216 protein-coding genes, 4 tRNA genes and 3 rRNA genes (1 of these 223 only partly in view) are annotated in these 222207 nt (G+C 66.4%); 96 read left to right on the top strand and 127 right to left on the bottom strand.

From position 1 onward, the window contains the following. Positions 1-475, bottom strand: partial view of a DUF8155 domain-containing protein gene (locus tag EOHIBHHM_RS07380; protein ID WP_497256062.1) — the 5' portion only. 374 nt of this gene lie to the left of the window's left edge; only the first 475 of its 849 coding nucleotides appear in the window; its start codon is at positions 473-475; its stop codon lies off the left edge, out of view. Positions 476-527: 52 nt separating this feature from the next. On the opposite strand from EOHIBHHM_RS07380, the gene EOHIBHHM_RS07375 reads away from it, so the two are divergent. From EOHIBHHM_RS07375 to EOHIBHHM_RS07365, 3 genes are all read left to right on the top strand, one after another. Further along, entirely contained in the window at positions 528-1217 is a 690-nt protein-coding gene (locus EOHIBHHM_RS07375) for a lipoate--protein ligase family protein (protein ID WP_497256060.1), read from the top strand. Positions 1218-1662: 445 nt separating this feature from the next. Further along, positions 1663-2952 carry a dihydroorotase gene (locus EOHIBHHM_RS07370; RefSeq protein WP_497256058.1) on the top strand — a complete coding sequence of 430 codons (1290 nt, stop codon included), beginning with the start codon at positions 1663-1665 and terminating at the stop codon, positions 2950-2952. Between the two features lie 77 nt (positions 2953-3029). Beyond that, entirely contained in the window at positions 3030-4931 is a 1902-nt protein-coding gene (locus tag EOHIBHHM_RS07365; RefSeq protein ID WP_497256056.1) for an ABC transporter ATP-binding protein, read from the top strand. A gap of 85 nt (positions 4932-5016) precedes the next feature. Here EOHIBHHM_RS07365 and EOHIBHHM_RS07360 read toward each other — a convergent pair whose 3' ends face one another. The 6 genes from EOHIBHHM_RS07360 to EOHIBHHM_RS07335 form a co-directional block, all read right to left on the bottom strand. Next, complete coding sequence (locus tag EOHIBHHM_RS07360) at positions 5017-5217, bottom strand: DUF6199 family natural product biosynthesis protein (RefSeq protein WP_497256054.1); 201 nt, start codon at positions 5215-5217, stop codon at positions 5017-5019. A 45-nt stretch (positions 5218-5262) separates the two neighbouring features. Continuing rightward, the gene (locus EOHIBHHM_RS07355) at positions 5263-5595 is read right to left on the bottom strand and encodes a DUF7268 family protein (protein ID WP_497256052.1); all 333 of its coding nucleotides are present in this window, start codon (positions 5593-5595) and stop codon (positions 5263-5265) included. Then, the gene (locus EOHIBHHM_RS07350) at positions 5596-6540 is read right to left on the bottom strand and encodes an ABC transporter permease (RefSeq protein ID WP_497256050.1); all 945 of its coding nucleotides are present in this window, start codon (positions 6538-6540) and stop codon (positions 5596-5598) included. Further along, complete coding sequence (locus tag EOHIBHHM_RS07345) at positions 6537-7562, bottom strand: ABC transporter permease (RefSeq protein ID WP_497256048.1); 1026 nt, start codon at positions 7560-7562, stop codon at positions 6537-6539. Before EOHIBHHM_RS07345 ends, EOHIBHHM_RS07350 begins: the two co-directional genes overlap by 4 nt. A gap of 21 nt (positions 7563-7583) precedes the next feature. Beyond that, on the bottom strand, positions 7584-9293 hold the full coding sequence (locus tag EOHIBHHM_RS07340; RefSeq protein WP_497256046.1) for an ABC transporter substrate-binding protein: 1710 nt from the start codon (positions 9291-9293) through the stop codon (positions 7584-7586). 129 nt (positions 9294-9422) lie between these two features. Next, on the bottom strand, positions 9423-11870 hold the full coding sequence (locus EOHIBHHM_RS07335; RefSeq protein WP_497256044.1) for an ABC transporter ATP-binding protein: 2448 nt from the start codon (positions 11868-11870) through the stop codon (positions 9423-9425). A 148-nt stretch (positions 11871-12018) separates the two neighbouring features. Between EOHIBHHM_RS07335 and EOHIBHHM_RS07330 the strand changes: the two genes are divergently transcribed. Then, positions 12019-12495, top strand: a complete 477-nt coding sequence (locus tag EOHIBHHM_RS07330; protein WP_497256042.1) for a DUF7529 family protein — start codon at positions 12019-12021, stop codon at positions 12493-12495. Positions 12496-12638: 143 nt separating this feature from the next. Here the strand turns inward: EOHIBHHM_RS07330 and EOHIBHHM_RS07325 are convergent, their stop codons facing one another. Beyond that, positions 12639-13319, bottom strand: coding sequence for a DUF5806 family protein (locus EOHIBHHM_RS07325; protein ID WP_497256040.1), 681 nt, complete (start codon positions 13317-13319; stop codon positions 12639-12641). Positions 13320-13427: 108 nt separating this feature from the next. On the opposite strand from EOHIBHHM_RS07325, the gene EOHIBHHM_RS07320 reads away from it, so the two are divergent. Together EOHIBHHM_RS07320 and EOHIBHHM_RS07315 are read left to right on the top strand one after the other, a co-directional pair. After that, complete coding sequence (locus EOHIBHHM_RS07320) at positions 13428-13796, top strand: universal stress protein (protein ID WP_497256038.1); 369 nt, start codon at positions 13428-13430, stop codon at positions 13794-13796. Then, a complete protein-coding gene (locus EOHIBHHM_RS07315) occupies positions 13793-14338 on the top strand; it encodes a GNAT family N-acetyltransferase (protein ID WP_497256036.1) in 546 nt (181 codons plus the stop codon). The genes EOHIBHHM_RS07320 and EOHIBHHM_RS07315 overlap by 4 nt, the downstream gene beginning before the upstream one ends. Positions 14339-14428: 90 nt before the next feature. On the opposite strand, the gene EOHIBHHM_RS07310 is transcribed toward EOHIBHHM_RS07315, so the two are convergent. Beyond that, positions 14429-14878: a universal stress protein gene (locus tag EOHIBHHM_RS07310; RefSeq protein ID WP_497256034.1), complete on the bottom strand. Its 450-nt coding sequence runs from the start codon at positions 14876-14878 to the stop codon at positions 14429-14431. A 96-nt stretch (positions 14879-14974) separates the two neighbouring features. Here EOHIBHHM_RS07310 and EOHIBHHM_RS07305 point away from each other — a divergent pair, with 96 nt between their 5' ends. Both EOHIBHHM_RS07305 and EOHIBHHM_RS07300 read left to right on the top strand, forming a co-directional pair. After that, the gene (locus EOHIBHHM_RS07305; RefSeq protein WP_089825636.1) at positions 14975-15409 is read left to right on the top strand and encodes a universal stress protein; all 435 of its coding nucleotides are present in this window, start codon (positions 14975-14977) and stop codon (positions 15407-15409) included. 78 nt (positions 15410-15487) lie between these two features. Beyond that, positions 15488-16765 (top strand): DHH family phosphoesterase, encoded by a 1278-nt coding sequence (locus EOHIBHHM_RS07300; RefSeq protein ID WP_497256032.1) that lies wholly within the window; start codon positions 15488-15490, stop codon positions 16763-16765. Positions 16766-16851: 86 nt separating this feature from the next. Here the strand turns inward: EOHIBHHM_RS07300 and EOHIBHHM_RS07295 are convergent, their stop codons facing one another. The 6 genes from EOHIBHHM_RS07295 to EOHIBHHM_RS07270 form a co-directional block, all read right to left on the bottom strand. Further along, entirely contained in the window at positions 16852-17280 is a 429-nt protein-coding gene (locus tag EOHIBHHM_RS07295; protein ID WP_497256030.1) for a DUF5807 family protein, read from the bottom strand. A 145-nt stretch (positions 17281-17425) separates the two neighbouring features. Further along, a complete protein-coding gene (locus EOHIBHHM_RS07290; RefSeq protein ID WP_497256028.1) occupies positions 17426-17884 on the bottom strand; it encodes a hypothetical protein in 459 nt (152 codons plus the stop codon). Positions 17885-18269: 385 nt separating this feature from the next. Beyond that, the gene (locus tag EOHIBHHM_RS07285; RefSeq protein WP_497256026.1) at positions 18270-18701 is read right to left on the bottom strand and encodes a DUF7112 family protein; all 432 of its coding nucleotides are present in this window, start codon (positions 18699-18701) and stop codon (positions 18270-18272) included. 18 nt (positions 18702-18719) lie between these two features. Beyond that, positions 18720-19130, bottom strand: a complete 411-nt coding sequence (locus tag EOHIBHHM_RS07280; RefSeq protein WP_497256024.1) for a 30S ribosomal protein S6e — start codon at positions 19128-19130, stop codon at positions 18720-18722. A gap of 125 nt (positions 19131-19255) precedes the next feature. Continuing rightward, positions 19256-19690: a hypothetical protein gene (locus EOHIBHHM_RS07275; RefSeq protein ID WP_497256022.1), complete on the bottom strand. Its 435-nt coding sequence runs from the start codon at positions 19688-19690 to the stop codon at positions 19256-19258. Between the two features lie 66 nt (positions 19691-19756). Next, positions 19757-20860: an aminopeptidase gene (locus tag EOHIBHHM_RS07270; protein WP_497256020.1), complete on the bottom strand. Its 1104-nt coding sequence runs from the start codon at positions 20858-20860 to the stop codon at positions 19757-19759. 133 nt (positions 20861-20993) lie between these two features. Between EOHIBHHM_RS07270 and gnd the strand changes: the two genes are divergently transcribed. The 4 genes from gnd to EOHIBHHM_RS07250 all read left to right on the top strand — a co-directional run bounded on the left by gnd (position 20994) and on the right by EOHIBHHM_RS07250 (position 24279). Continuing rightward, positions 20994-21896: a phosphogluconate dehydrogenase (NAD(+)-dependent, decarboxylating) gene (gnd, locus tag EOHIBHHM_RS07265; protein ID WP_497256018.1), complete on the top strand. Its 903-nt coding sequence runs from the start codon at positions 20994-20996 to the stop codon at positions 21894-21896. Between the two features lie 182 nt (positions 21897-22078). Continuing rightward, positions 22079-22663, top strand: a complete 585-nt coding sequence (locus tag EOHIBHHM_RS07260) for a 2Fe-2S iron-sulfur cluster-binding protein (RefSeq protein WP_497256016.1) — start codon at positions 22079-22081, stop codon at positions 22661-22663. Positions 22664-22818: 155 nt separating this feature from the next. Continuing rightward, positions 22819-22891 (top strand) — tRNA-Arg (locus EOHIBHHM_RS07255). 137 nt (positions 22892-23028) lie between these two features. Further along, entirely contained in the window at positions 23029-24279 is a 1251-nt protein-coding gene (locus tag EOHIBHHM_RS07250) for a hypothetical protein (RefSeq protein ID WP_497256014.1), read from the top strand. A gap of 11 nt (positions 24280-24290) precedes the next feature. On the opposite strand, the gene EOHIBHHM_RS07245 is transcribed toward EOHIBHHM_RS07250, so the two are convergent. After that, positions 24291-24632: a DUF8062 family protein gene (locus EOHIBHHM_RS07245; RefSeq protein WP_497256012.1), complete on the bottom strand. Its 342-nt coding sequence runs from the start codon at positions 24630-24632 to the stop codon at positions 24291-24293. A gap of 502 nt (positions 24633-25134) precedes the next feature. Here EOHIBHHM_RS07245 and EOHIBHHM_RS07240 point away from each other — a divergent pair. Continuing rightward, positions 25135-25362 (top strand): hypothetical protein, encoded by a 228-nt coding sequence (locus EOHIBHHM_RS07240; RefSeq protein ID WP_497256010.1) that lies wholly within the window; start codon positions 25135-25137, stop codon positions 25360-25362. Positions 25363-25794: 432 nt separating this feature from the next. On the opposite strand, the gene EOHIBHHM_RS07235 is transcribed toward EOHIBHHM_RS07240, so the two are convergent. From EOHIBHHM_RS07235 to EOHIBHHM_RS07200, 8 genes are all read right to left on the bottom strand, one after another. Continuing rightward, entirely contained in the window at positions 25795-26682 is an 888-nt protein-coding gene (locus EOHIBHHM_RS07235; protein WP_497256008.1) for a DUF8231 family protein, read from the bottom strand. A gap of 82 nt (positions 26683-26764) precedes the next feature. Next, positions 26765-26995: a hypothetical protein gene (locus EOHIBHHM_RS07230; RefSeq protein ID WP_497256006.1), complete on the bottom strand. Its 231-nt coding sequence runs from the start codon at positions 26993-26995 to the stop codon at positions 26765-26767. A gap of 196 nt (positions 26996-27191) precedes the next feature. After that, positions 27192-27267 (bottom strand) — tRNA-Cys (locus EOHIBHHM_RS07225). 314 nt (positions 27268-27581) lie between these two features. Then, positions 27582-27703: ribosomal RNA gene (gene rrf / locus EOHIBHHM_RS07220) — 5S ribosomal RNA — on the bottom strand. Positions 27704-27828: 125 nt separating this feature from the next. After that, positions 27829-30754, bottom strand: a 23S ribosomal RNA gene (locus EOHIBHHM_RS07215). A gap of 269 nt (positions 30755-31023) precedes the next feature. Next, positions 31024-31095: transfer RNA gene (locus EOHIBHHM_RS07210), tRNA-Ala, on the bottom strand. Positions 31096-31235: 140 nt separating this feature from the next. Beyond that, positions 31236-32707, bottom strand: a 16S ribosomal RNA gene (locus EOHIBHHM_RS07205). Together the 16S, 23S and 5S rRNA genes with 2 tRNA genes alongside form the textbook arrangement of a ribosomal RNA operon. An 805-nt stretch (positions 32708-33512) precedes the next feature. Continuing rightward, positions 33513-33824: a non-histone chromosomal MC1 family protein gene (locus tag EOHIBHHM_RS07200; RefSeq protein ID WP_497256004.1), complete on the bottom strand. Its 312-nt coding sequence runs from the start codon at positions 33822-33824 to the stop codon at positions 33513-33515. Between the two features lie 249 nt (positions 33825-34073). On the opposite strand from EOHIBHHM_RS07200, the gene EOHIBHHM_RS07195 reads away from it, so the two are divergent. Together EOHIBHHM_RS07195 and EOHIBHHM_RS07190 are read left to right on the top strand one after the other, a co-directional pair. Continuing rightward, entirely contained in the window at positions 34074-34271 is a 198-nt protein-coding gene (locus EOHIBHHM_RS07195; RefSeq protein WP_089823004.1) for a hypothetical protein, read from the top strand. Positions 34272-34352: 81 nt separating this feature from the next. Then, positions 34353-35408: a quinone-dependent dihydroorotate dehydrogenase gene (locus EOHIBHHM_RS07190; protein WP_497256002.1), complete on the top strand. Its 1056-nt coding sequence runs from the start codon at positions 34353-34355 to the stop codon at positions 35406-35408. On the opposite strand, the gene EOHIBHHM_RS07185 is transcribed toward EOHIBHHM_RS07190, so the two are convergent. From EOHIBHHM_RS07185 to EOHIBHHM_RS07140, 10 genes are all read right to left on the bottom strand, one after another. Continuing rightward, positions 35403-35873, bottom strand: a complete 471-nt coding sequence (locus EOHIBHHM_RS07185) for a GNAT family N-acetyltransferase (protein ID WP_497256000.1) — start codon at positions 35871-35873, stop codon at positions 35403-35405. The two genes, EOHIBHHM_RS07190 and EOHIBHHM_RS07185, sit on opposite strands and share 6 nt — an antisense overlap. Before the next feature lie 46 nt (positions 35874-35919). Further along, on the bottom strand, positions 35920-38523 hold the full coding sequence (locus tag EOHIBHHM_RS07180) for a valine--tRNA ligase (RefSeq protein WP_497255998.1): 2604 nt from the start codon (positions 38521-38523) through the stop codon (positions 35920-35922). A gap of 98 nt (positions 38524-38621) precedes the next feature. Then, positions 38622-39662 carry a DUF7972 family membrane protein gene (locus tag EOHIBHHM_RS07175; protein ID WP_497255996.1) on the bottom strand — a complete coding sequence of 347 codons (1041 nt, stop codon included), beginning with the start codon at positions 39660-39662 and terminating at the stop codon, positions 38622-38624. Beyond that, a complete protein-coding gene (locus tag EOHIBHHM_RS07170; RefSeq protein ID WP_497255994.1) occupies positions 39655-39918 on the bottom strand; it encodes a DUF4177 domain-containing protein in 264 nt (87 codons plus the stop codon). The genes EOHIBHHM_RS07175 and EOHIBHHM_RS07170 overlap by 8 nt, the downstream gene beginning before the upstream one ends. An 81-nt stretch (positions 39919-39999) precedes the next feature. After that, the gene (locus EOHIBHHM_RS07165; protein ID WP_497255992.1) at positions 40000-41238 is read right to left on the bottom strand and encodes a trans-sulfuration enzyme family protein; all 1239 of its coding nucleotides are present in this window, start codon (positions 41236-41238) and stop codon (positions 40000-40002) included. Between the two features lie 162 nt (positions 41239-41400). Continuing rightward, the gene (gene pheT / locus EOHIBHHM_RS07160) at positions 41401-43119 is read right to left on the bottom strand and encodes a phenylalanine--tRNA ligase subunit beta (RefSeq protein WP_497255990.1); all 1719 of its coding nucleotides are present in this window, start codon (positions 43117-43119) and stop codon (positions 41401-41403) included. Continuing rightward, positions 43119-44627 (bottom strand): phenylalanine--tRNA ligase subunit alpha, encoded by a 1509-nt coding sequence (pheS, locus tag EOHIBHHM_RS07155; RefSeq protein ID WP_497255988.1) that lies wholly within the window; start codon positions 44625-44627, stop codon positions 43119-43121. Before pheS ends, pheT begins: the two co-directional genes overlap by 1 nt. A gap of 346 nt (positions 44628-44973) precedes the next feature. Beyond that, positions 44974-46569, bottom strand: a complete 1596-nt coding sequence (locus tag EOHIBHHM_RS07150) for a tryptophan--tRNA ligase (protein WP_497255986.1) — start codon at positions 46567-46569, stop codon at positions 44974-44976. Further along, the gene (endA, locus tag EOHIBHHM_RS07145) at positions 46566-47654 is read right to left on the bottom strand and encodes a tRNA-intron lyase (RefSeq protein WP_497255984.1); all 1089 of its coding nucleotides are present in this window, start codon (positions 47652-47654) and stop codon (positions 46566-46568) included. The genes EOHIBHHM_RS07150 and endA overlap by 4 nt, the downstream gene beginning before the upstream one ends. A 42-nt stretch (positions 47655-47696) precedes the next feature. Continuing rightward, positions 47697-48461 (bottom strand): topoisomerase DNA-binding C4 zinc finger domain-containing protein, encoded by a 765-nt coding sequence (locus EOHIBHHM_RS07140; protein ID WP_497256943.1) that lies wholly within the window; start codon positions 48459-48461, stop codon positions 47697-47699. 142 nt (positions 48462-48603) lie between these two features. Here EOHIBHHM_RS07140 and EOHIBHHM_RS07135 point away from each other — a divergent pair, with 142 nt between their 5' ends. Together EOHIBHHM_RS07135 and EOHIBHHM_RS07130 are read left to right on the top strand one after the other, a co-directional pair. Beyond that, complete coding sequence (locus EOHIBHHM_RS07135) at positions 48604-50262, top strand: hypothetical protein (protein ID WP_497255982.1); 1659 nt, start codon at positions 48604-48606, stop codon at positions 50260-50262. Positions 50263-50319: 57 nt separating this feature from the next. Then, a complete protein-coding gene (locus tag EOHIBHHM_RS07130; RefSeq protein WP_497256941.1) occupies positions 50320-50967 on the top strand; it encodes an HAD family hydrolase in 648 nt (215 codons plus the stop codon). A 34-nt stretch (positions 50968-51001) separates the two neighbouring features. On the opposite strand, the gene EOHIBHHM_RS07125 is transcribed toward EOHIBHHM_RS07130, so the two are convergent. The 5 genes from EOHIBHHM_RS07125 to EOHIBHHM_RS07105 form a co-directional block, all read right to left on the bottom strand. Beyond that, a complete protein-coding gene (locus EOHIBHHM_RS07125; RefSeq protein WP_497255980.1) occupies positions 51002-51637 on the bottom strand; it encodes a hypothetical protein in 636 nt (211 codons plus the stop codon). A gap of 63 nt (positions 51638-51700) precedes the next feature. Next, a complete protein-coding gene (locus tag EOHIBHHM_RS07120; RefSeq protein ID WP_497255978.1) occupies positions 51701-54034 on the bottom strand; it encodes a DEAD/DEAH box helicase in 2334 nt (777 codons plus the stop codon). A gap of 99 nt (positions 54035-54133) precedes the next feature. Beyond that, positions 54134-55114 carry a calcium/sodium antiporter gene (locus EOHIBHHM_RS07115; RefSeq protein ID WP_497255976.1) on the bottom strand — a complete coding sequence of 327 codons (981 nt, stop codon included), beginning with the start codon at positions 55112-55114 and terminating at the stop codon, positions 54134-54136. Positions 55115-55182: 68 nt separating this feature from the next. Next, positions 55183-56586, bottom strand: a complete 1404-nt coding sequence (locus tag EOHIBHHM_RS07110; RefSeq protein ID WP_497255974.1) for an MATE family efflux transporter — start codon at positions 56584-56586, stop codon at positions 55183-55185. A gap of 77 nt (positions 56587-56663) precedes the next feature. Continuing rightward, the gene (locus tag EOHIBHHM_RS07105; protein WP_497255972.1) at positions 56664-57326 is read right to left on the bottom strand and encodes a helix-turn-helix domain-containing protein; all 663 of its coding nucleotides are present in this window, start codon (positions 57324-57326) and stop codon (positions 56664-56666) included. A 188-nt stretch (positions 57327-57514) separates the two neighbouring features. Between EOHIBHHM_RS07105 and EOHIBHHM_RS07100 the strand changes: the two genes are divergently transcribed. The 7 genes from EOHIBHHM_RS07100 to lpdA all read left to right on the top strand — a co-directional run bounded on the left by EOHIBHHM_RS07100 (position 57515) and on the right by lpdA (position 65869). Then, positions 57515-57916 (top strand): hypothetical protein, encoded by a 402-nt coding sequence (locus EOHIBHHM_RS07100; protein WP_497255971.1) that lies wholly within the window; start codon positions 57515-57517, stop codon positions 57914-57916. Positions 57917-57924: 8 nt separating this feature from the next. Beyond that, positions 57925-59436 carry an alpha,alpha-trehalose-phosphate synthase (UDP-forming) gene (locus EOHIBHHM_RS07095; protein ID WP_497255970.1) on the top strand — a complete coding sequence of 504 codons (1512 nt, stop codon included), beginning with the start codon at positions 57925-57927 and terminating at the stop codon, positions 59434-59436. A gap of 122 nt (positions 59437-59558) precedes the next feature. Continuing rightward, positions 59559-60491: a lipoyl synthase gene (gene lipA, locus EOHIBHHM_RS07090; protein ID WP_497255969.1), complete on the top strand. Its 933-nt coding sequence runs from the start codon at positions 59559-59561 to the stop codon at positions 60489-60491. A gap of 296 nt (positions 60492-60787) precedes the next feature. Next, a complete protein-coding gene (pdhA, locus tag EOHIBHHM_RS07085) occupies positions 60788-61891 on the top strand; it encodes a pyruvate dehydrogenase (acetyl-transferring) E1 component subunit alpha (protein WP_497255968.1) in 1104 nt (367 codons plus the stop codon). Then, positions 61892-62875 carry an alpha-ketoacid dehydrogenase subunit beta gene (locus EOHIBHHM_RS07080; protein WP_497255967.1) on the top strand — a complete coding sequence of 328 codons (984 nt, stop codon included), beginning with the start codon at positions 61892-61894 and terminating at the stop codon, positions 62873-62875. Position 62876: 1 nt separating this feature from the next. Continuing rightward, positions 62877-64442 carry a dihydrolipoamide acetyltransferase family protein gene (locus EOHIBHHM_RS07075; protein ID WP_497255965.1) on the top strand — a complete coding sequence of 522 codons (1566 nt, stop codon included), beginning with the start codon at positions 62877-62879 and terminating at the stop codon, positions 64440-64442. Next, on the top strand, positions 64442-65869 hold the full coding sequence (lpdA, locus tag EOHIBHHM_RS07070; protein ID WP_497255963.1) for a dihydrolipoyl dehydrogenase: 1428 nt from the start codon (positions 64442-64444) through the stop codon (positions 65867-65869). Before EOHIBHHM_RS07075 ends, lpdA begins: the two co-directional genes overlap by 1 nt. A gap of 243 nt (positions 65870-66112) precedes the next feature. Here the strand turns inward: lpdA and EOHIBHHM_RS07065 are convergent, their stop codons facing one another. Then, complete coding sequence (locus EOHIBHHM_RS07065; protein ID WP_497255961.1) at positions 66113-67168, bottom strand: helix-turn-helix transcriptional regulator; 1056 nt, start codon at positions 67166-67168, stop codon at positions 66113-66115. A 211-nt stretch (positions 67169-67379) separates the two neighbouring features. On the opposite strand from EOHIBHHM_RS07065, the gene EOHIBHHM_RS07060 reads away from it, so the two are divergent. From EOHIBHHM_RS07060 to EOHIBHHM_RS07040, 5 genes are all read left to right on the top strand, one after another. Further along, positions 67380-68531: an inorganic phosphate transporter gene (locus EOHIBHHM_RS07060; RefSeq protein ID WP_497255959.1), complete on the top strand. Its 1152-nt coding sequence runs from the start codon at positions 67380-67382 to the stop codon at positions 68529-68531. A 112-nt stretch (positions 68532-68643) separates the two neighbouring features. Further along, entirely contained in the window at positions 68644-69033 is a 390-nt protein-coding gene (gene fer, locus EOHIBHHM_RS07055; protein ID WP_497255957.1) for a ferredoxin Fer, read from the top strand. A gap of 94 nt (positions 69034-69127) precedes the next feature. Beyond that, positions 69128-70120, top strand: coding sequence for an A24 family peptidase (locus EOHIBHHM_RS07050; RefSeq protein ID WP_497255955.1), 993 nt, complete (start codon positions 69128-69130; stop codon positions 70118-70120). A gap of 39 nt (positions 70121-70159) precedes the next feature. Further along, entirely contained in the window at positions 70160-70522 is a 363-nt protein-coding gene (gene hisI, locus EOHIBHHM_RS07045) for a phosphoribosyl-AMP cyclohydrolase (protein WP_497255953.1), read from the top strand. 4 nt (positions 70523-70526) lie between these two features. Continuing rightward, entirely contained in the window at positions 70527-71639 is a 1113-nt protein-coding gene (locus EOHIBHHM_RS07040; protein ID WP_497255951.1) for a DUF7118 family protein, read from the top strand. Positions 71640-71643: 4 nt separating this feature from the next. On the opposite strand, the gene EOHIBHHM_RS07035 is transcribed toward EOHIBHHM_RS07040, so the two are convergent. From EOHIBHHM_RS07035 to serB, 3 genes are all read right to left on the bottom strand, one after another. Beyond that, positions 71644-72213: a GNAT family N-acetyltransferase gene (locus tag EOHIBHHM_RS07035; protein WP_497255949.1), complete on the bottom strand. Its 570-nt coding sequence runs from the start codon at positions 72211-72213 to the stop codon at positions 71644-71646. Positions 72214-72305: 92 nt separating this feature from the next. Continuing rightward, positions 72306-73664 carry a phosphoglucosamine mutase gene (gene glmM, locus EOHIBHHM_RS07030; RefSeq protein WP_497255947.1) on the bottom strand — a complete coding sequence of 453 codons (1359 nt, stop codon included), beginning with the start codon at positions 73662-73664 and terminating at the stop codon, positions 72306-72308. A gap of 112 nt (positions 73665-73776) precedes the next feature. Next, the gene (gene serB, locus EOHIBHHM_RS07025; protein WP_497255945.1) at positions 73777-74427 is read right to left on the bottom strand and encodes a phosphoserine phosphatase SerB; all 651 of its coding nucleotides are present in this window, start codon (positions 74425-74427) and stop codon (positions 73777-73779) included. A 239-nt stretch (positions 74428-74666) separates the two neighbouring features. On the opposite strand from serB, the gene serA reads away from it, so the two are divergent. Both serA and EOHIBHHM_RS07015 read left to right on the top strand, forming a co-directional pair. After that, complete coding sequence (serA, locus tag EOHIBHHM_RS07020; RefSeq protein ID WP_497255943.1) at positions 74667-76265, top strand: phosphoglycerate dehydrogenase; 1599 nt, start codon at positions 74667-74669, stop codon at positions 76263-76265. 293 nt (positions 76266-76558) lie between these two features. Then, complete coding sequence (locus EOHIBHHM_RS07015; protein ID WP_497255941.1) at positions 76559-77503, top strand: hypothetical protein; 945 nt, start codon at positions 76559-76561, stop codon at positions 77501-77503. Positions 77504-77709: 206 nt separating this feature from the next. On the opposite strand, the gene EOHIBHHM_RS07010 is transcribed toward EOHIBHHM_RS07015, so the two are convergent. The 6 genes from EOHIBHHM_RS07010 to EOHIBHHM_RS06985 all read right to left on the bottom strand — a co-directional run bounded on the left by EOHIBHHM_RS07010 (position 77710) and on the right by EOHIBHHM_RS06985 (position 81560). Next, the gene (locus EOHIBHHM_RS07010; RefSeq protein WP_497255939.1) at positions 77710-78204 is read right to left on the bottom strand and encodes a hypothetical protein; all 495 of its coding nucleotides are present in this window, start codon (positions 78202-78204) and stop codon (positions 77710-77712) included. 73 nt (positions 78205-78277) lie between these two features. Continuing rightward, on the bottom strand, positions 78278-79582 hold the full coding sequence (gene thrC / locus EOHIBHHM_RS07005; protein WP_497255937.1) for a threonine synthase: 1305 nt from the start codon (positions 79580-79582) through the stop codon (positions 78278-78280). A gap of 90 nt (positions 79583-79672) precedes the next feature. After that, positions 79673-80047, bottom strand: coding sequence for a helix-turn-helix domain-containing protein (locus EOHIBHHM_RS07000; protein ID WP_497255935.1), 375 nt, complete (start codon positions 80045-80047; stop codon positions 79673-79675). A gap of 77 nt (positions 80048-80124) precedes the next feature. Continuing rightward, positions 80125-80370: a DUF8001 family protein gene (locus tag EOHIBHHM_RS06995; protein WP_497255933.1), complete on the bottom strand. Its 246-nt coding sequence runs from the start codon at positions 80368-80370 to the stop codon at positions 80125-80127. A 167-nt stretch (positions 80371-80537) separates the two neighbouring features. Next, positions 80538-81224 (bottom strand): DUF5828 family protein, encoded by a 687-nt coding sequence (locus EOHIBHHM_RS06990; protein WP_497255931.1) that lies wholly within the window; start codon positions 81222-81224, stop codon positions 80538-80540. Between the two features lie 81 nt (positions 81225-81305). Next, on the bottom strand, positions 81306-81560 hold the full coding sequence (locus EOHIBHHM_RS06985) for a DUF8007 family protein (protein ID WP_497255929.1): 255 nt from the start codon (positions 81558-81560) through the stop codon (positions 81306-81308). A gap of 256 nt (positions 81561-81816) precedes the next feature. Between EOHIBHHM_RS06985 and EOHIBHHM_RS06980 the strand changes: the two genes are divergently transcribed. Next, positions 81817-82194 carry a cupin domain-containing protein gene (locus tag EOHIBHHM_RS06980; protein WP_497255927.1) on the top strand — a complete coding sequence of 126 codons (378 nt, stop codon included), beginning with the start codon at positions 81817-81819 and terminating at the stop codon, positions 82192-82194. Next, positions 82191-82817 carry a DUF8052 family protein gene (locus EOHIBHHM_RS06975; protein WP_497255925.1) on the top strand — a complete coding sequence of 209 codons (627 nt, stop codon included), beginning with the start codon at positions 82191-82193 and terminating at the stop codon, positions 82815-82817. The genes EOHIBHHM_RS06980 and EOHIBHHM_RS06975 overlap by 4 nt, the downstream gene beginning before the upstream one ends. Positions 82818-82912: 95 nt before the next feature. Here the strand turns inward: EOHIBHHM_RS06975 and EOHIBHHM_RS06970 are convergent, their stop codons facing one another. The 3 genes from EOHIBHHM_RS06970 to EOHIBHHM_RS06960 form a co-directional block, all read right to left on the bottom strand. Next, positions 82913-84739 carry a carbon starvation CstA family protein gene (locus EOHIBHHM_RS06970; RefSeq protein WP_497255923.1) on the bottom strand — a complete coding sequence of 609 codons (1827 nt, stop codon included), beginning with the start codon at positions 84737-84739 and terminating at the stop codon, positions 82913-82915. Positions 84740-84905: 166 nt separating this feature from the next. Beyond that, on the bottom strand, positions 84906-85874 hold the full coding sequence (locus tag EOHIBHHM_RS06965) for an ArsA family ATPase (RefSeq protein ID WP_497255921.1): 969 nt from the start codon (positions 85872-85874) through the stop codon (positions 84906-84908). Next, positions 85874-86170 carry a DUF7990 family protein gene (locus EOHIBHHM_RS06960; RefSeq protein ID WP_497255919.1) on the bottom strand — a complete coding sequence of 99 codons (297 nt, stop codon included), beginning with the start codon at positions 86168-86170 and terminating at the stop codon, positions 85874-85876. The genes EOHIBHHM_RS06965 and EOHIBHHM_RS06960 overlap by 1 nt, the downstream gene beginning before the upstream one ends. Before the next feature lie 101 nt (positions 86171-86271). Between EOHIBHHM_RS06960 and EOHIBHHM_RS06955 the strand changes: the two genes are divergently transcribed. After that, positions 86272-87549, top strand: coding sequence for a CobW family GTP-binding protein (locus tag EOHIBHHM_RS06955; protein WP_497255917.1), 1278 nt, complete (start codon positions 86272-86274; stop codon positions 87547-87549). A gap of 22 nt (positions 87550-87571) precedes the next feature. Here EOHIBHHM_RS06955 and EOHIBHHM_RS06950 read toward each other — a convergent pair whose 3' ends face one another. Both EOHIBHHM_RS06950 and EOHIBHHM_RS06945 read right to left on the bottom strand, forming a co-directional pair. After that, positions 87572-87985, bottom strand: coding sequence for an SRPBCC family protein (locus EOHIBHHM_RS06950; RefSeq protein ID WP_497255915.1), 414 nt, complete (start codon positions 87983-87985; stop codon positions 87572-87574). A gap of 102 nt (positions 87986-88087) precedes the next feature. Further along, entirely contained in the window at positions 88088-88405 is a 318-nt protein-coding gene (locus tag EOHIBHHM_RS06945; protein ID WP_497255913.1) for a hypothetical protein, read from the bottom strand. A gap of 58 nt (positions 88406-88463) precedes the next feature. Here EOHIBHHM_RS06945 and EOHIBHHM_RS06940 point away from each other — a divergent pair, with 58 nt between their 5' ends. From EOHIBHHM_RS06940 to EOHIBHHM_RS06920, 5 genes are all read left to right on the top strand, one after another. Next, positions 88464-88643, top strand: coding sequence for a DUF8107 family protein (locus EOHIBHHM_RS06940; RefSeq protein ID WP_497255911.1), 180 nt, complete (start codon positions 88464-88466; stop codon positions 88641-88643). 59 nt (positions 88644-88702) lie between these two features. After that, positions 88703-89380, top strand: a complete 678-nt coding sequence (gene upp / locus EOHIBHHM_RS06935; RefSeq protein ID WP_497255909.1) for a uracil phosphoribosyltransferase — start codon at positions 88703-88705, stop codon at positions 89378-89380. Positions 89381-89785: 405 nt separating this feature from the next. Beyond that, positions 89786-90907, top strand: a complete 1122-nt coding sequence (locus EOHIBHHM_RS06930) for a TAXI family TRAP transporter solute-binding subunit (protein WP_497255907.1) — start codon at positions 89786-89788, stop codon at positions 90905-90907. Between the two features lie 87 nt (positions 90908-90994). Beyond that, a complete protein-coding gene (locus EOHIBHHM_RS06925) occupies positions 90995-91498 on the top strand; it encodes a DUF1850 domain-containing protein (RefSeq protein ID WP_497255905.1) in 504 nt (167 codons plus the stop codon). After that, positions 91495-94203 carry a TRAP transporter permease gene (locus tag EOHIBHHM_RS06920; protein WP_497255903.1) on the top strand — a complete coding sequence of 903 codons (2709 nt, stop codon included), beginning with the start codon at positions 91495-91497 and terminating at the stop codon, positions 94201-94203. The genes EOHIBHHM_RS06925 and EOHIBHHM_RS06920 overlap by 4 nt, the downstream gene beginning before the upstream one ends. Positions 94204-94249: 46 nt before the next feature. Here the strand turns inward: EOHIBHHM_RS06920 and EOHIBHHM_RS06915 are convergent, their stop codons facing one another. The 3 genes from EOHIBHHM_RS06915 to trpY form a co-directional block, all read right to left on the bottom strand. Continuing rightward, on the bottom strand, positions 94250-94879 hold the full coding sequence (locus EOHIBHHM_RS06915; protein ID WP_497255901.1) for an IMPACT family protein: 630 nt from the start codon (positions 94877-94879) through the stop codon (positions 94250-94252). A 33-nt stretch (positions 94880-94912) separates the two neighbouring features. Continuing rightward, positions 94913-95371 carry a hypothetical protein gene (locus tag EOHIBHHM_RS06910; RefSeq protein ID WP_497255899.1) on the bottom strand — a complete coding sequence of 153 codons (459 nt, stop codon included), beginning with the start codon at positions 95369-95371 and terminating at the stop codon, positions 94913-94915. A gap of 78 nt (positions 95372-95449) precedes the next feature. Then, on the bottom strand, positions 95450-95950 hold the full coding sequence (gene trpY / locus EOHIBHHM_RS06905; RefSeq protein WP_497255897.1) for a TrpY family transcription regulator: 501 nt from the start codon (positions 95948-95950) through the stop codon (positions 95450-95452). Positions 95951-96092: 142 nt separating this feature from the next. On the opposite strand from trpY, the gene EOHIBHHM_RS06900 reads away from it, so the two are divergent. Then, entirely contained in the window at positions 96093-96719 is a 627-nt protein-coding gene (locus EOHIBHHM_RS06900) for a DUF8528 domain-containing protein (protein WP_497255895.1), read from the top strand. 40 nt (positions 96720-96759) lie between these two features. On the opposite strand, the gene EOHIBHHM_RS06895 is transcribed toward EOHIBHHM_RS06900, so the two are convergent. The 4 genes from EOHIBHHM_RS06895 to EOHIBHHM_RS06880 all read right to left on the bottom strand — a co-directional run bounded on the left by EOHIBHHM_RS06895 (position 96760) and on the right by EOHIBHHM_RS06880 (position 100607). Next, positions 96760-97578 (bottom strand): ABC transporter permease subunit, encoded by an 819-nt coding sequence (locus tag EOHIBHHM_RS06895; RefSeq protein ID WP_497255893.1) that lies wholly within the window; start codon positions 97576-97578, stop codon positions 96760-96762. Next, entirely contained in the window at positions 97575-98498 is a 924-nt protein-coding gene (locus EOHIBHHM_RS06890; protein ID WP_497255891.1) for an ABC transporter ATP-binding protein, read from the bottom strand. The genes EOHIBHHM_RS06895 and EOHIBHHM_RS06890 overlap by 4 nt, the downstream gene beginning before the upstream one ends. A gap of 134 nt (positions 98499-98632) precedes the next feature. After that, positions 98633-98902 carry a DUF7967 family protein gene (locus EOHIBHHM_RS06885; protein ID WP_497255889.1) on the bottom strand — a complete coding sequence of 90 codons (270 nt, stop codon included), beginning with the start codon at positions 98900-98902 and terminating at the stop codon, positions 98633-98635. A gap of 25 nt (positions 98903-98927) precedes the next feature. Beyond that, positions 98928-100607 (bottom strand): methyl-accepting chemotaxis protein, encoded by a 1680-nt coding sequence (locus tag EOHIBHHM_RS06880; RefSeq protein ID WP_497255887.1) that lies wholly within the window; start codon positions 100605-100607, stop codon positions 98928-98930. 147 nt (positions 100608-100754) lie between these two features. On the opposite strand from EOHIBHHM_RS06880, the gene EOHIBHHM_RS06875 reads away from it, so the two are divergent. Genes EOHIBHHM_RS06875 through EOHIBHHM_RS06865 form a run of 3 tightly spaced genes read left to right on the top strand, consistent with a single transcriptional unit; the run spans position 100755 to position 103093 of the window. Next, positions 100755-102491, top strand: a complete 1737-nt coding sequence (locus EOHIBHHM_RS06875) for an excinuclease ABC subunit C (RefSeq protein WP_497255885.1) — start codon at positions 100755-100757, stop codon at positions 102489-102491. A gap of 39 nt (positions 102492-102530) precedes the next feature. Continuing rightward, the gene (locus tag EOHIBHHM_RS06870) at positions 102531-102809 is read left to right on the top strand and encodes a hypothetical protein (RefSeq protein ID WP_497255883.1); all 279 of its coding nucleotides are present in this window, start codon (positions 102531-102533) and stop codon (positions 102807-102809) included. 56 nt (positions 102810-102865) lie between these two features. Then, entirely contained in the window at positions 102866-103093 is a 228-nt protein-coding gene (locus tag EOHIBHHM_RS06865; RefSeq protein WP_497255881.1) for a hypothetical protein, read from the top strand. On the opposite strand, the gene EOHIBHHM_RS06860 is transcribed toward EOHIBHHM_RS06865, so the two are convergent. Continuing rightward, positions 103077-104045: a CPBP family intramembrane glutamic endopeptidase gene (locus EOHIBHHM_RS06860; protein WP_497255879.1), complete on the bottom strand. Its 969-nt coding sequence runs from the start codon at positions 104043-104045 to the stop codon at positions 103077-103079. The genes EOHIBHHM_RS06865 and EOHIBHHM_RS06860 overlap by 17 nt on opposite strands. Before the next feature lie 49 nt (positions 104046-104094). Beyond that, a complete protein-coding gene (gene mdh, locus EOHIBHHM_RS06855; protein ID WP_497255877.1) occupies positions 104095-105009 on the bottom strand; it encodes a malate dehydrogenase in 915 nt (304 codons plus the stop codon). Between the two features lie 144 nt (positions 105010-105153). Here mdh and EOHIBHHM_RS06850 point away from each other — a divergent pair, with 144 nt between their 5' ends. Then, the gene (locus EOHIBHHM_RS06850; protein ID WP_497255875.1) at positions 105154-105849 is read left to right on the top strand and encodes an Sjogren's syndrome/scleroderma autoantigen 1 family protein; all 696 of its coding nucleotides are present in this window, start codon (positions 105154-105156) and stop codon (positions 105847-105849) included. Between the two features lie 10 nt (positions 105850-105859). Here EOHIBHHM_RS06850 and EOHIBHHM_RS06845 read toward each other — a convergent pair whose 3' ends face one another. From EOHIBHHM_RS06845 to EOHIBHHM_RS06835, 3 genes are all read right to left on the bottom strand, one after another. Next, positions 105860-108334: a DEAD/DEAH box helicase gene (locus EOHIBHHM_RS06845; protein ID WP_497255873.1), complete on the bottom strand. Its 2475-nt coding sequence runs from the start codon at positions 108332-108334 to the stop codon at positions 105860-105862. A gap of 100 nt (positions 108335-108434) precedes the next feature. Then, a complete protein-coding gene (locus EOHIBHHM_RS06840) occupies positions 108435-108557 on the bottom strand; it encodes a hypothetical protein (RefSeq protein ID WP_497255871.1) in 123 nt (40 codons plus the stop codon). Positions 108558-108744: 187 nt separating this feature from the next. After that, entirely contained in the window at positions 108745-108990 is a 246-nt protein-coding gene (locus tag EOHIBHHM_RS06835; protein ID WP_497255869.1) for a ferredoxin, read from the bottom strand. A gap of 117 nt (positions 108991-109107) precedes the next feature. On the opposite strand from EOHIBHHM_RS06835, the gene EOHIBHHM_RS06830 reads away from it, so the two are divergent. From EOHIBHHM_RS06830 to cgi121, 3 genes are read left to right on the top strand one after another with little or no spacing between them, the layout of a single operon-like run. Further along, on the top strand, positions 109108-110154 hold the full coding sequence (locus EOHIBHHM_RS06830) for a YihY/virulence factor BrkB family protein (RefSeq protein WP_497255867.1): 1047 nt from the start codon (positions 109108-109110) through the stop codon (positions 110152-110154). 47 nt (positions 110155-110201) lie between these two features. Beyond that, a complete protein-coding gene (locus EOHIBHHM_RS06825; RefSeq protein ID WP_497255865.1) occupies positions 110202-112664 on the top strand; it encodes an ATP-dependent DNA helicase in 2463 nt (820 codons plus the stop codon). After that, complete coding sequence (gene cgi121 / locus EOHIBHHM_RS06820) at positions 112661-113161, top strand: KEOPS complex subunit Cgi121 (RefSeq protein WP_497255863.1); 501 nt, start codon at positions 112661-112663, stop codon at positions 113159-113161. The genes EOHIBHHM_RS06825 and cgi121 overlap by 4 nt, the downstream gene beginning before the upstream one ends. Positions 113162-113328: 167 nt before the next feature. On the opposite strand, the gene EOHIBHHM_RS06815 is transcribed toward cgi121, so the two are convergent. Then, positions 113329-113401 (bottom strand) — tRNA-Gln (locus EOHIBHHM_RS06815). A 133-nt stretch (positions 113402-113534) separates the two neighbouring features. On the opposite strand from EOHIBHHM_RS06815, the gene EOHIBHHM_RS06810 reads away from it, so the two are divergent. Continuing rightward, positions 113535-114110 carry an IMP cyclohydrolase gene (locus EOHIBHHM_RS06810; protein ID WP_497255861.1) on the top strand — a complete coding sequence of 192 codons (576 nt, stop codon included), beginning with the start codon at positions 113535-113537 and terminating at the stop codon, positions 114108-114110. Positions 114111-114168: 58 nt separating this feature from the next. Then, positions 114169-114828, top strand: coding sequence for a metallophosphoesterase family protein (locus tag EOHIBHHM_RS06805; protein WP_497255859.1), 660 nt, complete (start codon positions 114169-114171; stop codon positions 114826-114828). A gap of 19 nt (positions 114829-114847) precedes the next feature. Here the strand turns inward: EOHIBHHM_RS06805 and EOHIBHHM_RS06800 are convergent, their stop codons facing one another. Together EOHIBHHM_RS06800 and EOHIBHHM_RS06795 are read right to left on the bottom strand one after the other, a co-directional pair. Beyond that, complete coding sequence (locus EOHIBHHM_RS06800) at positions 114848-115054, bottom strand: hypothetical protein (RefSeq protein ID WP_497255857.1); 207 nt, start codon at positions 115052-115054, stop codon at positions 114848-114850. A 56-nt stretch (positions 115055-115110) separates the two neighbouring features. Continuing rightward, entirely contained in the window at positions 115111-116289 is a 1179-nt protein-coding gene (locus EOHIBHHM_RS06795) for an aspartate kinase (RefSeq protein WP_497255855.1), read from the bottom strand. Between the two features lie 184 nt (positions 116290-116473). Here EOHIBHHM_RS06795 and EOHIBHHM_RS06790 point away from each other — a divergent pair, with 184 nt between their 5' ends. Beyond that, positions 116474-116899, top strand: coding sequence for a hypothetical protein (locus EOHIBHHM_RS06790; protein WP_497255853.1), 426 nt, complete (start codon positions 116474-116476; stop codon positions 116897-116899). 646 nt (positions 116900-117545) lie between these two features. Here EOHIBHHM_RS06790 and EOHIBHHM_RS06785 read toward each other — a convergent pair. The 3 genes from EOHIBHHM_RS06785 to EOHIBHHM_RS06775 all read right to left on the bottom strand — a co-directional run bounded on the left by EOHIBHHM_RS06785 (position 117546) and on the right by EOHIBHHM_RS06775 (position 120157). Beyond that, positions 117546-117983, bottom strand: coding sequence for a hypothetical protein (locus EOHIBHHM_RS06785; protein ID WP_497255851.1), 438 nt, complete (start codon positions 117981-117983; stop codon positions 117546-117548). 147 nt (positions 117984-118130) lie between these two features. Then, positions 118131-119264, bottom strand: coding sequence for an oxidoreductase (locus EOHIBHHM_RS06780; protein ID WP_497255849.1), 1134 nt, complete (start codon positions 119262-119264; stop codon positions 118131-118133). 272 nt (positions 119265-119536) lie between these two features. Next, positions 119537-120157 carry a ferritin family protein gene (locus tag EOHIBHHM_RS06775; RefSeq protein ID WP_497255847.1) on the bottom strand — a complete coding sequence of 207 codons (621 nt, stop codon included), beginning with the start codon at positions 120155-120157 and terminating at the stop codon, positions 119537-119539. Positions 120158-120301: 144 nt separating this feature from the next. On the opposite strand from EOHIBHHM_RS06775, the gene EOHIBHHM_RS06770 reads away from it, so the two are divergent. Together EOHIBHHM_RS06770 and EOHIBHHM_RS06765 are read left to right on the top strand one after the other, a co-directional pair. After that, positions 120302-120574, top strand: a complete 273-nt coding sequence (locus tag EOHIBHHM_RS06770) for a hypothetical protein (protein WP_497255845.1) — start codon at positions 120302-120304, stop codon at positions 120572-120574. Then, positions 120571-121797, top strand: coding sequence for a stage II sporulation protein M (locus EOHIBHHM_RS06765; RefSeq protein ID WP_497255843.1), 1227 nt, complete (start codon positions 120571-120573; stop codon positions 121795-121797). Before EOHIBHHM_RS06770 ends, EOHIBHHM_RS06765 begins: the two co-directional genes overlap by 4 nt. A gap of 39 nt (positions 121798-121836) precedes the next feature. On the opposite strand, the gene EOHIBHHM_RS06760 is transcribed toward EOHIBHHM_RS06765, so the two are convergent. Then, positions 121837-122691: a sulfurtransferase gene (locus EOHIBHHM_RS06760; protein ID WP_497255841.1), complete on the bottom strand. Its 855-nt coding sequence runs from the start codon at positions 122689-122691 to the stop codon at positions 121837-121839. 260 nt (positions 122692-122951) lie between these two features. Between EOHIBHHM_RS06760 and EOHIBHHM_RS06755 the strand changes: the two genes are divergently transcribed. Then, complete coding sequence (locus tag EOHIBHHM_RS06755) at positions 122952-123767, top strand: sulfurtransferase (protein ID WP_497255839.1); 816 nt, start codon at positions 122952-122954, stop codon at positions 123765-123767. Positions 123768-123797: 30 nt separating this feature from the next. Here the strand turns inward: EOHIBHHM_RS06755 and EOHIBHHM_RS06750 are convergent, their stop codons facing one another. Continuing rightward, positions 123798-124811 carry an AI-2E family transporter gene (locus EOHIBHHM_RS06750; protein ID WP_497255837.1) on the bottom strand — a complete coding sequence of 338 codons (1014 nt, stop codon included), beginning with the start codon at positions 124809-124811 and terminating at the stop codon, positions 123798-123800. A 136-nt stretch (positions 124812-124947) separates the two neighbouring features. On the opposite strand from EOHIBHHM_RS06750, the gene EOHIBHHM_RS06745 reads away from it, so the two are divergent. The 5 genes from EOHIBHHM_RS06745 (at position 124948) to EOHIBHHM_RS06725 (ending at position 129892) form a co-directional block, all read left to right on the top strand. Then, positions 124948-126075, top strand: coding sequence for a thiamine ABC transporter substrate-binding protein (locus EOHIBHHM_RS06745; protein WP_497255835.1), 1128 nt, complete (start codon positions 124948-124950; stop codon positions 126073-126075). Positions 126076-126079: 4 nt separating this feature from the next. Further along, positions 126080-127813, top strand: coding sequence for an ABC transporter permease (locus EOHIBHHM_RS06740; protein ID WP_497255833.1), 1734 nt, complete (start codon positions 126080-126082; stop codon positions 127811-127813). A 126-nt stretch (positions 127814-127939) separates the two neighbouring features. Next, complete coding sequence (locus tag EOHIBHHM_RS06735; RefSeq protein WP_497255831.1) at positions 127940-129004, top strand: ABC transporter ATP-binding protein; 1065 nt, start codon at positions 127940-127942, stop codon at positions 129002-129004. A gap of 84 nt (positions 129005-129088) precedes the next feature. Next, positions 129089-129619, top strand: coding sequence for a DoxX family membrane protein (locus EOHIBHHM_RS06730; RefSeq protein WP_497255829.1), 531 nt, complete (start codon positions 129089-129091; stop codon positions 129617-129619). A gap of 96 nt (positions 129620-129715) precedes the next feature. After that, a complete protein-coding gene (locus EOHIBHHM_RS06725; RefSeq protein WP_497255827.1) occupies positions 129716-129892 on the top strand; it encodes a hypothetical protein in 177 nt (58 codons plus the stop codon). Positions 129893-129921: 29 nt separating this feature from the next. Here the strand turns inward: EOHIBHHM_RS06725 and EOHIBHHM_RS06720 are convergent, their stop codons facing one another. After that, positions 129922-130602 carry a class I SAM-dependent methyltransferase gene (locus EOHIBHHM_RS06720; RefSeq protein ID WP_497255825.1) on the bottom strand — a complete coding sequence of 227 codons (681 nt, stop codon included), beginning with the start codon at positions 130600-130602 and terminating at the stop codon, positions 129922-129924. Between the two features lie 116 nt (positions 130603-130718). Here EOHIBHHM_RS06720 and EOHIBHHM_RS06715 point away from each other — a divergent pair, with 116 nt between their 5' ends. Both EOHIBHHM_RS06715 and EOHIBHHM_RS06710 read left to right on the top strand, forming a co-directional pair. Further along, on the top strand, positions 130719-131168 hold the full coding sequence (locus EOHIBHHM_RS06715; RefSeq protein ID WP_497255823.1) for a DUF2391 family protein: 450 nt from the start codon (positions 130719-130721) through the stop codon (positions 131166-131168). A 120-nt stretch (positions 131169-131288) separates the two neighbouring features. Beyond that, positions 131289-131867 carry a DUF7090 family protein gene (locus EOHIBHHM_RS06710; protein ID WP_497255821.1) on the top strand — a complete coding sequence of 193 codons (579 nt, stop codon included), beginning with the start codon at positions 131289-131291 and terminating at the stop codon, positions 131865-131867. A 114-nt stretch (positions 131868-131981) separates the two neighbouring features. Here the strand turns inward: EOHIBHHM_RS06710 and EOHIBHHM_RS06705 are convergent, their stop codons facing one another. From EOHIBHHM_RS06705 to EOHIBHHM_RS06685, 5 genes are all read right to left on the bottom strand, one after another. Beyond that, positions 131982-132767 (bottom strand): DUF7089 family protein, encoded by a 786-nt coding sequence (locus tag EOHIBHHM_RS06705; RefSeq protein WP_497255819.1) that lies wholly within the window; start codon positions 132765-132767, stop codon positions 131982-131984. A 4-nt stretch (positions 132768-132771) separates the two neighbouring features. Further along, entirely contained in the window at positions 132772-132861 is a 90-nt protein-coding gene (locus tag EOHIBHHM_RS06700) for a hypothetical protein (RefSeq protein ID WP_497255817.1), read from the bottom strand. A gap of 309 nt (positions 132862-133170) precedes the next feature. Then, complete coding sequence (locus EOHIBHHM_RS06695) at positions 133171-133992, bottom strand: OapC/ArvC family zinc-ribbon domain-containing protein (RefSeq protein ID WP_497255815.1); 822 nt, start codon at positions 133990-133992, stop codon at positions 133171-133173. Positions 133993-133995: 3 nt separating this feature from the next. After that, positions 133996-134376: a DUF2073 domain-containing protein gene (locus EOHIBHHM_RS06690; RefSeq protein WP_089823056.1), complete on the bottom strand. Its 381-nt coding sequence runs from the start codon at positions 134374-134376 to the stop codon at positions 133996-133998. Positions 134377-134381: 5 nt separating this feature from the next. Next, positions 134382-135023, bottom strand: a complete 642-nt coding sequence (locus EOHIBHHM_RS06685) for an Era-like GTP-binding protein (protein ID WP_497255813.1) — start codon at positions 135021-135023, stop codon at positions 134382-134384. Between the two features lie 1163 nt (positions 135024-136186). On the opposite strand from EOHIBHHM_RS06685, the gene EOHIBHHM_RS06680 reads away from it, so the two are divergent. After that, a complete protein-coding gene (locus tag EOHIBHHM_RS06680; RefSeq protein ID WP_497255811.1) occupies positions 136187-137806 on the top strand; it encodes a Cdc6/Cdc18 family protein in 1620 nt (539 codons plus the stop codon). A 78-nt stretch (positions 137807-137884) separates the two neighbouring features. Here EOHIBHHM_RS06680 and EOHIBHHM_RS06675 read toward each other — a convergent pair whose 3' ends face one another. Next, the gene (locus EOHIBHHM_RS06675; protein WP_497256939.1) at positions 137885-138649 is read right to left on the bottom strand and encodes a S26 family signal peptidase; all 765 of its coding nucleotides are present in this window, start codon (positions 138647-138649) and stop codon (positions 137885-137887) included. Positions 138650-138912: 263 nt separating this feature from the next. Between EOHIBHHM_RS06675 and EOHIBHHM_RS06670 the strand changes: the two genes are divergently transcribed. Further along, positions 138913-140706 (top strand): DNA-directed DNA polymerase II small subunit, encoded by a 1794-nt coding sequence (locus tag EOHIBHHM_RS06670; RefSeq protein ID WP_497255809.1) that lies wholly within the window; start codon positions 138913-138915, stop codon positions 140704-140706. Positions 140707-140829: 123 nt separating this feature from the next. Here EOHIBHHM_RS06670 and EOHIBHHM_RS06665 read toward each other — a convergent pair whose 3' ends face one another. Beyond that, the gene (locus EOHIBHHM_RS06665; RefSeq protein WP_497255807.1) at positions 140830-141099 is read right to left on the bottom strand and encodes a DUF7553 family protein; all 270 of its coding nucleotides are present in this window, start codon (positions 141097-141099) and stop codon (positions 140830-140832) included. 341 nt (positions 141100-141440) lie between these two features. On the opposite strand from EOHIBHHM_RS06665, the gene EOHIBHHM_RS06660 reads away from it, so the two are divergent. The 10 genes from EOHIBHHM_RS06660 to EOHIBHHM_RS06615 all read left to right on the top strand — a co-directional run bounded on the left by EOHIBHHM_RS06660 (position 141441) and on the right by EOHIBHHM_RS06615 (position 155870). Beyond that, complete coding sequence (locus tag EOHIBHHM_RS06660; RefSeq protein WP_497255805.1) at positions 141441-141599, top strand: C2H2-type zinc finger protein; 159 nt, start codon at positions 141441-141443, stop codon at positions 141597-141599. Between the two features lie 120 nt (positions 141600-141719). Then, positions 141720-143780, top strand: a complete 2061-nt coding sequence (gene uvrB, locus EOHIBHHM_RS06655) for an excinuclease ABC subunit UvrB (protein ID WP_497255803.1) — start codon at positions 141720-141722, stop codon at positions 143778-143780. Between the two features lie 362 nt (positions 143781-144142). Further along, entirely contained in the window at positions 144143-145222 is a 1080-nt protein-coding gene (locus EOHIBHHM_RS06650) for a sulfite exporter TauE/SafE family protein (RefSeq protein ID WP_497255801.1), read from the top strand. 804 nt (positions 145223-146026) lie between these two features. Beyond that, on the top strand, positions 146027-148501 hold the full coding sequence (locus EOHIBHHM_RS06645; RefSeq protein WP_497255799.1) for a ribonucleoside-diphosphate reductase subunit alpha: 2475 nt from the start codon (positions 146027-146029) through the stop codon (positions 148499-148501). Between the two features lie 5 nt (positions 148502-148506). Beyond that, the gene (locus EOHIBHHM_RS06640; protein WP_497255797.1) at positions 148507-149499 is read left to right on the top strand and encodes a ribonucleotide-diphosphate reductase subunit beta; all 993 of its coding nucleotides are present in this window, start codon (positions 148507-148509) and stop codon (positions 149497-149499) included. A gap of 71 nt (positions 149500-149570) precedes the next feature. Then, positions 149571-150131, top strand: coding sequence for a ribbon-helix-helix protein, CopG family (locus EOHIBHHM_RS06635; protein WP_497255795.1), 561 nt, complete (start codon positions 149571-149573; stop codon positions 150129-150131). 107 nt (positions 150132-150238) lie between these two features. Then, a complete protein-coding gene (locus EOHIBHHM_RS06630; RefSeq protein WP_497255793.1) occupies positions 150239-151447 on the top strand; it encodes an Nramp family divalent metal transporter in 1209 nt (402 codons plus the stop codon). Continuing rightward, positions 151448-153469 carry a hydantoinase/oxoprolinase family protein gene (locus EOHIBHHM_RS06625; protein ID WP_497255791.1) on the top strand — a complete coding sequence of 674 codons (2022 nt, stop codon included), beginning with the start codon at positions 151448-151450 and terminating at the stop codon, positions 153467-153469. Continuing rightward, on the top strand, positions 153466-155124 hold the full coding sequence (locus EOHIBHHM_RS06620) for a hydantoinase B/oxoprolinase family protein (RefSeq protein ID WP_497255789.1): 1659 nt from the start codon (positions 153466-153468) through the stop codon (positions 155122-155124). The genes EOHIBHHM_RS06625 and EOHIBHHM_RS06620 overlap by 4 nt, the downstream gene beginning before the upstream one ends. Then, complete coding sequence (locus tag EOHIBHHM_RS06615) at positions 155121-155870, top strand: maleate cis-trans isomerase family protein (protein ID WP_497255787.1); 750 nt, start codon at positions 155121-155123, stop codon at positions 155868-155870. The genes EOHIBHHM_RS06620 and EOHIBHHM_RS06615 overlap by 4 nt, the downstream gene beginning before the upstream one ends. Positions 155871-155898: 28 nt before the next feature. Here the strand turns inward: EOHIBHHM_RS06615 and EOHIBHHM_RS06610 are convergent, their stop codons facing one another. From EOHIBHHM_RS06610 to EOHIBHHM_RS06600, 3 genes are all read right to left on the bottom strand, one after another. Beyond that, entirely contained in the window at positions 155899-156390 is a 492-nt protein-coding gene (locus EOHIBHHM_RS06610) for a GNAT family N-acetyltransferase (RefSeq protein WP_497255785.1), read from the bottom strand. Between the two features lie 124 nt (positions 156391-156514). After that, positions 156515-157297, bottom strand: a complete 783-nt coding sequence (locus EOHIBHHM_RS06605) for a sugar phosphate isomerase/epimerase family protein (protein ID WP_497255783.1) — start codon at positions 157295-157297, stop codon at positions 156515-156517. Between the two features lie 40 nt (positions 157298-157337). Next, positions 157338-158468, bottom strand: coding sequence for an SPFH domain-containing protein (locus EOHIBHHM_RS06600; RefSeq protein ID WP_497255781.1), 1131 nt, complete (start codon positions 158466-158468; stop codon positions 157338-157340). A 95-nt stretch (positions 158469-158563) separates the two neighbouring features. Between EOHIBHHM_RS06600 and EOHIBHHM_RS06595 the strand changes: the two genes are divergently transcribed. Then, positions 158564-158749, top strand: coding sequence for a DUF7554 family protein (locus tag EOHIBHHM_RS06595; protein ID WP_497255779.1), 186 nt, complete (start codon positions 158564-158566; stop codon positions 158747-158749). 60 nt (positions 158750-158809) lie between these two features. Further along, entirely contained in the window at positions 158810-159307 is a 498-nt protein-coding gene (locus EOHIBHHM_RS06590; protein ID WP_497255777.1) for a 2'-5' RNA ligase family protein, read from the top strand. A 26-nt stretch (positions 159308-159333) separates the two neighbouring features. Here the strand turns inward: EOHIBHHM_RS06590 and EOHIBHHM_RS06585 are convergent, their stop codons facing one another. Next, positions 159334-160713 carry a cytochrome P450 gene (locus tag EOHIBHHM_RS06585; RefSeq protein ID WP_497255775.1) on the bottom strand — a complete coding sequence of 460 codons (1380 nt, stop codon included), beginning with the start codon at positions 160711-160713 and terminating at the stop codon, positions 159334-159336. Positions 160714-160798: 85 nt separating this feature from the next. Beyond that, positions 160799-162919 (bottom strand): ATP-dependent DNA helicase, encoded by a 2121-nt coding sequence (locus tag EOHIBHHM_RS06580; protein ID WP_497256937.1) that lies wholly within the window; start codon positions 162917-162919, stop codon positions 160799-160801. A gap of 242 nt (positions 162920-163161) precedes the next feature. Here EOHIBHHM_RS06580 and EOHIBHHM_RS06575 point away from each other — a divergent pair, with 242 nt between their 5' ends. Continuing rightward, positions 163162-163626, top strand: coding sequence for a histidine kinase (locus EOHIBHHM_RS06575; RefSeq protein WP_497255773.1), 465 nt, complete (start codon positions 163162-163164; stop codon positions 163624-163626). A 474-nt stretch (positions 163627-164100) separates the two neighbouring features. On the opposite strand, the gene argF is transcribed toward EOHIBHHM_RS06575, so the two are convergent. From argF to EOHIBHHM_RS06470, 21 genes are all read right to left on the bottom strand, one after another. Continuing rightward, entirely contained in the window at positions 164101-164997 is an 897-nt protein-coding gene (argF, locus tag EOHIBHHM_RS06570) for an ornithine carbamoyltransferase (RefSeq protein WP_497255771.1), read from the bottom strand. Further along, positions 164997-166088 carry a [LysW]-lysine hydrolase gene (locus EOHIBHHM_RS06565; protein ID WP_497255769.1) on the bottom strand — a complete coding sequence of 364 codons (1092 nt, stop codon included), beginning with the start codon at positions 166086-166088 and terminating at the stop codon, positions 164997-164999. The genes argF and EOHIBHHM_RS06565 overlap by 1 nt, the downstream gene beginning before the upstream one ends. After that, complete coding sequence (locus EOHIBHHM_RS06560) at positions 166085-167221, bottom strand: aspartate aminotransferase family protein (RefSeq protein ID WP_497255767.1); 1137 nt, start codon at positions 167219-167221, stop codon at positions 166085-166087. Before EOHIBHHM_RS06560 ends, EOHIBHHM_RS06565 begins: the two co-directional genes overlap by 4 nt. After that, positions 167218-168174, bottom strand: a complete 957-nt coding sequence (locus EOHIBHHM_RS06555; RefSeq protein ID WP_497255765.1) for an acetylglutamate/acetylaminoadipate kinase — start codon at positions 168172-168174, stop codon at positions 167218-167220. The genes EOHIBHHM_RS06560 and EOHIBHHM_RS06555 overlap by 4 nt, the downstream gene beginning before the upstream one ends. 19 nt (positions 168175-168193) lie before the next feature. Next, on the bottom strand, positions 168194-169237 hold the full coding sequence (gene argC, locus EOHIBHHM_RS06550) for an N-acetyl-gamma-glutamyl-phosphate reductase (RefSeq protein WP_497255763.1): 1044 nt from the start codon (positions 169235-169237) through the stop codon (positions 168194-168196). Continuing rightward, positions 169234-170121, bottom strand: a complete 888-nt coding sequence (gene lysX, locus EOHIBHHM_RS06545; protein WP_497255761.1) for a lysine biosynthesis protein LysX — start codon at positions 170119-170121, stop codon at positions 169234-169236. The genes argC and lysX overlap by 4 nt, the downstream gene beginning before the upstream one ends. A 57-nt stretch (positions 170122-170178) precedes the next feature. Continuing rightward, on the bottom strand, positions 170179-170349 hold the full coding sequence (lysW, locus tag EOHIBHHM_RS06540; RefSeq protein WP_009367138.1) for a lysine biosynthesis protein LysW: 171 nt from the start codon (positions 170347-170349) through the stop codon (positions 170179-170181). Between the two features lie 242 nt (positions 170350-170591). Further along, on the bottom strand, positions 170592-172061 hold the full coding sequence (gene argH / locus EOHIBHHM_RS06535) for an argininosuccinate lyase (protein WP_497255758.1): 1470 nt from the start codon (positions 172059-172061) through the stop codon (positions 170592-170594). A 3-nt stretch (positions 172062-172064) separates the two neighbouring features. Then, positions 172065-173306, bottom strand: coding sequence for an argininosuccinate synthase (locus EOHIBHHM_RS06530; protein ID WP_497255756.1), 1242 nt, complete (start codon positions 173304-173306; stop codon positions 172065-172067). A gap of 325 nt (positions 173307-173631) precedes the next feature. Further along, entirely contained in the window at positions 173632-174819 is a 1188-nt protein-coding gene (locus tag EOHIBHHM_RS06525) for a cation:proton antiporter (protein ID WP_497255754.1), read from the bottom strand. Continuing rightward, positions 174819-175310 carry a cation:proton antiporter regulatory subunit gene (locus tag EOHIBHHM_RS06520; protein WP_497255752.1) on the bottom strand — a complete coding sequence of 164 codons (492 nt, stop codon included), beginning with the start codon at positions 175308-175310 and terminating at the stop codon, positions 174819-174821. The genes EOHIBHHM_RS06525 and EOHIBHHM_RS06520 overlap by 1 nt, the downstream gene beginning before the upstream one ends. 110 nt (positions 175311-175420) lie before the next feature. Next, complete coding sequence (locus EOHIBHHM_RS06515; RefSeq protein ID WP_497255750.1) at positions 175421-176029, bottom strand: dolichol kinase; 609 nt, start codon at positions 176027-176029, stop codon at positions 175421-175423. Then, positions 176026-177822: a glycine--tRNA ligase gene (gene glyS, locus EOHIBHHM_RS06510; RefSeq protein ID WP_497255748.1), complete on the bottom strand. Its 1797-nt coding sequence runs from the start codon at positions 177820-177822 to the stop codon at positions 176026-176028. The genes EOHIBHHM_RS06515 and glyS overlap by 4 nt, the downstream gene beginning before the upstream one ends. Then, positions 177819-178679: a CBS domain-containing protein gene (locus EOHIBHHM_RS06505; protein ID WP_497255746.1), complete on the bottom strand. Its 861-nt coding sequence runs from the start codon at positions 178677-178679 to the stop codon at positions 177819-177821. The genes glyS and EOHIBHHM_RS06505 overlap by 4 nt, the downstream gene beginning before the upstream one ends. A 64-nt stretch (positions 178680-178743) precedes the next feature. Beyond that, a complete protein-coding gene (locus tag EOHIBHHM_RS06500; protein ID WP_497255744.1) occupies positions 178744-179295 on the bottom strand; it encodes a DUF7529 family protein in 552 nt (183 codons plus the stop codon). A gap of 65 nt (positions 179296-179360) precedes the next feature. After that, positions 179361-179753, bottom strand: coding sequence for a DUF7555 family protein (locus tag EOHIBHHM_RS06495; protein WP_497255742.1), 393 nt, complete (start codon positions 179751-179753; stop codon positions 179361-179363). A gap of 6 nt (positions 179754-179759) precedes the next feature. Then, complete coding sequence (locus EOHIBHHM_RS06490) at positions 179760-181112, bottom strand: ABC transporter ATP-binding protein (RefSeq protein ID WP_497255740.1); 1353 nt, start codon at positions 181110-181112, stop codon at positions 179760-179762. Continuing rightward, entirely contained in the window at positions 181109-182188 is a 1080-nt protein-coding gene (locus EOHIBHHM_RS06485; RefSeq protein WP_497255738.1) for an ABC transporter ATP-binding protein, read from the bottom strand. The genes EOHIBHHM_RS06490 and EOHIBHHM_RS06485 overlap by 4 nt, the downstream gene beginning before the upstream one ends. Continuing rightward, positions 182185-183651 (bottom strand): ABC transporter permease, encoded by a 1467-nt coding sequence (locus EOHIBHHM_RS06480; RefSeq protein ID WP_497255736.1) that lies wholly within the window; start codon positions 183649-183651, stop codon positions 182185-182187. The genes EOHIBHHM_RS06485 and EOHIBHHM_RS06480 overlap by 4 nt, the downstream gene beginning before the upstream one ends. Positions 183652-183654: 3 nt before the next feature. Continuing rightward, positions 183655-184698 (bottom strand): ABC transporter permease, encoded by a 1044-nt coding sequence (locus tag EOHIBHHM_RS06475; RefSeq protein ID WP_497255734.1) that lies wholly within the window; start codon positions 184696-184698, stop codon positions 183655-183657. Between the two features lie 165 nt (positions 184699-184863). After that, the gene (locus EOHIBHHM_RS06470; protein WP_497255732.1) at positions 184864-186711 is read right to left on the bottom strand and encodes an ABC transporter substrate-binding protein; all 1848 of its coding nucleotides are present in this window, start codon (positions 186709-186711) and stop codon (positions 184864-184866) included. A gap of 227 nt (positions 186712-186938) precedes the next feature. On the opposite strand from EOHIBHHM_RS06470, the gene EOHIBHHM_RS06465 reads away from it, so the two are divergent. From EOHIBHHM_RS06465 to EOHIBHHM_RS06440, 6 genes are all read left to right on the top strand, one after another. Further along, a complete protein-coding gene (locus EOHIBHHM_RS06465) occupies positions 186939-187103 on the top strand; it encodes a DUF7556 family protein (protein WP_170864748.1) in 165 nt (54 codons plus the stop codon). A gap of 116 nt (positions 187104-187219) precedes the next feature. After that, entirely contained in the window at positions 187220-187639 is a 420-nt protein-coding gene (locus tag EOHIBHHM_RS06460; protein ID WP_497255730.1) for a PPC domain-containing DNA-binding protein, read from the top strand. A gap of 13 nt (positions 187640-187652) precedes the next feature. Then, positions 187653-191729: a DNA-directed DNA polymerase II large subunit gene (locus tag EOHIBHHM_RS06455; protein WP_497255728.1), complete on the top strand. Its 4077-nt coding sequence runs from the start codon at positions 187653-187655 to the stop codon at positions 191727-191729. Positions 191730-191829: 100 nt separating this feature from the next. Next, the gene (locus tag EOHIBHHM_RS06450; protein WP_497255726.1) at positions 191830-192123 is read left to right on the top strand and encodes a DUF7130 family rubredoxin-like protein; all 294 of its coding nucleotides are present in this window, start codon (positions 191830-191832) and stop codon (positions 192121-192123) included. A 72-nt stretch (positions 192124-192195) separates the two neighbouring features. Further along, the gene (locus EOHIBHHM_RS06445) at positions 192196-193092 is read left to right on the top strand and encodes a ketopantoate reductase family protein (protein WP_497255724.1); all 897 of its coding nucleotides are present in this window, start codon (positions 192196-192198) and stop codon (positions 193090-193092) included. Positions 193093-193146: 54 nt separating this feature from the next. Next, a complete protein-coding gene (locus EOHIBHHM_RS06440) occupies positions 193147-193470 on the top strand; it encodes a DMT family transporter (protein WP_497255722.1) in 324 nt (107 codons plus the stop codon). Positions 193471-193524: 54 nt separating this feature from the next. Here EOHIBHHM_RS06440 and EOHIBHHM_RS06435 read toward each other — a convergent pair whose 3' ends face one another. From EOHIBHHM_RS06435 to recJ, 5 genes are all read right to left on the bottom strand, one after another. Continuing rightward, positions 193525-195066, bottom strand: a complete 1542-nt coding sequence (locus tag EOHIBHHM_RS06435; protein ID WP_497255720.1) for a sulfatase — start codon at positions 195064-195066, stop codon at positions 193525-193527. 103 nt (positions 195067-195169) lie between these two features. After that, positions 195170-195538 (bottom strand): NifU family protein, encoded by a 369-nt coding sequence (locus EOHIBHHM_RS06430; protein WP_497255718.1) that lies wholly within the window; start codon positions 195536-195538, stop codon positions 195170-195172. A gap of 56 nt (positions 195539-195594) precedes the next feature. Continuing rightward, entirely contained in the window at positions 195595-195921 is a 327-nt protein-coding gene (locus EOHIBHHM_RS06425; protein WP_497255716.1) for a DUF5783 family protein, read from the bottom strand. 516 nt (positions 195922-196437) lie between these two features. Then, entirely contained in the window at positions 196438-196872 is a 435-nt protein-coding gene (locus EOHIBHHM_RS06420; RefSeq protein ID WP_497255714.1) for a hypothetical protein, read from the bottom strand. A gap of 52 nt (positions 196873-196924) precedes the next feature. Beyond that, entirely contained in the window at positions 196925-198337 is a 1413-nt protein-coding gene (recJ, locus tag EOHIBHHM_RS06415) for a RecJ family nuclease (RefSeq protein ID WP_497255712.1), read from the bottom strand. A 98-nt stretch (positions 198338-198435) separates the two neighbouring features. Here recJ and EOHIBHHM_RS06410 point away from each other — a divergent pair, with 98 nt between their 5' ends. Next, positions 198436-199143 carry a YqjF family protein gene (locus EOHIBHHM_RS06410; protein WP_497255710.1) on the top strand — a complete coding sequence of 236 codons (708 nt, stop codon included), beginning with the start codon at positions 198436-198438 and terminating at the stop codon, positions 199141-199143. A 41-nt stretch (positions 199144-199184) separates the two neighbouring features. Here the strand turns inward: EOHIBHHM_RS06410 and EOHIBHHM_RS06405 are convergent, their stop codons facing one another. Continuing rightward, entirely contained in the window at positions 199185-200372 is a 1188-nt protein-coding gene (locus EOHIBHHM_RS06405) for an MFS transporter (RefSeq protein ID WP_497255708.1), read from the bottom strand. A gap of 685 nt (positions 200373-201057) precedes the next feature. Here EOHIBHHM_RS06405 and EOHIBHHM_RS06400 point away from each other — a divergent pair. Continuing rightward, positions 201058-201675 (top strand): LysE family translocator, encoded by a 618-nt coding sequence (locus EOHIBHHM_RS06400; RefSeq protein WP_497255706.1) that lies wholly within the window; start codon positions 201058-201060, stop codon positions 201673-201675. Here the strand turns inward: EOHIBHHM_RS06400 and EOHIBHHM_RS06395 are convergent, their stop codons facing one another. Then, complete coding sequence (locus EOHIBHHM_RS06395; protein WP_497255704.1) at positions 201676-202203, bottom strand: Ntn hydrolase family protein; 528 nt, start codon at positions 202201-202203, stop codon at positions 201676-201678. A 90-nt stretch (positions 202204-202293) separates the two neighbouring features. Between EOHIBHHM_RS06395 and EOHIBHHM_RS06390 the strand changes: the two genes are divergently transcribed. Beyond that, positions 202294-202884, top strand: coding sequence for a class I SAM-dependent methyltransferase (locus EOHIBHHM_RS06390; RefSeq protein WP_497255702.1), 591 nt, complete (start codon positions 202294-202296; stop codon positions 202882-202884). Between the two features lie 36 nt (positions 202885-202920). Here the strand turns inward: EOHIBHHM_RS06390 and ftsY are convergent, their stop codons facing one another. From ftsY to EOHIBHHM_RS06360, 6 genes are read right to left on the bottom strand one after another with little or no spacing between them, the layout of a single operon-like run. Further along, a complete protein-coding gene (gene ftsY / locus EOHIBHHM_RS06385; RefSeq protein ID WP_497255700.1) occupies positions 202921-204243 on the bottom strand; it encodes a signal recognition particle-docking protein FtsY in 1323 nt (440 codons plus the stop codon). Positions 204244-204249: 6 nt separating this feature from the next. Then, positions 204250-204714: a prefoldin subunit alpha gene (pfdA, locus tag EOHIBHHM_RS06380; protein WP_497256935.1), complete on the bottom strand. Its 465-nt coding sequence runs from the start codon at positions 204712-204714 to the stop codon at positions 204250-204252. Continuing rightward, complete coding sequence (rpl18a, locus tag EOHIBHHM_RS06375; RefSeq protein WP_089822620.1) at positions 204714-204890, bottom strand: 50S ribosomal protein L18Ae; 177 nt, start codon at positions 204888-204890, stop codon at positions 204714-204716. The genes pfdA and rpl18a overlap by 1 nt, the downstream gene beginning before the upstream one ends. A gap of 60 nt (positions 204891-204950) precedes the next feature. Next, positions 204951-205616: a translation initiation factor IF-6 gene (locus tag EOHIBHHM_RS06370; protein ID WP_497255698.1), complete on the bottom strand. Its 666-nt coding sequence runs from the start codon at positions 205614-205616 to the stop codon at positions 204951-204953. Between the two features lie 2 nt (positions 205617-205618). Then, positions 205619-205897 (bottom strand): 50S ribosomal protein L31e, encoded by a 279-nt coding sequence (locus EOHIBHHM_RS06365; protein WP_497255696.1) that lies wholly within the window; start codon positions 205895-205897, stop codon positions 205619-205621. A 3-nt stretch (positions 205898-205900) separates the two neighbouring features. Continuing rightward, positions 205901-206053: a 50S ribosomal protein L39e gene (locus EOHIBHHM_RS06360; protein WP_497255694.1), complete on the bottom strand. Its 153-nt coding sequence runs from the start codon at positions 206051-206053 to the stop codon at positions 205901-205903. Positions 206054-206171: 118 nt separating this feature from the next. On the opposite strand from EOHIBHHM_RS06360, the gene EOHIBHHM_RS06355 reads away from it, so the two are divergent. Then, a complete protein-coding gene (locus EOHIBHHM_RS06355) occupies positions 206172-206414 on the top strand; it encodes a DUF8593 domain-containing protein (RefSeq protein ID WP_497255692.1) in 243 nt (80 codons plus the stop codon). Here EOHIBHHM_RS06355 and thpR read toward each other — a convergent pair. Next, positions 206404-206958, bottom strand: coding sequence for an RNA 2',3'-cyclic phosphodiesterase (gene thpR, locus EOHIBHHM_RS06350; RefSeq protein WP_497255690.1), 555 nt, complete (start codon positions 206956-206958; stop codon positions 206404-206406). The two genes, EOHIBHHM_RS06355 and thpR, sit on opposite strands and share 11 nt — an antisense overlap. Positions 206959-207059: 101 nt before the next feature. Between thpR and EOHIBHHM_RS06345 the strand changes: the two genes are divergently transcribed. The 5 genes from EOHIBHHM_RS06345 (at position 207060) to EOHIBHHM_RS06325 (ending at position 211462) form a co-directional block, all read left to right on the top strand. Next, positions 207060-207800 carry a tetratricopeptide repeat protein gene (locus EOHIBHHM_RS06345; RefSeq protein ID WP_497255688.1) on the top strand — a complete coding sequence of 247 codons (741 nt, stop codon included), beginning with the start codon at positions 207060-207062 and terminating at the stop codon, positions 207798-207800. Further along, the gene (locus EOHIBHHM_RS06340; RefSeq protein WP_497255686.1) at positions 207801-208103 is read left to right on the top strand and encodes a DUF424 domain-containing protein; all 303 of its coding nucleotides are present in this window, start codon (positions 207801-207803) and stop codon (positions 208101-208103) included. A 180-nt stretch (positions 208104-208283) separates the two neighbouring features. After that, positions 208284-209561, top strand: coding sequence for a bifunctional cysteine desulfurase/selenocysteine lyase SufS (gene sufS / locus EOHIBHHM_RS06335; protein ID WP_497255684.1), 1278 nt, complete (start codon positions 208284-208286; stop codon positions 209559-209561). Positions 209562-209785: 224 nt separating this feature from the next. After that, the gene (gene thrC / locus EOHIBHHM_RS06330) at positions 209786-210976 is read left to right on the top strand and encodes a threonine synthase (RefSeq protein WP_497255682.1); all 1191 of its coding nucleotides are present in this window, start codon (positions 209786-209788) and stop codon (positions 210974-210976) included. 66 nt (positions 210977-211042) lie between these two features. Then, positions 211043-211462: an iron-sulfur cluster assembly scaffold protein gene (locus EOHIBHHM_RS06325; RefSeq protein ID WP_497255680.1), complete on the top strand. Its 420-nt coding sequence runs from the start codon at positions 211043-211045 to the stop codon at positions 211460-211462. Between the two features lie 604 nt (positions 211463-212066). Here the strand turns inward: EOHIBHHM_RS06325 and radA are convergent. The 3 genes from radA to htpX all read right to left on the bottom strand — a co-directional run bounded on the left by radA (position 212067) and on the right by htpX (position 214905). Next, positions 212067-213098 (bottom strand): DNA repair and recombination protein RadA, encoded by a 1032-nt coding sequence (gene radA / locus EOHIBHHM_RS06320; protein WP_497255678.1) that lies wholly within the window; start codon positions 213096-213098, stop codon positions 212067-212069. Between the two features lie 221 nt (positions 213099-213319). Further along, positions 213320-213925, bottom strand: coding sequence for a PspA-associated protein PspAB (gene pspAB / locus EOHIBHHM_RS06315; RefSeq protein ID WP_497255676.1), 606 nt, complete (start codon positions 213923-213925; stop codon positions 213320-213322). A 110-nt stretch (positions 213926-214035) separates the two neighbouring features. Next, positions 214036-214905, bottom strand: coding sequence for a zinc metalloprotease HtpX (gene htpX, locus EOHIBHHM_RS06310; RefSeq protein WP_497255674.1), 870 nt, complete (start codon positions 214903-214905; stop codon positions 214036-214038). 373 nt (positions 214906-215278) lie between these two features. Here htpX and EOHIBHHM_RS06305 point away from each other — a divergent pair, with 373 nt between their 5' ends. Further along, positions 215279-216187: an NAD-dependent epimerase/dehydratase family protein gene (locus EOHIBHHM_RS06305; protein ID WP_497255672.1), complete on the top strand. Its 909-nt coding sequence runs from the start codon at positions 215279-215281 to the stop codon at positions 216185-216187. A gap of 54 nt (positions 216188-216241) precedes the next feature. After that, a complete protein-coding gene (locus EOHIBHHM_RS06300; protein WP_497255670.1) occupies positions 216242-217144 on the top strand; it encodes an NAD-dependent epimerase/dehydratase family protein in 903 nt (300 codons plus the stop codon). A 219-nt stretch (positions 217145-217363) separates the two neighbouring features. Here EOHIBHHM_RS06300 and EOHIBHHM_RS06295 read toward each other — a convergent pair whose 3' ends face one another. Next, positions 217364-217657, bottom strand: coding sequence for a hypothetical protein (locus EOHIBHHM_RS06295; RefSeq protein ID WP_497255668.1), 294 nt, complete (start codon positions 217655-217657; stop codon positions 217364-217366). Between the two features lie 261 nt (positions 217658-217918). Between EOHIBHHM_RS06295 and EOHIBHHM_RS06290 the strand changes: the two genes are divergently transcribed. The 4 genes from EOHIBHHM_RS06290 (at position 217919) to EOHIBHHM_RS06275 (ending at position 221859) form a co-directional block, all read left to right on the top strand. Next, positions 217919-218158, top strand: coding sequence for a hypothetical protein (locus EOHIBHHM_RS06290; protein WP_497255666.1), 240 nt, complete (start codon positions 217919-217921; stop codon positions 218156-218158). A 192-nt stretch (positions 218159-218350) separates the two neighbouring features. Next, positions 218351-220159 carry an SLC13 family permease gene (locus EOHIBHHM_RS06285; RefSeq protein WP_497256933.1) on the top strand — a complete coding sequence of 603 codons (1809 nt, stop codon included), beginning with the start codon at positions 218351-218353 and terminating at the stop codon, positions 220157-220159. Positions 220160-220363: 204 nt separating this feature from the next. After that, positions 220364-220558 (top strand): cold-shock protein, encoded by a 195-nt coding sequence (locus EOHIBHHM_RS06280; protein ID WP_089822659.1) that lies wholly within the window; start codon positions 220364-220366, stop codon positions 220556-220558. Positions 220559-220740: 182 nt separating this feature from the next. Continuing rightward, positions 220741-221859, top strand: a complete 1119-nt coding sequence (locus EOHIBHHM_RS06275) for a 60S ribosomal export protein NMD3 (protein ID WP_497255664.1) — start codon at positions 220741-220743, stop codon at positions 221857-221859. A gap of 23 nt (positions 221860-221882) precedes the next feature. Here the strand turns inward: EOHIBHHM_RS06275 and EOHIBHHM_RS06270 are convergent, their stop codons facing one another. Continuing rightward, on the bottom strand, positions 221883-222074 hold the full coding sequence (locus EOHIBHHM_RS06270) for a DUF7317 family protein (RefSeq protein WP_497255662.1): 192 nt from the start codon (positions 222072-222074) through the stop codon (positions 221883-221885). Positions 222075-222207 lie beyond the last annotated feature (133 nt).

The following is a 222207-nucleotide window of genomic DNA, read 5'->3' as shown; positions in this document are numbered from 1 at the left end:
CGCCGACGGCGACGACCTCGCCCGTTCCGTCCCACGCCAGCGGGTCGACGGCGACGGCGACGGCGACGGGTAGCGACCCCGAGGCGCGATACGGGTTCTGCCCCCGTTCGCGGAAGCCGAGGTGGACGTGGTTGTCGACCCACTGGCCGAAGAACCCCGAGCGGACCATCTCGCCGAGCGAGTCGCCGACGGCGACGACGTCGCCCGCCTCGACCGCCGGGTCGACGTGGAGGACGCGCGCGAGAGCGTCCCCGCAGTCGAGGACGATCAGGTGGTCGTTGTCGGTCGCGTACGGGCGGTCCGGACAGCGGACGGTCCGCGTGGCGACGACTTCGCCGGCGACGGGCGAGAGCCCCGCGTTCGTCTCGGGGTAGAGGTCGATCGCACAGCCGTGGTCGTGGGCCGGATACGGCGAGTTGTACAGCGAGAAGCGTCGGTAGCGCCGGAGGACGTCCGCCGAGAGCGTGACCGCCATGGACGCTCTCGGCGACGGGAGCGCTTAGGTACGTCGGGTTCTATCGTCGACCATGCGCGTCATCCGCGGCCGGGCGGCGACCCCCGAGGCCGACCGGGAACTGACCGCCGAACTGCTCGCCGAGGTGACCGAGCGCGGCGTCCCGACCGTCCGCGTCTGGACGCCACACCGGCAGGTCGCCTTCGGCCGGCGAGACAGCCACGCCGACGGCTACGAGCGTGCGAAGAACGCCGCCGAGGAGCGCGGCTACCCCGCCGTCGAGCGGAGCGTCGGCGGCCGGGCGGTCGCCTACACGGGCGAGACGACGCTGGCGTTCGCCACGGCGGTCCCGGTCGACGACCTGCGACGGGGACTCGACCGCCGGTACGAGGAGGCGACGACGACGGTGCTCGACGCGCTCCGCGACCTCGACGTCGTCGCCCGGCGCGGCGAGCCCGACGAGTCGTTCTGTCCGGGCGCACACTCGGTGCAGCGCGACGGGAAACTCGCCGGCATCGCCCAGCGCGTGACGAGCGGGTCGGCGCTGGTCTCCGGCTGTCTGCTCGTCGCCGAGCGCGAGGAGCTCGTCGACGTGCTGGACCCGGTGTACGAGGCGCTCGACGTCCCGTTCGACCGCGACTCCGTGGGTACCGTCGCCGACGCCGGCGGCCCCGACGACCCCGAAGGCGTCGCCCGCGCTCTCGAGCGGGCGTTCGTCGGCGACGACGAGATGGACGTGGAGCACGTCGACGACCGATCCTGACCCCACTGGCGCGCGCTGGCGATTCCTCCGTGAATCGCCCTCGGCGTGCGAGGGGCGAGCACCGGAGTGTCGCGAGCAGAGCGAGCGAGACGAGGAGCGCAGTCGGTTGGGGAGGACGCGGACGGTGCGGTCTCTCGGTGTGTTTCGGGTGTCGTGCGCGTCTCGCGAGAGCGACGTCCGGGTCTCGACGCGGTGAACTCGACTCGCGGCGACCGCAGGGGACGTGGGCACACCGACCGACAGCACTAACGCCACCATAACTGACAGGAGAGGCTGTGAACTACGCGAGACTCTCCCTGCTCTGCACACTCCTGGGCGGTGCACTCACCGCGACGGCCTCGACCCGGCGGAGCGCCTCCGCGACTGAGCGTTCGGAGCACTTCGACGGGCGCAACGTTCCACCCGAAGCCACGACCTTTAGCACCCGGCGACGAACACTCCCGATATGCTCTTTCAGCACGCGACACTCGCCGACGGGCGGACCCGTGACGTCCGTCTCGAGGGCGAGCGGATCACCGAAGTCGACGCCGACCTGACTCCCGCAGACGACGAGCGCGTCGTCGACGCCACCGACAGACTCCTGCTTCCCGGCGCGATCGACGCGCACGTCCACTTCCGACAACCGGGGTACGAACACAAAGAGACGTGGGAGACGGGGTCGCGGAGTGCCGCCGCGGGCGGCGTCACGACGGTCGTCGACCAGCCGAACACGTCGCCGCCGACGACCTCCGGCGAGGCGTTCGACGAGAAGGCCGCGTTCGCCGAGCAGTCGCTCGTCGACTGGGGGATCAACGGCGGCGTGACGGAGGAGTGGGACCCCGACTCGCTGTTCTCCAGACCCCTCTTCGCACTCGGCGAGGTGTTCCTCGCCGACTCGACGGGCAACATGGGCATCGAGGCCGACCTGTTCGCCGACGCCGTCGCCCGCGCCGCCGAGGAGGACGTGGTCGTCACCGTCCACGCCGAGGACGCCACGCTCTTCGACCAGTCGGCGACGGAACGCGCCGCCGACGACTACGACGCCTGGAGCGCCTACCGCGCCGCCGAGGCCGAGGCGGCCGCCGTGGAGCGGGCGCTGGAGGTCGGCGGCGACTCCGCCGCGCGGATCCACATCGCCCACACCTCGACGCCCGAGGGGGCGGACCTCGCCCACGACGCCGGGGCGACCTGCGAGGTGACGCCGCACCACCTCTTTCTCTCCCGGGACGACTACGACGAGCTCGGGACGAAGGGGCGGATGAACCCGCCACTGCGCAGCGAGGAGCGCCGCGCCGGGATGGTCGACCGCCTCGTCGACGGCACGATCGACGTCGTCGCCACCGACCACGCGCCGCACACTGCCGCCGAGAAGGACGCCGGCATCTGGGACGCGCCGAGCGGCGTCCCCGGCGTCGAGACGATGCTCCCGCTGTTGCTGGAAGCGGCCCGACAGGGGACGATCTCCCACGAGCGCGTCCGGGACGTCACCGCCGCCAACGTCGCCGAGATCTTCGATCTGCCCCGGAAGGGGCGCGTCGAAGTCGGCAACGACGCCGACCTCGTGCTCGTCGACCCCGAGGCGAGCAGGGAGATTCGCGGCGACGAGCTCCACTCGAACTGCGGGTGGACGCCGTTCGAGGGCCGACAGGGCGTGTTCCCCGAGTTGACGCTGGTTCGCGGCGACGTCGCCTACGAACGCGATGGGGACGGCGGCGAGTCGTTCGGTGACGCGGCGGGACAGAACGTCCGGCAGTAGGCAGTTGCGGCCGCGGTTGCCGCGATCGGGCGAGGCGACTCGCCGGATTGATGGGTCGGTGACGAGTCGTACGGACGATGAGTTCCACAGAGGAGAGCGCCTTCGACCGCTACCGCGCGCAGGTCGACCGGCCGCTCGCCCGTCTCTTCTCGGTCTACGGTCGGCCGCGGTGGCCGTGGCTCACGGTCGGATTGCTGGCGAACCTGCTCGCGCAGGCCGCCTCGCTCGTCCCGCCGGTCGTCCTCGGGGCGGCGCTGGACGCGGTGTTCTCGCGTGGGAGCGCACAGACGCCGTACAGTCTCCCGTTCGTCCCGGGTGCGTGGATCCCCGCCGGCGACGAGGCGCAGTTCTGGTTCTCGCTCGCACTCGTCGTCGGGTCGTTCCTCACGACGGCCGTCTGCACGTGGGTGTACGGCGTCTCGGCCAACCAGTTCGCCCACGAGGTGATGTACGCCGTCCGGACGGACAGTTTCGAGAAACTGCTCGCGCTGGACATGGCGTTCTTCGACGACAAACAGACCGGCGAGGTGATGGCCATCCTCAACAACGACGCCGGCAACCTCGAGGCGTTCCTCGACAACGCGCTGATGAACTCGCTCCGGTTGGTCGTGATGGTCGGCGGCATCTCCTTCGTCCTGTTCTCGTTGAATCCGCAGCTGGCGGTCGTCACGCTCGTCGCCGTCCCGGCCATCGTCGCGTTCACCTGGTGGTTCATGCGGGTCATCGCACCCCGGTATCGAGCTCGACAGTCCGCCGTCGCCCGGTTCAACACCCGCGTCGAGAACGGTGTCGGCGGCGTCGAGTTGACGAAGACGACGAACAGCGAGCGCTACGAGGTCGAACGCGTCAGCGAGGCGGCCGACGACGTGTTCCAGTCGACGATGGACGTGCTCAAACTGAGCTACGTCTACCGACCGGGGATGGAACTGCTCGCCGGTCTCTCCTTCGCGGCGACGTTCCTCGTCGGTGGCTACTGGCTGCTCGTCGGCCCGCCGCTCGGCTTCTCAGGCGAACTGACCGCGGGGACGTTCGTCACGTTCGTCTTCATGACCCAGCGGTTCGTCGCGCCGCTCTCGGAGGTGTCGAACATCGTCGACCAGATCCAGAGCGCCCGCGCGTCCGCCGAGCGCGTCTTCGGTCTCGCCGACATCCCGGTTCACGTCACCGAACGGTCGGACGCGGTCGACCTCACGAGTCCGACCGGCCGCGTCGAGTACGACGGCGTCTCCTTCGCCTACACCGACCGCGTTCGCGGCGACGGTGGCGACGGCGAGACGAGAGCGACGGAGCAGGTCCTCCGCGACGTCTCGTTCGACGCCGCCCCCGGAGAGACGCTGGCGCTCGTCGGCGAGACGGGAGCGGGGAAGTCGACGGCGCTCAAACTCCTCTTGCGACTCTACGACGTGACCGACGGCTCGATCCGCGTCGACGGGCACGACGTTCGAGAGCTCACGCTCGGCAGTCTCCGCGAGAACGTCGGCTACGTCTCACAGGACACGTTCCTCTTCGACGGCACCATCGCCGACAACGTCCGGTACGGGCGCTTCGATGCGAGCGACGAAGCGGTGCGCGAGGCCGCCCGCGCCGCCGAGGCAGACGAGTTCATCCGGCGGATGCCCGACGGCTACGACACCCGCGTCGGCGAGCGCGGCGTGAAGTTGTCCGGCGGCCAACGCCAACGCATCGCTCTCGCGCGGGCGTTCCTGCAGGACCCACCCATCCTCGTCCTCGACGAGGCGACGAGCGCCGTCGACACCGAGACGGAACGAGCGATACAGCGCTCGCTGGACCGACTGAGCGAGGGACGGACGACGTTCGTCATCGCTCACCGCCTCTCCACCGTCGTCGACGCCGACGAGGTTCTCGTCCTCGAAGACGGACGGGTCGTCGAGCGGGGAGACCACGCCGAGTTGCTCGACGAGGGAGGGGAGTACGCCTCGTTGTGGCGTGCACAGACGGGGAGTGAACTGCCCCAGTGACCCTCTTGATCGGGGCGTCGTCGCTCTGTACGACAGAGCCACCCACGCGAGGCCAGCCGAGAAGGGTTGTGGCTACGCCGTGAGCTCACCACCCGAACGAGACAGCCCACAGGCCGACGACGACGAGGAACAACGCACCGAATCGGTCGGCAGTTCGCCCGGCATCACTGCGTTCGGCCGTGTCGAAGAAGGGGTTGAGCCGGTAGACGAGCGATGGGTCGGAGAACCCGACCACACCAGTGACGATGGCGACGACGCCGAGTGCGACCAGGGAGGGCTGTTGCATGGTTGAGAGAGGTTCTCAGAACGGTGTGAAAAAACGACGGGCTGGTCAGACGCCACCGACCGCGACCGTCGCCACCGCCGACCCGACCATCACGCCGAAGCCGAAACTCCCGATTCGGGCCATCGCCCGGCGGGACTTCCGTTCGGTCCACCCCGACGCCGCGTCCAACTGGTCCTGCATCGCCTCGACGCTGTTGGCGGCGAGGATCGACCCCGACCAGCCCAGCAGTCCGAACCCGAAGGCGAGCGCCCCGAGGAGAAACACCGTGTCGCTGGCGGCGCGGACGCTCCCGAGTGCGACGACGGCGGAGAGGAGTCCGGCCGCGCCGACGACGAGTCCGACCGCGAGGGCCGACCCGACGAGGCGCAGTCGGGACATCTAGTCGATCGCTTCCCGCATCCGCGGGTCGAGCGCGTCGCGCATCCCGTCACCGAGCAGGTTGAAGCCGAGGACGGTGATGGCGAGGAGCAAGCCGGGGAAGAACGACCACCACCACTCGCCGGTCAACAGCCCCTCTTTCACCCCGTTCGAGAGGATGAGCCCCCACGAGGGCGTCCCGGCCTCGGCACCGAAGCCGAGGAACGAGAGCGCCGCGAGGTCGAGGATGGCCAGCCCGAAGTTGAGCGTCGACTGGACCGTGATGGGTGCGAGGCAGTTCGGCAGCACGTGTCGGACGAGCACCCGCGGGTCCTTCGCGCCGAGCGCGACGGTGGCGTCGATGTACTCGTCTTCGAGCACCTTCAGCGCCGCCCCGCGGACGACGCGAGCGAATCGCGGCGTGTAGACGAGCGTCAGCGCCGTCACCGCGCGCCACAGGCCGAGTTCGTCCGGGAAGATGGCGACGAGCGCCAGCGCGAGCAGCAGCGATGGGAACGCCAAGAGGACGTCCATCGTCCGCATGATGACGTTGTCCGTGATGTCGCCGTAGTACGCCGCGACGATGCCGAGGCCGACCCCGAGCGTCGTCGAGATGCTGACGGTGACGGTGCCGAACAGCATCGCGAGCCACGCACCGTAGAGCACGCGACCGAAGATGTCCCGCGCCTGGATGTCCGTCCCGAAGGGGTGCTCGGCGCTCGGTGGGGCGAGACTGGGGTTCGTCCCGATCTGGGTGGTCTTCAGCGTCGCCAGGTCGGGCGCGATGCCGACGAGCGCGCCGAAGCGTGCGTAGAGAGCGATGGCGACCATCGCGAGGATGATGAGCATCCCCGCGACGGCGAGGCGGTTCGACAGCAGGTCAGAGAGGAACGGTGACGCCTGCAACCGAGCGAGAAAGCCCCGTTCGGTGGCGGTGCGCTCTGCGTTCTGTGTTTCCGTGCTCATTGTTCGATCCTCGGATCCAGATACGTGTAGGTCAGGTCGACGCCCAGGTTCACCAGCGTGAACAGGAACGCGAACACCAGCACGGTCCCCTGGACGAGCGGGTAGTCACCGACCTCGATGGCGGTGACGAGTAGGGTGCCGATGCCGCCGATACCGAACACCGTCTCCGTCAGCACTGCGCCGCCCAGCAGCGTGCCGAACTGGATGCCGATGACCGTGATGACCGGGATCATCGCGTTCCGGAACCCGTGTTTCATGATGGTGATCTTCGCGCCCTGCCCCTTCGCGCGCGCGGTCCGCATGTAGTCCTGCCGGACGACCTCGAGCATCGACGAGCGCATCATCCGGGAGATGAGCGCCATCGAGTAGATGCCGATGACCGCCGCGGGCAGCAGCATGTGGGAGAGGGCGGACTGGAACGCCCCGAACCCGCCGCCCGTGAGTCCGTAGACCAGCGAGTCGAGCGTGATGAGCCCCGTGTAGACGGGGACGTCGTAGGCGGAGGCGATACGACCGCTGGCCGGCAGCAGGTCGAAGAGCTGTGCGAAAAGCAGGATGAGAAGCGGCCCGCTCCAGTAGATGGGGACGCTGATACCCGTCAGTGCGCCCACCCGCGTGAAGTGGTCGGTGAGGGTGTCCTGCTTGACGGCGCTCAACACGCCCAGCGGGATCCCGAACAGGATGCCGAGGATCTGGCCGTAGACCGCGAGTTCGAGCGTGACCGGGAGTCGCGCGCGGAGGATGGTCAACACCGGGACGCCTCTGCGGACGATGTACGAGTCGCCGAGGTTCAACGTGACGATGTCGAGCAGATAGCGGCCGTACTGGACCCAGATCGGGTCGTTCAACCCGAGTTCCGCTTCGACGGCAGCCACCTGCTCGGCCGTGGCCCGTTGGCCGGCGATGACTCTCGCCGGGTCGCCGGGGCTGAGATGGAGGATGGCGAACACGAGCGTCGCCACTCCGAACAGCACCGGAACGAGCAACAGCAGCCGCTTCAGTAGGAAACGCTTCGAGACCATAATGAAGGAACTGAGAGTTGGTTACTTGAGGCTGACGAGGTTCAGGAACGGCCCGCCGATGGGCGCGAGCGTGAACCCTTCGACGCGGTTCGCGACTCCGCGTAGCTCCTTCGCGTGGTCGATGAACACCCACGGTGCCTCGTCGTGTGCGAGCTGTGCGGCCTCCTGGTAGTTGCTCGTGCGAGCGTTCTCGTCGTAGGTCGTCTGCGCCTCCTCGACGAGCGTCATGAAGTCGGTGTTGGCCCAGCCGGCGGAGTTGAGCGTGTTGTACCCCTCCGTGTCGAAGCTGACCCAGTCCTGCCCGTCCGGCACGTCGTCGGTGGAGACGCCCGGATGCAGCAGGCTGTAGTAGAAGTTGTCCGGGTCGGCGTTGTCGGTCATCCAGCCGAGGAAACAGGCGTCGTGGTTACCCGCCGACGTGTAGTCGAGGAACGGGTTGAACGACTGCTGGTTGATGCTGACTTCGATGCCGATCTCCGCGAGGTTCGACTTGACCGTCTGGGCCGCCTGGATGGGCGAGGGGTTGTACGTCCGCGGGTTCTTGAACGTCGCGAGTTCGAAACTGAACCCGTCGCCGTAGCCCGCCTCCTCGAGCAGCGACTGGGCCTGGTCGAGGTCCTGCGGATAGGGGTCGAGGCTCTCGTTGTAGCCCATCACGTTCGAGGGGATCGGCTGACTCGCCTGCTCGGCGATACCCTTGAAGATGGTGTCGACGATGGCCTTCGTGTTGACGGCGTAGCTGATGGCCTGGCGGACCTTCTTCTCGCGGAACGCCTCGACCTTCGCCATGTTGAACGCCATGTAACCGATGTTGATGCCGGCCTTCTCGACGAGTTCGGCGTTCGAGGAGTTGTCGACGATCTTCGACGCCTGCGCGCCGATGCCGTCGATGATGTCGGCACCGCCGGAGTCGAGCGTCTGTGCGCGACTCGTGTTCTGCCCGACGGCGGTGAAGACGACCTCGTCGACCTTCGGCGCGTCGCCCCAGTAGTCGTCGTTCGCGGTCAGACGGATGCGCTGGTTGGAGTTGTCCCAGTTCTCGAACTGGAACGCCCCCGTCCCGACGGGGTCGCTCTTGAGGTCCGTCCCCTTCTCCTCGATGGCCTTCTTCGAGAGGATCGAGGCCGCGAACATCGCGAGGTTACGGAGGAACGGCGCGTACTGCTGGCTCAACTGCATCGTCACCGTGTAGTCGCCGTCGGTGGTGACCTCGTCGACCCAGTTACCCAGCGTGAACGGGCCGTACGCGGAGATGTAGTCGTCACCCGGGTAGTGTTCGTAGTCGGGGTTGACGAAGCGGTTGTACGTCGCGACGACGTCCTCAGCGGTGAACTCCTCGCCGTTGTGGAAGGTAACATCCTCGCGGAGCGTCAGCGACGCCGTCGTCCCTTCGAGCGACCAGTCGGTCGCCAGCCCCTCTCGGAGCGACGTCTCGCCGGGCTTGAACATGATGAGCTGGTCGTACACCTGGTTGGTGACCTTCACGTCCTCCCCACTGGTCGTGTTCTGCGGGTCGAGCGTCCCCGAGTCGTTCCCGCGGGCGTACGTGAGGACGTTGCTCCCGCCGCTCCCGCCGTCACCGCCGTCGGAGGCGTTCGATCCGCCGTCGCCGCCGTCGGAGGGACTGGTCTCGTCGGGGTCTGCTGCACAGCCTGCGAGGGTCGCCGCGGCCGCCGCACCGCCGGCCGCTTTCAAGAAACTGCGACGATTGACACCGTTATCGCGTGGCATACGGGCACAACAAACACGACGTTCCTAAAGCTATCGATAGTAATTCCGGCAGATATCGAGAAAACCACTCGGAAACAAGTTCTCCGTCGAATTATATTTCGTTAACGATCGTTCCGTATATATGTAGCCTCACAGGTCGTAGAGGTGACAGGCTGCCGGGTGCTGACTGTCGTCGAGTTCGGGGGTCTGCCGCTCACAGACGCTCTCGAAGCGGTCTCGAAGCAGTCGCTCGGCCGTCTCCCAGTCGTCGTCGACGACGGCGGCGAGCGCGTCGTCGACGACGGCGCGGTTCTCGCCCGCGAGTTCGGTGTCGAAGAGGTGGTTCCGGAGCGGGTCGACAGCGGGCCGACCGCCGTCGGCGGCGGGGGCCTGCGGTGCGTCGGCCGTCCGGTCGCCGTCCGCCTCGACGGCCTCGAGGTCGAGACTCCTCGACTCGACGCGCTGACGGAGGTCCATCACCTCGCGGAACGTCTCCTGGTCGATCGCGACGTCCTCCGGGGGGATCACCTGCGGACACCGCGTCCGGAAGTGACAGCCCGACGGCGGGTTGATCGGCGAGGGAACGTCGCCCTCGAGGATGATGCGCTCCCGCGAGACCGTCGGGTCGGGGTCGGGGATCGCCGACAGCAACGCCTGCGTGTAGGGGTGTTTGGGGTCGGCGAACAGTTCGTCCGTGTCGGCCGTCTCGACGATCTCACCGAGGTACATCACGGCGATGCGGTCGCAGATGTGCCGGACGACCGAGAGGTCGTGGGCGATAAAGAGGTACGTCAGCCCGAACTCGTCTTGGAGGTCCTCCATGAGGTTGAGGATCTGCGCCTGCACCGACACGTCGAGTGCAGAGACCGGTTCGTCGGCGACGATGAAGTCCGGGTCGACGGCGAGCGCGCGGGCGATGCCGACGCGCTGGCGCTGTCCGCCGGACATCTCGTGGGGGTAGCGGTCGACCTGACCCGGTTCGAGTCCGACGGCCTCCATCAGTTCGACGACGCGGTCCTTGCGCTGCCGACGACGGGACTTGCCCTCCGGCGGTTCCGCCTCGGGCAGATCGTGGATCTTCAGCGGTTCGGCGATGATCTGTTCGACCGTCATCCGCGGGTCGAGACTCGACATCGGGTCCTGGAAGATCATCTGCATGTCGCGGCGCTTCGCCCGCATCGCCGACCCGTCGAGGTCGGTCAGATCCTCGCCCGCGAAGACGACGCGGCCGTCGGTGGGTTCGAGTAGTTTGAGCAAGGTCCGTCCCGTCGTCGACTTCCCACACCCCGACTCGCCGACCAGTCCGAGCGTCTCGCCCTCGTAGACGGTGAAGTCGACGCCGTCGACCGCCTTCACGCTCGCGCCGTTCATACCGAGCCACTCGTCGAGCAACCCGTCGGCCCGCGAGAAGTGCTTCTTCACCCCCTGCGCTTCGAGGAGCGGCCCACCGATCTGGTGATCGTCCCTCGAGAGCGCCTCGTCGCTCCCGTACACGCTGGTGTCGAACTCCTCGAGGATACACTTCGCCCGGTGGTCGACGTCGTCGGGACCGTGCTGGAGGTACGGGATGTCACCCTGTGTACACTCCTCTTTGGCCCACGGACACCGCGGGGCGAAGTGGCAGCCGTCGGGCATGTCGACGAGGTCGGGGACGTTGCCCTCGATCGGCGTCAGTCGCTCCTTGTCCTCCGTCGGGATCGATTCGAGCAGGGTGTAGGTGTAGGGGTGAGAGGGGTTCTGGAAGATCTCCTCGACCGGACCCTCCTCGACGATCTCGCCGGCGTACATCACGGCGACGCGGTCGCACGTCTCGGCGACGACGCCGAGGTCGTGGGTGATCATCAGCACCGACATCCCCAGCTCGTCTTGGAGGTCGTTGATGAGTTCCAGGATCTGCGCCTGGATGGTGACGTCGAGCGCCGTCGTCGGCTCGTCGGCGACGAGCAGTCGCGGGCGGCAGGCGAGCGCGATGGCGATGAGCACGCGCTGGCGCATCCCGCCGGAGAACTCGTGGGGGTACTCGTCGACGCGGGAGGTCGGTTCGGGGATGCCGACCTCCGAGAGCACCTCGACCGCCCGCTCGAGCACCTCCTCGTCGACCTCCTTCCCGCCCATCTTCGGGAGGAGTTCGCGGACGCCGTTGAGCCAGGTGTCCTTCTTCCGGCCGCCGTACTGGTGGAGGCGCAGCGACTCCTCGACCTGCTCGCCGACGGTGAGCGCCGGGTTGAGCGAGGTCATCGGGTCCTGGAAGATCATACTCATCGCGCCGCCGCGGACCGCCCGGAGCGCCTCCTCGGGCGCGGCGGTGAGGTCGATCCGGTCGCCGTCGACGAACCGTGGGTTCGAGTACTGCTCGCGGAACTCCGCGGCGAGGTCGGGTTCCCGGAGCGTCACCTCACCACCGGCGATTCTCCCGGGGTCGTCGACGAGCCCCATCGCGGAGAGCGCGGTGACGCTCTTGCCCGACCCGGACTCGCCGACCAGTCCGACGGTCTCGCCCTCGCGGATGGTGAGGTCGACGCCGTCGACCGCCTTCACCTGACCGCGGTCGGTCGCGAACTGCGTTCGGAGGTCCGACAGAGTGAGCAAGTCAGCCATTACCACAGGATTCCCCCGGCGGACCGCAAATACCTTTTCACATCTATCGACCGCGTCAAATCTCGCACTCGCGACGTCGCCGTCGGATGGGAGAGAGGCGTGGGCGGGAAGCGAACGTTTTTCCCGTGGTCCCCCAGCAGAGTGTGGCATGGAGAACCATCCGCTCGAGGGGGTGCTCGACGTCTGGGAGGGCGTCGTCGAGGATATGGAGGCCACGGCGGCGGAGTACCGCGAGAACGGTTGGGAGACGCTGGCGCTCCACCCCGGCGACGTGAACCCGCTGCCCGCCGTCGAGGAGCGCACGGAGGGACGGTTCGGACTCGACGTGCTCGTCCCCGGCGACGAGTACGAGACCGTCTCGACGCTGGTCGCGGCCCACGAGTTCGACGAGTACGAGGCGTTCCGCGCCCAGCAGGGGGGCGTCGTCTTCCTCTTGCTCGTGACGAAGTCGACGGCGGCGAAGCAGGTCGTGCTGACGCCGCTGTACTACGGCGTCGAGGACGCCCGGCTGATGCTCGAGCGCGCTCGCGAGGAGGACGTGCTGTACACCCACGTCCGTCCGCTCTCGGGCGACGAGCACGTGACGTTCACCCAGCAGGACCCCGAGTTACTGTTCCCCGAGTAGTCGGCGACCGCTCGGCTCTGCGTCTCCCGAGGAGAGCGCCCGAGCGACGGCTCTGTCTCGCTCGTCGGACGGTAGTCGACAGCCGTCGATTCGTCGTTCAGCGACCAGACAGTCGAAAACGGGAGACGAGAGCCCCCGACCGCTCAGGGCTCGTGGACGTGCCCGCACTCGGGGCACTCCACTTCCTCGCCGCGGAGCTGTGCGCTCTCCTCTCGGACCTCGCGCATCACGCGCGAGATGCGGTCTTCGGCCTCGAGTTCGTCCTCGACGGAGAGGTCGACCCCCTCGACCTCCAGCAAGAACTTCGCGACCTCGGTCACCTCGTACATCATCTCGTCCAGCTCTTCGGCCGTGAAGAAGCCGCACATCGCGCCGTAGAGGAACGTCGCGCCCGACTGTTTGATCTTCCCCTCGAACGACGAGCGGGCCTGGTTGACCGCCTGCGGCGTGTAGGTGTCGGTCATGAACGGGACGAGTCGCGGGAGGTTCTTCCCGATCTTCGTCATCTCGACGCCGGTCTCCGTCCGGAAGTCCGCACAGAGGCGGGCGATGGCCCACTCGCGGGCGGTGATGTACGTCCGGTCCCGGAGGAAGGAGTTGACGCGGTCGTACTGTGCGCCGTCCATCTTCTTGAACCGCTCGTACTTGCGGACGTCGTCGGGGACGTCGTCGTGCGATCGCTGGGTCGTCTCCGTCTCGTCGTCAGCAGTCGCCGAACCGTCCGTCTCCGCCGTCGAGTCGTCCGTCTCCGCCGCCGAGTCGTCCGTCGCCGAGGTCGACGGCTCCTCGTCGAACTCTGCCGTCGCCGCGGGGTCCTCAGTCATATCCGCCCTTGCCGGTCGGGGTCTAAAAGGGTTGTCGTGCGTCGAATCGGGGTCGATTCGGCCACGATACGAGAAACTGTTTTCTATCACGACGCCGACCCCTCGCCCATGAAGGTACTGCTGGGCATCGGCGGGAGTGAGGACTCCATCCGCGCGCTGGAACAGACGGTCGAGCGTGCGCTGGCGGCCGGCGACGACCTCACCGTCGCCATCGTGGAGAACCCCAACACCGACGTCGCGCCCGACGAGATCGAATCGGAGGTTCGAGCGGTGCTCGACGAGGCGGGACTCGCCGCCGACGTCCGCCACGTCGAGGGCGACCCCGGAAGTCGCATCGTCGACATCGCCGAGGAGGAAGGGTTCGACCAGATCGCCCTCGGCGGCGGCGAGACCAGTCCGATGGGGAAGATCAACATCGGCGGGATCGCCGAGTTCGTCCTCCTGAACTCCCACGTGACGGTGAAACTAGTGCGATGAGCGACCGAATCTACCCCGAGGCGCCCGCCGAGGCGTTCACCGAACCGCCGGTCGAGTTCGAGGACCGCGAGGGACGAACGATCGAGATCCGCCCGTACGACGCGGCCGCCGACACCGACGCCGACGAGGAGTTGGAGGCGCTCGTCGAGATGTACGTGGAGTTCGACCCCGCCGACCGCGCACAGGGGATCCCCCCCGGTCGCGAGAACCGTATCCGCAGTTGGCTCGAGAACATCCTCGACGGCGACTGTCTGAACGTCATCGCGTGGGACGGCGACCAGGCCGCCGGCCACGCGACGCTCGTGCCCGCCGAGGACGACGCCTACGAACTCGCCATCTTCGTCCTCCAGGAGTACCAGCAGGCGGGGATCGGGACGAAGCTCATCGAGGCGCTGCTCGGCTACGGCCGCGCCAACGACGTGGGGAAGGTCTGGCTCACCGTCGAGCGCTGGAACCGCGCGGCGGTGTCGCTCTACAAGAAGATCGGCTTCGAGACGAGCGACGCCGAGAGCTTCGAACTCGAGATGACGCTGCGTCTCTAAGCGGGGCGTCGTCTCGTCTCGACGAGACTGTCGGTCGTCGCGACCGGTGACCGTGCGGCGGTGTCGACCGCCGTCGGTATCGATCTCAGATCACACCGACAGGATCGGCTGTGTCGCGTACAGCAGCACGTACTCGGCGGCTTTCTCCAGCACCTCGCCCGGGTCGTCGGACATCGGCTCGCGGGGGACGACGACGAAGTCGGCGTCGAGGTCCTCGGCGGTGTCGAGGACGACGCTCCCGGGGTGACGCGTCTTCACTCGCGTCGAGAAGCCGTAGGCCGTCGACGTCGTGAGTTTCACGTCGCTGTCGGCGGCGATCGCCTTCGCCGAGGTGGTGAACGACTCGGTGTCGGCGGCGACCTCCTCCTCGTTGACGACGCCGTTCTCGATGGCGCGGACGACGTCTTCGCCGAGGACGTAGACGGTGTGAACCGAGGCGTCGTACTCCGCGGCGATGGCGACCGCGTACTCGACGGCAGTCGTCGACTCCTCGCTCCCGTCGACCGGGACGAGCACGAGGTCGATGTCGAGTGCATCCATACCTGCCCCTGCGAACCGGGACGGCAAAAACACTCGCCCGTTGGCGTGCGGTCGATGCGGCGCAGTTTTATCACACGGGCGAGCGAACGCCGCGATATGTTCGACCGCATCGTCATCTCGACCGATGGCTCCGAGAGCGTCCGCCGGGCAGTCGACGTCGCCCTCGACCTGGCCGACCGGTTCGACGCCGAGGTGCACGTCCTCTCGATCGTCGACACCGGCGAGGTCGAGTCGTCACCCGACCGTCTCCGCGAGGAGATGCGCGACGCGCTCACCGAACAGGCCGAGGAGGCGCTCGAGAGCGTCCGCGAACTGACCGACCGCGACGTGCAGACCGCCGTCCGCGAGGGGCGACCCGCCGCGGAGATCACGTCTTACGCTCGCGAGGTCGACGCCGACGTCGTCGCGACGGGGACGCGCGGTCGACACGGCGAGAACCGCTTTCTCATCGGCAGCGTCGCCGAGCGCGTCGTCCGCACCTGTCCCGTCCCCGTGTTGACCGTCCGGCAACTGGCCGACGAGGAACGCTGAGAGCCCGACGACCGGCCGAGCGCGTCGAGCCGGCGCACGGAACACGGGAGTTTTCACCCGTCGCACCGACTCGTCGGTATGGACGACGATCTCATCGACAGCAGTCGCCTCCCGCTCTCGCGGAAGTCGCTGCTCCCGGGGACCGGATTCTTCTATCCCGACTCGCTCGACGAGGACCGAGACGACGAACGCGTACAGGAGGCCGTAGAGGGTGCGGAGGTGGTCGTCATCGCCGACGCCGACGCCGACGGCCTCGGCTGTGTCGCACTCCTCCGTGAGATGTACGACGCCGCACTCGACGTCGGACCGTTCGAGGCGGCCATCGCCGAGCGGTTGGCCGGCGAGGAGCAGTCTGAGGAGGACGGAGACGACGACGACGCACCCGAGTCGCCCGTCGCGCTCGTCGGTGCGTCGCCCCACAACCTCGAAGACGAGATGGCCCGCGTCGCGGAGTTCGCCGACGACGGCGTCGAGGTGTACGTCTGTGACCTCTGTCCGGACCGCTACGAGTACGTCGAGGAGGAGTTGGCCGACCTGCTGGCACACGCCTCGTCGGTGCGCTGGTTCGACCACCACCAGTGGCGCGAGGAGGTCGAAGCGGAGGTCCGGGAAGCCGGCGTCGACCTCGTCGTCGGCGACTCCGAGGAGGAGTGTACCACCGACGTCGCGCTCCGCTCGCTGGACTACGAGTTCGACGAGAAGTTCGTCGACCTCGCCGGCGTCACGCGAGACCACGACCTGTGGCTCCGCGAGGACCCCCGCAGCGACGACCTCGCGGACTACGCCTACTGGACGGGCGCAGAGGAGTACGTCACCGTCGTCGGCGCGTACGGCGCGGAGTTACCAGAGATCGTCGAGGAGTACATCGCCGAGCGCCGCGTCGAGAAAGAACAGCTCATCGACCTGGCCGTGAGCCGCGCGGAGATCAAGGAGGTCGGCCCGTGGACGGTCGGCATCACCTACGGCCGCTGTTCGCAGAACGAGGTCGCCGAGGCGCTCCGCGAGCAGGGCACCGACGCCGCGGTGATCGTCAAACCGGCCGGCAGCGCCAGCATCCGCGGCACCGAAGGGTTCGAACGCTGCCACGAGGTCGCCGCACAGGTCAACGGCGGCGGCCACCCGAAGGCCGCCGGCTGCAAGCCCGACATCTACGACGACATGCTCGACTACGCCCACCACTGGTCGACGCAGGGGTCGGCCGCGAAGCGGGTCATCCTCGCCGCGTTCGAGCGACTGGCCGAGGAGGAAGCCGAAGCAGTCGAGGGAGAAGAAACCGACGACGTCGAGGGCGATATCCCCGAGAGCGACGACGCGGAAGGAGCCGACGACGACGAAGGCATCGAGACCGATCGATAGCCCGTCGACCCCCTCGTTTCGGGTCGAACGCCGACAGAACCCCTTCGTTTCGAGTCGAACACGAGCAGCCAGCCGCGGTTCCGAGGCTACTTCTCGCCGACGACCCAGCGGTCGGAGTAGGCGGTGCCGCACTCGCACTGCGCGTAGGCGTGGATGACGTCGCCCTCTTCGTAGAGGCCGCCGACCTCCTCGTTCTGTTCCTCCGCGAAGGCGAAGACGAACTTCACGTTGTGGTTCTCGTCGGGTTCGGCCTCGGGACACTCGCCGCCGCCGAGGTCGGCGTCGATCTCGCCGCGAGTGCCCATCGCGCCCTGGGCGAACTCCATCGCGTCCATCCCGGTGCCGGCGGCGAACATCCCGCGACCGTCGTCGCCGTCGACGACGAGCACGACGCCGTTCTCGACCTCCTGGCCGTAGTTTGCGATCTTCCCTTCTTCGTCGAGATACTCGTGTGTCAAGAAGAGTGCAACGTCCTCGAGGCGCTCGCCCGCGAGGAACTCGTCGAGTTTGCTCATAGATGGGGTTCGTTGGTCTAGGTGTAAAAAGCGCCTGTCCTAGATTTCCGAGCGGGAGTAACTGGTTCGTTGCTGACGATTTTTTTCTGTGTGCGTGCTGAAGAGAGGAGGGTGACTGTGCCAGTGAAACTGATCCATCAGCGAATTACGTGGACAAAACGGCGTCTGTCCGGATTGGATAGACACGCCATCCCGTGATTCCAGCACCGACGAGGAGAGTTCCACCGACGACGAGCAAAAACGGCTCTGCTCCAAGAACGAACATGATCGTCTCCCCCTCGGCTGTCACTGTTTCTGTGTACAGACCAGTATCCTGTGCATAATTGAGGACTGCCCGGAGAGTATAGAACGAGACGACACCTCCCACTGTTACCGGGACAACCGCGAGGCGTTTCCACCGAAGTGCGGCAACGGTCCCACCGATCCCAACGGCTCCTAACTGTGCAAGTAGGTGCTCTTCGTGATTGAGGTCGCTCCCCCAGCCAGTCACGATCGTTCCTTCGTATCCCGGCGCGACGTGGACTAAATCTTGGTAGATGCCGATCACAATGGCTCCAGCACCGGCAACAGCGAGGATTACTGGGAAGAGTTGGTAGTTTCGCATAGTCGATAGTTCGTACACGAGGCGATAATATTTCGGTTCTATTTGATAATTTACCCTAGCTGATGTCTTTGTATTGCGAAGCACCCGTCACGATCACAACGGTATGCTGTGATCGGTGGAAGCGATCGACGCAACAGAACATCGGCTCGAAAGCCCCGAGTCGCTGTGGTCTGGGCTTCGTTGTGCTCCTCGTCGGTCGCGAAGCTCACTCCTGCGGTGCTCACGTCGGTCGCCGTCGCTCAGCAGCGAAAGAGCGAAGCTCTTGCTGTCCGTCACTCGCAATGCTCGCGAAGACCTCGCGTGGCACGCGACACGGAGACGCGAAGCCACGCGCCAGAGTGGTCACTCAGCACGTCGCTAACGCACCGAAGCCCACCCGCGTCGACTAGTTGTCTTCCAGTTTCTCGGCGATAGAGGCCAGCGAGTCGTTCGGTTTCTGTGGGACGTCGTAGACGGCGCGCTTGCCGGGGACGCGCACGCCGTAGAAGAATCCCGGTTCAAGTTCGTCGACTTCGACGCTCGAACCCGGGTCGCGGCCGGTCGTCCCGCACCACTCGACGAGTCGGTTCTCGCTCTCGCCGGGGTTGCGCGCGAGACGCTTGTTGTCGTACGCGCCACGGACGAGCAGACCCTCGGCGTCCTCGACGACGGGGGCGTGGTACGTCTCGCCGTCGAGCGAGAGGCGGACGACGTCGCCGCCCGAGAGCGAGAGGTCGCTCGGGAGGCGGAGACAGGGACGGGTGGTGCCGCCGCTGCGGACGATCTTCGCGCGGACTGTCGAGACCGACGGGTGGTCGCTGGGGACGCGTTCTGCCATTGAAAGAGAGAAGAGCGTCTACTCGTCGGCGTCCTCGTCTTCGTCCTCGGCGTCGCCCTCGCCGAGCGCGGTTGCGACGTCGCCGTCGCCGAGCGCCTTCACGTTGATCTGGACGGTCTCCTCGGAGACCTCACGGCCGCGGACGGTGATGCGCTTGCGCTCGCCGTCGCGCGACGGCTTGTAGCCGACGCCGCCGTCGAGGAGCACTTCCTTGAGGTTCGGGCCGGCGACGTCCTTTCGCATCGGACGGCCCGCCTTGTCCGAGCCACCGGTGAGTTCGAGCGTGAACCCGTCGAGATCGACGGCGGCACCGTCGACCTCCTCGCCGAGCGAGCGCCCGAGGAAGCGGTTGGCGTCCTGTCCGTCTACGTCCATCTGATACGTGTTGCCGGAGTCGGGGTCGGCGACGACGACTTTGAAATCTGCCATAGGCGGGATGAAACGGTCGGCGATAAAAAGTACGTCGAAAGTAGTCCTGTCTCGAACGCCCGTTTCGGCCGTCTCGTGTGTGAGGACGACTCACGCGAGGTGTGGTCGGTGGAGGGCAACGAGGGTCAGACAGTCTGGGAGAGCACGTGCCGCCCGACTTCACCCACAGTGGCGACGGCCACACAGAAGATGGCTGCTGGCACGTACCAATCGAGGTGAGTGAGACCGCTCTCGGTCGCTCGGTAAGACCACACGTTCAAGTAGACGACGGGTAGTGACGTGGCCAGAAACGTCGAGAGCAGGTAGACGACGAGTCGCCGAAAGGGGCGTCGGAGTCGATTACTACTCCGGACGGCGGCGAACCCGACGAACAGTCCACCGACCGCTGCAATCGGTGGGATGAACGCCCCGGCGAAGGCAGTGCCGCCGTCGATAACATACTCGGGTGGGTGAGGAGGATACGCAGCGTAGGTACCCCTCACAGCCCAGAGTGTCAGAGCGACACCGAGTGTGAGCGAGACGAGACGGAGGGCGAACGATGCGAGGCGACGGGTGTCCACACCGACACCTGACAGAGCGGGTACGAGTATCTTCTGTTGCTGGGGGTGACCGAACGGACCGCCGAGTTACCCTTCGAAGCCGTCTTCCCACCGGAACGTTCCGTTGCGCTGGACGACTTCGCCGTCGATCTCCATACGTGAGTCTTCGCTCACGTCGGTGATCATGTCGACGTGGACGGCCGACTGGTTCGCCTCGTCCTCGTGGCCGTCGGGGAAGTTCGAGCCGTAGGCGCGGCCCACTGCCAGATGAACGGTGTCGCCCATCTTCTCGTCGAACAGGATGTTGTCGGTGAAGCGGTCGATGCCGCGGTTCATCCCGATGCCGAGTTCGCCCAGTCGGCGGGCCCCCTCGTCGGTGTCGAGAACGTCCGCGAGCGCCTGCTGGCCCGACTCGGCCGAGAAGTCGACGACTTCGCCGCCCTCGAACGTCAGATGAACGTTTCGAACGCGCTTGCCCGAGATGGTCATCGGCACGTCGAAGAAGACAGTTCCCTCGGTCGCGTCGGGGGCGGTGAACACCTCGCCGGAGGGAAGGTTGTGAGAGTCGTAGGCGACGGAGGCCGCGGAGTTGACGGCGACGCGGTTGTCGATCGACATCGTCAGGTCGGTGTCCTCCTTGACGATGCGGACCTCGCTGCCCGCGTCGAGGACGTCTTTCATCTCGGCCATCTGCTCGGCCAACTCCTCCCAGTCGCGGAGGACGGCGTCGTAGACGAACTCCTGGTACTCCTCGTAGGCCATCCCGGCCTGCTGAGCGAGCGAACGGGTCGGGTGGACCGTCGACACCCAGTCGGTGTCCATGCGGGCCTCGCGGATGCCGGTCGTCGCCTTCGAGAACGCCTGCTGTCTCTCGCCGGGGACGTCCGCCGTCGCCGACGTGTTGCGGCCCCCGCCGAGGAACAGGACGGCGTCGGCGTTCTCGTAGAGCGCGAGTTCGTGTGCCGGGTCGTCGTCGAAGTCGCCGTCGTGCGCCTGCAGGTACGCACGAGAGACTTCGCTGGAGGCGTAGGTCGTCACGACGTTCGCACCCCGGTCGCCGAGCTTCTCGGCGACGGCGACGGCCAACTCGTGGGCGTCTTCGGCGACGGAGAGGACGACGTCGTCGCCGCGCTCGATCCGGGCACTCCAGTCGACGAGGGTCTCGGCGTGGTCGTGGATTCTCGGGTCCATACCGGCCGGTAGACGGGCGTCGTGAAAGTCCCGACGGTCCATGTGGTCCCGGTCGTCGACGCGGCTCCGGCGGGAACGACGGCTGGCCGCGGGAACCGCAACCCCTACCTCCCCGGACGCGACAGCCCACACCATGCAACTGGGCGTTGTCGGACTCGGACGGATGGGGCAGATCGTAGTGAACCGCGTGCTCGACGCCGGCCACGAGGTCGTCGCGTTCGACCTCTCGGCGGAGGCGGTGGCGACGGCAGCAGACGCTGGCGCGGAACCGGCAGAGTCGGTCGAGGACCTCGTCGACCGTCTCGGCGACGACAAGCGAATCTGGCTCATGGTCCCCGCAGGGAAGGCCGTCGACGCCACGCTCGACGAGCTGGCTCCGCTGCTCGACGCCGAGGACGTCATCGTCGACGGCGGCAACTCCCACTTCGAGGCGTCGACGCGCCGTGCGGAGTCTCTCGACGCGGCCTACCTCGACTGCGGGACCTCCGGCGGCCCCGCCGGGGCAGAGCTCGGGTTCTCGCTGATGATCGGCGGCCCCCAGTGGGCCTACGACGAGCTGACGCCCGTCTTCGACGCCGTCGCCACCGGACCCGACGGTCACGACCGCATGGGACCGGTCGGGTCGGGTCACTACGTGAAGATGGTCCACAACGGCGTCGAGTACGCGCTCATGCAGGCTTACGGCGAAGGGTTCGAACTGCTCGCCGAGGGGCGCTACGACCTCGATCTCGAAGCCGTCGCCCGCACGTGGAACAACGGCGCAGTCATCCGCTCGTGGCTGCTCGAACTCTGTGAGGAGGCGTTCCGCGAGGAGGGGACCGACCTCGGCGACGTCTCCGACCACGTCGCCGGCGGGTCGACGGGAACGTGGACGGTCCAGGAGGCGCTCGAACAGGAAGTTCCGGTGCCGCTCATCTACCAGGCGCTCGCAGAGCGGTTCGGCAGTCGTGCACCCGAGACGGGCCGGTTCTCGCGACGACTCGCGAACCGACTCCGATACGGGTTCGGTCGTCACGAAGTCGCCCGCGAGAAGTAGTCCCGCGAGCGGAGTGGGAGCGAGACCGAGCGTGCTCTGTCGGAGCGAGCACAGAACAAAAGCTGTGGGTGCGAAGACGCGAACAGGGCGTCTCGTGAGCGACGATTCTCCCGAGTCACCGTCGTACGACAGCGGACGCACCAATCATAACCCTGTTAAACCCACACTCCGAACCCCCCGCTATGGCAGAGGTAAATCTACTGGGAATCGGCCTCGGCGCGACGCTGACGCTCATCGCCGTCGCCATGCACTTCTCGAGGGGGACGGGATGGACCCCGACGCAGGACATCTCACAGGACGTCCTCGAGAAGCGCGCGTCGACGGTCCCCGAGACCGACTTCCCCGAGCCGATGAACCGCGCCATCGGCGGCGGTGGCGGCGCTGCCGCCGGCGCGGTCGCCGGTGAGGAGGGCGCCGAACTCGAAGAGGGCGCCGAAGAGGAAGAACAGAGCCCGGCCGACATGCCCGAAGACGAGGTCGAGTACTTCGAGGTCGAGTTCGTCAAGGAGGGCAAGACGATCGAACTCGCCAGCAACGAGACGATCCTCGATCAGGCCGAAGACGAAGGGATGGACCTCCCCTACGCCTGCCGACAGGGACAGTGCGTCTCGTGTGCCGCCCACATTCCGGACGGCCCCGGCGACGACTACGTCACCCACTTCAAACAGGAGACGTTCTCCGAGGAGGAGATCGGCGACGGGTACATCCTGACCTGCGTCGCCTACCCGAAGGCGTCGTTCTCCATCGAGACGAGCGAAGCGCCGTAACCGGATTCGATTCACGGCCGATACGATCTCCGACTCCCTCTCTGCTTTCTCACGCCGCGAGCGACGGTACTCTCGGTTCGAGGGTGCGAAACCGACGAGGTGGCGGACCCTGACTCCACAACGGTTAAACGGAGGTAGAGTGTACAAACTGGCGAGGGCCCGTAGCTCAGTGGACAGAGTACTTGGTTCCGGACCAAGATGCCGCGGGTTCAAATCCCGTCGGGCTCGTCATTCTTCGTGACTCTTCGAGACCAGTCACATTTCGGTCGTAGACGATAGTGTTCTCGCCGTGCAGAGAGACGACCGAGCGCTCTCTCCATCTCGCTTCCCAGAACATTCACGTCCGCGTCCCGAGACTACGAGCTATGGCCAGTGCGGCGTCACTTTCGGAACCGGAGGTCCTCGCACACACGAAGCGCCGTCTCTTCCCGGACACGGAGGAGCCGAACGCCTACTCCGTCGTCGACACGCAGTTCGCAATGGACGAATGGGTTCAAGGCCAGCCGGTTCCATCAGCGGTACGCGAACAGCTGGCACCCTTCAATCACGTTCGACTCGGGTCAGGCTATCCGGACCTCGTCGGAGTCCGCCTCCTCGAGTCGGAACTCCTCGCGGTAGATCGCTTCGGAGATCAGCCGCCGCTCGTCGCCGTCGAGGCGAAAGGGTATACGACTGCCGGCGCAGTCGACGTCGAACGAGGGGTCGTACAGGCGTACGATCGCCTCCACGAAGCCAACGCCGCCTACGTCGCAGCGCCTACGCGGGCGATCTCGCAGTCGGCTCGGACGCTCGCTCGCGAACTCAACGTCGGTGTGCTGGGCGTCGACGTCGGTGGCGACGTCGAACCGCTCGAAGTGCCACGTGTCGTCGGGAATCGAACCTCCGACGACGCGACGGCCATCCGTTTCCAGGCGACGGCACAGGGCGTCGCCGACAAGTCGTTCGGCTTGAATCACCCGAAGAACTATCTCGGCGTCCCGCTCGCGCTGTACCACGACGGCGACACCGACGAGGTACTCACCGAACACGTGGTGAGAGCGACGACCGACGCCCGTCGGGGAGCGGCCTTCCTCGGGTTGGTAGACGAGAGCCCAGACCGAACCGAGCTCACGTCGTTGGGTGGCGAAGTCATCCGATTCGCACTCAACCGCTACGGGTCGGTCGACGCGGCACTCGAATCGTTCGGAGACTGGAAACGGTCACGGAGACGGTTCTGTGATCTCGCGCCGGAGTGGGGACTGGTGACCAGACACGTCGTCTGGGCGTATCCAGCGACCAAGCTCCTCGTCGAAGAACTCCAGACCATGCACGAGGACGGAATCGGCGAGCCGTCGCTCGTCGACCTCGTCCAGTGGCTCCACGTCCAGCATCCGACGTTCACCGTCGAGTTGTTCCTCCGAGGGACCGACGACGTGCGTCGTCGGGTACTCGACGAGGAAGGCGGCCTTCGAGTCGAAGAGTTAGAAGACGGGAACGTCTTTCACTCACCGACGGTGTTCCAGCTGAAGGCGATGCTCTATCACGGCGGCGTCCTCACGGAACGAGGGGCCGAACCCAATCGACTCGATCCAGAAGCTGACGTCTGGGCGTTGCGCGAACCACTGGAGCATATCTGAGAGGGCGTGAGTCATTCGGGTGTGATGGTCGTCGCCTCCTCGTTGCCGTGGTCGATGTCGACCGCGTGTCGCGTGTGTCGGGCGTGAGTCTCGGCCCAGCGCCGAGCGAGGCGTTCGGACAGAAATTCGTCGCTGTCGGGACACTGCCGACACCGGGCGACCCACGGACTGACACTGTCGGGGAAGTGTCCCGTGTGGCGCATGTGGTCGAGGGCGAACTGTTCGACGGACTGGTTTCCGACCTGCAGGTCGTCGAGTTCGTAGGAGAGATCCCACTCGCGGTTACAACGACTGCAGGAGACCGTGGGTACGTTGTCGTAGTCGGGTTCACCGTCGTCGCTCTCGTCGGACACGGTTCTTCGTACGTACGTGACGTCCCTTCTGTGTGTCGGTACGACCAGTGGTCGACACGCTGGAACTGGAACTCGACGGGACTGAAGACCTCGATAAACGGCGTCGTGACCGGCGAAAGTCAGACCGGTCACGGCGAACGTGCAACGCTGTCAGACGAGGGTTGTGAACGTCTCGTTGAATCTCCGTTTCTGTTCGGTCGGTCGCTTCCATCGCTCGTCCCAGTCGTTCGGTCACCCGACTTCCGTTCGAGACGGGAGACTGTACGTCCGAGACCACCGTCCGTCAGGGATGTCGACGACTCAGTCGAGACGAACCTCGGTGGGGGCCGTCACATCTGCTCGCTGCTCCCGTACTGCGGTGAGAGCGCACCGACCCGTGCGGACTGCGGACCGGATCGACTGGCTTCGTCGAACTCACAGGTGAACGCCCGGACTGTGAACGAAAGGTATCGTCGGTGGCGGCCGAGACGAGCGGGCCTCGACGACCGGCGAGGCGGCTCTGGTGGACGTCGCCACCGTCATTGCCGCGGTCGTCGTGGATACACCGCCTGCTCGCTGGGCGAGCGATCGAACCTCCGTCCGTCGCGTTGGAGTTGGGCAGACGCTCCTCACCGACTGGTGTCCGTCGTTCGGAACGGTCGGTTCCGGCCCGATAGTCGCAACTCTGCTTGCGGAAGCAGTGCTCACGACGGACGGCACGACGAGTCTCACCAAGAGTCGGACCGACTAACAGCGTCGTCGGTTCGGTGAACTCCATCTCGTGGCCGAAGACCGTCCGAGTACTCGGTCGCGAACGATTGCCCATGGACGGTAGTCGAATCCCACCGTCTTTGTTAATCTCGTAGAAGCAGCGTACAGATACGAATTCCGTACAGTGGGTCTGCTTCGTAGGATCTCGAAAAACACACTCTCTACTACGAGCAGAACGTTGGGGAATCCGGCGAGGCGGCCGAAGTCAGACCCTAACGGGTCACGACAGCTAGGTCTTTCGTTTCAGATGCCGATAAGAGAGCGACTAACTCGCCGAACTCTCGCGAGTCGGCCCCGACGCTGGTGCCGGTCGCCGTCGACGGGGACGAACGACGTACTAAGCGATGGTAGCTCGTGCAGCTGGTCACTCGGTACTAAAAAAAGCGAGATGGCGAAGAAGAGAACGACGCAGTTAGTACCGCGAGGGCAGGTACGCCATTGCAACGAGGAGCACCGCGACGGACCCACAGAGGATGACGATTCCCCAGAGTCCGTTAACCTGCTCGTGGAACTCGGCGATACTGTTCGTCTGCATACGGTAGCTCTTGAAGTCCTGCGTGAGAGCGACCGTCTCGTTGTCCTGGAAGTGGACGAGGTACGTCTGGTTACCGAGGGTGACGTTCCCCTCGTCGCTCAGTTCGGCGGTGTTAGTCTTCTCTCCTGTCCATGCCAGTGTGACCGACTCGTTTTCGACCGCGTCGACCGTCGTCTCGTTACCCTGGTACGTCAGCGAGTCGTTCTCGCTGTACTGCTGAGTGGACGGTTCGGGGAAGTACTCGTCGACCGGAACGGCGTTCAGACTCCCGTCTTCACCCTCGACGAGCACGACACGTTCGCCGTTGCGCATGACCGTCTGGTTGTCCGCTGCGGGATCGTTCTGGAGGACTTGCGTCTGATTGATCTCCTCCCGAAGGACGAAGTCCGTCGGGTTCCCCGACGTCTGCTGGACGAGGACACGGTAGGTGGTGTTGTTCTGCCCCATGTTCACCGTCGTGTTGTTCTCCCACTGGGCGGTGTAGCGTGCTGAGTCGTTCACCCACGAGATCTGCCCGGAGCGGACGAGTTCCCCACCGCCGCCACCGCCGCCGTGGCCGCCACCACCGCCACTCTGAACCTCTGCAGAGATGCTCGTGACGTTGTACGTCTGTCCCTCGACTTGGAAGGTCTCTCCCTGACTGAGTTCGTATTCGGGGTTCTCGAACCCGATCGTCGGAGTCTGGGCGGTCGCGATGAGCGAGTAAGCGCCCGCGCCGATGACCAGGAAGAGCGCGACGTAGATGGCCGCAGCGCGTCGTTGCATACGTGGGCCAAAGGCTACCCGGCGTATAACGGTTACTTTTCGGCTGACAACCTCTCGGTCCCACGGAGTCGAACGGACTGCCTCACGGGCCACCCCGACCGGGAAGGACTTCGACGAGCAGGGCGACCAATACGACACCCACGACGACGATAGCGACCACGAGGCTCTCGGGACTGGGCGGGAAAAGCGAGGCGACGGCTGCCACACCACCACGTAGTCCGCGGCGGATCGCGGGACGCCACGGAAGATGGAGATACGTGAGGGCGGTTATCGAAACGACGAACACGTAGTCGAGGGTATCTAAGGGACGCATTGTGAACTGACGGCCAACGAGGCGGTCTCTCCCCTTTCGTACGAGAACTAGTGGGTTAATCTTTCGGCTCTCGAGGCCGCTTTCGAGTTCTATCCCCGTCGTCGAGCGTGTCGAGTTATCTACCGACAAGAGCGAGATTTCGTCTATCCGGGATGATAAGTGGCGTCTCCGGTCGGTCTCAAAGAGAATAGAAGGAAGCCAAGGGCCGGATTTGAACCGGCGATGGGCGGCTCTGCAGGCCGCTGCGTTAGGCCGAACTCTGCCACCTTGGCGCAGTTCACCGTAGAGTAGTAGCGCGCTTAAGCCTAGCGGTCTCACGTCGACTGCTTCGTTCGGTTACGTCCGATCGAGTAGCGCCCACCTTCGCGCCGCCAGGCGCGATGGTGGGCCGACCGGCCGTCTCGACTGGTGCTGTCGTTGCGGGCGCGGTGCTGCCTCGTTGCGGACGCGGTGCTGTGACGGGCGCTGGCGGTTGCTCGTTGCTCTCGCGCTCTGTCGGCGCGCTCGCTTCCGGGGGAGTGCTGCTGCTCGTCGCTATAAATGAAACAAGCCCCCGAGCGCCGGTGCTCGGAGGCTATAGTATGAGTGGAGGCGGCGAAGTAGTGTTCCCAGAGGGTCTCCCACTCCAGTACTTGCTACCACGCTGGTGAGCTTAACTTCCGTGTTCGGGATGGGTACGGGTGGAACCTCACCGCTGTGGCCGCCTGAATGCCGATCTACGGAATCGAACCGTAGTTATGACCACGATCGGTGTGTGGCGTTTCGACCAATGTATACGTGCATTCCAGTTAGCACCTGGACCCGTGTATCGGACACGGTGTCTTCCCATGCGGTATGAATGTGGCTTGGACTGTTAGTGCTCGCGGGCTGAACGCCTCGTTGCCTCGGCGCGTACACCCCGAGTCTATCGAACTCGTCTTCTACGAGTGTCCTCGGTGGTACTTCTTTTTCATGTGGGTTTCGAGCTTAGATGCGTTCAGCTCTTACCCCGTGGTGCGTAGCTTCCCGGCGGTGCCTTCTCAGACAACCGGTACACCAGTGGCACCCAAACGTAGTTCCTCTCGTACTATACGTTCGTTCACGTCAAGTACCGTAACACCCCCAATAGATAGCAGCCGACCTGTCTCACGACGGTCTAAACCCAGCTCACGACCTCCTTTAATAGGCGAACAACCTCACCCTTGCCTGCTTCTGCACAGGCAGGATGGAGGGAACCGACATCGAGGTAGCAAGCCACCGGGTCGATATGTGCTCTTGCCGGTGACGACTCTGTTATCCCTAAGGTAGCTTTTCTGTCATCTACGGCCCGCATCAAGCAGGCTCGTAGGTTCGCTAGACCACACTTTCGTGTCAGCGTCCCTCGTTAGGCAGGACACTGTCAGGCTTCCGTTTGCTCTTGCGCTCTTCCTCGGGTTTCCGACCCGAGTGAGGAAACCTTGGGGCGCGCTCGATATCTTTTCGAGCGCGTACCGCCCCAGTCAAACTGCCCGGCTACCGGTGTCCTCCGCCAGGAGTGAGAGTCGCAGTCACTAACGGGTAGTATTTCACTGATGCCTCGGTGGCCCGCTAGCGCGGGTACCTGTGTAACGGCTCCTACCTATGCTGCACATTAGCGACCACGTCTCAGCGACAGCCTGCAGTAAAGCTCTATAGGGTCTTCGCTTCCCCTTGGGGGTCTCCAGACTCCGCACTGGAACGTACAGTTCACCGGGCCCAACGTTGGGACAGTGGCGCTCTCGTTGATCCATTCATGCAAGCCGCTACTGAAGCGGCAAGGTACTACGCTACCTTAAGAGGGTCATAGTTACCCCCGCCGTTGACGGGTCCTTCGTCCTCTTGTACGAGGTGTTCAGATACCCGCACTGGGCAGGATTCAGTGACCGTACGAGTCCTTGCGGATTTGCGGTCACCTATGTTGTTACTAGACAGTCGGAGCGCCCGAGTCACTGCGACCTGCCCTTCTGCGGGGCAGGCATCCCTTCTCGCGAACTTACGGGACTAACTTGCCGAATTCCCTAACGTCGGTTGTTCCCGACGGGCCTTGGCTTGCGCTGCCAGAGTACCTGTGTCGGATCTCGGTACGAGTACCACGCTCGTCTTTTCACGGGCTCTGGGTACCACCGACTTGCGCTGTCCCGGTGTTCGCTCGCTTCTTGCCGTTACGGCGTCCACGAGTTTCTCCGGTTCGACCGGGCGAAGGCCCGGCTCGGTGTTTCCCAAAGCGTCGACTTTTGATGGTGGTAGTACTGGAATATTAACCAGTTCCCCGTTTGTCCTACTCGAATTACGATAGGACTTAGGATCGACTAACCCTCGGCTGATTGGCAGTGCCGAGGAACCCTTACTCTTCAGGCCGTCGGGGTTACTCACCCGACTTTCGCTGCTACTGTGACCAGGATTTTCGTTACTGCGTGGTCCACACGAACTCTCGCCCGTGCTTCCACCCGCGCAGAATGCCGACCTACTCGATCGCCCGATGAGGGGCGCGGTCAGGTCTCGGAAGTGGATTTGAGCCCCGATCATTTTCGGCGCCTCGAACCTCGGCCGGTAAGCTGTTACGCTTTTCTTAGAGGGTAGCTGCTTCTAAGCTCACCTCCCGGCTGTTTAGGGCTCGAGACCACCTTCAATCGCACTTAATCCACATTTGGGGTCCTTAACCAGACTCTAGGTTGTCTCCTTCACGGTACCCAAGCTTACCCCGGAGTACCGGATTCCTCGCGTCCACGGCGTTCGTAAGTTCGGAGTTCGACAGGGAGGCCGACTCCTCTCGGAGGCGGGTCTCCCAATCGGTCGCTCTACCTCACGAACTACCTCGGCGAAGGTCATGCTTCGACATGTTTCGGTCGGAACCAGCTGTTGCCGAGTTCGATGGGCCTTTCACCCCTACACGAAGGTCACGAGAGGGTATTGTAGGACACCAACTCTAACAGGCCTCCACGTGCCTTTCGGCACGCTTCACCTTGCCCTCGTGTAGATCACTCGGTTTCGGGTCGTGTCCGGTTGACTCCCCGCGCTTGAACACGGTGGCCCTCGTCTTCCGAAGAAGACTGCGGCCGTATCGGTTTCCCTACGCCTTCCATGATACTCATGTTAGACTCGCCAACCAAACACACTCCCTGGTTCGTTTTTCAAAACGCACGACGGAACACCGGCTCCTCTCGAGTCCTACTGTCGGATCGCTCCGAGGTCGTTCGTCGAGAGGCCTTCTATGCCCCGTCGCTCTATCGCCAACTGATTTCAAGCCCTATTGCACCGCCCTTCTCGGGGTGCTTTTCAGCGTTCGCTTACGCTACTTGTTCGCTATCGGTCTCGAGTAGTGTTTAGTCTTCGCGGTCGATGCCCGCGAAATTCACGAGGGATATCCAACCCCCGCTACTCTGGAGCTGACGCGTCTCGTACTGGTCTGACTTACGGGATTGTCACCCTGTTTCATACTCCGTTCCAGGAGATTTCAGTCAGAGGGTCGGAGAGTGAGAGTCAGTCCGAACACCACATGTCCCGTGAGGGATTCGGTTTGGACTGTGTCGCGTTTACTCGCCGTTACTGACGACATCGCGTTTGCTTTCTTTTCCTGTCGGTACTGAGATGTTTCAATTCCCGACGTTCCCCATTGCGCAAGGCAATTGCGGTGAGGATTCCTATTCGGAGATCACTGGTTCTTTGTCTCCATGCGACTCCCCAGTGCTTTTCGCAGCTTGGCACGTCCTTCTTCGGCTCTCGAGCCGAGCTATCCACCAGCTGGCACAGTAGCCATTCTACTGATTCGGTGAATCAACCAGATGGTTGATTCGAGAGTCAACTCGTAGTGAGTTGACTCGGTGGGAACACTCCACTGCCCGATAAACGGGTCCAGTGGGTGCCTGGAATGCACGTACACACGGTCGTCATCGCACGTCCCGAGGTGTCTCTCGGGAGCGTGCGTCGAACCCTTCCCATCCTCGTTTTCACGAGATGGTGCATCAGTTCGTCGGGACCAGTACGTTGCCGGGTTTCCCACTTAAGGGAACCGGTCTCGTTTGGTCCGTCTATGGACCCACTGGGATTTGAACCCAGGGCTTCCTCCTTGCAAAGGAGGTGCTCTGCCGCTGAGCTATGGGCCCACCCCCTTGCGGGGGCGAGGAGTGTCAGCCTTGATAGTTCGTAGGTGCCCGATCGGGCGCTCGGTCGGCGACGTATCGAACTTGGAGTGCCACCTATGACTGTGAAGTGAGCCAGGCACGTCGGCCTGGTCTCGGTCGTTAGGAGGTGATCCAGCCGCAGATTCCCCTACGGCTACCTTGTTACGACTTAAGCCCCCTTGCGAAGCCCAGATTCGACACTCGTTGCGAGTGCCTCATCCGGACCTCACTCGGGTGCTTTGACGGGCGGTGTGTGCAAGGAGCAGGGACGTATTCACCGCGCCCTTCTGAGACGCGATTACTACCGAATCCAGCTTCATGAGGGTGAGTTTCAACCCTCAATCCGAACTACGACCGGGTTTCTGAGATTACCATCCTCTTTCGAGGTAGGAACCCATTGTCCCGACCATTGTAGCCCGCGTGTAGCCCAGCACATTCGGGGCATACTGACCTACCGTTGCCCGTTCCTTCCTCCGCTTTAGCAGCGGCAGTCCTCCTAATGTACCCATCCACGCGAACGTGATGCTGGCAATTAGGAGTGCGGGTCTCGCTCGTTGCCTGACTTAACAGGACGCCTCACGGTACGAGCTGACGGCGGCCATGCACCTCCTCTCTGTAGCTCAACATAGAGGTCATCAACCTGATGATCATTGCTACAGTCGATGCTGGTGAGATGTCCGGCGTTGAGTCCAATTAAACCGCAGGCTCCTCCGGTTGTAGTGCTCCCCCGCCAATTCCTTTAAGTTTCATCCTTGCGGACGTACTTCCCAGGCGGCCAATTTATCGGCTTCCCTACGGCACAGCACCGACTCGTAGTCGGTGCCACACCTAATTGGCATTGTTTACGGCTGGGACTACCCGGGTATCTAATCCGGTTCGAGACCCCAGCTTTCGTCCCTCACTGTCGGATCCGTCTTCTCGAGGTGCTTTCGCCATCGGCGGTCCGTCCAGGATTACGGGATTTCACTCCTACCCCGGACGTACCCCTCGAGCCTTCCGGTCCCAAGCCACGTGGTTTTCGCCGGACGCCCATCCGTTGGGCGGATGGATTTCCCGACGAACCTACGCGGCCAGCTACGGACGCTTTAGGCCCAATAATATCGGTCATCACTTGAGCTGCCGGTATTACCGCGGCGGCTGGCACCGGTCTTGCCCAGCTCTTATTCGTGTACCACCTTACGGTACACAAAAGCGAGGACTATATGCCCTCGCACTTGGGGTCCCCTTATCGCACTGTCGTGCAGTGTAAAGGTTTCGCGCCTGCTGCGCCCCGTAGGGCCCGGAATCTTGTCTCAGATTCCGTCTCCGGGCTCTTGCTCTCACAACCCGTACCGATTATCGGCACGGTGGGCCGTTACCCCACCGTCTACCTAATCGGCCGCAGCCACATCCTGCAGCGCCGAAGCGTTTCGAGCACTCCGCATTCCAGCGTGAGTGCGGTATGGAGTATTAGCCTCAGTTTCCCGAGATTATGCTCCTCTGCAGGGTAGGTTGGCCACGTGTTACTGAGCTTTCCGCTGCGATCTAAGTCGCGCAACTAGCATGGCTAAATCGGACCCCAATAGCAATGACCTCCGGCAGGATCAACCGGAATGTTTCCTCTCTCTGTTTGGGGGCAGAGAGAGGGGGTGGCGGGATTTCCACTCTGACGAGTGGGAATCACCATACACTCTGTAAAGAGTGCAATTGCAAGGTCCAAGTTCGGTGTGTCGATCGAGTCGAGTGACCGATCGGGTATCACCGAACTATCAAGGCTAACGTCAGATTCCGTCGTGTACGGCGGACCGCAGGGGCGGAATCCTCATCTTCTTCGGACCCGAACGTTGGTGGTTCGGGACCTTAAAGGCACCGAAGCCGTGTTCAGGGTGTCCGATCGCGGGCCGGGTTGAACGGCCCGCAGTCGCGGTGTGTCTGTATCGTGTTCGAGTGCCCGTTTCCACTTAAGGGCACCGAATCGAGGTCGGCGTCGTCGTTCGATTTCGCCGACGTCCGCGTACTTCAGTACGAGTGCCGAGTCCCACTTAAGGGATTCGGATTCGGACTCGGACTGGGCGCGCCGTCGACCGGTGTGAACCGGGCGCGGCACGTCCGGGACGCCGGGGGAGACCCGAGCGCCCTTCGCATCTCTTTCGAGGAGAGTGACTCATAAAAGAGTGCCGAAGAAAACCGCCTCAGACACACGCTCTCATCCCACGCGTCGAAAGAAGTCAGACGGGACGCTCTCGGCAGTCGACGTGGAGAGATATCGCGCAGCTGGAGGCCGGTCGGTCATCCCACGCATCCCGCGTACGGTCTGACCGGGTGTCGGCTGCGCGTCCGAACGTCGTCGGAGCCGATGGAAAACACTGTCGGGTGCGGCGTCCACGCGCAAAGAATGATTAGTTACTGTTCTCGTCCGTTCACTCGGCTTCGAGATGTTCGATGCCTTTCTTCGAGACGTTGGCCTCGGTGATCGTGTCGGGCATCCAGTCGGGTTTGTTGTCGGGCGACGTCTCCTGCCACGCCCAGCCCTCGTAGATGTGAACCTTGTCGGTGCCTTTCTCCCGAAGTCGGAGTTCGACTCGTTGTGCACCCTCTTCGGAGTCTCCCGGTTCGAGCCGACGAGCGGCTTTCAACGCCGCCTGTCGCGGTGTGTTTCCGGAGAACACGCTCGACTCGTCACCGTTCGATTCACGCAGCGCGAAGTTCCGTTTACCGTCGTCACGTACCATGGTTTCACCCTCTATGGCAAGTGACCACATCCCCAAGCATAAATATATCGGCGAAATGAGGACAATTCAACCAAATGTTTATATACCAAAAAGCCGCGCTCGGGCGGTTTCGTCGGCGCGACGAGCGGACGGTGAAACTACGGACGACAGTCTGCAGCGACGTACAGAGTCGGGTCGTGGACCTCACACTCGCCGTAGGTAAACAACACTTATGTATTTCCTCCGGCGAACTTCCGGTAGACACCCCCGATGGTCCGGAAAAAGAAGCTCAGCCCGAGTGGTGCCAAAGACGAGAACGGCGAGTACCACAACGTTCATCTCAACCTCCACGAGGACGAACTCGCCGTCGCCGGGATGGAGATCGGCGACGAGGTGTTCGTTCGCGTCCGAGACGGGAAGATCATCATCCAGAAGGCCGACTCGGACGACGTCGAGCACGACTTCTGAGCGCCTCTTCGTTCGGAACAACAGCCAGAGACAGCGACTGCTCCGTCGGGTTAATGCGGGTCCAGCGACTCACCACGTGCAATGAGTCTGTACGACGCCGCGAAACCGGCACTGTTCGCGCTCCCGCCGGAGACAGCACACCTCACGATCCATCGGTTCCTCCGCAGCGTTCAACACACGCCAGTCGAGCACCTGCTCCGACGTCGGTACACTGTCGACGACGACCGGCTCGCCGTCGACCGGTTCGGCCTCTCCTTCGACAACCCGGTCGGTGTCGCCGCCGGCTTCGACAAGAACGCCGAACTCCCCTCGGTACTCACCGCACTCGGCTTCGGCCACGTCGAAGTCGGAGCCGTCACCGCGAAGCGACAGCCCGGAAACCCCCGCCCACGGATGTTCCGCCTCCGCGAGGACGAGGCGCTGATCAACCGGATGGGGTTCAACAACGAGGGTGCCGACAGTGTCGGCGACCGTCTCGACGCCCAACCGCTGCCGAACGCACCTGTCGGCATCAACGTCGGGAAGTCGAAGGTCACCCCACTGGAGGAGGCTGCAGACGACTATCGTTACACCTACGAGCGCGTCGCCGACGCCGGCGACTACTTCGTCGTCAACGTCTCCAGCCCCAACACTCCCGGACTCCGCTCGCTTCAGAATCGCGAGTCACTCGAACAGATCTTCGGAACCTTGCAGGACGCCGGGGCAGCTCCCCTCCTCGTGAAACTCTCCCCCGATCTCTCCGAGGGAGCCATCGAGGACGCACTCGCCGTCGTCGACGACCTCGACCTCGACGGCGTCATCGCGACCAACACGACCACCGAACGGTCGGAGTCGCTGAAGAGCCCCGAGAAGGCAGAGCGCGGCGGCCTCTCCGGCAAGCCCATCGAACAGCGGGCGACGGGCACGATTCGCTTCATCGCCGAGCGCACTGACGTCCCCGTCGTCGGCGTCGGCGGCATCTCGGACGCCGAAGGAGCCTACGCGAAGATCCGCTCGGGAGCAAGTATCGTCCAACTCTACACCGGCCTCGTCTACGAGGGACCGGGACTCGCCCGCGACATCAACGAGGGACTGCTCGAACTCCTCGAGCGCGACGGGTTCGACAGCGTCGAAGACGCCGTCGGCGCGGATCTATAGCTCGACCGACCTCGACATCGCCACGAACTCGTACTCGCCGCCGTTGGTCACCTGTACGAACTCTTCGACTTGCTCGAAGCCGACAGACTCGTAGACGCGAATCGCCCGCTCGTTGAACGCCGCGACGGCGAGGCGAAACTCCTGGGCCTCGTACCGTTCTCGGGCGAAGTCCAACCCTGCCTCGACGAACTCGGGTCCGCTTCCCTCACCAGTCCGACTCGGTTCCATCCCGAGACCGACGTCGACAGTCGTGCCGTCGTCAACGACGTCGAAGGTGAAGAACCCGGCTAGCCCGTCGTTCTCGTGGACGGCGAACGACCTGCCCTCCCACCGGGACTCGTCGAGGAACAGTTCGAGGTCCTCGGGGTCGTTCTCCATATCGTAGAACGCGTACGGTTCCTCGTACGACCACTCGGCGATGACACCAGCGTCTTCGCGACTCATGGAGACGAACTGGTAGCTCATAGAGCAGAGACGACAGCGCAGAAGAAAATGACAGCGACGTGGAGTGTTAGTTCTGTACGATGACGAGCGCGCCCTCGGCTTCGACCATCTCGCCCTCGCCGGTGTACTTGCGCTCGCGGTCGACCTCGAAGAGGTCGTCGCCGAGTTCGACGTCGGCGGCGTGGAGCACGCCGTCTTCGATGGTGTAGTCGCCAGCCTCGATGGCCGACTCGATCTCCGGTACCTTGCTCCCGAACTGGGGGCCGACCTGTGCGTAGTCGAGGTCGATGCCCGTGATCACCGACTCGATCTCCGGCTCTTCCTCGAGCGTCTCCAGCGTGTCGACGTGCATCACGCGGCTGACGTCCTCTTCGAGTCCCCCGATGTTACCGTAGACCTGCACCGTGTCGAGGGTGGCGTTCATCGACAGCTGGTGGTCGGTCTTGTACTTGCGAAGCGCGGCGACGACTGCCATCGCCGTCTCGCCAGCTTCGAGATCCGCTTCCACGCCGAACGGTTGGGGCCAGTCGGCGCGGTGGACGCTCGTCTCGGCGTCGTACATGTCCCGCCAGAGCTCCTCGGTGACGTGCGCGAGGAACGGCGCGAACAGTTTGAGGAACGTCGCGTGGGCCGTCCGGAGCGTGTACGCGGCCGACACGTCGCCGCCGTCGTGCAGTCGCTGCTTTGCGATCTCGAGGTAGTCGTCACAGAACGTGTGCCAGAAGAAGCTCCGCAGGCTGTCGCGGGCCTTCGAGAACTCCCGGTTGTCGAGCTTCTCGGTGACGAACTCGATCTCGGCGTCGAGTTCGGCGAGCAGCCACTTGTCGATCGGTTTCAGGTCCGGCCGGTCGGGCGTCTCGTCGGCCAGACTCTCGACGAGTTTCGACGCGTTCCACAGCTTCCGCATGAGTTTCTCGCCCGCGACGAGCCCTTTCTCCTGGTACGGCAGGTCGTCGCCGATGGCGCTGCCGGCGGCCCAGTAACGGGCGGCGTCGACAGGGTACTTCTCCATGACTTCGTCGGGCGAGACGATGTTCCCCAGCGACTTCGACATCTTCACTCTGTTCTCGTCGAGCACCATCCCGTTGATCATCACGGAGTCGAACGGCACCTCGCCGGTGTGCTCGTAGCACTTGACGACCGTGTGGAACAGCCAGAAGGAGATGATGTCGTGGCCCTGCGGCCGCAGGTCGAACGGGTAGATCTCCGGGCGTTCCATCGTGAACTCGCCGGACTCCGCATCCCAGTTCCAGCCGGCGTTGATGAGCGGCGTGAGCGAGGAGGTCGCCCACGTGTCGAAGACGTCGTCCTCGGGGACGAGTTCGTCGTGGCCACACTCCGGACAGGCGTCCACGGGCGGGTCGTCCGAGAGCGGGTCGACCGGTAGCGACTCGCGGTCGGCCATCACGGGGTGGTCGCAGTCGTCACAGTACCAGACCGGGAACGGGATGCCCGAGGAACGCTGTCGGGAGATGGCCCAGTCCCACTGGAGCCCCTCGATCCAGTTTTTGTACCGCGTGAACATCTTCTCGGGGAACCACTCCATCTGGCGGCCGGCCTCCAGATACTCGTCGGTCTTGTCGAGCAGTTTGATGTACCACTGGTCTTTGACGAGGAACTCCACGCCCGTCCCGCAGCGCTCGTGGACGTTCACCGTGTGGGTGATGGCGCGCTCGTCGAGCAGCACGCCCGCGTCGTCGAGGCCCTCGACGATGGCCTCGCGGGCCTCCGTCGACGCGTGCAGACCGTCGTACTCGCCGGCGACTTCGGTCATCGTCCCGGACTCGTCGATGGCGATACGCAGCGGTAGGTCGTGCGCCTGATACCACTCGATGTCGGTCTGGTCGCCGAACGTACAGCACATGACGAGGCCCGTCCCCGTCTCCAGGTCGACGCGCTCGTCTTCGAGGATCGGGACTGTCTGGCCGAACAGCGGCACCTCGGCCTCCTCACCCACCAGATGCTGGTTCTCGTCGTCGTCCGGGTGGACGAAGACGGCGACGCAGGCGGGCAGCAGCTCGGGTCGGGTCGTCGAGATGACGAACCGTTCGGCCGAATCGGCCACGGCGAACTCGATGTCGTGGAAGTGCGACGCCTGCTCGTCGTCTTCGGTCTCGACCTGCGAGATGGCCGTCTCGCACTCGGGACACCAGATAGCCGGCGCGCGCTGGCGATACTCTCGGCCCTGGTCGTACAGTTCGATAAAGGAGAGCTGCGAGATGCGCTGGACGCGCGGTTCGATGGTCTGGTAGGTCTGGTCCCAGTCGATGGAGACGCCGATCCCCTGCATCTTCTCGTTGAAGTCGGCCTCGTACTCGGCGGTGACCTCCCGGCACATCTGCTGGAACTCCCGGCGGCCGTAGTCCTGGTGGCGGACGTCGAGTTCCTCTTCGGTCAGTCGTTCCGAGGCGATGCCGTTGTCGTCGTAGCCGAACGGGAAGAAGACGTCCTTTCCCTGCATCCGGTTGAACCGCGCGACGATATCCTGGAGGATCGAGCCGTAGACGTGACCCCAGTGAAGGCTCCCGGATACCGTCGGCGGCGGCGTGTCGATAGAGAAGACGGTGTTCGGGTCGACGGCCTCGCCCCGATAGGCGTAGGTGTCGTCTTCGACCCACTGCTGTTGCCACTTGGGTTCGACGGTCTCCGGGTCGTATTCTCCACTCGGCATTCGTGGGTTGTGCTCTGCCTGCGTCGCGGTTAAATACCTCGGTTAGCCGGAGCCGAGGAGACGGTCCGCCGGGCAGGACGCTCCGTCCGTGACGACGGTCAGCGCTGGGAGTCCCGGAGGATGAGCGGACCGATCGCCAGCGTCCGCTTGGCGACGGTCGCGACGCGGAGGATGTAGGAGATGAAGATGAGGAACGGCAGCAGCGTCACGGTGAACGCCGCGACCGTCACCCACGTGATGTCCTCGACGCCGAGCGTCGTGCCGGGGAACGTCCCCTCGCCGACGAACATGAACATCGCCGCGGCGACGACGAGCGCCGGGATCGCGCTGAAGAGGATGTACTGCGAGAGGTCGACCAGCGCCCACTCGAAGTAGAGCGTCTTGACGTGTTCACGCGCCGGTCCGAACATCGCCAGCGCCGTCTTCAGGTCGTGGAACCCCTCTTTCTCCTCGCGGCTGAGGCTGTCCTCGAACTCGTTTCGCATCCGGTCGACCTGGAAGATCTTCCACGAGTAGTTGTAGTCGAGGGCGGCGTGGAGCACGTCGAACGTGCCGAAGCTGGACCCCTCGAGTTGGTCGTGGACCGTCTCGGCGTTCCCCTCGAGGCTGTCGACGAACTCGTCGAGCTGCTCCTCGAGGTCGTCGTCGCGGTCGTCCTCGGCGACGAGTCGGCGCAGTCGCTGTGCCCGCTGGCGACTCTCGTCGACGAGCGCACGCAGCAGGTGCGAGGGGTCGGCGGGCGCGGTCGACCCGAGCAGTTCCTCCGTGTACGTCCGGAAGTCCTCCGTGTTGCTCATCCGCCGCCGTTGATCGCCCAGCGGCCCGTTCTCCTGGGAGAGCACGAGCTGGTTGATACTGACGACGAGCGTCGCCCCGGTGACGATGACGCTGACCATCGTCGTGAACGCCGTCTCGAGGGTGTCGCCGCGCTGGAGACTCACCTGCAGCGAGGGATAGATGTACACGGCCAGCACCATCAGACTCGCGAAGACGACAGCTGCGAGGACGGCTGCGACGACGAGCCGGTTCGCACCGAGCAGCAGCCAGACCTTCAGCCGACTCTCGTCGGCGCGGTCCCGCATCGTGTTCGCCGTCCCGATCGAGTCGTCGCCGGAGTCACCGTCGCTGTCGTCAGTCACGGTTCCGTCGCTCGCGAGCGTCGTCGTCCGTCTCGACCACCGAGTCGTCGTTCGCGGAGTCGTCACTCCGAGAGGGGCGCTCGAAGACGAAGTACTTCGTCCCGCCCCCGACGTACTCGACGGTCTCGACCAGTCGCCACCCCTCTCCGGCGAGGTCGTTCAACTGGTCGGTCGGGTCGCGCGACTCCTTCTTCGTCGCCTCGCGGGGAGGACGAACCGCTCGATACTCCCACCGGTCGACGGCATCGTCGGCCATGGTTCGACAGGCGAGTGCGACGTGGATAAACGTGACTGCCGGCGGCGAACGGCGTCGCCGACGGCGACCGATCGGACCGCGTCAGTCGGCCGTCGACGGCGTCGTCTCCGCCGCCGAAAGCGCCTCGAACCCCCGCTCGAGATCCGCGAGCAGGTCGTCGACGTGTTCGACGCCGACCGACATCCGCAACAGCGAGTCGGAGATCCCGAGTCGGTCGCGTTCGGCCTGCGACAGCGGGGAGTGAGTCATCGTCGCCGGATGTTCGACGAGCGACTCGACGCCGCCGAGACTCACCGCCAGCGGGAACTCCCGGAGTGCACCGAGGAACTGTTCGACGCCGTCGAGGTCCGCGTCGAGTTCGAACGAGAGCACGCCGCCGTACCCCGACATCTGTCTCCGAGCGAGGTCGTGCTGCGGGTGCGAGTCGAGACCGGGGTAACGAACCGTCCGGACTCGGTCGTGCGTCTCCAGATACTCGGCGATGGCAGTCGCGTTCTCCTGGTGACGCTGCATCCGCAGCGGGAGCGTCTTCGTCCCCCGGAGCACCATGTAGGCGTCGAACGGCGAGAGCACGTTCCCCATCCCGACCTGCTGGAGGAACCGGATCTCGCCCGCGAGGTCCGCGTCGTCGGTGACGGCCGCGCCGCCGACGGAGTCGCTGTGGCCGTTGAGATACTTGGTCGTGCTGTGGACGACGACGTCGGCCCCGAGGTCGAGCGGTCGCTGGAAGTACGGGCTGACGAACGTGTTGTCGACGCCGAGCACTGCCCCGTTGTCGTGCGCGACGTCGGCCATCGCCTCGACGTCACAGAGACGCATCAGCGGGTTCGTCGGCGTCTCCATCCACAGCAGCGTCGTCTCCGGGCGGACCGCGTCGGCGACGGCCTCGGGGTCGCGGGCGTCGACCAGCGTCACGTCGACGTTCAGTCGCTCTTCGAACAGCCGCGAGAGCATCGTCTTCGTCCCGCCGTAGAGATCCTCGAAGGCGACGACGTGGTCGCCCGGGCGGACGACGGCGGTGATCGTCGAGACGACGGCAGCGGTTCCGGAGGCGAACGCCATCCCGTGTTCGCCACCCTCCATCGCGGCCAGTCGGTGCTCTAAGGCGTTCCGCGTCGGGTTCGACAGCCGCGAGTAGAGATACTCGCCCGCGTCGGGGTCCAGCGACTCGAGGTCCGCGTCCGGGTTCAGCCCGTCGACGGCGTACGTCGACGTCAGATGGATGGGAACGACGACGTCCTCGGCGACGTCGCTCCTCGTCGACCCGTGCTCGCCGTGTGTCACACTCAGCGTCTCGAACCGTCTGTCGGGAACGTCCATGTAGAATCGGACGAGAACACGGGTTGTAACGTTTTCGCAAGTATTGCGAGAAATTATCAAGGAGAATCCGCGATCGGTTGAAGATACACAGCAGTTATGCCGGCTGAGTAGCCGACCGTTCAGTGACGGGTCGTCGGGAGCGAGTCGCCGTCGGCCGGACGGCTACTCGCCGGCCAGCGCGTCCAGTCGGAACTCGAAGGCGGCGACCGGCAGTTCCAGGTCGTGTTCGACGAGCACCTTCGGATGCACCTCGCCGACGACGCCGACTTCTTCACCCGCGACGACGACGGCGGCGACGCGACCGGGGATGAACGCCGGATGCTCCGTCGCCGGCGTCTCCAGTTCGACGTCGAAGTCGCGGCAGAGCGCCTGCAGGCGACCCTTCGCGTCCTCGTACGTCGCGTCGTGGCGGGCGAGCACGCCCGCCACGGAGCGGTGTTCGGCGACGTTCGTGTTCTCCGACTCGTCGCGCTCGGCGGCGAGACCGATCTCCGCGAGATCTTGCGGGTACGCTCGATGCGTGTTGTTCTCCAGCACCATCATGAGCGACGGGAGCGCCCACGAACGGAGCTGCGTGTAGTCCTCGGAGTAGGGTTCGGTGATCTCGACGGGGTCGCCGCCGCCGACCACGTCGGAACCGACTTCGACGCCCATCCGCTCGTAGTTCTCCTCGGCCGAGATCATGTGGAAGTTCAGCAGGTCCTCGAAGCCGAGGCCGACCAGACTCCGGCGCGCGGCGTCTTCGAGCTGGGAGCGCTCGTGGCGGCCGCCGACGGTGCCGACGTCGGGGTACCGGGGCACGAGGTCGTTGAAGCCGTAGGCGCGGCCGACGTCGTCGACGAGATCGACGGGGTGCAGCACGTCGACACGGTACGGCGGAATCGACACCTCGTAGGCCGGTTCGTCGGCCTCGTCGTCGAGTGTCGCGTCTAGTCCACTGCGTTCGAACAGGTCGACCGTCTCGCGCTCGTCGAGGTCGATGCCGAGCATCGTCTCGATGCGCTCGTGAGTGACCGTCTTCGTCCGCACCTCGAAGTCCGGTTTGACGACGGTGCCGTCGGGGTACTCGACCTCCACCTGCTCGATGGTCGCCCCGCGGGCGTCCAGCGCGTAGCAGACGATGTTACACATGTGGTCGATGGTCCACTGGTCGGTGCCGGTGAGTTCGACGAACAGGTCCCGCGAGTCGGTGGAGACCTCGGTCCGCCGGCCGTTGATCACCGGCGGGAAGGAGAACATGCCGAGTTCGTCGTAGATGGCCGGGAGGCGCTCGTAGTCGGCGACGACGTCGGCGTACTTCCGACCCGTGGGGTGGTCGTCGAGCACCTGACCGGGCGTCAGTTCGCGGTCGGAGTCGAGCGCGACGAAGGTGTCTTCGTCGGGTGAGATCCCCTTGTACGTGATGGAGTTGCCACCCTCCTCGCCGAGCATCTCTCCTTTCAGCATCGTCAGGTCGTGGATGCCGATGGCACCTTTGACGCGCTTGCGACCCATCGTCGCGTGCAGTTTCTCCTGCAGTTGGATGATGGAGTCGAGACCATCTTCGGAGAGATTGGCCCCGCGGACGACTGCGCCGGTGACGTAGGGTCGCTCGTCGGGGACCGACTCGTCGACCTCGATAGTCCAGTCGGGGTCGTTCGTCGTGGGGACGTACACGCCGCGGTCGTCGCCGTAGTGGTACCGCAGCGACCGGGCGACGCCCTCGACGGAGAGCCGATCTAATCGATCCGGACCGAACTCCAGCTGCATCAGCCCCTCTTCGGTCTCGCCCTCGTACTCGAGGCCCAGACCGAACAGGTCCTGTTTGAGTTGGTCGTCGCTCTTGTCTTCTTTCCCAGTGAGTCGGCGCAGTTCGTCGGGGTCTACGTCTACGACAGGCATCAGTGAAGCACCTCCGTCTCCCGCAGCAGTTCGAGGTCACACAGCGTCCCGTGGACGTCGCGGATGTCCTCGAAGCCGTACATCAACATCAGCAGGCGTTCGAGCGCGAGCCCCCACGCCATCACGTCGCAGTCGACGCCGAGCGGTTCGAGCACCTCGGGACGGAACATCCCCGAGTTGCCGATCTCGATCATCTCGCCCGTCTCCGGATGTCGCCCGAACAGTTCGAACGACGGTTCGGTGTAGGGGTTGTAGTGCGGCTTGAACTGGATGTCCGTGATGCCGAACTGCCGGTAGAACTCCTCGAAGGTGCCCATCAGGTCGCGCACCGAGAGGTCCTCGGCCATCACCCACCCCTCGATCTGGAAGAACTCCAGCAGGTGCGTCGGGTCGAGCGTGTCGTTGCGGTACACTTTCTCGACGGAGAAGTACCGCTGCGGCGGCTCTAACTCGCCCTGCGCGTACCCCGAGAGGTAGCGCATCGACAGCGACGTGGTGTGCCCGCGGAGCGCGATGGCCCGCGCGAACTCCTCGGACCACGGCGAGTGGTAGCCGTCGCCGTCCTCGCCGACGCCGTTGCGGTGGGCGTTCTCCACCTTTTCGACGAGGTCCTCGGGAACCTCCTGGATCGGCGGCACGTCCAGCGCGAAGCGGTCCCAGTGGGTACGCGCCGGGTGGTCCTGCGGCATGAACAGACAGTCGTTGATCCAGAAGTCCGCGTCGGCGTGCGGCCCCTCCATCTCCTTGAACCCCATCCCGACGAGCGTGTCCTTCACGCGGTCTGCGGTCTGTCGGAGGATGTGCGTCTTTCCGCCCTGTGCCGTGGGTGCGTCGGCCTCGACGTTGTACTCGGTGAACTCGACGTCCTGCCACTCACCCGTCGTGAGCAGCTCGGGCGTCAGGCGGTCGACGGTCTGAGCGGCCTCGACGCCCTCCATCAGCGCGGTCACGCCGTCGTCGGTCAGCGTCACCGAGCGCACCGTCCGCTCGTCACGGTCGACGAGTCCGCGGCTCTCCAGTTGGTCGAGGACGGCGTCGTCGACGTCGCTGGCCTGGCCCGCCTCGACGGCGGCGAGTGCGGCCGCCTCCTCGTCGCTGTCGGGGTCCGCGTCGGCGTTCGCCTCGACCTTCCCGCCGTCGATGACGCCGTACCCCTTCCGCGCGAAGTTCGAGAGAGCGATCTGTACCTGCGGGCCGCCGAGTCCCGACGCGCCGATCAGTTGGCCCATCTCGACCGGGTCCGCGTCGGCACCGGCGTCGAGGGCGGCGCGGTAGAGGCGGACCTCGGGAAGCCCCTCATCCAAGTACTCCGCACCCTCGTCAGTGAGGGAGGCGCTGGTCTCAGTTCGTTCTTCGACGGCCAGCAACCCCTCGTCGCGGAGGTCGAACGCCGCACCCGTCACCGTCTCGGGTTTGAGACTGGTCGCCTCCGCCAGTTGGTCGATCGTCAGTGCGTCTGTCGCGCTCGCGGCTTCTAACACCGCGACCTGTGATTCCGGGAGTCGCATGTGGTCGTTGGTTCGGATACCGTGTGGTCGTCAGTTAGCAGTTCCGGGACAGTCGTCTGCGAGTCGTCGACGTCGCGTCGGCGACTCGTCCCGCCCGTCGCACCGAGTCGAACGGGTTCGCACGCCGGGTCACCGGTGCGGAGAGTGAGTCCGGCACCGCGACGGCGACGTGGTCCACCGCCCTCTTTAGGCGCGGAAGAAGAAACCGAACCCGTCGGTGGTCGGTTCGCGAACTGGCCTCGCAACGTCGGGTTCGGACGTCATACTCGTGGAAGGGTCGTTGTCGGTGAAAAACGTTCTGCACCCGTCGACCCCGTCACGGACGTGGAGGACGGCGTGTCGCCGACTACTCCCCGTTCGGCGCGACGCCGCGGCGGTCGGACTCCAGCGAGAAGTCGAGGTCGTCCAGCAGCTCCTCTGCCTCCTCGCGTTTCTCCTGGTGGTCTTCGAGGAACTCGCGCATCAACTCGGCCGCCTGTTCCTTGCAGCCACCACAGAGGCGTTCGCCACCGACACACTCGTCGTAGACTTTCTTGGCGAACTCGTCGTCGTCGCCAGACAGCAGGTACGCGTACAGTTCGTAGACGGGACACTTGTCGGCCTCGCCGCCGAGTTCGCGCTGCTCTTCGGCGGTACTCCGGCCGCCCGTCGTCGCCGCCTTCACCTTGTCGTAGCCGTCTTCGGGGTCGTCGAGCAGGCTGATGTGACTCGCCGGGATCGACGAGGACATTTTCCCGCCCGTGAGGCCGGTCATGAAGCGGTGGTAGATCGACGACGGCGGGACGAACCCGTAGCCGCCGTTGTCGAGTTCGATCTCGCGGGCGAGGTCCTCGGCCTCGGCTCGCGACAGCTCGAAGGCGTCGACGTGCTCCTCGAAGACGCGCTTCTCGCCGTCGACGGCCTCGATGAGCGCCTCGAACGCCTCTTCTGTGGCGTTTCTGTCGAGGAACCGCGTCCGCGGGCGGAGCGGCTCTTTCCCGGCGGAGCGGAGTTTCGCGATGGCTCCGTCGCGGGCGCTGTCGGGAGTGAGTTCGGCTTCGAGCCAGTCGGCGGCGTCCTCACAGCGGACCGTCTCGTCCTCGTCGAGGTCGTCCGCGAGAGCGCTGTACGCGCCGGCGACGAGCGGTCGCTCCTCGTCGTCGAGTTCCTGGCTCAGGAACGCCTCGGTCACCTTGAAGAAGCGCATCCGGGTCGCGAGATCACGGGCGAACCGGACGTGGGGGTCCTGGTCGGGGCCAACCGGGATGACCGTCGGTTTCGGCTTCTCCATCTGCGGGTAGAGGATGTCCGCCATCTGCGTGACGACCGACTGCATGTGCGAGACGTTCGTCTCCCCGTCGAAGCCGTAGATGGCCTGGAACTCCGAGAAGTTGGCCTTCCCGCCGAGCTCGAAGGCGAGATCCTGAAGCTCTCTGTTTTGACTCTGCCGGTAGAGCGTCCCGTCGTCGACGTCGAAGCCGAGCGCGATGAGCGAGAGGAGGTAGTCGCGGGCGTGTTCGTCGATCTCGTCCCACGTCAGTCCGCGCGCCGAGTGGGCTTCGAGGTCGGCGATGAGGCCGTAGGCGTCGCCGCCCTGCTGTTGGTGCCAGATGATCTCGTCGAAGACGAGCTTGTGGCCGATGTGAGGGTCGCCCGTCGGCATGAACCCCGACAGGACGGCGAAGTCGTCGCCCTCGCGCATCGCTCTGGCGACGGGGCGGTAGTCGCGGTGGCCGAAGATGACGCCGCGTCGCATCAGATAGTGCGGACGGGGCACCTCGTCGAGCAGTTGGTCGAACTCCTCGATACCGAACTCCTCGAACAGTTTGCGGTAGTCCGAGACAGTCGACGAGCCCCAGGGGTCGAGTCGGACGTCGTCGGCACCGGCGGTGTCGGCGTCCGTGCCACCGTCAGTCGTCGCCTGCGTCGGTTCCTCAGTCTCGGGGTCCGTGTCTCGGGTCATGGTGTGAGTCGGGCGACCGAAAGCCAGTCTATGCCTTCGTTGGCGTCGGTCAGCGCAAAAACCATTCGCTTCCGTACCCCGCCGGCGAGACGGACGTCGAGCGCCAGATCGCGCGGCGCGAAGACGTGTGTCGAGGGAAGAACTCGGATCAGATGCTCCGAGTGGCTGAGGTTCGACACCGACTCCACCTCGGCGTACGTCCGGAAGTCCGCGCCGAACTTGTAGCCCGTCTTGGGGACGATCTGTCGCTCACGCAGCGTCGAGTAGACCGCCAGTCGACGGTCGAACCGTTCGCCCTCGACCGCACGGCCGCAGTCGACGACGGCGGCGTGGGCGTCGGCGTCGGCGTCTCCCGCGCCGTCGAGCGCGAGCACGCCGTCGGCCGCGAGCGACGCGGCCTCGACCAGCGAGAGCTGGATCGCCCCCTCGACCTCGGCGTCGCGGCCCGTCAGCGGCTGGCCGTAGAAGCCGTACTCGTACAGCGACTCGGGCGCGTCCCAGACGACGACGCGGTCTTCGAGTAGGACGCCGGAGAGCGACTGTGGGGGAGTGTAGTCGGTCGCGCCGTCGAGTTCCGGCGTCGTCGCTTCCAGATAGGTCAGTTCGCTCTCCTCGTCGACGACGGCGAGCACCACGTTCTCTGCGAGCAGTTCGTTCGCCGGCACCGACTGGCGTTCGCCGACGACGCGGACGCGGTGTTCGACCGCGTCCTCGCCGGGCCCCGTCCCGCGCGGGTGGACGACGAAGTCGTACGCCGACAGCGGGAGGTCGCCGTCGTCGTCGCGTGCGCCGGGCCAGCCCTCGCGCGTCGGCGAGAGGTAGAACCCGCGTCCCCGGAGGTCGACGTAGACCAGGAAGCGCAGCGCGAACCGCTCGCGCGCGCCGGTCGAGGCGACGAAGAACTCCTCGAACCCCATCCCGTCGACGGCGTCGAGGTCGCCGCGGAAGAGCAGGTGCGCCGCCTCGACGCGGGAGAGGTCGATCTCGTTGCCCCCGGCCGGTCGGCCGTAGCCCCGCGAGTCGTAGAACCGCTGGCGAGCGTCGCCGCCGACCCGCACGACGTCGCCCTGTAGATGTCCGTCCATGGTGTACGGAGCGGGAGAGAGCGACAAAGGGTCGTCGGTGTTCTACGGCCCGGAATCGCCCCGCCCGTCGTGCCCATCTCGGTACCGCTCGCAGGTCCCGTCGAGACACCGTCGACCGGCGGCCGTCTCGAACACCGGGAGCCCGCAGTCGCAGTCGTCGACGACGACGCCCGTCGGCAGCGAGAACGCCGTGTCGCACTCGGGGTAGGCGTCGCAGCCGGCGACGAGGTGACCGCCCTTCCCGCGGACGATGCGGAGCGGGGAGCCACAGTCCGGACAGCTCCACTCGCCGTCGAACCGCTCGGTGACGTGCTCGGGCAGCGAGTCACAGCGGTAGTCGGTACACAGTTCGAAGACGTCGCCCCGCTCGACTCGAAGCAGGGGGAGGCCGCAGTCCTCGCAGGTCCGGTCGAGCACCGTCGCCCCCGTCGGGAGGCCGTAGCTGGCCTCGCAGTCGAGACAGCGGACGTCGCCGCCGGCTCGGACGAGCGCCCCTCCGCAGTCGGGGCAGGTGCCGACCGGGACGCCCGCCGCGGAGACGGGGACGTCCCGTCGGGTCGTCATCGCGTGCGAGACGACGCGGAGCGTCTGGTCGCCCGCCCGTGCGGTCACGCCGAACCCCTCGTCGTCGGCCTCGATAGTCACGCTGTCGGCGCGAGTCAGCCACGCGACGGGCTGGTAGCCGTCTGCGTCGTGGACGAGGACGGTCTTGTCGGGTTTGACGACGACCACCACGTGACCCCGTTGGGTTCTGTCGCGGGTTCCCTCGAACGTCGTCGTGCAGTCGCCGGCGAACAGCCGTGTCATTTCGGTCACGGAACGGGATGGACGCGTCTTCGGCCTTAAAATTCGACCTCGACGGTGACTGTAGGTTTACACAGTGTCTTCGTGAAAAGAAGTATCAAAATAACCACAAGATACTTGTTAGTATTGTTAGAATATAATGTCAATGCCAAACGAAGATCGTGAACCCTCCCTGAGTCGACGGTGGTTCCTCCGAGGAACCGCAGCGGCCGGGAGCGCCTCACTCGCCGGCTGTGCCGGCCTCACCGACGATTCGGATACCGACACCGAGACGCCCCGTCTCACCGACAGCACTTCCCCGACCGACACCCCCGCCCCGATGATGCAGAACACTCCCCGCGCGAAAGGACCGCTCGCGAGTCGCCCCGACGAACCCGACGAGGAGGGGTTCGAGTACCTCGTCGATCGGGGGCGGCAGGAGGGTGCGCTGTTCGTCTGGCAGGGCGACGAGTGGAAACTGCTCGACGCCTACGCCGGCGGCGCACAGTTCGGCGACCTCGCGGGCCGCCGCGTCGCCTCGATGTTCGCCACGGGCGGCAGCGGGACGGTCGAAGACCCGTGGACGATCGACGACGCGGCGATGCAAGAGCCCGGCGTCCTGCTGTTCGACGAGGGCGAGTTCCGCTCGAACGGGCTGACGACGAACGCCGAGATCGACCACGAGGAGACCAACATCTGGCTCCGCGGGGCCGGAACGCGCGCCACCTCGCTCACGAAGGGCAGCGAGGACGGCCACCTCATCGAGTTCGCCAACGGCGACGAGAGCGGCAACTTCGGCGGCGTCACCGACATGTCCGTCTACGGTGAGTATCCGGAGGACGGGACGCAGTCGGAGGGGCATCTCCTCTACTCGAACGGCGACATCATCGACCTCACCCTGGAGAACCTCATCGTCCGCTACGGCTGGGACGACGCCATCCACATTGCGCCCTCCGCGTCCGGGACGCGGATGCACAACCTCTGGGCTGAGAACAGCGGCGGGTGGGCGATCTGGGTCGACGGCGGCACCCGTGCGAAAGCCTCCGACCTCCACATCGTCAACTGCAAGGCGGGCGGCCTCCACTTCGAGGTCTCCAGCAGCCACGTCGAGGGCGTCTCGGTCTATCTCTGCTGGCCGGGGATGGAGTTCGAGTGCCGACACACGGAGGTCTCCGACGGCTACATCGTGAAGACGCTCGAAGGGATCGCTCTCCACGACGCCGCCAAGAGCGAGGAGAACAAGTACACCAACTTCTCGATCGTCGACTCGAAGACCGCCGTCCACGCCGCGGGCGACAACTCGATGTACACCAACTTCGGCGTCCGCGACACCCGCCAACAGGTGTTCCGCGTCCCCGGCGACGGCGTCCAGATCAACGGGCTCGACGTCATCAACTTCGGCAGCACCGGCACCGCCGCGCTCAGACTCGCCGGTGACGGCGTCTACGTCGCGAACGTCACGCTCGACCAGCGCGACAGCGGCTACGACAGCAACACCATCGCCCGTATCGAGGGGAACCGCACCGTCCTCAACGGGATCGTCGGCCACGGCGACCGCGACTGGGGGATCGACGTCGCCAGCGGGGCGACCGAGACCGTGCTGGCGAACGTCTCCGGAGTCGCACGCTCGGCGCTTGACGACAGCGGCGCCCGGACGCTGTTCAACGGCGAGGGGACGAACGACGGCAACCCCGCCTCCAGCGGCGAGTGGAACGGTCACGGCGACTACGCTCACGACATGGGTGCGGTCGTCTGGGACACCTCAACGTCGCCGTGGACGCCGTACCGTGCCGACGGCGACGGCAACTGGCTCTCGCTGCGATAACGCTCGCCGCCAGAGACGCTTTGTGGGTGCGGTGCGCCCGTCCAGACGATGACCGCGATGGACACACCACGCGCCGTGCTGTTCGACATGGACGGCGTCATCGTCAACTCCGAGGACTACTGGCACGTCTTCGAAGAGGAGACGCTCTTTCCGGAGACGCTCGCGGACGAGCGCCCCGACAACGACGAGATCACGGGGATGAACTACCGCGAGATCTACGACTATCTCGACGCGAACTACGAGACGACCGTCTCGAAGGCCGAGTTCGTCGACCTCTACAACGAGACGTCGAAGAAGATCTACGGCGAACAGGTCGAACTGATGGACGGGTTCGACCGCCTCACCGGGACGCTCCGGGACCGCGGGACGAAACTCGCCGTCGTCTCCTCGGCCCCCAAGTCGTGGATCCAGACGACGATCGACCGCTTCGAACTGGGTCCGTTCGACCTCGTTCTCAGTGCCGAGGACATCGACGCCCCCGGCAAACCCGAGCCGCACATCTACGAACACGCCGCCCGCGAGGTCGACGCCACCCCCGAGGACTGCACGGTCGTCGAGGACTCCGAGAACGGCGCGACGGCGGCCGCCCGCGCCGACACCTACGTCGTCGGCTACCGAACCGAGACGAACGCCGAGACGGATCTGTCGATGGCGGACGTCGTCGTCGAGGGGCCACAGGAACTGCGCGCCGAGTTGTTGGACTGACCGGTCGACGCCGCGACCGGACACCGTCGGCTACTCAGCATCCGCCGCCCGCCCCTCCGGCGGCACCGGCACCCGCACAACTGGCGGCGCTCGCGCCGGCAGCGGCGGCGGCCGCCGACCCACCGAAGACGACCGCCGCGTCGTTCGTGTGACTGTAGTCTCTGCACTCGCCCCACGCGACCGGGGCGATCTCGTCGTCGATGTCGTGCGCCGCGTCGACGGCGTCCCGGAGGTCGGAGCGAGTGAACCCGGCGTCGGTCGCGTAGCGGTCGACCAACGAGTCGGTGAGCGCGACGCGACGACACGCTTCTGCCTCGAACAGTTCGTCGCCATCGAACGTGAACTGGACGTCGTAGTGGCGGACGAACACGTCGTCGAAGGGCGTCTGAAGCGCCTCGACCGCCTCGCCGACGAGGTCCCAGACGAGGTCGGGGTCGGGGTTCTCGACGTCCTCGCCGAGCGAGAACCGTGCGATCGGGACGACGACCGGTTCGCCGTCCGGCCCCTCGTTGACGACTGCGACGCCCGTCACGCCGCAGTCCTCGACGGCGTAGCCCGTGCGGTCGACGGCGTCGCGGAGCGTCTCGTCGGCGTCGTGCTGGCGGGATTCGAGGTCGACCTGTTCGTCCGGCGTGTCGTCACCGAGCAGTCGTTCGAGCAGGGAGGGCATCACAGAGAGCTGTCGTCGCCAGCGACTTCGGTCTTGTGTCGCGGTACGGGCGGAGTAGCTCGACTACTCCACGTCGACGACCCGCGACTCCCGGGACGGCAACAGCGGGAGGTCGGGGAACGACACCTCGACGACGAACTCCAGTTCGTCCTTCGCGCCGAACACGCCGACCGGGACGGTCTCGGCGTCCGAGAGGTAGGTCGTCGTCTCGCTCATCTCGACGCCGTTGACGGTCACGCGGATGCCCGCCCGCGCCGACCCGCCGACGTTCCGCACCGTCACGTCACACATCTCGTTTTCTCCCCGTTCGATACTCGTCGGGAACTCGCCCCACTCGACCTCGATCCGCGGTAGCGACGCCGCCGCCTCGACGACGCGCTCTGCGACGCCTGCCGACATCCCCGCGCGAGTGAGTTCCGAGGCGCCGGCGTCGACGACGTCGGTCGGCGAGGTGAGACCGCCGGTGGCGAGCGTGCTCGCGCGACCCGACCCGACGCCGTCGATGGCGGTGAGACCGACGGCGTCGCGGCCGACGCCGTGTTCGACGCGAGCCTCCACGCGGGAGGCGAGGTTTGCGGCACGCGGACCGGTGAAGCGGTCGAGAAACTCCCGGAGCGCGGCGAGCAGGCGCAGCGCGTTCTGTCGGATGACCCACGCGTCGCTGCGGAGTTCCGAGGGGGTCGACCCGGTCATGCTGGCCTCGAGGATGGCGAGCACCTTCCGGTTGCCGTCTTCGAGCGACGTCTCGCCCGTGAGTACCGACTCGACCGCCTCGCTCTCGGACTGTCGCGCGGAGACGGAGTCGAACTCGGCGGCCCCGGCGACGGTCTCGAGGACGGTGTCGACGGTGATCGTCTCGCGCTCACAGAGGTCGCGGAACCGCCGTGCGGTGTCGAGTCGGAGGTAGTACTTCGAGGCCAAGTTTCCGAGGGGCGTGGCGTCGACGCCGAGGTTCTCGTCGGTGGCGACGAACTCCTGGGAGACGAGCCCTTCGAGAGTGTCGCGGACGCGCTCGCGGAGGTCCTCGAAGTCGTAGCGGTCGGGGTTGTTGCGGGCGCGGACGTAGTAGAACGTCGTCTCCAGCCACGAGATCACGTCGTCGAGGTCGCCGATGGTGCCCATCGCGATCTCGGCGTTGAGATGCGAGTCCAGATCCTCGGCGAGTCGCGACTCGATCTCCTTGCCCTCGCGGAGGAGTCGACGGTACTTGTCGGCCTCCGAGCGGTCGCAGACGACCCAGCCGTAGCCGACGTCGTCGTACCCCGGTCGGCCGGCGCGGCCGAGCATCTGCAGCACGTCCAGCGGGCTGATGTCGACGTCGCCCTCGAGCGGGTCGTGGTGTTTCGTATCCCGGATGACGACGCAGCGCGCGGGGAGGTTGACTCCCCACGCGAGCGTGGAGGTCGAGAACAGCAGTTTCACCTTCCCCTCCTTGAACCAGCGTTCGACGCGGTCGCGGTCGTCCTTTCCGAGGCCGGCGTGGTGGAACGCCACGCCGTCGAGCACCGACTTCCGGAGGGTGTCGTTGGCCAACTCTTTGGCCTCGCTGTGGAAGTCGTAGTCGCCGCGCGAGCCGACGGGGACGTCGCGTTCGGCGATCTCGTCGCGGGCCTTCTGGGCGGCCATCACGGAGTCCTGTCGCGAGGCGACGAATACCAGCGACTGGCCGTCCTCGCGGATGTGGGGTTCCGCGAGGTCGATGGCGCGGTAGAGCCGTCGGTACTTGTCGGCGAAGGAGTTCTCGCCGTGCGTGTAGGTCTTGACGTCGGCGTGGAGGTCCACCGGTCGGTAGTCGTCGCCGAACTCGAACGTCGCCTCGGGCGGCGCGTCGAGCCACTCGGCGACGTCCTCGACGTTCGGCATCGTCGCCGACAGCGCGACGACCCGCGGGTCGCAGATGCGCCGGAGTCGCGAGACGGTCACTTCGAGCACACCGCCGCGCTGCTCGGAGTCGAGCAGGTGGACTTCGTCGATGACGCAGCAGTCGACCTGTGTGATGAAGGAGTAGCGCGGCGACTCGTGCTTTCTGGTGGCTGAGTCGGTCTTCTCCGGCGTCATCACGAGGATGTCCGCGCGCTCGGCACGCCGGGGGTTCAGGTCGCGTTCGCCGGTGACGACGTAGACGGAGTAACCGAGGTTCTCGAAGCGCTCCCACTCGCTCTCCTTCTCGTTGGTCAGCGCGCGCATCGGCGCGACGAACAGCGCGGTACCCCCGTCGCGCAGACAGCGGCAGATGGCCAACTCCGCGAGGGCGGTCTTGCCGCTCGCCGTGGGCGCGCTGGCGACGATGTTGTCGTCGCCGTCGAGGATGGCCGGCAGGGCCTCACGTTGCATCCGGTTGAACTCCTCGAAGCCGAAGGCGTCGGCGAACTCCGGGACGGCCTCTGCGACCTTCACCGGCCATCACCGCCGCAGACTGGGGACACGCTCATCGGATACAAACGGGGGGTACGGAGCCAAAGGCGTTTCCGTCCGGCGTGACCGTCTCCGGACGAGTCACCCGAGCAGGTTCAGCGCCCACCGGACGAGTTCCGACCCTGCGAACAGCGCCCCCTCGACGCGGGAGAGCACCCGCCCCGACCACAGCGCAGCGACCATCACGACGGACACGCCGAGCAGCCAGCCCAGCGTCTCCAGCGCGGCTGGACCGACGGCCAGCGGGCGGATCACGGCTGCGAGACCCATGATGCCGACGACGTTGAAGACGTTGCTCCCGACGACGTTGCCGACGGAGACGCCGAGACTCCCTCGCCGGATGGCCACGAGCGAGACGGCGAACTCGGGCGTCGAGGTCCCCGCCGCGACGATGGTGCCGCCGATGACCCACTCGGAGATGCCCGCCCCTCTGGCCAACGCCGACGCCGCCTGCACCAGCAGGTCGCCGCTCACGAGGACGAGAGCCAACCCCCCGAACAGGAGGAGACCGTCGCGACCGCGGAACGAGACTCGGTCGGTCGCGTCAGTGGTTACCGCCGTCGCGGCGGCCGTCCCGCCGTTCGGCTCCACCTCCTCGACCGTAAACCGTCCGGTCCAGAGGAGAGAGGCCGTGTAGGCGACGAACAGGCCGACGAGCACGCCCCCCTCCAGCCGCGTGACGGTGCGGTCGAACAGGACCGCCCCGCCGACGAGCGTACTCGCGAGCAGCGCGAGACCGTCTCGTCGGACGAGCGACTCCGCGATGGGGATGGCCCGGACGAACGCGACGACGCCGAGGATGAACGCCAGGTTGTAGATGTTCGACCCGAGGACGTTGCCGACGGCGATGTCGCCCAACCCCTTGAGCGCGGCGTCGGCCGTGACCGCGAGTTCCGGCGTCGACGTGCCCGCGGCGACGACCGTCAGCCCGATGGTGAGCTCCGAGAGACCGAAGCGCCGGGCGAGTCGCACGACTGCGTCGACGAGGAGTCGCGCCCCGACCCACAGCCCGAGCACCGTCACGACGACGACACCGAGTTGAACCGCAGTTCCTCCCACCATCTTCTACGGGGAGAAAACCGTTGGGAGAGGGATGAGAGTTGGGGGCGAGCGACGCGGACGGTCGGCGTTCAATCCGCCGCGGTCGACCCCGCGCTCTCGGCGGCCCGTTCCAGCATCCCGTCGCGCGTCGAGTACCAGTAGTAGCCACCCAGCCAGACCGCCGCGGCGACGTTCGACAGGGTGACCGCCCAGAACGCCGCCTCGACGCCCCTCGAGAGGACGAACGCGCCGCCGGCGGCGATGGGGAGCCGGACGCCCCAGTACTGCACCATCGTCGACCACATGCTGACGTTCGTCCGACTCGCGCCGTTGAACCCCGCTTCGAGCGTGTAGATCGCGCCGAGCGCCCAGTAGCCGAACACGAGGATCTGGAGGTAGAGCACGGTCGACTGGAGCGCCGGCCCGGAGATGTCGGGGACGAACACCTGCGCGATGGTCGCCGGGAAGAGATACTGGACGACGCCGACGGCGGAGAGTCCGACGGCGGCGACGGCGACGCCGACCCACGTCGTGCGTTCGGCGCGTTCGGGGTGGTCCGCGCCGAGGTTCTGTCCGATGACGCTCGTCGCCGCCTGACCGAGCCCGCCCGCGGGGACGAACGCGATGGTCGAGACGCGCGCGCCGATGGTGTAGGCCGCCAGTCCCGCCGCCCCGCCGGCGATCGAGACGACGGAGACCATGAGCACGCGAGCGAGTTGCCGCCCCGTGTTCTGGACGGCGACCGGGTAGCCGACTTCGACGAGTTCGCGGAAGAGGTCCGGGCGGAGCGTGAGCGCGTCGCGGGTGAGCGTGAACCCGGTGTCGTCTCGCGTCGTGTACCAGAGCGCCACCAGCGTGCCGACGGCGTAGCCGACGCCCGTCGCGACGGCCGCGCCGAAGATCTCCCAGCGGGGGAACTCCCACCAGCCGAGGATGAGGAAGGGGTCGAGCACGAGGTTGACGACGATGGCAGAGACGTTGACGACGAACGCGGTGCGGGTGTCGCCCCACGCCGTGAACCCGCTCTCGAGGGTGTCGCTGAGCGCAGAGGGGAGCAGTGCGTAGACGGCGAACGCCGTCAGGTAGGTGACGGCCAGCGGGGCGACCGCGGGCGAGGGGTTCAGCAGGGCGACCAGTTCGTCGCCGAAGGCGACGACGACGCCGGCGAGGATCAACGAGACGGGGAGGACGAGCGCGACGGCGTTGAACGGGACGCGGCGCGCACCTTCGACGTCGTCCGCGCCGACCCGTTGGGAGGTGAGGATCTGGCTGCCCACGAACAGCATGACGAGCGGGACCATGAGCAGCGCCGTGTAGGGGATGACGAGACCGACTGCGGCGACCGCCTCCTCGCCGAGGCGACCGACCCAGAAGATGTCGACGACCGACTGGGCGACCAGCGCGAAGTTCTGAGCGACGAGCGGGGCCGCCAGAACGAGAAGTGCGCGGGGGATAGAGCCCTCGGTGATCTCGTCTTTCGCGAGGTCGAACATGGTTGTACTTTCGTTCAAGATGACATACAATAAATGTTTGTCGATGCGTCCCATTCACACCGACGAGGCGACGCCCGTCACTCGCCGATGGTGGACTCCTCGGGGCGGAGGGCGCTGTCGACGAGCGCGCGGTGACCGCGACGGAGTCGCTCGGAGACGGCCTGCTGAGAGATACCCAGGTGCTCGGCCAGTTCGTCCATCGTCACCTCTCGCGGGACGTCGAAGTAGCCCGCCTCGGCCGCGGTGACGAGCGTCTCGTACTGGTCTTCCGAGAGGCCGAACCCGCCCCGCCCGGTCGACCGCTCGAGCTCGTGGATGTTCCGGACGGTGAACGTGAGGTCGGCGTCCGCACAGAACTCGCTGGTCGACGAGAGCGACGTCCGGTTCGGAAAGAGGACGCGGAGCTGCCAGTGGGTGTCGCGACCGTGCATGTCGACGACGGCGGCGGACTCCTCGGAGACCATGTAGAGGACGACCTCGACGTCGTCACTCCACTCCATCCGGTAGAGTCGCTCCCGTTCGAGGTCGTCGACGAGACGGGCGTCGGTGACGGAGGGGTCGGCTTCGAGCGCCGCTTCCAACCCACTCAGGTCGTCGCCCGAGATCTGGACGTACGGCGTCAGCTGTTCCTGGTGGGCGACGATCCGAACCACCTCGAAGTCGGCGTTCGGGAACGCGGAGAGCGTCTCGTAGAGGGCGAACTCCTCGGCCGGAAGTTCGACCTCGGCAATGGTGCTCATAGCATACTCACCGGGAGTCACGGGATTCAAAGTAGCGGCCGACGGACCGGAACCGTCACCGTCGACGTGTTTCGAACGGTAGTGAGGGTTGATGACAGTCCAGACACATTCACCTCTCCGCCGTCGTGCGGTTCTGAATATACAGGCACAATCTGTTTTCCCTCTGGCGTTGACCAGACGAACGAACCATGAGCACGATTCGACCGACCGATCGGGAGCTCGTCCCCGTCGGTTGGGTGCAGACGTCGTGGGGGGACACGCTTCGGTTCGTCCACCGGGAGACGGGCTTACATTTCGAAGCAGCGTGTGAAGGACCATCGGCGAAGCCGTGCGTCGGTGACACCGGCGGGTGGCAGCTCCGGTGTCGGAAGTCCGTCGGAGAGACGGAGACGGTCGCGCCGCTGTGTCGCGCGTCGACCGAGCAACGGGCGAGAGAGCAGCTCGACGAGTGGATGCAGACGTACAACCGACTGAGAGAACAGTACGACTGGGACGACACCGTCGCGGTCGCAACGGTCGCCGACAGACTGTGCGGCGAGAGCAAACACGCGCCGGGTATCGATATCGACGACCGGCAGCGGGGGTGGTGACGAGCGGAATGTCACGGAGCACTCAGCCAGCGAGCGAGCGCGCCGCGCTCGACGACGATCTCGTCGACGGCCGGAACCTGCTCGTCGTCTCCAACCGGGAGCCGTACCAACACCGCTACCGCAACGACGGCGAGGGGATCGTCGTCGACGAACCTGTCGGCGGGCTGACCGCCGGCCTCGACCGCGTGATGCAACGGACGGGCGGCACGTGGATCGCGTGGGGTGACGGCGACGCCGACCCCGAGGTCGTCAACACCGCAAACTGCGTCGACGTCCCGCCGGACGACCCCAAGTACACGCTCAAACGCGTCTGGTTGGGCGAAGAGGAGATGTGCGAGTACTACTACGGGTTCAGCAACCAGGTGCTCTGGCCGCTGTGTCACGACCTCGTCGGGAAGGCGAAGTTCGAGGGGTCGTTCTGGAAGCGGTATCAGGCGGTCAACGAGACGTTCGTCGACATCGTCGCCGACCGAGCGGACGACGACACGGTCGTCTGGTTCCAGGACTACCATCTCGCGCTCGCGCCGCGACTGGCCCGTGAGAAACTCCCGGAGGCGACGTTCCTGCAGTTCTGGCACATCCCGTGGCCGGCGTGGGACACGTTCCGCGTCTGCCCGCAGCGACAGGAGTTGCTCGAGGGGCTGCTCGGCAACGACCTGCTCGGCTTCCACATCGAGCGCTACTGCCAGCACTTCCTCGACTGCGTCGAGAACTGTCTCGACGAGGCGACCGTCGACCGGGAGACGGGAGAAGTCCACTACGACGGACGGACGACTCGCGTGGCGGCGTTCCCGATGACCGTCGACGCCGACCGGATCGAGCGGCTGAGCGGGGTCGACGACGACTTCTGGCCCGCGTTCAAACGGAAACACGGCATCGGTGAGGAGACGAAGGTCGCCGTCGGCGTCGAGCGCCTCGACTACACGAAGGGCATCCCCGAACGGCTCGAGGCGTTCGAGCGCTTCTGGGAGGAGCACCCCGAGTGGCAGGGGAAGCTCACCTACGTCCAGAAGGCCAGCGAGAGCAGAGTCGAGATCCCCGCCTATCAGGAGCTCATTCAGACCGTCGAGGAGAAGATCGCTCACCTCAACGACCGCTTCGGCACCGACGACTGGACCCCGGTCGTCTACGTCGACGAGACGCTCCCCGACGAGGAGCTGTACGGGCTGTACCGCCACAGCGACCTCGCGGTCGTGACCCCCATCCGCGACGGGATGAACCTCGTCGCCAAGGAGTACGTCGCCGCCCAGACCGACGGCGACGGCGTGCTTCTCCTGAGCGACCTCGCTGGCGCCGACGAGAGTCTCGGCGACCACGCGCTCACCGTCGAACCGTACGACACCGCCGCGTTCGTCGACCAGATCGAAGCCGCACTCACCATGTCGCCGGACGAACGGACCCGACGGATGCGTCTGCTGCGCGAGCAGGTCTGCGGCGACGACCTCGACTCGTGGATCAGGTCGCTGTTCGGCGCGGTCGACGCGCTCGGCGAGCGGACTCCGACCGACCGTGACGAGTGAGGAGGGACGCTCGTCGGCCGCAGTCGTGACGGCGACGACCCCGGCGTGACCCCGGGTCGGTTCCGGTCCGACCCTCCCGACGTAATCCTCACGTTTTTGCCTCACCGCCCGAACAAGGAGCTATGAGCAGCAGGCGCAAGCCAGACTGGCTGAAGATGCGCCCGCCGGCGGGCCAGCGGTTCACGGAGATCAAACAGACCCTCCGCGACCGCGACCTCCACACGGTCTGTGAGGAGGCCAACTGCCCGAACCTCGGCGAGTGCTGGAGCGGCCGTGACGGCCCGGGAACGGCGACGTTCATGCTGATGGGCGATCGCTGTTCGCGCGGCTGTAACTTCTGTGACGTCCAGACGGGCGGGATGGAGCCGCTCGACCCCGAGGAACCCGCGAACGTCGCCGAGGCGGTCGCCGAGATCGGACTCGACTACGTCGTGCTCACCTCCGTCGACCGCGACGACCTCCCCGACCAGGGCGCGGCGCACTTCGCCGAGACGATCCGCGAGATCAAGCGACGCGACCCCTCGACCCTCGTCGAAGTCCTGATTCCGGACTTCCAGGGTCGGCCCGACTGCGTCCGGGAGATCATCGAGGCCGAACCCGACGTCGTCGCGCACAACATCGAGACGGTCGAGCGCCTCCAGTGGCCCGTCCGGGACAGGAGAGCGAGATACGACCAGTCGCTGTCGGTGCTCGAACAGGTCGAAGCGGAGTCCGACATCTACACGAAGACGAGCATCATGCTCGGCCTCGGCGAGTACGACCACGAGATCTACCAGACGCTCTCGGACCTCCGGGAGGCCGACGTCGACATCGTCACGCTCGGCCAGTATCTCCAGCCCTCGCGCTCGCACCTCGACGTCTTCGAGTACGTCCATCCCGACGCCTTCGAGACGTGGCGGCGGGTCGCCGAAGACGAGTTGGAGTTCCTCTACTGTGCCTCGGGGCCGATGGTTCGCTCGTCGTACAAGGCGGGCGAACTGTTCGTCGACGCCCTGCTCCGTGACGGGAAGGACGTCGACCAGGCCCGCGCCGAGGCACGAGCGGCCAGCCACTGAGACCGCCGTCCGCTCTGAGGACGTCTCTCGCCCTGCCGACTCAGCCGTTCTGCCCCGTCGTCTCCTTCGCCGACCGTCCCAATTGTTCCCGTTCGTCCATTACCGACCGTAGAAATCCGGGTCCCCGTAACGATTCGTCCAACTTTGAGACAATATACGGAGAACCGGACGGTTTTCACGCCGAAGCCGAACAGAACCGGACGAGGACGGCAAGAATGCCAACTATAGTAAACTATTTACGAAAATCATTTAATGCGGGCGAGTGACCGTTCGTCCATGCAACGGAGGGTTGGACTGTGAGTACGCTGCAACGGGACCCCGAAGAGCAGGTACAGGTTCTCGACGAGGACGGGGGTGTGGTCGGCGAGCTACCGGATCTCGCCGACGACGAACTCGTCGAGATGTACCGAGCGATGCGACTCGCTCGGCACTTCGACAAACGCGCCGTCAGTCTCCAGCGGCAGGGACGGATGGGGACGTATCCGCCGCTCTCTGGGCAGGAAGGGGCCCAGATCGGGAGCGTCATGGCGCTCGACGACGACGACTGGATGTTCCCGAGCTATCGGGAGCACGGGGGGGCGGTCGTCCGCGGCGTCCCGCTGACCCAGACGCTGCTCTACTGGATGGGTCACGAGGACGGCAACCGGATGGCCGAGGGCGTCAACGTGTTCCCCGTCGCCGTCCCCATCTCGACGCAGATCCTCCACGCCACCGGCGCGGCGTGGGCGTCGAAACTGAAAGGCGAGGGAGAGAAGGCGTTCATCTGTTACTTCGGCGACGGCGGCACCAGCGAGGGCGACTTCCACGAGGGACTCAACTTCGCTGGCGTCTTCGACACGCCGAACGTCTTCTTCTGTAACAACAACCAGTGGGCCATCTCGGTGCCGCGGGAGCGACAGACCGCCTCGAAGACCATCGCGCAGAAGGCGGTCGCCTACGGGTTCGAGGGCGTTCAGGTCGACGGGATGGACCCGCTCGCGGTGTACAAGGTGACGCGCGAAGCGGTCGAGAAGGCGAAAGACCCCGGCGAGAAACGTCGGCCGACGCTCATCGAGGCGGTGCAGTACCGCTTCGGTGCCCACACCACCGCCGACGACCCGACGGTGTACCGCGACAGCGACGAGGTCGAGAAGTGGAAGGCAAAAGACCCGATCCCGCGACTCGAGACGTTCCTCCGCGAGACGGGGCGACTCGACGACGAGCGCGTCGACGCGATCACTCAGTCGGTCGAAGACGAGGTGGCAGAGGCCATCTCTGAGGCCGAGTCGATGCCGCGGCCGGATCCCTCGGAGATGTTCGAGCACGTCTACGACGACATGCCCGCCCACCTCCGCGAACAGATGGAGGACCTCGAACACCTCCGCGAACAGTACGGCGACGAAGCATTCCTGAGAGAGTAAATGAGTACACAGAATCTCACCCTAGTCCAGGCAGTACGGGACGGTCTCTACACCGAAATGAAGCAGGACGACGACGTCGTCGTGCTCGGCGAGGACGTCGGCAAGAACGGCGGCGTCTTCCGCGCCACCGAGGGACTGTACGACGAGTTCGGCGAGGACCGCGTCATCGACACCCCCCTCGCCGAGTCCGGCATCGTCGGCACCTCCATCGGGATGGCCGCCTACGGGCTCAAACCGGTGCCAGAGATGCAGTTCTCCGGCTTCATGTACCCCGCGTTCGACCAGATCGTCTCCCACGCCGCACGCCTGCGCAACCGGAGTCGCGGACGGTTCACCTGTCCGATGGTCGTCCGTGCGCCGTACGGCGGCGGCATCCGCGCGCCCGAACACCACTCGGAGTCGAAGGAGGCGTTCTACGCCCACGAGGCCGGACTGAAGGTGGTGATCCCGTCGACGCCGTACGACACCAAGGGGCTGCTCATCTCGGCCATCCGCGACCCCGACCCGGTCATCTTCCTCGAACCGAAGCTCATCTACCGCGCGTTCCGCGACGAGGTGCCCGAGGAGGACTACGAGATCCCCATCGGCGAGGCCGCCGTCCGCCGCGAGGGGACGGACGTCTCCGTGTTCACCTACGGCGCGATGACCCGGCCGACGCTGGAGGCCGCAGAGAAGTTGAGCGAGGACGGCGTCGACGTCGAAGTCGTCGACCTCCGGACGGTCTCCCCGCTGGACGAGGAGACCATCGTCGAGTCGTTCGAGAAGACCGGCCGCGCGGCCGTCGTCCACGAGGCTCCGAAGAAGGGCGGCCTCGCCGGCGAGATCACGGCCGTCCTGCAGGAGGAGGCGCTGCTCTATCAGGAGGCACCGGTCGAGCGCATCACCGGGTTCGACGTCCCGTTCCCGCTGTACGCGCTGGAGGACTACTACCTGCCCTCGGTCGCCCGCATCGAGGAGGGCATCCGCAACGCGGTGGAGTTCTAACATGGCAACGAAGGATTTCAAACTCCCGGACGTCGGCGAAGGAGTCGCAGAAGGAGAGCTCGTCTCGTGGCTGGTCGCCCCCGGCGACACCGTCGAGGAGGACCAACCCGTCGCCGAGGTCGAGACCGACAAGGCGCTCGTCGAGGTGCCGTCGCCGTACAACGGGACGGTCAAAGAACTGCACGTCGAGGAGGGGCAGATGGTCCCCGTCGGCGACGTCATCATCACCTACGAGGTCGAGGGTGAGGCGGACGAAGCGGCCGACGTCGAGCCCGAACCCGAGGAGGCCGACGAGGCGGAGGCAGAGACGGAGGCGGAAGCCGAAGCCGAACCGGCCGAGTCGTCCGCGAAGGGTGGCCGCGTCTTCGCGGCCCCGAGCGCCCGACGACTCGCCCGCGAACTCGGCGTCGACATCGCCGCCGTCGGTGGCAGCGGCCCGAGCGGTCGCGTGACGGAGAGCGACGTCCGACAGGCAGCCGAGGAAGCGAGCGCCGAGGCGGAGAGCGAAAGCGAGTCGGACGGTCCCCGCGACGTCGACGTCGGCGGGACGTCGTCGGTCACCAAGCGCGGCGAGTCCGGTAACGGCCAGCAGCCGAGCAGTGTCGAGGCTGCGGGGCGCGACCGAACGCTGGCCGCGCCGGCGACGCGCCGTGCGGCAAAAGAGCAGGGTGTCGACCTCGACGATGTCCCGGCGACCGAGATGCGCGACGGCGAGGCGTTCGTCTCCGCCGACGCGGTGATGGAGTACGCCGAGGCACAGCAGGCAGCACAAGAGGCCGACGCGCAGGCCGTCGCCGAAGCCGGTGCCGCCGAGGCGGAGCCAGCGGCCGAGGCCGAGAGCGCCCCGGCCGCGACCGCCGAGGGCGAACTCTCCGGCGAGCGCATCCCGTACCGGGGCGTCCGGCGGACCATCGGCGAGGCGATGCAGAACTCGAAGTTCACCGCCCCGCACGTCACGCACCACGACAGCACGGACGTGAGCGCGCTGGTCGAACTCCGCGCCGAGCTGAAGGAGGTCGCCGCCGAGCGCGACGTCCGCCTCAGCTACATGCCGTTCGTGATGAAGGCCATCGCGGCGGCGCTGAAGCAGTACCCCTACATGAACGCGACGCTCGACGAGGAGAACGAGGAGATCGTCCTCCGCGACGAGTACCACATCGGGGTCGCCACCGCGACCGACGCGGGCCTGATGGTGCCGGTCGTCGAAGACGTCGACCAGAAGGGGCTGCTCCAGATCGCCGAGGAGATGAACGACAAGATCGAGCGCGCCCGCGAGCGCTCGATCGGACGCGACGAGCTCCGCGGGAGCACGTTCACCATCACCAACTTCGGCGTCGTCGGCGGCGAGTACGCCACGCCCATCATCAACTACCCCGAGGTCGGTATCATGGGGCTCGGCGAGCTGACGGAGCGGCCGGTCGTCGAAGACGGCGAGGTCGTCGCCCGCCACACGCTGCCGCTGTCGCTCTCGATCGACCACCGCATCCTCGACGGCGCGGTGGCCGCGGAGTTCGCGAACCAGGTGATGGAGTACCTTCAACACCCCAAACTGCTACTACTCGAATAATGGTCGTCGGAGACATCTCAACCGGAACCGAAGTACTGGTCATCGGCGCGGGGCCGGGCGGCTACGTCGCCGCCATCCGCGCCGCACAGAACGGTCTCGACACGACGCTCGTCGAGAAAGACGCGTACGGGGGCACCTGCCTGAACCACGGCTGTATCCCCTCGAAAGCCTACATCACCGGCGCGAACCTCGCCCACGAGGCGGGCCACGCCGAGGAGATGGGGATCCACGCCGACCCCGCCGTCGACATGGCGAAGCTACTCGACTGGAAGAACGGCGTCGTCGGCCAGCTCACCGGCGGCGTCGAGAAACTGTGTAAGGCCAACGGCGTCAACCTCGTGAAGGGGACGGCGTCGTTCAAAGACGAGTCGAGCGTTCGGGTCGCCCACGGCGGCGAGGGCCAGGGTTCGGAGACCATCGAGTTCGAACACTGCATCGTCGCGACCGGGAGCAGACCGATGCAGATTCCCGGCTTCGACTTTGCGGACGACCACGTGCTGTCGTCGCGTGACGCGCTCGCACTGGAGTATCTTCCCGACCGCATCGTCGTCGTCGGCGCGGGCTACATCGGGATGGAGCTGTCGACCGTGTTCGCCAAACTCGGCTGCGACGTGACGGTCGTCGAGATGCTCGACGACGTGCTGCCGGGCTACGAGGACGACGTCGCCCGCGTCGTCAAGAAGCGTGCGGAGTCGTTAGGCATCGACTTCCACTTCGGCGAAGGCGCCTCCGAGTGGCACGAAGGAAACGACGGCGGCATCGTCGTCGTCACCGAGACCGAGGACGGCGAGGAGTCGACCTACCCCGCCGACGAGGTGCTCGTCGCCGTCGGTCGCCAGCCGGTGACGGACAGTCTGGACCTCGAGAACGCCGGGCTGGAGACGACCGAGAAGGGCTTCCTTGAGACGGACGACCAGGCCCGAACCGAGGTCGACCACATCTTCGCCGTCGGCGACGTCGCCGGCGAACCGATGCTCGCCCACAAAGGGAGCAAGGAGGGGATCGTCGCCGCGGAGGTGATCGCCGGCGAACCCGCCGCGCTCGACTACCAGGCGATCCCCGCGGCGGTGTTCACCGACCCCGAGATCGGGACGGTCGGGCTGACCGCCTCGGAGGCCGAGGAGGCCGGGTTCGACCCCGTCGTCGGGAAGTTCCCGTTCAACGCCAGCGGTCGCGCGCTCACGACGGGCCACACCGACGGGTTCGTCCGCCTCGTCGCCGACGAGGAGAGCGGATTCGTCCTCGGCGGCCAGATCGTCGGCCCCGAGGCGTCAGAACTCGTCGCCGAGGTCGCCCTCGCCGTCGAGATGGGGGCGACGCTCGAAGATCTCGCGGCGACGATCCACACCCACCCCACGCTCGCCGAGGCGGTCATGGAGGCCGCCGAGAACGCGATGGGACAGGCGATCCACACGCTGAACCGCTAAGTCGGTCCGGACGTCGACCGAGACGGACGACCGGTCGCGTCGGATGCAGCTTCCTCTACTTTTGCCGGCGTCGACCCTCAGAGACGGCCGTCCGGGACGCTTGTGGGGCCGGGACGGTCGGGCGAGCGGGGAGGGCCGAGAGAGCAAGGACGGAGCGAGAGACGTGTTGGACGACTGTTCGACGACAGAGGCGAGAGGACGGAAGCGGACGGAAGAAGACGGAGAGCGCCGAGAGACAGTGGGTCAGTGTTCCTCTTCGAACGGCGACTGTGCGCCGTCGGGTTCGTGACCGGGGAGTGCAACCATGTTCTCGCGGCCGAGCGTGATCTTCCGGATGCGGCCCTCCTCCTCCAGCGTGGAGAGTCGACGGCTGACCTTCGACTTCGACCAGTCGGTGAGTTCGACGAGACGGCTCTGCATGAGTCGCCCGCCGTTCTCCGCGAGGATCTGGAGGATGCGGTCCTCGTCGCTGACGAAGTCGGTGTCTGTCGACGTGTCGTCGGACGCTGCGACAGGCGTCACTCCACCACCGCCGTTCGACGCCGGGTCGCCGGCGGTCGCCCCGCCAGCGTTCGAGGTGGGACGGCCGATCCGCGATATGAGGAAGCGGTAGCCGGCGGCGAAGAGGACGACGAGAACGACGAGGACGAGGATGTAGAGCGGTACCGCAGACGACGTGGGGTTCATCCCGAGTTGGACTTCGAGACCGTCGCGGAGGCCGTCGCCGTCGGTGTCGGCGTTGAGGGGTTTCGTGCCGTATTCGTTCACCTCACTACCGTCTGTGAGCGTGTCGTTGTCGGTATCGGACTTGTTCAGCCCCGTCCCTTGTCGTATCTCGGCACGATTCTCTAAGTCGTCGTCGTCGAGATCACCACTGGGATTGAGGAACGTCACGTTTGTGGTCTGCTCGCCGACGGGGTCACCGCTCTGGAGGGCGTCGTCGACCACGAATCGGAGTTCGTATTCGGCCGTCGTGTTCGTCGGCGACGAGAGGCCGGAGAACGTGAAAGTCCTCGTCTCGCCGGGGTCGAACGTCGCGGGTTGGCAGGCTAGCTCCGTGGGTTCGGTGCTGCCGTTGGACGGGGTGGCGAACAGACAAGCCCGGTAGTTCCCGCTCGCGTTCCCCGTCTCGACGGTGGCGGTGGCGTTGAACCGATCCGTCGTCCAGAGGTACACCGTATCCGTCTCCTCGTTCGGCTGGACGCGAGCGTCTCCGCCGTACTCTGTCTGTGTTACGTGCAGGCCTCCGTGGTCCGCCATCACCACGCCGCTCACGGCTGCGAGCAACAGGAGAGACACGAGACCAAACGTTCTCAGCTCCATATATTCGTTTCGAGCGACAGAGCCCGAATCTGCCCGGAGGTACATCGTTGCCACCTATGTACTTTTTGTCCTGCCGCCGCCGCCCGACTCGTCGTCTGGAGGAGAGACGGAGTGGGCGACCGGCGGCGAACGTCGTGACCGACGACAGACAGAGCAACATAAGTGCGCCGCCCGTCGATGGGAACACGTGCTCTCGCTTCTACTCGTCGTCGGGCTGCTCGTCGCAGTGTTCGTCGGGTTCAACATCGGCGGATCGTCGACCGGTGTCGCGTTCGGGCCAGCGGTCGGGAGTAACGTCGTGAGCAAACTCACCGCCGCCGCGCTGATGACGACGTTCGCGCTCCTCGGCGGGTGGACCGTCGGACGCAACGTCATCGAGACGATGGGAGGCGACATCGTCCCCAAAAGCGAGTTCACGCTCGTCGCGAGCGTCGGCGTCCTCTTCTTCGTCGGTCTCGCGCTGCTCGTCTCGAACACGTTCGGCGTCCCCGCCTCGACGTCGATGACTGCCGTCGGCGCGATCGCGGGCCTCGGCGTCGCCACCGGAACGCTCGACGAGGGTGTGATGCTCGAGATCGTCTCGTGGTGGATCGTCGCTCCCATCCTCGCGTTCTGGCTGTGTGCGGTCATCGGTCGGTACGTCTACCCCTATCTCGACGCGCGGTTCGCCATCGATCGCTCGGAGGGGGCGCTCGTGGAACTCCGGACGGACGGCGGGTTCCCGCGTCCGCGGATCGCGGAGTCGGCGAACCGTCGGGAACTGATCGGGATGACGCTCGTCGTCGTCATCGCCTGTTACATGGCGTTCTCCGCGGGGGCGTCGAACGCCGCGAACGCGGTCGCACCGCTCGTCGGCAACGGCGCGATCGACGTCGAGACCGGAGTGCTGCTCGCCAGTGCCGCCATCGGGGTCGGTGCGTTCACCATCGCCCGCCGGACGCTCGACACCGTCGGCAACGACCTCACCGACCTCCCCATCCTCGCGGCGCTCATCGTCGAGATCGTCAGCGCGAGCATCATCACCTTCCTGTCGTATCTCGGCATCCCGGCGAGTCTCGCCGTGAGCGCGACGATGTGTATCGTCGGCCTCGGCTGGGGCCGGGCGACGCGGACGGTCAAGCTCGGCGACGCCGTCCGCGGCGAGGGGCCCGAGATCTCGGTCAACGCCTTGGCCGCCGAGACCCGCGAGGTGCGGCCGGTCGGCGAGCGCGAGGACGACCTGCTGGCGGACGACCTGTTCGACCCCGGGACGACGGGGCGCGTCATCTTCTTCTGGATTCTGACGCCGTCGCTGTCGGCGTTGGCGTCCTATCTGCTGTTCGCGTTCGCCCCCCTGTAATCAAACGTTCGGCCGTTTCCGTGCTCGACAGCGGGACAGATGCCGGGACGAAAAGGAGATAGTTCCGAACGAACAGCAAAGCCTAATGAGGAGGGAATCGAACCGAGAGGTGATGCCCACGGTAGAATACCTCAATTACGAAGTGCTCGACGATCAGGGTTGGGATATCAACGACGACGACCTCTTCGACACGGCCGCAGACGCCGGTCTCGACGAAGAGGACTACGGGACGCTCGACGTCAACGAAGGCGAGTACATCCTCGAAGCCGCGGAGGCCCAGGGGTACGACTGGCCGTTCTCGTGCCGCGCTGGTGCCTGTGCGAACTGCGCAGCCATCCTCAAGGAGGGCGAGATCGAGATGGACATGCAGCAGATCCTCTCGGACGAGGAAGTCGACGACAAGGGCGTGCGCCTGACCTGCATCGGTTCGCCGGGAGCCGACACCGTCCGCATCGTCTACAACGCGAAGCATCTCGACTACCTCCAGAACCGCGTCATCTAAGTCGAGTACACCCGAGTTTTTTTGCGCATCTGCCCGCCCAGTCGCGACACTCGACATCCCAAAGGTTGAACACACTCCCCCGCACGTCGTCTGTATGTTCGGTTCGCTCTCCGATCTCCTCCGTCTCCTCGTCGTCCCCGTCTTCGCCTGGGCTGCCTACCGTGACGTCCAGACGAGACGGCTGCCGAACGCGCTGTGGTATCCGCTCGCCCTCCTCGGCGTCGGGGTGCTCCTCTGGGACGTCGCCGCCCGCTGGCCGCTCTCCGGCGTCGCCGACCGCCTCTTTTTGATCCGCGTCGCGTTCAGCCTCGGCTTCGTCGTCCCCCTGAGCTACGCCTTCTGGTGGCTCGGCGGCTTCGGCGGGGCCGACGCGAAGGCGCTGATGACGCTCGCGGTCGTCTTCCCCACCTTCCCGACCTACACCGTCGGGACGCTCCGCGTGCCGCTCGTCGAACCGCTGCTCGGCGTCTTCGCGATGACGGTGCTCACCAACACCGTCGTCGTCGCGCTCGCCTACCCGCTCGGACTGCTGGTCCGAAATCTCCTGACCGGCGACGTCGCCCCCGTGATGTTCCTCGGGCGACCCACGAGTGTCGACAGCCTCCGGACGGAACACGGCCGACTGCTGGAGACGCGCGCAGGGTTCACCCGCAGCGGGGTCGACCTCGACGCCCTCCGGATGTACCTCCGGTGGCGCGGGAGCACGCTCGCGGAGCTTCGCGCTCGGCCGGCCGACCACCGCGACCCCGCGAGCGTCGAGCGGACGTTCGACCCGACCGACGGCGCGGTCCACGACGGGCCGGCGACCGACGGCGGCGTCGTCGGCGAGCGTCGAACGACGGCGAGCGACCCCGAACACGAACACGACGACCCGTGGGCCGCGGCGCGGTTCCTCGACGACGTCGAGGGCAGCGCCTACGGCACCTCTCCCGAGTCGCTCCGTGAGGGACTCGAACTGGTCGTCGCGCGCGACCGGGTGTGGATCTCGCCCGGCCTCCCGTTCGTCGTCCCGATGTTCGTCGGGCTCGTCGTCGCGCTCGTCTACGGCGACCTCCTGTTCGGTCTGCTGGCGTCTCTCGGTCTGTAGACACAAGACCTATCGGCCGGAGCCACCTCGTTCCGGCCGATGACAGTCGACGTCGACTTCGGCGACGACGGCCTCGTGCCGGCCGTCGCACAGGACGCCGAGACGGGCGAAGTGCTGATGCTCGCGTACGTCTCCCCCGAGGCGCTGGACCGCACGCGCGAGACGGGCTACGCTCACTACTACTCGCGCAGTCGCGACGAACTCTGGAAGAAGGGCGGGTCGAGCGGCCACCTCCAGTCGGTGCGGGAGGTCCGCGTCGACTGCGACGCCGACACGCTGCTGTACCTCGTCGACCAGGAGGGTGGAGCCTGTCACACCGGCCACCGCTCGTGTTTCTACCGCACCGTCGACGGCGAGGAGGTCGGCGAGAAGGTGTTCGACCCCGACGACGTCTACGAGTGAACCCATGAGCGACCCCGTATCGCAGCTCCAGACGGCCCACGACCGACTTCGGACGGTCGAGTCCGAGATCGACGACGTCGGCGAAGACCGGATCGAGACTGTCGCCGACGCCCACCGCGCGGCGACCCGCCTACTCGACCGCTACGCCGACTCTGCGACCGGCAGCGGCGACTTCAAGGCCTATCTCCAGTTCCAAAACGAGTTCATCGGTCTCGTCGACGAGTTGCCCGAGGACGTCCCCCACCACGAGGCGTTCGAGGCGGCCAGCGACCGGATGGACAAGCGCCGCCTCAACGACGGCGACTTCGCGTTCGCCCGCGAGACGCTCGAACCGGCGGCCGAGACGGCCGGACTCCTCTCGGAACGCGAAGACGCACGGAGCGCCTACCGCGACGCCCGACGGACGGTCGAGCGGCGACTGCGCGAGGTGGACGACCGACTCGACGAACTCGAACGCCTCCAACGGCTCGGCGAGGTCGACCTCGACGCGCCGGTCGAGGAGCTCCGCGACCCCATCGAGGCGTACAACCGGGCCGTCCGAACGGAGTTCCGACGGTTCCGTCGGGAGGCGAGCGCCCGCGAGTTCTTCGACCTCGTCGAGACGACCGACCACTACCCGCTCGTCGCCTTCGAGACGCCGCCGAGCGACCTCCGCGAGTACGTCGACGACCACGCCGCAGGCGAGGAGTCGGTGGCGCAGTTGCTCGAGTACGCCGACTACTCGGGGTCGAAGCTCTCTCACTACGTCGACGACGCGAGTGCGCTCCAGGCGAACGTCGCGGTCCACCGCACCTACCTCGAACGGCTGGACGCCGACCCGTTGACCGTCGCGTGGCCGCCCGACCCGGCCGACGTCCTCCGGCACCGGAGCGAGGAGCTCGTCGCCGTCGTCGGACGGTTCGCCTCGGAGGAGACGGTGGCGCTGGCACGAGAGCTTCGCGGGCTGACCGACCGTGCGGACTACGAGCGACTGCGGACGGCCGCGGCGGCCCGAACCGAACTGAGCGAGGAGGAGCGCGAGCGGGTGACGAGCGGGAGCGTCGCGACGGAGTTGGACGAACTGCGAGCGGAGCGCGAGCGACTGACCGAGGCGTTAGAGACGTATCCGAGTCTGTGACGTCCTACAGCGGCTTCTCGTAGACGACCGTCGGATACGCCTCGCCGTCGATGTCGAAGGCGTGCTCGCCGACGGCGGCGAACCCGCGAGCCTCGTAGAACCGTCTGGCCCCCTCGTTCTCCGCGAACGTCTCGGTGACGAGCGTCCGTTTCTCTGCGGGGAGATGGTCGGCCGCGGCGGCGAGGAGCGCGGTGCCGACTCCCTCGCCCCAGCAGGTGGGGTCGACGTAGACGGCGCGGAGTTCGACGGCGTCCTCGGGGACGAACTCCTTGGTCCCGTCTCCCCAGACGAACTCCGCGAACCCGCAGACGTCGTCGTCGCGGTCGGAGACGCCGCTGTCGGCACCGGTGACGTCGGACGTCTCGTCGCCGTCGCAGGCGACGAGGAAGGCGATCTCCCCCCGGTTCTCGATGTCGTCGAAGCGTCCTTCGACCGACTCGGCCGACAGCGGTGCCTCGGGGTCGGGGAGCGTGGATTCGGGCAGGATGTCGGCGTACGCCTCGCGCCACGCGGTGCGGTTGACCTCGATGGCGCCGCGGACGTCGGCGTGGCTCTGCGCTGGACGAACGTCCATACCGGAGCGATGACTGCAGGTGCGAAAAAGGAACTGGCCGGTCGGACGTCGACGGCGATCGCGGACGGTGGTGAGGGGCGGACGCCGGCGGACTACGGACGGGCGGCTTCCAGCGCCGTGCGGACGTCTTCGGCGAGTCGCTCCGCGCGAGCGACGTCGCGGGCCTCGGCGTAGATCCGGACTTTCGGTTCGGTCCCGCTGGGGCGGACGAGCACCCACGCGTCGCCGTAGTCGAGTCGGTAGCCGTCCTTCGTGTTCGGTTCGGCGTCCGCGGCGTCGGCGTAGGCGGCGGCCGCTTCGAGCATCGCGTCGAGTTCGGTCTCCGTCTCGTAGCTCAGGTTGACCCGGACGTTGTGGTAGTCGGTGTAGGGGGCGACCACCTCGCTCGCGGGGCGCTCGGCGACGAGTTCGAGGAACTTCGCGCCGATGAACGCGCCGTCGCGGACGAGTCGGTAGTCGGGGAAGAAGATCCCGCCGTTGCCCTCGCCGGCGACGGGGATGGTAGCACCCTCGGCCCACAGTTCGCGGATGCGGGTGATGATGTTCGTCGACCCGATGGGCGTGAGTTCGAGCGTCGCGCCGACCTCGTCGCAGACGTCGACCAGCCGCTGGGAGACGTTGACGGCAGCGACGGTGGTGTCGCCGTCGTCCAACTGGGCGGCCGCGAGGGCAGCCAAGGAGGTGTCGCCCTCGACGTACTCGCCGTTCTCGTCGAAGAAGATGGCGCGGTCGGCGTCGCCGTCGTGGGCGATACCGACGTCGGCGTCGGCGGCGCGGACGAGACGGCCGAGGTCGGTGAGGTTGCTCTCGACCGGTTCGGGTTCGCGGCCGGGAAAGTGGCCGTCCGGTTGCCCGTTGACGGTGACGACTTTACAGCCGAGTTCGCGGTAGAACTCGGGGCTGGTGAGCGCACCCGCACCGTGACCGGGGTCGAGCGCGACCGTCAGGTCGGCGGCGGCGATCGTCTCGCGGTCGACCGTCGCGAGCATCTCCTCGACGTAGTCGCGGTTGGCCGACTCGACGCGGCGCGTGCGACCGACGCGGTCCCACGGCGCGACGTCGAACTCCTCGGCGAGGATGTGCTCTTCGATGCGTTCGAGTCGGTGGACCGGGAGTTCGACGCCGTCGGCTCCGACGAGCTTGACGCCGTTGTACTCCGGCGGGTTGTGTGAGGCCGTGATGAGCACGGCCGGGACGTTCTCGGCGTCGCAGTACCGAACCACCGCGGGGGTCGGGGTGACGCCGAGTCTGTCGACGTCGATGCCGACGCTCGCCAGTCCGCTGGCGGCCGCGTTGGTGAACATCTCGCCGGTCGTCCGGGTGTCGCGTGCCACCACTGCCCGGTCGGTGTCCCACACCGTTCCGGCGGCCTTCGCGACGCGGAGAACGAACTCGGGGGTGAGCTGTTCACCCGCGACACCGCGCGTGCCGCTTGACCCGAATAGCTTCATTACGTCCTGTTGCACGTCCCTGGGTGAAAGCCGTTCCGAAGGCGGGAGCGGTCTGTCCGGTCACCCGACCGAGACGGTAGCCATACAGAGCGTCGTACGGCGACGCGACGGGTTACTTCTCGGACGCTCGCAGCAGGTTCCGCTCCTCGAACACGCGGCCGAGGCGGTCCATCGAGGCGACGACGACGTCACAGGCCGGACGGACGGCGTCCTTCGGGACGAAGCCGACGGAGAAGCCGGCGACCTCGAGCATCGGCAGGTCGTTCGCGCCGTCGCCGACGGCGACGGTGTGCTCCATCTTCACGTCGAGTTCGTCGGCGAGTCGCTCCAGTTCGCGGTCTTTGGTCCCCTCGATGAGCGGCCCCTCGACGTCGCCGGTGAGTCGGCCGCCCTTCACGGGGAGGCTGTTGGAAACGACGTGGTCGACCTCGACCCCTTCGGCTTCGAGTGCGCGCTCGACGCCACGGTCGAACCCGCCGGTGAGGACGGCGGTGTGATGGCCGTAGTCGTTCAGTCGCTCGATGAGGTCGGCCGCGCCGGGGCGGAGTTCGACCTCGCCGTAGGCCTCCTCGGCGCGTTCCTCTTCGAGGCCTTCCAAGAGTGAGGCGCGCTCACGGAGGCTCTTCGCGTAGCTGATCTCGTCGTTCATCGCACGTTCGGTGATGTCGGCCATCTCGTCGGCGACGCCCATCCGCTCGCCGAGCAGGACGGTCATCTCCGAGTCCGAGAGCGTTCCGTCGAAGTCGAAGGCAACGAGTTTCACATCTCACACTCGTCGTGGCCCGATTTCAAACCACCTGAAGCGGTCAGATGGTGGCTCCCGCCAACCACTCGACGGAGCCACAACGCGAGTCCGAGGGGACACACGAGTTCGTCGGTTTTGGCGGTGGTCGCGGAGAATATATACACGAGAGTGTATAGAACCTGTGTGACAGACCCGAGAAGGCGGCATGTTCGGCACAGGAAGAAAGCATTATCCGCCGGGCATGGCTCAGTCGAGATATGAAGGTACTCGTCACGGATCCCATCGCCGACGCCGGCCTCGGCCGGTTGCGCGAGTCGGGTCACGAGGTAGAGACAGCCTACGACGTCGAGGGTGAGGCACTTCTGGAGGCCGTCGCCGACGCGAACGCACTCGTCGTCCGCTCCGGAACCGAAGTCACGGAGGAGGTCTTCGAGGCCGCCCCCCATCTCGTCATCGTCGGACGCGCCGGCATCGGCGTCGACAACATCGACATCGACGCCGCGACCGACCACGGCGTCATCGTCGCCAACGCCCCCGAGGGGAACGTCCGCGCCGCCGCCGAGCACACCGTCGCGATGGCGTTCGCCGCCGCCCGGTCGATCCCGCAGGCGCACGCTCGCCTCAAGAACGGCGAGTGGGCGAAGTCGGACTACCTCGGCACCGAGGTCAACGGGAAGACGCTCGGCGTCGTCGGTCTCGGCCGCGTCGGCCAGGAGGTCGCCAAGAAGCTCGGCAACCTCGGGATGGAGCTCGTCGCGTTCGACCCCTACATCAGCGAGGAGCGCGCCGACCAGCTCGGCGCGGAGCTCGTCGACTTCGAGGAGTGTCTCGAGCGCGCCGACTTCCTCACCGTCCACACGCCGCTGACGCCGGAGACAGAGGGGATGATCTCGCTGGACGAACTCGAACTCATGGGCGGCGGCTACCTCGTCAACTGCGCCCGCGGCGGCGTCGTCGACGAGGCCGCGCTCGCCGAGGCAGTCGACGCCGGAATCCTCGACGGGGCCGCGGTCGACGTGTTCGCCGACGAACCGGTCTCCGACGACAACCCGCTGCTCTCGGTCGACGACGTCGTCGTCACGCCGCACCTCGGCGCGTCGACGTCTGCCGCCCAGGAGAACGTCGCCACCAGCATCGCCGACCAGATCGTCGCCGCGTTCGACCAGGAGCCGGTGATGAACGCGCTGAACGCGCCCTCGGTCGACGAGAGCGCCTTCCCGCGCATCCGTCCGTACATCGGTCTCGCCGAGACGGCCGGGAAGATCGCCGCGCAGGTGTTCGACGGTCGCATCTCCGAGGTCGAGGTGCTCTACGAGGGCGACATCGCCGGCGAGGAGATCGACCTCGTCACCGCCAGCGCGCTGAAGGGCGTCTTCGAACCGCTGGAGTGGCAGGTCAACTCGGTCAACGCGCCGCGCATCGCCGAGGAGCGTGGCATCGAGGTCAGCGAGACGAAGACTCACCAGGCGGAGGACTTCCAGAGTCTCATCACCGTCCGCGTCGGCAACGAGGAAGGGTCTCTCGGCGTCTGCGGGACGCTGTTCGCGGGCGAGGACCCGCGTATCGTCCGCCTCGACGGCTACCGCGTCGACGCGATTCCCCACGGGCACATGCTCGTCGCCCGTAACTACGACAAACCGGGCGTCATCGGTCTCATCGGAACGGTGCTCGGCGACCACGGCGTCAACATCGCGGGGATGTTCAACGCCCGCCGCTCCGGCACCGAGAGTGCCGGCGAGGCGCTGACCGTCTACAACCTCGACGCGCCCGTCTCCGACGAGGTGGTCGAACAGCTGCTCGGCGACGATCGGATCACAGACGTCAAACGCATCACGCTGAACGGTAGCGACGAGTAGGCCGCCGAATTTCCTTTCTACGCCGGTCTGTCCGGATAGAGCGACTGTTTCTGCCCCGTCTCCGACCCACTCGACACGAAAGGCTCGGTTAAACCGGAGTTTAATCGCCCGAAGACGGCCGGTATCGGCGTTACAGACCGGCGACTGTCACGTCAAACAGACTATCTACTGCGAAATTCTCAGCTCGCCGAAACTACGTGGAAACCGGCTTTTAATTACAAGAATATGACGAGTAACTAAGGGGGTTATCGCCGAGTTTCTGTCTGTCGGACAACACCCGACTGAGAAAGACAATGACAAGGAAATTCACAAAGCAGGTGCTCGTCGTGTTCGTCGTTGCTACGCTCCTCTTCAGCGGTTTTGCGGGAGTCGCGGCAGCGCACGACGATAAACACGACAAAGACCGAGATAAAGACCGAAAACACCACGACTACGACGACGACGACCGCCACCACCACGACCACGACAAGAAGGACGACGACGACCGCCACCACCACGACCACGACAAGAAGGACGACGACCGCCACCACCACGACCACGACAAGAAGGACGACGACGACCGCAAGAAGGATTACAAGGACAAGAAGGACGACGACCGCAAGAAGCACGACGACGACGACCGCAAGAAGCACGACGACGACGACCGCAAGAAGCACGACGACGACGACCGCAAGAAGCACGACGACGACGACCGCAAGAAGCACGACGACGACGACCGCAAGAAGCACGACGACGACGACCGCAAGAAGGATTACAAGGACAAGAAGGACGACGACCGCAAGAAGCACGACGACGACGACCGCAAGGACCGCGACCGTGACCGCCACGACCGCAAGAAGCACGACGACGACGACCGCAAGGACCGCGACCGTGACCGCCACGACCGCAAGGACCGCGACCGCCACCACCACGACGACAAAGACAAGAAGAACAGCGCCGAGCAGCGTCAGGACGAGCACGCCAGCCAGTGGGCGTCCCAGATGGGCTGGAAGAACGACCTCGACCAGAAGCAGGACAACGACCAGTCTCAGTCGGTGAAGCAGTCGGGCAGCAACAACGACGCAGACCAGAAGCAGAACAGCAAGCAGAGCCAGCGCGCCGAACAGGACGGCAAGAACAACGAGATCGACCAAGACCAGAGCAGCAAGCAGAGCCAGCGTGCGACGCAGTCGGGGAGCGGCAACTCCGTCAGCCAGTCGCAGTCTAGCAGCCAGACCCAGGTCGCCGTTCAGGGCTAACTCGCTCTGAACAGACCACCTGCTCGTACCGCGCGAGCAGACCAGAGAGCACCCCCAGTCGAGTCAGACGCTTTCGACTGTTCGCTTTTTTCGGAGTCAGTTCACGTAGCGACGTCTATCGAGTGGTTCACGAAGCGCAGCGACCGGACAGAGAACCCGATATCGCTCGGCGAAATCGTCGAAGCGGCGACGGATGAGACCCGAAGTCAGCGCCAGGGGAGCAACTGGACGAGTCGTTCGCGGAGCGACCGTTCGTCGGCCTGTCTGCGGGTGGCCGTCGTCCGGGAGACGGAGACGAGTCGTTCCAAACGGTCGACGACGGCGGCGAGAGAGTCGCCGACGGAGGAGTCGTCCGACTGCGAGTGTTCGGGACCGACGTTCGACTCGGCGAGCACGTGTTCGTAGCGGTGGATGATCTCCTGGTGGTCGGCCTCGCGGCGGGCGAGCTCCCGTTCGAGGGCTTCGACCTCGGCCTCCAGTTCGGCGATTCGGTCGGCCGCCTCGTCGGCGTGCGTGTCCGTGTCGGCGTCGGTTCGATGGGAGTGCGGTCCGCGCGGCTGACGAGGGGACTGACCACCGTCGCGGGTGACGAGCCGCCGCTCTCCCGAGGCGGAGTGCGGAGGCGCGTCGGTGTCGGTTGGTCGCGTCCGGTCACCGCGGCGGTGGTTCACGGTTCCGGTCGGCAGGCTACTCGAAGGCACACACGTCAGTTGATGACACACCGTCAAAAGCGTACGTCAGACGCCCGTCACGCAGCGGACGACGGAAACCGGGCTACCGACCGAGCAGGCGCTTCAGTCGGCCGACGCTGCCGCCGGACTTCCCTTCGAGGTGCGCCAGCACCTCGTCGGTGTCGTTCGGCACCGGTTCGGGTTTGTTACCGGCCTCGAACGCCGCGTCGGGGTCTTTCAGCAGGTGGCCGGTCGTGAGACAGACGACGTCCTCGTCCTCGTCGACGACGCCGCGATCGACGAGTTTCTGGAGACCAGCCACCGAGGCCGCAGAGGCGGGTTCGACGCCGATGCCTTCCTTGGCGAGCGCACGCTGGGCCGACGTGATCCCCTCGTCGGAGACGGCGACCGCCGTCCCGCCGGTCTCGCGGATGCCGGGGAGCGCCTTCGGCGCGTTGACGGGGTTGCCGATGCGGATGGCGGTCGCCTTCGTCTCGACCTCCTCCCAGCGCCGGATCTCGTCGGCGTCGTTCTCGATCGCCTCGACCATCGGCGCGGCCCCCTCGGCCTGGACGCCGGTCAGTTTCGGGACGTCGCGTGGGTGGAGCGCCCCCGACTGGACGAGTTCGCGGAACGCCTTGTAGAGCGCGGCGGTGTTGCCGGCGTTGCCGACGGGGAGGACGATCCGGTCGGGGTAGCGGCCGTGGTCCTGAGAGAACTCTTCGAGGATCTCCAGGCCGATGGTCTTCTGTCCCTCCAGTCGGAACGGGTTCAGCGAGTTGAGCAGGTACGCCTCGCCGCGAGCGGCCAGCTCCTGCACGATGTCGAGACACTCGTCGAAGTTGCCGGCGACCTCCAGGATGCGGGCGTCGTGGAGCGCCGCCTGCGCGATCTTGCCGGCGGCGACCTTCCCTTCGGGGAGGAGCACGAGCGTCTCGAGGCCCGCACGCGACCCGTAGGCGGCGAGCGCGGCCGAGGTGTTCCCCGTCGAGGCGCATGCCAGTCGGTCGACGCCGAGTTCGCGGGCGACGGAGACGCCGACGGTCATCCCCCGATCCTTGAACGACCCCGTCGGGTTCATCCCCTCGTGTTTGATGCGCAGGCGGTTGACGCCGACGCCCTTCTCGAGCCGGGGGACGTGGTGCAGCGGCGTCGACCCCTCGGGGATTGAGACCCCCTCGTCGAACGGGAGTGCCGCGGAGTAGCGCCAGACGCCGTCGCCCTCGAACTCGTCCCACGTCGGGAGGTCCGAGTAACGGACTTCCAGCAGGCTGTCGCAGTCGTCGCAGGTGTAGCGGACGTCCTCAAACGGTGCGAACGTCGCACCACAGTCGATACACTCCAGCCACATCCCGTCGACGGCGTCCTCGGATTCCTCCGGGGCTGCCGCCGAGAGTTCGAGACTCATTGGTTCGGTGGTGGTCGTCGTCGGTCAAAAGGGGGGCGGTTTGGGGAAATATGACGGGGGTTCGTTGACACGAAGCGAGAGTGTTACCCGCTACTCGTCGTCACCGAACTCGTCGATGGCGGCGTGGACCGTCTCGACCCACTCGTCGAGCGCCTCGTGGAGTAGCTCTTTGGCCTCGTCGAGCGGCGTCGCGGTGTACTGATAGACGTAGCCGCCGGGGTCGAGCAGACGACGCTGCCGTTCGACGAGTCCCTTCTCCAGCAGCGTCGTCAGCGAGCGGTTGACGTTGCTGCGGTCGCGGTCGAGTTTGTCCGCCAACTCGGCGACGGTGCTCCCGGGATGTTCCCGGAGGACGAGATACGTCCTGCTCTCGTGGTCCTGGATACCGAAGACGCAAGCGAGGACGTGTTGGAAACTGGGGTCCTCGGTCTGCAGGAGATCGTCGATATCCGGCCGGTCGGTCATGGCCGCCTGTTTGCGACGGCCGGAATTAAAAGTCCGCTTTGGCGGGTCGTCGTGCCGCTTCGCTGCTCGGCGACGGGCTACTCCTCGTCACGTCGACTGTACCCCATCTTGTCGATACAGGCACGCATCCCCTCCTCGTCGGGGTGTTTGTGGAGCGTGGTCGGCGTGTCGCAGTAGTAGACGTCGCCGTCCATCCGCAGCGTCACCTCGTGGACACCGCCGAGCATCTCCGTCTCGACGACGACGCGCCGTCCCTCGCGAAGCGCCGCCAGAATCTCGTCGGTCGACAGTTCTCCCGATTTCGCGCGCAGCGGTTCCGGCATCGACTCGAAGGAGGCGAGCCGTGACTATCACTCTTGACCTTCGGGCCGGTCGATGGTGACGACGAACGCGAGCAGCGCGACGAGCGTCGACACCAAGGCGAGAAACGATCAGTTCGTCGTGGACTTCCTCGAAGCCCACCACGACATCGAAACGAAACGAGAAACGATCAGTTCGTCGTGGACTTCGAATCGTTCTTCGACCGTGGTGGGTCGACCCCCTCGACGGCCTCGACCGTCTCGGTCTGCTTCTCGGTGTCGATGTGCCAGCGGTCGATCTCGTTTTCGTACTCGCCGAGGCGACGACTCACCTCCTCTTTGAGGTGGTCGTCGTTGACGTTCACCTCGAAGATGAACGTGTCTTCGCCCTCGCCGCGCGTCGTCTTCTGGACGTTGGCGCTGACGAGTTCGTTGTCGAAGTAGTAGGGGGCGAGTTGGGTCATCACCTTCCGGTAGACGGTCCCCTCGACCGCCCGGAGTGCCTTGCGTCCGGCGGAGTCGGCCGCGCGTGCGACGTGGTTGATGGAGTCCTGCCACGACTCGAGTGCGGCCTCGTTGTTGCCCTCGCCGACCTTCTCGTAGGACTCCGAGATCTTCTCCCCGGCCGTCTGCAGATCCTCGTCGGGCTCTTTGCCCGCCTTCTCGCCTTCGCCCTCGCCGACCGCCGCCTGTTCTGCGGTCTTGGCGTTGACGTCCTCGCTCAATCGCTCGTGGGACTTGGGCCGCCACTCGTCCCACTCCTCGAACGCGTCGCTGTCTGCTCCCGCATCGCGGAGCGCGCGAGTGATCCGCTCGCCGTGTTCGACGATGTCACCCCACGACCCGCGCTGTTTGAAGCCTGAGATACTCTCTTCCATCCCTTGACAGTCACTAAGTGCGCTCGTCGTATAAATCGTGACCGGCCACGCGTGCGGTTCGCTACCGTCCCTGTGAGCGCGTCACCGGCGGTTCTCGCCGTAGGTGAGCCGAGTCGCGACGTCGTCGAGGCGGCGGACGAGTCCCCCGAGCCACGCCGACGGCGAGACCGCTCGCAGGTGGTCGCCGTCGACCTCGATACGGGCGTCGCCGAACGGGTCGCGGTCGGCGCGGTCGGGCGCTTCGTCGTCCCCGTCGGTCTCGGCTGCGCCGTTCTCGGTGAAGTCGACGACGGACGACATCGCACACCGGCCGCAGGACTCTGTCTTCCTGTCCATGAGTGTGTCTCACACTCTCGTTGAGCGACGAGTCACTAAACGCTGTCGCCCGAACGCGTCCCGAACGCCGACTGTCGTCGACCGGAGTCGCGACTGGGAGGGAGTATCGTCGGAGTTCAGAGACTCCTCGTCCGGGACCGATTCACACGAGTCGTGAGGTGAAACGGAGGGCGGTTGACTACGATGATCCCTATGAACCGACCGACATCGACGGACCCCGACGGACTTTTGTTCGCGTACTGCTGTCTCACCACACATGGGATACCGAGTCGTCGACACCGACGCGGTCGAACCGGCGCCCGACCGACCGTGCGACCAGCGGGCGCTGTCCGAACCGGCCGGGCTCTCGCAGATGGCTGTCAACCGATTCGTCGCCGAACCGGGCGAGCAGATTCCGCTGGCCTACCACTACCACGACGACCAAGAGGAGGCGTTCTTCGTCCTCTCGGGGACGCTCCACGTCGAGACGCCCGAGGGCACCTACGAGGTCGGACCGAACGACCTGTTCGCCGTCGACTCCGGCAGTCCGCAACGAGCGTTCAACCCCGAGGACGCGACGGAGTCGGTCGACGTCGTCGCCGTCGGTGCACCCCCGAGCGAAGACGACGTTCACGTCTACGACCCGGAGCCATGAGCGCCGACGAACGTCGCGAGGAGATGGCGGCCGACCCCGACGTCGAACTCCCCGACGACGTCCCCGAGTGGGACGACGAGTATCTCGACCGTGTGGGCGCGAACCTGATGTTCAGTTTCGACCTCGAGCGGGACCGACCCGTCCGCGGCCGGACGTTCGACCTGTTCGGGACGATGCGCGTCGAGAGCGAGAAGCATTTCTTCCACCCGGCGCTGAACTACGCGAACCACGCCTCCGAGGAGTACCTCTTCGCCCAGCACCGCGACACCGTTCGCGTCGCCGACCTCGAGGCGCTCGCCTCGCTGGCCCACGAACTCGCCGACGACCCGCAGTGGATCGTCGCCGACGAGGAACACTACGGCACCGACTTCACGTTCGTCCTCGTCGCTCCGGAGCTCACCGACGACGTCCGCGAGTTCGTCGCGGGCTACGACGACCGGACGCTCATCAAGTACGGCTACTACGGTCACTACGAGGTGAACGTCGCCGTCGTCGCCCCCGACGACGAGGCGGTGGTCGCCAGCGAGAACGCCGACGTCGTCCGCGCGTTCACCCTGTGGAGCGACGCGGATCCGACCGAGAACGGAGGGTTGCTGTCGCGGCTGTTCTCTCGATTCCGCTGAGCCGAGGGTCGGCTCCGACCGTCGACCGTTCGTCGACCCCGACGCCGTCGCTGACGACCGAGAAGCGGGGAGAAACTGCAACGGGTGGACTGCGGTCAGTCGTCGCGAGACGACCCGCCGTCCGCGACGGGCGTCCCCGTCCCCCGACCACGGACGCTACTGATGTTCCGATAGCCGATGACGACGAGTCCGACTCCTAGACCGATCAGCGTGAGTGCCAACACGATCTGGACGACGGCCGAGAGCTGTGCGAACACGGTCGCCGTACCGCCCCACTCGCCCTGGACGAACTTCACGTAGAGGTTGTCGTGGAACGCGAGCCAGCCCAGTCCGAGCACGGTGATGGTGACCATGAGCGCCATCGGCGCACCGGTGCTGATGAGCTGTTTGCTGTCGTCCCAGTTGGCCAGCCACACCGTCGCGGTCAGAAGCGCCAACGCGGCCAGAAGCTGGTTCGCGCCGCCGAACAGCTGCCAGAGCGTCAGCCACGAGCCACTGGTGATGAGGACGTACGCCGGAATCGCCTGCACCGCCGCGTTGCTGTATCGGTTCGTCGCGACCGACTCGACCGAGCTCTCGGGCGTGCCGACGATCTCCTCCATCATGTACCGGCCGAGACGGACGGCCGTGTCAGTCGAGGTGAGGAGGAAGCTCACGAGCACGAGCGCCATGAACGGCCCGCCGAACGTCGCCGGGATGCCGAAGCTCGTGAGGATGATACCGCCACCCTCCGCGAACGTCGGGAGCGCGAGGCCGATACCGCCGCCCACGTCGGGTGAGACGAGCGCGACCGTCGAGAGCGCGACGATGGCCAGGAGCCCCTCACCGAGCATCCCGCCGTAGCCGATGAGACGAGCGTCGGACTCCTTGTTGAGCTGTTTCGAGGTGGTCCCCGAGGAGACCAGCGAGTGGAACCCGCTGATGGTCCCGCAGGCGATGGTGATGAAGAGGAGCGGGAACAGCGGCGCGCCGGAGCGGCCGATGAACCCGTAGTACGGTTCGAGGTTGGTCACGAGCGGTTGACTCGACGATCCGAGGAGGGTGCCGACGATGATCGCCAGCAGCGCGCCGCCGACGCCGGTGTACAGCAGGAACGACGAGAGGTAGTCCCGCGGTTGCAGGAGCACCCACACCGGGAGCGCGCTCGCGAGTGCGCCGTAGAGGAGGACGATCGGTACCCACGCGGCCGTGTTCACGCCGAGCGCCTCCGCGCCGGGGAGCCACGTCCCACCCATCCCCTCGAACAGCACGATGGTCTGCGTGGGTGCCCGCGACGCCGGTTCGAACAGCGCGAGCGGATACTGGATCCCGAGGAAGACGCCGACGAACATCGCGACGACGAACGCCACGGTGCCGGGGATGAAAGGAAGGTTCAGCTGATAGAGGTACGCCCCCAACAGCACGGCGAGTCCGATGTAGATGAGGCTGGCCGTCGCGGCCTCCGGATACGCGTTGAACACGATGGCCACGACGAGCGCGAACACCGCGACGACGAGGACGATCGTGAGAAACGCGAACCACAGCAGCATGTTCTTGCCTCGCTCGCCGACGTACTGCCCGATGATGTAGCCGATCGACTTCCCCTCGTGTCGGAGACTCGCCGACAGCGAGACGAAGTCGTGGGTCGCACCCAGAAGCGGGTTGCCGATGGCGATCCACAGGAGCGCGGGCACCCACCCCCACACCACGCCGGCCGTGATGGGGCCGACGATCGGTGCGCCACCCGCGATACTCGAATAGTGATGCCCCAGAAGTACCGGCTTCTTCGCCGGAACGTACTCCTGTCCGTCTTCGTACTTGTGCGCCGGTGTCGTGTTCGCGTCGTCGAGTTCGACGAAGCGTGCCAGATACCGGGAGTACCCGAAGTACCCCAGACTGAACAGTACGAGCACCGCCGCCACCAGCCAGATGATCTGCACCATGTTACGTTACCACATCGTGCATGTGTGTATGGCACATATAAACATTAGCTTCCATCTCCGCGTCTCTACGACCGAGAGACGTTGTCTTCTCCGCGCTCTGCTGTTCGCTCCGGAATCGAATCGCCAACATGTATGAAGTTATGACTAATATTTACTATCGATTCGGTCATGTCGGCGGTTCTGTCTCGACCTCCACGTCGATCTCCGAAGCCACCGCCGTCAGGAGGTCTCCCTTCACCTCGGCGACGCGGAGTCCGATCTCGGCGACGACCGGGACGTCGAACGTCTCGTGGAGTTCGCGGAGGCGCTCGCGCTCGGTGGCGACGCGCTGTCTGAGGAACTCCGCGGCCGTCCCCTCCTCGTCGTCGTCGGGTTCCGGCGCGAGTTTGTTGACGACGAGGCCGCGCACGTCGAGGTCGGAGTCGCGCAGACTGTCGACGGCGCGGCGCGTCTCGCGGACGGACAGCTCGTCGGGGTTGACGACGAGGAAGAACGACGACTGCTCGCGAAGCGTCTCGCCCGCGAACTCGAACTGCTCCTTCCGTGCCTCCAGTCGGGCGATGATGGGGTCGCCGTCCATCATCCGCCGCGGTTCGTTGTTGCCGACGGCGGCCCGCTCGAACAGCTCGACGCTCTGTTTGCGCTTCAACAGGAGCCGTTCGATCCACCCTTCGAGGAACTCCGGCAGCGAGAGCAACCGGAGCGTGCCACCCGTCGGCGACGTGTCGAAGACGACGCGGTCGTAGTCGTCGCTCTCGCGCATCACCTCGACGAACCGGTCGAACAGCGCCGCCTCGTACGCGCCGGGCGTCTGGTGAGCCATCTCGATCTGCCGGTCGATCTCGTTGACCAGCCCCGCGCTCACCTGATCGACCAGCGCGCGCTTCGTCTCCATCAGGTGGTGTTCGACCTCCGCCTCGGGGTCGATCTCCATCGCCCAGAGTCCGTCGACGCCGTCGACCGGCTTCGGGCTGTCGTCGAACTGCTGGTCGAACACGTCGGAGGTGCTGTGCGCCGGGTCGGTGGAGACGACGAGCGTGTCGAGGCCGGCGTTCGCACACTTCAGCGCGTAGGCGCTGGAGACGGTGGTCTTGCCGACGCCGCCCTTGCCGCCGAAGAAGACGAACTTGTGCATCAGAAGTGGTACTGCTGGCCCTTCCGTTCGAGCAGCGACCCGCGGTCCCACATCCGCCGCTCCCACGCCTCGAACTCCTCTTCGAGGTACGGCAGCAGTTCGGCCGTGTAGTAGGAGACCGGACTCGGGATGCCGAAGGCGTCGGGGAAACACGCCAGCATGAACGTGTCCTCGGCGTCCTCGGCCTCCTTCTCGATCTTCTCGTAGGCCGGATGCGAGATCATCCCGTGGTAGAGCCCCCGGAGCCACTCGTCGAGGAGCAGGCGGAACTCCTCGATGCGGTCTGCGAGTGTCATATGATGACAACCTCCTAGTCTCGCGGCCAAAAGGGTATCGTTCAGCGTCCTTCGTGCACGACCGGAGAGGCTTAATACCGACAGTCGACCACACACGACACATGAGCCGTGACGCGATTCCGGTGACGATCCTGAGCGGGAGCCTCGGCGCCGGCAAGACGACGCTGCTCAACCACCTCCTCCGTACCGCCGACCGCGACGTCGCCGTCCTCGTCAACGACATGGGCGAGGTCAACGTCGACGCGGCGCTCGTCTCCGAGAGTTCGGAGCTCGACGTCGACGACGGAGTCGCGGAGCTCTCGAACGGCTGTATCTGCTGTGAGCTCCAGGACGACCTCGACACGGCGGTCGTCCGGCTGGCACAGAACCGCGACTTCGACCACCTCGTCGTCGAGTCGTCGGGTATCAGCGAACCGGAACCCGTCGCCCGCCTGTTCACCACCGGGTCGCGAGCGGCGGCGCTGTACGAGGTCGACTCGCTCGTCACCGTCGTCGACGCGCGGCTCTTCTTCGACACGTTCGGCGGCGACGACACCATCGAGCGCCGCGGCACCGACGGCGACGACACCCGACCCCTCTCGGATCTCCTCGTCGAGCAGGTGGAGTTCTCGAACCTCGTCGTCCTGAACAAGCGGGACCTCCTCTCGGCGGACGAACTCGACGCCGTCGAAGAGCTGGTGACGACGTTGCGACCCGACGCCGTGATTCTCCGGAGCGAGTTCGGGCAGGTCGCTCCCGACGAGTTGCTCGGTCGCGGACTGTACGACTCGGCGACGGCAGCCGAGGCGGCGGGCTGGCGACGGGCGCTGGAGGATGAGGGGACGCTCGCGAACGGCGGCGAGCGGGGACACGGACACGACGACCACGCCAGTGACGATGGTCACGCCGACCACGCGCATCCCGACGAACTGTACGGCGTCACCTCCTTCGTCTACCGTCGCCGACGGCCGTTCCATCCGCGGCGACTCGACGCGTCTCTCTCCTCGCTTCCCGACTCGGTCGTCCGGTCGAAGGGGACCTGCTGGGTCGCCGGCAACGACAACCAGCAGGTACTCGGACAGGCCGGCCCCTCGGTGCGGGTCGAGGCGGGCGCGCCGTGGGTCGCGAGCCTACCCGAACTCGACCGACAGCTCTACCGGTCGAACCGGAAGAGCCTGGAGTGGGACGACGAGTGGGGCGACCGACAGACGGAGCTCGTGTTTATCGGACGGGAGATGGACGAAGAGAGGGTCGTCGAAGGACTGGACGGCTGTCTCCTGACCGACGAGGAGATGGCGACCGACTGGTCGGCGTTCGACGACCCCTTCGCCGACGAACAGGGTGACGCCGTCGTCGTCGTCGAACCGGAGCCGCCGCGCGAGACGAGCGGGACAGAGTGAGAACGGTGGAGCGAACCGAGGGTCAGCCGAGGTCCGTCGCCAGTGCGTCGAGTGCGCGCTCCAGTTCGCCCCTCCGTTTCCACGCGGCGAGGCGGTCGGTGACGCCCGACAGCGGCAACCCGAGGCTCACCGCCGACCGCATCGTCACGCGCGACCCGTCGTCCACTGCCCGCACCGTCACCCACGTCTCCATCGCGTCGAACGGACCGGCGTCGCCCTCCTGTGTGTAGTACAGTCCGTCCTCGCGCTCCTCGAAGCGAAGCGAGAGGGTGAGTCCGCGCGACCCGGCGGTGACGACGGTGCTCCCGTCGGTCCGGTCGGCGACGTCGACGACGGAGAAACTCCCCTCGTACTCGACGACGGCCGCGGGCGTCAACGCTCGTTCGACTTCGGTTGGCGTCGCACGGACGAACCGCGAGACCTCGACTTCGCGCATGGGTTGGCGTCTCGACCCGGAGGAGAAAAGCGACGGGGTCGCGACCGACGGTCTGGGGTCGGCGATCGGCGGGCGAACGGCGCGTCGTCCCTCCGAGTCTCCCTACAGGAGAAGCGGCAGCGACAGCGCGAGGAAGACGACCGCGAAGAGCACCCCGAGGTAGAACAGCCGGTGGAGTCGCTGCACCGCGGGAACCTCACCGTGGAGCTCCGGGCGGGTGGTCCAGACCATCTGGTGGTACGCGCCGACGGCGAGTCCGGCGAAGACGAGCGTCGAGACGGCGACCGCGACGGGGAGCGACGAGCCGAGCGCGAGACAGTACACCGGCCCGAAGGAGAAACAGAGGAGGAACGCGAGCGACGCCACCACGAGGTACGGAACGGGGTCGACGGCGGTCCCCTCGCGGTTGCGGAACGGCACGACAGACGTAGGTACGGCAGGACCAAGAAACTAAGTTCGGTGGTTCACCACAGGCGGCATGGCAAACTCGAAGGGAGACCCCCGGGTGCTGTTCGTGATGAACCTCGTGTTGTCGACGGCGTTCGCGGCCGTCGTCGTTTGGGGGCTCGACTTCGTCGGTGTCTTCCCCTTTTCCGTGGGGCGCGTCGCCGTCGCCGCTGCGGTGCTGATGGTCATCACGCACCTCGTGATACGGTAGCGGGGCCACAGCGGCGGAAGGAGGCAACTTATGTCGTTCGACGTACCGCGTTTCACACAATGCCTATCGAAGACCGCGACGACGCGCATCTCATCACCCACGCGCTCGCCAAGGACACGCTCTCGAGACTCCGCGACGTCGAGACCGAACAGGTCGCGTTCCGGAAGGGCCTCGTCAAGCTCGGCCGCATCTGCGGCTACGAGATCATCGACGGCGCGATGGACACCGAGTACGTCACCATCCAGACGCCGCTGGAGGAGACGACCGGCGAGCGAGTCAAGGGACTCGACGACGTCGTCATCATCAACGTGCTCCGAGCGGCGACGCCGTTCGTCGAGGGGCTGCTGAAGGCGTTCCCGCGGGCGAAGCAGGGCGTCATCAGCGCCGGCCGCAACGAGGAGGCCGGGATGAACGAGGAGGGGCAGTTCCCCATCACCATCGACTACGTGAAACTGCCCGAGATCAGCGAGACGGACACCGTCATCGTGGCCGACCCGATGCTCGCGACGGGCAGCACGATGTGTACCGTCCTCGAGCACGTCCTCGAAGAGGCGCCCGACTACGAGAACCTGTTCGTCCTCTCGGCGGTCAGCGCACCCGACGGACTGCTCCGCGTCGGCGAGCAGTTCCCCGAGGCCGACCTGCTGACGGTCGCCATCGACGACTACCTCAACGACGAGGGGTTCATCGTCCCCGGACTCGGCGACGCCGGCGACCGCGCGTTCCGCACGAAGTGACGACGGCGCGTCCGGCCCCGTCGACGTCCGACGCGACGCGGGTGCCGACGCCGCACTGATCCGTCGCTGCTCCGACTGCTCGCCGTGAGCGACCGTCCGAGAGCCGCACGGCGAACGCGGCGGCGACGCAACCCCTCCGTTTCCGGTCGAAACCGACAGAGCGGACGTGGTCGGTCCCGAAGAACCGGTGTCGACGCCGCCGACCGGACGGTGCGCCAGCAGCCGAGGGTCGGCGGTCGTAATCGACCGTCCTCGCCGAGGAAAGCAGACTCGTCGTTACTTATCGTTCCTGTTGGTTGAAGAACTAACGAGAAAATAAATACAACTTTCTGATGTTGGTAAAAGAAGAGAGAGGGCTCAAAAACATGGACAAGCATAAGTACTGACTGTAAGTAATAGAAACCTATGCGAAGAGATATTAACCGCAGAGAGTTTGTCGCAGCGACCGGTCTCGCAGGCCTCGCCGGACTGGCCGGCTGTGCCGGTGGCGACGGCGGCGATGGCGGCGACGGCGGTGACGGTGGCGACGGCGGCGACGGAACAGGAACGACGAGTGGCGACGGCGGCGACGGCGGGAACGGCGGCAGCAACCAGCTGACCTGGCACGCCGGCGGCACCGGCGGCACGTACTACCCGCTGTCGAACCAGTTCAAGAGCATCGTCGAGGCGAACACCGACTACTCCCTGCAGGTGCAGTCGACGGGGGCCAGCGTCGAGAACGCCGGCAGTCTCGGCAACGGCAGCGCCGACTTCGCGCTCCTGCAGAACGACGTCGCCTACTTCGCCGTCAACGGCGAGGGGATCGACGCGTTCCAGGGGAACGCCATCCCGAGCATTCGGGGTGTCGCGACGCTCTACCCGGAGACGATCCACGTGGTGACGCCCGCGAACTCCGACATCCAGTCGATCCAGGACCTCAGCGGCGCGACCGTCAACACGGGCGACCTCGGCAGCGGGACGCAGGTCGACGCGAAACAGATCCTGCAGGCGGTCGGCGTCGAGGACTACACCGAGCAGAACACCGACTTCTCGCAGGCCGCAGAGCAGATCCAGAACGGCGACGTCGACGCGGCGTTCGTCGTCGGCGGGTGGCCGGTCGGCGCGATCGAGGACCTCGCCAACAACAGCAACATCCGTCTCGTCGAGATCTCCGGCGACGCCCGCGAGCAGGTCAAGCAGGCCGGTTCGTACTTCGCCGACGACGAGATCCCGGCGGGAACCTACAGCGGCATCGACGAACCCGTCCAGACCGTCGCCGTGCAGGCGATGATCGGGACGCACGAAGGGGTGTCCGAGGAGGTCGTCCAGGCGGTCACCGAGGCCATCTTCGAGAACACCGACCAGCTCAACATCAAGCAGGAGTTCATCAACGTCGAGAGCGCACAGGACGGGATGTCGATCGAACTCCACCCCGGCGCACAGGCGTACTTCGACTCGGCCGGAACGGGTGGCAGCGGTAACGAGACCACCACCGGCAACGAGACCACCACCGGCAACGAGACCACCACCGGCAACGAGTCGAGCTAACGCCGCTCGATCACCCACACACCGGGTTCCGATTCACTGATCCGTACAGATGTACTTCCGACTGACCACCAGTTCTCTGTGCCGTCCATGAGCGACGGCACCGATCGACGGACGGTCGGTCTCGCACTCGCGTCACTGCTGATTCTCGCGCTCGTCCTCGCCGGAGGAGCGGCGGCGACGTCGCCGGAACGTGCCCTCGTCGTCGAGGACGCTGACACCGGCGACCGACTGCTCGTCGCACCGGTCGAGAACGGAACCACGGTGACGCTGGCGTACAACCACAGCGTGGAGGGGAGTCCCGTCCGGGACGTCTACGCCGTCCGGGGCGACCGACTCGTGATGACGCGCATGGAGTTCTCGTCGTACGGGTGGGGGTTCCCGGCGCAGGCGAACGTCACCCGTGAGAACGGGAGCTTCGTCTCCCGGCCCGACGACGTGCGACTCACCGAGTTGTACGTCTCACCCGGCGACGTCGCCGGACACAGACTCCACGTCGGCGACGAGACGTACGACCTCGTCGCGCGCTCCGACGGCGAGACCGTCCGGATCCACGTCGAACACCGCAGTTTACTACAGCGAATGATGCCATGACCGCCGACGACACTCGACCCGAAGACGAAGAGCTCTCCGAGGAGGAGAAACAGGAACTCATCGACGAACTGGAGCGGAAGCGGAGCCTCCGTGGCGTCGCCGCCGTCGTCGTCGCGGTCGTCGGGATTCTGTTCTCGGCGTTCCAGATGTGGCTCGCCGCCCGCGGGTTCATCTTCGAGGTGACGCTGCCCGTCGTGGGGACGTTCCGCCTCGCCGCGCTCCAGCCGCTCCAGATCCGGGCGATCCACGTCGTCTTCGCGCTCATCCTCGCATTCATGCTCTATCCGGCGACATCGAGCGAGGGCTTCTTCTCGCGACGGCTCTCGCCGGTCGTCTCGAACCTGGATCGCCGCTTCGGCGCGTCACACCCGATGACGCGGGCGGCGACGCGCGTCCGCTCGGGGGTCCGCTGGGCGATCACCGACCCCCACCGCCAGCGAGTGACGCCCGTCGACATCGTCCTCGCGCTGCTGTCGTTGCTGACGGCGGCGTACATGATCACCGACTATCAGGAGATCCAGCGGATGCGCGCGCTCGGTCTCGGCTCGGGTCGCACCACCGGCGAGATCTACCCGTTCCTCGCACCTCTCGTCGACGCCGTCTCGGCGCTCGGTATCCCGCTCGACGAGACGTCGTACGCGACCGTGCTGGGCGCGATCGGCGTCCTGCTCGTGCTCGAGGCCACCCGGCGGACGCTCGGGACGCTCCTCATGAGCATCGTCGCGACGTTCATCCTCTACGCGCGGTACGCGAGCAACATCCCGCAGGATCTGCCGTATCTCGGCATCCTCTCGACGCCGTCGGCGTCGTGGGACTCCGTCGTCCAGAACCTCTGGTACAACACGGCAAACGGCGTCTTCGGCGTCCCGGTCGAGGTGAGCGTCCGCTACATCTACATCTTCGTCCTCTTCGGGGCGTTCCTCGAGATGAGCGGCGCGGGCCAGTGGTTCATCGACCTCGCCTACTCGATGACCGGGTCGCGGAAAGGCGGCCCGGCGAAGGCGAGTATCCTCTCGTCGGGCTTCATGGGGACCATCAGCGGTTCCTCGATCGCCAACACGGTCACGACCGGCGCGTTCACCATCCCGCTGATGAAGCGCTCGGGCTACCGTCCCGAGTTCGCCGGCGGCGTCGAGGCCTCGGCCTCCTCTGGGGGACAGATCCTTCCGCCGGTGATGGGCGCGGCGGCGTTCCTCATCGTCGAGTTCGTCGGCGTCTCCTACGACACCGTCATCATCGCCGCGGCGATCCCCGCCATCGTCTTCTTCTTCGGCGTCTGGGTGATGGTCCACCTCGAAGCGTCGCGCGCGGGGATCGGCGGCGTCGACGCCTCGGAGCTCGTCGCCGTCTGGGACCACCTGCGGACCGGCTGGTTCTACCTCGCACCCATCGGACTGCTGCTCGTCTACCTCATCGGGATCCGCTACTCGGTGTCGCGGTCGGCGTGGTACACCATCGTCGCCATCGTCGCGCTCATCGCGCTCGTCGCCACCTACAACGACCGGACGCGCGTACCGCTTCTGGGCACCATCGGTGGGCTGTTCGCGCTCGAGACGGTCGCGCAGTATCTGACCGGGGCGGGTATCGTCGGCGCGGTGACCGGCGCGGGAACCGGTGGCGTCTCGGCCCGCGCCGCGCTCGACGCCGCGGCCGGACAGCTCGGCATCATCATCATCCTCGTGAGTGCGGCGTTCCTCGTCGCGCGGCCGCGGCTCCCGTCACCGCTGCTTGAGTACGACGCCGCCGTCGACGACGCCGCCGAGACGACGGCCGACGCGTTCGGTCGCCGCTCGCTCGCCAGCAACAACGCCTACCGCTTCGGGACGTTCGTCCTGAAGGCGATGGAGGGCGGCGCGCGAACCGCGACGGTGGTCGTCATCGCCGTCGCCGCCGCGGGCGTCATCCCCGGCGTCATCAGCGTCTCCGGGCTCGGTCCGAACCTCGTCGCGCTCATCGAGGCCGTCTCCGGCGGGTCGCTCATCTTACTCTTGCTCATCACCGCCGTCTCCTCGATCATCCTCGGGATGGGGATGCCGACGACGGTGACGTACATCATCCTCGTCGCGCTCCTCGGCGGCGCGATCGCCGAGCTCGCGAACATCCCACTTCTGGCAGCACACCTCTTCATCCTCTACTTCGGCGTCATCGCCGACATCACGCCGCCGGTCGCCGTGGCGGCCTACGCCGCCTCCGGGGTCGCGAAGTCCGACCCGTTCAAGACGGGGATCGAGGCGTTCTCGCTCTCGCTGAACAAGGCGGTCGTCCCGTTCGCCTTCGTCTTCTCGCCCGGCATCCTGCTCATCCGTGGGGAGAGCACCGAGGAGTACCACATCATCACCCTCGCCGACGTGGCCGACCTCGGCTACTTCATCCCGGAGGTGGTCGTTCCCATCGCCGGGGTGTTCCTCGGCGTGCTCGCGCTCGGGCCGACGATCATCGGGTACTTCTACTCGTCGGTCAGCGGGCTCGAGCGTGCGCTGTTCGCCGTCTCCTCGATCCTCCTGATGGCGCCGCAGATGATCCTCGACCCGGTGTTCACCGTGCTCGAAGCGACCGGCACGAGCGTCGGTATCGAGATACTGACGCTGGATCTCCTCCTGCGTCTCGTCGGCGGAGTGCTGTTCGGTGCGCTGGCGCTCCGCAACCGCCGACAGATGGAGGGTGACCGCGCCGAACCGGCGTCGGCGACGCCGACGACCGACTGAACCGACGGCGACTCGCGCCGTCGCTCCGTTCTCTTTCTTTCCGTCGCTACTCGATGCCGACTCGACCGCTCGTCGCACTTCTGAGTCGGTCCCGCAGGTCGTCGGCCTCGTCGACCGGCACGCGAACCTCGAAACGGACGTCCGCCTCGTAGGTCGCGTCGAACTCGACGCCGGTACTCTCCAAGATGCCGCGAACCGTCCCGGAGTCGTCGTACTCGGTGACGACCGCCAACCGCTCGTGTGGTAGCTCCTCGACGACGCCCGCGGCGTCGACTGCTTCCTTGACGGCGCGACTGTACGCCCGAGCGAGTCCGCCGACGCCGAGGTTCGTCCCGCCGTAGTACCGGGTGACGACGGCGACGACGTTGCGGATCTCCCGTTGGACGAGCACGTTCAGCGCCGGCTTTCCCGCCGACCCGGTGGGTTCGCCGTCGTCGCTCTGGTACTCCCGCAGCATCACCTCGCCGGGCGCACGCCGACTGGAGGCCTCGCCCGCGGGGACACGGTAGGCGGGGACGTTGTGCGTCGCCTCCGGGTGGTGCTCTCGGATCTCGTCGACGAACGCCTCCGCCTCCGCGACGGTGTCGACGGGGGCGACGTAGCCGATGAACTCCGATCCCTGCACTTCGAAGGATGCCTCGGCGCGGCCGGCGACGGTGCGGTAGGCCTCTGTCATAGTCCGGCCGAGGCGGGCCGCGAGGATAAGTGCTTACGCTGTGTGCTCGTCGTCGCGGCCGTATCCGCCGAGGAGCAGTCCCGCGAGCGACCCCGCGCCGATCAGTTCGACGACGATCGTGAGGAACGCGAGCGGGTCGTCGACGAAGTGTTCGACGACGAGCGAGACGGGCGACCCGTGGCTGTGGCCGCCGGGGACGGTGCCGCCGTGGTCGCCCAGATGCCACCAGACGTAGCCGACGACGTAACCGAGGAGGACGAGAACCCCCAGCGCCAGCAGCGGCCGGACCGCCCGCTCGAAGTAGAGACCGGCGAGGACGACGAGCAGTAAGAGTGCAGAGGGGACGAACAGGTAGCCGCGCGGGTCGAAGAACTCCAGGCGCGGGAGGTAGACGGCGAGCAGCGGGACGCCGACCCAGAGGTGGACGAGCGCGGCGACGAGCGTCCCCTGCACGCCGAGGAAGTGGAGCACCGCTTCGGTCGTATCGTTCATACTCCCGCTGGAGAGCGGAGAGACAAGAGACTGTCTATTCCGCCGAAATCGAGTGGTACACGCCTCGAAAGCGGCGTCTCAGAACTCGACCTTGCGGACGAACGGGAGGCTCCGGATCTCGACGAGCAGGTCGCCGGGGATGGGGTCGTCGGTGACGACGTAGAGTTTCGGATCGTCGGTGAACTCGGGGTCTTCGCTTATCGTCTGGCGGATGCTGATACCCGCGTCCGCGAGCATCGACGTCACCGTCGCGACGATGCCGGGTTGGTCGGCGTCCTCGACTTCGACGGTCAGGACGGTCAGATCGAGGACGGGCGCGAGATCCATCAGACTCGGGATCGAGGAGATGTTCTGGAAGATGCGCTTCAGCTCGGGATCCTCGAGGATGGCGTTCGTCGTCGAGTCGACGACGCGGCGGTCGACGCCGATCTCGCGGGCGATGCCGGTGTTCGGGATCTCGATGCCGCCGGAGACGACCCGTCCCTCGTCGTTGACGGAGAACCCCCGTTCGAGCAGTAGCCGGATCACTGCCTGCTGACTCGGACTCCCCTCGAACTTCCCCATGATCTCGTCGAACATTCGTACCGTGAAGGTGGGCCAGCGGGTGGTTTAATGATGTGGGTGTGAGGGCCGTCCGTCGCGGCCGGTCGCTGCCGGGTGCTACTGGCCGTCGTCCCGTCGACCACCCACACTTTTCGTCCCCACTCACAATCACTCGGTCATGCGAGAAGTTCAGTCGTGTGACTTCTGCGGCGACGACGCGGTCGGGACGTTCGAGGTCGTCCCCGACGACCTGCTCTCCTCGGACGCCGACCAGCGCCGCGTCGCCCTCTGTGGTCACTGCCGGACGACGCTGGAAGCCGTCCTCGAACCGTTCCGCCGACGCGACGCCGACGCCGTCGACGACGAGGCGACCGACGCCGAAGCGCCGAACCCCACGAACGAGGCCGACGGGACCCGCGCGGACGACGCCGACCGCTCGTCGACCAGCGCCGCCGTCGACCCGACCGCCCGCGCCGAGGGGATCGCGATCGGCCGGGAGGGCGACTCGGACACTGTCGAGGGGGACGAGACCGACGAAAGCGACCCACTGTCGGCCGACGACGGGGCCGGCGTCGTCGACGAGGGCGACGACGGCGAAGCGTCCGAGACCGGCGCGGAACCCGATCAGTTCCGGACGGTGATGCGACTGCTGAGCAACCGCGAGTTCCCCGTCGACCGCGCGGAGTTCGAGGAGTTGACCGCCGGGGCCTACGAGCTAGAGGACGACCACGTCGCTCGCATCCTCGACCACGCCGTCGACCGCGGGGTCGTCGTCGACGACGCGGGGACGCTGAAGAAGCAGTAGGGCAGTCGGAACGAACGAGCGGTCCGCGACCGCTCGACGCTCAGAGGTCGGCTCGGTCGAACGCCCAGAGCCCGAGCAGCGGCGGGATCAGCAGCCAGCCGAACAGCATCGCCAGCGCGGCCACCTGCAGGCTCACGTCGCCGCCGGTGAACAGCTGGTCGTTGAGGAACGCCCCCGAGACGATCTTGAACGACCCCGTCGGGTTCAGCAGGCGGATCATGCGGAAGATCTCCTGTCCGGTCAGCGGTACCCAGCCGGGGACGCCGCCGCTGAGCTGGAGGTAGATCTGCAGCGGGAACTGGACCGCCCCCCACAGCGGGACGAAGAGGAGGTAGAGCCCCATCGCCCCCGCCGTCGCGAGTTGTTGCGAGCGCATCGCCGCCGAGAAGCCGACGGCGATGCCGACGAAGACGGTGCCGAGGAACGCCGTCAGCAGGATGTAGCCGACGTACGATCCGGCGTCGAACTGCAGCGGGCCGACGGCCAACAGCAGCGCCGGGAGGACGAAGCCGACGACGATCGGTGCGGCGATGGCCGCCGAACGGCCGAGCACCTTCCCGAACACGACGTCCGCCCGGGAGTGCGGCAACGAGAGCAGCAGTTTCAGGCTGCCGCTCTCGCGCTCGCCGACGATGGCGCTGTAGGCCATGACGAGCGCGATGAGCGGGATCAGCGTGGTGACGAGCGTCCCGCTGATCGCGCCGAGGATGGCGTTCGAACTGAACGTTCCGCCGCCAGAGGGACGGACGACGTAGGCGACGCCCGAGGTGAGGAGCACGAACAGCGCGGTCAGTCCGAGGAGCCACCACGAGCGGACGGCGTCCTCGAAGTCCTTCCGGGCGACCGCCTGCCAGCTCATGCGGTGACCTCCTGTCGGTCGTCTTCGGTGTACGAGAGGAACAGATCCTCCAGCGACGCCTCGGTCGTCTCGAAGTCGTGGACCGTCACGCCGCGGCCCTCCAACGTGGAGAGCACCTGCGTCTTGACGCCGCTCTCGCAGGCGACGACGACCGTGCCGCCGTCGGTCGACGCCGACTCGACGCCGTCGATGGCGCGGACGGCGTCGAGATCCTCGCTCGACGCGCTGTCGACCGTGATCTCCAGTCGGGCCTCGCCGCCAGCGGCGTCACGGAGCCCCTCGATACTGTCCTCGGCGACGAGCGCCCCCTCGCGCATGATGCCGACGCGGTCACAGACCGCCTCGACCTGCCCGAGCACGTGCGAGGAGAAGAACACCGTCGCACCCCGGTCGGCCTCCGTGTGGACGATGTCGCGCATCTCTTTCGCCCCGGCGGGGTCGAGTCCCGAGGAGGGTTCGTCGAGGATGAGCAGGTCGGGACTGCCGACCAGCGCCATCCCGAGTGCGAGTCGCTGACGCATCCCCTTCGAGTAGCCGCCGGCTTTCCGGTCGGCGGCGTCGGCGATGCCGACTCGGTCGAGGATCTCGTCGGGGTCGTCCGCGGCCTCCTTCGAACGGACGGCGAACTCGACGTGTTTGCGGCCGGTGAGGCGGTCGTAGACGTCGAACCCCTCCGGGAGGACGCCGGTCCGCTGACGGACGGCGACGCTGTCTCGCTGGGCGTCGTAGCCGAGGACGCGCACCTCGCCCGTCGTCGGCCGAACGAAGTCGAGAACCATGTTGATCGTCGTCGACTTCCCGGCCCCGTTGGGACCGAGGAAGCCGAACACCTCGCCCTCGGGGACCGTGAGGTCGAGGTCGTCGACGGCGGTGACGTCGTCGTACCGTTTCGTCACGCCGGTGAGTTCGATAGCGGCCATGGTTGCGGGTTGTACGACGACGGCATAAAGGGTTTAGGTCTCCGTAGCGCCAACAGATTGATAGCGACCAGCGAGTCGAGACGGCGCGAAGCAGTCGCTCTCTGGCGGTTCGATGCGTGGAGGAGTTGGTCGAGTTACACCTCTTCGTCGGGGTCGTAGCTCTCGGCCATCCGCTCGGCCTCCGTCCGGTAGCGCTCTCGCGTCTCGTCGTCGGGAGTCGCGCTCAGTCGGTCGGGCTCGACGTCGAGTGCGGCGGTGGCACCGCTGCCGCGCTGGTGCATCAGCGTCGCCGCGATCTCCTTCTGGAGCATCCGCTCGCCGTCGGGGGTCGCGTAGACGAGCGTGATGAGGTTGCGGTCGTCGTAGGTGCGCTCGACGAGCCACAGTCGGACGGTGTCGGTCATATCTCCCCGTTCGACCAACGGCCACTTAGCGCCGTTGGTGGGTCTCCCCGCGCAGTTCCTCGACCGTCGCCGTCAGTTCGTCGATGGCGTCGGTGCCGTCGTCGGTGGCGTCGACGATGTGCGCCGTCGCGTCTTCGGTCTCCTCGGCGCGTTCCTGGACGTTCTCGATCGTGGCAGTGAGTTCCTCGACCGTCGTCGCCTGGTCGTCGGTCGCCCGCGACACCTCGGCGATCCCGTCGGCGGCCTCGTCGATGGCGTCGGCGATCTCCTCGAACGCCTCCAGCACGTCGGAGATCTGTTCGCCCGCGTGGCCGATCCGCTCGTGGGACTCCTCGGCGGCGTCCACGGTCGAGTCGGTCTGCGCCTGGATCTCCTCGATGCTCGTCGTGATCTGTTCGGTGTGGCTCCGCGTCTCGTCGGCGAGCGTCTTGACCTCCTCGGCGACGACCGCGAAGCCGTCGCCGTCCTCGCCGGCGCGGGCGGCCTCGATGTTGGCGTTGAGCGCCAACAGGTTCGTCTGATCGGCCACGTCGGAGATGACCTCGACGACCGCCTCGATGTCGTCCATCCGCTCGCCGAGGTCGGTGACGCTCTCGACGAGGTCGTCACCGATGTCGACGACCTCCTCTGTGGCCGCGCGGGCGTCCTCGCTGGCGTCGAGCCCCTGTGCGGCGGCGTCGCGGGCCTGCGTCGCCGCGACGTCGACCTGGTCGGCGGTGGCGGCGACCTCCTCCATGCTGGCGCTGAACCGCTGCATCTCGCTCGCCCCCTCCGACAGCAGGTCGTTCTGCTCCTCGACGTTTCGGGCGATCTGGTTTGCGGCCGTCGCGGTCCGTTCGACGGTGTCCGCGAGCGCCTGCGTCTCGCCGTCGACGCGCGTCGCGACGTCCTCGAACCCCGCTGCCATCTCGTTGAGTTCGTCGACCACGAGGGAGAGTTTGTCGTCGACGACGCGACCGTCCGTGTCGAACGAGGCGCGCGCGTCGAGGTGGCCGTCGACCAGCGCGTGCAGCGTCTGTTGGACCTCGTCGACGAGGTCCTCGACGTCGCGGTGGCGACGGACCTCCGCGGTCCGGTCGCGGACGGTCTGGACGACGGCGACCAGCTCGCCCTCCTCGTAGATCGGCATCGACGTGTAGCGGAGGTGTCGCTCGTCGCCGTGGCGGTCGGTCAGACTCTCCTCCTCGGCGTACAGCGAGAGCGCCTCGTCGTCGAGCGTGACGCCGTCGGCCCGGTCGGCCGTCTCCGGCGCCGCCAGCACCGCCTCCGCGAGCGTCTGCCGGTCGCGGCCGTCGGGGTAGAACACCGTGCTCACCGCGCGACTGCCGAGCGCTCGGTCGGCCGAGACGCCCGCGAGCTGCTCGAGACTGTGGTTCCAGGCGACCACCTCGCCGTCGGCGTCGAGCATGAACACGGGCATCCCGACGCCGTCGAGGAGGACGTCGTCGTCGATGTTGAGGTCGTCCTCGTCGACGGCTGCGGCGGCCGCGGCGAACTCGAAGTCGCCTCCGGTCGCGTCGGGGCCGTCCGCCGTGGCGTCAGGACCGTCCGCCGCGGCGCCGGAGCCGTTCGATTCGGCGTCGGCAGGAGGCGACCCGTCCTCCGAGCGGGCGACGGCGACACCGCCGTCGGTCAGTGACGTCTCGTCTCCCGCCTCACGCAACCCCACCCAGGCGGACAGTTTTCGTACCGATTCGCGAAGCATGGCATCGACTCGACGCGTCCGTCCCCTTAATCTTCCCCAGCAAATTTCAGAGCTGATAATCGGACGGCGGTCGACGACGGTCGGTGTCGAGAGTGAACGAACGGGACGACGTCAGCCTCAAGCCCGTTCGGATGCAAGCGTCGGGAGATGGATGTCACCGAGGTCCGCGAGCGGGCGAACGGCCTCCCACGAGACTCCGGCGTCTACCAGTTTCACGAGGGCGAGACGGTGCTCTACGTGGGCAAAGCGGTCGACCTCCGGAGTCGGGTTCGCTCCTACGCCGACCCGCGGAGCGACCGCATCCGACGGATGGTCGCCCGGGCGGACCGCGTCGAGTTCGCCGTCACCGACACGGAGACGCAGGCACTCCTGCTGGAGGCGAACCTCATCAAACGCCACCAGCCGCGGTACAACGTCCGGCTGAAGGACGACAAGTCCTACCCGCTGGTCCAGCTCACGTCGCATCCGATCCCCCGAATCGAGGTCACCCGCGACCCCGACGAGGCCGCGACGGTGTTCGGCCCCTTCACCGACAAGGGTCGAGTGGAGGTCGTCGTCAAAGCCATCCGAGAGACCTACGGTCTCCGTGGCTGTTCGGACCACAAGTACGCCAACCGCGACCGCCCCTGTCTCGACTACGAGATGGGTCTCTGTAGCGCGCCCTGTACGGGCGAGATCGGCGAGGAGAGCTATCGTGAAGACGTCGAGAGCGCAGTCCGGTTCTTCGAGGGCGAGACGGGCGTGCTCACGGACCCGCTGCGGCGGGCGATGGAACAGGCGTCGCAGGAACAGGAGTTCGAGCGCGCCGCCAACCTCAGAGACCGCCTCGACGTCGTCGAGTCGTTCCACGGCGGCGGCGGGGAGGCGGTCTCCGCGCAGTCGAGCGAGCGCGCGGTCGACGTGCTCGGGGCCGCCGTCGAGGGCGAGCGAGCGACCGTCGCTCGCCTCCACAGCGAGCGCGGTCAGCTGGTCGACCGCTCGCGACACCGTCTCGACGCGCCCGAGGACAGCGAAGGGGGCGTCGCCGAGGTGCTCGCGGCGTTCGTCGTGCAGTACTACGCCGAGCGCGAACTGCCGGACGCACTCCTCCTCTCGGAGCGGCCGGACGACGAGGAGCTGCTCGCGTGGCTCGACGCCGAGGGCGTCGCGGTGAGAGTGCCGGGTGCGGGCCGCGAGGCGAAACTGGTCGAACTCGCGCTGAAGAACGCTCGTCGCGGCCCCGGACGAGGCGACGAACTCGGCGCGCTCTCCGACGCGCTCGGTCTCCCGCGCGTCGAGCGCATCGAGGGGTTCGACGTGAGCCACGCACAGGGGAAGTCTGTCGTCGGCAGCGACGTCTGTTTCGTGGAGGGGTCTGCAGAGAAGGCAGGGTATCGGCGGAAGAAACTCACCGAGCGCAACGACGACTACGCCAACATGCGCGAGTTGATCCGGTGGCGCGCCGAGCGGGCCGTCTCGGGGCGCGACGACCGACCCGACCCGGACCTGCTTCTGATCGACGGCGGCGACGGCCAACTCGGAGCGGCGCAGGACGCGCTGGACGAGGTGGGCTGGGACGTCCCCGTCGTCGCGCTGGCGAAAGACGAGGAACTCGTCATCACGGACACGCAGGTCCACAACTGGCCGAAGGACGCGCCGCACCTCCACGTCCTCCAGCGCGTCCGCGACGAGGCCCACCGCTTCGCCGTCCAGTACCACCAGACGCTGCGGGACGACGTGCAGACGGTGCTCGACGACGTCCCCGGCGTCGGCCCCGAGACGCGGAAGCGACTCCTCCGACGGTTCGGCAGCGTCGAGGGGATCCGGACGGCCTCCGTAGCCGACCTGCTCGACGTCGACGGCGTCGGCGAGAAGACCGCCGAGGCCGTTCGCTCGCGACTGTAGGGCCAACTTTCTTTTCGGTCACCGAGAGAGTAGGGGTCGATGGCCGACGCCGACGACGCCGGAACCGACGACTACGTGCGACTCTCCGAAGAAGAGCTCCGCGAGCTGATCCGGGAGGAGGCACGCGTCGTCGCCCGCGAGGAGACGAAGCGGACGCGGAGCCTCTTCGGGAGCATCGTCGCGGGCCTGTTCGGCTTCCTGATCCTGGGACAGTCGCTGGAGGCCGGCGGGACGCTGACGACGGTGCTCGTCGGCGTCGGTGCGCTTCTCATCGTCGCCGCCAGCGTGGGCGTGACGAGTCTGTTCGACGGCGGCTGAGCGACTCGACCCGACCGACGATGGGTTTTTGGGCGGCTGCCACGTCGTCGAGAGCGATGCCCTCCACCGACCTCTCTGCCGACGACGTGCGCGAGATCGCACGCGAGGAGTCACGGAACGCGATTCGAGCGGAGCTGAGAAGCCTCGGCTACGGCGTCGTCGGTCTCGTCGTCGGCCTCGTCGGCTTCCCACTGCTGCTGGCTGCGCTGTTCTCGGGAGATCTCGCGCTCGTGGTCGGCGTCGTCGTCGTGATCGTCGCCGTCGTCGCTACTCTGCTGTGGTAGCGTCGCCGACGACGTCTCCGGACGGCGGCGTCTCCGCGAACAGCTCGCTCCGCCAGAGGAGCCACGCGGCGGCGGCCGTCCAACCGAGTCCGCCGACGACGCCGAGCGGCGTCGGCCCGAGCAACGGGGTCGGCTGTCCGGCGACGAACAGCGCGCCGATGGCGGCGACGGCGTTGATCGCACCGTGGCCGACGGCGGCGGGCCAGACGCTCTCGCTCCGGAGCGTCACCCACGCGAGGAACACGCCCGTCGTGAGCGTGAACCAGCACATCGCGAGAAAGCCCGTCCACGGCGCACCCGGGTAGCCGAAGCCGTAGTTGTACCCCATCGCGATGACGGGCCAGTGCCACGCCCCCCAGATCAGACCGACGAGCAGCGTCGCCTGCCGCGTGCCGAGCGGCAGCAGTTTCGGCAGGAGGTAGCCGCGCCAGCCGAGTTCCTCGCCGAACGCGAAGAACGTGTTGATCAGGGGGCCGATGGTCAGCGCCGAGACGAGTTGGACGGCGACGAGCGTCCACGGGTCGACGTCGCCACCGCCCGCCTGTCGGACCGCCTCCGCGAACGCCGCGAGTTCCGGGTCGAACGACGCCGAGAAGACCGCGAAGTAGACGGCCGCACCGACGAGCGTGAGCAGGGTCGGCCCGAACCACGCGACGACGTAGACGCCGAGCGAGTCGCGGAGCCGCGGTCGGAGCCCGAGACCCGACCACCCCTCGCCCGTGAGGAGTCGGGCGACGAGCGTACCGACGGCGGGCGCGAACATGTACGTCGTCGGCAGGAGGACTGTCGCGAGCGTAAGGCCGACCCCGGGGAGGAGTTCGGGGCTGTCGGTGAGCCCGCCGGTTGCGTAGAGTACCGCGGCGGTCGCCCACGCGACGCCGTAGGCGACGAGGAGGAAGACTGCGACGCGCCGCGTCTCGACGGACTCGCTGTGGGGAACGGGGAGAGACATGCCACTACGCAGGACGGGAGTCGCGAAAAAACTCGGGGGCGGTCGGGCGTTACGAAATCTTGTCGTACTGGTCGCGCAGCTTGTCGGCCGCGTCGTCCATCAGTTCTCGTTCGTAGTCGTCGAGTTCCCACTCGATAACCTCCTCGATGCCGTTCGAGCCGAGTTTGACGGGGACGCCGAAGGCGGTGTCCTCGTAGCCGTACTCGCCGTCGAGGACGAGCGACCCGGGCAGCACCTCGCCCGTATCGCGCAGGATGGCCTCGACCATGTGGGCGACGCCGGTCGCCGGCCCCCACTGCGTGGCACCTTTGCGGCTGATGACGTCCATCGCCGACTCCTGGAGGTCGCCGAGGATCTCCTCGCGCTCGTCGGCGTCGAACTCGGGGTCGCGGCCGTCGACGCGGACCTTCGAGAACACGGGCACCTGCGCGTCGCCGTGTTCGCCGAGGATCGTCGCCTCGACGTTCTTGACGGGGACGTCGAAGCGCTCCGAGAGGACGTAGCGGAAGCGCGCGGAGTCGAGTCGGCCGCCGAAGCCGACGACCTTGTGACGGTCGCGGTCGCCCGCCTCGTAGAGGTGGCGGTTGAGCAGGTCGACCGGGTTCGACGTCGTCACCGAGACGAAGTCGTCGTTGTACTCGGCGAGCGACGATCCGATGTCCGCCATGATGGGCGCGTTGTCGCCCGCGAGGTCGATACGCGTCTGCCCCTCCTTGCGCGGGATACCGGCCGTGATGACGACGACGTCCGACCCTTCGGTTGCCGAGTAGTCACCCTGTCGAACCGTCGTGTTCGAGTCGTAGGCGATGCCGTGGTTCGTGTCGGCGGCCTGTCCGACCGTCTTGTCCTCCATGTCCGGGATGTCCACGAAGACGAGTTCGTCGACGACGTCACGGAGCGCGAGATTGTATCCTGCGGCGGCGCCGACCGTCCCTGCGGCACCGACCACGCTAACTTTCGTCATACCACATGAACTTCCCCGCGGATTCCGATTAAACGCTTCGGAACGGGCGGATTCTCGGGGTTCTCCGCCGTCGGCGGGGTACGACGGCTGTCGACACGCCGTCGTCCCGTTGTCTTTTTCGACGCGAGGGACGACAGAGGAGGTATGAGCGAGTTCGACAAGGAGGCCGAACGGGAGAAGCTCCGCGAGAAGTTCGCGAAAGACGAGGAGAAACGCAAGAGCACGAAGCGGATGAGCGAACTGCTGTTGAAGGGGGCGACGATGACGAACCGTCACTGCAACAGCTGCGGCGACCCCATCTTCCGGTTCGACGAGCAGAACTTCTGTCCATCCTGTCAGGACGCCGAGGTCGCCGGCGGACAGATCCGACTCCGGAACCCCGAGGGCCGGGGGGGAGCGGACGAACGACCGGCGGGCGAGGGGGCCGAGGGGGTCGAAGCGACTGCGGCGACCGAAGGGACCGACGCCGTCGGCACCGCCGGATCGGCGACCGAAACGTCCACGCAGACGACACCGACGCAGACTGCCGACCCGACACCGGGGGCCGACGACGGCGACGAGAGCGAGCCCGCCGTCGAACCGACGCGACCGCCGGTGTCGACGGCCGAGACGCAGCCGGGCGAGCGGTCCACGGAGACGGAGACGCCCACAGAGGCGACGACGCCGAGCGCGCCGACCACGTCCGACGGCGCGGACCTCGACGCCGCCCGAGCGTCGCTCCGCCGGACGGTCACGCGCTACGCCGAGGAGGCCGAGCGGACCGACGACCCCCGCCACGCCCGCGAACTGCTCGCCGCCGCCCACGAGGCCGCCGAGACGCTCGCCGCGCTCCGGCGGTAGTCCCGAGCCGTCAGTAGTCGCTCCCGACGATCTCGCGGATGCGCTCGGCGGTGACCGCGCCGACGCCCGACACCTCTAGCAGGTCGTCTTCCGGCGCGATCATCACGGCCTCGACGCTCCCGAAGTGCTCCAGCAGCGACTGGGCCGTCACCGGGCCGATGTCGGCGATCGACTCGACGACGTACTCCTGCTGTTCGGCGAGCGTCTTCGCGCTCTTCTCGCCGTGGGCGCTGACGGTGCGCTCGCGTTTGGTCTGTTCGCGGGAGGCGACCACCTCCAGGAGGTCGGCGGTGTCGCTCTCGTCTTCGGTCCGGAGGACGCTCGCCCCGTAGTCGACGGCGAGCGACGCCAGCGCGCCGCGGATGGCGTTCGGGTGGACGTTGCGCTCGCCGTAGAGGTTCTCGCCCTCGACGACGACGACCGGGCGGGCGTAGTGTCGCGACATGTCGCGCACCTGCTCGAACATCGAGCGGTCGCCGCCGGTCAGCGTGTCGAGGAAGTCCGCGACCGACTTGCGTTCGACGGCGACGCGGTCCGAGAGGATGTAGTCGCCGACGGCCAGCGTCTCCAGTCGGGTGTGGACGCCCTCGCGCTGTGAGAGCGTCCGGGCGATGTTCGAGTCGAGTTCCCGCTGGTCGACGACGATCTCGACGACCTCCTCCTCGGGGTCGCTCTCGGCCGTGGCGACGACGGTGTCGTCTTCCTCTGTGTCGGACTCGTTCTCACCGGTCGCGTCGCCCGCGTCGTCCGCGTCGGTCGCGCCACTCGCACTCCGGTCGGTCGCGCCGACCTCGGCTCGCGCTTCGTCGGACGCGTCGGTCTCCTCCGCCTCGTCGAAGTCCGCCAGTCCGGGTTGGAGCCGCTTCTCTCTGCTCTCGCCGCCGTCATCGCCGTTGCCGAACTCGCCGAGGGACCTCTGACTGTCGTCGAGTTGTTGTTCCAACTCGTCGGCCGCGGTCTTCAGCTTCTGGAGTTCGTTCTCCATCTTCGACTCCCGACGGCGGGAGATCCAGAAGTACACCTCGTCGCGGGTGTCCTCGGCCATCAACACGATCACTCGTCCCTCGGTCTGGCGGCCGGTCCGGCCCTTCCGCTGGATGGACCGGATCGCCGTCGGCACGGGTTCGTAGAACAGCACGAGGTCGACCTCGGGGACGTCGAGTCCCTCCTCGGCGACGGAGGTGGAGACGAGCACCTCGAACTCGCCGTTTCGGAAGGCGTCGAGCGTCTCCTGCTGTTCTTTCTGGCTCATCCCGTCGGAGCCGTCTTTGTTCCCCTGCCCGACGAACCGCCGTGTGGAGAACGACTGCGAGAGGAAGTCGGTGAGCGCCTCGGCGGTGTCTCGGGATTCGGTGAAGACGATGACGCGCTCGCCGTCGTTGATTCCTAACGTCTCGGCGAGCAGGATGCGCGTCTTCGAGAACTTCGGGTGCAGTTCGTCGAACGACTCGGCTTTCCGCATCGCCTCGCGGACTTTGGGTTCGGAGACGAGTCGCTGGCTGGCTTTCGACGCACCCGACGACCGGGCGGCGTTGCGCTGACGCTCGAAGTACCGGCGCACCGACTCGACGCTCTGCGTCTCGACCAGTTCCACCGCACGCCGCAGTTTCATCACCTCGGCGTGGACGGACATTCCCTTGTACCCCTCCGACTGGTCGTTGTCCATCATCTTCCGGAGCTTCCCGCGCATCGCGTTCAGTTTCTTCTGCGAGAGGTCCGGTTGGGTGGTGCCGCTGACGCCCAGCTGCTTGAGCTGTTCCAGTCGGTCGACGATGACCTCGTTGAGCGCGTCGCGGATCTCCAAGATCTCCTCGGGGAGTTGGATCTGCTCCCAGGTGACGTCGGTGTCGTAGGTGTGCTCGCCGACGTCGGCGTCGTCTTCGGTCATCACCGCCACCTCCCTGAGTCCGAGGTTCTCACAGACCTCGAGGATCGACTCCTCGTCGCCGCCGGGCGAGGCGCTCATCCCGGTGACGAGCGGGTCGGCGGCGTCGGCGTGGTAGCGTTCGGCGATGTAGACGTAGGCGTAGTCGCCGGTGCCGCGGTGACACTCGTCGAACGTGAGGTGGGTGACGTCGCGGAGGCTGACGCGGTTGCCGACGAGGTCGTTCTCGACGACCTGCGGGGTGGCGATGACGACCTGTGCGCTCTCCCAGAGCTCCGCGCGGTCGTCGGGTCGGACTTCGCCGGTGAAGACGACGACGTCGTCGTCGGGGATCTCGAGCGCCTCGCGGTAGAACTCGGCGTGCTGCTGGACCAGCGGTTTCGTCGGCGCGAGAAAGAGCGACTTGCCGCCGACCTCCTGGAGGCGTTCGGCGGTCAAGAGAAGGCTGACCGTCGTCTTGCCGAGACCGGTCGGCAGACAGACGAGCGTGTGGTCGTCGCGGGCGGTCCCCGCCAGTCGCAGTTGGTACAGTCGTCGCTCGATGAACGCCGGGGCGAGGAGAGGGTGCTCGACGTACGCGACGTCGTCCGTGGCGGCCATTGGGCGTGGTTCGTCGTCGTCGTGGATAAGCGTTGGCGAAGCGCAGTGAAAGTGAAGCGAACCGAAAGGGCCGGAGCGTCGTCTGCCGACGACGGGGGGGTCAGTTGGCTCGGTCCAGCGGTCGGTCGTTCGGGATCGCGTCGGGGTCGGCGTCGCCGTCCGGAACCTCCGCGTCGACGAGGTCCGCCCACTCTGCGATCCGATCGCGTGTCTGTTGACTCATGCTCTCGCCCTCGGAAGGTGTATCTCAATCGAGATATATAACGGTTGTGTCGGTAGAGAGACAGACGGTCGGTACAGCGCTGCTTCGTTCGACAGGCGGCCGACGCGTGGCCGACGCGAGGTGACGGTCGCCGAGTGGTCGGCGACCGGCGATCGGCGACGAACGACGCCGGACAGCGGATGGCGCGTCAGGGGACGAGCTGTTCGCCGTCGTCGTCGTAGACGGTGATGGCGTCGACGGGACAGACGCGAGCGGCGAACTTCGCGTCGAACTCGGCGTCTTCGGGTACCTCGCGGACGAACAGCTGCTCGTCGACCTCCTCGGCACCTTCGAGGTCGGCCTTGCCGTCGTCGAGGTTCTTCACGAAGGCGTCCCACTCGTCGACGCACTGGAACATCCCGATACAGGTCTCGCGGTCGTACTCGATCTTCATACCGCGAGCGTTGGACCGTCGGTTACAAAGCAGTGACGACCCGCGGGGTCGCGCGAGCCGGAGTCGGCAGACGGGGCGGCCACCGCGTTGATTTGCGGCCGACGAGAAGCCGACGGTATGCCAGACGGAGCCGGGGTCGTCGCGACCGTGAAGGCCGTGGGGTCGGAGTTCGCGGAGAAGAACGTCACGTTCATGGCCGGAAGCATCGCGTACAACGCGTTCGTTTCGCTCGCGCCGCTCCTGGTCGTGCTTCTCCTCGCGGTCCGGTTCTTCGAGAGCGGACTCGAGAGTCAGGTCATCAGCCTCGCAGACCAGTATCTGACGCCCGGTGTCAGCGGCGTCGTCGAGCGGTTCGTCGAGAGCGACGCGGGCGGGACGGGGGCGTCTGTCGTCGGAATCGTGGTGGCGCTGTGGGGGTCGCTCAAGATCTTCCGGAACCTCGACACCGCCTTCTCCGAGATCTTCGAGTCCGAGACCAGAAACGGGTTCGTCGACCAGCTGCGTGACGGTCTCGTCGTCCTCTTCGCACTGCTCGTGGGCGTCGTCGGAATGGTACTCGCGACCGCCGCCTTCGCCTATCTGGAGTGGGTCCCGTTCGTCGGGTTACTCAGCCCCGTGTTGCTCCTCGTCGGCCTCTGTGTCGCCTTCTTCCCGCTGTTCTACGTCTTCCCCGACGTCGACCTCGAACCGCGCGAGGTCGTCCCGGGCGTCGTCGTCGCGGCGGTCGGGTGGGCGCTCCTGCAGGCGGCGTTCCAGGTGTACGCCATCGCCAAGGGGTCGTCGGACGCCGCCCTGCTCGGGACGCTCATCCTCGTCGTCACGTGGCTCTACTTTAGTGGTATCGTTCTCCTGCTCGGCGCGGTCGTCAACGCCGTGTTGACGGGGAACGCGGGCGACCTCGTCGAGCGTCGGCTGCGTGCGTCGGCGACGACCGAGACCGAGCGCGACCTGTCGACCGACGAGGCCGCACCGTACCTCTCGGAGCTCCGAACGGAGCTCACCGGACGATACGAGGGGATGCGCGCCGACGGGGATCGAAGTCGGCGTCGCCCCCACCCGACCGGCGAGATCCGAGTCGAAGAGCGGTCGCTCGCGGGCGAGGACGACCCGCAGTGGGAGGTGACGCTCCGGTACCCGTACGAGGGGGGCGAGACGGACGGGTGAGCGCCCGTCCGACAGTTTAAACCGAAGCACGGTCCTACCTCGCTCCAATGAAGACAGCGGACCTGCACGGCCTCCCGCCGGGGGTCCCCGAGCACCTCCAGTCGGAGGGGATCGAGGAACTCTACCCCCCACAGAGCGAGGCCGTCGACGCCGGTATCTTAGACGGCGAGAGCGTCGTCGCCAGCGTCCCCACCGCGTCGGGCAAGACGCTCGTCGCCGAACTCGCGATGCTCTCGGCGGTCCAGCGCGGCGGGAAGGCGCTCTACATCGTCCCGCTCCGCGCGCTCGCCAGCGAGAAGAAAGCCGAGTTCGAGCGCTGGGAGGAGTACGGCGTCACCGTCGGCGTCTCCACCGGCAACTACGAGTCGTCCGGCGAGTGGCTGGCCTCTCGCGACGTCATCGTCGCCACCTCGGAGAAGGTCGACTCGCTCGTCCGCAACGGCGCGCCGTGGGTCGAAGAGCTCTCCTGTGTCGTCGCCGACGAGGTCCACCTCGTCGACGACCGCCACCGCGGCCCGACGCTGGAGGTGACGCTCGCGAAGTTGCGGAAGATCAACTCCGGCCTCCAGACGGTCGCGCTCTCTGCGACCGTCGGCAACGCCGACGTGGTGGCCGACTGGCTCGACGCCGAACTCGTCCAGTCCGAGTGGCGACCGATCGACCTGAAGATGGGCGTCCACTACGGCAATGCCATCAACTTCGACGACGGCAGTCAACGCGAGGTCGAGGTGGAAAGAGGGCAGAAGAAGACGGCCGCACTCGTCGACGACACGCTCGACGAGAAGGTCGACGGACAGGGCGGGTCGTCGCTCGTGTTCGTCAACTCCCGGCGCAACGCCGAGTCCGAAGCGAGACGACTCGCCGACGTGACGAAGGGGCACCTCACAGGCGACGAACGGGACGAACTCCGTGACCTCGCCGAGGAACTCCGGGACGTCTCCGACACCGACACGAGCGACGACCTCGCCGACGCCGTCGCGAAGGGCGCAGCGTTCCACCACGCCGGTCTCGCCAGCGAACACCGCGCACTCGTCGAGGAGGCGTTCCGCGATCGACTCATCAAGGTCGTCTGCGCGACGCCGACGCTCGCCGCCGGCGTCAACACCCCGAGTCGACGCGTCATCGTCCGCGACTGGCGACGCTACGACGGCGAGTTCGGCGGGATGAAACCGCTCGACGTGCTCGAGATCCACCAGATGTGTGGCCGTGCCGGGCGACCCGGACTCGACCCCTACGGCGAGGCCGTGTTGCTCGCGAAGGACTCCGAGACGATGGACGAACTCTTTGAGAGATATATCTGGGCCGACGCCGAGGACGTCCAGTCGAAACTCGCCGCCGAACCCGCCCTCCGGACCCACCTGCTCGCCACCGTCGCCTCGGGGTTCGCGAACAGTCGACGGGGACTGCTCGACTTCCTCGACCAGACGCTCTACGCGACGCAGACGTCAGAGTCGGGACGACTGGAGACGGTGACAGATACAGTTCTCGCGTATCTGGAGGCGAACGGCTTTATAGAACGAGACGACGGCACCATCCGCGCGACGGGCATCGGCCACACGGTCTCGCGGCTCTACCTCGACCCGATGAGCGCCGCCGAGATCATCGACGGTCTGCGCTACGCCGCGGACAACCGCGTCGAGAAGTTGCGAGCCATCGAGGGCGACGGGTCGGCGACGGCGTCGCAGTCGTCGGCGAGTGAGGATCAGCAACCCGACGAGACGACGGGGTTCACCCCTGCGAGCGACCTGCAGACCGGAACCGGAAGCGACGCCGACGGTGGGGACGACGGCGACGCGGGCGACGAGGCGAGCGGTCCCGACGAGTTCGACACCACCTACCCGACGCCGCTCGGCCTCTATCACCTCGTCTCGCGAACGCCGGACATGTACGAACTCTACCTCAAGTCCGGCGACCGCGAGACCTACACCGAACTCTGCTACGAGCGGGAGGCGGAGTTCCTCGGACGGACGCCCTCCGAGTACGAGGACGTCGCCTTCGAGGACTGGCTGGCCGCGCTGAAGACGGCGAAGCTGCTCGAAGACTGGGCCAGCGAAACCGACGAGGACCGCATCACCGACCGCTACGGCGTCGGTCCCGGCGACATCCGCGGGAAGGTCGACACCGCCCAGTGGCTGCTCGGGGCCGCCGTCGAGCTCGCGGGCGACCTCGAACTCGGCAACAACGTCGCCGTCCGCGAGGCGGAGAGGCGCGTCGAGTACGGCGTCCGCGAGGAGCTGCTCGACCTCGCCGGCGTCCGCGGCGTCGGCCGCAAACGCGCCCGACGGCTGTACGAGGCGGGCATCGAGTCGCGTGCCGATCTGCGGGAGGCGGACAAAGCCGTCGTGCTCGCTGCGCTCCGCGGTCGGCGGAAGACCGCCGAGAACGTCCTCGAGAACGTCGGTCGGCGCGATCCGTCGATGGACGACGTCGAGGCGGACAGTTCGACCCGCGTCGCCGTGGGTGCGAGCGAAGACGAGGACGGACAGGCCACGTTCGGTGATTTCCAGTGAAGTTCGTCGAAGGCGTCGCCGAGGTCGACGACGTCGGCGCGTTCGTCGAGCAAGTCGGCGCGATCGCCGACGAGTTCGTGGTGACGGTACAGGTGTTCGACGCCCGCTACGTCGTCTCCCGTCGGCATCTGGAGCGGGCCGTCGAGTTGGCCGACCGCGCTATCGCTCGCGGCGAGAACGTCGCCCGCGACCGTGCGGTGGAGATCCTCTGTTACGCCGCCGGCCGCCGACAGATCGACCAGGCGCTGACGCTCGGCGTCGACGAGGGACGGACGCCGGTGGTCGCACTCGTCGACGCCGCCGGTGAGGACGCCGACGAAGCGGCGGCCGCGTCGGCGCTGACCGACTGCCTCGAGTCCGCCGAGACGCTGGGTGACTACGACGAGACGCTGGTTCGAGAGTACTTCGAGATCACGGAGGCGGAACTCGCGGCGACGGCCGACGGAGTTGAGGAACTCGTCCTCGAGCGAGTCGCGCTCCTCGACGTAGAAAAGTAAGTTTCGGTTCCGACCAACCCCTTCGTTTCGACTGGAGACCGCATGACGTCGTCGTGGGGTGAGCCTGTTTCGTCGCGAGAGGAGAGTGAGAGTGTCTATATAAACGAGGACCGAGCGAGACGGCAGGCCGAGTGAGACGATTCACTCGACGGGTGAGAGTGTGAGAATAGTTCCACCAGGATTCGAACCTGGGTCGTTGCCCCCAGAAGGCAACAGGATTGGCCACTACCCCATGGAACTTCGTTCGCACCTACTCGTACTGCCGGAGACTTCTTAAGTATTGCGTGATAGCCGGACTGTGCGTTCCGCTGGCAAACAGTCCAAACGTGTACAAACCGCCACTCTTTTCGCGGGGAGTTGTGCAGTGTCGTGTATGTACGTCGGACGGTTCATCGTCATCGGCCCCGAGGTCGGCGCGTACCGCGTCTCCTCGCGTTCGTTCCCTAACCGCCAGATCGTCGACCGCGACGGGACGCTCACCGTCGCCCCGACGCCGGACGCACCGGAGACGGACAACCCCTACATCTCGTACAACTGCGTTCGTGAGGTCGACGGCAGCGCCGTCGTCGGCAACGGGTCGCATGTCGACCCCGTCACGGAGAAGCTCGGCCTCGGCTACCCCGCTCGCGACGCTCTCGCCGAGAGTCTGCTGGCGCTCGACTACGAGAAAGACGACTACGACACGCCCCGCATCGCGGGCGTCGTCGGGACCGACGAGGCGTACGTCGGCATCGTTCGTAAGGACGCCGTACTGGTGAAGGCGGTCGCGGAACCCACGCTCGTCGCCACCTACGAGGAGGACGCGCCGCGTGCGTTCGCGTTCGAGGCAGAGACGGCGAGCGAGGCGGCACGGGAAGCCTACGATCAGGCGTTCGAGCACGCCGTCTGTGCCGTCGGCGTTCGGGTGACCGACGCGGGCGTCGAGACGGCGATCGAGAACGGCGAGTAGTCGTTCGAGCGCCCCGTCGCCCCCAGTTCCTAACACGCTCGACCGAGTACGACCAGCTATGCGACTGGGCGTGCTCTCCGACATCCACGCGAACCGCGTCGCTCTCGAAGCGGTCTTCGCGGATATGCCGGCCGTCGACGGCCTCGTCTGCGCCGGCGACGTCGTCGGCTACAACCCCTGGCCAGCCGAGTGCGTCGCCGCGGTGCGTGACCGCGAGATACCGACCGTACAGGGCAACCACGACCGGGCCGCGTCGACGGGGTCAGCGTTCGGCTTCAACGGGATGGCCCGCGCCGGCGTCGACTACGCTCGCGAGCAGCTGGACGACGAGGCGGTCGAGTGGCTCAGGTCGCTGCCGACGGAGCGGACCCTCGCCGACGGGCGAGTGAAGGTGGTCCACGGCCACCCCGACGACCCGGACCACTACACCCGCCCCAGCGAGTTCGGGCCGGACCTCCTCGGCGACGAGGACGTGCTCGTCATGGGGCACACGCACGTCCAGCACCACGAACGCTACGACGAGGGGGTCGTGATGAACCCCGGGAGCGTGGGGCAGCCGCGCGACGGCGACAAGCGCGCAGCCTACGCCATCCTCGATCTCGCGGAGATGACGGTCGAGGAACGCCGCGTCAACTACTCCGTGCGGGCGGTCATCGACGCGGTTCGGGAGGCCGGACTCCCCGAGCGGGTCGGGACGCGGTTGCTGGACGGGAGGTGAAGCGTGGTCAGCAGCGTGGCTACGAGTCGGCGGCGTACAGAAACACGCGTCGACAGTCGGGGCAGAGCCATCCCTCGACCTTCGCCGTCCGGTTCATCCCGAGCAGGCGGCCGAGTCGCCCCTCGTGTGGTTCGTCGATGCGAACTTTCAGCGTCGATTCGTCGTACGCGGTGACGGGTTCGGCCGAGACGAGGTCGGCCTCACAGTCTGGACAGGTCGGGGACATCGACCGTCACGACTCGGCGACGTGTGAAAAAGCTGTAGTCGAACTGAACCGGCCGTTCAGAACTTGTCCTGGACGATCTTGAGCGTCTCCTCGCGGTCGTCCCAGGCGACGAAGATGGCGACGGAGGTGGCGCTCGTGATGACGTCGTGGAGGTTGATGCCCGCCTCGGCCAGCGGCGTGACGATGTCCTGCAGCACGCCGGGTCGGTTCGGCAGTTCGCCACCGGTCACGCGGACGACGGCGATCTCGTCGTCGACGGTGACAGAGGAGAGCAGGTCGTCCTTGACGACCTCGCCGTGGAGGACGTTCTCGGCCTTCTCGGCGTAGTCGATGTCGATGTAGAAGGTGATCGAGTCCATCCCGCTGGCGACCGCCTCGACGTTGATGTCGGCCTCGCGGAGTGCCTTCGAGAGGTCCGCGAGGATGCCCGGTCGGTTACGGATCGCGCGCCCGGCCACGGTGAGACAGGCGAGTTTGTTCTCCTGCATGTCGATGAGGTTGGTGAACTTCCCCTCGATGCGGGTGCCGCCGGTCAGGAGATCGCCGTGCTGGTAGTGGACGACCCGGACGTCGAGCGTGTCGTCCTTGTAGGAGAGCGCCGAGGGAGCGACCACCTCCGCGCCGCGGAACGAGAGGTTCCGGAGTTCGTCGACGGTGATGCGCCCGACGTTACGGGCACCTTCGACGACGTGCGGGTCGCCGGTCATGACGCCCTCGACGTCGGTGACGATGACGACCTCGTCGGCGTCCATGTACTTGCCGAGCATCACGGCGGTCGTGTCGGACCCGCCGCGGCCGAGCGTCGTCACCTCGCCCTCGAGGTTCTGTGCGAGAAAGCCCGTGATCACCGGAACGACGCCGTCGAGGTCCTCCGCCAACTTCGCCGCGCGCTTCGAGGTCTCCTCGATGTCGACCTCGCCGAGGTCGTTCGTGATGACCGGCCACTGCTCGCTGCCGGGTTCGAGAAAGAGCGCGTCGACGCCGCGGGAGGCGAGTGCGGCCTTGAGCATCCGGACGCTCGTCCGCTCGCCCATGCTGACGATCTCGGCGCGGTCGGCGTCCGACGTCTCGAACTTGATCTCGTCGAGCAGGTCGTCGGTCGTACTCCCCATCGCGGAGGCGACGACGGCGATCTCGTGGCCGTGTTCGACGGCGGCGGCGATGGAGTCGGCCGCCCGGTTGATACGGTCGCCGCTACCGAGGGAGGTCCCCCCGAACTTGGCGACTACGCGCATACGACACCCTCCGAGACGGTCGACACTGCGAACTGGTGCTCAAACATGCGACAGCGTAGCGTGGGCAACCGCATAACTGTGTCCACTTACCCAACGGTTGCCGATTGTACATGTCGTGACACGGACGGACCGAGACGTCGCCACTCTCCCGGGGTTTTACGCCCGCTCGGCGACCATACGAGGTATGAACGTTCGGGACGCAGTCGAAGCCGACGCCGACGCGCTCGCCGCGTTGGCCGATCTCCCGCCCGACGCGATGCGCACGGTGATCCACGATCGGACCGTCCGCGTCGGCGAACTGCCGTCGACGGTGGACGGTGACGAGGAGGGAGCAGAGAGCGAGGACCCCGAGCCGCGCGGGTTCGTGAGCTTCGACGTCCGAGACGACGTCGTCCACGTCACGCAGTTCGGCGGCCCTCGCGACGCCTGTGAACGACTGCTCGAAGAGCCGGTCCGGTTCGCCGAGAACGAAGGGATGGACGTCGAGGTCGTCGTCACCGCGACCGACGAGGAGATGCGCGCTGCAGTGGAAGCGGTGGGGTTCGAGAAGAAGGGGAGCGGACCGATGTTCGAGGGCAAGCGGACGGTCCGCTACCGACTGACCCCCTGAGCGTCGGCCGCGGGTTCGGCCGTCCTCCTCGGAGCGATTAGCGGAAGTCTTCGTGCTCGTCGACGTCACAGAGACCTCGCCTGCTGAAATCGGCGTGCTGAATAAAACAAGGCCGAGGGCGCGTATCTCGCAGATGAATCCGCTCAGATTAACATGGTCGGACTCGGCAGTACAGACTACTCAGGGTCCGAACCCAAGTAGACCGACGACGATGAGGACGATGCCGCCAAGTATCAGAGAGAACGCCACCCTAACGGCGTATGCGCGTTGTTCCCGTTTTGCAGCTTCGGGGTCGGACTCCCATTGGTTTGCACGTGGGTAGTTGCGGATAGAGAGCGGACAAGCAAGTGCGTATCCGCCACCGAGTATACACAAAACGCCTGTCGCCTCAGTCAACACCATACTCCGTCCATGTGGTCGTGACTAGAGAGCGCGTACTAAGCTTTCCGCTGCTTCCTTCGGCCATCCACCGATACGCACGCTTGATTAGAAAGCGAAGAGCTGGAAGAATCGAAGTTGCCGTGCTGAATATACCCTCTGAGTGTTGCACGCCACTTCTGACAGCGTTCGGTGAGGTTTCTGTGGTCGTGCTGAATACAGCGCGCAAGTCGGTCAGTGAGATTCTGGGCCTATACGACCAACCCACTCATCCATGTGTGTGAATGAGCTTCCCGATCATGAATGATACAATTCCTAGTGGAACCGCAACTCCGACTGAAATCGCGATGACCACATCAAGCGCTGGTGGAGGGGCGTGTGCAACTGGGCATGTGAAAAGTAGCCTCGGGAAGGGGAGTAGATATGTCTCACCTCCCCATGTCGCCGAACAGTTGTACGAGTAGAACCCGATGGCTGGGAAAAACAAGAGACCTAGTGACTCTAGAAGGCCTCCCCCAAGAGATGATGAAACGATAGAGCCAACGAAGAACAAACAGAAAACAAGGGCGAACAACGGTGGTTCGGTTGCAATCGTGGGTAGACTAGTAATGAATGCACCACTAAGAGCAGTAATTATTGCGATACTTACTGTCTTTCTATTACTCCCAATTAGAGTTGAAGAAGACCAGTTGGGGTTTGAGGTCATATTTGTGTTTATGCTTACCAGGTGTGGACAAATACTTTCTCGGTGAGAAGTCGCTATCTGCTGAACTCACCCTCTCTATTCAGCACGCCACATCTGACAACTCCCAGAGAGTAAATGGACTGGCCGTCTAGATACTTCGGCTACCCTCTAGTCGTCCAGCGACGCGACGTCGGCGTCGGGAACCTCGTGGTCGCCGATAGTCGCCGTCGGCAGGAGGATCTCCTCGAAGTCGAACGGGTCGGGGTCGTCGCCCGCCGCGACCCGCTGGGGCCAGTCGGGGTTCGAGAGCGCGCTCGTGCCGAGTGTGAGAAGGTCGGCCCCGGCGTCGAGCGTCCGACGAGCAGCCGCCGGATCGCCGAGCCCACCGTTGGCGACGACCGCCGTGTCGGCGTCGCTGTACTCGACGGCGAGATCGGACAGCGTCGGGCCCTCGTCTCCGAAGGCGGGGGTGGTGGCGTCCGACCCCGTCACGTGGACGTAGTCTGCACCGGCCGCCGAGAGCGACGAGAAGATGACCTCGGCGTCGTCCTCCGCGCCGGGCCAACGGTACTCGTCGTCGTTGACCTTCTCCTGAGAGATCCGGATACCGACGACGAACTCGCTCGGGAGTGCTTCGCGAACCGCCTCCAGCACCTCAGCGGGGAACCGGACGCGGCTCTCGACGTCGCCGCCGTACTCGTTCTCGCGTCGGTTGGCGTCGGCCGCGAGGAACTCGTTGAGTAGATAGCCGTTGGCGGCGTGGAGTTCGACGCCGTCGAAGCCGGCCGCGCGGGCGTTCTCGGCCGCGGCGACGAACGAGTCTGTGATCTCGTCGAGGTCGTCGGCCGTCAGCTCCTTCGGAACCGGGAACTCCCCCTCGCCGCCGTACAGTTCGGACTGTTCGCCCTCGGGCTTGACGGCGGAGGGGCCGACCGTCTCGTCTGCGTGGGGGTTGCCCTGCGAGATGGCACCGGCGTGCATCAGCTGCGCGAAGATGGGTGCGCCCGCCTCGTGGACGGCGTCGGTGACCTGCCGCCACGCCTCGACCTGCTCGTCGCTGACGAGGCCGGGTTGGTTCAGATAGCCCTGACTGTACTCGAAGTCGGTGTAGACGCCCTCGGAGACGAGAAAGGAGAACCCGCCGCGGGCGAACTTGGCGTAGTAGCGGGCCATCTGCTCCGTGGCGCGGCCGTCGTCGGTGGCGCTCGTCCGCGTCATCGGAGCGAGTCCGACCCGGTTGTCGAGCGACACGCCGTCGAACTCGAACGACTCGAAGAGCACGTCGTCGGATGCCTCTGACATCGTCGTCGCTTGGGGCAGCGCGGGTAAATACCGAACCCGGAGATGCACGGTCCGTACACAGGATGTGTGGTAGCGTCCATCAATCAGTCGGGAGACAGGCGGTAACGGTGCCGTTGCTGCACGGCAAGCAGTGTCTCCGTTCTGCGGTAGCGACAAGCACGCTGTACCGCGAGGCGAGCGAAGCGAGCCTCGCGGCCTTTTTTCATCGACGTTTTTTTGTAGGGGTTGAGGCCGCCGAAGGCGGCCGATACCCCTACGAAAAAAGGTCGCGGTTAACAGACGTTCTTCGGCTCAACGCCCATCGACTCCAGCGTCTCGACGTAGTCGTCGTAGGCGGCTTCGACGACGGCGTCGGCGGCCGTCTTCGCCTCCTCCCACTGGCGGTCGTTCTTACAGGCGTCGTCGAGGGCGGCGGCGACGGCGTCGAGGTGGTCGTCGTAGTCGTCGCGGATGCCGCGGAACGTGTCGGCCGAACTCGGGTCGGCGTCGCCGACGAAGAAGCCGACGTACTGCTCTGCGGTCTTCTTGGTGACGAGCGTCCGGGCCGCGAGCGCGCCGAGTCGCGCCGGGAAGTCGGTGAACCCCTCCAGCGTCTCGTACATCGCACGACTGGTGTCGGGGTTGCCGTCCTCGGAGCCGACGGCGTCGACGTGCGCCCGTTCGTCCTCGGCGACCTGTCGGAAGACGGGTGCGGCGTCCGGGTCGTCCTCGCTGTCGGCCCACTCTTCGAACAGACGGGCGGCCGTCGTCGCCTCGTCGTGGGCGGCGGCGCGGACGCTCGGTGCGTTCATCTCGCCACCCGTGAGCGCGTACAGCGACTTCGAGGACCCGAGTCGCGAGAGCGCCGTCTCGTGGTCGTCACGGAGCTGGCCGACGAATGTGTGTCCGTCCATATCTCGCCGTACTCCCGCCGGCGGTTTGTAAGCATCGGCAGGGGCACGGTCGGCCGCCGTCGGCGACACGGAGCGCGAAGAGAAACGAGCGACGACGGGGTGGTTCGGGGGAAGAGCTACCTTCGTTCCGCGAGAGGAGCCACTGTGTCTCTCGCATCCGCCCTCCGCTCGGGAGTCCGACTCCCGTTTCGATGCCCGTGGACGGTCCTCCCGTTCTACCTGCTCGCGACCGGAACGCTCGTCGTCGTCCGCGTCCCGCTCCTGGTGGGGCTGGCGCTCGTACTCACGCTGCTGCGCACGCAGGGGCGCGTCGAACCAGTCGTCCGCGCGTTCGATGGGTTCGACCCGAATCAGGTCGACCCGAACGACCCGACGACGCTCCCGGCCGGACTGACGGAGGGCTCGGCGGACTGGTGACGCCGACGGTCGTCGCCGTCCTCGGCGTCTCGCTGCTCGCGACGCTCGTAGTCGGCTTCGTCGTGCAGGCGGTCGCGTCGGCGGGGACGTTCTCGGCCGTCTACGCGGCGCTCGACGGGCGCGATCCGCTGACCGACGGGGTCCGCGGGTTCGTCCGTCACTGGCGGACGTTCGTCGGTCTCTCGTTGCTTCGAGTCGGCCTGCTCGCGGTCGCGGTCGGCCTCGTCGCCGCCGGCGTCGCCGTCGGCGTCACGCTGGGCGGTCCGCTCGGCGTCGTCGGCGGCGTCCTCGCTGGACTCGCCGGGCTCGTCGCCGCCGTCGCCGTCTCGCTCGCGCTCTCCTTCGTCGGCCCGGCGGTCGTCGTCGACGGCGTCGGCGTCGGCGGGAGCGTCCGCGGGAGTCTCGGTTTCATCCGCCGGAACCCCGTCGAGTTCCTGTTGTTCGTGGTGGTCACGGTCGGCATCTCGCTCACCGTTGGAGCCGCGGCCGGCGTGGCGAACCTCCTCGGCGTCCCGCGTCTCGTCGGCGTCGTGACGCCGCTCGTCGTCGGCCCCGTCCTCGGCGGGTTCCAGACCGCCCTCTACGCCGACGTCGAACTCCCGACGCGAGAGGTCGGATCGCCGTACCGACGCCGGTTCGGCGGCGGCCTCGCTCGCGGGTGGCGAGCGCTCCGGCGGTTCGTCGGCGGTCACCCGCTCGCGATCGTCGGTGCGGCCGCGTTGCTCACTGCCGGAATCGTCGCAGGGTGGGCGTTCACCGCTCCGTTCGGGGTGGCGATCCAGCCGCCGGGCGACGTCGCCGGCGTGTTCGGCACGTTCGCCCTCGGCCCGTTCGTCAACATCGCGGCCAACAACTGGCTCGTCGCGACGGGTGGCAGCTACGGTGGCCTCGCGCTCGGCGTGCCGACGGCGTCGGAGCTGCTGTTCAACGGCGCGCTGATCGGCGCACTGGCCGGCGTCTTCGACCGCGTCGGCTTCGTCGCGCTGGTCGCACCGCACGGTGTCGTCGAACTCCCGGCGCTCGCCGTGTCGGGCGGGCTCGGCCTCCACCTCGGACGCGTCGGTCTCGACGGGCTACGTGGGCGACTGAACGCCCGAGAGGTGGGCGAGGAGCTCGGCGGGGCGTTCGAGGTGTTGGTCGGGTTGGCGCTGGTGTTCGTCGTCGCCGCGTTCGTCGAGGCGTTCCTGACGCCGCAGATCGCGGCGCTGGTGCTCGGCGGGTGAGCGGCGGACGAAAAGGGAAGTCTCGGCGGTTCGGCGTGCTCAGTTGCCCTTCTCGATGGGCGCGCCGACGAGGTTGCCCCACTCGGTCCACGAGCCGTCGTAGTTGGTGACGTTGTCGTAGCCGAGCAGTTCGTGGAGCGCGAACCACGCGATCGAGGAGCGCTCGCCGATGCGGCAGTAGGCGATGACGTCCTGGTCGTCGTCGACGCCCTCCGCTTCGTAGAGTTCGCGGAGTTCGTCGGCGGACTTGAACGTGCCGTCGTCGTTGACCGTCGCCGCCCACGAAATGTTGCGTGCGCCGGGGACGTGACCGCCGCGCTGGGCCGTCTCCTGCAGTCCCGGGGGTGCGAGGATCTCGCCGGAGAACTCCTCGGGAGAACGAACGTCGACGAGCGGTAGACCCTTGCCGATGGCCTTCTCGACGTCGTCGCGGTAGGCGCGGATGGACTCGAACGGCCCGCGTGCGTCGTAGTCCGTCTCGGAGAACTCCGGTACCTCCTCGGTGAGCGGATAGTCGTTGTCGAGCCAGTAGTCGCGACCGCCGTTCATCAGACGGACGTCCTCGTGGCCGTAGTACTTGAACTGCCAGTAGGTGTAGGCGGCGAACCAGTTGGAGTTGTCGCCGTAGAGGACGACCGTGTCGTCTTCGCTGATTCCGTGAGAGCCGAGCAGCTCCTCGAAGTCCTCCTGCGTCAGAATGTCGCGGGTCGTCTGGTCCTGCAGTTGGGTCTCCCAGTTGAAGCCGATCGCACCGGGGGCGTGGCCCTCGTCGTAGGCCTCGGTGTCGACGTCGACCTCCACCAGCCGGTAGCTAGAGTCGTCGCTCTGGAACTCCTCGAGATGGTCCTCCACCCAGTCCGCGGAGACGAGAACGTCTTTTGCGTAATCAGACATTGCACTCCCGTGTACGCCACAAACTCGTATAATACCACTAGCCAGGGCATAGTTCGCCTCTCCTGCCGAGTCGCGGAGATAGTTGCCTACTTCCGCGCGAACCGACCGTCCGGGACTCGCTCACCCCGTTCACGGCGCCCGGCGGTGCACGAAGGGTCGAAGCCCGCCCGTACTGCCGGAGTATTCTGCCGCTATCTCGGTTCGCCGACCGGTGGTGTCGAAGCCCGGAAGGATAAGAGCGTCCGCGGGAAACGCCAGGTATGTACGAGAACCTCGTCGTGTCGGCCGACTGGGTGGCCGACCACCTCGACGACGTCCGCGTCGTCGACGTCCGCGACGGCTGGGAGTTCGACGGTATCGGTCACGTTCCGGGTGCGGTGAACGTTCCGTTCGACTCGTTCCGCAGCGACGTCGGCGACGAGGGGATGCTCCCCGGCGCGGACGTCTGGACCGATCTGATGAACGAAGCCGGCATCGACGCCGACGACACGCTCGTCGCCTACGACGACACTCACGGCGTCTTCGCCGCGCGCTTCCTCGTTACCGCGGAACTGTACGGCCACCGCGACCTCCACCTCCTCGACGGCGACTTCAGCGCCTGGAGCCGCGAACACGAGGTCGAACGCGAGGCGGTCGACTACCCCGAGAGCGACTACGAGGTCCGCGACCCCGAGTCGTCGCCGCTCGTCGACTACGAGTACGTCTTAGACGCCGTCGAGCGGGTCGCTGATACCGATGACGTCGAGACCGTCGTCGTCGACACCCGCGAGGCGTGGGAGTACGAGGAGAGCCACCTCCCCGGCGCCGTCCAACTGGACTGGCTGGAACTCGTCGACGAGGAGAGTCGCGGACTCAAATCCAGAGACGAACTGGAGTCGCTGCTCGCCGAGCGCGGCATCACCCCCGACAAGGAGGTCGTCCTCTACTGTAACACCGCCCGGCGGATCAGCCACACCTACGTCGTCCTTCGACAGCTCGGGTACGAACACGTCGCCTTCTACGAGGGGAGTCTCACCGAGTGGGACGAGCGCGGCGGTCCCCTCGAAGGCGAACTCGCGACCGACGGCGAGGAGTGAGCCTCGGCGGCGAGAGACTACGAAACGGGTCTACTCGGTCGGCTCGAGCGACTCGGTCGCCTCGCCGTTCAGTTCGGCGGCGAGCAGGTTTGCGAGTTCGACGACGAGCGCGACGGCGAGCGGCCCCGCGATGAACCCCACCGGGCCGAGACTGAGCACGCCGCCGACGAAGCCGACGAAGTAGAGACTCCCGGGGAGGTCGGCCGTCTCCCTCGCGAGTCGCGGTCGGATGAGGATGTCCGGGAGCCACGCGACGAGGAAGCCGCCGACGAAGAAGACGAGCGCCGCCTGAACGGGTTGGCCGGAGACGACGTGCCACCCCGCGAGCGCCGCGAGCACGAGGCTCGGGCCGACGATGGGGACGAACTGCAGGAGCGCCGAGACGGCCGCGAGCGTCAGCGGGTAGTCGTAGCCGAAGAGATAGAACACCGGTAGCGCGATGAGGAACGTCCCCACCGCCACCGCCGCCTGTAACACGTAGATGGCGAACAGCGTCTCGCGCGTCCGTCGGTTGAGCGCCTCGGCGACGTCGCGGTACTCCGACGGGACGAGCGCGAGCGTCGCCCGGCGGGCGTCCCGCTGGTGGAGGAGCAGCGAGAAGACGAGCAGTCCGAACAGCGTGAACTTGATCAGCAACACGGGGGCGGCGGTCGCAGACGCCGTCGCCACCGCCCGCGCGAAGCGGACGAGTACCGTCGACAGCTCTTCCAGCGTGAGAGTGTACGTCAACCCCGCGACCTCGACGAGTATCTCGTCGGGGATCGACTCCAGCACGACGAGCAGGTCGTCCAGTCGGAGCAGGAGGACGGCGACGAACGGCGCGGCGAGCGCGAGCGTCCCGAAGAACGCCGCGAGCGTCGTGACGGCGCTCGCCGTCCGGGCGGACAGCCCGCGGGCGGTGAGCTGTCGACGGACGGGGAACAGCAGGTACGCCACCGTGATCGAGAAGAACACCGTCGCGAGCACGTCGGCGAGCAGTGCCGCCGCGACGACCGTCACGGAGACGAACAGGCCGCCGAGCACCTCCTGACGAGAGAGATTCACACGACAACCTCCGTGTGACGGTGGCAAAACGGTTGTCCCGTCGCCGGATGCGACGCCGTCGACCGGGGGTCGAGACGAATCGCCGAGTCACGAGCGACCACGCCGCCTAAGTATCACCTGGTACAATCACTCGGTAATGAATCGACGAACGTTCCTCCGGTCGGCCGGCGTCGGCGCGACCGCACTCGTGGCAGGGTGTACGACAGAGCAGGTCGACGGGGGAGACGGTGGGGGGAACGACTCCGGGACGACGGCGACAGACGGCACGGGGACGACGACCGGGTCGACCGGCGGGGAGACGCTGACGGTGGCGACCTACAGTTCGTTCGTCGACGCGCCGAGTTCGAGCCCCGGCCCGTGGCTGAAAGAGCAGTTCGACGCCGAGTTCGACGCGACGCTGGAGTGGCAGACGCCCGAGAACGGACTCAACTACTTCATCGAACGACAGCTCCAGGGCGTCGAACCGGGCGCGGACGTCTACGTCGGTCTCGACACGAACATGCTCATCCGTCTCGACGAGAAGTTGACCGACCCGCTCTTCGCGTCCGTCGGGTCGGGGGCGCTCTCGCGTCGCGGCGAGGTCAAGGAGTCGCTGGAGTTCGACCCGCAGGGGCGGGCGGTGCCGTACGACACCGGCTACATCTCGCTCGTGTACGACGAGAACGCGGTGACCGCACCCGAGACGTTCGACGGCCTCCTGCAACCGGAGTTCGAGGGCGACCTCCTCACCCAGAACCCGACCTCGAGCGCGACGGGGCGGGCGTTCCTCCTCCACACCGTCGCGGCGAAGGGCGAGGACGGCTACCTCGACTACTGGCAGCGACTGCAGGACAACGGCGTGCGCGTCCTGGGGAACTGGGAGAACTCCTACGCCGCCTACTCGAACGGCGAGGCGCCGATGGTCGTCTCCTACTCGACCGACCAGGTGTTCGCCAACGCGGAGGGCGAGGACATGAGCGAACACCAGATCCGGTTCCTGAACGACCAGGGGTACGCCAACCCCGAGGGGATGGCCCGCTTCGAGGCGTCGGAGAACGTCGACCTCGCCAACCGGTTCATGGACTTCGTCCTCCGTCCCGAAGTGCAGGCGGAGATCGCCGTCCGCAACGTGCAGTTCCCGGCGACGACGACCGCCGAGTTACCCGAGGAGTTCGCCAAGTACGCCCACGAACCGCCGGAACCCGTCACCTTCACCTACGAGGAACTGAAGGGGAACCTCAGTGAGTGGACCGACGCGTGGGCGCGACAGTTCGCGAGCAAGTAGACGTGTGGGCGGGTCCAGCGACCGGCCGTCGAGCCTGAGAACTCGGCTCCGGGACGCGCTCGAACGGCGGACGCTCGCGCTCGTCGCGGGAGCGACGGCGCTCGTCCTCGCGGTGCTCTTCTACTACCCGGTCGCGACGGTGTTCGTCGAGGCGGTCACCGTCGACGGGTCGCTATCGACGGAGCCGCTCTCCGGCGTGCTCACCGACCGGTTCTACCTCGTCGACATCTTCTGGTTCACCGCGATGCAGGCCGCCCTGTCGACGGTCGCCAGCGTCGCGCTCGGCCTCCCCGGCGCGTGGATCCTCGCCCGCTTCGAGTTCCGCGGTCGCCGGACGCTGCGCTCGTTGACCATCCTCCCGTTCGTGCTCCCCTCCATCATGGTCGCCATCGGCTTCGTCGCCATGTTCGGGCAGAACGGGACGCTCAACCGGACGCTCTCGCTCGTCGGTCTCGGCTCCGTGAACCTGCTCTACACGCTCGAAGCGATCGTCGTCGCCCACGCGTTCTACAACGCGCCGCTCGTGACGCGCATCACCACCGCCGCGTGGGAGAGCGTCGACGCCCGTACCGTCGAGACGGCCCGGAGCCTCGGCGCGGGTCCCTACCGGGCGTTTTGGGACGTCGTCGTCCCACAGCTGTTACCCGCAGTGCTCGTCGGCGCGACGCTCACCTTCGTCTTCACCTTCGCCTCCTTCCCCATCGTCCTCGCGCTCGGCGGGTTCCAGTTGGCGACGGTCGAGGTGTGGGTGTACAAACTCGTCGGCGAGTTGGAGTACGCCGAGGCCGCCGCGCTCGCCGTCGTCGAGACGGCGATCTCGCTGGGGCTGACGTACGCCTACCTGCGATACGAGGGGAGCCGACGGACGGCCGGGCAGGGGGCGCATCCACAGCCGCGACGGTCGCTGCTTCCCGATGCGCCGTCGCTCGGAGCCGTCCTGACCCGTCTCGGCGTGTTCGGCTACGCCGTCGTCGTCGCCGTCGTCTTCGTCGGCCCGATCGCGAGCATGGTGCTCGCGAGCGTGACCGGCCCCTCGGGAGAGCTCACGCTCCGGCACTACGAGTTCCTCCTGCAGCGGCAGGCGACGGGCGCGAGCTACCAGGTGAAGCCGCTGCCAGCCATCGAGAACTCCCTTCTCTACGCGCTCGGGACGCTCGTCGTCGCCCTGCCGATGGGGGTCGTGGTGGCCGCGTTGACGACGCGGCAGTTCCGCGGGCGGAAGGTCGTCGACGCGCTGGCGATGGCTCCGCTGGCGGTGAGCGGCATCGTCGTCGGGCTCGGGATGTTGCGCGGGCTGGTCTTCGGCGTCCGAATCGGCGACACGCGGATACAGGTGGTCGGGGGCGTCGCCGTCGTCGCCGCCCACGCCGTCGCCGCCTACCCGTTCGTCACGCGGAACGTCGCGCCGCTGCTCGGCGGGTTGGACTCACGGCTGGTCGAGTCGGCCAGGAGCCTCGGCGCGAGTCGGTTTCGAGCACTGCTGGACGTCGAACTGCCGCTGGTGTGGACGGGCGTCGTCGCCGGGGCTGCGTTCGCCTTCGCCATCAGCATCGGCGAGTTCGATGCGACAGTTATCTTGGCCTCCGGGTCGGGCAGTTACACGATGCCCGTCGCCGTCGAACGCTTCCTCGGTCGCCGTCTCGGCCCAGCGACGGCGATGGGGTGCGTGCTGCTCGTCGTGACGAGTCTGAGTTTCGTCGTCATCGAACGGTACGGTGGGAGGTGGAGCGACCCGTGACTCGCTGCGAGACGCCATGTCGAGCGGACAGGAGCCGCCGCGGAACTGAGGAGGTGGAGCGGCCCGTGACTCGACGCCGAGCCTCGGGCGAGGCGAGCAGGAGCCGCCGCGGAACTGGGAGATGGGGTGGCGGCGGTGTCTGAGATCCATCTCGACTCGGTGTCGAAACGGTACGGCGAGACGACGGCGCTGGCCGACGTCGACGTCGACGTCGAAGACGGCGAGTTCTTCACGCTCGTCGGCCCCTCCGGCTGTGGGAAGACGACCACGCTCCGACTGGTGGCGGGGTTCGAGTCGCCGACGGAGGGACGGATCCGCTTCGACGACGAGGACGTGTCGGGAGTTCCACCCGAAGCGAGGGGGGTCGGCGTCGTGTTCCAGAACTACGCGCTGTTCCCGCACATGAGCGTCGCCGAGAACGTCGGCTACGGCCTCCGGTTCGCCGACCCGCCGGACGGCGAGTCGAAGCGCGACCGCGTCGAAGACCTGCTCGACCTCGTCGACCTCGGCGGGATGGGCGACAGGGAGCCGAGCCAGCTGTCGGGCGGCCAGCAGCAGCGAGTGGCGCTGGCTCGCGCGCTCGCCCCCGGTCCGCGACTCCTCCTGCTCGACGAACCGATGAGCGCGCTCGACGCGCAGTTGCGCGAACGACTCCGGATGCAGATCAAGGAAATCCAGTCGGAACTGGGGGTCACGACGCTCTACGTCACCCACGACCAGGAGGAGGCGCTCGCCGTCTCCGACCGCGTCGCCGTCATGCGCGACGGACGGGTCGAGCAGGTCGGTACGCCGCGCGACGTCTACCACCGACCGGAGACGCGCTTCGTCGCCGAGTTCGTCGGCGACAACAACCTGTTCGAAGGAACAGTGACCGAGTTATCAGTTTCTCCAGACGAAACAGGGGGGTTGACCGTCGACGTCGGCGGGACCGAGTTCCGACTGGCGGACGAGAGAGCGGAGACGATCGCCGTCGGCGACGCAGTGACGTTCTGCGTCCGGCCCGAGCGTCTGTCCGTCGCGGACGGCGACAACCGATTCACCGCGGCCGTCGAGAGCACGGAGTTCCTCGGGGAGACGACCCGCGTCCACCTCGACTGGGAGGGGAAGGCGGTGACGCTCCGCACGCCCGAGGCGCTGTCGGGGAGCGTCGAACTCGGGTTCGACGCCGACGACGCCCGTCGCATCGGATAAATCCTCGGCCGGTTCCCGACGGTCGACAACCGCTGTGCGCTTGGAAGTGGCGGGAGGCCGAACGTTCGACTGGAGGAAACACAGATGACGACACGGCAGTTGGACACCGAGCTGTTCGGGCGGGACGTCGAGTTCGAGTACTCGGAGCGGTGGTTCGGGTACGCGCTGCTCGGCCTCCGGGTCGTGATGGGGTGGACGTTCTTCTACGCCGGCATCACGAAGGTGCTCGACCCCGAGTGGAGCGCGAGCGGGTTTCTGTTGAACGCGATCCCGGCGGGGAACCCCTTCGCGGGGTTCTGGCCGATGCTCGCCAACGAGTACGTCGGCGTCGTCGACCCGCTGAACGCGTGGGGACTGACGCTGGTCGGCCTCGCGCTGCTGCTCGGGGCGTTCGTCCGCTGGGCGGCGTTCTGGGGGGCAGTGATGATGCTGTTCTACTGGGCGGCCAGCCTGCCGCTGGAGAACGGTCTCGTCATCGACGACCATCTCGTGTACGCGCTGCTGCTGTTCGGACTCGGGGCGTTCGGGGCTGGACGGCTGTTCGGTCTCGACGCCGTCATCGAGGAGACGGAGTTCGTCCAGCAGACGCCGGCGCTCCGGCTGTTGCTCGGGTGACCGGGGGACCCGCTTTCGTCCTCCGAGACTGGTCCGGAGCGACGGTCGTGAAAGCGGGCAGTGTTCTTATACGCCTCGCGCCGAAGAACGGAGCCAATGCCCTCCATACGACAGTCGCTCGCGACCGGTGTCGCCGTCGCCGCCGCCGTCGTCGGCCTCGTCGGCTACGCACAGGGGTGGGGCGGGTTCGAGAGTTCCACTCCCGCGCTGACCGCAGTCGGCGTCGGCGTCGCGTCAGTCGCAGTCGTAGTGACCGTGCTTCGCGCTCGGTGAGCTGCCGAGGACTACTACCGTCGGGCGTCCTACGGCACGACGCCGACCGTCAGGAGCGTGCCGTAAGTCCGGTAGCGTTCGACCATGTCTTCGCGGCTCTCCCAGTCGTCGGTCGGAAACTCCGAGGCGGGCGGGATGTCGACGTCGAGGTCGGGGACGTTGTCCTGTTCGGCGACGTGGAACCCGGCCGCCCGGAACGCCGTTCGGTACTCTTCGGCCGACCAGCGGGTCATCTCGACTTCGATGTTCTCCTGCCACTCGTGGGAGTGGGCGTTCTCCTCGTAGTAGTTGACCGCACAGAAGAACGTCCCGCCGGGACGGAGGACGCGTGCGATCTCCGCGAGGGTGTGGTCGGGGTCTGCGGCGTAGTAGAACGCCTCCATCGACCAGACGTGGTCGACGCTGTCGTCGGCGAAGGGGAGTTCGTCGAAGTCGCCGACGAGGAAGCCGACGTCGTCGGTGTCGGTGTAGCTCCGGGCGTTGCGCACCATCTCGGGCGACCCGTCGAGCCCGTAGCCGCGACCCGCACCCTTCGTGTCGTGGAGCGCGCGCAGCGCGTAGCCGCTCCCCGTCCCGAGATCGAGGACGACGTCACCCTCCTCGACCGGCATCCGGGCCAGTGCGTGCTTCGCGGTGTGCCAGTGGCGATCCTCCATCCCCCTGTCGCGGCCCTCGGCCGCCCAGGAGTCGAACTCGTCGCGGACGCTCATACCGGAGCGTCGGTCGCGTCCGGTAAAACGAGTTCGGAGCGAGCGGGCGCGACAACTCGCGTCGGCGAACGTCTCGCTGCCGAACGGTTTTTAGCGACTGCCCTCACACTGCAGCTATGGTTCGCGTCGGGAGACAGCGTCGGTTCCAACTCGCAGACACCGCCCAACAGATCGTCGGGGGGTTCTTACTCGCGGGTCCGTTCGTCGTCACCGACGAGGTCTGGGCGCTCGCCGTCGGGATGGAGTGGTATCAGGCCGTCCTGACGGTCGCGATCGTCTTCGGAATCGGGTACGGGACGCTCTACAAGGCCGACGACGAGCGCGACCCCGACCGCGAGGCCGAAGTCGCCGGAATTCCGGTTCGGTTCATCTCGCTCATCCTCGTCTCCTACCTCTCTGTGCTCATCCTCGCGCTGTCGTTCGACGCGCCGGCGACGCTGATCCCGAACCACATGGAGCCGGCGGAGATCTCGTTACAGATACAGGTGTTCGTCACGCTGAAGGCGATGAGCATCGGGTCGGTCTTCAGCGTCATCGGCGCCGCCACGGCGGACAGCGTGTTCTGACCGTCGGGGCGCACTCGGAGTTCGTTTAACAGTAGTGTTCTTGGTGGCGACGAGCGGGACGAGAGTCCGGCCCGAGCCGTCAGCCCGCATCGTTAAGTCGATTCGGGTGATGGTTCGGATATGGAATACAGCCTCGCCATCGAGAACGCTCCGGAGACCATCCCCGGCGGGACCAGTCTCCTCCTCTTGCATCCGAGCATCGGCGAGACAGACCGCATCGACACCGACTTCTTCAAGACCGACACCGACGCCTTCTTCGTCGTCTCGACGCGGACGACGGCACGCGAGGTCGAACAGAAACTGGAGTACTACGACGTCGACGAGTCTCGGGCGGTCATCCTCGACACGCTCTCGGTCGAACGCGGCTACTCGCGGCGGGGGTCGCCGAACGTCCACTACGTCTCCTCGCCCGACGACTTCGACGGGATCGTCTCCCAGACCCGTGACTTCCTACAGAGCCACGAGGGGAAACGCCGTGTCAGCGTCGACTCGGTCACCGAGATGGCCTACTACGCCGACGTCGACCGCGCGTACGATGCGACGAGACAACTCATCGAACTGCTGGAGGAGAACGACGCAGTCGGACTGTTCCACCTGTCGAACGAAGTCCACGACGCGGAGACGGTCGACCGCTTCCGCGAGCTGTTCGACGGCGTGATCACGCTCGATCAGGACGGCGGCGTCAGCTACGAGGAGTAGTCGGTCGTCGCACTGACGACCTTCGTTTCGGCGCGTCGCCGTTTCGGCGCGTCGCCGTTTCGTCACGTCGCTTCTTCACCGCACCAATTCTTCACGGCGCCTCACACGCTCACGTCAGTCGTCGACCAACTGCGCGAACGTCTTCTCCGCCCACTGGACCGCGTAGTCCGGGCCGTACTCGACGTACGCCGACGTGTCCAGCGCCGCAAACGGCGCGGGGAGTTCGAGGTCGTGTTTGATCGCCGAGCAGGCGAACTCTGTCGCCTCCGGGAACGACGTCCCTCCCTGCGCGACGGCGGTCGGCAGGTCGGCGAGACGACCCTCGAGTCGCTCGCCCGCGTCGACCCACGCCTCGTGGAGTCGTGGGGAGTCGTCGGCCCACTCGCGGAACACCTCGCGCGTCTGGAGGCCGACCCACGCCTCGTAGAGCGCGGCGGCGACCTGGTAGACGTCGCTCGGGCCGAGCGGAACCGCCCGGTCGAGATCGCGGTAGTGCTCGCCGAAGAACGGGAGGAACTGTTCCGGGACGTCAAGGCCGATCTGGACGAACGCCTCCGCGAAGAGGAAATCGAGGAACTCCTCGGGCGTCCCCTCGGCACGTTTCTTTGCGACGACCGTCGGCGGGACGGTCTGACGCGTCCAGACGACAGTGCCGTCGCCCGGCATCCCGATCGTGAAGTCACTGCCCGCGTAGCGGACGAGGAGTGCCGGAGCGTCGTCCGGCAGCCACTCGCTGGGGTACGTCGCCGGGTCCAGCGACTCGACGAGCAGTCCGAGATCCTCTGCCGCCGCCGGCGGGATGGTCTCGAAGTCCGCGCTGGCGTTCAAGACGAGACAGTCCGGTGCGTGTGCCGCTCGAACCGCAGCCACGTCGTCGGGGAGTGACCGCTCGGTGAACATTCGCTCAGGCGAACGCGATTCCGAGGAGGATGACGAGAGCGAGTACACCAGACACACCGACGGTTCCGAGGACGATCTTCGTCGCTTGGCTCATGGTGACACGGTGTATCCCATCCCGCTTAAAGCCTTCAATCCGTGCCGGCGGGAGCGAGCGCGTCGTTTCCCGTGGAACGACCGACTGCTGGCCCCGCTCACGGCAGAGACGATGCGACGAGTCGCCGACGGCGACCCAGGTCGACGGCAACGGTGAGAGTGAACGACGGTCGGCGTCGTAAACAATTCGGAAATACAGACTGTCTCGATTCTCCAGCCGAAAGAGAGGGGTTCGGATGGGAGACGCCGCTGCGCTGGACGGTCAGAGACGACGGCGACGACGCGGGAGCGTCGGCCGACGAGTCGCCGTTCAGTCTTCGTCCTCGGAACCGCGCCACGTGTCGGGGACCTCGATGACGTATCGACCGTCTTCGCGGAGCGAGATGATGTACTCCTCGCGGTCGTACAGTTCCATCAGGTTGAGTTCGTACTGTCCCGGCTGGAGGATCTTGATGCTCTCGAACTGGTCGTTCAGCTCGTCACGGAGGTCCGAGAGATCCGGGCGGTCCTCCGACTCCGGTTCGATGACGGTGCCGTCGGCGTCGGCAGGCTGTTCGCCTACTGGCCGGTTCTCCGCAGCCGACAGCTCCTCCGGCGTGACGACGTCGCTTCGAGCGCTCGCCTGCGCTCGGTCCTCCGCGCTGTCGACCGCTCGGTCGGGAGCGGGAGACTCCGAAGCCGTCGACTTCGAAGCCGAAGCGTCGCGGCGTTCGTCGGTGGCTTCGGTCCCGTCCGACTCACCCTCGTCGGTCGGTTCGATAGTGACGTCGGTGCTCGCGGTCGTCGATTCGGGAGCGTCGTCAGTTTCGTCGGCTCTGTCGGTCTCGTCAGGTTCGTCGGTCTCGTCGGTCTCGTCGGTAGTCCGGTTTCCGACCCACTCGCGGACCGACGCACCGGCCTTCGCTGCCGTTCCGGTGACGCCGCTCCGATCCGATCCGTCAGTGTTCGGACGGTCGCTACCGGCCGACTGTTCGTCGGGCGTCGAGTCCGGTTCGGTGCCGCCACTCCCGGCGTCCGTCGCTCCCGACGGCCGGAACTGGAACTTGTTGCCGCCGCAGTTGGGACAGCCGGAGAGCATCTCCTTCGACCCGTCGGCGAACGTCTTCCCGCAGTTCGTACACTGGTGCGGCATTCGCTATCTCCGGGAGACGAGCGCGCTGATGAGGTTCTCGTCTTTGTGGAGCGTCTCGATCTGGTTGGCCGGGCCGATGACGGTCAGCTTCTTCGTCTCTTCTTTGCCCATCAGCCGACCGAGGAAGCTCTTGTCGCCGGTCTGGGACTTGGGGTAGGTCTCGATCTCGATGCCGTTGAACTCGTCGGGGCTGATCTCGTTCATCGTCACCTCGATGAGCTTCGACTCCTCGTCGGGTGAGAGCCCCTCCTCGAGGATGACGATGTTTCCGTCGCGGACGGTGTCGAGGATGAGTCGGATCTTCTCCATGCTGCGGAGTCCGTCCATCCGCTCGCCGCTGATGAGGTCGATCTGGACACCGTCGGTGTTGGTCGCTTCAGGCATCTCGGTCACCCGAAGTACTCCGCGATCTTGTCGTAGACCTCGTCCATGTTGTCACCTTCGAGCGCCGAGAGCGGGATCGTCTCGTGCTGCGGGAAGGCGTTGGAGATGCGCTGGATGTTCGAGTCTTCGAGGTCGACCTTGTTCGCGAGAATCAACACGGGGAGTTCCTGACTCTCGATGATACCGATGAGCATGGTGTTGACCTGGGTGAACGGATCCGTCGACGAGTCGAGAACGTAGATGACCCCGTCGACGTCCTCGCGCAGCCAGTGCATCGCCTCGGCGACGCCTTCCGTGGCCTCGCGAGAGCGCCGGATGGCGTCGTCCTTCTCCATGTCGTGTTCGAGGAACTCGTTGTAGTCGACCTTGGTCGTCACACCCGGCGTGTCGACCACGTCGATGGTCACCGTCCGCCCGTTGCGCTCGATGGTGACGTTCTCCTTCCGTCGAGCACGGCGTGTTTCGTGTGGAATGTGACTCTCCGGGCCGACGGCGTCACCGGTCCAGTCGCGCGCGATACGATTTGCGAGGGTCGTCTTTCCGGCGTTCGGCGGCCCGTAGATACCGATCCGCTTCGGTTCGCTGGCCGAGAACAGCCGGTCTGTAACCCGTGAGATACTGTCTCTGAGTTCTGTTAGCAGTCCCATCCATTGCCTCCCGCTCCTCCCGAACGACCGTCCGGGGAAGGGCGTATGCCGGTATAGCGTCACCGCGCTTACTTAAGTACTGCGTCAGACAACGTTCAGCCATCAGATAGTTGTAACGAACACGACGGAACGGACGAACCGGCAGACGTCGAACCCCTCCGTTTCGACTCGACGCATCTCCGTGATGTACTGTCTCGTGGTCGACGGTTCGGGCTCCGTCCGACCGCCGATGATCGAACGGTCTCTACCGACTCCCGGAACGTACTCGACCGGAGTCGACGACGCGTCGGGAGACGACCACGGTGACTCACGTCTCGCTTCACTCTCCCACCCCCCACCCCTTCGTTTCGGGTGGAACCGCTCACGAGAGGGGTGGGGGGGGACCTGACCACGACGACCTCTAGAACACGCCAGTTTTATTTGCAGTGGCAACAAACAGCACCCGTAGTACTAGAAGACCATATATTTGAGGGGTCTGACATAGTTGATTATAGTGCAGCTAACGTGGAACTCCGTCACCGGGGGTACCCCTTCGGCCGTCTCCACCCGAAACGAAGGGGTGGGGGGTGGGTCCACCCGACCTCCTCACTGGAACGGGTTCGGTTCGTCCCGACTCTCCTTCCGGTCGTTCCGACGGAACCACTCCCGTCGAGTCGGTCCGGATCAGACTGACCGATGACCGACCCGAATTCTGGGAGAGCAGTCCGAAACGTCCGACTCGACTGTCGTCGCTGACGGCTCGTACAGACAGTCCACACCTGCATCGCCGGCAGTCACCGCCGGTAGTTCTGCACCGCCGGCACGCTCGCATGCGTATCACTAAATATAAACCGCCTATTCTCTCTCGACCGACCCTATTCTTCGTACTCTCCGTCTGGAAGTTTCGAGTCGACGTCCGACCGAAGTCGCACTCGACGGGAAGCGACGGGGTGAGCGGACGACCGGGCGACGGTAGAGGAGAGAGCCGCGGCGTTCGACGCCGATTCGACTCCGAGCGTCGTCGGCGGAAGGGAGAATATTTTTGTACCCTCTGTTCGTCTGGTTCGTTTGCATCATCTGGACGCATCCCACCGTCGGTCGGACTTCACGACTCGCTATCTCGGGCTGTAACGGCCTAACACCGGCGAACGTGGGTGTGTCTCCACTCGAAACGAGGGGGTACTATGACGGGGAACGAGACAGACGGGCACACAAACGAGAGGACGAACGGTTCGGACGAACAGGAGCGACCGACGGGTGGCGACGAGGAGGGGATCGACCCTGCCGAGATCGACATCCACGAGAGCATCGGGAGCGACGACCTCGACGATCTGGACGTCGACCTCGAGAGCGACGACACCACGCCCTCCTCGGCCGGTGTCGACCTCGACGAGGTCGTGTTAGACGAGGCCGACAACGACAGTCGCGGTCTCTTCGACGACCTCCTGTCGGGGGAACCGATCTTCGAGAACAAGGAGGTGCTTCGACCGTCGTACACGCCGCACGAACTCCCCCACCGAACCGACCAGATCAACCAGATGGCGACGATTCTGGTGTCGGCGCTCCGGGGTGAGACGCCGTCGAACATCCTCATCTACGGGAAGACCGGGACCGGGAAGACCGCGAGCGCGAAGTTCGTCAGTCAGGAACTCGAGTCGACCTCGCAGAAGTACGACGTCCCCTGTGAGGTCGAGTACATCAACTGCGAGGTGACCGACACCCAGTATCGCGTGCTCGCTCAACTGGCGAACAAGTTCATCGAGAAGAACCACGCGCTGATCGACGACCGACTCGACTCACTCCGCGACCTCCGCTCTGCGGCCGCCGACGACCCGACTCGACTCGCCGATACGAACTTCGAGCGCGTCGCCGACGTCGACGACCGCGTCGCCGACCTCGAGCGGGACCGCGAGGAGATGGAGACCGTCCCGATGACGGGGTGGCCGACCGACCGCGTCTACTCGACGTTCTTCGAGGCGGTCGACTACAACGAGCGCGTCGTCGTCATCATGCTCGACGAGATCGACAAACTCGTCGAGAAATCGGGCGACGACACGCTCTACAACCTCTCGCGGATGAACTCCGAACTCGACAACTCCCGGATCTCCATCATGGGTATCTCGAACGACCTGAAGTTCACCGACTTCCTCGACCCCCGCGTGAAGTCGAGTCTCGGCGAGGAAGAGATCGTCTTCCCGCCCTACGACGCGAACCAACTCCGGGACATCCTCCAGCACCGCGCCGACATCGCGTTCAAGGGCGAGGCGCTCACCGACGACGTCATCCCGCTGTGTGCGGCGTTCGCCGCCCAGGAGCACGGCGACGCTCGTCGCGCGCTCGATCTCCTGCGGACGGCCGGCGAACTGGCCGAGCGCAGTCAGGCCGACACCGTCGAGGAGGCACACGTCCGACAGGCACAGGACAAGATCGAACTGGACCGCGTCGTCGAGGTGGTCCGGACGCTCCCCACTCAGAGCAAGATCGTCCTCTTCTCGATCATCCTCCTGGAGAAGAACGGCGTCCACAACATCAACACAGGCGAGGTGTTCAACATCTACAAGCGTCTCTGCGAGGAGATCGACGCCGACATCCTCACCCAGCGGCGGGTCACCGACCTCATCAGCGAACTCGACATGCTCGGCATCGTCAACGCGGTCGTCGTGAGCAAGGGCCGCTACGGCCGGACGAAGGAGATCAGCCTCTCGGTCCCCATCGACGAGACGGAGGCCGTCCTCCTCTCGGACTCCCGACTCGGCAACATCGAGGACGCTCAACCGTTCGTCCAGGCACGGTTCGACAACTGACGCGCTCTCGGACGGAACCCCCCTATTTCCACTCGAGAACGGTCGAATCGGCGTCTCCGACGCGACTCCTCTCGATACCTACGCGGCCGTCGGAGTTGCGACTCCAGTCGAACCGAAGGGCTTCGCCGGTCGATCGTCGACTGTCGGAGCCGCCCCCGACGAGTGCGGCCCCTCGACTGCTGTATCCGTCACTGCCGGATCGGCGACGAACTCCGCGGGGGAGACAGCCGTCGAGACGATCTCGACCTGTGCGACGCCCGTCTCGGCGGGCGTCGCGAACGCCGCACCGGAGAAGCCGAGTCGGACCCAGCCGAGATACGGGATGCGGACGTGTGCGACGCCCTGTACCCACTCTTCTCTGACGGGCGGTGCGATGCCGTTGGCCTGGTCGTACTCGGCGTTGTTGTCACCCTTCGTGATGAACCCGGCGTGCGGCGCAGGACAGTAGCGGAGTTCCTCGCAGTTGTCCGCCCGCATGTACTCCGGATTCGCCTCGTCGTACCAGTTCTCCCCCTCGTCGACCCAGAACCGGGCACGATGGATGATCGGCGGGCCGAACGAGTCGGGGTTGTCGTAGATGAGGACGGAGCCGTAGGAGCCGAAGCTGCGATAGTCGGACTCCTGTCCCGCCTCGTACGTGACGACGCCGGTGTCTCCCTGTGCAGCGTCGGGAGCGAACCGCCCCGGTTCGGTGATGAAGATGAGGTCTCCCTTCTCCATGTGCGGTTCCATGCTTCCGCTCTCGACGGCGACCATCGGCGGCCACACGCCGCTGACGGCGAAGAGGAGCAGCCCGATGGCGACGACCGCGAGGACGCTCGTGAGCATCTCGCGGAGGTACATCAGGGGGCCGGTCTGTGCGGTCCGGAACCGTGTCAGGAGGCTCTCTTCCGTCTCGGACCCGAGCGTGTGAGAGGGGCCCGGAGCGTCCGACGAGCCGAGAGAGTCGGCGGAATCGGCGGACCCGGAAGCACCGGAGGAGCCGGAGGAATCGTCGGAGGGCGGGCGGCTGTCGCCAGAACTCATCGGAACGTGGTTAGGCAGGACCGGGTTTCAAGCTTCTGGGTTCCGGCACTCTTTTCTCTCCAGCGTCCGCTCGAACGTGTGTGCCGCTTTCGACGCCGTCCGCTCTCGTCGCGGAACTCGCACGTCGCGGGTACAACGCCGAGCGGGAAGCCGTCACGCTCCTCGCGAACGCCGCAGAGCCCGCTCTCGCGCTCGAACGGACGGTCGAGCACGCCCCCGACGACGCACTCCGGATCACCGCCGACCACGTCCGTGCCGTCCTCGAGACGGACAGACTCTCGGCGGACGCACCGACGACGTCGCCGTCGCGGTCGACCCCCGACGACGAGGTGACGCCCTCGCCGCCGCGGCCGACCGACCCGGACGACCAGAGAGACCCCTCCGGTTCGACTGGAACCGACTCCTCGGACACAGTACGGGAGTCGCCCGCTCCAGTCGAAACAGAGGGGTCGACGGCGGCGGTCTCTCCGGCGACCGAGGAGGTGGAGTCGACGTCCGCGACGGCAGGGGGCGCGGAGTCGGCGTCGACGTCCTCTGCGACCCCGTCGTCGCAGTCAGCGACGCCAGGTACGTCGGCGACGTCGAACGCGTCGAATCGATCCGAACCGACGTCGGCGACGCCGAGCGCGTCGGGTCGGTCCGAACCGACGTCGACCCGCACTCGGAACCCCGAACCCGCGGACATCGCCAACGACATGACCGGCCAGAGCACCGGTACCGGCGAGTACAAGCAGTTCGTGACGACGTTCAAGGACCGCTACGAACGGCTGTCGAAACTGCTGCGCGGACGGGTGAACCACCGACCGGCGGAGGCCATCCAGAAGATGCCCGGCGGGAGCGACGCCGAACTCATCGGACTCGTCAACGACGTCCGGTCGACTGCCTCGGGGCACTGGCTGGTCGAACTGGAGGACACGACGGGAACGTTCCCCTGTCTGGTGATGAAGGACAAGAACATCGCCGAACTCGTCGACCAGATGCTGATGGACGAGTGTGTCGCCGTCCAGGGGACGCTGTCGGACGACGCGGGGATCCTCTTCGCCGACACCATCCACTTCCCGGACGTCCCCCGAACCCACCGCCCGAAGACGGCCGACCGTCACGTCCAGGCGGCGCTCATCTCGGACGTCCACGTCGGCAGCCAGGAGTTCATGGCCGACGCGTGGAACCGCTTCACCGACTGGCTCCACACGCCCGAAGCCGAGTCCGTCGAGTACCTGCTCATCGCCGGCGACATGGTCGAGGGCGTCGGTATCTATCCGAACCAGGACGAGGAACTGGACATCATCGACATCTACGAGCAGTACGAGCAGTTCTCGGAGTACCTCAAACAGGTGCCCGGCGACGTGGAGATCGTGATGATCCCGGGCAACCACGACGCGGTGCGCCTCGCCGAACCCCAACCCGGGTTCGACGACGAACTTCGCGACATCATGTCCGCTCACGACGCCCGCATCACGAGCAACCCTTCGACCGTCACCGTCGAGAACGTCTCCGTGCTGATGTACCACGGCGTCTCGCTCGACGAGGTGATCGCCGAACTCCCCTCGGAGAAGGCGAGCTACGACGAACCGCACAAGGCGATGTACCAGCTGCTGAAGAAGCGCCACGTCGCCCCACAGTACGGCGGTCACATGCGTCTCGCACCCGAAGAGAAGGACTACCTCGTCATCGACGACGTGCCCGACGTCTTCCACACCGGCCACGTCCACAAACTCGGGTGGGGGAAGTACCACAACGTGCTGGCCGTCAACTCCGGCTGTTGGCAGGCGCAGACCGACTTCCAGAAGAGCGTCAACATCGACCCCGACGCGGGGTACGCCCCCATCCTCGATCTCGACACGCTGGAGATGACCGTCCGGAAGTTCGCCTGACGGGACACGCGCGGTCGCGCTCGCCTTCCCGTCGCCGCCGATTCGGCGGGAGCAGGTTCTCGGTCGACTCGGCGGGCGAGTTCCACCGGAAACGAAGGGGTTCGGACGCGGCTGCTTCCTGACTCAGACGCCGGGAACCGTCTTACGGTACTCCTTGACCGACTCGCGGGCAGACCGGACGTGCTCCTCCGCGTCGCCGTCGAGTTGCCCCGCGAGTTCGTGGAGCACGTTCATGTGTCGGTCCAGCCGCCCGTGGTCGGGGTCCGCATCGCGCGTCGCCAGCGCCGCCAGCTGTTCGGACTGTTCGTGGAGCCGTTTCTGCGTCGCTTCGTCGACGAGCTCCGCCGCCTCTCGGAGTTCGTCGCTCGCCGCTTGGAGTTCGTCTCGTACCATGCTCGCAGATACGACCGTCGGCCCGAAAAGTGTTCGTCGGTGGCGACACTGGCCGGAAGCTACGACGCCGCGCACGTTCTCGTCGCTGCCGAGATGACCGACGAGGCGAGCGCCGTTCAATCGAACGAGAATGTCCGACAGGACGAACAGTGTTCGACGGGACGAAACACGTTCGATAGATCGAGAATATCTCGAAACGCGAACGACGTTCGATAACCGTAAGACGTCCGACCGTACGAACCATCTCCGCTGGGAGAGACGTCCGACCGTACGAACCATCTCCGCTGGGAGAGACGTCCGACCGCACGAACCATCTCCTCGGCGAGCGTACTAGCGGTGCGATGCCCCGAAAGATACACCACCGCTGCAACATCTGTGGCCGCGACTTCGACACCGGCGACAGCCTCCGAACTCACGTGGACCGCCGTCACCCGCGCGAGAACGAAGTCCGCTGGTGGATGGTCGCCGAGGAACCTGAGACGCTCCCGTTCGAGCAGTGAACTCCGGCGCTATCGTCTGCTGAACGGTGAACCTGTGTCCGCTCTTTTTCGACGCTCGTCGGCGACTAACGTGCCCCAAGCGAGCGGGTCAAGTGGCTCCGGGCCGAACACCGAACAACCGTGAGTGACACAGATTCCGGGCCGCTCTCTCCGGACCGTCCCGAGGCAGCCCGCCCGTTTCGGGTGGACGCGCCGTTCGACCCCGCCGGCGACCAGCCCGAGGCCATCGAACAGTTGGCCGCGGGCTACGCCGACGGGATGGAGAAACAGACGCTGCTCGGCGTCACCGGGTCCGGCAAGACCAACACCGTCTCGTGGCTGGTCGAGGAGACCCAGCAGCCGACGCTGGTGCTCGCACACAACAAGACGCTCGCCGCCCAGCTGTACGAGGAGTTCAAGAACCTCTTTCCGGACAACGCAGTCGAGTACTTCGTCTCCTACTACGACTACTACCAGCCGGAGGCGTACGTCGAACAGACGGACACCTACATCGACAAGGACATGTCCATCAACGAGGAGATCGACCGACTGCGCCACTCGGCGACCCGGTCGCTGCTCACTCGCGACGACGTCATCGTCGTCGCCTCCGTCTCGGCCATCTACGGCCTCGGCGACCCGACGAACTACGTCGACATGGCGATGGAACTCGAGGTCGGCGAGGAGATCGGTCGCGACGAGTTGCTGAAACGGCTCGTCGACCTCAACTACGAGCGAAACGACGTCGACTTCCAGCAGGGGACGTTCAGAGTTCGCGGCGACACCGTCGAGGTGTACCCGATGTACGGTCGCTACGCCGTCCGCGTCGAGTTCTGGGGCGACGAGATCGACCGGATGACGAAGATCGACACGCTGCAGGGAGAGGTCAAATCCGAGGAGCCCGCGGTGCTCGTCCACCCCGCAGAGCACTACTCCATCCCGGAGGGGCTGCTCGACCGCGCCTGCACCGAGATCGAGGAGCTGATGGAGGACCGCGTGCGCCACTTCGAGCGACAGGGCGACCTCGTCGCCGCCCAGCGTATCGAAGAACGCACCACGTTCGACCTGGAGATGCTCCGCGAGACGGGCTACTGCTCGGGCATCGAGAACTACTCGGTACACATGTCGGACCGCGAGTCCGGCGAACCCCCGTACACGCTCTTGGACTACTTCCCGGACGACTTCCTCACCGTCGTCGACGAGTCGCACGTCACGCTCCCGCAGATCAAGGGGCAGTTCGCCGGCGACAAATCGCGGAAGGACTCGCTCGTCGAGAACGGCTTTCGACTCCCCACGGCGTACGACAACCGTCCCCTCACCTTCGAGGAGTTCCAGGAGAAGACGGATCGGACGCTCTACGTCTCGGCGACCCCCGGCGACTACGAACGAGAACACTCCGAGCAGATCGTCGAACAGATCGTCCGGCCGACCCACCTCGTCGATCCGAAGGTCGAGGTGTCGGAGGCGACCGGCCAGGTCGACGACCTGATGGCCCGCATCGACGAGCGGATCGAGCGCGACGAGCGCGTGCTCGTCACCACGCTGACGAAGCGGATGGCCGAGGACCTCACCGAGTACTTCGAGGAGGCCGGCGTCGACGTCGCCTACATGCACGACGAGACCGACACACTGGAGCGACACGAACTGATTCGGTCACTTCGTCTCGGCGACATCGACGTGCTCGTCGGCATCAACCTGCTCCGGGAGGGGCTGGACATCCCCGAGGTGTCGCTCGTCGCCATCCTCGACGCCGACCAGCAGGGGTTCCTCCGGTCGGAGACGACGCTCGTCCAGACGATGGGGCGGGCGGCGCGGAACGTCAACGGCGAGGTTGTCCTCTACGCCGACGAGACGACCGACGCGATGGCCGCCGCCATCGACGAGACGCAGCGCCGTCGCCGCATCCAGACGGAGTTCAACGAGGAACACGGCTACACGCCCGAGACGATCCAGAAAGAGGTCGGCGAGACGAACCTCCCCGGCAGCAAGACCGACACCGCCGACACGTCCGTCGACGACGTCGAGACGGAGGCGGACGCCGAACGCAAGGTCGAACTGCTCGAAGACCGCATGCAGGAGGCCGCGAACAACCTGGAGTTCGAACTCGCCGCGGACATCCGCGACCGCATCCGAGAGCTCCAACAGGAGTTCGACCTCGACGCCGCCGACCTCGGCGTCGAACCCGAGGCCGAACCCGACTTCTGAGTCGTCTCTCTTCTCTTTTCTTCTCTCCTCTCACTCCCGTTCGATGCGACGGGTTCGACCGGCGTGTGGTTTCGAATCGCACACCGGCTTCGATTCCCAGCGCTTTTCATTCGGGAACTGGAATTCGGGCTACCGACCGTGACCCGCGACTCGACGGACGAGCGCGACGGCCACAACTGCCACCACTTCTGTTCGGTCACGAATCGTACCCGATTGTTCACACACGACAGAGTGGCGACAGTACAGACACGCGCTAATTCCGCCGACACACCGGTGTCCGGCCCGTTCCCGTCGCTGTGTCCACACGGACGACCGTGCACGCAGTAGACGTCTGACAACGACAACTGAACCTTCCACGAACGATGAGTTCTCAACGATACAGTCGCATCCAGAAGTCGTTTCTGAAGTATCAACACGTCTTCGTCCTGTTGGCACCGGTGCTGTTCGTCACGGCCGTGGTCCTCGCGGCACCGACGCCGACGGACGTGGGCACGAACTACTGGCTCGAGTACTGGTGGCTCTTCCCGGCGTTCCTGACCGGGGCGACCATCGTCAACACGGTGGGGATCAGCGGGTCGGCGCTGTTCGTGCCGTTCCTCATCTTCATCTTCCCGATCTTCGCCGACCCGCTCTCACCGGAGACCATCGTGAAGGTGGGGCTCATCAGCGAGACGTTCGGCCTCTCGAGTTCGTCGGTGGCGTTCATCCAGTACGGCCTCGTCGACCGTCGGCTGGCGCTCGCGCTCGTCGGCGGCTCGATCCCGTTCGTCGTCGGCGGAGCACTGCTGTCGTTCGTCATCCCCGAGGTCGTCTTCCACTCGTTGCTCGGTGTCGCGCTGCTGGCCGCCTCGTATCTCCTGTTCAAGGCCGACCTCGGACACGACAGCCCGAGCGACGACGACGAGACGGTCGCCGCCGACGGCGGCTCCGCGCCGGAGCTACCGGACGACCCCGGCAAACTCGGACCGGCCGGCGTCGACACCGACGACGACGGGGAGGTCACCCGCGTCGACCGCGACGGTGACGACTACCGGTACACCCGCGGCGGCTACCTCAAGCGGTTCGCCAACTACAGCGTCGGCGGGACGTTCCAGGGGCTCGCCGGCTTCGGTATCGGCGAACTCGGCATCATCTCGATGCTCAGCACGAAGGTGCCGGTCCGCGTCGCTATCGGGACGAACCACATCGTCGTCGCGCTCACGGCGATCCTCGCCTCGCTCGTCCACGTCTTCGGCGGCGGACTGGTCGGCGGCCACTCGCTGAGTCTCGCGTCGACGCCGTGGAACATGGTCGTCTTCACGGTCCCCGCGGCGACGATCGGCGGACAGGTCGCCCCGTACGTCTCGAACGCGCTGGAGACGGACACCATCAAGAACTTCGTCGGCGTCCTCTTTGCGGTCATCTCGGTCGCGCTGTTCCTGATGGCCGCCGGTGTCGCGTAGACTGGCGGTCTCGGCTTCTTTCGGTTCTCTTCTCGACGATCGTATGCACGTCTCATCACACCGACGACCGCCGGGCAGAAATCGAGGAAGAGAGCACCGGCTCGCTGCTCGGCCGCCGTTCGACACGTCACGGTGCAGAGACTGACAGCTAGACGTTCCCCGCCTCGTCGACGTCGCCGTCGCTGTCGAAGCCGCGATCGAGCAGTTCGTCGCTCGGCGGCGACCCCTCGTCGCCGACGTAGACGTCGGCGTGACCCTTCTCCATCCGGAGACCGTGCCAGTCGACGCCCTACTCGGTGAGGCGGGCGACGGTCTCCTGGGCGGCCTCCCAGGGACGGGGCGTCCAGACGATGCTCGTCTGGTCCTTTCGGTACTGGTAGGTCACCTACTCGATCGTCTCCTCGTTCGGTTCCTCCGCTCGCTCGGTGACGTACTCCTCCGCACCTTTCGTCAGCCTCTTGCCGAAGTCGACGGCGATTCACTGGTGTTCGTCCGAACGGCTCTTCTCCATCGGGCAGCACGCCGTCGTTCTCGGAGTCCTCCATCGGCCCGACCGTTCGTCGGTTCGGTCGATAGTTGTACGACCGTCTCCGCCGAAACCGCCACGACTACCGGCTCCGTCTGGAATACAATTAAACTTTCAATACTACAATCTCGATTGCCAATCTTTATGTCCGGCGGAGGGAACACTACGGACCACGGCCGACTCGCTCGTGCTGCCGTCGGGCGGTTCCAACCGCTCACGGAGAGTGGCGACGCTGTTCGTCACGGCAGTACCGAAGCGGTCGGCCGACCCAGACTACTATGAGTCAGACCACCGAAACGCAGATCGACTCGATACACGCAGTCGTCGACCGTGCACGGCGCGGTCTCGGGGACAGCATCGCCGACGAGGCAGTCGACAGACTCGTCACCGACGTCGAGCGGAACCTCTACGACGGGGCGACGCGGACCGAGCGGTACGACGCCGTCGTCGACGCCGCGGCCGCTCGAATCGAGCGTGATCCGGCGTACGACACCCTCGCGACCCGCGTCTTCCGCGAGGGGTACGAACACGAGATACTCGGCGACGACGCGGACGGCGGGAGTCGCAAGCGGGCGTACAGAGACTCGCTCCACGCGCTCGTCGACCGCGGTATCGACGCGGACCTGCTCGACGAGCGCATGGCCGACTACGACCTCGACGCGCTCGCCGACGCGCTCGTCCTCGACCGCGACGACGAATTCGACTATCTCGCGATGGAGACGCTCTACCAGCGGTACTTCCTGAAGACGAACGACGGCGAGCGCCTCGAACTGCCGCAGGTGTTCTGGATGCGCGTCGCCATGGGCGTCGCCCTCCGCGAGGACCCCGGGGAGCGGGAAGCCTACGCCAAGGAGTTCTACGAGGTGCTGTCGACGCTGCGGTTCGTCCACTCGACGCCCACACTGTTCCACGCCGGGACGACCCACCCGCAGCTCTCCTCCTGTTATCTCACGACCGTCGCCGACGACCTCGACGACATCTTCCGGTCGTACCACGAACACGCCAAACTCTCGAAGTGGTCCGGCGGCCTCGGCAACGACTGGACGAACCTCCGGGCGTCGGGGTCACTCATCGAGTCCACGGGCGTCGAGTCGACGGGGACGGTGCCGTTCCTCAAGATCTCGAACGACGTGACGGCTGCCATCAACCGCTCGGGCAAGCGCCGGGGGGCCGCCGCCGCCTACCTGGAGTGCTGGCATCTGGACTTCCCGGACTTCGTCGACCTGCGGCGCAACACCGGCGACGAGCGGCGTCGCACGCACGACATGAACACGGCGGCGTGGATCCCCGACCTGTTCATGAAGCGCGTCGAGGCCGACGAGGAGTGGACGCTGTTCTCCCCGGACGAGGTTCCAGAGCTGCACTCGACGCACGGCGAGGAGTTCGAGGAGCTGTACCGTGAGTACGAACGGAAGGCGGAGAGCGGCGAACTGCGGCAGTACCGCACCGTCGACGCCGCAGAGCTCTGGCGGAAGACGCTCACCCGCCTGTTCGAGACGGGCCACCCGTGGATCACGTTCAAGGACCCCGCGAACGTCCGCTCGCCGCAGGACCACGCGGGCGTGGTCAACTCCTCGAACCTCTGTACGGAGATCACGCTCAACACGAGCGACGAAGAGACGGCCGTCTGTAACCTCGGGTCGGTCAACCTCGCGAAGCACGTCGCCAGCGATGGCGACGACATCAACGGCGACGGCGACGGCGACGGGTTCCAGCGCGACCGACTGGCAGACACCGTCGAGACGGCGATGCGGATGCTCGACAACGTCGTCGACCTCAACTTCTACCCGACGGAGAACGCCGAGCGGTCCAACATGCGTCACCGCCCGGTCGGTCTCGGCGTCATGGGCTTCCACGAAGCCCTGCTGGAACAGCGTGTGCCGATGGCGAGCGAGGAGGCCGTCACCGTTGCCGACGAACTCCAGGAACTCGTCGCCTACCACGCTATTCTGAACTCCTCGCGACTCGCGGCCGAACGCGACAGCTACGAGAGCTACGAGGGGTCGAAGTGGGACCGCGGGCTCTTCCCGCAGGACACGCTCGACCTCCTCGAAGCCGAACGCGGCCGGGAGATTCCGGTCGACTCCGAGGAACGACTCGACTGGGAGACCGTCCGCGAGCACGTCGCCGCTCACGGGATGCGCAACTCCAACACGATGGCCGTCGCCCCGACGGCGACCATCTCGACTATCGCGGGGACGACGCCCTCGATCGAACCGATCTACTCGAACCTCTACGTCAAGTCCAACATGTCCGGCGACTTCACGGTCGTCAACGACCATCTCGTCGCCGACCTGAAGGACGAGGAACTCTGGAACGCGGAGACCCGCGACCGGATCAAGTACCACGACGGGTCGATACAGGAGATCGACAAGATTCCCGAGGAGGTTCGGCAACTCCACCGTGGGGCGTTCGAGATCGACCCGCGACACCAGCTTCGGCTCACGGCCCAGCGTGGCGTCTGGATCGACCAGAGTCAGTCACACAACGTCTTCTTCCCGTCGACGGACGGGACACTGCTCGACGACGTCTACAAGACGGCGTGGGAACTCGGCCTCAAGACGACCTACTACCTCCGGACGCTCGGCGCGAGTCAGATCGAGAAGTCCACGCTCGACATGCGCGAGTACGACGACACGCAGACGCGATCGACCGGCGTAGACGGCCGCGACGACGACACCGAGTCGGGCGAACCGACCGACGCCTGCGACCTCCCGAGCGTCGAAGATCCGACCTGCGACTCCTGTCAGTAGCACCCATGCCCATCATCAACACCGACAGCCAGCACGACCCGAACAAGATTCTCCCCATCGACTACCCGTGGGCCCGCGAGTACTACCGCGACGGCGTCGCCAACAACTGGGTCCCCGAGGAGGTACCGATGCAGGACGACGTCAGCCAGTGGCGGAACGACGAACTCACCCCCGAAGAGCGCCAGTTGGTCGAGTGGAACCTCGGCTTCTTCTCGACGGCCGAGTCGCTGACGGCCAACAACATCGTCCTCGCGGTCTACGACTACGTCACCGCCCCTGAATGTCGACAGTACCTCCTTCGACAGGCCTACGAGGAGGCGATCCACACGGACACGTTCATCTACTGCTGTGACTCGCTGGGGTTCGAGCCGGAGTATCTCTACGGGATGTACGACCGCGTCCCCGCCATCCAACAGAAAGACGAGTTCGTCGTCGACCTCACCCGTGCCATCGACCGCGACGACTTCACCATCGAGACCGACGAGGACGTCCGGGCGTTCCTCCGGGACCTCGTCGGCTTCTACGTCGTCATGGAAGGGATCTTCTTCTACGCCGGCTTCGCCATGATGCTCGCGCTGAAGCGCCGCGGGAAGATGGTCGGCGTCGGCGAGCAGTTCGCCTACATCATGCGCGACGAGTCGCTGCATCTCAACTTCGGGGTCGACCTCATCAACACTATCCGCGAGGAGAACCCCGGCGTGTGGACCGACGCGTTCGAGGCCGAAGTCGAGTCGCTGATCCGCGAGGCGGTCGAGCTCGAAGCCGTGTACGCCCGTGAGGCGTGTCCCGAGGGAATTCTGGGGACGAGCGCCGACCAGTTCGTCGAGTACGTCGAGTACGTCGCCGACCGCCGCCTCCACCAGTTGCAGCTGGACTCCGTGTACGACACCGACAACCCGTTCCCGTGGCTCTCCGAGCAGGTCGACCTCAACAAGGAGAGCAACTTCTTCGAGCGAACGGTGACGGAGTACCAGTCCGGCGGGTCGCTCGACTGGTGACCAGCTGACTCCCGCCTGCGGGCGACGTCCCGAGCGTCAACTATACCCGCGTCCCTGCCGCTCGTTCACACATGCCTGCTGAACGCGTGACTGTCTCACTGGACGACGACACTGCGGCGGCGCTCTCGAATCTCACCGACCGCACCGGCGAGGGACGGAGCGAAGTCATCCGCCGGGCGCTCGCGTTCTACGCCGCGAACTTCGAGGCCGCGAGCACAGACGCCGGGGCGAGCCTCGCGGCCTACCACCGGATGCTCTCGGGCGGCGAACACGTGCTTCTCGACATCGACTTCCTCCACTGCTTTCTCGACTCCGTCACCGACGACGACGGCAACCCGGACCCCGCGTTCGTCGAGACCGCCGACACCGTCTCCGACTATCACGCCCGCGAGTACGTCGACCGCTTCGACGACGCCGGCGAACTGCTCAAGTGGCTCTCGTTCTGCGGGTTCCTCTCAGTGCGAGCGGCGGAGGGCGACACCTACCACATCGTCTTCCCCTCGGCTGAGCTCCGGTGGTTCATGACGCGGTTCATCGAGCGGAGCGTCCGCGACCTCCCGTTCGACCTCGAGATCGAGGAGAGCGTCTCGAAGGTGCTCGTCACCGAGCGACGCCCCTCGGAGTCGGCGTAGCGTTCACACCACTTCACACGTCTGCACATCGTGTGCACACTCCGCATAACAACCCTTTAGAGGCTGATTACGCTTCGTGTGAACATGTCTCACGTGGTGGTGCAGTCATGGGAATCGTAGACCGACTCAGAGCGATCGGCCCGGGTGCGATGGTCGCCGCGGCGTTCATCGGGCCGGGGACGGTGACGACGGCCAGCGTCACGGGCGCGCGGTTCGGCTACGCGCTCATCTGGACGATCGCCTTCTCCGTCGTCGCGACCATCGTCCTCCAGGAGATGAGCGCCCGACTCGGCCTCGTCACTCGCGAAGGGCTCGGCGAGGCGCTCCGCAACCGGTTCGACAACCCGACGCTCCGCTACGCGAGCGTCGCGCTCGTCGTCAGCGCCATCGGAATTGGTACTGCTGCCTACGAGACGGGCAACATCCTCGGCGGTGCAGCGGGGTTAGAGACGGTCACCGGTGTCAGCGCCTCGCTGTGGGGACCGCTGATGGGGCTCATCGCGGGCGCGTTGCTGTGGACCGGCCAGTACAAACTCATCGAACGGGCGCTCGTCGGCCTCGTGGCCGTCATGGGGGTCTCCTTCCTCATCGACGCCATCCTCATCGGCCCCGATCTGGGAGCCGTCGCCGCCGGGTTCGTCCCGAGCGTCCCCGAGGGGTCTGCGTTCCTCATCACCGGCCTCGTCGGCACCACCGTCGTCGGCTACAACCTCTTTCTGCACGCCAGCAGCGTCCAGGAGCGGTGGGGCGGCCCCGAGGACCTCCGAGAGTGTCGGACCGACACCGTCGCCTCCATCGTCCTCGGAGGGTTCATCACCCTCTCGATTCTCGTCTCCGCCGCGGCCGTCTTCCCGGTCGGGACGGAGATCTCGGACGTCGGGACGATGGCCGAACAGCTCGAACCCGTCGCGGGCACCTACGCGAAGGTGTTCTTCAGCATCGGCCTGTTCGCCGCCGGCTTCACCAGCGCGACGACGGCCCCGCTCGCGGGTGCCTACGCCACGGCCGGCGCGCTCGGCTGGGAGCGCGATCTCTCCTCGACGAAGTTCCGCGCCGTCTGGATGACGATCCTCGGCACCGGCGTCGTCTTCTCGGCGGTCGGCTTCAGCCCCGTCCAAGCCATCCTGTTCGCACAGGTCGCAAACGGCATCCTCCTGCCCATCATCGCCCTCTTCCTCATCCTCGTCATGAACGACAGCACGAAACTCGACAGCTACGTCAACTCGACCGTACAGAACGTCCTCGGTGGACTCGTCACGCTCGTCGTCGTCTGGCTCGGCATCCGGAGCCTGCTCTCGCTCGCGGGGGTGTTCTGAATGGGCGGTGAGACACCAGGGACCACCGTCGGCGTCGACGTCGGCGGCACGTTCACCGACGTCGTCCTTCTCCGAAATTCCGACCTCGTCACCGCCAAGGTGCCGAGCACGGCCGACCAGAGCGTCGGCGTCATGGACGGTATCGAGAAGGCCTGCGAGAAGGCGGGCGTCGCCCCCGACGCCGTCGACGAGTTCGCCCACGCGATGACTGTCTCGGTCAACGCCCTCCTGGAGGAGGACGGCGCGAAGACGGCGCTCGTCACGACCGACGGCTTTCGCGACGTGCTCGAGATCGGTCGACAGGAACGCCCCTCCCTGTACGACTTCGACGCTGAGAAACCGGAACCGCTGGTTCCCCGACGACGGCGGTTCACGGTCGAGGAACGCGCCACGCCCGACGGCGTCGCCGACTCCGTCGACGGCGACGCCCTCGGCGACGTGGTCGCGTCGATTCGCGAGAGCGACGCGGAGGCCGTCGCCGTCTGTCTGCTCCACGCCTACGCGCATCCGTCGAACGAGTCGGCCGTCGCCGACGTGCTCGAGACGGAACTCGACGTGCCGGTCTCCGTCTCCCACGAGGTGCTCGCGGAGTTCCGCGAGTACGAACGTAGCTCGACCACCGTCGCCGACGCCTACGTCACCCCGGCCATCGACGCGTACATCGGTCGACTCGTCGACCGCGCGGCCGACGCGGGCGTCCCGGAACCCAGCGTGATGCAGGCCAACGGCGGCATCACCGACGCGACGACGGTGCGAGAGCACGCCGTCAGGACCTGTATGTCCGGCCCCGCCGCGGGCGTCGTCGGGGCCCGCGCGAGCGTCGGCGACGTCGCCGCCGACCGTGACCTCGCTGGTCTCGTCACCTTCGACATGGGCGGCACCTCCAGCGACGTCAGCCTCGTCCGCGACGGCGAGGTCGAACAGACGACAGATGCAGCGATCAGCGGTCGACCCATCCGGACGCCGATGGTCGACGTCACCACCGTCGGCGCGGGCGGCGGCAGCGAGGGGTGGGTCGACGCCGGCGGCGCGCTCCGCATCGGCCCCGAGTCGGCGGGTGCCGACCCCGGCCCCGTCTGTTACGGCCGCGGCGGCACCGTCCCGACGGTCACCGACGCGAACGTCGTCCTCGGCTACATCGGCGAGAGCACCAGCCTCGGCGGCGAACTCTCCATCGACGTCGACGCCGCCCGTGACGCCCTCGGCGACCTCGCCGCGGAGGCCGGACTGGACGGCCCGCTCGACGCCGCCCGCGGGATGTACCGCGTCGCCAACGCGACGATGACCCGCGCCATTCGCGCCGTCACGCTCGAACGCGGCTACGACCCGCGGAACTTCGGCCTCGTCGCCTTCGGCGGCGCCGGTCCGATGCACGCCGCCGCACTCGCCGACCGACTCGACGTCGGCACCGTCGTCGCGCCGCGCGCCTGCGGCGTGCTCTCGGCCTTTGGCTTACTTGCGGCCGACGAGAAACACGACGCCGTCCGCACCCATCGACGGCCGCTCTCGGCGGTCGACGTCGGCGACGTCGAAGACACCTACGCGGCGCTCGAAGCGGGGGTCCGCGAGGAGTGCAGCGACCCCGACGCGGCCGTCGTCACCCGCCGCGCGGACCTCCGCTATGCCGGCCAGAGCTTCGAACTCACCGTCCCCGCCGACCGTCCGTTCGACCCCGAGACGGCGGCCGAACGGTTCCACGCGGCCCACGAGTCGACCTACGGCTACCGGATGGACGAAGCAGTAGATCTCGTCAACGTCCGCGCGGAGGCCGTCGTCGAGCGCGACGACCCCGTCATCGGCTACGACGCGCCCGGCGACGCCGTCGTCGACGAACGGGAGGCACAGTTCGCCGACGGGTCCTACCGGACGACGGTGTACGACCGCGAGCGGTTGCCGCCGGGCGAGACGGTCGCCGGACCTGCGGTGCTCGAACAGGACGAGAGCACCGTCGTCGTCCCGCCGGCCTGGGAGGCGACCGTTCGCCCGGACGGGTCGCTCGTCCTCACGGAGGTGACAGCATGAGCGAGCGCGACGTCGACGCCGTCACCCTCGAGATCCTCCGTAACCAGTTGGAGAGCGTCGCCGAGGAGATGGGGCAGGTGCTCATCACCGGGTCGTACTCGCCGAACATCAAGGAGCGACAGGACTGCTCGACCGCGCTCTTCGACGCCGAGGGGCGGATGGTCGCACAGGCCGAACACATCCCCGTCCACCTCGGTGCGATGCCCGAGGCGGTCGACGCCGTCCGCGATAGAGACCCGCAACCGGGCGACGTGTTCGTCCTCAACGACCCGTTCGACGGCGGGACGCACCTACCGGACGTGACGCTCGTCTCGCCGCTCGCGCCCGAGGGTGAGGTCGTCGGCTACGCCGTCTCGCGGGCGCACCACGCCGACGTCGGCGGGATGACGCCGGGCAGCATGCCCGCCGGCGCGCGCGAGATCTACCAGGAGGGGCTGCGACTGCCACCCGTCCGACTCGTCGCCGGCGGCGAGGTCGTCGACGACGTGATGTCGCTGCTCTTGGCGAACGTTCGGACGCCCGACGAACGCCGGGCGGACCTCCGCGCACAGATCGCGGCCAACGACCGTGCCGAGGAACGCCTCGGCGACCTGCTGGCGGAACACGGCGAACTCGTCCTCGACGCCTTCGACGCGGTGATCGACTACTCGCGGGAGCGCATCGCGGCGGAGATCCGCGACCTCCCCGACGGGACGTACCGCGCCCGCGACGTACTGGAGGGCGACGGCGTGCTCGAACACGAGTCGGGCGTCGACCCCGAAACGGTCGAGATCCCCGTCGAGACGGCCGTCACCGTCGACGGCGACGAGATCCTCGTCGACTTCGAGGGGACCGCAGACCAGGTGCCGGGCAACCTCAACGCGCCGCTGGCGGTCGCAAAGAGCGCGGTCTACTTCGTCGTCCGCTGCGTGACGGACCCCGAGATCCCGCCGAATCAGGGCTGTTACGACCCGGTGACGCTCCGCGTCCCCGAGGGGTCGCTGCTGAACCCCGACCTCCCGGCGGCCGTCGTCGGCGGCAACGTCGAGACCAGCCAGCGAGTGACCGACGTCGTGCTCGCGGCGTTCGCCGAGGCGGTTCCGAACCGCGTCCCGGCAGGGGGCCAAGGAACGATGAACAACCTCATCGTCGGCAGTCGTACGGGCTCTTTCACCTACTACGAGACGATCGGCGGCGGGTTCGGCGCGCGGCCGACGAAAGACGGGATGGACGGCGTCCAGGTCGGGATGACCAACACGCTCAACACGCCCGTCGAGGCGCTGGAGACGGCCTACCCGCTCCACGTCGAACGGTACGGCTTCCGCCCCGACAGCGGCGGCGACGGGCGGTTCCGCGGCGGTCTCGGCCTCGAACGGTCGGTGACGGTCCAGGAGGACGCCACCGTCTCGCTGTTGACCGAACGGCGGCGCATCCCGCCCGCTGGCCTCGCGGGCGGCGAAGACGGCGCGGTCGGGCGAAACCTCGTCGACGGCGACCCGGTGGCGGCCAAGACGTCGGTCGACGTCGACGCCGGGACGACGGTGACGGTGCTGACGCCGGGCGGCGGCGGTCACGGCGACCCGGCCGAACGGGACCCCGACCGCCGCGAGCGAGACCGACTAGACGGGAAAGTCGGCGGCGGGGAGGACGGAGAAGACGGGGAGGGCGACGAGTGACGACTCCCACCGCAGATCCGACGGCCGAGGGCGACCGCCTCCGACTCGGCGTCGTCGTCCCGTCGTCGAACACGACGGTCGAACCGGAGTTCGCCCACTGGTCGCCGCCGGACGTGTCGGTCCACGCGGCGCGGATGTCGCTGGTCGACGTGACGGTCGAGGGGCTCGACGCGATGGCCGACGACGCGGTCGCCGCGGCCGAGCGACTCGCCGACGCCGAGGTCGACGCCGTCGCCTACGCCTGCACGACCGGGAGTCTCGTTCACGGCCACGGCTTCGACGCCGAGTTGGAGGACCGACTGAGCGAGGCCGCGGGCGTGCCCGCGGTGGCGACGGCGCTGTCGGTGCGCCGACTGCTCGACGCCCTCGACGCGACGCGCGTCGCCGTGGCGACGCCCTACGTCGACGAGTTGAACGAGCGCGAACGCTCGTATCTGGACGAGGCGGGGTTCGAGGTCGTCGCGCTCGACGGCCGCGGCATCGAACGCAACACGGACATCGGCCGACTCACGCCCGCGGACGCCAGCGAGCAGGCGCGTGCGGTGCTCGACGAAGTGCCCGGTGGCGTCGACGCGCTGTTCGTCTCCTGTACGAACTATCCGACGCTCGCCGCCGTCGACGACCTCGCCGCCGCGGGGCCGGCGGTGGTGACGAGCAACCTCGCGACGCTCTGGGATCTCGCGCGGGTGACAGGACTCGACGCCGACGCGCTACCCGGCGATCTGCCGTCGCCGACGCTCGGCTGACCGCCGTCGCCGTCTCTCTTTCCATCCGCTACCCGGTCGCGAACTCCTGCGTGTAGACGTTCTCTGCGTACCGCTTGCCGCCGAGTTCCACCTCGCCCTCGCCGGTCTTCTCGAAGCCATATTCGCGGTAGAACTCGTCGCCGACGGCGTTGTCGGCGAGCGCCATCGCCCGCATCCGCCGCATGTTGAAGTCCTCCAGGTCGCTTCGGACCCGATCGAGCAGTCGCCGACCGATCCCCTCGTGCCAGCGGTCGGGGTCGACGTAGAGTCTGAGCACGTCTCCCTCGTCCTCGTTGAGGACGCCGTGACAGAAGCCGACGACATCGTCGTCGACGGCGACGAGCAGCGTCACGCCGGGTTTGTCGCACGCGTCCCGGAGCGACTCGTCGTCGTACCACTCGCCGACGGTCTCCTCGATGACGTCGGCGTCGAGCAGGTCGGCGTACGTCTCACCCCACGACCGTCGTGCGACGCGCTGGATACCCTCGATGTCACTCGCCCTAGCTGGTCGAATCTCCATGACAACTGTTACCGCACGAGCGGAGTTAGACGTTCTGAAAGTTCGAACACCTTGTAGTAGTGCAACTCGGGTTTTCTTCGGCGTCGCGTCGGTCGGACGCTCGGCCCTCCCGTCGTTTGGGCTGTCAGTCCCCTTCGAGCAGCCGCCGAACTCGGGCGACGCTCTCCTCGACGTAGCCCAGGTCGCCGACGACCGCCTCGACGCAGAGCGTGCCGGTCCAGTCGTCGCCGAGAGCGTCGAAGACCGCCGGAAAGTCCACGGTTCCGGCACCGACGGGGAGGTGGTCGTCGCTCTGTCCGAGCGTGTCGTTCAGGTGGACGTGGGAGACCCGGTCGCGGTTGGCGGCGGCGAACGCCGCGACGTCGGCCGACTCGAACCCGACGGCGCGGGCGTGGCCCGTGTCGAACGTCATGTCCGCGTCCACGCGATTGAGCAGTCGGTCGAAGTTCTCGGCGGTGAACCGACTCGTGATCAGGTTCTCGACCGTGAGCTCCACCCCTCGATCGGCCGCGTAGGCGTGGAGCGCCTCGACCGAGTCGACGACGGCGTTCTCGACCTCCTCGGTGGACCACGCGAACTCCCAGGCCGCCGATGAGGGGTGCAACACCGCCTTCGACGCGCCGAGGTCGGCGGCCGCGTCGAGACAGTTTCGGTGCGTATCGAGGAGACCTTGATGCTGTGGCTCGAACGGCGCGGCGACGTCGACGGCGAACGGCAGGTGGGTGACGAGGTCGAGATCGGCGTCGGCGAGGCGGGTCGCGAGGTCCTCGGGGAGACGGTCGGGGTGACAGTTCCCGTCGAGGACGAACTCGAAGAAGTCACAGTCGATTCGAGCGGCCGCGTCGACCCCCGCTTCGACGCGGAGACCGACCGATTCGGGCATGCTGAAGCCGACTTGCGCGTCCATAGTCGTACGTCGTGTCGGTGTACCAAATGGTTCGGGTCGACTACTGCTCGACCTCGCGGTCGAACGACTCGAGGTTCTCGACGTCCGGCCGCTCGCCGTCCGAGACGTCGAGTCCGTCCGCGATGTCGTCGATGTCGTCCAACCCGAGCATCTCGCGGGTCTCCTCGTCGAACGGCTTCGACCGGAGTCCCTCCGTGTCCTGGACGTCGCTCCCGGTCAGCTGCTTGCCGTAGCGACCGACCAGCGATGTCAGCTCCTGGGGGAGGACGAACGTCGTCGACTCGCCCTGTCCGATCTTCTGTAGCGTCTCCATCCCCCGTTCGACGATGGCGCGTTCGCCCATCGACTGGGCGGACTTCGCGCGGAGCACGGTCGAGATGGCGTCACCCTGCGCTTCGAGGATCTGCGCCTGTTTTTCTCCCTGTGCGCGGATGATGTTCGACTGCTTCTCCCCCTGAGCCGTCTCGACGGCGCTGCGGCGTTCTCCCTGCGCCTCGAGGATCATCGCGCGGCGACGGCGCTCGGCGGAGGACTGCTCCTCCATCGCGTTCTCGACGTCGGCGCTGGGTTTGACCTCCCGGACTTCGACGCTCTCGACGCGAACCCCCCACTCGTCGGTGGGTTCGTCCAACTGCTCGTGGATGCGACTGTTGATCTCCGTCCGACGGCTCAGCGTCTCGTCGAGTTCCATGTTACCGAGGACGGCCCGCAGCGTCGTCTGTGCGAGATACGACACCGCGTTGCGGTAGTCGTCGACCTCCAGGAACGCCTTCTTCGGGTCGACGACTCGGATGTAGACGACGGCGTCGGCGACGACCGGCGAGTTGTCCTCGGTGATAGCCTCCTGCCGGGGGACGTCGAGCGTCTGCGTCCGCACGTCGAACGAGTAGGTCCGCGAGACGAACGGCGGGACGACGCTGATCCCCGGTTCGAGCAGTTTGCGGTACTCGCCGAACACCGTCAACGCACGTTTCTCGTAGGCCTGGACGATCTCGACGGCGCTGACGACCGTCGCGACGAGGAGGAGCGCGACGAGGAGTCCGAGCGCGACGAGCGGCGGGAACACGAGGAGGGCGAGCAGTCCGACGGCGACGACGCCGGCGACGAGGAGGGGACCCGACGGCAACCCGCCCGCGCTCATGCGGCCGAGTTGGCGGAAGAGGCTGGTCATGTCGTCGCGTTCTCCGCGTGGGTAGTTACCTCTTTCTCCGGTTACAGCTTCGCTTCGACGGTGTGTTTTTGTACTCCTCTGCCGACTCGCAAACTATGCGCGCGGAACTCGACGTCGAAGACCTCCTCAAACTGGTGCTCGTGTTGGTCGTCGTGTGGCTCGTCCTCGAGATCGTCGGCGAGGCGCTCGGCCTGCTCGCCGGCCTCCTCGGCCCGCTCCGACCGCTGCTCGGGATTCTGATAATCGTACTCATCGTCCTCTGGTTCACCGACCGGCTGTGAGTCGACAGTACCGCCGCTACCGACCGACAGCTACAACCGCCCGCTGACCGACCTCTGTCCGTGTACAGTCTGAACGTCCCCGTCCCGGGCGGTGTCCAGCGACTCGCCGCCGAGTTGCATCCGCGACTCACGGCGTTCGACACGGTTCGGGAGCGACACACGCTCGTCGTCAAACGCCTCGGCGACGACTCGCTCGCTCGCTTGCGGGAACGGCTTCGACCGCTCCTCCGCGACGAACCGGCGTTCGAGGCCCGCGTCACGGGCGTCGACTTCTTCGAGCGACCGACGAAGGGAACCGGCCCGGTCGTCTATCTCGCCGTCGAGAGCCCCGGACTCGCCGCGCTCCACGACCGACTCTGCGAGGCGTTCGACCCCATCGACGGATTGGAGGGCGACGACTACGTGCCGCACGTCACGCTCTCCCGCGGTGGCTCCATCGCGGACGCCGAGGCGCTGGCCGACCTCGACGTCGACCCGGTGACGTGGACCGTCTCGGCGCTCGACCTCTGGAGCGCCGAGTTCCGCGAGTCGGCGGCGACGCTCCAGCTTCGGCGGTGAGGTGAGGCGGTGAGGAGGAGCGAGGACTACCGCGACTGCAACCGCATCCCCATCGGTTCTCGGGGATGCATCGTCAGCGACCCGCGCAGCGAGAACGGTTCGTCGCGGACGTAGTCGAGTTCGAACCGCTGGGCGACGCAGCCGACGATGAGCTTCGCCTCCAGCAGCGAGAACTGCTTGCCGATGCAGTGTCGTGGACCGCCACCGAACGGGAAGTAGGAGAACCGTGGGCGTTCGCTCCGCCGCTCGGGGAGCCACCGGTCCGGGTCGAACGTCTCCGGATCCGTGTACCACCGCTCCGAACGGTGAACGGCCCACTGGGGGAGCATCACGCCGGCCCCCTCGGGGACGCGGTAACCGCCGAGGCGAACGTCGACCTTCGGTTCGCGGAACATCACGTACACCGGCGGGTAGAGACGCATCGTCTCGTGGAGGACGCGGTCGGTGTACGTCAGCCTCCGAGCGTCGGCCGTCGTCGGGACGTCGCCGCCGAGCACCTCGTCGACCTCTCGGTGGACCTTCGCCTCCACTTCGGGATGTTGCGACAGCAGATACCAGAAGTAGGTGAGCGTGAGCGCGGTCGTGTCGTGCCCCGCCAACAGCATCGTCATCATCTCGTCGCGCAGTTGGCGGTCGGTCTGCTCGCCGCGTTGCTGGGCGCGGAGGACGATCGAGAGCAGATCCATCGGCCGTCTGCCGGCCGCGGCGTCGGAGCTACCGTCGCCGTCGCCGTCGGACTCTGGGCCGAACTCCGTCCCGCGTCGCTCCTCGACGACGTCGTCGATGACGCTCTCGATGGTCGCGATCGCGCTCTTGTAGTCGCGGTTCTCCCGCGTGGGCGCCCAGTCGGGGACGATGACGCGCAGCGGGTCGGGCTCGAACCGCGCACCCAGCGGTTCGAGGTTCTCCTGGACCAGTTCGATACGCTCGTCGTCGAGCGACGCCCCGAGCATCGCGTCGACGATGATCTCGACGGTGAGTCGCGCCATCTCCAACTGGATATCGACGACGTCGCCGTCCTCCCAGTCGGCGAGCGTCGCTTCCGTCTTCTCGCTCATCATCCCGTCCAGCGTGGCGATGCGCGTCGGATCGAACGCGGGTTGGGCGAGCTCGCGCTGTCGCCGCCACTCGTCGCCCTCGCTGAGGAGCAGGCCGTTCCCGAGCAGGTCGCCCATCGCGTCGTCCTGGAACTGCGGCTTGCGGAACTTCGCGGCCTCGCTCACCAACACCTGTTCGATCTGCTCGGGGTTGGTGAGCATGTAGACCGGCATCGGACCGAGGTCGAACTTGACGACGTCGCCGTAGGCCTCGGCACAGGCCTTCACGAAAGTGAACGGGTCCTTCGCGTACTGGTTGCTGTTCCCGAAGACGGGGAGTCCCTTCGGGCCGGGGGGCTGGAGACTCATACCCTACGTTGGGCTGCAGACGGATGAATCGCTCGCCGCGCTCGAGTTCGCGCGCTCTCGTGACTCTCCCTCTCCTGCCGTCTTCTCACGGCGTCGGCGGCGGCCCGTCGTACGCGTCGTGGTCGGTGTAGAAGTTCATCATCGCGAATTTGAGCTTGTCGGGGCCGATGTCGATGAGTTCTTCGCGCTCCTCCGGCGGGAACGTGTTCCGCACGCCGTACTTTCCCATGTCGTTGTCCGTGTACCGTTTGTCGAGCAGCACACGAACCCCGAAGTCGTCGGGCGAGCGAATCACCCGGCCGAGCGCCTGTCGCGTCTTCCGTATCGTCGGAATCTCGACGGCGTAGCGCCAGCCGGCTTTGCGGGAACGGTCGGCGTAGGCGCGGTCGTAGGCGTCCTGGACCGCCTCCATCCGCTCGGAGAGATGCGGGTAGGGGACGCCGACGACGGCGACGGTCCGGGCGTCGTCGCCGTCGAAGCTCACCCCTTCGGCGAGCGTCCCCCACAGCGAGGTGAACAGCGCGCCGTCGTCCGCGGAGACGAACCCCTGTCGGAGCTCCTCGGTCGGCGTCCCGGCCTCGTCCAAGAAGAACTCCGTCCGACCCCTGTCGTCGGCGAGCCCCTGCCCACCGCCGAGCAGTTCGTAGTACCGCTGAGCCTCCGAGTAAGAGGGGAAAAAGAGGAGGGTGTTCCCCGGCGTGAAGCGGACGACGTCCCGAAGCGTGGCGGCGACGACGTCCTGCGTCTCCTGCTCGCCGCGTGCACTGGCGAACAGCGCCGGTCCCTCGACGGCGTAGGTGCGGCGGTTCTCCTCGGGGTACTCCAGTCCGTAGGCGAGCGTCGCCGCGTCTTCGAGTCCGAGTACGTCCTCGGTGACGTCGAACGGCCGGACGGTCGCGCTCATCAGCACGCTGGCGTACACCTCCTCGAACAGTTCCTGCGTGACCTCTCGCGGGATACAGGTGTACAGCTCCGCCCGGCCGTAGAGCTCATCCGTCCCGCCGTCGCGGCGGACCGAACACATCGGATGCTGGCCGAGTTTGTCGCCGTCGCTCATCCACGAGGCGATGAACGCCGCCGCCTGCTGGGTCTGACACTCCTGTCGCGTCGTGGTCTCGCCGTCCTTGTACGCCTGTTCGTACTCCTCGTCGAGTGACTCGCCCAACTGGAGCGCGAGGTCGACCTCCGCGTCGATGCCGCGACCCTCGTAGCTGTCGAGAAAGGCCATCGTCAGGTCGTCGCGGCGGTTCTCGTCGGCGATGGCGACGTCGTACCAGTTCTCCCCGACGTCGTCGCGCTCGTACGACCCCAGCGCGTCCTCGTAGGTCGACTTGAGCGCGTGGTAGAACGCGCCGATCACGTTCCGGGCGTGCTCTGCCCGACTGTCGTCGACGTCGTCGAGTTCGTTCAGCGCGCTCTCGAGGGTGTTCTCCGTCAGCGTGCGGGTTGCGTGGTCCCGCGCGGCCGACTCGATGTTGTGCGCCTCGTCGAAGACGGTGATGACGTCCTCGGGGTCCCGATCCAGCCATCGGAAGAACTGCTCGCGGATCATCGGGTCCAGGAGGTGATGGTAGTTACAGACGACGAGGTCGACGCCCTCCATCCCCTCTTTCAGCAGTTCGTAGCCGCAGTAGCCCTGCTTCTCGGCGTACTCGTAGACGTCGTCGGGGGTGCGGACGTCCTCGAACAGCCAGCCGAAGAACTCGTCGGTGTCGTCGACGAGGTTGTTGTAGTAGTACTCACAGACGCTCCCCTCTTCCATCTCTTCGAGGTCCTGCTCGATCGTGTCGAGTTCGTCCATCACGGCGCTGCGCGCCTCGGCGGCGGTGTCGTCGCCGTCCTGCATCCGGTCGAGCAACGCCTGCTCGCGCTGTTTCAACTCGGCCTTGTCGGCACGCTTCTCGACGACGCTGCGAGTCGTGTCGCGGAGCGTCTGACACTCCTGGTACCCCACGTCGATGTGACACATCGAGGCCTTCCCTTTGAACACGACCGCGCGGATCGGCTTCTCGCGGGTGATGGCACGGGCGTCCGCGACGAACTGGCGCATCTGCTGGTGGACGTTCGTCGTGATGACGACGGTCTTGTCGTGCTCGCGGGCGTAGTCCAGCGCCGGCACGAGCGCCGAGAGCGTCTTCCCCGTCCCCGGCGCGCCCTCGAGCAGCACGTCCTGCTGGCGGGCCAGCGAGTTGGCGATGCGGTCCATCGCCTCCGCCTGGTTCGGGTAGGGCTCGTCGTAGGGGAAGAAGCGGAGGTGTCCGTCCGAGTCAGTCACTACGAGGTCTTGGTCGTCATCGGGTTAAAACGCTCGGGAAGCGGGGTGAAACTGATCCGGTCGTTCGAGCCTAGAGGATGCGTGCGCGCCGATTATGAAGCTATCTCCGCGGTGCGCCGCGGACACCCCGTCGACGTACCGTTTTCGCCGTCTCGACGAAATCGTGGTATACGATGTCAACCGAAACGAAGACAACGACCGTCGGGACGACCGAAACGAGCACGTGGAAGGGCGGACTCGGTGCGGGGCTCGCCGGCGGCGCCATCATGGGCGTGATGCTGACGACGATGATGACACCGGTCATCGAGGTCGCGATCCCTGCGATGTACGGACTCTCCGGCGGGGCGGCAGGCTGGGTCATCCACATGAGCAACTCGGCGGTACTGGGCGTCGCCTTCGCCGGCATCGCCAACGCGCTCGGCGTCGGCGAGCACATCCCGAGGAGCGTCGGCCTCGGCGCCGTCTACGGCGCGGTGCTGTGGGTCGTCCTCGCGGCGCTGGTGATGCCGGTGTGGCTCTCGGCGGTCGGCTTCCCGGGTGCCCCGCCGCTGCCGAACTTCAACCCGACGAGCCTCGTCGGCCACCTCGCGTACGGTGCCGTCGCGGGTGCGGTGTTCCCGTTCGTGCGAGAGCTGTAGGCTGCGTCGACAGTGATTAATTTTTTGTGAGATGTGTGACAGACCCGTTAGAGGTACGATTCACGACTGCTTGGCAGACGAAATACCACATCCTCCCCGACCGATTGTGCTCCTCGCTCCCTCCGGTCGCTGCGATGCTCATCCCTCGCAAGCGCTTCGCTCTTGCTTGCTTTCACTCTCTTCGCTCGTGAAAACGACGGAGCGGCGCGAAGCCACACGTCGATACAGATGGCGCGCGCTGTCGTGACCTCCGTGTCACGGCAGTCAGCGCGTGAGGGATGAGCGAGTGAACAGCGTGAACGAGCGAATCGGTTGGGGAGGATGTGGCCTCTCGTTTGTCAAGCAGTCCTGAGGCACTCGTCTCCAGCAACTCAGCTACTCGTCTCCAGCAACTCAGCTACTCGTCTCGGCAGTGCCTCCCGAAACCAGCGCCCTCGGCCAACCAAAGCTCGCGCCGCAAAAAGTCCCGAAACCTCACTCCATCAGTTCGACCAGCAGTCCCTTCTGGGCGTGCAGGCGGTTCTCGGCCTGATCCCACACCAGCACGCGCTCGGATTCCAGGACGGCGTCGGTGATCTCCTCGCCGCGGTGCGCCGGCAGGCAGTGCATCACCAGCGCGTCTGTCTCGCTCAGGAGCTCCATGTTCACCTGGTAGCCCTCGAACGCGTTGAGTTTCTCCGCGCGCTCGTCCTCCTGACCCATGCTGACCCAGACGTCGGTGTAGAGGACGTCCGCGTCGGCGACGGCGTCGACCGGGTCGTCGACGACGGTCGGCGCGTCGCCCAGTTCGTCGGCCCGCTCCAGGACGGCGTCGCTCATCCCGTACCCCGGCGGCGTGCAGACGGTGAGGTCGACGCCCGCCAGCGCACAGCCGAGCACGAACGACTGGCCGACGTTGTTGCCGTCGCCGATCCACGTCGCCTGCACGTCGTCGAAGCCGCCGAACGTCTCCTTGATGGTGAGCAGGTCGGCGAGCGTCTGACACGGATGCGCCTCGTCGGTCAACCCGTTGACGACGGGGACGTCCGCGTAGTTCGCGATCTCCAGCAGGTCTGCGTGATCGAACAGGCGGACCATCACCACGTCGACGTACCGCGAGAGCACTCGCGAGGTGTCTTTCAGCGGTTCGCCGTGACCCAACTGGATGTCGTCGGGGCCGAGGAAGATGGCGTGACCCCCCAGTTGCGTCATCCCCGTCTCGAAGGAGATGCGCGTCCGCGTCGACGGTTTCTCGAACAGCATCCCGAGCGTCTGCTGGTCGAGTCGCGTCCCGTCCTCGCCGGATTTCAGCGCCGACGCCCGATCGAGGACGGTGTCCAGATCCTCCGGAGAGAGGTCGTCGATGTCGACGAGGTGATCGACGTCGAGCATCAGCTCTCACCTCCGAGGCGTTCACAGACCGCGACGAGCACGTCGACCGAGGTGTCGTACTCCGCGAGCGGCAGATGCTCGTTGGGTGCGTGGTCGAGATCCGAGTCGCCCGGGCCGTAGGTGACCATCGGACAGTCCCACACCTTCGCGAAGACGTTCATGTCGCTGGTACCGGTCTTCCGCAGGAGGCGGGGGTCGCCGCCCTCCTGCCGGATGGCGACGCGGAACGCCCGCCCGACGTCGGTCCGGGGACTCATCATCACCGGCGGCACGTCGTCGTACCAGCGGACGGTCCCGCCGTTGAGCTGCGAGTCCGCCACTTCGCGCACTTCCTCGACGGTCATCTCCGGCGGGACGCGGAACTGAACGTCCATCGTCGACTCGACGGAGAGCCCGTCGTCGGTCGTCCCGCCGGCCATACTGACGGGCTTGCAGGTGACGCGCTCGAAGACGGGCGTCCACTCGTCGGTCTCGAACTCGTCTTCGACCTTCCGCCACCAGTCGAGGGCGTCCTGGATCGCGTTGTTCTCGGGGCGGGAGGTGTGACCGGACTCGCTCGTGGCGACGTAGGTACCCGCGAGCAACCCGCGGTAGCCGAGGGTGATCCCCTCCCAACCGCTGGGTTCGCCGTTGACGACCGCGCCCGGTTCGGCGCGGCCCTCCTCGACGACGTGGAGCGCGCCGCGGGAGTCGACTTCCTCGCCGACGACGCCGATGAAGCTCATCCCGGTCTCGACGGCCGCGACGGCCATCGCCGCCAGCGGGCCGGTGGCGTCGACGCTCCCGCGACCCCACAGCGACTCGCCGACGCCGTCCTCGCCGTCTCTCACCTCGACGGGGATGTCGCCGGGGACGGTGTCGATGTGCGACGTGAGGAGCACGCGGTCGTCGGCGGGCGCGCGGACGTTGCCGACCTCGTCGATCCACACCTCGCGGTCGTGAGACTCGAAGAAGTCGACGAGCACCGCCGCGGCCGGCCCCTCCTCGCCCGACGGCGAGGGGGTGGAGACGAGGTCGTACAGCAGTTGCCGCGCCTCGGTGTCGAGCGCCGCCACCGTCCGTTCGGTGAGGTCGCCGGTCGTACTGCTCATTCGAGCACCTCTGTCAGCGCCTCGGTCATCCGGTCTGCGTGGCTCTCGTCGACGATCAGCGGCGGCAAGAGACGGAGCACCGACCGACCGGCGGGCAGCGCGAGGATCCCCTCCTGGAGTGCGAGCTGCTTCAGCAGGCGGTTCGCGCCGCGTTTCACCTCGATGCCGACCATCAGCCCCTGTCCGCGCACGTCGCGGACGGGCAGGTCGTGCTCCTCGGCAGTAGTCTGGATACTCTCCATCAGATAGGAGCCGACGTCGCCGGCGTGCGTCGGCAGGTCCTCCTCGACGAGGACGTCCAGCGTCGCGTTCGCCGCCGCACAGGGGACCGGCCCTCCCGAGAACGTCGACCCGTGGTCGCCGAACTCCTCGGTCAACCAGTCCGCACAGAGCGTCGCCCCCATCGGGAGGCCGTTGGCGATCCCCTTCGCGGTGGTGAGCACGTCCGGGACGACGCCGGCCTGCTCGCAGGCCCACAGCGTCCCCGTCCGGCCCATCCCGGTCTGGATCTCGTCGAAGACGAGCGCCGCGCCCGCGTCGTCGGTCACGTCGCGGGCGTGCGCCAGATAGTCGACCGTGGCCGGGTGGATGCCACCCTCGCCCTGGACGGGTTCGAGGAAGACCGCCGCCGTCTCGTCGTCGACGGCCTCGGCCAGCTCTTCAGTGTCGCCGTAGGTGACGAACTCGATGTCACCGGCGAGCGGCTCGTAGGGGGCCTTGTACTTCTGCTTCCAGGTCATCGCCAGCGCCCCCATCGTCCGGCCGTGGAAGGCGCGCTTGGTGGCGACGATCTTCGAGTTCCCGGTGGCCGCGCGGGCGAACTTCATCGCCGCCTCGTTGGCCTCGGTGCCGGAGTTACAGAGCCAGACGTTCTCCAGGTCGCCGGGGGCGAGCGCCGCGAGTTTCTCGTACAGTTCGGTGCGGACCTCGACCGGGTACGACGCCTGCACGTAGGTCAACTTCGCCGCCTGCTCCTGGATCGCTTCCGTGACCTTCGGGTGAGAGTGGCCGAGCGGCGTGACCGCGTAGTTCGCGCCCATGTCGAGGAACTCGGTGCCGTCGTCGGTGTAGAGGTACGGCCCCTCGCCCGACTCGATCTGGAGGGGTTTCTCGTTGAAGACGAATCCGCTCATTGCTCCACCTCCTCGGCGTCGGCGACGTCGCTCAGCACGCCGGGTTCGACGTGGGTGCCGCCGCCGCCGAGCGCCGTCGTGATGGGGTCGCGGACGTTGGCGTCGGCGACGATCACCGTCGCGGCCCCGCCCTCCAGCGCCTCCGTGGCCGCCATCACCTTCTTCGTCATGAACCCCTCGGCGGCGTCCTTCAGCGCGTCCAACTCGGCCGGCGTCGACGCCGACGAGATGAGCGACTCGGGGTCGTCGATATCCTCGTACACGCCCTCGACGTCGGTGAGGACGACGAGTTCCGCACCGAGTGCGCCCGCGACGGCGGCGGCCGCGCGGTCGGCGTCGGCGTTGACGGCAACCCCATCGTCGGCGAGCATCGGAACGGTCGCGACGGGCGTGTAGCCGCCGTCGAGGAGCGTCTCCAAGAGGTCGGCGTTGACGTCGGTGATCTTCCCGGAGTGGTCGCCGCGCTTGATCTTCTTCTTGCCGTCCTCGACGACGCGGACGGCGGACTTGCGTTTGCCCGTCAAGAGGCCGCCGTCGACGCCCGAGAGGCCGAGCGCGTCGACGCCCGCCTCGCGGAGCGTCGCCGTCAACTCGGTGTTCAGTTTCCCGGGCATCACCATCGTGAACACCTCCATCGTACGCTCGTCGGTGAAGCGGCCCGAGACGCCCGAGGGGGTCTCGACGTAGGTGGGTTCCTCGCCGAGTTCCTCGAGCGTCTCGTCGACGGCCGTCGACCCGCCGTGGACGACGACGACCTTGCGGCCGTTGGCGACGAGATGCGCGATGTCCTCGACTGCACCTTCGGGTTCGACGGCGCGTGCGCCGCCGATCTTCACGACGACCGGCGGCTCTCGCGGCTCGCCCCCGTCCGTGTAGAGGCAGTCTTGAGCCTGTGCGTCGATGAGATCGTCGTGTGCGGCGAGGAGTTCCTCGCGCGTGTATTCGCTCGTCATTGGTGTTCTGTGGTGTCTCCTACGGTGCTCCGACGGGGTGGAAGCCGGTGAACGATAACCCTGCTGTCTCTTCGAGACCGAGCGCGACGTTGGCGGCGTGGACCGCCTGCCCGGCCGAGCCTTTCATCATGTTGTCGATGGCCGAAAAGAGCACGAGACGTCTGTTCGAGGGGTCGACCTCGAAGCCGACCTCCCCGAAGTTCGTCCCGGCGACGGCCTTCGGTTCGGGGTAGCGGTAGACGCCGCCGCCGCCCGCGACCATCCGCATGAACGGTTCGTCCTCGTAGCTCTCGCGGTACGCGCCCCACATGTCGCCCTTCGTGACGGGGCCGTTGGGGAAGACGTGGCACGTCGCCGACGCGCCACGAACCATGTCCACGGCGTGGACGGTGAACGAGACGTCGATCCCGAGGAACTGTTCGATCTCTGCTTCGTGACGGTGGCCGGTCGGCGCGTACGGGCGGACGACGCCCGACCGCTCGGCGTGACTCGAGGCCTTGCCGGCGCTCGCGCCGCCCTCCGAGGAGCCGACCTTCACGTCGACGACGACCTGCTCGTCGCCCTCCAAGATCCCCGCCTCGAACAGCGGTTTCAGGCCGAGGATCGTCGCCGTCGCGTTACAGCCGCCCGCGGCGATGAGGTCCGCCCCGGGCAGGTTCTCGCGGTTGATCTCCGGAAGCGCGTACTCCGACTTCTCCAGATACTCGGGACAGCTGTGGCCGTCGTACCACTCGTCGTACTGTTCTTCCGTGTTCAGCCGGAAGTCCGCCGAGAGGTCGACGACGGTGTCTGCGGCCTCCTGGAACGCGTCGACGTGCTGCATCGAGACGCCGTGGGGCGTCGCCGCAAAGAGGACGTCCACGCTCTCGAGGTCGGTGGGGTCGCTGAACCGGACGTCGAGATGCCGGAGGTTCGGATGGACCGACCCGAGCGTCTTCTTCTCGTACTCCCGGGAGGTCGCCTGTGCGATCTCGAACTCCGGGTGGCCGTCGAGGAGGCGGAGCAGTTCGCCGCCTGTGAAGCCGGAGCCACCGACGACGGCGGCGGAGAGCGTCCCCGTCACGCCGACACCTCCACTTCGTCGGCGTCGTCGGCCTCGGCGGCCTTCTTCTCGAGCCAGTCGACGACGGTTCCAGGAACGTCGACGTCGTCGCCGACGGCGTCGTTCAGCGCCTTGAACTCGACGGTGTGGTTGACCTCGTGGACGGTGTAGTCAGAGCCGGTCTCCATGAGGTCGATACCGAGCAGGCCGCCGCCGACGGCGTCGCTCGCCTGCTCGACGAGTTCGAGCGCGCGGTCGTCGAGGTCGAACGACTCGACGGTCGCGCCCTTCGCGGCGTTTGTCAGCCAGTGGTCCGACGAGCGGACCATCGCAGCCACCGGCTCGCCGTCGGTCGCGAGCACGCGGATGTCGCGGCCCGGTTTCTCGACGAACTCCTGGACGTAGAACACCTTGTGCTCGTAGTGGCCCAGGGTCGCCTTGTGCTCCAAGATGGCCTCGGCGGCGCTCTCCGAGTCGATCTTGGCCATCAGCCGCCCCCACGACCCGACGACGGGTTTGAGCACGCAGGGGTAGCCGAACTTCTCGATCGACTCCATCGCGCTCTCCTTCGTGAACGCCACGTCCGTCTTGGGCGTGGGGACGCCCGCCCGTGCGAGCGCGAGGCTGTTCTTGGCCTTGTCCGCACAGACGTCGGCCGTCTCGGCGCTGTTGACGACGGTGACGCCGTAGGCGTCGAGGAACTCCGTCGCGTACAGCGACCGCGAGGTCGACAGACAGCGGTCGACGACGAGATCGAGGTCGTCGACCGGCGCGGTCGTCCCGTCGAGACCGAACTGGTGTTTGCGGACGTCGATCTTCGTGACCTCGTGGCCGCGGTCGCGAAGCTCCGAGAGGAGAAGCTTCTCGTCTTTGCGGATACGGGAGTAGAGGATGCCGACTTTCACGCGACCCACCCCTCGTGGACGTGCGTCAGTCGACGCTGGGAGCTCGTACTGTGCAAGTTACTCCCCCCAGTCCTCTTCGAGCTCCGGGGCTCGGTCGAGGACTGGCGGGTTGACGTCGATCACTTCGAGCTCTGCGCCACAGGTTCCACAGTCGATGATCTCTCCTGTCTCCAGGTCGTCCGAGAGGGCGACGTCGCCCCCACATTCGACGCATTCTGCTTCGGTCATGGTGTACTCCAGCGTTCGACGTTCGGTACCATAAACCCATCGAAGTTGTAAGAAAATTTATACTAACTGCAGGCTACGCTACGGGTGTTAGAAGGTCTGTCTCGCCCGTGTCTGAATCGGATGGCAGAGTTCAGATAGTAGTAGCGTCCCCGGAGGGGGACGGTGGTCGCAGTCGTGGCGGCCGCGGGTGCGGTGCCACGACGGCGTCCCGTCGGGGTCGTCGCTGTCGGCGTCTGCGTCGCTCAGTCATAGCGTGCCACCTCCGTACGGAGTTCGTCGGCGACCGCGAGCAGGCCGTCGCGACGTGTCGCCAGCGCGTCGGTGTCGCTCGCGAGGTCGCTCGTTGCCGCCTCGAGGTCGCTGGCGACCGCCGTCGGTGCGGGGCCGCCCTGCGAGTTACGAGACGCGACGCTCTCGGCCGGATCGAGCGCGGCTTCGACGGCGTCGCGAGTCACGTACTCCCATAGCGACGCGCCCAATACCTCCTCTGCGACCGCGTCAAGTGTTGCGACGCTCGGATTCTCTCCATTAGCCTTTGCGGCCGCCTCCGCGACCATCTCGTGGGCCGTCCGGAACGGGATACCCGCCATCGCCAGCAGGTCGGCGACGCCGGTCGCCGTCGAGAAGCCGTCCGCGGCCTCCTCGGCCAGCAGGTCGGCGTTCCACGTCGCAGTCGCCACCGCTCCGGCGGCGACGTCGGTGGCGTCGGCCACGGCGTCGACCGCGTCGAAGGCGTGACCGTGAGCCCGCTGGAGGTCGCGGTTGTACGCACGGGGGAGTCCCTTCAGCGTCGTCAGCAGCCCGGTGAGCCCGCCGACGGCGTCGCCGGCGGTCCCCCGGACGAGTTCCAGCGTGTCGGGGTTCTTCTTCTGGGGCATGATCGACGAGGTCGACGAGTAGTCGTCCGAGAGGTCGACGTACCCCTTGTTGGCGAAGATGATCACGTCCTCCGCGAGTCCCGACAGCGTCGTCGCGTGCGTCGCCAGCGCCGACAGCGTCTCCGCGAGGAAGTCGCGGGCGGCGGAGGCGTCCATCGAGTTCGACAGCACCGAGTCGAACCCCAGGAGTTCGGCCGTGCGTTCGCGGTCGACGTCGAACGGCGTCCCCGCGAACGCCGCCGCACCGAGCGGCGACTGGTTGATGCGGTCGTAGGCGTCCAGCAACCGGGCCGTGTCGCGGGCGAACGCCGCCTCGTACGAGCGGAGATAGTGTGCGACGGTCGTCGGCTGGGCGGGCTGGAGGTGGGTGTAGCCGGGCATCACCGTCTCGGTGTGCTCCGTCGCGACGTCCACCAGCGCCTCGCGCAGCGCGATCGTGTTCTCGACGACGTCGAGCACGTCCTCGCGGAGGCGGTAGCGGATGCAGGTCGCCACCTCGTCGTTGCGCGAACGGGCCGTGTGCATCTTCCCGCCTTCCGCGCCGACGCGGTCGATGACCGCAGACTCGATCGCCTCGTGGACGTCCTCCCCGTCGGGGAGCGCACCGTGGCCGGCCGCCTCGACGTCGTCGAGCGCCTGCAGGATCTCGCCGGCGGTGTCGTCGTCGACGATCCCCTGCTCGGCGAGCATCACCACGTGCGCGCGGTCGACGGCCAGATCGGCGTGGAAGATGCGCTCGTCGGCCGCGAGGCTGGAGAGGAACCCCCGCGCGGGGCCGCCGCTGAAGCGCTCGCGGCGGACGACGCCCGTGTCGTCGGAGGTGTCCTCGCTCATCGGTTACTCCTCGCTCTCGTCTGCGCCGCTCCCGTCCGCCGCCAGCTCGGGCTTCTCGACGCCTGCGGCCACGTCGTTGGCGAGGCGTCCCTGGAAGCCGTGGTACTTGGCGACGCCCGTGGCGTCCTCCTGCGTGATGTCGCCGACCGTCTCCGTGTTGAAGGAGGCGACCTCCTCGGAGTACACCGAGTAGTCGGACTCGCGGGCGACGGGGCGGCACTGCCCGCCCTGCAGTTTGACGGTTACCTTCCCCGTGACCTTCGTCTGCGTCTCGTCGATGAACCCTTCGAGCGCCTTCACGAGCGGCGCGTCGACGAGTCCTTCGTAGCCCTTCTGAGACCACTGGTCGTCGACCTGCGTCTTGAAGTCACGCTCCTCTTTCGTGAGGACGAGCTGTTCGAGCCCCTCGTGGGCGGTGAGCAGCACCGTCGCCGCGGGGTGCTCGTAGTTCTCGCGCACCTTCAGCCCGAGCATGCGGTCTTCCATCATGTCGGTGCGACCGACGCCGAACTCCCCGGCGAGGGCGTTGAGCTGTTCGATGAGGTCGGCGGGGTCCATCTCCTCGCCGTCGACGGCGACGGGATACCCGTTCTCGAAGGTGATCTCGACGAGCGCCGGTTCGTTCGCCTCCGCCGGGTCGTCGGTCCACTCGTAGATGTCCTCCGGCGGCACGTAGCTCGGGTCTTCGAGCTGGCCGCCCTCGATGGAACGGCTCCAGAGGTTCGTGTCGATGCTCCAGACGCCGTCGTTGCCCGACTGGACGGGCAGGTTCTTCTCGTCGGCGTACTGCTTCTCCCACTCGCGGGTGAGCCCCAGCTCGCGGACGGGGGCGATCACCGTCAGGTCGGAGGTGCGCCAGACGGCCTCGAAACGCAGCTGGTCGTTGCCCTTGCCCGTACAGCCGTGGGCGATGGCGTCGCAGTCCTCCTCCTCGGCGACGTCGAGGATGGCGTTGGCGATGATCGGGCGGGCGAGCGCCGTCCCGAGCGGGTAGCCCTGGTACGTCGCGTTCGCGCGGACCGAGTCGAAGCAGAGCTCGGCGAACTCGTCTTTGGCGTCGACGACGTGGATGTCCAGTCCGTGGGCGTCGGCCGTCTCCTTTGCCTCCTCGAACTCCGATTCGGGCTGGCCGACGTCGACGGTGACGCCGACGACTTCGTCGTACCCGTACTCCTCTTTGAGTAGCGAAACGCAAACTGTCGTGTCGAGTCCTCCGCTGAACGCGAGGGCGACGCGCTTTGTCATGTACCTCCAACTCTGCCGTTGAGGGTATTAAATTCTTGGTTTCCAAATGATGAAATAAAGGCATAGAGATGCCTATGGGCGGCGAAACTGCTTGTGAGTCTGTAGTATCAAACTCGGGGTCGGGGGGTGAAGATAAGAGTGGGCCTAAAGGCCCGGTCGTCGGACTCGTCGCGGTCGGAGAAGGAGGGTCGCAGCGCTCACGAGGGTGTGAGCACTGAAGCGACGAGTCCCTTCCATTGGTGACTCGTTGTCGATGCGGGCTATTAAACGCTTTCGGGGCGGCAAGGGTTACGAGTCGTGTCACGGCGACACAGGGAACACCCCGTCAACTCGTCGACCCGCGACGCAGGACGACCGCTTCGAGCTGGTCGGCGTACTGCATCAGCACCGACCCGAGCACGCTCATCACGAGCACGTAGCCGACTGCAAAGGCGGGAATCACCTGCGTCATCACCTCGGTCGTCCCCGCGGCGGCCGTCGCCGCGATGATCAGCGAGAACTCCCCGCGGGTGACCATCGTCACGCCCGTGCGGAACGACCGCCGCTGGTCCAGCCCGAACTGCCGTGCGCCGTAGTAGCCGCTCACCACCTTCGTCGGTGCGGTCAGGACGACGGCGACCGCGAGCAGACCGACGACGTCGACGACGACCGCCGGGTCCGTCCCCAGCCCGATCCAGACGAAGAACACCGCCGCGAACACGTCGCGGACGGGGGTCAGCAGATCCTCGATGCGCTCTTTGTGCTTCGTCGAGGAGAACCCCATCCCGACGAAGAACGCCGCGACCGCCTCGCTGACGCCGAGCGCGAGCGCGAGCGCCGCGACCGGGACGGCGATGCCGAGCACCCGCAGGACGAACAGTTCACCGCCGTCGACGTCGAGGGCGCGTTCGAACCACTCTCCGCCGTAGTACACCGCGACGACGAGCACCAGCAGGAACGCCATCGCGACGCCGACGTTCGTCGCCGTCTCCTGCAGTCCGTTCCCGCCCGCGACGAGCGAGGCGACGATGGCGAGGTAGACGGCGATGACGAGGTCCTCGAAGACGAGGATGCCGAGGATCGGTTCGCTCTCGGGGTTGGCGATCCACCCGAGATCGATGAGCGACTTCGTGATGATCGCCGACGAGGAGATGTAGACGATACCGCCGAGCAGCAGCGACTCGATCAGCGACCAGCCGAGAACCAGCCCGATTGCGACGCCGACCGGGAGGTTGACGGCGATGTCGATGAGCCCCGCGCTCGTGATGCGGTCTCGCGTCGAGAGCAGTCGGTCGATGCTGAACTCCAAGCCGAGAAAGAACAGCAGGAGGACGATCCCCAACTCGCCGAGGACGGTCGTCGTCTCGCCGGCCTCGACGTACAGCACGTCGAGTTCGCCGGCGACGTTCGGCCCGAGGACGACGCCGGCGACGACGTACACGGGGATGACGGACAGGCCGACGCGTGCCGCGACGAGGCCGGCGACGGCGACGCCGAAGAACAGCAGCCCGATCTGTGCGAGCCCCGCCGCCATCAGTCCTCGTCACCGGCGGCGTGGCCGACGAACGACCGGCAGGCGTCCTTCTGTCCGAGCACGACGAGCGTGTCGCCCGCCTCGATAGTGGTGTCGGCACCGGGACTCGGGAGCGTCTCGTCGCCCCGCTGGATGGCGATGATGGAGACGCCGTACCGCTGTCGGACGTCCGCCTGGGCCAGCGTCACGCCGACGAGCGACGAGTCGTCGGCCACGTCGACCCACTCGATGACGACGTTGCCGGCCAAGAGCGTCTCGATGCGGTCGGTCTTGACGGGCTGGAAGTACGCCCCTTCGAGGATCGTGCCGACCTGCCGGGCGAGTTTGTCCGACAGTTCGAACAGTTTCTCGGAGTCGGCGTCCTCCGAGGGCCGGCGGTACACCTCTCGCTTGCCGGCGTGGTGGGTGACGACGACCAGTCGCGACCCGTCGTCGAGTTCGATCTCGTGTTTCTTTCCGACGCCGGGCAGGTCGCTCTCGTAGACCGTCATACGGAGTCGTTGTCAGAGACGAGTAATAAGGGTAGGCCTCCGGGAACACCGTCGCCGGTCCGCTGTCCATCGACGCCACGCACCGCCGTCGGGGGCACCTCACCCTCGCCCTACCCGAACAGCGTCAGCACGGTCCAGATTCCGACCGCCGCGGCGGGCGGAATCGAGAGGTTGTCGTCGACGACGTAGCCCGCGACGACCGGCTTCAGCCCGTCGGCCAGCGTCGCCCCGAGCGCGCCCACTGCCGCCGCCGCGACGGCGACGGGGTACGACGGCTGCGGGTCGACGAACGGCCCCTGCGGGTCGACGAACGGCCACGCCAGCGCGAAACAGACGCCGAACATGACGAGCAACACGCCCGCCTGTTTTGCGGTCCCGGCCTCGTTCGACCCCAGGACGCCGCTGATCGGGTCGCCGATGGTGAGCATCAGCATCGCCGGCACCGCGATATGCGGGTCGAAGACGAGCGCGACCGCGGTCATACTGAAGAAGTACAGCGCGTACCCAGCCGGGTTGTCCTGTTCGTACTCGCGGGTGAGTTCGCGGTAGATCCACCAGTCGAGTCCGACCTGGAGACGCAACAGTTCGAGTATCGCCACGCCGACCGAGCCGACGACGAGCAGCAGTCCCAACTCTTGCCACGTCACCCAGTCCAGCAGGTAGAGGGCGGGGAGCCCAGTGCCGCTGACGTGGACGAGTCGTCGGCCGATCTCGCTCACGCTTCGTCGGTGTCGACCGTCTCGTAGGCGTCTCGGAGGTCGTCGAACGTCTTCGCGCCACTCTGCACCGCGAGCACCTCCTCGACGAGCGCGTCGACCGGCAGTCGGATCTGGCCGGTCGAGTCGCGCTCGCGGAGCGTCACCGTGTCGGGACCGTCGCCCTCGAGTCCCTCGTAGTCGACGGTGACGCAGAAGGGCGTACCGACCTCGTCCTGCCGCCGGTAGCGACGGCCGATGTTACCCGACTCGTCGGAGGCGACCGACAGGCCGACCGCACGCAGGTCGTCGACGATGGCGTCGGCCCGTTCGGTCAACTCCTCGGCGTTGCTCAGGAGCGGGAACACCCCGACCGAGGTGGGTGCCACCTCGGGTTCGAGGCCGAGGAACGACCGCTCCTCGCCGGCGACCTCGTCTTCCGCGTACGCGTGCGCGATGACCGTATAGACGGTCCGGTCGACGCCGAAGGAGGGTTCGACCACGTGCGGCGTGACGTGCTCGCCGGACTCGGTCTGCTCCTCGACGCCGAAGTTCGCGACGTCGGTGTCGACGGTCAGCTCCTCGCCGTCGACCTCGACGGTGACCTCGTCGGCCTCGAACGCGTCGGGGTTCCGGTCGGCCAGCTCCTGCAGCGCCTCGGCGACGGCGGTCGCCTGGCCGCCGAACTTCGGGCCCAGCGCGCTCATGTCGGGGTCGACGACGGCGCGTTCGACCGTCTTCGGTTCGTCGTACTGCTGGAAGACGGTGAACGAGTCGTCGCCGTACTCCTCGTGTTTCGAGAGGTCGTAGTCGCCGCGGTAGGCGAAACCGGCGATCTCGACCCAGTCGCCGCCCAACTCGGCTTCGGCGTCCCAGCAGTCGCTCGCGTAGTGGGCGCGCTCGCCGGAGAGATGCTGCCGGAACCGGAACCGGTCCATGTCGACGCCGATCTCCTCGTACCACCCCTGGGCGACGCCGAGGAAGTAGGCGACCCAGTCGCTGGCGATGATACCCTCGTCGACGGCGTCGCCGACGGTGGTCTCGACGTACTCGACGTCCTCGGCCTCCTGTTCGACCGCCGGGTAGAGGACGACCTCGACGTCGCGGACGTCCTCGAGCGGCGGTTCGTCGGACTCGGGGTCGACGAACTGCTCTAACTCCGCCTGCGTGAACTCGCGGGTCCGCACGATCCCCTTCCGCGGGCTGATCTCGTTGCGGTAGGCCCGCCCGATCTGCGTGATGCCGAACGGCAACTGGTTGCGAGCGTACTCCTTCAGCCGGGGGAACTCGACGAAGATGCCCTGGGCGGTCTCGGGACGGAGGTAGCCGGGTTGACCGCTGCCGGGGCCGATGGAGGTCTCGAACATGAGGTTGAAGTCGACGACCTCGCGGCCGGCGAGCGGCGCACCGCAGTTCGGACACTCGATGTCGTACTCGGCGATGAGCTCCTCGACCTCCGGGATCGGCAGCGACTCGGCCTCCTCGACGTCGGTGTTGTCCTCGACGAGGTGGTCCGCCCGGTGGGACTCGCCGCACTCGCCACACTCGACGAGCATGTCGTCGAAGCCGTCGAGGTGGCCCGACGCCTCGAAGACGGGTTCGGGCATGATCGTCGGCGCTTCGATCTCCTCGTTGCCGAGTTTCGTCGTGAACTGCTCGCGCCACGACGACTCGACGTTCCGCTTCAGCGCGGCTCCCTCCGGACCGAAGGTGTAGAAGCCGGCGACGCCGCCGTACGCCTGCGCCGACCCGAAGAAGAACCCGCGACGCTTCGCCAGCTCGGTGAGCTTCTCGCTCTCCCTTGCACCCTCGCTCATAGTGCCTCCAGCAGGTTGACGTCGCGGACGATGCCGACGAGCGCGTCGCCGCTCACGAGCGGGATCTGCTCGATGTCGTTGGAGATGAGCGTCTGGGCCGCCTCCTTGGCGGACTTCTTCCGCGAGATGGTGACGAGATCGTCGCTCATGAACTCGCTCACTGGTTCGCTCGGCAGCTCGACGTTGCGGGTCGGCAGATAGCGGTTGCCGACGGCCTTGATCCCCTCCCACATCCACTCGTCGTCCTCGTCGGCGAGGCTCTCGCCGGTGTCGTCTTCGCCCTCGACGACGCGGGCGACGTCGATGATGTCGACCTCGGTGAGGATGCCGGTCATCCGGCCGTCCTCGTCGAGTGCGACCGCGTAGGGGACGTTCGCGTAGAAGATCTCGCGCTCGGCGACGGTCAGCGGCGTCCCGACGTAGGTCGCGTTGACGTCGGTCGCCGCGAGTTCGCCCACCGGGGTCTCGCCGTCGATGTCGCCGCGGGCGATAGCGCGAACGACGTCGGTGACGGTGACGATCCCCGCGAGCGTCGTGACGTCGCCGCTCTCGTCGACGACGGGGACCCGACGGGCACCCTCTCGGGCCATCAGCCGAGCGGCGTCTTCGAGGCCGGTGTCGGCCGTCGTCGTCGGCACCTCGCGCATCAGGATGGCGAGTTGGTCCTCGTCGGGGTGTTCGATGAGGTCGTCGCGGGAGATGAGTCCCCGGTACTCCTCGCCGTCGTCGGTCTCTTTCACCACGGGGACGGAGGAGAAGCCGCGCTCCTGTAGGTACTCGAGCACGTCGTCGCGGGTACCCGGGAGTTCGACAGTCACGACCTCCGACCGGGGCGTCATCGCGTCGGCTACGTTCATATACCCTGCCGTACAGGCCGCCGCCTCTTGTACTCTACGAAGGGGTGCGACCGAGCGACGTGGGTCAGTTCCCGCTTCTGACCCAGTTCTCGATGCGGTCGGCGTTCGGGAAGAACCGGGTGTAGTCGTCGTGTTCGAACGACCCCAGATGCGTCTTGTCGAGCGTCTGGACGTGCGTGTACATCTTCCCCTCGCGCTTTGCGGCCTTCACACAGCCGGGCGCGTGACGCAGTTCGTACGATCCGGCGATGAGGATGGCCGCCTCCTTCTCGGGGTCCGAGAGGACGGTCACGACGAACTCGCGGCCCTCGATCTCGTTGCGGTACACCTCGTACTGGGGGAACGCACCCTCCTCGAACAGCGCTGTGAACTCCTCGGCTTTGTTGTTCGGGACGACGTGTGTGAGACCGAAGCGGTCTCCCTCACCCGTCGAAGGGTTCTCCGGGGCGGTGTGACCGGCGGCGATGGTCACCGTCTGCCACCCTTCGTCTTCGAACTCGGCGGCCAGTGCGTCCATCTCGTCGAGCGTCGCCTGCCACGCGTTCTTCCCGACGTCGGCACTCGCGGCGAGTCGCTCCGCGTAGTCGACGTCCTCTCCCTCGGTGGTGTCTGGCATACACACCGTTCGACGACGGACGCGGTAAAACGTGTCGGACTCCCGAGGCGGGCGACGACCCGGCGTTAGACGGCGTTGATGCCGAAGACGAACTCCATCGCCGCGGACGTCCCGAGGACGAACACGCTGGCGACGAACAGTTTCGTCCCCGTCGACAGTCGGTGTCGCGAGTGGACGCGGTAGCCCTCGGGGACGAGTCGCAGCGCGAACTGCTGGACGCCTCTCGGCGTGTCGTCGCTCGACCGCTCGTCGTCCTTCCACGGCTTCATCGGCTGGAGGCGGAACGCGCCGTAGCCGAACATGGCGAACCCGACGAAGAACAGGAGATGCTTGGTGCCGACGAGACCGTACCCCAAGAGGAGACTCACCGCCGTCGAGACGGCGAACAGGAGTGCCGTCATGACGACGGCGTAGGTGAGTGCGTCGAGCGTCTGGAGACCGACTCGTCGGACGTTCATCGGGGTTCAGTCTAGCTGTGTGGTCTGCCTGACCTTCTCTTCGTAGGCGACGCCCGGCTCCTCGTGTTCCGACTTGTGCCGGTGACAGAGGCTCGCGCGGCCGGTCTCGCCGACGACGTGGTGTTCGGGCTGGTCGACGTCACACTCGCTGCCGAACTCTTCGAGCAGGTACTGCCGAGCCTCGCTGTCCTTGTTGGCTTGGACGTACTGTTCGACCTCGTCGATGTGCGTCTGGATCCGCGAGGGGACCTCGACGTCGCCGAACAGCTCTCGGTGGATCTCGGTGATGTCCGAGAAGCGCGTCTCCATCCCGAGCAGTTCGCGTGCGCGGTCGGAGAGCGACTTCTCCGCTCGCGAGCGCTCGCGGAGCACCTCGCGCAGGATCTCGATGCGCAGCCACAGTTCGTCGTCGAGGTCGCGGTACTCCTCGGGGCGGATCTTCACCGGACAGCGCGTGCTGAACGGACAGCCCGCTGGCGGGTCACGCGGACTCGGCGGCGTCCCGCGGAGCGTGATGCGGTCGCGCTCGGCCGTCGGGTCCGGTTCCGGAATCGCCGACAGCAGCGCGTGGGTGTAGGGGTTCGCCGGGTCGTCGAACAGCGCCTCGGTCGGACCCAACTCCATGATGTTGCCGAGATACATCACGGCGACGCGGTCACAGATGTGCCGGACGACCGAGAGGTCGTGGGCGATAAAGAGGTACGTCAGTCCGAACTCCTCCTGGAGGTCCTCCAGGAGGTTGAGGATCTTCGCCTGCACCGAGACGTCGAGTGCGGAGACCGGTTCGTCCAGCACGATGAACTCCGGTTCGAGCGCGAGCGCGCGGGCGATGCCGATGCGCTGGCGCTGCCCGCCGGAGAACTGGTGGGGGTAGCGGTAGTAGTGCTCCGGTCGGAGACCGACCGTATCGAGCAGTTCCTTGACCTTCTCGCGGCGATCACGCGGCGAACCGATCTCGTGGACGTCCAGCGGCTCTTGGATGATCTCGCCGATGGTCATCCGGTCGTTGAGACTCGACTCGGGATCCTGAAACACCATCTGGGTGTTCCGTCGCCACTGTTTGAGCTCCGACCCCGACAGCGTCGTCGCGTCGGTGCCGTCGAACAGCACCTCGCCGTCGGTCGCCTCCTCCAGTTGGATGAGCGTTCGGCCGAGCGTGGACTTTCCACAACCGGACTCGCCGACGAGACCGAGCGTCTCGCCGCGGTTGATGTCGAAGTTCACTCCGTCGACCGCTTTCACCGGCTTGCCGCCGAACAGTCCGCCACCCTCGTAGTACTTCTTCAGGTCGCGGACTTGGATGAGCGTCTCGCCGGGCTGGACACTCGTCGTCGATTGCATACTCGCTTGTCTGCTCATTCGGTGTCACCTCCCGTCGTCGAACGGGACTCGTGCAACGCGACGGCCTCCGTCTCCGAGCGGTCCTCGGGGTAGAGGAGACACGCCGCCGTATGGTCTTCTGCGCCGTCTTCGACCGGTACCGACACCGGGTGGACCTTCTCGCACTCGTCGAACGCCTTGGGGCACCGCGGTGCGAACCGGCAGTAGGTCGGTTCCTCGTTCGGCGTGGGGACGTCGCCCTCGATCGTCCACAGGTGGTCGCCCTGTTCGTGGGTGCCGGGGATCGACCGCAACAGCCCCTGCGTGTAGGGGTGTTTCGGCGACCCGAACAGGTCGACGGCCGACGCGGTCTCGACGATCTCGCCCGCGTACATCACGTTGACGCGGTCGGCGATCTCGGCGATGACGCCCATGTCGTGCGTGATGAACATGATGGCGAGATCCCGCTCCTCTTGGAGTTCGTTGAGGAGTTCGAGGATCTGCGCCTGGATGGTGACGTCGAGCGCCGTCGTCGGCTCGTCGCAGATGAGCAGCTCGGGGTCACACGCCAGCGCCATCGCGATGACGGCCCGCTGGCGCATCCCGCCGGAGAACTGGTGAGGGTACTCGCGCACTCGCCGACCGGCGTCCGGGATCCCGACGGCCTCGAGCAGGTCGATCGCCTCCTCGGTCGCCGCCTGTCCGGAGAGCCCCTGGTGGAGTCGGAGCGCCTCCTTGATCTGGTTGCCGACCGTGTACACCGGGTTCAGCGACGTCAGTGGGTCTTGGAACACCATGGCGATACCGTTGCCACGGATCTTCCGCCACTCCTTCTGGCTCTTGCCGACGAGGTTCTCGCCTTTGAACTCGATGCGTCCGTTCTCGATGCGGCCGGGGCTGTCGACGAGTCCCATGATCGACCGGGCGGTCACCGACTTCCCCGATCCGGACTCGCCGACGATGCCGACGGTCTCGCCGGGGTGGATGTCGAAACTGATGCCGTCGACCGCGCGGATGACCTCCTTGTCCGTGTAGAAGACGGTCCGGAGGTCCTGGACCGACAGGATCGGTTCCTCGCTGTGTCGGTCGCGTGCGGTGGTGGTCTGCGAACTCATGCGCCGGACCCTCCTGCCATCGCCTCGGTGTTCTCGCCTTCACCGGTTCCGCTCTGCGGGTCGATGGCGTCGCGGATGCCGTCGCCGAGCGCGTTGAACCCGGTCACGATGAGCGTGATGAGGATCCCCGGGATGAGCGAGATGTGCCACGAGGCGCTCGCCACGTAGGGCTGGCCGTCGGAGATGATCCGTCCCCACTCGGGGGTCGGCGGGTTGATCCCGAGGCCGAGATACGACAGTCCGGCGACGGCGATGATGATCCCGCCGAGGCTCATCGACGTGTAGACCAGCATGTAGCCGATGACGTACGGTGCCATGTGTTTCTCCATGATGACCAACGGCTTCTGTCCGTAGCTCTTCGCCGCGTCGATCCACTCCTGTTCGGCTGTCTGCAAGGCGGGGCCACGGATCGCCCGCCAGAGGAACGGCCACTGCGTGAGGATGAAGATACCGATCATCAACACCGCGCCGTCGTACAGTTCGGCGAACCACGTCCCTTGGAACACCACCATCACGAGGATGAGCACCATCAGGATGGGCAGCGCCTGGATCGAGTCGGAGGTCAGGATGACGAAGAGGTCGGTGAGACCCTTGTAGTACGACGTCACCATCGCCAGCGTGAGCGCGATGAGACCCGCCGCACCCATCGACGCGAGACCGATGCTCAGCGAGATCCTCGCACCGGTCGCCATGTTGGTGAACAGATCCTTCCCGTTCGTCGTCGTCCCGAACGGGTGGAAGCGGTTGTAATCGTCGTACGTCCACGGACCGTAGTTCTCGTTGGCGGTCCCCTGCGACCCCGACTGGAGGTTCGCCGTACCGACGGTGGCCTCTGCGACCTCGCCGTTGGCGGTGCCGACCTCGCCGTCCCAGTACTGGATGCTGTTGGAGTAGGGGTCGATGATGTTCGCCTCGACCGTCGTCGGCCCGAGTGCGGGGGCGAAGACGGCCATCACGATGAAGAAGAACACGACGACGAAACCGAACTGTCCCCACGTGTGACCGCGCAGTCGGTCGACGACGTCGTCACGCGGCGTCCAGTCGGCGTGGCGGTAGTGCCGACGGAAGCGGGTGTACCCGTTCCACGCCCACGCGAATACGAGAAACGCGTAGACGTACACGAGGACGGTCCGCAAGAGCCACGCGTACTTCGGTTCGAGGCCGAGGAACGTGTTCTCCCAGCCCTGACCGTTCCAGTACCCCTGGTTCGGGATGACCTCTCGGGAGAGCAGCGTCGGGATGCTCTCGACGAGCCCCTCGAGAGACTGTACCGCGCCGATCCCGGGGTTACCGGGGAGGATGTTCACGAGGACGGCCAGGATGTCGACGAAGACGCCGACGACCGCACCGAACTCGACGGCGAGGAGGACGGCGCCGGCGAGCACCCACGCCATCGCCGGTTGGGGGTTCTCGCTGATTCGCTGTCTGAGCGGTACCTCGTCCGTTTGTTGTGTGTTGCTCATTGGTTAGCTCTGGTCGTAGCCGACTCGTGGGTCGATGATCGTGTACAGGAAGTCCTGCAGGATGTTCGTCCCCACCAGGATGAGGATGAAGATGAACATGAGCGACCCCACGAGCGGGAGGTCGCCCTGGATGGCCGCCTGGAAGAACAGCCAGCCGAGTCCGTTGATTGCGAACACCGTCTCGACGAGCACGGATCCGCCGATGAGGAGGAACGCCTCGCCGGTGATGACGGGAACCAGCGGGATGAGCGCGTTCCGGAAGACGTGCTTCCAGACGATCGTCCGGTTCGAGACGCCCTTCGCACGGGCGGTCTCGACGTAGTTCGAGTTGATCGTCTCGAGGACGGCGGTGCGCCCGATACGCATCTCGTTCCCCATTGAGGAGGAGCCGAGCACGATCGCCGCGGGGGCGATCTGTTTGATCGCTCCAACCACGTTCGGCCACGTGTCGCCGGGGTTCGTCACCAGCGAGAGCGGATCGGTGAGAAAGCCGATCTGCGGCGACGTGACGACCGGCGTCGTCACGAGCCACGTCTTCCAGTTCCAGCCGATGAGCTGTTCGGACTGCGAGAGGAGGCTCACGAAGATGATCGCGAGCCAGAAGTTCGGCATCGCACGCCAGACGATCCCGCCGAAGGAGGCGGTGTAGTCGCTGAACGTGTTGGGGTTGAGTCCGGCGTAGAAGCCGAGCGGGATCCCCACGAACAGGGCGATGAGCACCGACCAGAAGCCGAGCCAGATCGTTCGAGGGGCGTAGATACTGATGAGGTTGTAGGTACTCGTTCCGGAGCTGATGACCCAGGAGTTGCCCAGGTCGAAGGTGAACAGCCGCAGCATGAAGTCGAAGTACTGCTGCCACAGCGGTTGTGTGAGGCCGAGCTGCTCGCGTATCCGGTTGTACGCGGCGGGGTCACCCGTCGGTCCCAGAATCGCCGCCGCGGGGTCGAGCGGTCCGAGTCTGATGATCATGAACGTGATGGTCGTCCCGAACAGCACGACGGGGATCGACAGCAGTAACCGACGGAGGAAGTACTGCCACCGACTCATGGGGCGACCCTCTGTTGTGCCATACCACTGGTCATACTATGCGTCACTTTCCGAATCGTCATGGTTATGTCTTCCGTTTTGCTTCATGCAACCTTTGCCCATACTTTCTGACAAACTGGTCAGTAGACGGCCTGTGCGTACGAAAAAGTGGACGAGCGTCCGAGGTTATTTACGCTCGCTCAGTTCGGCCTGGTGGTACTTCTGGCGCTCGGCGCCCATGCCACCGTGCGGTGCCAGGTCGAGCCAGTCGTACCAGAAGCGTTCACCCAGCGAGTGGTAGACGGGGATGAAGCCGACGTCCTCCCAGTTGGCTTCCTCCATCTGGACGTACGCCTCGGATCGCGCGTTGCCGGCCTGGTCGGTCGGGCCGAGGTTGTCCGAGATCGTCGACCAGGCGTCCGTCGCCTGCTGTGCAGCGTCGCCCGTCTCCGAACTCCAGTTGATGTAGGAGGTCGGTGCCGACTTCGACGTGTCGGTCTGCGGCGGGTTCAGCAGCTGCAGGAAGTTGTCCGGCGCGGGCCAGTCGGCGATCCACCCCAGCGTGTAGACTTCCATGTTGCCGTTGCGACCGCGCTTGAGCAGCGTCGAGAAGGGTGCCTTCTCGATGCTCATGTTGATGTGCGCCGACTGCAGCTGGTCGCGGAGGATCTTCGCCATGTCCTCCCAGGTCGTCGACTGGTACTGGGTCCACTGGACCTCGTACATGTTGTCCGGGCCGTACCCGGCCTCTTCCATCACCTGACGGGCCTGATCGAGCTGGTCGGTGTTGTAGCCGTAGGGGTAGCTCTCCTCGGCGTGGCTCGCGTACTCTTTCGCCCCGCCGGGGTAGATCGACGGCGGCGTGAAGTGGTACGCAGGTTCGCCGCGGCTCTTGAACACTTCTTCGACCATCGTCTGCTGGTTCATCGCGTGGGCGAACGCCTGTCGGACCGGCTTCGGGACGGCCTCCATGTTGAACCCGACGTAGTACACCGAGATCTCGGGGATCGACATGTAGTTGGCCGTGTCGCCGTTCCGCATCGGCCCGTAGGTTCCGATCTTGCGACCGAGGTCGTCCTCGTTGTTGATGGAGATCTTCTCGGCGTTGTACTCCGAGGAGGGGATACCGACGACGTCGGCGTTCTTGTTCTGCCCCCAGTTGTAGAGCGCCTGCGTGTCCTCGATGATCTGCCAGTGGACACCCTCGTTCTTCGCGGCCGTCCCGTGGTAGTCGTCGAACTTGCTGACCTCGACGGCGGTCCCCTTCTCCCACGACTCGAACTGGTAGGGGCCAGAGCCGACCGGTTCGCTGGCGAACTGGTTGTACTTCATCTCGCCGTCGTAGCCCTCGACGTCGCCGACGATACCCTCCGGAACCGCCGCGAAGGAGGCGTAGGCGAGCATCTCGAGGGAGGCGTGGAACGGCTTCTCGAGGGTGATCTCGAGCGTCTTCTCGTCGACGGCCTCGACGGCGAGCGTTCCGGGCTTGTACACTTCGACCTCTTCGCCGTCCTGTGTCGTCGTCTCGGTCTCGTGGGCGACGCCCAGCGAGTCGAGGATGAAGTAGGTCCGTTTGCTGTTCTCGGAGGCGGCGAGTCGCTCGAAGGAGTAGACGAAGTCCTGTGCAGTGACGTCGTTCCCGTTGTGGAACGTCGCGTCCTTGAGCGTGAACGTGTACGTCGTGTTGTCGTCGGACGACTCGTACTCGGAGGCGAGGAGCTGTTCGACCGTGGACTCCCCGTCGGGGTACATCATCAGCGAGTCGTACGTGTTGACGATGACCGTCCCGCCTGCGGTGCCGGTGTTGGCGACGGGGTCCAGCGTCTCGATCGAGGAGTTCGTCAGCTGGAGGTACCCCTCTTTCATGTCGCGGTTGGCGTTACCGCCGCTGTTGTTACCGCTGTTGTTGCCGCTCCCACCGTCGGAGCCGTCCGAGCCATCGTCGCCGGTACATCCCGCGATGGCGACTGCGGAGGCTGCACCGCCCGTCGCCTGCAGGAAGCGACGACGTGAAAGGCTGTTATTGTCTGTCATCCCACTCCCCCTTTTTGACCGGCTTTGATAAGTTTACCGTATTCTCACGATAGTTAATCGTGTTAACAGATTTCACTGTTCCCGTGGTTCGGTACGACATATCCTGCCACTCGGACGTGTTACGGTAAGTATCCGTCGTTGGCTGAAATCTCGATTTTACTCATCCCGTGGACCAATCCTGTGTCGGTTTCGACGCGTTTATATGCTTGTGACAGTGAGTCACATACATGGCGACAGACACGACTGCCATCGACGTGTCGGCTCCCGAGGTCATGGCCTCGGTGGACTCCACTTCCCCGTCGGCGGAGTTCATTATCGCCGACATCACCTGCGACGACGCGTGGGTGTCGGTGCGAGCCGACGACGCCCCGCTGCTCGACGACTGGCGGTAGTCGACGGTCGCCACCTTCCCGTTTCTGACGGTCGCCGCCCTGCCCGACCAGCGACGGTACCGGCCGAACCGTTCCAAACGGTGGGATTTTTGTCGCCGTCACCCGTCGCTGGGGCTATGAACTATCGGGAGGTCACTGCGAGTCGCGAGTTCGTCGCGCGACTCGAACACGGTGCAGACTGGCGCGGGGAGATCGAGGAGTTCGCCGCTCGCGAAGACGTCGACTCGGCGTGGTTCACCGCCATGGGAGCGGTGCAGGACGCCGAACTCTGGTACTACGACCAAGACGGCCAGGAGTACCAGTCGGTGACGTTCGACGAACCGCTCGAGGTCGCCTCCTGCGTCGGCAACGTCTCACTGCTGGATGGGGAACACTTCGCGCACACTCACGTCGTTCTCTCCCGCCGGAGCGGGCAGACGCTCGCCGGCCACCTCAACGCCGCGACCGTCTTCGCTGGCGAAGTTCACCTCCGCGCGTTCGACGAACCGCTCGAACGCGACCACGACGACGTGACCGACCTCGATCTGTGGCTGTGAGTCTCGGACCCCAATGAGACCGGAAGACGAACGCTACTTCGCCCGCATCGAGGACCGACTGGACGAGGCGTTCGACCGCGCCGAGGCGGCCCGCGCGCAGGGGTACGACCCCGCGACCGAGATCGAGATCCCCGTCGCGAAGGACATGGCCGACCGCGTCGAGAACATCCTGGGGATTCCGGGCGTCGCCGAGCGCGTCCGCGAACTCGAAGGCGAGATGTCCCGCGAGGAGGCCGCGCTCGAACTCGTCACCGACTTCGTCGAGGGGACCGTCGGCGATTTCGACAGCAAGGCCGGGAAGGTCGAAGGCGCAGTCCGGACGGCCGTCGCCCTCCTCACCGAGGGGGTCGTCGCCGCCCCCATCGAGGGGATCGACCGCGTCGAGATCCTCCAGAACGACGACGGCACCGAGTTCGTCAACGTCTACTACGCCGGGCCGATCCGTTCCGCCGGCGGGACCGCACAGGCGCTCTCCGTGCTCGTCGCCGACTACGCCCGGTCGCTGCTCGGCATCGAGGAGTACAACGCTCGGAGCGACGAGGTCGAACGCTACGCCGAGGAGGTCGCCCTCTACGACAAGGAGACCGGCCTCCAGTACTCGCCGAAGGACAAGGAGACGAAGTTCATCGCCGAACACATGCCGATCATGCTGGACGGTGAGGCAACTGGTGACGAAGAGGTCTCGGGCTTTCGCGACCTCGAACGCGTCGACACCAACAGCGCCCGCGGGGGGATGTGTCTCGTCATGGCCGAGGGGATCGCGCTGAAGGCTCCGAAGATCCAGCGCTACACCCGCGGTCTCGACGAGGTCGACTGGCCGTGGCTGCAGGACCTCATCGACGGCACCTACTACGACAGTGATGGCGCTGACGAGGCGGCCACAGACGACGGCGACGACGAGGACGCCGCAGCAGGTGAAGACGCGGACGACGCCGAGGCCGACTCCGAACCTGCGGAACCGCAGGGACCGCCACGGGTCGATCCCGCGACGAAGTACCTCCGCGACCTCATCGCGGGCCGCCCCGTCTTCGGCCATCCGAGCGAGGCCGGTGGGTTCCGACTCCGCTACGGTCGCGCCCGCAACCACGGCTTCGCGACCGCCGGCGTCCACCCGGCGACGATGCATCTCGTCGACGACTTCCTCGCGACGGGAACCCAGATAAAGACGGAGCGACCGGGGAAGGCGGGCGGCGTCATCCCCGTCGACTCGATCGAGGGACCGACCGTCCGCCTCGCCAACGGCGACGTCCGCCGCATCGACGACCCCGAGACGGCGCTCGAACTCAGAAACGGCGTCGAGAAGATCCTCGACCTCGGGGAGTATCTGGTCAACTACGGCGAGTTCGTCGAGAACAACCACCCGCTCGCTCCGGCCTCCTACACCCACGAGTGGTGGGTGCAGGACCTCGAACACGCCGGCGCGGACGTCCAGGCGATGCGGGACGACCCGCACGTCGACCTCGCACACCCTTCCGCCGAGAAGGCGCTCGAGTGGGCCGACGAGTACGACGCGCCGCTGCATCCCGCGTACACCTACCTCTGGCACGACATCTCGGTCGAGCAGTTCGAGGCGCTGGCCGAGTCCGTCACCGACGGCGACGTCGTCGAGGGGATCCTCGCCATCGAACACACCGAGGCGACCCGGACGGCGCTCGAAGCGCTCCTCCTCCCACACTCGCAGACGCCGGACGCGCTCCGCATCCCGGAGTGGCGACCGTTCGTCCGGTCGCTCGGCCTCTCCGACGGTCTCCGCAAGGAGTGGGACGACCTCTCGGAGGCGGCCCGCTCGTGGGACGACGGCGCCAACGCGATGAAGGCGGTAGAGGAGGTCGCCCCGTTCGCCGTCCAGGAGCGCGCTCCGACCCGCATCGGCGCGCGGATGGGCCGACCGGAGAAGTCCGAGAGTCGCGACCTCTCTCCCGCAGTGCACACGTTGTTCCCCATCAGCGAGGCTGGCGGCAGTCAGCGCAACGTCGCCGACGCGGCTCGCCAGATGAACGACCGCGGGCAACGCGGTGTGTTGGATCTGCTCGTCGGCGCACGCGAATGCACCGACTGCGGACATCACAGCTACAAGCCGAAGTGTCCCGAGTGTGGGGGCCACACCGAACCCCAGTTCGTCTGCGAGGAATGCGACATCGAGGCCGAACCCGACGAGTCGGGGCGCGTCGAGTGTCCCCGATGTGAACGCGAGATCGAGAGCCCCGAGTGGCACACCGTCGACCTGAACGACGAGTTCCACTCGGCGATGGAGACCGTCGGCGAGCGCGAGGCCTCCTTCCAGATTCTGAAGGGGGTCAAGGGGCTCACCTCCGCGCACAAGACGCCCGAAGCCATCGAGAAAGGCGTCCTCCGCGCGAAGAACGGCGTCACGGCGTTCAAAGACGGCACCGTCCGCTACGACATGACGGACCTGCCCGTCACGTCGGTCCGACCCGAGGAACTGGACGTCACGGCCGACCACTTCCGGCAACTCGGCTACGAGGAGGACATCGACGGCGACCCGCTGCGGTTCGACGACCAGCTCGTGGAACTCAAAGTGCAGGACATCGTCCTCTCGGACGGCGCAGCCGAACACATGCTGAAGACGGCCGACTTCGTCGACGACCTGCTGGAGAAGTTCTACGATCTCCCTCCCTTCTACGAGGTGAACGAACGCGACGACCTGATCGGCGAACTCGTGTTCGGAATGGCTCCGCACACGTCGGCGGCGACAGTCGGGCGGGTCGTCGGCTTCACGTCGGCGGCGGTGGGGTACGCACATCCGTACTTCCACGCGGCGAAGCGGCGGAACTGCTTCCACCCGGATACGAAACTCTGGTTCCGTGACGAGGATGGGTCGTGGCATCACGACCGAATCGAACAGTTCGTCGAGGATCGACTCGACGACCCTGACACGGACGACTTCGGGACGCTCGTGCAGGAACTCGACGGCGAGGTGTTCGTGCCGTCGATAGACGAGGACGGTACTCGCGTCGTGAAACCGGTCGAGGCAGTCTCGAAACACCAGTCACCAGCCCATCTCGTTCGAATCGAAACCGAGTCGGGTCGGTCTCTCACTGTCACCCCCGACCATCGAATGCTTCGCTGGAATGATGGTGTATCCCCGGTTCGTGCGACCGAACTCTCGGTCGGTGATGAACTCCCGGCTTCGTCGCTAAAACCGGTTACAGAGAGCGCCGATGATGGTGCTGCCGTTGTGGCCGACGGCGGTGCCGACTTCGGCCGTGACCGCATTGCGACGGTCGACTACGTCGAAAGCACCACCGAACACACCTACTGCCTCACCGTCGAAGATACGAATACCGTCGTCGTCAACGATATCGCCAGCGGTCAATGTGACGGCGACGAGGACTGCGTCATGCTCCTCATGGACGGGCTGTTGAACTTCTCGAAGGAGTTCCTCCCGGACAAACGGGGCGGGCGGATGGACGCACCCCTGGTCATGTCCTCCCGGATCGACCCCTCGGAGATCGACGACGAGGCGCACAACATGGACGTCGTCCGGGAGTACCCCCGGGAGTTCTACGAGGCCACGAGGGAGATGGCCGACCCCGGCGAGGTCGAGGAGCTCATCGCCATCGCGGAGGACACCCTCGGCACCGACTCGGAGTACGCCGGGTTCGACCACACCCACGACACGACGGACATCGCGCTCGGGCCGGACCTCTCGGCGTACAAGACGCTCGGATCGATGATGGACAAGATGGACGCCCAACTGCTCCTCTCTCGAAAGCTCCGCGCCGTCGACGAGACCGACGTCGCCGAACGCGTCATCGAGGGCCACTTCCTGCCGGACCTCATCGGGAACCTCCGCGCGTTCTCCAGACAGGAGACGCGCTGTCTCGACTGCGGGGAGAAGTACCGGCGGATGCCGCTCACCGGCGACTGCCGGGAGTGCGGCGGTCGGGTGAACCTGACCGTCCACCAGGGGTCGGTGAACAAGTACATGGACGTCGCCATCGAGGTGGCCGAGGAGTTCGGCTGTCGCGAGTACACCAAACAACGACTCGCCATCCTCGAACGCTCCCTGGAGAGCGTGTTCGAGAACGACAAGAACAAGCAGTCCGGCATCGCGGACTTCATGTAGCGAGGCTGAGTCCGCGGTTTTTGGTCCAGATTTTTCGAGCCGAGTGGCTCGGACTCTGCCGCCCGACTTTATCACCTTGGCACGCGTACACACACACCACATGAGCCAAGAGACCACGAAGGTGTCCATTGGAACGACGGTGTACACAGAGGGCGGCGACCCGATCGGCACCATCCGGGGACTGGGAGACGACGGCTTCTTCGTGACGACCCGTGACGGGATCGAGTCGCTGTCGATCGAACACGAGCGGTCGGGCCACGAGTTCGGCGAGGCGGAGCTCGTCTGGCGCTGTTCGGACTGCGGCGAGATGGACAAACTCACCGACGACCTCCCGAAGCGCTGTCCGAACTGCGACGCGCCGAGAGAGAACCTGTTCTACTGGACCGAGGACTGACCGGTCGCGTCGGCGTCCGGCGAACCGACCGCAACCGCGCCCGTTTTTCAGCCCCGCCGTCGACGTGAGAGTATGGACATCGTCGTCTTCGGTGCGGGAAGCCTCGGGAGTCTCCTCGGTGGGCTCCTCGCGCGCACACACGACGTGACGCTCGTCGGTCGTGACCCGCACGTCGCCCGTGTCCGCGAGGGCGGTCTCCGCGTCACCGGCGAGCTGGAGGCTCGCGTCTCCCCCGACGCGGTGACCGACGGCCGCAACCTGACGGCCGACCTCGCCGTCGTCACCGTCAAGTCGTTCGACACCGCCGCGGCGGCCGACGCCCTCGCCACCGGTTCGTTCGACGCGGTGCTGTCGCTGCAGAACGGGCTGACCGAGGAGACGCTCGCCGACCGACTCGACGCGCCCGTGCTCGCGGGCACCGCGACGTACGGCGCGCGTCTCCGCGAACCCGGCCACGTCGCGTGTACCGGCGTCGGCGAAGTCGCCCTCGGAGCGCTCGACGGCGGCCCCTCGCCGCTCGCCGAACGGGTCGGGAAGGCGTTTCGCGACGCGGACGTCGAGACGCTCGTCGCGACCGACATGCCGCGGCGTCGCTGGGAGAAACTGGCCGTCAACGCGGGTATCAACGCCGTCACCGCTCTCGCCCGCGTCGAGAACGGTGCGCTCGGCGACGGCGACGCCGCCGAGGTGGCCCACACGGCCGCCCGCGAGACTGCTCGCGTCGCCCGCGCCGAGGGGGTGAGGCTGCCGAACCGCGTCGCCCGTACCGCCCTCGACGACGTCGTCACCGCCACGGCGAGCAACCGGTCGTCGATGCTCCAGGACGTCGACAGCGGGAGCCGAACCGAAGTCGACGCCATCACCGGGACCGTCGTCGACCGGGCCGACGCGCACGATATCGACGTGCCGACGAACCGGGTCCTCGCGGGGCTGTTGCGGGCGTGGGAGTCGGGGAGAGAACTCCGCTGAACCGATGGACCGACATCGCCGACTACTTCGCGCTGGGCCGACTGGTCGGACGCAATGAGTCGACTCGCCTGGGGAATCCTCCTCGTCGCCGCCCTCTTCGAGACGGTGTGGGCCGTCAACCTCGAGTACGCCGACGGGTTCTCGAACCTCCGTGCCTCGGTCGTCGTGGTGGTCGCGATGGCACTCAGCGTCGCACTGCTCGCGAAAGCCGTCCAGTCGCTCCCGGTCGGAACCGCCTACGCCGTCTGGACCGGTATCGGTGCCGTCGGCACCGCGGCGCTGGGTATCGTCCTCTTCGACGAACCGGTGACTGCGGCCCGACTGGCCTGCATCGGCACTATCGTCGCCGGCGTCGTCGGTCTGCAGTTGACCGCCTGAGCCGGGTCGACCCGACTCGCCGCTCTCGACGCTTCGTTCCGTCGATCTTCGGGTCTACTCCATGTAGCCCAGATCGCGCAGTCGCTCCTGGGCCTCCTCGTCCATCTCCTGGACCGCGTCGTCGGAGACGTCTGCGTCGTCTGCGGTGTCCCACGCGCCGCCGACGGCCGCTTCGAACTCTGCGAGCGTCGCCTCGGTCTCGGCGATCAGGTCGTCCTCGGAGTCGGCGAGGTTGGTCGTCTCCTCGGGGTCCTCGTCGAGACGGTACGCCTCGTCCTCGATGCGGTCGATGCGGACGTACTTGGCCTCTCGCCGCCGTGCGGCGCGCATCCGCGAGTAGTAGCGCGACTGTTCGGGGAGCGTGATACCGGCACCCTTGGCCTTCTCCTCCAACTGTTTCAGTTCGACGACCGGACGGGAGTACTCGACGAAGGCGTACTTCCCGTCGCCGCGCTGGCCGGGGTCCGTAGCGTCCGCACGTTTGAACTGCCGGTAGCTCCCGGAGACGAGCGACCGCGTCCGGTCGAGCGCGACGACGTCGTCGCCGGGCGACGCCGGCGTGCCGCCGTCGACGCCGAGCGAGTCGAGGACGGTGTGATAGAGGTCGACGAGTTCGACCTGGTCCTCGCGGCGGTCCTCCTCCAACTTGGGATGCTTGACCATCAGCGGCACGTTCACGAGCGGGTCGTAGAGGCAGAACTCGTGGCCGTAGAGGTCGTGTTCGCCGTGGAGTTCGCCGTGGTCCGCACAGACGACGACCATCGTGTCCTCCCAGCGGCCCGTCTCCTTCAGGTGGTCGAACAGGCGGGTCAACTGCGAGTCGATGTGGGCGATCTCCGCGTCGTAGAGCCCTCTGATGTCCTCCCACTCGTCGTCGTCGATGTCGCGGGCACCGGAGTTGTACTCCTTGGAGTTCTGACAGACATCCGTGGAGTCGACGCCCGGCGCGAACTCGTCTCTGAACTCCTCGGGCGGATGGTACGGCAGGTGTGCGTCCATCAGGTTGATGAACGCGAAGAACTGCTCGGAGTCGTCGACGAACTCCATCGTCCGGTCGACGACGGCGGGCGTCTTCGAGTCAGCCCCCTCGCCGCCGGCGAGATACTCGTGGGCGGTGTTGCCGAGGCTGACGAGTTTGTCTGCAACGGCGCGCAGCGCGTCGTTGTCGTTGAGCGTCTGCCAGGCCTTCGCGAGCGGCCCCGAGAGGAACTCGCCGGGCATGACCTCGAAGAAGTTGTCCTGGTCGTCGAACCCGTCGGTGAGGTGGGTGTACGGCGTGATCCACGCGTTCGAGGAGTAACAGGCGGTGTCGTACCCCGCCGCAGAGAGCGTCTCCGCGAGCGTCGTGGCGCCGTCGAGATAGGGGTTCTCCTGGTCTGCGCCGTGCTGACTCGGATACATCCCCGTGAAGAGCGACGCGTGTACCGGGAGCGTCCAGGGGGCCGGTGCGACCGCCTGCTCGAAGACGGTCGCCTCCTCGGCGAACGCATCCAACCCCGGCGTCGTCGGTCGGTCGTAGCCGTACGGTGTGAGATGGTCCTTCCGGACGGTGTCCATGACGACGAACAGTACGTTCCGGGGGGACTCGCTGGTCATACAGGTGAGTCCGACGTTCGGGAGGATAAACCTCCTGTTTGTCGACGGCCAGCGGCCGGTGGCACCGCTCGTACGTGTCGAAAACGGAGAAAAGTCGGGTTCGCTAGAAGGGGGCCTGCGGACCTTCGTCGGTGCTTCCGCCGTCGTCGTCGCTGGTCTCGCCGGGGAACGAGGGGCTCATTCCGCCGCTGTCGTTCATCCCACCGTCGCCTCCCATCCCCGTCTCGGCGTGGACTTCGTTGATCTCGGGGATCTCTTTGACCATCCGTGTCTTGATCGCCTGAATGGTCATCGGCGAGATACCGCAGCCCGAACAGGCGCCGCCGAGGAGGATGGTGACCTCGCCCGTCTCGCGGTCGAGGTTCTGGATGGCGGCGCTCCCGCCGTGCATCTGGATCTGCGGGAAGTTCCGGCGCAGGAAGTTGGTGACGCGGTCTTTGAGGTCGTCTGTGTCCTGGCTCTCCGTGCTCATGCTCCGGGGTTGGGCGTCTGCGTTCTTAGGCCTTTGGTTCGCGCGTGCGCGCGTCTTCAGTTGTTATCCCGCTCGACGCCGAACACTCGGTGTAACTCGGCTTCGATCTCGTCGACGTACCGCTCCAGCGTCGTCTCCACCTTCTCGTCGTCGACGACGATGGCCGTCAGCCGCTCGGTCGGATTCTCGGGGAGTTGCACGTAGAACTCGCCGTCCTCGTAGAACGGTTCGGACTCGTTGAGGATCTGCTGGTCGATGCCGTGGATGAGCTCGGAGTCGTACCGTTCGTTCATCGTCTCGAAGGCGTTCTTGTACGCTCGCTGGAGCTGTTGGAAGTAGTGAACGTACTTGTCCTCGAACTTCTCGGGGTCGAACTCGGTCATATTCGGGAGTTCGCGGGCAGAGAGAAAAGTCGGACGATTGGCCGCGGCGGAGATTTCGTATCGTACACTGTGATTTATGACGGGGCCGTCGCCTCGAATTACCCTGTCTACGCAATCGGGGATCTCGGGCGCTGGGGCGCCGCACCTCGCTGATACCGCCACACCTCTCCGACACCGTCGCTGCGACGCCACTCGGGAGACGGGCGACCTCCGATCGCTCGCCGCAGAGCGACACCGACGCGTAGCCCGGAGGGTTCCGAGGACGACGTCCCCAGATCGGGACTGGCCCGCGTCCGCCGTCGACTGTTGCTCACCGCGTGGCACGAACTCGGTCGGAGGTGTCGCTCCGAACACGGTCGACCTCCTGCGATAGTCGGAGCTCCGTGCTCCTCGTCCGCTGGAACCGTCGATAACCCGGTTCTCGGCGCAGCGGGCGCGACGATAGCTAACTCGTGTCTGTCACTCCGGTGAATCCCATAACGCGATACAAAAGCAGATCACTGACGGCGACCGTCGCTACGGAACCGTCGATCCGACCACACGGACGCTCACCTCGTCGACGAACTCCTTGCTCCCGTTGGCGGCGACGATGGTCGCCGACTCGCCGACGGGGAGGAGGACGCTCGAGACGCTCGTCTGTCCGGCGTCGACCGTCCCCGCCCAGGTGCTGCTGCCGTCGGAAGCGACGGTCGTCAACCCCCGGACGTTCGACTCCTTGGCCCCGCTCTCTGTGAGTTTCACCGTCGCAGTCGCCGTACTCGCCGTCCACGACTCCGAGAGCGACACGGAGTCGAAGACGTCCGACGACTCGACGCCCTCGGTCTCGAGCCGTAGCCCCGTCGTGACACAGCCTGCGGTTCCGACAGAGAGGGCGGCAACCCCGCCAGCGAGATAGTGACGTCTCGACAGACCCTTCACCTCAACTTCGTCGTTCGCGTCGTCGTCAACCATAGCTCTACTCGACGTGACGCACAACAACCTCGTAAGGCCGCCGGCCGATTTCTCAGCTCAACTGCTCGCCGACGAGTCGGTCGGCCTCGGCGACGAACGCCGCTCGCTTCCCCGCGGGAATCGTCGCGCCGGCGGCGACGTCGTGACCGCCACCGTCGCCGCCGACGTGTCGGGAGGCCTCGCGCATCACGACCGAGAGGTCCAACCCCTCTCCGGTGAGGAAGTGGCTACCCCGAGCGGAGACCTTCACCTCCCCGTCGTCCTTCTCGGCGAACGCGAGGATGGGTCTGCGGCGGCTGATTCCGTCCGCCCCGACAGCCATCCCGGCGACGATGCCGACGATGGTCTCGCGGATGCGCGCTCCGGCGTCGAACCACTGGACGTGTTCTTCGACCGTGACGCCCTCGGTCTTCACCCACTGGAGCCCCTCCGAGAGGTTCCGCCGGTGGTTTCGCAACAGCTTCCGCGCGCGGTCGAGCGCCTCCCCGCGGTCGCCGAGACAGACCGCGAGACCGACGTCCGCCCGGTCGTAGCGGGCCGTCGCGTTGAGGAGCGTCGAGAACTCGCTGACGTCCCGGAGTTCGGTCCCCTCCTCTTCGTCGACGAGGCTGTACGTCGTTCCGACGAGCGTGTTCACCCGCTCCGGCGGGACGCCCTTCGAGACGGCGCGCTTGATGAGCGCGCTCACGACGGTTTGGCGTTCCTCCTGTGTGAGGTCGACCCACCGCTTCCACTCGCCGTCGGCCTTCAAGTCGAGTCCGAGGTCAGAGAGGAAGGCGATAGAGCCGTTCTCGTCGTTCGAGACGCCCGGTATCCGGAGTTCGCTGGCGTACTCCAGCAGTTTGGGGAGGGGACGCGTCTGCCGACCGTAGAGCGCGAGGTCTCTCGCGGGGTCGAGAACCCCCGCCTCGACGCCCTCGGCGACGATTCCCTCGTTGGCTCCCTGTAGGCCGTCCTCGGAGTCCTGCATGTCGCCGACCGCGCCGACGACGGCGAGCGCGGCGAGATCTCTGTTGTCTCCTCCCTCGGGTTCGAGCGCCCGTGCAAGGACGTAACTCGCCCCCGCACCCGACAGTTCGCTCGCCCCGTCGATGCCGAAGAGCAAGGGGTTGAGGTGGAACTCGGTCTCAGCATCGGCGGGCTGGTGGTGGTCGGCGACGACGGGCGTGAAGTCGCCCGCCGCCTCGTGTTCGGCGACGACGTCGAGTTGGCCGCTCCCGAAGTCGGTGAACAGCACCGTCTCGTGGTCGGTCGCCGCGATGGCGGCGATCTCCTCGGCGTCGAGCTGTTTCGAGAAGACGGTGTCGAACGGGATACCCGCGCGTTCGAGTGCCGACGACGCGACGGCGGCGCTGGTGAGTCCGTCGGCGTCGATGTGCGAGGCGAGGAGTACGGAGTCGGCCTCGCGCAACCGGTCGGCACACGCCACCGCGCGGTCGTGAAGTTCGGGAACGGGACCTGCCATCACTCCCGATTGGGGCGGTTTCGGATTTAAACGCTCGCTCTCTGTGTGGTCGTCGCCGCCGGAACGGTCATACCACCGTCGGCCGACTGTCCGCACAGATGGCTCCGCCCGTGCGTCCGTCGGTGGCGACGATGACCGCCGAGGACGTCGTCTGTCTCCACTGGCCGGTCGACGCCGACCTGCTCCGTCCCCGGATACCGACCCCGCTCGACCTGTCGCTGTTCGACGAGACGGCGTGGCTCTCGGTCGTCGCGTTCCGCGCGACCGACCTGCGACCGCGCGGAACTCCCACACGGTTCGGTCGGTCGTTCGCCGAACTCCGACTCCAGACCTACGTCTGGCACCGGGGGACCCGCGGTCGGTACGTCTTCAGCGTCGACGCCGGCGACCGGCCCGTCGCACACCTCTTCCGACTCACCTCGCGGATCCCCTACGCGGCCGCCGACGGCCGCGTCGAACGGGACGACGACGGCGTCCACGTCGTCAGTCGCCGCGACCAACTCGGGACGCCGCCGGCGACGTTCGAGGCGACGGTGACGCTCGACCGGGAGTCGAGTGCCGCCGACGGCCGCGGTCGGGACCGCTGGGTCGGCGAGCACGGTCGCGTCTTCGGTGCGGCGGGCGGGACGCTGTGGGCGCTCGACGTCGACCGCGAGACGCCGGCGTTCCGGCCGGCGACGGCGACCCTCCGGGAGAACACGCTGTTCGACGCCGCGGGCCTTCCAACGCCGTCTACCGATCCGGCCGTCCGATACTCCCCGTCGTGGCCGATGCACGCGTCGCTGCCGTGGCTGGTCCGTCGGTGAGCCGTCGTTGTGACTCCTGTCGACTCCTGCCGACGCGGCGGTCACAGTCGCCAGAGCACGCCGACGAACAGCACCGTCGCCGCCAACGTCGTCCCAGTCAACAGCCCCCAACCGATCCCGTAGCCGCCCGTCTCGACCAGGTAGCCGAACAGCGGCGGGGCGACGAGTCCCCCCGTGTTGATGGCCGTCTGTCCCCCGGCAGTCGCGCCGCCGATGTCGTCGCCGTCGACGAGTTCCGAGAGACACGAGTAGAAGACGCCAGTCGACCCGTGGACCGAGAGGCCGAGACCCACGAACAGGCCGACGACGACGGGGAGCGACCACTCGCCACCGGCGAGGGCGCCGAACAGGAGGATCGAGACGCCCATCTGTCCGAGCGCGACGGTGGCCGCCCCTCTCGCGCCGCCGAGGCGGTCCGCGAGGCTGCCGGCACCGATGCGGCCGACGCTCCCCGTCACCTGCGTCAGCGCGAGGACGATACCGCCCGCGGCGGCGCTCGCTCCCACGGCGTCCTGCACGTAGAGGACGGTGTAGCCCAGCATCGAGAAGATGGACGCGCCGACGAACAGTCCCGCCGCGACCAGCAGGACGTAGGCGCGATTGTCCCACAGTCCCGAGAGATCTGGTAGCGAGAACTCGCCGCTCCCGTGAGAGCCGTCGTAGAGCGCGACGAAGCCGAGCGCGTAGCCGCCGGCGAGCGCCGCGACCACCCAGAACCCCACCTGCCAGGCCGCGACGGCGGCGACGCCCGTGACGACCAGCGACGCCGCGCCGCTGCCGGCGGTGACGCCGACCTGCTTCAGTCCCATCGCGAGTCCCTGTCGCCCTGGCGGCGAACTGGTGACGATAGCACGGTTCGAGGCGGGCATCGCCGTCGAGTAGGCCCCCCCGAGCACCGCGCCGGCACCCAACAGCAGGCCGTAGGAGGGTGCTAGCGACACGCCGACGGCGGCGACGGCCAGCGCCGCGAGGCCGACGATCATCAACCGCTTCTCGCCGAAGCCGTCGACGGCCGCGCCGCTCGGGAAGAGCATCACCGTGTAGCCGAGCAGGGCGGCCGTCAGGAAGACGCCGACCAGCGACTCCGAAAGCGAGAAGGCGTCGCGGACGAACCCGGTCGCTGCGAAGATAGTGTAGTAACAGAGGCTCGCGGCCGTCTGCCAGCCGGCGACCGTCGCCACCGACCGCCAACTCCTCGACGCACTCGTCACGTTCGACTCGGTTGCCACTGTTCGGGAATCCGGGGCTGTGCGGGGTAAACGTGACGAGTGCGGCCGGGATTTCTGGTTTGTCTACCTCTCTGCTGACTCGTCGCGAACTCGGAGCGTTGCTCGCGGTCCCGGTTCCGATCGATAGTGGTGCACAGAAGTCTCAATCCATCCGATCGGCGTGCTTCCATACGATTGATAGACTCGTCGTGCTGAAGAGAGGGCGCGTCTGTTTCACTCCTCGTGAGCTGATTGTGAGTGTCTATGCCGTTCTTCCAGCGCTTGATGTTTCCCTCTGTAGTATAGCCAAAACACGATTGCGAGGGTAATTGGGAAGAACACGATTGCAGCGATTGCTACTGGCGGGAAGAGGATGACAATCGCCCATGTTCTCCACGAGACTAAGGTGTCGCGGGGCATGCGTGTACTTTCTTTCAGAGACGTATGTGTTCTCTGCCCCTCGTGACAGACACACCCTCCGTATGTGTCACGCACCTCCTGACAACTTCCCGAGGATAGACAGAGTGACTGTCTGAATCCTTTTGCTAACACCTATCACTCACCCTCGTTGAAGACCTCGCGTACGTGGGTCGCCGCACAGGGGCGACGAAGCCACGCCTCACAGTGATCTCCCGGTTGTTTCACCACGGCTTCGACGTCGACCACTCCCCGGACCTTTATCCGCGAGAGTGCCTCACCTTCTCCCGTGCTCGGTATCGTTCCCGACCTCCAGACGCTCGCGCTCTACCTCGGCGCGGCGGTCGCGCTCGTCCTCGCGCCCGGCCCGGACACGATCTACGTCCTGACTCGCGGGATACAGGGCCGGTCGGCGGGCGTCCAGTCGGCGCTCGGCGTCAGTACGGGCGTCCTCCTCCACACGCTCGCCGCGGCGCTCGGACTGGCGGCGCTGCTCCGCGCCGCGCCGGCCGCCTACGAGGTGGTCAAGTACGCCGGCGCAGCCTACCTGGTCTATCTCGGCGTGCAGGCCGTCCGGAGCGACGAGTTCGCACTCGAGGAGGGGTCCGATCCGACGAACAGCTACCTCCGCGGCGTCGCGGTCAACGCGCTCAACCCGAAGGTGGCGCTGTTCTTCCTCGCCTTCCTCCCGCAGTTCGCCGGTAGCGGCCCCGACGCGACCGGTCGGATGGTCGTCCTCGGCGTTCTCTACGCGCTGATCACGGCGTTCTATCTCTCGGCCGTCGCGCTCGCGTCGAGCCGCGTCCGCCGCGTCGTCGCAACCGACCGGGTTCGGTCGAAACTACAGTGGGGGGCCGGCAGCGTGTTCGTCGCGCTGGGGCTGTCGGTCGCCGTCGGCGGTCGGTAACTACTCGTCGGCCAGTCGCCAGACGTCGATGTCGTCGCCCGTCTTCGGGTCGCGGTCCGCCGCCGCCTCGAACGCCTCCCTGACCTCCGTCTCGGCGGTGTCGAGGTCGGCGTCGTCGACGTCGAGCGCGCCGAGGAGAATCGGCGCGCCGCTCCCCCGTGCCGCCGGCGAGTCCTCGAGGACGCTACCGTCGCGTCCGATCGCCCGGATGCGGGCGACGCCCTCCTCGTCGGGACCGGCGACGATCGCCTCGACGCCCTCGTCGGCGGCGATCGACGACGCTCTCGTCGCCAGCGGGTCGACGGTCATCTCGCCGCGCTCCGTCCGGTAGGAGCGGACCTCCTGGTCGAATCGACGGACGAACTCGTCGACGCCGCCGGCCGGTCCGTGACAGACTGCGGCCACCTCGTCGTCGACGACGACGAGTCGTTCCCGCGACGTGCTCTCGACGCGGTCGTCCTGGACGAGCAGTCGGTCCGCGGCCAGCAGTGCGCCGTCCGTACATTCGACACCGACGATGGTACTCATACCCCAGACGACACTCGCGAACGCAAAGAGTGCTGTTGCCGTTCGCGCGTCGACCGTGAGCTTTGACTGCCGGTGGCTCGAACGACGGGTATGAGCCGCTTTCAGAACACCCGCCAGCCCGACTGGGACTGGTGGGGTGAGCTGTGGGACGATCCACACGCGACGCTCCGTGCACTCGACGTCGAGCAGGCGTCCTCGGTACTCGATCTCGGCTGTGGCGACGGCTTCTTCACGATCCCGCTGGCCGAACTCGTCGACGGACCGGTCTCCGCCGTCGACCTCGACGAGGACCACCTCGAGCGCGTCCGTTCGGCGGCCGCCGAGGCCGGTGTCGACGTAAACACCGTCGCGGGCGACGCGCGAGAACTCCCGTCGCTGCTGGCCGAACGCGTCGACTACGTTCTGTTGGCGAACACGTTCCACGGCGTCGACGACCCGGCGTCGCTCGCCGCGAGCGTCCGAGCGGTGTTGCGACCGGATGGCCGCTTCGGCGTCGTCAACTGGCACGACCGTCCCCGCGAGGAGACGACCGTCGCGGGCGAGGTTCGCGGCCCGCCCGAGGAACTGCGACTCTCGCCGGAGGCGACCCGCGAGGCGATCGAACCGGCCGGGTTCGACCACGTCGAGACGGTGGAACTCCCGCCCTATCACTACGGCGTCGTCTTCGAGCGACGCGACTAGTTGAAGAAAAAAGCACGGAGAGAGCGAACCGAACGCCTACTCCTCGTCGGCGAGGAGGCTCGACACCAGCGCTTCGGGGTCGAACCGTTCGAGGTCGCCGTACCCCTGTCCCGTCCCGAGGAAGAGGATCGGCTTGCCCGTGACGTAGGCGATGGAGATGGCCGCCCCACCCTGCGAGTCGGCGTCGGCCTTCGTGAGGATGGCGCCGTCGATCTCGGCGGCCTCGTCGAACTTCTTGGCGCGTTGGACCGCGTCCTGACCGGCGACCGCCTCGTCGACGAACAGCGTCATGTCCGGGTCGACGACGCGGTTGATCTTCTCGAGTTGGGCCATCAGGTCGTTGCTCGTGTGGAGCCGACCCGCCGTGTCGCCGAGCACGACGTCGACGTCGTGTGCCTCGGCGTACTCGACGGCGTCGTAGATGACCGCCGCCGGGTCGCCGCCCTGTTCGTGGGCGATGAGTTTGCGGTCGAGGTTCTCCGCGTGCTTGCGGATCTGCTCGTTCGCACCGGCTCGGTAGGTGTCGCCGTTGGCCATCACCGACGAGAGGCCGCGGCTCTCGAGGTACTCGCTCATCTTGGCGATCGACGTCGTCTTGCCGACGCCGTTGACGCCGGTGAAGATGACGACGACCGGTTTGTCGGCCTGCTGGATGCGCTCCTCGAAGTCGAACTGTCCGACGCTGATGACGTCGAGCAGCGCGTCGTGCAGCGCCTCCTCGACGAGTTCCGCGGTCGTGTCGACCTGCTTGCGGGACTCGCCGATCATCTTCTCGCGGATGGTCTCGAGGATGCGCTCGGCGACGTTCATCTCGACGTCGCTCTCCAACAGCGCCATCTCGAGGGCCCACAGCGGCTCTTCGAGGTCTTCCTCCTCGATGATGATGCGGCCGGTGGCGAACGCCTTCGCTCGCTTGAACCGACTGACGGTACTCTCGTCGTCGGCCTCGTCTTCGCCGCCTTCGACCGCGTCGGGGTCGGTGTCCCGCTCCGAACGGATCCCGACGGCCTCGGCCGGTTCGGCGGCCGCCCCGGCGGCCTCGTCGACCTCCTCGTCGACGAGCGACTCGGTGGACGCGGTCGCGTCCGTCTCCGTCGCGACGGCGTCGTCGCCCTCGTCGCCGACGTCTTCCGTCTCGGTCGGGGACGCGTCGGTGTCGACGTCTGTCGGCTCGGCTTCGACGTCGGCCGACGCCGCATCGACGTCGGAGTCGGCCTCGGCTTCGGCGGTCGCGTCCGCTTCAGCCGCGGCTTCGGCGTCGACCGCCTCCTCGACGTCGGCCTCCTCGGCCTTCTCCTCGGCGGTCTCCTCGACGTCTTTGCGGAAACTGTTGAGCTTCTCCTTCAGTCCGTCGAACATCGGAGCTTACTCGTCGTCGCTCTCGTCTTCCTGCATCTGCTGCATCTGCTGCATCTGCTGTTGCTGCATCTGCTGTTGCATCTGCTGGGCCTGCTGTTCGAGCTCCTGGCTCTCCTCTTCGAGCCCTTCGACCTCGCCGCGGAGTTCGGCGATCTGCTCGTCGAGCAGGTCCTGACGGCGGTGGAGCGCTTCGATGGCGTCGTCCTGCTGCTGCTCGGCCGCGTAGCCGCCGCCGAGCGAGACGATGACCTCGTCGATGTTCTGGACGTCCGCGCGGAGGTACGCGCCGCCGCCGAGCGGAACCTGCACCGTCGAACCGGTCTCGAGCGTCTCGATGGCCTCGACTGCCTCGTCGATCTCGTTCTTCTCCGTCTCCAGCTCCTGGATCTCGCCTTCGACCTCGTCGATCTCCTCGTCGATCGCCTGCAGTTCCTGCGAGAGCTGCTGGAGCTGCTGCTGACCGCCACCCATCATGCTGCGGTCACCTCCGAGACCTCGACGTGGGTGCGCTTGAGCCCGTGTTCGCTGCCGAACCGCGAGAGCACGTGTTCGCTCGCGACGTTCTCGTTCGTTGCTTCGACCTGTTTCGTGAATGGCTTCCAGCCGTCGCGTGACCGGAAGCGACCGCTCACAGTAAACTGACTCATAAATAGGGTTGCGAGAGCGAGCGGGAAGTATCTTCCTACTCGGCTTTCGAAGCGGGACCGTCAGTCGATGAAGCCCAGCGTGTCTTCAATGCGGCCGATCTCGGGACCGGTCGTCTCCTCGCCGACGAGGTAGCCGGCGTCGTTGACGACGAGTCCGGAGCCGACGAGCGGCGCACCGTAGTTGACGGTGCCGATGTCCGCGTGGACGTCGAGATGCGCTTCGAGCGCCTCGAGTTCGGGTTCGTTGGACTTCGGGTGACAGAGGACGCCGCGGTTGTTCGCGACGGCCGCTGTGCCGACGGTGCGGACGCCGCCGAGGTCGCCGTGTTCGACGGGAACCTCGAGCGCCTCCTTCACCGCGTCGACCGCCTCGTCGCCGAGGTCGGGGTGGACCCACGCGCCGTAGTCGTTCGCGAGGACGACGTTGCCAGCGGCGTTGATGCGGCCGGGGAGGTCGACGACCGGGAGGCCGGTGGCGTCGGCGATGCGGTCCTTCTCACGGTCGGTCGCCCGACTGGAGACCAGGATACCGTTCTCGTTGCCGGTGGCGAGCGCACCGACGGTACCGGAACCGCCGACGTTGGTGCCGACGACCGGGACGTCGAACTCCGCTTCGAGGTCGGCGACGAGTTCGTCGCTCAGGTCGGGGCGGACGAGGACGACGTCGTCGGTCGCACGCGTGAAGACGCCGACGTACGACGATCCGGCGAAAGAGGCGCGAAGCACCGTTATTCGGCCGTCTCAGCCTCGACGACCGCTTCGCCTTCTTCTTCGAAGCGCGCAGCGCGCACGCGAAGCTTCTGCGGCGGGGACTGTCGTCCCTGCGACCAGACGGTCTCGTTGATGCTGGGGTCGAGACGGACGTCGCGTTCGTCGACCTTGAAGTGCTTCGCGAGGTGCTTGCGGACCTCCTTCATCGCGCGGTCGGCCTGTTCCTGTTTCGGTGCCTGCTTCACGCCGCGGAGCGGGACGGTGACGACGCGCTCCTCGAAATCACTTGCGCTCATGGCTTACTCGTCAGTGTTGCTTCGCCGCCAGTTGCGACGCTTGGGGTTTCGCGTGACTTTCATGTCGGTCTTCATCATGACCCACGCCGGGACGCGGCTGTTCTGACGCTCCAGCTTTGCCAGACGCTTCTTCTTGGCCTTCGATTTCTTACCCATAGTAGGACAGAGTTCCCCTGCGCGCCATAAAGAGTTGTTCCTTTCACTCGGTCGTCGCGGCGAGGACACGGCGTGCGTGGCCAGAACAGCCAAACCTGTCGCGGCCAACCGTGTTACCATGGCACGCGCATTCCGTGGCGAGGACAGAGGGAAGACCGTCGTCGACGACGAGGGGAACGCGGTCGGCACCATCTCGCTCGTCGACGACGACCACGCGGAGATGGATGCGACGCCGGATCTCACGGGGGCACTTCGTGACTTCCTCGGCTGGGGCGACGACGACGACAGCGGTCGCCTCGAACGCGACCACGTCGACGAGATCGGCGAGGACGAGGTCCGGTTGCGGAACGTCAGAGGCTGAACCGCGTCACCGTCTCGTAGGTCGGCCCGTCGGGCGTCAACGTACTCTCGGTGAGTCGGACCTGCTCGACCCGAAACGATCCGAGGTTCGGTGGGTCCCCGCCGACGACCCGCTGGACCGTCTCTTTGCCGCGAGCGTCTTTCATCCGTCCGAGCGTGACGTGCGGCGTGAACTCGTGGTCCTCGGCGTCGAACCCGATGGCGGTCGTCTCGCGCTCGACGGCCTCGTGGAGACGCGTCATCTCGTCGGCCCCGTCGTCGACGCCCGCCCAGACGACGCTGATGTAGTCCAGGCTCGGGAACACGCCCAGTCCCGCCACCGTCGCCTCGAACGGACCGACGTCGGCCGCGTCGACGGCGGTCTCTATCGCCTCCTCGACGTCGGCCAGGCGGTCCTCGTCGACGTCGCCGAGGAACTTGAGCGTGACGTGGGCCTGCTCGGGGTCGACGAGCGTGAGTCCTTTGGCGTCGCGGAGCGGTCCTTGGACGTCGGCGACGGCGTCGGCGAGCGCGTCGGGGAGGTCGATGCTGACGAACAGACGCATGGGTGAGTGTCACGCGTCGGAGCGAGTAAGCTTCTGTGGCGGACGGTCACGACGCGACCTGTGACGTAGGGCTTAACCACGGTGACCGCCAAAGCCGCGGTATGAGCGACGACCGCGACCGACCGCACCAGTTCTCCGAGGGACAGGGACTCGACGAGGACTACGAGGAGTTCACGCTCGACCCGCCGGAGCTCACGATCGACCCGACGAAGGTCGACCCGGTCGACTCACACGTGCTCGCCGACCTCCTCGACGAACGGAACGTGACGCAGGACGACGTCGACGTCCAGAGTCTCGTCGACGTCGGCCTATCGTACATGCAGATCAACCGCTTCGAGGAGGCCACCGAGGCGTTCGACCGTGCCGCACGGTTCGCCGAGGACGACTCCCTCGACGAGCAGGAGGCGTGGGTGAACAAGGGGGCCGCACACGCCCAACTCGAGGAGTACGACGACGCGATCGGCGCCTACCGGGAGGCGCTCCGCATCGACGACGACTCCGAACACGCCGCCTCGGCGCACACCAACCTCGCCTACGCGCTGTGGGAGTGGGGCCACACCGAGGACGCGCTCGAACACGCCGAGCGCGCCGTCGAGGTCGACCCGCGGTTCCCGCAGGCGTGGTTCAACCGCGGCTTCTTCCTCGCGGAGCGCGGGCTCCACGAGGAGGCCGTCAACGCCTACGACAACGCGCTCCGTCTGGGGATGCGGAACGTGAACGTCCTCGAAGAGAAGGCCCGCGCCCTGGAGGAGCTGGGTCGCGAGGGGGAGGCCGAGGAACTGGTCGAACAGGCCGAGGAGATGCGCGAGGAGGCCGAGCGCGAGATGGTCGAGGAGTACTAGATGCTACTGAAGGAGCGTGAGACACCCGAGGGACTGCTCGTGTCGGTCTGTGACCCCGACTGTCTCGGCGAGACGTACGAGAGCGGCGAGGTGTCGCTGACCGTCACGGAGGACTTCTACGGCGGCGACGAGGCCGAGAGCGCAGACGAGGACGCGGTCGTCGACAGCCTCCACCGGGCCACCGTCGCCAACCTCGTCGGCGAGGAGACCGTCCGCGTGGCTATCGAGGCGGGCGTCGTCGACGAGGAGACCGTCCTCGACCTCGAGGGAACGCTGCACGCGCAGTTGCTCTGGTTGCGGTAGAGAGGACTGGACGGGTCGTCGCCTCCGTCACACGGTCGAGCGGTCGGGCCGACGGGACTGTTCTCGCTCGCTTTCGGTACCCACCAGCGATTGACTCGGGCGACGAGCGTAACTGGATCTGGTTCACACGGGCTCGCACGACCGAAGACGTGTTATCCCCACAGTTCGTAGCCGTCCTCAATGAAAGCGCAGGAGTCGTACCCTATCGACGTCGCGGCCATCCGTGAGGATTTCCCCGTCCTCGCGCGGAAGGTCGGTGGGGACGTGACCACGCCCGGTGAGGGCGAGGGCGACACGGAACCGTTAGTGTATCTCGACAACGCGGCGACGAGTCAGACGCCGAAACAGGTCGTCGACGCCATCGTCGACTACTACTACGGCTACAACTCCAACGTCCACCGCGGCATCCACCAGTTGAGTCAGGAGGCCTCGGTGGCCTACGAGCAGGCGCACGACCGCGTCGCCGAGTTCGTCGGTGCCGACGGACGCGAGGAGATCGTCTTCACGAAGAACACCACCGAAGCGATGAATCTCGTCGCCTACGCGTGGGGGTTGAACGAACTCGGTCCGGGCGACCGGATCGTCCTCACGGAGATGGAGCACCACGCCTCGCTCGTCACGTGGCAGCAGCTCGCCAAGAAGACCGGCGCGGAGGTGAAGTACGTCCGCGTCGACGACGAGGGTCGCCTCGACATGGAGCACGCGAAGGAACTGATCGACGAGTCGACGAAGATGGTCTCGGTCGTCCACGTCTCGAACACGCTTGGCACGATCAACCCCGTCGACGAACTCGCCGACATGGCCCACGAGGTCGGCGCGTATATCTTCGTCGACGGCGCGCAGTCGGTCCCGACGCGACCCGTCGACGTCGGCGACATCGACGCCGACTTCTTCGCCTTCTCGGGACACAAGATGCTCGGTCCGACGGGGATCGGCGTTCTCTACGGGAAGGAGGCGATCCTCGAGGAGACGGAGCCGTATCTCTACGGCGGCGCGATGATCCGGCGCGTCACCTACGACGACGCGACGTGGGAGGAGCTGCCGTGGAAGTTCGAGGCCGGGACGCCGAACATCGCACAGGGGATCGGTCTCCACGCCGCCGTCGACTACCTCGACGACGTCGGGATGGAGAACGTCCAGCGACACGAGGAACTGCTCTCGGAGTACGCCTACGACCGGCTGAGCGAGTTCGACGACATCACGCTCTACGGGCCACCGGGCGACGACCGCGGCGGACTGGTCGCGTTCAACCTCGACAGCGTCCACGCACACGACCTCTCGAGCATCCTCAACGACTACGCCGTCGCCATCCGCGCCGGCGACCACTGTACCCAGCCGCTCCACGACAAACTCGGCGCGGCCGCCTCCGCGCGGGCGTCGTTCTACATCTACAACACGCGCGAGGAAGTCGACGCGCTGATCGAGGCCGTCGACGGCGCGAGAGAGTTGTTCGCCTGAAGCGGCGTGAGTCACGCGCTCCTCCGTGAGCGCGGACCTCCTGCCGCGGAAGTGCCGCCTGAAGCGGCGTCGACCTCGCGGCCCTCTGTGGCCGCGGACTCGCTGCCGCGGAAGTGTCGCCTGAGACGGCACTGCTCACGCGCTCCTCCGTGAGCGCGGACCCGAACGAACCGATCCGATCCGTTCCGTGTCGTTTTATCACGACTCGCCGACTCCCCGGAGCTATGACTTCACCCACGCTCTCCTGTGTCGCCTGTGGCGAGACCGTCGACGAGTGGACGGCGGCGCGCTGTGCCTGTGGCGAACCGCGCTGGATCGACGTCGACGCCGACGACTTCGATTGGGACGACGTCACCGACGAATCGGGCATGTGGCGCTACGGGTCGCTCTTGCCCGTCTCGTCGCCAGGCGGACTCGGCGACGTCGCGGGCGACACGCCGCTCGTCCGAGCGTCGAGACTCGACGACGTCGCCGGTGCGAACGTCCACGTGAAGTACGAGGCGGCGAACCCGACGGGGAGTTTCAAAGACCGCGGGAGCGCCGTCGGCGTCGCGTGGGCGCTCGACCAGGGCGTCGACACCGTCGGCACCGTCTCGCACGGCAACATGGCGATGAGCATGGCCGCCCACGCCGCCGGCGTCGACCTCGACTGCGTCGTCCTCGTTCCGGCGGACATCCCGGCCGAGCGGTTGGGAAACATCGCCCAGTACGACCCGACGCTCGTCCGCGTCGACGGCGACTACGGGAAACTCTACGAGCGGTCGCTCCGACTGGGCGAGCAGACCGGCATCGAGTTCGTCAACTCCGACGCCCCGCTCCGCGTCGAGGGGCAGAAGACGACGGTCGTCGAGATCGTAGCGGCGTTCGCCCCCCACGTGCCGGACGCGATCGTCCTCCCCGTCAGCAGCGGCGGACACGCAAGCGGCGCGTGGAAGGCCGTCCGCGAACTCCGCCGGGCGGGAGCCATCGACCGCGTCCCGCGGCTCTACTTCGTGCAGGCCGCCGCCTGCGCACCCATCGCCGAGGCGTTCGAAAGCGGCGCGGACGAGGTGACGCCCGTCACTGCAGAGGAGACCGTCGCCTACTCCATCGCCAACGCGAACCCACCGAGCGGGAACCGGACGCTCGCGGCGGCACGCGAGACGGACGGCGCGGTGCTCGCGGTCGACGACGAGGAGATTCTGACCGCCCAGCGGGCGTTCGCCGCGCGGGCCGGACTCACGGTGGAGACGTCGTCGGCGACGACGCTGGCGGGCGCGAGACGACTGGTCGAGTCGGGAGCGATCGGGACGGACGAGGACGTCGTGCTCGTCGCGACCGGCAGCGGGTTCAAAGAACGCGGGACGGGCGAGACGCCCGACGTGGAGACGGTCGCGCTCGACGACCTCGAGACGGTGCTCGAGCGAGCGCGGTAGTCGGCCCCGTGGAGACCCCGTACCCCGGAATCCTTTTACAGCGCACTCACCTACGAACGCCCAACTATGGGCATGGGCTCCGACATGTATCGGCAGCAGATTCTCGACCACTACAAGAACCCGCGCAACTACGGCGAGATGGAGGACCCCACCTTCTCGCACGTCGGGGAGAACCCCTCCTGCGGCGACACGATCAAGATGGACGTCCGACTAGAGGACGACGGCGAGACCATCGAGTTCGTCTCCTTCTCCGGCGACGGCTGTGCCATCTCGCAGGCCAGCGCCAGCATGCTCTCGCAGAAACTGCCGGGGACGACGCTCTCCGAGCTGAAGGAGATGGACCGCGACGACGTCGTCGACATGCTCGGCGTCGACATCAGTCCGATGCGCATCAAATGTGCCGTCCTCGCAGAGAAGGTCGCACAGGACGGCGCGAAGATCTACGAGGGCGAGATCGACCTCGACAAGACGAAGACCGAGGACTGAGCGGCGTCTCTTCGGCTTTTTCTCTCCTTTCGACTACCCACTGAGAGCCATCTCTGGCGCGTGGCTCTCCGGCGTTCATCGCCGGAAACCACTCGTGCGAGGTTCTCGTGAGTGAAACGAACGAGAGGCAGCAAGAGCTTCGCTCTTTCGAGGGATGACCGAGCGAGTGTGACGAGCGAGCGAATCGGCTGGGGAGGCTGTGGTGCGGTTCGGGTGTCCTCGGGAGCAGTGCGGAACCGAAGGTTCCGCTGGCAGCCGGCGCACAACACCGGCGACGAGGCGAACGAGGGCTTGGAAGGGCTTGCTCCGCCAGTGGGACTGAAAGCGGACGCACTGTCGGCGTCTCCGCGAACGAAGTGAGCGGATGGCACGAAAGACGAGCGGAGCGGGTGTTTCTGAGAACCCCGGTATCTCAAGCACCGCAGCGAAGTGAGGAGCCCAGAGCGTACCGCGGGAGTCGACAGTGCGTGGGCTCTCGAAACGGTTCACACAGGTTGTGATCGTTAGAACGAGAAGCTATCCGCTCACCGTCACGAAACCAACCCGACACGCGAAGGGAGAAAACCGGGGGGGAAGAACGGAAAATCAACCGAAACCGAAGGCCCTACTCGGGCTTCAGCCCGCCGTCCTGCACGCGCATGACGGCCTCACCGTCGGCGAGGTTCGGTGCGTCGACGAGGCGGACGATCCGCTTGTCGCCCTTCGACTTCCGGAGGTAGATCCGGAACGTCGACTTGTGGCCGAGGATGTTGCCACCGATCGGCTGGGTCGGGTCGCCGAAGTAGGAGTCGGGGTTCGAGGCGACCTGGTTGGTCACCAGAATCGCGGCGTTGTAGAGGTTGCCGACGCGGTCAAGGTCGTGGAGGTGACGGTTGAGCTTCTGCTGGCGGTCGGCGAGCTGACCGCGGCCGACGTACTCCGCACGGAAGTGCGCCGTGAGCGAGTCGACGCAGACCAGTCGAACCGGCCACTCGCTGTCCTCGTGTTCCTGGGCGAGTTCCTCGGCCTTCTCGGCCAGCAACATCTGGTGGTTGGAGTTGAACGCCTTTGCGACGTGGATCTTGTCGAGCATGTCGGAGATGAGCTCGTCCATCGCGTCCTCGTCGTCGGGCGAGCCCTCGATCTCGCGGTCGTCCATCGCCGCCTGCAGCACCTCGTCGTCGAGGCCGCGGACCATGTCGTCGATACGCTCGGGACGGAACGTGTCCTCCGAGTCGATGAAGATGACGCTGCCGCGGAGCCCGCCCGCCTCCTGCGGAAGCTGGACGTTGACGGACATCTGGTGGGTGACCTGCGACTTGCCGGCACCGAACTCACCGTAGGCTTCGGTGATCGACTGGGTCTCCAGTCCGCCGCCGAGGAGGTCGTCGACCTCCGGAATCTGCCAGCTGAGTTTGCCGATCTGCTGTCGGTGTTCGAGGACGGCCGTCCCGGTCTCGAACCCGCCGATGTCGGCGGCGTTCTGCGCGGCGCGGACGATGTCGCTCGCCGTGCTGTCACCGACGTCTGCCTTCGTCGCGAGGTCCGAGGGACTCGCCACGGCGAGGCTCTCGTAGGTGTTGAAACCGGCGTCTGTGAGCTTGTCTGCGGTTGCGGGGCCAACTCCGGGGAGGTTCTCGAGGTCGTCGTCTGCCATCGTACTCACGGCTTGTGCCCGTCCGCACATAAACCCTCGTTAACAGCAGAGTGAAAGTGAAACTGGCGGACGGCGTGGGTCTCGACAGCACGCGCTGGCGGAGGTTTAGATGCGGAGAGCGCGCCGTCGACGGGCGGGAGGGAACGAGGGGAAGAGAGAGCGTCGGGTCGTCGCGAGGCTCTCGACGGGGACCGGGAGTGAGAGCGAGAGTGAGTTCGTCGCTACTCCCAGGGGTGGCCGTCGGGCGTGTCGGGCCACAGCGGGTACCAGTACTGCTCCTCGCTTTCGATCCCCAACTCGCCGTCGAGGGCGGTCTCGAGTTTGAACTCGAGTCGTTGGTCGCGCTCGTGGCCGCGCTTCGGCGCGAAGGGGTAGTACTTCCCGCGGCGGAACGAGTAGATCCAGTACGCTCGGGAGTCGTCCTTCCAGAAACCGAAGACGGCAGCCAGCAGGCGAGAGCCGTACCCCTGTTCGATGAACTCGTCGGCCGCGAAGTGGATGCTCGTGACGAGGTCCTCGGGGTCGTCGTCCTCGAGGACGACCCAGTGGTAGCCGTGGTCGTCGGCGTGGCGACTGAAGACGGTTCCCGTCTCCTCCTCGCCGGCGGCGAGGATCGCTTCCACCTGGTCTAAGGTCTCGGCGAAGTCGGTGCTGTCGACGGAGGAGAAACAGAGCGCCGCCTCGCCGGCGGGGTCGAAGCCGAGGTCGGCCTCCATCGTCAGATACGCAGTGCTCATCCCGAAGAGGTCCTCGGGGTCGGCCGCGCGGGTCGCGTCGGCCTCGGCGCGGAGTCCCAGCGCCGAACGAAGCGAGTCGAACAGTCCCATACGCCACTCTGGGAGCGCGGGGGCCTTAGGTCGTTTCCACGTCGAGTCGACGAAAAGAGGTAGAGCGTGCCGAGGTGGTGAGTCGAAGCGGTGAGTCGAGAGAGCAGTCGTTACCGTCCTTCCATCTCCTTCTCGAGTTCGCGGAGTTTCGCGACGCGCTTCTCGGTGCTCGGGTGCGTGCTGGCGATCTTGCCGATGAAGCCGCTCTTGATCGGGATGATGAAGAACGCGTTCATCTCCGCCTGCTCGCGCATGTCCTCCTTCGGCACGTTGTCCATCCGCCCCGAGATCTTCAGGAGCGCGGAGGCGAGCGCCGAGGGCTTCCCGGTGATGACCGCGCCACCGCGGTCGGCGGCGAACTCGCGGTAGCGCGACAGCGCCCGGATGAGGATGAACGAGATGATCCACACCACGAGCGACAGCAGGATGGCGACGATGACCGGTACACCGCCCTCGCGACGGTCGCCACCGCCGAAGAACCAGCCCCAGCGGACGACGAGGAACGCGATCGTCGAGAGGAACGACGCGATGGTCATGACCGCCACGTCGCGGTTCTTGATGTGGGCGAGTTCGTGGGCGATGACGCCCTCTAGTTCGTCCTGATCGAGCGTCTGCATGATGCCAGTCGTGACACAGACGGCCGCGTTCTTCTGGTTGCGGCCCGTCGCGAACGCGTTCGGGATGCGGGAGTCGGCGACGGCGACCTTCGGTTTCGGCAGGTCGGCCTGCTGGGAGAGTCGCCCGATCGTCGCGTGCAACTCGGGGTACTCCTCCTCCGACACCTCTTTCGCCCCCATGCTGTAGAGCGCGAGTTTGTCGCTGAAGAAGTACTGGACGGCGAGGAACGGTACCATCAGTACGAGGAACCCTACGTATCGTGTCTGCGAGATGACGGCCGCGAACACGAGATAGAGGGCGAACAGGAGGAACATGGTGAGGGCCATGCGACCCCTGAGTCCCCAGTCCGGTTTCCAATCCATGCGCGTCTCTAGCCACTCCGACGTATAAACGCTGCCGGAGTTGGCCGTTTGCTGGCACGACGCACAGACCTCGACGCGGCTCGAACCGCAGAGTGTGAACGGCCCCCGTGTCACACGGCAACATATTCCTGCCGAAAAAATATTATAATTAGGGGGAGAACGGTTGAGTATGGCAACACGCCAGACAGCCACCTCGGAGAACCACAAGTGTAGCTGTGGACAGACGTTCGCCACGACCGAGGACCTCGTCGCACACGCCCGGCGAGAACACGGGCTGTGGGCACACTGACGCTCCCGCTCGACGCCCGGACGTAGCGCCCGACGCACTGCCGCCACACCAGCCTACTTGTTCTGCGCGCCCGACGCCACGCGTATGACCGAAACCGTACTCGTGACCGGCGGACTCGGCCGCTCGGGCCGCTGGCTCGTCGACGGCCTCGCCGACGACTACACGGTCGTCTGTGTCGACGTCGACCACCCCGGCTTCGAGATCGACCCGCGCGAGAACGTCGACTTCCGCGCGCTGGATCTCACCGACCGCGGGTCGACCTTCGATCTCGTGACCGACGTCGACCCCGACGCCGTCGTTCACTGGGGCGCGATTCCGGCCCCCGAACGCCACGCCGGCGGCGACGTCTTCGAGAACAACACGCTCTCGACCTACAACGTCCTCGTCGCGGCGGGCCGCGTCGATGCCCGCGTCGTCTGGGCGTCAAGCGAGAGTTCCTACGGCTTCCCGTTCGCCCGCGAGAAGACACTGCCCGACGAACTCCCTATCACGGAGGACCACGCCCAGCGCCCCGAGGACCCCTACGGAACCTCGAAAGTCGTCGGCGAGGAGGTCGCGAAGATGGTCGTCCGCCGGAACGACGTCTCCGTCACCTCGATTCGGCCCTCGTGGATCCAGTACCCCGGCGAGTACAACTGCCGCGGGCTCCCGAGCGTCGACTGGGACGACCCCGCCGACCTCGAGGCGGGCGCGGGGAACTTCTGGTCCTACGTCGACGTCCGCGACGTCGTGAGCCTCGTCGCCGCCGCGCTCGATTCGGATCTCCCGGGCCACGAGGCGTTCCACGCCGCGGCGGCGGAGAACTATCTCGGCAGTTCCACGACGGAAGCGGTCGGAGCGTTCTTCGACCGACTGCCCGAGGGCTGCGACCTCGACGGCGACGACTCGGCGCTGTCGACGGCCAAGGCCGAACGCCTGCTCGACTGGGAGCCGAAGCACTCGTGGCGCGAGGCGGCCGACGAGGACGTCGACGACCCCGTCCTGTACACGTAGCAGAACCGTGGGCGATTCGCCGCCTATTTTCGAGGGAGTCACGTCCGGTCGGACATGGAAACGATCCTCGTCACCGGCGGCCGCGGGAAGTCGGGCCGCTGGCTCGTCGACAGCCTCGCCGACGACTACCACACTGTCTGCGCCGACGTCTCGCATCCCGGCTTCGACGAACAGGGAGCGAAGGGGATCGAGTTCCGCGCGCTCGATCTGACCGAACGCGGAGCCGTCTTCGACCTCGTCACCGACGTCGACCCCGACGCAGTCGTCCACTGGGGGGCCATTCCCGTCGCCGGGCGACATCCGGGCGGCGACGTCTTCGAGAACAACACGCTCGCCGCCTACAACGTCCTCGCGGCGGCGGGCAGAGTGGGTTCGAGAGTCGTCCAGGCGTCCAGCGACGGTGCCTACGGCTTCTTCGGCGCGGCCGAGACGCCGGTTCCCGACGAACTACCCATCTCCGAGAGACACGCCCTGCGCCCGGAGGACGACTACGGCCTCTCGAAGGTCGCCGCCGAGGAGATCGCGAAGTCCGTCGTCCGACGCGACGGCGTCTCCGTCGCCTCCATCCGCCCGACGTGGATTCAGTACCCTGGCGACTACCCCTGCCGCGACGAGGGCTACACCTCGAACCTCGAGGCGGGCGCAGGCAACTACTGGTCCTACGTCGACGTCCGCGACGTCGTGAGTCTGGTGGCGGCCGCACTAGAGGGGGCGAAGGACGGGAGCGTCGAGGGTCACGAGGCGTTCAACTGCGCCGCCCCGGACAACGCGCTCGGGCGCGAACTGACCGCGTTGCTGCGGGAGTGCTACGGGTCGCTCCCCGAGGACTGCTCGGTCGAGGGCGACGCGTCGGCGTACTCGGTCGCCAAAGCCGAGGAGATACTCGGGTGGACACCAGCGCACTCGTGGCGCGAGGCGGCCGACGAGGACGTCGACGACCCGGAGCTGACGGGCTGAGACGCGAAGCCGAACCGATTCGGGAGGCACGGTGAGTCCCCTCGAACCACTGACACCGAGGTGGTTCACCGACGTTCCGGGCTTTCGAGATCCATCGCCCGGATCTGTTCCTGAGAGCGAGCGCGGATCGTCACCTCCGCTACTCGCTTCCGAGTGGTCTCGGACACCGGAGAGCGAGGTCGCTGTCTCTGCGGTTTCGGGGTGGTCATACTCGCACCGTCACTCCCACCTCTCGTCGAAGCGAGGACCGCGTGTGATCGTCCCCGTCTCGCTGTCCCAGTTGATGAGCCTCGCGTCGTCGAGTTTCGGGAGGTGGTCGTCGTACAGCCGCTGTTTGAGGACGTCCGGCTCTTCGGCACGGCCGTCGAAAGACGGCGAACCGATACTGATGCCAGTCGCCGAATCGGCCTTGGTCAGCGCCACGAGGATACGGTACTGATACGGGTGATCGAGGAAGTCGTCGAAGCGGTTCTCTGACTCTGCAGTCGTCTCGGCGCTCTCGTTGGGATACATAGATGTTCGGCGTCTGTTGCGGACACGAAGCTGTGATGCGTCCCGCGCGACAGTCGCGCGCAGAGAAGGGGAGAACGTCCGACGGATGTCCCGTTTCAAGTGCCTCTTCGACGGTCCGAAGGCGGCGAGCGCACAGTGTGAGACTGTGGTCCGTACTCGCTAGAGGGCGACAGAGACGGATGTAGTTGGTGGTAGTTCGGACTGAGGGAGACGGCACCACGTGTTGCACTGTCTTATCGCAGTGGAGCACCAAGTGCGGGTATGTCACGATACGAGGCCACCTTCGAAGTCGACTCGAAGACGGATTCGTACGCCGTCAGACGCATCCTCGAGCGCCTGTACGACACGGTTCGAGAGGAGTCACAGAAGGTCAGAGACGGCGCTGACGACGCAGACGAGTTACTCCGTGAGTTCGAGACGCTCCGCGATGCGGCAGAGCAGCCGACGGCGGGGAAGTTGACGATCCGGTACGAACGGTACGACGACGAGTCGAACGACTGAGCCGTCCGAAACGGAGGTGACCATCCCACCGATGTTCCGCGACGAGTTCCAGCGAGCGGAGAGACGCACAGCGCAGTCGACAGCGGAACAGATACCAGCCCTTTTCCCCCGTTGGACCCTCCTTCGAGTATGTCTTTCTTCGTGCCCCCCCTGCTAGTACAGGGTGTGGCCTCGACTCCGGTGACGGTGGATATGGTGGTCGTCTTCGCGCTCATTCTCCTCGCGCTCGTCCTGTTTGCGACCGAGTGGCTCCCGATCGACGTCACCGCGATTCTGGTGATGGTCCTCCTGATGATACTCGAACCGTGGACGCAGATCACCCCCCGCGAAGGCATCTCGGGGTTCGCCAGTCCCGCGACGATAACCGTCCTCGCGATGCTCATCCTGAGTACGGGCATCAACCGCACCGGCATCGTCCAGCGGCTCGGACAGAAGATGGCCACGTTCGCCGGCACGAGCCGACCCAAACAGCTCGCGGCGACCATCGGCATCACTGGCCCCGTCTCGGGGTTCATCAACAACACGCCGGTCGTCGCGATCCTCGTCCCGGTGATCGCTGATCTCGCACACGAGGGGAAGACGTCGCCGTCGAAGCTGCTCATGCCGCTGTCGTTCGCCTCGATGCTGGGCGGCACCCTCACCGTCATCGGGACGTCGACGAACATCCTCGCGAGCGACATCGCGGCCCGACTCGGCGCCGAGTCACCCGGACTGGAGCTGCAGGCGTTCGGGATGTTCGAGTTCACGAAACTCGGCGTCGTCGTCTTCGTCGTCGGTGCACTCTATCTCATGACCGTCGGCGTCCGCCTGCTCCCCGAACGGGTTCCGGTCGAGGATGACCTCGTCGAAGAGTACGCCCTCCAGGAGTATCTCGCCGACGTCGTCGTTCCAGCGAACTCGTCGCTGATCGGGCAGACCGTCGGCGAGGCGTTGGGAGACGACGAACTCGACATCGACGTTCTGCAGCTGATCCGGTACGGCGAGCGGTTCTCCGAACCGCTTGCTCGCAAGGAGATCCACGAGAACGACACGCTCCGAGTGCGGACGAATCGCGGGACGCTCGAACGGATCATGGACGCGGAGGGACTCACCTTCCTCGGCGGCCCACGAAGCGAGAGCGATCTGCACGAAGACGACGAAGAACCGGTTCTCGTCGAGGTCGTCATCCCGTCGGGGTCGTTCCTCGTGGGAGAGACGCTCGCCAGTTCGACGTTTCGACAGCGCTACGACGCGAACGTCCTCGCCTTCCGGTCGCGTGGTGAAGTCGTCCGCGACCGGTTCGAGGACATCCGGATCCGCGTCGGAGACACGCTTCTCGTCCAGGCACCGCCCGACAGTCTGACGCGTCTCGTTCAGAACGAAGATTTCATCGTCGCCCACGAGTTCGACGACGTGAACTACCGGTCGGAGAAGATCCCGTTCGCAGTCGCCATCATCGCCGGCGTCGTGGCGCTGCCTGCACTGAACGTCCTCCCGATCGTCGTCTCCGCGCTCGCCGGCGTGGTGGCGATGATCGGGACGGGCGTCCTCAAGCCGAACGAACTCTACAAATCCGTCGAGTGGAACGTGATCTTCCTCCTCGCAGGGGTCATCCCGCTCGGAACGGCACTCCAACAGACCGGAGCGGCGTCGCTCGTCGGGGACGCCGTCGCCTCGACGGCGACGTTCCTCCCGGCGATCGGCGTGCTGTGGGTCTTCTACGTCGCGACCGGACTCCTGACGAGCGTCATCAGCAACAACGCGAGCGTCGTGTTGATGATTCCCGTCGCTGCCAGCGCCGCGCAGTCGATCGGCGCGAACGCGTTCGCGTTCGTCCTCGCCGTCACGTTCGCAGCCTCGACCGCGTTCATGACGCCGGTCGGCTACCAGACGAACCTCTTCGTCTACGGGCCCGGTGGCTACACGTTCTCGGACTTCCTCCGAGTCGGTGCCCCCCTACAGTTGCTTCTGTCGGTCGTCACCGTGCTGGGCATCGCGTTCTTCTGGGGCGTCCGCGTGTAGGTCACAGTCGTCGACGGGAGAACTGCCGATCCCACGGAACGCCGTGCTGATTGTGCCGAACGAGGTACCGTCTCCCCGTAGAACCGACACTCTGGTCGAGCGTCTACGACCTTCCGTCGGTTATCGACATTTGGCCAAAAAATTTCGAGATTTGAAAACAGATGCAGAACACTTATCCGTGTCGTCGGGCTGTGTTTAGTTGCAATGGCAAACGGTAAGGTTGATTTCTTCAACGACACAGGCGGCTACGGTTTCATCTCGACGGACGACTCTGACGACGACGTGTTCTTCCACATGGAAGACGTTGGCGGCGAGGACCTCACGGAAGGAACCGAGATCGACTTCGACATCGAACAGGCCCCGAAGGGCCCGCGCGCGACGAACGTCGTCCGCAACTAACTAGAGTTTCGTCCAGTCGCCACACGGCGACGTAGCGTAACTTCGTTTCTTCCACCGAGTCAGTCGCCGAGAGCCGTCAGTAGACGACGGAACGAGGCGCTCGGTAGACGTGAGTTCCAGAGGCGAGCACCAGCCACCAGTTCGCGGGGCTTAAACGCCACAAAAACGTACCAAAACCCAACATGAGCCAGTCACGCGAGTTCTGTCCGCGCTGTGGCGACCCCGTCGAGGAGCGGGAGGAACCGCTCCCCGGGGCGCCGCGCGAGAAGGACGCCGTTCTCTGTGACGCCTGCTACTTCGAGGACTTCGACTTCGTCGACGCCCCCGAACGCATCGAGGTGATGGTCTGCGCCCACTGCGGGGCCGTCTACCGCGGTAACCGCTGGGTCGACGTCGGCGCGAAGGACTACACCGACGTCGCCATCGAGGAGGTGTCGAACGCGCTGGGCGTCCACCTGAAAGCCCGCGAGGTCTCGTGGGCCGTCGAGCCCGAGCAGGTCGACCAGAACACCATCCGGATGCACTGTCAGTTCACGGGGATGGTCCGCGACACGTTCCTCGAAGAGGAGGTCGTCGTCCCGGTGAAGATCAGCCGGCAGACCTGCAAACAGTGCGGGCGGAAGGCCGGCGGCTACTGGGCCAGTCTCGTGCAGCTCCGTGGCACCGAGCGGGTGCCGACGGCCGGCGAGGACGCCCGCGCCGTCGAGATCGCCCAGGAGATCATCGCCGACCGCGAGGAGGCGGGCGACCGCGGCGCGTTCATCACCGAGACCCAAGAGACCGACGAGGGGGTCGACATCAAGCTCTCGACGAACCAGCTCGGACAGGCCGTCTCCAACCGCATCACGCGGGAGCTCGGCGGCCGCGTCGAGAGCTATCCGACGCTCGTGACCGAGGACGGCGACGGCAACGAGGTGTACCGCGTCACCTACGCGATCCGGCTCCCGAAGTTCACGCAGGGCGACGTCATCGATCCCGACGACGACGACGGACCCGTCCTCGTGACGAGCGCTCGCGGCAACCTGAAGGGGACGCGACTCACCACGGGCGAACAGTACGAGGCACGGTTCGAGGAAGGGGAGACGCCGCCGGCGACGAAACTGGGGACCGTCGACGACACCGAGGAGACCACGGTCGTCACCGTCGAAGACGAACACTCGGTACAGGTGCTCGACCCCGAGACGTACGAGGCGAAGACCATCGCCCGCCCGGAGTTCTTCGACCCCGACGAACCGACGGTCAGAGTGCTCAAGAGTCGCGCGGGGCTCCACGTCGTTCCGGACGACGCGGTCGAAAAGTAGCGAAAACGAACGGCGAGAAAGGCTCAGTCGGCGCTGGCGGGGCGATCGGATCGCGCGTCGACCGAGAAGCCCTCCGGGCGCTGCTCGATGCCGTACTGGCGGAGCACCGCCTCGAACTCTTCTTCGGTCCGCCCGGCGCGTGAGGCCGCCTGCGAGAGTGTGAACGTCCCGCTACGGTACAGTGTCAGAGCCTGCGTGAGGGCGTTAGAGTGCATCGGTGTACATACGAGGATACTCGAAGAGGGTATGTAAAGCTATCGTGAGAATCGCTCTCAGTATCTTTCGGATTCTCGTGTTAGGTTGTAGCTCTGTAAACTTCTGTTCGGGTGATGGTTGAATACCGGGGAG

The sequence above is a fragment of the Halogranum roseipondis genome (genome assembly GCF_059695585.1).
The sequence above is the reverse complement of the archived record's forward strand: the minus strand, read 5'-3'. Positions and strand labels throughout refer to the sequence as shown.

Bases quoted from the DNA above. Each gene is read 5' to 3' on its own strand.
- lpdA (WP_497255963.1), top strand. From the start codon at position 64,442: ATGGTCGTCGGAGACATCTCAACCGGAACCGAAGTACTGGTCATCGGC.
- EOHIBHHM_RS07305 (WP_089825636.1), top strand. From the start codon at position 14,975: ATGTTCGACCGCATCGTCATCTCGACCGATGGCTCCGAGAGCGTCCGC.
- EOHIBHHM_RS06430 (WP_497255718.1), bottom strand. From the start codon at position 195,538: ATGAGCACGGAGAGCCAGGACACAGACGACCTCAAAGACCGCGTCACC.
- EOHIBHHM_RS07125 (WP_497255980.1), bottom strand. From the start codon at position 51,637: ATGCCCTCCCTGCTCGAACGACTGCTCGGTGACGACACGCCGGACGAA.
- radA (WP_497255678.1), bottom strand. From the start codon at position 213,098: ATGGCAGACGACGACCTCGAGAACCTCCCCGGAGTTGGCCCCGCAACC.
- lysW (WP_009367138.1), bottom strand. From the start codon at position 170,349: ATGACCGAAGCAGAATGCGTCGAATGTGGGGGCGACGTCGCCCTCTCG.
- EOHIBHHM_RS07325 (WP_497256040.1), bottom strand. From the start codon at position 13,319: ATGACTGAGGACCCCGCGGCGACGGCAGAGTTCGACGAGGAGCCGTCG.
- EOHIBHHM_RS06635 (WP_497255795.1), top strand. From the start codon at position 149,571: ATGCCTGCTGAACGCGTGACTGTCTCACTGGACGACGACACTGCGGCG.
- EOHIBHHM_RS07130 (WP_497256941.1), top strand. From the start codon at position 50,320: ATGGACACACCACGCGCCGTGCTGTTCGACATGGACGGCGTCATCGTC.
- EOHIBHHM_RS06585 (WP_497255775.1), bottom strand. From the start codon at position 160,713: ATGAGTCTCCAGCCCCCCGGCCCGAAGGGACTCCCCGTCTTCGGGAAC.
- ftsY (WP_497255700.1), bottom strand. From the start codon at position 204,243: ATGTTCGACGGACTGAAGGAGAAGCTCAACAGTTTCCGCAAAGACGTC.
- EOHIBHHM_RS07315 (WP_497256036.1), top strand. From the start codon at position 13,793: ATGAGCGACCGAATCTACCCCGAGGCGCCCGCCGAGGCGTTCACCGAA.
- EOHIBHHM_RS06480 (WP_497255736.1), bottom strand. From the start codon at position 183,651: ATGAGCAACACACAACAAACGGACGAGGTACCGCTCAGACAGCGAATC.
- EOHIBHHM_RS07235 (WP_497256008.1), bottom strand. From the start codon at position 26,682: ATGCAACGACGCGCTGCGGCCATCTACGTCGCGCTCTTCCTGGTCATC.
- EOHIBHHM_RS06290 (WP_497255666.1), top strand. From the start codon at position 217,919: ATGTCACGATACGAGGCCACCTTCGAAGTCGACTCGAAGACGGATTCG.
- EOHIBHHM_RS06780 (WP_497255849.1), bottom strand. From the start codon at position 119,264: ATGTCAGAGGCATCCGACGACGTGCTCTTCGAGTCGTTCGAGTTCGAC.
- EOHIBHHM_RS07040 (WP_497255951.1), top strand. From the start codon at position 70,527: ATGAGCGACCCCGTATCGCAGCTCCAGACGGCCCACGACCGACTTCGG.
- rpl18a (WP_089822620.1), bottom strand. From the start codon at position 204,890: ATGAGTCAGTTTACTGTGAGCGGTCGCTTCCGGTCACGCGACGGCTGG.
- EOHIBHHM_RS06285 (WP_497256933.1), top strand. From the start codon at position 218,351: ATGGTGGTCGTCTTCGCGCTCATTCTCCTCGCGCTCGTCCTGTTTGCG.
- EOHIBHHM_RS06730 (WP_497255829.1), top strand. From the start codon at position 129,089: ATGACGACACGGCAGTTGGACACCGAGCTGTTCGGGCGGGACGTCGAG.
- EOHIBHHM_RS07260 (WP_497256016.1), top strand. From the start codon at position 22,079: ATGGCAGAGGTAAATCTACTGGGAATCGGCCTCGGCGCGACGCTGACG.
- glmM (WP_497255947.1), bottom strand. From the start codon at position 73,664: ATGAAGCTATTCGGGTCAAGCGGCACGCGCGGTGTCGCGGGTGAACAG.
- EOHIBHHM_RS06795 (WP_497255855.1), bottom strand. From the start codon at position 116,289: ATGCGCGTAGTCGCCAAGTTCGGGGGGACCTCCCTCGGTAGCGGCGAC.
- EOHIBHHM_RS06490 (WP_497255740.1), bottom strand. From the start codon at position 181,112: ATGAGCAGACAAGCGAGTATGCAATCGACGACGAGTGTCCAGCCCGGC.
- htpX (WP_497255674.1), bottom strand. From the start codon at position 214,905: ATGGATTGGAAACCGGACTGGGGACTCAGGGGTCGCATGGCCCTCACC.
- EOHIBHHM_RS06705 (WP_497255819.1), bottom strand. From the start codon at position 132,767: ATGTTCACCGAGCGGTCACTCCCCGACGACGTGGCTGCGGTTCGAGCG.
- EOHIBHHM_RS07075 (WP_497255965.1), top strand. From the start codon at position 62,877: ATGGCAACGAAGGATTTCAAACTCCCGGACGTCGGCGAAGGAGTCGCA.
- EOHIBHHM_RS07135 (WP_497255982.1), top strand. From the start codon at position 48,604: ATGCCAAACGAAGATCGTGAACCCTCCCTGAGTCGACGGTGGTTCCTC.
- EOHIBHHM_RS06580 (WP_497256937.1), bottom strand. From the start codon at position 162,919: ATGGACCGCATCGCCAACTCGCTGGCCCGCCAGCAGGACGTGCTGCTC.
- EOHIBHHM_RS06810 (WP_497255861.1), top strand. From the start codon at position 113,535: ATGTACGTCGGACGGTTCATCGTCATCGGCCCCGAGGTCGGCGCGTAC.
- EOHIBHHM_RS06355 (WP_497255692.1), top strand. From the start codon at position 206,172: ATGGCACGCGCATTCCGTGGCGAGGACAGAGGGAAGACCGTCGTCGAC.
- EOHIBHHM_RS06805 (WP_497255859.1), top strand. From the start codon at position 114,169: ATGCGACTGGGCGTGCTCTCCGACATCCACGCGAACCGCGTCGCTCTC.
- EOHIBHHM_RS07190 (WP_497256002.1), top strand. From the start codon at position 34,353: ATGAGTCTGTACGACGCCGCGAAACCGGCACTGTTCGCGCTCCCGCCG.
- EOHIBHHM_RS06975 (WP_497255925.1), top strand. From the start codon at position 82,191: ATGAGCGCCGACGAACGTCGCGAGGAGATGGCGGCCGACCCCGACGTC.
- EOHIBHHM_RS07095 (WP_497255970.1), top strand. From the start codon at position 57,925: ATGTCACGGAGCACTCAGCCAGCGAGCGAGCGCGCCGCGCTCGACGAC.
- pspAB (WP_497255676.1), bottom strand. From the start codon at position 213,925: ATGGGACTGTTCGACTCGCTTCGTTCGGCGCTGGGACTCCGCGCCGAG.
- EOHIBHHM_RS06420 (WP_497255714.1), bottom strand. From the start codon at position 196,872: ATGGTTGACGACGACGCGAACGACGAAGTTGAGGTGAAGGGTCTGTCG.
- EOHIBHHM_RS06450 (WP_497255726.1), top strand. From the start codon at position 191,830: ATGAGCCAAGAGACCACGAAGGTGTCCATTGGAACGACGGTGTACACA.
- EOHIBHHM_RS07050 (WP_497255955.1), top strand. From the start codon at position 69,128: ATGTTCGGTTCGCTCTCCGATCTCCTCCGTCTCCTCGTCGTCCCCGTC.
- EOHIBHHM_RS06460 (WP_497255730.1), top strand. From the start codon at position 187,220: ATGAACTATCGGGAGGTCACTGCGAGTCGCGAGTTCGTCGCGCGACTC.
- EOHIBHHM_RS06280 (WP_089822659.1), top strand. From the start codon at position 220,364: ATGGCAAACGGTAAGGTTGATTTCTTCAACGACACAGGCGGCTACGGT.
- EOHIBHHM_RS06345 (WP_497255688.1), top strand. From the start codon at position 207,060: ATGAGCGACGACCGCGACCGACCGCACCAGTTCTCCGAGGGACAGGGA.
- EOHIBHHM_RS06485 (WP_497255738.1), bottom strand. From the start codon at position 182,188: ATGAGTTCGCAGACCACCACCGCACGCGACCGACACAGCGAGGAACCG.
- gnd (WP_497256018.1), top strand. From the start codon at position 20,994: ATGCAACTGGGCGTTGTCGGACTCGGACGGATGGGGCAGATCGTAGTG.
- EOHIBHHM_RS06965 (WP_497255921.1), bottom strand. From the start codon at position 85,874: ATGCACAAGTTCGTCTTCTTCGGCGGCAAGGGCGGCGTCGGCAAGACC.
- EOHIBHHM_RS06775 (WP_497255847.1), bottom strand. From the start codon at position 120,157: ATGGACGGACACACATTCGTCGGCCAGCTCCGTGACGACCACGAGACG.
- EOHIBHHM_RS07100 (WP_497255971.1), top strand. From the start codon at position 57,515: ATGAGCACGATTCGACCGACCGATCGGGAGCTCGTCCCCGTCGGTTGG.
- EOHIBHHM_RS06910 (WP_497255899.1), bottom strand. From the start codon at position 95,371: ATGAACGATACGACCGAAGCGGTGCTCCACTTCCTCGGCGTGCAGGGG.
- EOHIBHHM_RS06790 (WP_497255853.1), top strand. From the start codon at position 116,474: ATGAACGTTCGGGACGCAGTCGAAGCCGACGCCGACGCGCTCGCCGCG.
- EOHIBHHM_RS06990 (WP_497255931.1), bottom strand. From the start codon at position 81,224: ATGGAAGAGAGTATCTCAGGCTTCAAACAGCGCGGGTCGTGGGGTGAC.
- EOHIBHHM_RS06870 (WP_497255883.1), top strand. From the start codon at position 102,531: ATGGCCGACGCCGACGACGCCGGAACCGACGACTACGTGCGACTCTCC.
- EOHIBHHM_RS07170 (WP_497255994.1), bottom strand. From the start codon at position 39,918: ATGGCCGACGATGCCGTCGACCGGTGGGAGTATCGAGCGGTTCGTCCT.
- EOHIBHHM_RS06365 (WP_497255696.1), bottom strand. From the start codon at position 205,897: ATGAGCGCAAGTGATTTCGAGGAGCGCGTCGTCACCGTCCCGCTCCGC.
- EOHIBHHM_RS06745 (WP_497255835.1), top strand. From the start codon at position 124,948: ATGAATCGACGAACGTTCCTCCGGTCGGCCGGCGTCGGCGCGACCGCA.
- EOHIBHHM_RS06885 (WP_497255889.1), bottom strand. From the start codon at position 98,902: ATGACCGACACCGTCCGACTGTGGCTCGTCGAGCGCACCTACGACGAC.
- EOHIBHHM_RS06960 (WP_497255919.1), bottom strand. From the start codon at position 86,170: ATGACACTCGCAGACCGCATCGAGGAGTTCCGCCTGCTCCTCGACGAG.
- EOHIBHHM_RS06915 (WP_497255901.1), bottom strand. From the start codon at position 94,879: ATGACAGAGGCCTACCGCACCGTCGCCGGCCGCGCCGAGGCATCCTTC.
- EOHIBHHM_RS06575 (WP_497255773.1), top strand. From the start codon at position 163,162: ATGTCAACCGAAACGAAGACAACGACCGTCGGGACGACCGAAACGAGC.
- EOHIBHHM_RS06600 (WP_497255781.1), bottom strand. From the start codon at position 158,468: ATGACCAGCCTCTTCCGCCAACTCGGCCGCATGAGCGCGGGCGGGTTG.
- EOHIBHHM_RS06605 (WP_497255783.1), bottom strand. From the start codon at position 157,297: ATGGACGCGCAAGTCGGCTTCAGCATGCCCGAATCGGTCGGTCTCCGC.
- EOHIBHHM_RS06505 (WP_497255746.1), bottom strand. From the start codon at position 178,679: ATGAACGTAGCCGACGCGATGACGCCCCGGTCGGAGGTCGTGACTGTC.
- EOHIBHHM_RS06760 (WP_497255841.1), bottom strand. From the start codon at position 122,691: ATGTCTGATTACGCAAAAGACGTTCTCGTCTCCGCGGACTGGGTGGAG.
- EOHIBHHM_RS06465 (WP_170864748.1), top strand. From the start codon at position 186,939: ATGGCGACAGACACGACTGCCATCGACGTGTCGGCTCCCGAGGTCATG.
- trpY (WP_497255897.1), bottom strand. From the start codon at position 95,950: ATGTTCGACGAGATCATGGGGAAGTTCGAGGGGAGTCCGAGTCAGCAG.
- EOHIBHHM_RS07150 (WP_497255986.1), bottom strand. From the start codon at position 46,569: ATGACCCGAGACACGGACCCCGAGACTGAGGAACCGACGCAGGCGACG.
- EOHIBHHM_RS06525 (WP_497255754.1), bottom strand. From the start codon at position 174,819: ATGGCGGCGGGGCTCGCACAGATCGGGCTGCTGTTCTTCGGCGTCGCC.
- endA (WP_497255984.1), bottom strand. From the start codon at position 47,654: ATGGACGGACATCTACAGGGCGACGTCGTGCGGGTCGGCGGCGACGCT.
- EOHIBHHM_RS06595 (WP_497255779.1), top strand. From the start codon at position 158,564: ATGCGCGCGGAACTCGACGTCGAAGACCTCCTCAAACTGGTGCTCGTG.
- EOHIBHHM_RS06410 (WP_497255710.1), top strand. From the start codon at position 198,436: ATGGCTCCGCCCGTGCGTCCGTCGGTGGCGACGATGACCGCCGAGGAC.
- EOHIBHHM_RS06700 (WP_497255817.1), bottom strand. From the start codon at position 132,861: ATGAGCCAAGCGACGAAGATCGTCCTCGGAACCGTCGGTGTGTCTGGT.
- EOHIBHHM_RS06695 (WP_497255815.1), bottom strand. From the start codon at position 133,992: ATGCCGCACCAGTGTACGAACTGCGGGAAGACGTTCGCCGACGGGTCG.
- EOHIBHHM_RS07360 (WP_497256054.1), bottom strand. From the start codon at position 5,217: ATGCAACAGCCCTCCCTGGTCGCACTCGGCGTCGTCGCCATCGTCACT.
- EOHIBHHM_RS06340 (WP_497255686.1), top strand. From the start codon at position 207,801: ATGCTACTGAAGGAGCGTGAGACACCCGAGGGACTGCTCGTGTCGGTC.
- EOHIBHHM_RS06680 (WP_497255811.1), top strand. From the start codon at position 136,187: ATGACGGGGAACGAGACAGACGGGCACACAAACGAGAGGACGAACGGT.
- EOHIBHHM_RS07200 (WP_497256004.1), bottom strand. From the start codon at position 33,824: ATGGTACGTGACGACGGTAAACGGAACTTCGCGCTGCGTGAATCGAAC.
- EOHIBHHM_RS07080 (WP_497255967.1), top strand. From the start codon at position 61,892: ATGAGTACACAGAATCTCACCCTAGTCCAGGCAGTACGGGACGGTCTC.
- EOHIBHHM_RS07345 (WP_497256048.1), bottom strand. From the start codon at position 7,562: ATGGTCTCGAAGCGTTTCCTACTGAAGCGGCTGCTGTTGCTCGTTCCG.
- EOHIBHHM_RS07250 (WP_497256014.1), top strand. From the start codon at position 23,029: ATGGCCAGTGCGGCGTCACTTTCGGAACCGGAGGTCCTCGCACACACG.
- EOHIBHHM_RS06325 (WP_497255680.1), top strand. From the start codon at position 211,043: ATGGGCATGGGCTCCGACATGTATCGGCAGCAGATTCTCGACCACTAC.
- EOHIBHHM_RS07165 (WP_497255992.1), bottom strand. From the start codon at position 41,238: ATGGACGTTCCCGACAGACGGTTCGAGACGCTGAGTGTGACACACGGC.
- hisI (WP_497255953.1), top strand. From the start codon at position 70,160: ATGACAGTCGACGTCGACTTCGGCGACGACGGCCTCGTGCCGGCCGTC.
- EOHIBHHM_RS07370 (WP_497256058.1), top strand. From the start codon at position 1,663: ATGCTCTTTCAGCACGCGACACTCGCCGACGGGCGGACCCGTGACGTC.
- EOHIBHHM_RS06625 (WP_497255791.1), top strand. From the start codon at position 151,448: ATGGGCGGTGAGACACCAGGGACCACCGTCGGCGTCGACGTCGGCGGC.
- EOHIBHHM_RS06360 (WP_497255694.1), bottom strand. From the start codon at position 206,053: ATGGGTAAGAAATCGAAGGCCAAGAAGAAGCGTCTGGCAAAGCTGGAG.
- mdh (WP_497255877.1), bottom strand. From the start codon at position 105,009: ATGACGAAAGTTAGCGTGGTCGGTGCCGCAGGGACGGTCGGCGCCGCC.
- EOHIBHHM_RS06645 (WP_497255799.1), top strand. From the start codon at position 146,027: ATGAGTCAGACCACCGAAACGCAGATCGACTCGATACACGCAGTCGTC.
- EOHIBHHM_RS06875 (WP_497255885.1), top strand. From the start codon at position 100,755: ATGGATGTCACCGAGGTCCGCGAGCGGGCGAACGGCCTCCCACGAGAC.
- EOHIBHHM_RS06475 (WP_497255734.1), bottom strand. From the start codon at position 184,698: ATGAGTCGGTGGCAGTACTTCCTCCGTCGGTTACTGCTGTCGATCCCC.
- EOHIBHHM_RS06785 (WP_497255851.1), bottom strand. From the start codon at position 117,983: ATGACCTCAAACCCCAACTGGTCTTCTTCAACTCTAATTGGGAGTAAT.
- EOHIBHHM_RS06825 (WP_497255865.1), top strand. From the start codon at position 110,202: ATGAAGACAGCGGACCTGCACGGCCTCCCGCCGGGGGTCCCCGAGCAC.
- EOHIBHHM_RS06920 (WP_497255903.1), top strand. From the start codon at position 91,495: ATGACCGCCGACGACACTCGACCCGAAGACGAAGAGCTCTCCGAGGAG.
- EOHIBHHM_RS07285 (WP_497256026.1), bottom strand. From the start codon at position 18,701: ATGGCAGAACGCGTCCCCAGCGACCACCCGTCGGTCTCGACAGTCCGC.
- EOHIBHHM_RS07295 (WP_497256030.1), bottom strand. From the start codon at position 17,280: ATGAGCAAACTCGACGAGTTCCTCGCGGGCGAGCGCCTCGAGGACGTT.
- argH (WP_497255758.1), bottom strand. From the start codon at position 172,061: ATGAGCGAGGACACCTCCGACGACACGGGCGTCGTCCGCCGCGAGCGC.
- EOHIBHHM_RS06500 (WP_497255744.1), bottom strand. From the start codon at position 179,295: ATGCCAGACACCACCGAGGGAGAGGACGTCGACTACGCGGAGCGACTC.
- lipA (WP_497255969.1), top strand. From the start codon at position 59,559: ATGAGCAGCAGGCGCAAGCCAGACTGGCTGAAGATGCGCCCGCCGGCG.
- EOHIBHHM_RS07115 (WP_497255976.1), bottom strand. From the start codon at position 55,114: ATGGTGGGAGGAACTGCGGTTCAACTCGGTGTCGTCGTCGTGACGGTG.
- EOHIBHHM_RS07355 (WP_497256052.1), bottom strand. From the start codon at position 5,595: ATGTCCCGACTGCGCCTCGTCGGGTCGGCCCTCGCGGTCGGACTCGTC.
- EOHIBHHM_RS06620 (WP_497255789.1), top strand. From the start codon at position 153,466: ATGAGCGAGCGCGACGTCGACGCCGTCACCCTCGAGATCCTCCGTAAC.
- EOHIBHHM_RS06275 (WP_497255664.1), top strand. From the start codon at position 220,741: ATGAGCCAGTCACGCGAGTTCTGTCCGCGCTGTGGCGACCCCGTCGAG.
- thrC (WP_497255682.1), top strand. From the start codon at position 209,786: ATGACTTCACCCACGCTCTCCTGTGTCGCCTGTGGCGAGACCGTCGAC.
- EOHIBHHM_RS06715 (WP_497255823.1), top strand. From the start codon at position 130,719: ATGGTTCGCGTCGGGAGACAGCGTCGGTTCCAACTCGCAGACACCGCC.
- upp (WP_497255909.1), top strand. From the start codon at position 88,703: ATGCCTATCGAAGACCGCGACGACGCGCATCTCATCACCCACGCGCTC.
- thrC (WP_497255937.1), bottom strand. From the start codon at position 79,582: ATGAGTCTCGAACTCTCGGCGGCAGCCCCGGAGGAATCCGAGGACGCC.
- EOHIBHHM_RS06305 (WP_497255672.1), top strand. From the start codon at position 215,279: ATGACCGAAACCGTACTCGTGACCGGCGGACTCGGCCGCTCGGGCCGC.
- EOHIBHHM_RS07180 (WP_497255998.1), bottom strand. From the start codon at position 38,523: ATGCCGAGTGGAGAATACGACCCGGAGACCGTCGAACCCAAGTGGCAA.
- thpR (WP_497255690.1), bottom strand. From the start codon at position 206,958: ATGCGTCTGTTCGTCAGCATCGACCTCCCCGACGCGCTCGCCGACGCC.
- EOHIBHHM_RS06300 (WP_497255670.1), top strand. From the start codon at position 216,242: ATGGAAACGATCCTCGTCACCGGCGGCCGCGGGAAGTCGGGCCGCTGG.
- glyS (WP_497255748.1), bottom strand. From the start codon at position 177,822: ATGAGCGAGGGTGCAAGGGAGAGCGAGAAGCTCACCGAGCTGGCGAAG.
- EOHIBHHM_RS06710 (WP_497255821.1), top strand. From the start codon at position 131,289: ATGGAATACAGCCTCGCCATCGAGAACGCTCCGGAGACCATCCCCGGC.
- EOHIBHHM_RS07330 (WP_497256042.1), top strand. From the start codon at position 12,019: ATGGAGAACCATCCGCTCGAGGGGGTGCTCGACGTCTGGGAGGGCGTC.
- sufS (WP_497255684.1), top strand. From the start codon at position 208,284: ATGAAAGCGCAGGAGTCGTACCCTATCGACGTCGCGGCCATCCGTGAG.
- EOHIBHHM_RS07185 (WP_497256000.1), bottom strand. From the start codon at position 35,873: ATGAGCTACCAGTTCGTCTCCATGAGTCGCGAAGACGCTGGTGTCATC.
- EOHIBHHM_RS06690 (WP_089823056.1), bottom strand. From the start codon at position 134,376: ATGCCTGAAGCGACCAACACCGACGGTGTCCAGATCGACCTCATCAGC.
- pheS (WP_497255988.1), bottom strand. From the start codon at position 44,627: ATGCGACTCCCGGAATCACAGGTCGCGGTGTTAGAAGCCGCGAGCGCG.
- EOHIBHHM_RS06865 (WP_497255881.1), top strand. From the start codon at position 102,866: ATGCCCTCCACCGACCTCTCTGCCGACGACGTGCGCGAGATCGCACGC.
- EOHIBHHM_RS06660 (WP_497255805.1), top strand. From the start codon at position 141,441: ATGCCCCGAAAGATACACCACCGCTGCAACATCTGTGGCCGCGACTTC.
- EOHIBHHM_RS06860 (WP_497255879.1), bottom strand. From the start codon at position 104,045: ATGTCTCTCCCCGTTCCCCACAGCGAGTCCGTCGAGACGCGGCGCGTC.
- serA (WP_497255943.1), top strand. From the start codon at position 74,667: ATGAAGGTACTCGTCACGGATCCCATCGCCGACGCCGGCCTCGGCCGG.
- EOHIBHHM_RS06455 (WP_497255728.1), top strand. From the start codon at position 187,653: ATGAGACCGGAAGACGAACGCTACTTCGCCCGCATCGAGGACCGACTG.
- EOHIBHHM_RS06440 (WP_497255722.1), top strand. From the start codon at position 193,147: ATGAGTCGACTCGCCTGGGGAATCCTCCTCGTCGCCGCCCTCTTCGAG.
- EOHIBHHM_RS07110 (WP_497255974.1), bottom strand. From the start codon at position 56,586: ATGTTCGACCTCGCGAAAGACGAGATCACCGAGGGCTCTATCCCCCGC.
- pfdA (WP_497256935.1), bottom strand. From the start codon at position 204,714: ATGGGTGGCGGTCAGCAGCAGCTCCAGCAGCTCTCGCAGGAACTGCAG.
- EOHIBHHM_RS07000 (WP_497255935.1), bottom strand. From the start codon at position 80,047: ATGACCGACCGGCCGGATATCGACGATCTCCTGCAGACCGAGGACCCC.
- EOHIBHHM_RS07350 (WP_497256050.1), bottom strand. From the start codon at position 6,540: ATGAGCACGGAAACACAGAACGCAGAGCGCACCGCCACCGAACGGGGC.
- EOHIBHHM_RS06675 (WP_497256939.1), bottom strand. From the start codon at position 138,649: ATGTACCTCCGCGAGATGCTCACGAGCGTCCTCGCGGTCGTCGCCATC.
- EOHIBHHM_RS06830 (WP_497255867.1), top strand. From the start codon at position 109,108: ATGCCAGACGGAGCCGGGGTCGTCGCGACCGTGAAGGCCGTGGGGTCG.
- EOHIBHHM_RS07230 (WP_497256006.1), bottom strand. From the start codon at position 26,995: ATGCGTCCCTTAGATACCCTCGACTACGTGTTCGTCGTTTCGATAACC.
- EOHIBHHM_RS06520 (WP_497255752.1), bottom strand. From the start codon at position 175,310: ATGACGGTCTACGAGAGCGACCTGCCCGGCGTCGGAAAGAAACACGAG.
- recJ (WP_497255712.1), bottom strand. From the start codon at position 198,337: ATGGCAGGTCCCGTTCCCGAACTTCACGACCGCGCGGTGGCGTGTGCC.
- EOHIBHHM_RS06640 (WP_497255797.1), top strand. From the start codon at position 148,507: ATGCCCATCATCAACACCGACAGCCAGCACGACCCGAACAAGATTCTC.
- EOHIBHHM_RS06925 (WP_497255905.1), top strand. From the start codon at position 90,995: ATGAGCGACGGCACCGATCGACGGACGGTCGGTCTCGCACTCGCGTCA.
- EOHIBHHM_RS07375 (WP_497256060.1), top strand. From the start codon at position 528: ATGCGCGTCATCCGCGGCCGGGCGGCGACCCCCGAGGCCGACCGGGAA.
- EOHIBHHM_RS06565 (WP_497255769.1), bottom strand. From the start codon at position 166,088: ATGAGCAGTACGACCGGCGACCTCACCGAACGGACGGTGGCGGCGCTC.
- EOHIBHHM_RS06665 (WP_497255807.1), bottom strand. From the start codon at position 141,099: ATGGTACGAGACGAACTCCAAGCGGCGAGCGACGAACTCCGAGAGGCG.
- EOHIBHHM_RS06435 (WP_497255720.1), bottom strand. From the start codon at position 195,066: ATGACCAGCGAGTCCCCCCGGAACGTACTGTTCGTCGTCATGGACACC.
- EOHIBHHM_RS06900 (WP_497255895.1), top strand. From the start codon at position 96,093: ATGCGAGAAGTTCAGTCGTGTGACTTCTGCGGCGACGACGCGGTCGGG.
- argF (WP_497255771.1), bottom strand. From the start codon at position 164,997: ATGCTCGACGTCGATCACCTCGTCGACATCGACGACCTCTCTCCGGAG.
- EOHIBHHM_RS06610 (WP_497255785.1), bottom strand. From the start codon at position 156,390: ATGGAGATTCGACCAGCTAGGGCGAGTGACATCGAGGGTATCCAGCGC.
- EOHIBHHM_RS06650 (WP_497255801.1), top strand. From the start codon at position 144,143: ATGAGTTCTCAACGATACAGTCGCATCCAGAAGTCGTTTCTGAAGTAT.
- EOHIBHHM_RS06930 (WP_497255907.1), top strand. From the start codon at position 89,786: ATGCGAAGAGATATTAACCGCAGAGAGTTTGTCGCAGCGACCGGTCTC.
- EOHIBHHM_RS06425 (WP_497255716.1), bottom strand. From the start codon at position 195,921: ATGACCGAGTTCGACCCCGAGAAGTTCGAGGACAAGTACGTTCACTAC.
- EOHIBHHM_RS06800 (WP_497255857.1), bottom strand. From the start codon at position 115,054: ATGTCCCCGACCTGTCCAGACTGTGAGGCCGACCTCGTCTCGGCCGAA.
- EOHIBHHM_RS06395 (WP_497255704.1), bottom strand. From the start codon at position 202,203: ATGAGTACCATCGTCGGTGTCGAATGTACGGACGGCGCACTGCTGGCC.
- EOHIBHHM_RS07270 (WP_497256020.1), bottom strand. From the start codon at position 20,860: ATGGACCCGAGAATCCACGACCACGCCGAGACCCTCGTCGACTGGAGT.
- EOHIBHHM_RS06970 (WP_497255923.1), bottom strand. From the start codon at position 84,739: ATGGTGCAGATCATCTGGCTGGTGGCGGCGGTGCTCGTACTGTTCAGT.
- EOHIBHHM_RS06850 (WP_497255875.1), top strand. From the start codon at position 105,154: ATGAGCGAGTTCGACAAGGAGGCCGAACGGGAGAAGCTCCGCGAGAAG.
- pheT (WP_497255990.1), bottom strand. From the start codon at position 43,119: ATGCCTGTCGTAGACGTAGACCCCGACGAACTGCGCCGACTCACTGGG.
- EOHIBHHM_RS07340 (WP_497256046.1), bottom strand. From the start codon at position 9,293: ATGCCACGCGATAACGGTGTCAATCGTCGCAGTTTCTTGAAAGCGGCC.
- EOHIBHHM_RS06845 (WP_497255873.1), bottom strand. From the start codon at position 108,334: ATGGCCGCCACGGACGACGTCGCGTACGTCGAGCACCCTCTCCTCGCC.
- EOHIBHHM_RS07140 (WP_497256943.1), bottom strand. From the start codon at position 48,461: ATGACACGGCTGTTCGCCGGCGACTGCACGACGACGTTCGAGGGAACC.
- EOHIBHHM_RS07365 (WP_497256056.1), top strand. From the start codon at position 3,030: ATGAGTTCCACAGAGGAGAGCGCCTTCGACCGCTACCGCGCGCAGGTC.
- EOHIBHHM_RS07105 (WP_497255972.1), bottom strand. From the start codon at position 57,326: ATGAGCACCATTGCCGAGGTCGAACTTCCGGCCGAGGAGTTCGCCCTC.
- EOHIBHHM_RS07280 (WP_497256024.1), bottom strand. From the start codon at position 19,130: ATGGCAGATTTCAAAGTCGTCGTCGCCGACCCCGACTCCGGCAACACG.
- EOHIBHHM_RS06890 (WP_497255891.1), bottom strand. From the start codon at position 98,498: ATGGCCGCTATCGAACTCACCGGCGTGACGAAACGGTACGACGACGTC.
- EOHIBHHM_RS06980 (WP_497255927.1), top strand. From the start codon at position 81,817: ATGGGATACCGAGTCGTCGACACCGACGCGGTCGAACCGGCGCCCGAC.
- EOHIBHHM_RS06495 (WP_497255742.1), bottom strand. From the start codon at position 179,753: ATGAACGTCCGACGAGTCGGTCTCCAGACGCTCGACGCACTCACCTAC.
- EOHIBHHM_RS06685 (WP_497255813.1), bottom strand. From the start codon at position 135,023: ATGGGACTGCTAACAGAACTCAGAGACAGTATCTCACGGGTTACAGAC.
- EOHIBHHM_RS07195 (WP_089823004.1), top strand. From the start codon at position 34,074: ATGGTCCGGAAAAAGAAGCTCAGCCCGAGTGGTGCCAAAGACGAGAAC.
- EOHIBHHM_RS07310 (WP_497256034.1), bottom strand. From the start codon at position 14,878: ATGGATGCACTCGACATCGACCTCGTGCTCGTCCCGGTCGACGGGAGC.
- EOHIBHHM_RS06560 (WP_497255767.1), bottom strand. From the start codon at position 167,221: ATGAGCGGATTCGTCTTCAACGAGAAACCCCTCCAGATCGAGTCGGGC.
- EOHIBHHM_RS07335 (WP_497256044.1), bottom strand. From the start codon at position 11,870: ATGGCTGACTTGCTCACTCTGTCGGACCTCCGAACGCAGTTCGCGACC.
- fer (WP_497255957.1), top strand. From the start codon at position 68,644: ATGCCCACGGTAGAATACCTCAATTACGAAGTGCTCGACGATCAGGGT.
- EOHIBHHM_RS07290 (WP_497256028.1), bottom strand. From the start codon at position 17,884: ATGCGAAACTACCAACTCTTCCCAGTAATCCTCGCTGTTGCCGGTGCT.
- EOHIBHHM_RS06530 (WP_497255756.1), bottom strand. From the start codon at position 173,306: ATGACAAAGCGCGTCGCCCTCGCGTTCAGCGGAGGACTCGACACGACA.
- EOHIBHHM_RS06950 (WP_497255915.1), bottom strand. From the start codon at position 87,985: ATGCGCGAAGTCGAGGTCTCGCGGTTCGTCCGTGCGACGCCAACCGAA.
- EOHIBHHM_RS07300 (WP_497256032.1), top strand. From the start codon at position 15,488: ATGGACGACGATCTCATCGACAGCAGTCGCCTCCCGCTCTCGCGGAAG.
- EOHIBHHM_RS06295 (WP_497255668.1), bottom strand. From the start codon at position 217,657: ATGTATCCCAACGAGAGCGCCGAGACGACTGCAGAGTCAGAGAACCGC.
- EOHIBHHM_RS06390 (WP_497255702.1), top strand. From the start codon at position 202,294: ATGAGCCGCTTTCAGAACACCCGCCAGCCCGACTGGGACTGGTGGGGT.
- EOHIBHHM_RS06445 (WP_497255724.1), top strand. From the start codon at position 192,196: ATGGACATCGTCGTCTTCGGTGCGGGAAGCCTCGGGAGTCTCCTCGGT.
- EOHIBHHM_RS06755 (WP_497255839.1), top strand. From the start codon at position 122,952: ATGTACGAGAACCTCGTCGTGTCGGCCGACTGGGTGGCCGACCACCTC.
- EOHIBHHM_RS06995 (WP_497255933.1), bottom strand. From the start codon at position 80,370: ATGCCGGAACCGCTGCGCGCGAAATCGGGAGAACTGTCGACCGACGAG.
- EOHIBHHM_RS06880 (WP_497255887.1), bottom strand. From the start codon at position 100,607: ATGCTTCGCGAATCGGTACGAAAACTGTCCGCCTGGGTGGGGTTGCGT.
- EOHIBHHM_RS06720 (WP_497255825.1), bottom strand. From the start codon at position 130,602: ATGAGCGTCCGCGACGAGTTCGACTCCTGGGCGGCCGAGGGCCGCGAC.
- EOHIBHHM_RS06840 (WP_497255871.1), bottom strand. From the start codon at position 108,557: ATGAGTCAACAGACACGCGATCGGATCGCAGAGTGGGCGGACCTCGTC.
- EOHIBHHM_RS06555 (WP_497255765.1), bottom strand. From the start codon at position 168,174: ATGACGAGCGAATACACGCGCGAGGAACTCCTCGCCGCACACGACGAT.
- EOHIBHHM_RS06940 (WP_497255911.1), top strand. From the start codon at position 88,464: ATGGCAAACTCGAAGGGAGACCCCCGGGTGCTGTTCGTGATGAACCTC.
- EOHIBHHM_RS06725 (WP_497255827.1), top strand. From the start codon at position 129,716: ATGCCCTCCATACGACAGTCGCTCGCGACCGGTGTCGCCGTCGCCGCC.
- EOHIBHHM_RS07015 (WP_497255941.1), top strand. From the start codon at position 76,559: ATGACAAGGAAATTCACAAAGCAGGTGCTCGTCGTGTTCGTCGTTGCT.
- EOHIBHHM_RS06835 (WP_497255869.1), bottom strand. From the start codon at position 108,990: ATGAAGATCGAGTACGACCGCGAGACCTGTATCGGGATGTTCCAGTGC.
- EOHIBHHM_RS06895 (WP_497255893.1), bottom strand. From the start codon at position 97,578: ATGAGCTGGCAGGCGGTCGCCCGGAAGGACTTCGAGGACGCCGTCCGC.
- EOHIBHHM_RS06270 (WP_497255662.1), bottom strand. From the start codon at position 222,074: ATGCACTCTAACGCCCTCACGCAGGCTCTGACACTGTACCGTAGCGGG.
- EOHIBHHM_RS06470 (WP_497255732.1), bottom strand. From the start codon at position 186,711: ATGACAGACAATAACAGCCTTTCACGTCGTCGCTTCCTGCAGGCGACG.
- EOHIBHHM_RS06985 (WP_497255929.1), bottom strand. From the start codon at position 81,560: ATGGACAGGAAGACAGAGTCCTGCGGCCGGTGTGCGATGTCGTCCGTC.
- EOHIBHHM_RS07320 (WP_497256038.1), top strand. From the start codon at position 13,428: ATGAAGGTACTGCTGGGCATCGGCGGGAGTGAGGACTCCATCCGCGCG.
- EOHIBHHM_RS06630 (WP_497255793.1), top strand. From the start codon at position 150,239: ATGGGAATCGTAGACCGACTCAGAGCGATCGGCCCGGGTGCGATGGTC.
- EOHIBHHM_RS06955 (WP_497255917.1), top strand. From the start codon at position 86,272: ATGAGCCGTGACGCGATTCCGGTGACGATCCTGAGCGGGAGCCTCGGC.
- EOHIBHHM_RS07035 (WP_497255949.1), bottom strand. From the start codon at position 72,213: ATGGACGTTCGTCCAGCGCAGAGCCACGCCGACGTCCGCGGCGCCATC.